At 59.3% G+C, this 166,311-nt stretch carries 142 protein-coding genes, 2 tRNA genes, 1 other RNA gene and 2 pseudogenes; 64 read left to right on the forward strand and 83 right to left on the reverse strand.

Annotated features, from left to right (window positions below; all coding sequences use genetic code 11):
• Nucleotides 1-134: 134 nt before the first annotated feature.
• The 9 genes from msrQ to mrcB all read right to left on the reverse strand — a co-directional run bounded on the left by msrQ (nt 135) and on the right by mrcB (nt 9,948).
• The gene (gene msrQ, locus HBR94_RS18225) at nt 135-755 is read right to left on the reverse strand and encodes a protein-methionine-sulfoxide reductase heme-binding subunit MsrQ (RefSeq protein WP_115127394.1); all 621 of its coding nucleotides are present in this window, start codon (nt 753-755) and stop codon (nt 135-137) included.
• Nucleotides 755-1,768, reverse strand: a complete 1,014-nt coding sequence (gene msrP / locus HBR94_RS18230) for a protein-methionine-sulfoxide reductase catalytic subunit MsrP (protein ID WP_057960636.1) — start codon at nt 1,766-1,768, stop codon at nt 755-757. Before msrP ends, msrQ begins: the two co-directional genes overlap by 1 nt.
• Before the next feature lie 63 nt (nt 1,769-1,831).
• Nucleotides 1,832-2,689, reverse strand: coding sequence for a CDP-diacylglycerol--serine O-phosphatidyltransferase (pssA, locus tag HBR94_RS18235; protein WP_029298897.1), 858 nt, complete (start codon nt 2,687-2,689; stop codon nt 1,832-1,834).
• 143 nt (nt 2,690-2,832) lie between these two features.
• A complete protein-coding gene (ilvC, locus tag HBR94_RS18240; protein ID WP_003194132.1) occupies nt 2,833-3,849 on the reverse strand; it encodes a ketol-acid reductoisomerase in 1,017 nt (338 codons plus the stop codon).
• A 47-nt stretch (nt 3,850-3,896) separates the two neighbouring features.
• Nucleotides 3,897-4,388, reverse strand: coding sequence for an acetolactate synthase small subunit (gene ilvN / locus HBR94_RS18245; protein ID WP_003176102.1), 492 nt, complete (start codon nt 4,386-4,388; stop codon nt 3,897-3,899).
• A 2-nt stretch (nt 4,389-4,390) separates the two neighbouring features.
• Nucleotides 4,391-6,115 (reverse strand): acetolactate synthase 3 large subunit, encoded by a 1,725-nt coding sequence (locus tag HBR94_RS18250; protein ID WP_057960672.1) that lies wholly within the window; start codon nt 6,113-6,115, stop codon nt 4,391-4,393.
• Between the two features lie 431 nt (nt 6,116-6,546).
• Nucleotides 6,547-6,876 (reverse strand): YqcC family protein, encoded by a 330-nt coding sequence (locus tag HBR94_RS18255; RefSeq protein WP_057960637.1) that lies wholly within the window; start codon nt 6,874-6,876, stop codon nt 6,547-6,549.
• Nucleotides 6,876-7,607 (reverse strand): tetratricopeptide repeat protein, encoded by a 732-nt coding sequence (locus HBR94_RS18260; RefSeq protein ID WP_057440150.1) that lies wholly within the window; start codon nt 7,605-7,607, stop codon nt 6,876-6,878. The genes HBR94_RS18255 and HBR94_RS18260 overlap by 1 nt, the downstream gene beginning before the upstream one ends.
• Nucleotides 7,608-7,623: 16 nt before the next feature.
• Nucleotides 7,624-9,948 (reverse strand): penicillin-binding protein 1B, encoded by a 2,325-nt coding sequence (mrcB, locus tag HBR94_RS18265; protein WP_057444144.1) that lies wholly within the window; start codon nt 9,946-9,948, stop codon nt 7,624-7,626.
• 117 nt (nt 9,949-10,065) lie between these two features.
• Between mrcB and HBR94_RS18270 the strand changes: the two genes are divergently transcribed.
• The 3 genes from HBR94_RS18270 to HBR94_RS18280 all read left to right on the forward strand — a co-directional run bounded on the left by HBR94_RS18270 (nt 10,066) and on the right by HBR94_RS18280 (nt 12,532).
• The gene (locus tag HBR94_RS18270; protein ID WP_169961059.1) at nt 10,066-11,622 is read left to right on the forward strand and encodes a bifunctional aminoglycoside phosphotransferase/ATP-binding protein; all 1,557 of its coding nucleotides are present in this window, start codon (nt 10,066-10,068) and stop codon (nt 11,620-11,622) included.
• Nucleotides 11,623-11,713: 91 nt separating this feature from the next.
• Nucleotides 11,714-12,058, forward strand: coding sequence for a pentapeptide repeat-containing protein (locus HBR94_RS18275; protein ID WP_057960641.1), 345 nt, complete (start codon nt 11,714-11,716; stop codon nt 12,056-12,058).
• Between the two features lie 201 nt (nt 12,059-12,259).
• Nucleotides 12,260-12,532: a TfoX/Sxy family protein gene (locus HBR94_RS18280; protein WP_057440152.1), complete on the forward strand. Its 273-nt coding sequence runs from the start codon at nt 12,260-12,262 to the stop codon at nt 12,530-12,532.
• A gap of 270 nt (nt 12,533-12,802) precedes the next feature.
• On the opposite strand, the gene HBR94_RS18285 is transcribed toward HBR94_RS18280, so the two are convergent.
• From HBR94_RS18285 to HBR94_RS18295, 3 genes are read right to left on the reverse strand one after another with little or no spacing between them, the layout of a single operon-like run.
• Entirely contained in the window at nt 12,803-13,570 is a 768-nt protein-coding gene (locus HBR94_RS18285; protein ID WP_057440153.1) for a heme ABC transporter ATP-binding protein, read from the reverse strand.
• A complete protein-coding gene (locus HBR94_RS18290) occupies nt 13,570-14,607 on the reverse strand; it encodes an iron ABC transporter permease (protein ID WP_057440154.1) in 1,038 nt (345 codons plus the stop codon). Before HBR94_RS18290 ends, HBR94_RS18285 begins: the two co-directional genes overlap by 1 nt.
• Nucleotides 14,604-15,482, reverse strand: a complete 879-nt coding sequence (locus HBR94_RS18295; RefSeq protein ID WP_170045324.1) for an ABC transporter substrate-binding protein — start codon at nt 15,480-15,482, stop codon at nt 14,604-14,606. The genes HBR94_RS18290 and HBR94_RS18295 overlap by 4 nt, the downstream gene beginning before the upstream one ends.
• Nucleotides 15,483-15,656: 174 nt before the next feature.
• Here HBR94_RS18295 and HBR94_RS18300 point away from each other — a divergent pair, with 174 nt between their 5' ends.
• Entirely contained in the window at nt 15,657-15,974 is a 318-nt protein-coding gene (locus HBR94_RS18300) for a Rieske (2Fe-2S) protein (protein ID WP_057960643.1), read from the forward strand.
• Here the strand turns inward: HBR94_RS18300 and sfsA are convergent.
• On the reverse strand, nt 15,971-16,684 hold the full coding sequence (gene sfsA / locus HBR94_RS18305) for a DNA/RNA nuclease SfsA (RefSeq protein ID WP_057440157.1): 714 nt from the start codon (nt 16,682-16,684) through the stop codon (nt 15,971-15,973). The two genes, HBR94_RS18300 and sfsA, sit on opposite strands and share 4 nt — an antisense overlap.
• On the reverse strand, nt 16,684-17,856 hold the full coding sequence (locus HBR94_RS18310; protein WP_057960645.1) for a pyridoxal phosphate-dependent aminotransferase: 1,173 nt from the start codon (nt 17,854-17,856) through the stop codon (nt 16,684-16,686). Before HBR94_RS18310 ends, sfsA begins: the two co-directional genes overlap by 1 nt.
• 320 nt (nt 17,857-18,176) lie before the next feature.
• Here HBR94_RS18310 and dksA point away from each other — a divergent pair, with 320 nt between their 5' ends.
• The 14 genes from dksA to HBR94_RS18380 all read left to right on the forward strand — a co-directional run bounded on the left by dksA (nt 18,177) and on the right by HBR94_RS18380 (nt 37,860).
• Nucleotides 18,177-18,620, forward strand: coding sequence for an RNA polymerase-binding protein DksA (gene dksA, locus HBR94_RS18315; protein ID WP_057440158.1), 444 nt, complete (start codon nt 18,177-18,179; stop codon nt 18,618-18,620).
• A gap of 84 nt (nt 18,621-18,704) precedes the next feature.
• Nucleotides 18,705-19,592: a tRNA glutamyl-Q(34) synthetase GluQRS gene (gene gluQRS / locus HBR94_RS18320; protein WP_057960646.1), complete on the forward strand. Its 888-nt coding sequence runs from the start codon at nt 18,705-18,707 to the stop codon at nt 19,590-19,592.
• Between the two features lie 62 nt (nt 19,593-19,654).
• Entirely contained in the window at nt 19,655-19,831 is a 177-nt protein-coding gene (locus HBR94_RS18325) for a hypothetical protein (RefSeq protein WP_003176118.1), read from the forward strand.
• Nucleotides 19,815-22,769 (forward strand): sensor histidine kinase, encoded by a 2,955-nt coding sequence (locus HBR94_RS18330; protein WP_170045325.1) that lies wholly within the window; start codon nt 19,815-19,817, stop codon nt 22,767-22,769. Before HBR94_RS18325 ends, HBR94_RS18330 begins: the two co-directional genes overlap by 17 nt.
• A gap of 22 nt (nt 22,770-22,791) precedes the next feature.
• Nucleotides 22,792-24,219: a sigma-54 dependent transcriptional regulator gene (locus HBR94_RS18335; protein ID WP_170045326.1), complete on the forward strand. Its 1,428-nt coding sequence runs from the start codon at nt 22,792-22,794 to the stop codon at nt 24,217-24,219.
• Nucleotides 24,220-24,931: 712 nt separating this feature from the next.
• Nucleotides 24,932-26,329, forward strand: coding sequence for a polynucleotide adenylyltransferase PcnB (locus HBR94_RS18340; RefSeq protein WP_057960649.1), 1,398 nt, complete (start codon nt 24,932-24,934; stop codon nt 26,327-26,329).
• A 5-nt stretch (nt 26,330-26,334) separates the two neighbouring features.
• Nucleotides 26,335-26,820: a 2-amino-4-hydroxy-6-hydroxymethyldihydropteridine diphosphokinase gene (gene folK / locus HBR94_RS18345; protein ID WP_170045327.1), complete on the forward strand. Its 486-nt coding sequence runs from the start codon at nt 26,335-26,337 to the stop codon at nt 26,818-26,820.
• A gap of 272 nt (nt 26,821-27,092) precedes the next feature.
• Nucleotides 27,093-27,893 (forward strand): 3-methyl-2-oxobutanoate hydroxymethyltransferase, encoded by an 801-nt coding sequence (gene panB, locus HBR94_RS18350; RefSeq protein ID WP_115127386.1) that lies wholly within the window; start codon nt 27,093-27,095, stop codon nt 27,891-27,893.
• Nucleotides 27,890-28,744 carry a pantoate--beta-alanine ligase gene (panC, locus tag HBR94_RS18355; protein WP_115127385.1) on the forward strand — a complete coding sequence of 285 codons (855 nt, stop codon included), beginning with the start codon at nt 27,890-27,892 and terminating at the stop codon, nt 28,742-28,744. The genes panB and panC overlap by 4 nt, the downstream gene beginning before the upstream one ends.
• 317 nt (nt 28,745-29,061) lie before the next feature.
• The gene (gene pgi / locus HBR94_RS18360; protein ID WP_115127384.1) at nt 29,062-30,726 is read left to right on the forward strand and encodes a glucose-6-phosphate isomerase; all 1,665 of its coding nucleotides are present in this window, start codon (nt 29,062-29,064) and stop codon (nt 30,724-30,726) included.
• Between the two features lie 122 nt (nt 30,727-30,848).
• Nucleotides 30,849-32,786, forward strand: coding sequence for an acetate--CoA ligase (gene acs / locus HBR94_RS18365; RefSeq protein ID WP_115127383.1), 1,938 nt, complete (start codon nt 30,849-30,851; stop codon nt 32,784-32,786).
• 16 nt (nt 32,787-32,802) lie between these two features.
• Entirely contained in the window at nt 32,803-33,672 is an 870-nt protein-coding gene (locus tag HBR94_RS18370) for an oxygenase MpaB family protein (protein WP_057440165.1), read from the forward strand.
• A gap of 130 nt (nt 33,673-33,802) precedes the next feature.
• Nucleotides 33,803-34,819, forward strand: coding sequence for a class I SAM-dependent methyltransferase (locus tag HBR94_RS18375; protein WP_170045328.1), 1,017 nt, complete (start codon nt 33,803-33,805; stop codon nt 34,817-34,819).
• 107 nt (nt 34,820-34,926) lie between these two features.
• Nucleotides 34,927-37,860, forward strand: a complete 2,934-nt coding sequence (locus tag HBR94_RS18380; RefSeq protein ID WP_169961053.1) for a DUF748 domain-containing protein — start codon at nt 34,927-34,929, stop codon at nt 37,858-37,860.
• Between the two features lie 232 nt (nt 37,861-38,092).
• Here the strand turns inward: HBR94_RS18380 and HBR94_RS18385 are convergent, their stop codons facing one another.
• The 16 genes from HBR94_RS18385 to rlmE all read right to left on the reverse strand — a co-directional run bounded on the left by HBR94_RS18385 (nt 38,093) and on the right by rlmE (nt 54,056).
• Nucleotides 38,093-38,440, reverse strand: coding sequence for a BON domain-containing protein (locus tag HBR94_RS18385; protein ID WP_057440167.1), 348 nt, complete (start codon nt 38,438-38,440; stop codon nt 38,093-38,095).
• A 296-nt stretch (nt 38,441-38,736) separates the two neighbouring features.
• Nucleotides 38,737-40,842 (reverse strand): polyribonucleotide nucleotidyltransferase, encoded by a 2,106-nt coding sequence (gene pnp / locus HBR94_RS18390; RefSeq protein ID WP_057960656.1) that lies wholly within the window; start codon nt 40,840-40,842, stop codon nt 38,737-38,739.
• Between the two features lie 194 nt (nt 40,843-41,036).
• Nucleotides 41,037-41,306, reverse strand: a complete 270-nt coding sequence (gene rpsO, locus HBR94_RS18395; protein ID WP_003176135.1) for a 30S ribosomal protein S15 — start codon at nt 41,304-41,306, stop codon at nt 41,037-41,039.
• A gap of 115 nt (nt 41,307-41,421) precedes the next feature.
• Nucleotides 41,422-42,339 carry a tRNA pseudouridine(55) synthase TruB gene (gene truB / locus HBR94_RS18400; RefSeq protein ID WP_003176136.1) on the reverse strand — a complete coding sequence of 306 codons (918 nt, stop codon included), beginning with the start codon at nt 42,337-42,339 and terminating at the stop codon, nt 41,422-41,424.
• Nucleotides 42,340-42,342: 3 nt separating this feature from the next.
• Nucleotides 42,343-42,738: a 30S ribosome-binding factor RbfA gene (rbfA, locus tag HBR94_RS18405; protein ID WP_029298974.1), complete on the reverse strand. Its 396-nt coding sequence runs from the start codon at nt 42,736-42,738 to the stop codon at nt 42,343-42,345.
• Nucleotides 42,739-42,897: 159 nt separating this feature from the next.
• Nucleotides 42,898-45,423, reverse strand: a complete 2,526-nt coding sequence (gene infB, locus HBR94_RS18410; RefSeq protein WP_057440169.1) for a translation initiation factor IF-2 — start codon at nt 45,421-45,423, stop codon at nt 42,898-42,900.
• A 27-nt stretch (nt 45,424-45,450) separates the two neighbouring features.
• On the reverse strand, nt 45,451-46,932 hold the full coding sequence (gene nusA / locus HBR94_RS18415) for a transcription termination factor NusA (protein WP_038445977.1): 1,482 nt from the start codon (nt 46,930-46,932) through the stop codon (nt 45,451-45,453).
• Between the two features lie 59 nt (nt 46,933-46,991).
• A complete protein-coding gene (rimP, locus tag HBR94_RS18420; protein ID WP_032862957.1) occupies nt 46,992-47,450 on the reverse strand; it encodes a ribosome maturation factor RimP in 459 nt (152 codons plus the stop codon).
• A 140-nt stretch (nt 47,451-47,590) separates the two neighbouring features.
• Nucleotides 47,591-47,667 (reverse strand) — tRNA-Met (locus HBR94_RS18425).
• A 96-nt stretch (nt 47,668-47,763) separates the two neighbouring features.
• A tRNA-Leu gene (locus HBR94_RS18430) sits at nt 47,764-47,849 on the reverse strand.
• 21 nt (nt 47,850-47,870) lie between these two features.
• Nucleotides 47,871-48,254, reverse strand: coding sequence for a preprotein translocase subunit SecG (secG, locus tag HBR94_RS18435; RefSeq protein ID WP_029298979.1), 384 nt, complete (start codon nt 48,252-48,254; stop codon nt 47,871-47,873).
• A 4-nt stretch (nt 48,255-48,258) separates the two neighbouring features.
• Nucleotides 48,259-49,014: a triose-phosphate isomerase gene (gene tpiA, locus HBR94_RS18440; protein ID WP_057960657.1), complete on the reverse strand. Its 756-nt coding sequence runs from the start codon at nt 49,012-49,014 to the stop codon at nt 48,259-48,261.
• A gap of 66 nt (nt 49,015-49,080) precedes the next feature.
• A complete protein-coding gene (glmM, locus tag HBR94_RS18445; protein ID WP_057440170.1) occupies nt 49,081-50,418 on the reverse strand; it encodes a phosphoglucosamine mutase in 1,338 nt (445 codons plus the stop codon).
• Between the two features lie 16 nt (nt 50,419-50,434).
• Complete coding sequence (gene folP, locus HBR94_RS18450; protein ID WP_170045329.1) at nt 50,435-51,286, reverse strand: dihydropteroate synthase; 852 nt, start codon at nt 51,284-51,286, stop codon at nt 50,435-50,437.
• Nucleotides 51,287-51,294: 8 nt separating this feature from the next.
• A complete protein-coding gene (ftsH, locus tag HBR94_RS18455) occupies nt 51,295-53,205 on the reverse strand; it encodes an ATP-dependent zinc metalloprotease FtsH (protein ID WP_029298988.1) in 1,911 nt (636 codons plus the stop codon).
• Between the two features lie 200 nt (nt 53,206-53,405).
• The gene (gene rlmE, locus HBR94_RS18460; protein ID WP_038445965.1) at nt 53,406-54,056 is read right to left on the reverse strand and encodes a 23S rRNA (uridine(2552)-2'-O)-methyltransferase RlmE; all 651 of its coding nucleotides are present in this window, start codon (nt 54,054-54,056) and stop codon (nt 53,406-53,408) included.
• A 105-nt stretch (nt 54,057-54,161) separates the two neighbouring features.
• Between rlmE and HBR94_RS18465 the strand changes: the two genes are divergently transcribed.
• The gene (locus HBR94_RS18465) at nt 54,162-54,470 is read left to right on the forward strand and encodes a YhbY family RNA-binding protein (protein WP_029298992.1); all 309 of its coding nucleotides are present in this window, start codon (nt 54,162-54,164) and stop codon (nt 54,468-54,470) included.
• An 8-nt stretch (nt 54,471-54,478) separates the two neighbouring features.
• Here HBR94_RS18465 and HBR94_RS18470 read toward each other — a convergent pair whose 3' ends face one another.
• The 8 genes from HBR94_RS18470 to grpE all read right to left on the reverse strand — a co-directional run bounded on the left by HBR94_RS18470 (nt 54,479) and on the right by grpE (nt 64,961).
• Nucleotides 54,479-54,883: a hypothetical protein gene (locus HBR94_RS18470; RefSeq protein WP_057444151.1), complete on the reverse strand. Its 405-nt coding sequence runs from the start codon at nt 54,881-54,883 to the stop codon at nt 54,479-54,481.
• A gap of 28 nt (nt 54,884-54,911) precedes the next feature.
• The gene (greA, locus tag HBR94_RS18475) at nt 54,912-55,388 is read right to left on the reverse strand and encodes a transcription elongation factor GreA (protein WP_032862903.1); all 477 of its coding nucleotides are present in this window, start codon (nt 55,386-55,388) and stop codon (nt 54,912-54,914) included.
• Nucleotides 55,385-58,606 carry a carbamoyl-phosphate synthase large subunit gene (gene carB, locus HBR94_RS18480; RefSeq protein ID WP_170045330.1) on the reverse strand — a complete coding sequence of 1,074 codons (3,222 nt, stop codon included), beginning with the start codon at nt 58,604-58,606 and terminating at the stop codon, nt 55,385-55,387. The genes greA and carB overlap by 4 nt, the downstream gene beginning before the upstream one ends.
• 105 nt (nt 58,607-58,711) lie before the next feature.
• Nucleotides 58,712-59,848, reverse strand: coding sequence for a glutamine-hydrolyzing carbamoyl-phosphate synthase small subunit (gene carA, locus HBR94_RS18485; protein WP_057440173.1), 1,137 nt, complete (start codon nt 59,846-59,848; stop codon nt 58,712-58,714).
• A gap of 259 nt (nt 59,849-60,107) precedes the next feature.
• Complete coding sequence (dapB, locus tag HBR94_RS18490; RefSeq protein WP_057440174.1) at nt 60,108-60,914, reverse strand: 4-hydroxy-tetrahydrodipicolinate reductase; 807 nt, start codon at nt 60,912-60,914, stop codon at nt 60,108-60,110.
• 10 nt (nt 60,915-60,924) lie between these two features.
• Entirely contained in the window at nt 60,925-62,049 is a 1,125-nt protein-coding gene (gene dnaJ, locus HBR94_RS18495; protein ID WP_057440175.1) for a molecular chaperone DnaJ, read from the reverse strand.
• A gap of 316 nt (nt 62,050-62,365) precedes the next feature.
• Nucleotides 62,366-64,288, reverse strand: coding sequence for a molecular chaperone DnaK (gene dnaK / locus HBR94_RS18500; protein WP_057960662.1), 1,923 nt, complete (start codon nt 64,286-64,288; stop codon nt 62,366-62,368).
• A 103-nt stretch (nt 64,289-64,391) separates the two neighbouring features.
• The gene (gene grpE / locus HBR94_RS18505; protein ID WP_170045331.1) at nt 64,392-64,961 is read right to left on the reverse strand and encodes a nucleotide exchange factor GrpE; all 570 of its coding nucleotides are present in this window, start codon (nt 64,959-64,961) and stop codon (nt 64,392-64,394) included.
• A gap of 232 nt (nt 64,962-65,193) precedes the next feature.
• On the opposite strand from grpE, the gene recN reads away from it, so the two are divergent.
• Entirely contained in the window at nt 65,194-66,867 is a 1,674-nt protein-coding gene (gene recN / locus HBR94_RS18510; RefSeq protein WP_057440176.1) for a DNA repair protein RecN, read from the forward strand.
• 96 nt (nt 66,868-66,963) lie between these two features.
• Here recN and fur read toward each other — a convergent pair whose 3' ends face one another.
• A complete protein-coding gene (fur, locus tag HBR94_RS18515; RefSeq protein WP_010562662.1) occupies nt 66,964-67,368 on the reverse strand; it encodes a ferric iron uptake transcriptional regulator in 405 nt (134 codons plus the stop codon).
• Between the two features lie 98 nt (nt 67,369-67,466).
• On the opposite strand from fur, the gene HBR94_RS18520 reads away from it, so the two are divergent.
• Nucleotides 67,467-67,994, forward strand: a complete 528-nt coding sequence (locus tag HBR94_RS18520; protein WP_057960664.1) for an outer membrane protein assembly factor BamE — start codon at nt 67,467-67,469, stop codon at nt 67,992-67,994.
• 61 nt (nt 67,995-68,055) lie between these two features.
• Here HBR94_RS18520 and HBR94_RS18525 read toward each other — a convergent pair whose 3' ends face one another.
• Nucleotides 68,056-68,370 (reverse strand): RnfH family protein, encoded by a 315-nt coding sequence (locus HBR94_RS18525; RefSeq protein ID WP_170045332.1) that lies wholly within the window; start codon nt 68,368-68,370, stop codon nt 68,056-68,058.
• Nucleotides 68,363-68,797 (reverse strand): type II toxin-antitoxin system RatA family toxin, encoded by a 435-nt coding sequence (locus HBR94_RS18530; RefSeq protein WP_057440179.1) that lies wholly within the window; start codon nt 68,795-68,797, stop codon nt 68,363-68,365. The genes HBR94_RS18525 and HBR94_RS18530 overlap by 8 nt, the downstream gene beginning before the upstream one ends.
• A 168-nt stretch (nt 68,798-68,965) precedes the next feature.
• Between HBR94_RS18530 and smpB the strand changes: the two genes are divergently transcribed.
• Nucleotides 68,966-69,448, forward strand: a complete 483-nt coding sequence (gene smpB, locus HBR94_RS18535; RefSeq protein WP_029299012.1) for an SsrA-binding protein SmpB — start codon at nt 68,966-68,968, stop codon at nt 69,446-69,448.
• 65 nt (nt 69,449-69,513) lie between these two features.
• Here smpB and HBR94_RS18540 read toward each other — a convergent pair whose 3' ends face one another.
• Complete coding sequence (locus HBR94_RS18540; protein ID WP_057440180.1) at nt 69,514-70,281, reverse strand: FCD domain-containing protein; 768 nt, start codon at nt 70,279-70,281, stop codon at nt 69,514-69,516.
• A 259-nt stretch (nt 70,282-70,540) separates the two neighbouring features.
• Here HBR94_RS18540 and HBR94_RS18545 point away from each other — a divergent pair, with 259 nt between their 5' ends.
• The 7 genes from HBR94_RS18545 to HBR94_RS18575 all read left to right on the forward strand — a co-directional run bounded on the left by HBR94_RS18545 (nt 70,541) and on the right by HBR94_RS18575 (nt 78,596).
• Complete coding sequence (locus tag HBR94_RS18545; protein ID WP_057440181.1) at nt 70,541-72,235, forward strand: lactate permease LctP family transporter; 1,695 nt, start codon at nt 70,541-70,543, stop codon at nt 72,233-72,235.
• Nucleotides 72,236-72,361: 126 nt separating this feature from the next.
• Nucleotides 72,362-75,196 (forward strand): FAD-binding and (Fe-S)-binding domain-containing protein, encoded by a 2,835-nt coding sequence (locus HBR94_RS18550; RefSeq protein ID WP_170045333.1) that lies wholly within the window; start codon nt 72,362-72,364, stop codon nt 75,194-75,196.
• Between the two features lie 101 nt (nt 75,197-75,297).
• A complete protein-coding gene (locus tag HBR94_RS18555) occupies nt 75,298-75,582 on the forward strand; it encodes a hypothetical protein (RefSeq protein WP_057440183.1) in 285 nt (94 codons plus the stop codon).
• A 102-nt stretch (nt 75,583-75,684) separates the two neighbouring features.
• Nucleotides 75,685-76,078, forward strand: a transfer-messenger RNA (tmRNA) gene (gene ssrA, locus HBR94_RS18560).
• A 182-nt stretch (nt 76,079-76,260) separates the two neighbouring features.
• Complete coding sequence (locus tag HBR94_RS18565) at nt 76,261-77,496, forward strand: integrase domain-containing protein (protein WP_170045334.1); 1,236 nt, start codon at nt 76,261-76,263, stop codon at nt 77,494-77,496.
• 126 nt (nt 77,497-77,622) lie between these two features.
• Nucleotides 77,623-77,832, forward strand: coding sequence for a hypothetical protein (locus tag HBR94_RS28975; RefSeq protein WP_346342847.1), 210 nt, complete (start codon nt 77,623-77,625; stop codon nt 77,830-77,832).
• 44 nt (nt 77,833-77,876) lie between these two features.
• Nucleotides 77,877-78,596 carry a hypothetical protein gene (locus HBR94_RS18575; protein WP_170045335.1) on the forward strand — a complete coding sequence of 240 codons (720 nt, stop codon included), beginning with the start codon at nt 77,877-77,879 and terminating at the stop codon, nt 78,594-78,596.
• Nucleotides 78,597-78,676: 80 nt separating this feature from the next.
• On the opposite strand, the gene HBR94_RS18580 is transcribed toward HBR94_RS18575, so the two are convergent.
• Nucleotides 78,677-79,747 carry an inovirus-type Gp2 protein gene (locus tag HBR94_RS18580; RefSeq protein WP_170045336.1) on the reverse strand — a complete coding sequence of 357 codons (1,071 nt, stop codon included), beginning with the start codon at nt 79,745-79,747 and terminating at the stop codon, nt 78,677-78,679.
• Between the two features lie 368 nt (nt 79,748-80,115).
• Nucleotides 80,116-80,343, reverse strand: coding sequence for an AlpA family phage regulatory protein (locus tag HBR94_RS18585; RefSeq protein ID WP_170045337.1), 228 nt, complete (start codon nt 80,341-80,343; stop codon nt 80,116-80,118).
• Between the two features lie 672 nt (nt 80,344-81,015).
• Between HBR94_RS18585 and HBR94_RS28730 the strand changes: the two genes are divergently transcribed.
• The 4 genes from HBR94_RS28730 to HBR94_RS18605 all read left to right on the forward strand — a co-directional run bounded on the left by HBR94_RS28730 (nt 81,016) and on the right by HBR94_RS18605 (nt 83,145).
• On the forward strand, nt 81,016-81,288 hold the full coding sequence (locus HBR94_RS28730) for a hypothetical protein (protein WP_262383406.1): 273 nt from the start codon (nt 81,016-81,018) through the stop codon (nt 81,286-81,288).
• An 86-nt stretch (nt 81,289-81,374) separates the two neighbouring features.
• A complete protein-coding gene (locus tag HBR94_RS18595; RefSeq protein ID WP_170045339.1) occupies nt 81,375-82,343 on the forward strand; it encodes a DUF932 domain-containing protein in 969 nt (322 codons plus the stop codon).
• Nucleotides 82,344-82,591: 248 nt separating this feature from the next.
• Complete coding sequence (locus HBR94_RS18600; protein WP_170045340.1) at nt 82,592-82,780, forward strand: hypothetical protein; 189 nt, start codon at nt 82,592-82,594, stop codon at nt 82,778-82,780.
• A gap of 53 nt (nt 82,781-82,833) precedes the next feature.
• A complete protein-coding gene (locus tag HBR94_RS18605; RefSeq protein ID WP_170045341.1) occupies nt 82,834-83,145 on the forward strand; it encodes a hypothetical protein in 312 nt (103 codons plus the stop codon).
• Here HBR94_RS18605 and HBR94_RS18610 read toward each other — a convergent pair whose 3' ends face one another.
• A complete protein-coding gene (locus tag HBR94_RS18610; protein ID WP_170045342.1) occupies nt 83,146-83,490 on the reverse strand; it encodes a helix-turn-helix transcriptional regulator in 345 nt (114 codons plus the stop codon).
• A gap of 135 nt (nt 83,491-83,625) precedes the next feature.
• Here HBR94_RS18610 and HBR94_RS18615 point away from each other — a divergent pair, with 135 nt between their 5' ends.
• Together HBR94_RS18615 and HBR94_RS18620 are read left to right on the forward strand one after the other, a co-directional pair.
• Nucleotides 83,626-84,078 (forward strand): hypothetical protein, encoded by a 453-nt coding sequence (locus tag HBR94_RS18615; protein ID WP_170045343.1) that lies wholly within the window; start codon nt 83,626-83,628, stop codon nt 84,076-84,078.
• A 33-nt stretch (nt 84,079-84,111) separates the two neighbouring features.
• Nucleotides 84,112-84,477 (forward strand): hypothetical protein, encoded by a 366-nt coding sequence (locus HBR94_RS18620; protein WP_222932009.1) that lies wholly within the window; start codon nt 84,112-84,114, stop codon nt 84,475-84,477.
• A 25-nt stretch (nt 84,478-84,502) separates the two neighbouring features.
• Here the strand turns inward: HBR94_RS18620 and HBR94_RS18625 are convergent.
• Nucleotides 84,503-84,609 (reverse strand): annotated as a pseudogene (locus HBR94_RS18625) (IS5/IS1182 family transposase); the annotation flags it as partial.
• A 726-nt stretch (nt 84,610-85,335) separates the two neighbouring features.
• On the opposite strand from HBR94_RS18625, the gene HBR94_RS18630 reads away from it, so the two are divergent.
• From HBR94_RS18630 to HBR94_RS18640, 3 genes are read left to right on the forward strand one after another with little or no spacing between them, the layout of a single operon-like run.
• A complete protein-coding gene (locus HBR94_RS18630; RefSeq protein WP_170045344.1) occupies nt 85,336-86,355 on the forward strand; it encodes a site-specific DNA-methyltransferase in 1,020 nt (339 codons plus the stop codon).
• Between the two features lie 3 nt (nt 86,356-86,358).
• Complete coding sequence (locus HBR94_RS28980; protein ID WP_170045345.1) at nt 86,359-87,936, forward strand: AAA family ATPase; 1,578 nt, start codon at nt 86,359-86,361, stop codon at nt 87,934-87,936.
• 1 nt (nt 87,937) lies between these two features.
• Entirely contained in the window at nt 87,938-89,191 is a 1,254-nt protein-coding gene (locus tag HBR94_RS18640) for a hypothetical protein (protein ID WP_170045346.1), read from the forward strand.
• A 33-nt stretch (nt 89,192-89,224) separates the two neighbouring features.
• Here HBR94_RS18640 and HBR94_RS18645 read toward each other — a convergent pair whose 3' ends face one another.
• A complete protein-coding gene (locus tag HBR94_RS18645) occupies nt 89,225-89,527 on the reverse strand; it encodes a hypothetical protein (protein WP_170045376.1) in 303 nt (100 codons plus the stop codon).
• Nucleotides 89,528-90,360: 833 nt separating this feature from the next.
• Entirely contained in the window at nt 90,361-91,215 is an 855-nt protein-coding gene (locus tag HBR94_RS18650) for a helix-turn-helix transcriptional regulator (protein WP_170045347.1), read from the reverse strand.
• 157 nt (nt 91,216-91,372) lie between these two features.
• Here HBR94_RS18650 and HBR94_RS18655 point away from each other — a divergent pair, with 157 nt between their 5' ends.
• From HBR94_RS18655 to dapF, 9 genes are all read left to right on the forward strand, one after another.
• Entirely contained in the window at nt 91,373-91,984 is a 612-nt protein-coding gene (locus tag HBR94_RS18655; protein WP_262383404.1) for a GNAT family N-acetyltransferase, read from the forward strand.
• 148 nt (nt 91,985-92,132) lie between these two features.
• Nucleotides 92,133-93,182: a selenide, water dikinase SelD gene (gene selD / locus HBR94_RS18660; protein WP_170045348.1), complete on the forward strand. Its 1,050-nt coding sequence runs from the start codon at nt 92,133-92,135 to the stop codon at nt 93,180-93,182.
• Nucleotide 93,183: 1 nt separating this feature from the next.
• On the forward strand, nt 93,184-93,954 hold the full coding sequence (locus tag HBR94_RS18665) for a sulfite exporter TauE/SafE family protein (protein WP_057440193.1): 771 nt from the start codon (nt 93,184-93,186) through the stop codon (nt 93,952-93,954).
• A gap of 73 nt (nt 93,955-94,027) precedes the next feature.
• Complete coding sequence (locus tag HBR94_RS18670) at nt 94,028-95,224, forward strand: aminotransferase class V-fold PLP-dependent enzyme (protein ID WP_057960600.1); 1,197 nt, start codon at nt 94,028-94,030, stop codon at nt 95,222-95,224.
• Nucleotides 95,221-96,162, forward strand: a complete 942-nt coding sequence (locus HBR94_RS18675) for a DHH family phosphoesterase (protein ID WP_057440195.1) — start codon at nt 95,221-95,223, stop codon at nt 96,160-96,162. Before HBR94_RS18670 ends, HBR94_RS18675 begins: the two co-directional genes overlap by 4 nt.
• Before the next feature lie 262 nt (nt 96,163-96,424).
• Complete coding sequence (locus tag HBR94_RS18680; protein ID WP_170045349.1) at nt 96,425-97,768, forward strand: gluconate:H+ symporter; 1,344 nt, start codon at nt 96,425-96,427, stop codon at nt 97,766-97,768.
• 26 nt (nt 97,769-97,794) lie between these two features.
• Nucleotides 97,795-99,150 (forward strand): D-serine ammonia-lyase, encoded by a 1,356-nt coding sequence (locus HBR94_RS18685; protein ID WP_170045350.1) that lies wholly within the window; start codon nt 97,795-97,797, stop codon nt 99,148-99,150.
• 33 nt (nt 99,151-99,183) lie between these two features.
• Complete coding sequence (gene dsdC / locus HBR94_RS18690) at nt 99,184-100,119, forward strand: DNA-binding transcriptional regulator DsdC (RefSeq protein WP_120731537.1); 936 nt, start codon at nt 99,184-99,186, stop codon at nt 100,117-100,119.
• Nucleotides 100,120-100,163: 44 nt separating this feature from the next.
• Complete coding sequence (gene dapF, locus HBR94_RS18695; RefSeq protein ID WP_170045351.1) at nt 100,164-100,964, forward strand: diaminopimelate epimerase; 801 nt, start codon at nt 100,164-100,166, stop codon at nt 100,962-100,964.
• Here the strand turns inward: dapF and HBR94_RS18700 are convergent.
• The 3 genes from HBR94_RS18700 to HBR94_RS18710 all read right to left on the reverse strand — a co-directional run bounded on the left by HBR94_RS18700 (nt 100,961) and on the right by HBR94_RS18710 (nt 104,948).
• The gene (locus tag HBR94_RS18700) at nt 100,961-103,369 is read right to left on the reverse strand and encodes a TonB-dependent siderophore receptor (RefSeq protein WP_170045352.1); all 2,409 of its coding nucleotides are present in this window, start codon (nt 103,367-103,369) and stop codon (nt 100,961-100,963) included. The two genes, dapF and HBR94_RS18700, sit on opposite strands and share 4 nt — an antisense overlap.
• Before the next feature lie 104 nt (nt 103,370-103,473).
• On the reverse strand, nt 103,474-104,442 hold the full coding sequence (locus HBR94_RS18705) for a DUF4880 domain-containing protein (protein ID WP_170045353.1): 969 nt from the start codon (nt 104,440-104,442) through the stop codon (nt 103,474-103,476).
• Nucleotides 104,439-104,948, reverse strand: a complete 510-nt coding sequence (locus tag HBR94_RS18710) for a sigma-70 family RNA polymerase sigma factor (protein WP_057440199.1) — start codon at nt 104,946-104,948, stop codon at nt 104,439-104,441. Before HBR94_RS18710 ends, HBR94_RS18705 begins: the two co-directional genes overlap by 4 nt.
• A 157-nt stretch (nt 104,949-105,105) precedes the next feature.
• On the opposite strand from HBR94_RS18710, the gene HBR94_RS18715 reads away from it, so the two are divergent.
• Nucleotides 105,106-105,609, forward strand: a complete 504-nt coding sequence (locus HBR94_RS18715) for a hypothetical protein (RefSeq protein WP_169960983.1) — start codon at nt 105,106-105,108, stop codon at nt 105,607-105,609.
• Here HBR94_RS18715 and HBR94_RS18720 read toward each other — a convergent pair.
• From HBR94_RS18720 to HBR94_RS18730, 3 genes are all read right to left on the reverse strand, one after another.
• Nucleotides 105,606-106,808, reverse strand: coding sequence for a benzoate/H(+) symporter BenE family transporter (locus HBR94_RS18720; RefSeq protein ID WP_170045354.1), 1,203 nt, complete (start codon nt 106,806-106,808; stop codon nt 105,606-105,608). The two genes, HBR94_RS18715 and HBR94_RS18720, sit on opposite strands and share 4 nt — an antisense overlap.
• 53 nt (nt 106,809-106,861) lie before the next feature.
• Nucleotides 106,862-108,364 (reverse strand): PLP-dependent aminotransferase family protein, encoded by a 1,503-nt coding sequence (locus tag HBR94_RS18725; RefSeq protein ID WP_170045355.1) that lies wholly within the window; start codon nt 108,362-108,364, stop codon nt 106,862-106,864.
• A 90-nt stretch (nt 108,365-108,454) separates the two neighbouring features.
• Complete coding sequence (locus tag HBR94_RS18730) at nt 108,455-108,913, reverse strand: GNAT family N-acetyltransferase (RefSeq protein ID WP_115127346.1); 459 nt, start codon at nt 108,911-108,913, stop codon at nt 108,455-108,457.
• A gap of 193 nt (nt 108,914-109,106) precedes the next feature.
• On the opposite strand from HBR94_RS18730, the gene HBR94_RS18735 reads away from it, so the two are divergent.
• Nucleotides 109,107-110,522 (forward strand): glycosyltransferase family 39 protein, encoded by a 1,416-nt coding sequence (locus HBR94_RS18735; RefSeq protein WP_170045356.1) that lies wholly within the window; start codon nt 109,107-109,109, stop codon nt 110,520-110,522.
• 3 nt (nt 110,523-110,525) lie between these two features.
• On the opposite strand, the gene HBR94_RS18740 is transcribed toward HBR94_RS18735, so the two are convergent.
• Nucleotides 110,526-111,749 (reverse strand): OprD family porin, encoded by a 1,224-nt coding sequence (locus tag HBR94_RS18740; protein ID WP_170045357.1) that lies wholly within the window; start codon nt 111,747-111,749, stop codon nt 110,526-110,528.
• A 172-nt stretch (nt 111,750-111,921) separates the two neighbouring features.
• Here HBR94_RS18740 and HBR94_RS18745 point away from each other — a divergent pair, with 172 nt between their 5' ends.
• The 4 genes from HBR94_RS18745 to HBR94_RS18760 all read left to right on the forward strand — a co-directional run bounded on the left by HBR94_RS18745 (nt 111,922) and on the right by HBR94_RS18760 (nt 118,521).
• A complete protein-coding gene (locus HBR94_RS18745; RefSeq protein ID WP_115127344.1) occupies nt 111,922-112,824 on the forward strand; it encodes a LysR family transcriptional regulator in 903 nt (300 codons plus the stop codon).
• Between the two features lie 197 nt (nt 112,825-113,021).
• The gene (locus tag HBR94_RS18750; protein WP_057440207.1) at nt 113,022-114,461 is read left to right on the forward strand and encodes an AbgT family transporter; all 1,440 of its coding nucleotides are present in this window, start codon (nt 113,022-113,024) and stop codon (nt 114,459-114,461) included.
• 19 nt (nt 114,462-114,480) lie between these two features.
• Nucleotides 114,481-116,301 carry a CocE/NonD family hydrolase gene (locus HBR94_RS18755; protein ID WP_170045377.1) on the forward strand — a complete coding sequence of 607 codons (1,821 nt, stop codon included), beginning with the start codon at nt 114,481-114,483 and terminating at the stop codon, nt 116,299-116,301.
• 300 nt (nt 116,302-116,601) lie between these two features.
• On the forward strand, nt 116,602-118,521 hold the full coding sequence (locus HBR94_RS18760; RefSeq protein ID WP_169960988.1) for a methyl-accepting chemotaxis protein: 1,920 nt from the start codon (nt 116,602-116,604) through the stop codon (nt 118,519-118,521).
• A gap of 156 nt (nt 118,522-118,677) precedes the next feature.
• Here HBR94_RS18760 and HBR94_RS18765 read toward each other — a convergent pair whose 3' ends face one another.
• From HBR94_RS18765 to HBR94_RS18785, 5 genes are all read right to left on the reverse strand, one after another.
• On the reverse strand, nt 118,678-119,046 hold the full coding sequence (locus tag HBR94_RS18765) for a glyoxalase superfamily protein (RefSeq protein ID WP_057960612.1): 369 nt from the start codon (nt 119,044-119,046) through the stop codon (nt 118,678-118,680).
• A gap of 89 nt (nt 119,047-119,135) precedes the next feature.
• Nucleotides 119,136-119,507, reverse strand: a complete 372-nt coding sequence (locus tag HBR94_RS18770; RefSeq protein WP_170045358.1) for a DUF6543 domain-containing protein — start codon at nt 119,505-119,507, stop codon at nt 119,136-119,138.
• Between the two features lie 107 nt (nt 119,508-119,614).
• Complete coding sequence (locus HBR94_RS18775) at nt 119,615-121,078, reverse strand: D-aminoacylase (protein WP_170045359.1); 1,464 nt, start codon at nt 121,076-121,078, stop codon at nt 119,615-119,617.
• A gap of 1 nt (nt 121,079) precedes the next feature.
• Nucleotides 121,080-121,940 carry a MurR/RpiR family transcriptional regulator gene (locus tag HBR94_RS18780; RefSeq protein WP_057960615.1) on the reverse strand — a complete coding sequence of 287 codons (861 nt, stop codon included), beginning with the start codon at nt 121,938-121,940 and terminating at the stop codon, nt 121,080-121,082.
• 26 nt (nt 121,941-121,966) lie between these two features.
• Nucleotides 121,967-123,370, reverse strand: coding sequence for a gluconate:H+ symporter (locus tag HBR94_RS18785; protein WP_057440211.1), 1,404 nt, complete (start codon nt 123,368-123,370; stop codon nt 121,967-121,969).
• Between the two features lie 195 nt (nt 123,371-123,565).
• On the opposite strand from HBR94_RS18785, the gene HBR94_RS18790 reads away from it, so the two are divergent.
• Nucleotides 123,566-123,949 (forward strand): lysozyme inhibitor LprI family protein, encoded by a 384-nt coding sequence (locus HBR94_RS18790; protein WP_170045360.1) that lies wholly within the window; start codon nt 123,566-123,568, stop codon nt 123,947-123,949.
• 24 nt (nt 123,950-123,973) lie between these two features.
• Here the strand turns inward: HBR94_RS18790 and HBR94_RS18795 are convergent, their stop codons facing one another.
• The 4 genes from HBR94_RS18795 to HBR94_RS18810 all read right to left on the reverse strand — a co-directional run bounded on the left by HBR94_RS18795 (nt 123,974) and on the right by HBR94_RS18810 (nt 127,912).
• Complete coding sequence (locus HBR94_RS18795) at nt 123,974-125,419, reverse strand: SulP family inorganic anion transporter (protein ID WP_170045361.1); 1,446 nt, start codon at nt 125,417-125,419, stop codon at nt 123,974-123,976.
• Between the two features lie 76 nt (nt 125,420-125,495).
• Complete coding sequence (locus tag HBR94_RS18800) at nt 125,496-126,392, reverse strand: LysR family transcriptional regulator (RefSeq protein ID WP_057440214.1); 897 nt, start codon at nt 126,390-126,392, stop codon at nt 125,496-125,498.
• Between the two features lie 41 nt (nt 126,393-126,433).
• Nucleotides 126,434-127,024, reverse strand: a complete 591-nt coding sequence (locus tag HBR94_RS18805) for an NAD(P)H-dependent oxidoreductase (RefSeq protein WP_057444161.1) — start codon at nt 127,022-127,024, stop codon at nt 126,434-126,436.
• 123 nt (nt 127,025-127,147) lie between these two features.
• A complete protein-coding gene (locus HBR94_RS18810) occupies nt 127,148-127,912 on the reverse strand; it encodes a sulfite exporter TauE/SafE family protein (protein WP_170045362.1) in 765 nt (254 codons plus the stop codon).
• A 190-nt stretch (nt 127,913-128,102) separates the two neighbouring features.
• Between HBR94_RS18810 and HBR94_RS18815 the strand changes: the two genes are divergently transcribed.
• A complete protein-coding gene (locus HBR94_RS18815; RefSeq protein WP_170045363.1) occupies nt 128,103-128,999 on the forward strand; it encodes a LysR substrate-binding domain-containing protein in 897 nt (298 codons plus the stop codon).
• On the opposite strand, the gene HBR94_RS18820 is transcribed toward HBR94_RS18815, so the two are convergent.
• Nucleotides 128,945-130,351 (reverse strand): amino acid permease, encoded by a 1,407-nt coding sequence (locus HBR94_RS18820; protein ID WP_057439312.1) that lies wholly within the window; start codon nt 130,349-130,351, stop codon nt 128,945-128,947. The two genes, HBR94_RS18815 and HBR94_RS18820, sit on opposite strands and share 55 nt — an antisense overlap.
• Nucleotides 130,352-130,501: 150 nt before the next feature.
• Nucleotides 130,502-131,752 (reverse strand): kynureninase, encoded by a 1,251-nt coding sequence (gene kynU, locus HBR94_RS18825; RefSeq protein WP_170045364.1) that lies wholly within the window; start codon nt 131,750-131,752, stop codon nt 130,502-130,504.
• 143 nt (nt 131,753-131,895) lie between these two features.
• Between kynU and HBR94_RS18830 the strand changes: the two genes are divergently transcribed.
• Nucleotides 131,896-132,369: an Lrp/AsnC family transcriptional regulator gene (locus HBR94_RS18830; protein WP_029299899.1), complete on the forward strand. Its 474-nt coding sequence runs from the start codon at nt 131,896-131,898 to the stop codon at nt 132,367-132,369.
• Nucleotides 132,370-132,522: 153 nt separating this feature from the next.
• On the opposite strand, the gene catA is transcribed toward HBR94_RS18830, so the two are convergent.
• The 3 genes from catA to HBR94_RS18845 are packed head-to-tail and all read right to left on the reverse strand — an operon-like array spanning nt 132,523 to nt 134,926.
• Complete coding sequence (gene catA / locus HBR94_RS18835) at nt 132,523-133,452, reverse strand: catechol 1,2-dioxygenase (protein WP_057439314.1); 930 nt, start codon at nt 133,450-133,452, stop codon at nt 132,523-132,525.
• Between the two features lie 42 nt (nt 133,453-133,494).
• Entirely contained in the window at nt 133,495-133,785 is a 291-nt protein-coding gene (gene catC, locus HBR94_RS18840) for a muconolactone Delta-isomerase (protein ID WP_029299901.1), read from the reverse strand.
• A gap of 13 nt (nt 133,786-133,798) precedes the next feature.
• The gene (locus HBR94_RS18845; protein WP_115127331.1) at nt 133,799-134,926 is read right to left on the reverse strand and encodes a muconate cycloisomerase family protein; all 1,128 of its coding nucleotides are present in this window, start codon (nt 134,924-134,926) and stop codon (nt 133,799-133,801) included.
• A gap of 114 nt (nt 134,927-135,040) precedes the next feature.
• On the opposite strand from HBR94_RS18845, the gene HBR94_RS18850 reads away from it, so the two are divergent.
• Nucleotides 135,041-135,922 carry a LysR family transcriptional regulator gene (locus HBR94_RS18850; protein WP_170045365.1) on the forward strand — a complete coding sequence of 294 codons (882 nt, stop codon included), beginning with the start codon at nt 135,041-135,043 and terminating at the stop codon, nt 135,920-135,922.
• Nucleotides 135,923-135,966: 44 nt separating this feature from the next.
• Here the strand turns inward: HBR94_RS18850 and HBR94_RS18855 are convergent, their stop codons facing one another.
• The gene (locus HBR94_RS18855; RefSeq protein WP_057439316.1) at nt 135,967-136,968 is read right to left on the reverse strand and encodes a helix-turn-helix domain-containing protein; all 1,002 of its coding nucleotides are present in this window, start codon (nt 136,966-136,968) and stop codon (nt 135,967-135,969) included.
• A 309-nt stretch (nt 136,969-137,277) separates the two neighbouring features.
• Between HBR94_RS18855 and antA the strand changes: the two genes are divergently transcribed.
• The 4 genes from antA to HBR94_RS18875 all read left to right on the forward strand — a co-directional run bounded on the left by antA (nt 137,278) and on the right by HBR94_RS18875 (nt 141,706).
• Nucleotides 137,278-138,669, forward strand: a complete 1,392-nt coding sequence (gene antA / locus HBR94_RS18860) for an anthranilate 1,2-dioxygenase large subunit (RefSeq protein WP_057960625.1) — start codon at nt 137,278-137,280, stop codon at nt 138,667-138,669.
• Complete coding sequence (gene antB, locus HBR94_RS18865; protein WP_170045366.1) at nt 138,669-139,160, forward strand: anthranilate 1,2-dioxygenase small subunit; 492 nt, start codon at nt 138,669-138,671, stop codon at nt 139,158-139,160. Before antA ends, antB begins: the two co-directional genes overlap by 1 nt.
• A 63-nt stretch (nt 139,161-139,223) precedes the next feature.
• Nucleotides 139,224-140,231 (forward strand): anthranilate 1,2-dioxygenase electron transfer component AntC, encoded by a 1,008-nt coding sequence (antC, locus tag HBR94_RS18870; protein WP_057444359.1) that lies wholly within the window; start codon nt 139,224-139,226, stop codon nt 140,229-140,231.
• Nucleotides 140,232-140,302: 71 nt separating this feature from the next.
• Nucleotides 140,303-141,706 carry an amino acid permease gene (locus HBR94_RS18875; protein ID WP_057439319.1) on the forward strand — a complete coding sequence of 468 codons (1,404 nt, stop codon included), beginning with the start codon at nt 140,303-140,305 and terminating at the stop codon, nt 141,704-141,706.
• Between the two features lie 206 nt (nt 141,707-141,912).
• Here the strand turns inward: HBR94_RS18875 and kynA are convergent, their stop codons facing one another.
• Together kynA and kynB are read right to left on the reverse strand one after the other, a co-directional pair.
• A complete protein-coding gene (gene kynA, locus HBR94_RS18880) occupies nt 141,913-142,770 on the reverse strand; it encodes a tryptophan 2,3-dioxygenase (RefSeq protein ID WP_057960627.1) in 858 nt (285 codons plus the stop codon).
• Entirely contained in the window at nt 142,767-143,417 is a 651-nt protein-coding gene (kynB, locus tag HBR94_RS18885; RefSeq protein WP_057439320.1) for an arylformamidase, read from the reverse strand. The genes kynA and kynB overlap by 4 nt, the downstream gene beginning before the upstream one ends.
• 363 nt (nt 143,418-143,780) lie before the next feature.
• Between kynB and HBR94_RS18890 the strand changes: the two genes are divergently transcribed.
• On the forward strand, nt 143,781-144,125 hold the full coding sequence (locus HBR94_RS18890; RefSeq protein WP_057439321.1) for a cupin domain-containing protein: 345 nt from the start codon (nt 143,781-143,783) through the stop codon (nt 144,123-144,125).
• A 48-nt stretch (nt 144,126-144,173) separates the two neighbouring features.
• Here the strand turns inward: HBR94_RS18890 and mmsB are convergent, their stop codons facing one another.
• Both mmsB and HBR94_RS18900 read right to left on the reverse strand, forming a co-directional pair.
• Nucleotides 144,174-145,061, reverse strand: a complete 888-nt coding sequence (mmsB, locus tag HBR94_RS18895; protein ID WP_170045367.1) for a 3-hydroxyisobutyrate dehydrogenase — start codon at nt 145,059-145,061, stop codon at nt 144,174-144,176.
• Between the two features lie 14 nt (nt 145,062-145,075).
• Nucleotides 145,076-146,602 carry a CoA-acylating methylmalonate-semialdehyde dehydrogenase gene (locus tag HBR94_RS18900; RefSeq protein WP_057439323.1) on the reverse strand — a complete coding sequence of 509 codons (1,527 nt, stop codon included), beginning with the start codon at nt 146,600-146,602 and terminating at the stop codon, nt 145,076-145,078.
• 131 nt (nt 146,603-146,733) lie between these two features.
• Here HBR94_RS18900 and HBR94_RS18905 point away from each other — a divergent pair, with 131 nt between their 5' ends.
• Entirely contained in the window at nt 146,734-147,681 is a 948-nt protein-coding gene (locus tag HBR94_RS18905; RefSeq protein ID WP_170045368.1) for a LysR family transcriptional regulator, read from the forward strand.
• Between the two features lie 481 nt (nt 147,682-148,162).
• On the opposite strand, the gene HBR94_RS18910 is transcribed toward HBR94_RS18905, so the two are convergent.
• The 3 genes from HBR94_RS18910 to HBR94_RS18920 all read right to left on the reverse strand — a co-directional run bounded on the left by HBR94_RS18910 (nt 148,163) and on the right by HBR94_RS18920 (nt 154,159).
• Nucleotides 148,163-149,539 carry an ATP-binding protein gene (locus HBR94_RS18910; RefSeq protein WP_170045369.1) on the reverse strand — a complete coding sequence of 459 codons (1,377 nt, stop codon included), beginning with the start codon at nt 149,537-149,539 and terminating at the stop codon, nt 148,163-148,165.
• Between the two features lie 833 nt (nt 149,540-150,372).
• Nucleotides 150,373-150,903, reverse strand: coding sequence for a hypothetical protein (locus HBR94_RS18915; RefSeq protein ID WP_170045370.1), 531 nt, complete (start codon nt 150,901-150,903; stop codon nt 150,373-150,375).
• Nucleotides 150,904-152,641: 1,738 nt separating this feature from the next.
• Nucleotides 152,642-154,159, reverse strand: a complete 1,518-nt coding sequence (locus HBR94_RS18920; protein WP_262383405.1) for a tyrosine-type recombinase/integrase — start codon at nt 154,157-154,159, stop codon at nt 152,642-152,644.
• Nucleotides 154,160-154,206: 47 nt separating this feature from the next.
• Between HBR94_RS18920 and HBR94_RS18925 the strand changes: the two are divergent.
• Nucleotides 154,207-154,341, forward strand: a pseudogene (locus tag HBR94_RS18925) (LysR family transcriptional regulator); the annotation flags it as partial.
• Between the two features lie 106 nt (nt 154,342-154,447).
• On the opposite strand, the gene HBR94_RS18930 reads toward HBR94_RS18925, so the two are convergent.
• From HBR94_RS18930 to recC, 6 genes are all read right to left on the reverse strand, one after another.
• On the reverse strand, nt 154,448-154,939 hold the full coding sequence (locus HBR94_RS18930; protein ID WP_169960997.1) for an OmpA family protein: 492 nt from the start codon (nt 154,937-154,939) through the stop codon (nt 154,448-154,450).
• 4 nt (nt 154,940-154,943) lie between these two features.
• Entirely contained in the window at nt 154,944-156,212 is a 1,269-nt protein-coding gene (locus tag HBR94_RS18935; protein ID WP_170045371.1) for a diguanylate cyclase, read from the reverse strand.
• Nucleotides 156,209-156,781: a YfiR family protein gene (locus HBR94_RS18940; protein ID WP_170045372.1), complete on the reverse strand. Its 573-nt coding sequence runs from the start codon at nt 156,779-156,781 to the stop codon at nt 156,209-156,211. The genes HBR94_RS18935 and HBR94_RS18940 overlap by 4 nt, the downstream gene beginning before the upstream one ends.
• 139 nt (nt 156,782-156,920) lie before the next feature.
• Nucleotides 156,921-158,969 carry an exodeoxyribonuclease V subunit alpha gene (recD, locus tag HBR94_RS18945; protein ID WP_170045373.1) on the reverse strand — a complete coding sequence of 683 codons (2,049 nt, stop codon included), beginning with the start codon at nt 158,967-158,969 and terminating at the stop codon, nt 156,921-156,923.
• Nucleotides 158,966-162,643: an exodeoxyribonuclease V subunit beta gene (gene recB / locus HBR94_RS18950; protein ID WP_170045374.1), complete on the reverse strand. Its 3,678-nt coding sequence runs from the start codon at nt 162,641-162,643 to the stop codon at nt 158,966-158,968. The genes recD and recB overlap by 4 nt, the downstream gene beginning before the upstream one ends.
• Complete coding sequence (recC, locus tag HBR94_RS18955) at nt 162,640-166,089, reverse strand: exodeoxyribonuclease V subunit gamma (RefSeq protein WP_120731492.1); 3,450 nt, start codon at nt 166,087-166,089, stop codon at nt 162,640-162,642. Before recC ends, recB begins: the two co-directional genes overlap by 4 nt.
• Nucleotides 166,090-166,311: the final 222 nt, after the last annotated feature.

Here is a 166,311-nt window from a genome sequence, read left to right on the forward strand (position 1 = left end):
TCTGGGCTTCGATGAACTGAAGCAACTCGCTGTCGAATTCTGCGTAACTCTTTGTTTACCAAGGAGTTTTCCGTTTCGACTGCGCCGGAAGTGGGGCGAATTATAGACTTCCAGAATCTGCCGTCAAGCGTTAATTACGCTTTTGTTGCAGAAGGTGCTTTTTTAGCAATAAGGCGGGGAATTCGGCGCATAACCGGTGGAATCCGCAGGACCAAAAGCAGCGCCCCTATAGAAGCATAGATAGCCCACTCCTTCAGGTCGGCACGCACGATCCACAGCATATGCAACAAACCAAGCCCCAGAATCACATACACCAGGCGATGCAACTTCTTCCAACGGGCACCCAATCGACGCTGGCTATAGCGATTGGATGTCACCGCCAACGCCAGCAAGCACAGGAACGCCAACGCTCCCACAATAATGTAGGGGCGTTTGCGCAGCTCGACGCCCAACTGCGACCAATCCAACCCAAGGATAAATACACAATAAGCCGCAAGGTGCAGCACCACATAAGCAAAACACCACAACCCCAACTGCCGGCGCACAGCGATCCACCCCGCCCAACCGCTCAATTTTTGCAGAGGCGTCATCGCAAGCGTGACCAGCAGCAAGATCAGCGTTCCCAGCCCCAGCCGATCAACCAGCACTTTGCCGGGATCAGGCCCCAAGGTAAGACTCCAGGCCTCATACAACCAGTACAACGGCCACACTGCCGCAGCTATAAAGACGCCAAGGCGCCAGAGGGGGTAGCGCATCAGTAGTTCTTCCGCAGATCAAGACCCGTATAAAGAGAAGCGACCTCATCCGAGTAGCCATTGAACATCTGCGTCTCGCGCACATTCGGGCTGAACAAGCCGCTAGGCAGACGGCGCTCCCGCGCCTGAGTCCAGCGAGGATGATCGACCGTGGGGTTCACATTTGCATAAAACCCATACTCATCCGCCGCAATGCTCTGCCAGGTGGTTTTCGGCTGCTCACTCACCAGACTGATCCGCACGATGGACTTCACACTCTTGAAACCGTACTTCCACGGCACCACCAGCCGCAGCGGCGCGCCATTCTGGTTGGGCAGTTCACGGCCATACATGCCCACTGCAAGGATTGCCAAAGGGTTCATCGCTTCATCCAGACGCAACCCTTCTATATAAGGCCAGTCGATCAGGCCGAAACTCGAACGCTGGCCCGGCATGCTCTTGGGATCCTGCAGAGTTTCAAAGCGGATGTACTTGGCCTTGGAAGTGGGTTCGACCTGTTTAAGCAAGGCCGATATGGGGAAGCCGATCCAGGGAATGACCATCGACCACGCCTCGACACAGCGTAGACGGTAGATCCGCTCCTCCAGCTGATACGGTTTCATGAAGTCCTCCAAGGCATAACGCCCAGGCTTGGCGACCTCACCATCAATCACGACGCTCCACGGCTCCGTCTTGAGGGAACCAGCATTCGCCGCAGGGTCGCCCTTGTCGGTACCGAACTCATAGAAGTTGTTGTAGTGGGTCGCATCTTTGAACGGGGTGATGGCTTCGTCTTTGACCGTCACCGCCTGCCATTGGGTGCCTGGCAGCTTCTCGGCAAACCAGCCGGGAGCCTTGCCCGGCTCGACATCGGCATAACGCGCGGTATCAGCTGCACTCGCCCAACGCGGCAGGCTGCTGGCAGCAATACCGGCAAGCGCACCACCGAGCAAACTGCGGCGGGAGAAATAGAGGGATTCCGGGGTGACATCCGATTCGTGACAATCGGACGCTTTAGGCAACTTGATTAACATGGCAACTCCGCAGCATTGGAGAACTGATGCACCAATAGACTGCGGAGTATGGGGGAAATTACATTAAGGCAATGTTTTGTCCCGGCGCAGATGCAACAGGTACTGAACCGGACCCGAAGCCGCATACACCAGGAACGCCAGCAACAGAATCCGCGGCGGATCGCTGAAGACCACTGCGAAAACCAGCACCACCACCAGAATCGCCACGAAAGGCACCCGCCCCTTCAGGTCGAACTCCTTGAAGCTGTTGTACTTGATATTGCTGACCATCAGCATGCCGGCCGCCGCAACCATCAAGGCCACCAGGAACGACATCTTCGACCCCTGGATACCGTAGTCACTGAACGCCCAGACAATACCCGCCACCACACCTGCCGCAGCAGGACTGGCAAGGCCAATGAAGTAACGCTTGTCGGCAGTCCCCACCTGGGTATTGAAACGCGCCAGGCGCAGTGCAGCACCAGCCACGTAGATGAAGGCAACCATCCAGCCGACCTTGCCCATATCACCCAGGGCCCAGGCAAACGCCAACAGCGCAGGTGCGACACCAAAGGCAACCATGTCCGACAGCGAGTCGTATTCGGCACCGAAGGCACTTTGCGTATTGGTCATGCGCGCTACGCGGCCATCCAGGCCGTCAAGGACCATGGCCACAAAGATCGCGATGGCAGCAAAACCGAAGTATTTGCTGGCACTCGCCGCATCACCTGCCGCCAGCGCACTCTGGGCACTCATGGAATTGATGATGGAGTAGAAACCGGCAAACAGGTTCGCCGTGGTGAACAGGTTGGGCAGAAGATAGATGCCACGATGCCGGACCTTGCGGCCTTCCGCGTCATGCCCTTCTTCGACATGCTCATCGATCGGTAGCAGGCTTTCGGCGTCAGAGGCCTGGTTTGGCTCTTCGGGACGTTCGCTCATGGACTTTACCTTGCAACGGTGTGAAAAAATTCGACAGACACTTGCGGCGAGTGTTCGCCCGCAAACGATGCAGCTTTATACCAGAACCGGCCCGCAAACGAAAAAACGCGGCCTAGGCCGCGTTTTCCCTTGATGCATCCGACTTAGTTTTTGGCTTTGTCGACGATCTTGTTGGCACCGATCCACGGCATCATGGAGCGCAGTTGCTCGCCGATGACTTCGATACCGTGAGCAGCGTTGTTACGACGCTTGGCGGTCATCGAAGGGTAGCCGGTTGCACCTTCGCTGATGAACATTTTGGCGTACTCGCCGTCCTGAATACGTTTCAGGGCGTTGCGCATGGCCTGACGGGATTCGGCGTTGATCACTTCCGGACCTGTCACGTACTCGCCGTACTCAGCGTTGTTGGAGATCGAGTAGTTCATGTTGGCGATACCGCCTTCGTACATGAGGTCAACGATCAGCTTCAGTTCGTGCAGGCACTCGAAGTAGGCCATTTCTGGCGCGTAGCCAGCTTCAACCAGGGTTTCGAAACCGGCTTTTACCAGCTCAACGGTACCGCCACACAGAACGGCTTGCTCGCCGAACAGGTCGGTTTCGGTCTCGTCCTTGAAGGTGGTTTCGATGATGCCGGTACGACCGCCACCGACGCCAGCAGCGTAGGACAGTGCAACGTTCTTGGCGTTGCCCGAAGCGTCCTGGTAGATCGCGATCAGGTCAGGGATACCACCGCCTTTGACGAACTCGGAACGCACGGTGTGGCCCGGTGCTTTCGGCGCGATCATGATCACGTCGAGGTCAGCACGCGGCACGACCTGGTTGTAGTGGATCGCGAAGCCGTGGGAGAAGGCCAGGGTGGCGCCTTTCTTGATGTTCGGCTCGATTTCGTTCTTGTACAGCGAGGACTGGAACTCGTCCGGGGTCAGGATCATGACCAGGTCGGCAGCCGCAACAGCAGAAGCCACGTCAGTGACTTTCAGGCCGTGGGCTTCAGCCTTGGCAACGGTAGCCGAGCCTTTACGCAGGCCGACAGTGACGTCGACGCCGGAGTCTTTCAGGTTGCACGCCTGGGCGTGGCCCTGGGAGCCGTAACCGATGATGGCGACTTTCTTGCCCTGGATGATCGACAGGTCACAATCTTTATCGTAATAAACTTTCATGAGGTTCCTCTATATATCCAGGCCGTAAGGCCATTCGCTAATTTGGGTTAGATGCTGAGTACTTTGTCGCCACGGGCAATCCCGGTGACGCCACTGCGTACGGTTTCCAGAATCGAGGCCGTCCCGATCGACTGGATGAAGCTGTCCAGCTTGTCGCTGGTACCGGTCAGTTGAACGGTATAAACGCTGGCGCTCACATCGACGATCTGCCCACGATAAATATCGGTAGTCCGCTTGATCTCGGCACGCTGGGCGCCCGTGGCCTTGACCTTAACCAGCATCAGCTCGCGCTCGATGTGGGCACTTTCCGACAAATCGACCAGCTTGACCACTTCGATCAGCTTGTTGAGGTTCTTGGTGATCTGCTCGATCACTTCATCATGGCCTACAGTGGTCAACGTCAGGCGCGACAGGGTCGGGTCTTCGGTCGGGGCCACCGTCAGGCTTTCGATGTTGTAGTTGCGCTGCGAAAACAGGCCGACCACACGAGACAGAGCGCCCGGTTCGTTCTCCAGAAGCAGGGAGATAATGTGCCGCATGATTAGGTCCGCTCCGTCTTGTTCAGCCACATGTCGCGCATAGAGCCGTCTTTGATCTGCATCGGGTAGACGTGCTCGCTGGTGTCGACCTGGATGTCGATAAACACCAGACGATCCTTCATGGCGAACGCCTCTTCCATCTTCGGCTTGAGATCCTTCAAATCGGTGATGCGCATGCCGACATGGCCATAGGCTTCAACCAACTTGACGAAATCTGGCAGCGATTCCATGTAGGAATGGGAGTGGCGACTGTTGTAGCTCATGTCCTGCCATTGGCGAACCATGCCCAACACACCGTTGTTCAGGCAGACGATCTTCACCGGCAAACCATATTGCAGGCAGGTCGACAGCTCCTGGATGTTCATCTGGATGCTGCCTTCACCGGTGACGCAGGCCACGTCAGTGTCCGGGAAGCTCAACTTCACACCCATGGCAGCCGGAAAACCGAAGCCCATCGTGCCCAGGCCACCGGAGTTGATCCAGCGGTTAGGCTTGTCGAACTTGTAGTACTGCGCGGCAAACATCTGGTGCTGGCCCACGTCCGAGGTCACAAAGGCGTCGCCCTTGGTCACTTCACACAGGGTTTCGATCACGGTCTGTGGCTTGATGATGCTGCCGTCGCCCTTGTCGTAAGGGAACAGGCCGCGATCACCGCGCCATTCGTCGATCTGCTTCCACCAGCTGGCGACCGACTCCTTGTTCGGAGTTTCGCCAATGTCCTTGAGCGCGGCGACCATTTCGGTCAATACGCTCTCCACAGGACCAACAATCGGCACGTCGGCCTTGATGGTCTTGGAGATGGACGCCGGGTCGATGTCGATGTGGATGATCTTGGCATTCGGGCAGAACTTGCTCGCGCCGTTGATCACCCGGTCATCGAACCGTGCACCCACGGCCAGGATCACATCGGCATGGTGCATGGTCAGGTTGGCCGTGTAGCTGCCGTGCATGCCGAGCATGCCGACGAACTGACGATCCGAACCCGGGAAGGCACCGAGGCCCATCAAGGTGTTGGTCACCGGCAGGTTGAGCATCTTGGCCAGTTCGGTCAAAGGTGCGGAACCACCGCCCAGGATCACGCCGCCACCCGAGTACAGCACTGGACGCTTGGCCGCCAGGAGCATTTCTGCCGCCTTGCGGATTTGCCCCGAGTGCCCACGAACGGCCGGGCTGTAGGAACGCAGCTTGGCTTTCTTCGGGAAAACGTATTCGAATTTTTCCGCCGGGTTGGTCATGTCTTTCGGGATATCGACCACCACAGGACCCGGGCGACCGGATTGCGCGAGGTAGAAGGCCTTTTTCATGATTTCCGGGATTTCCGAGGCGTGCTTGATCATGAAACTGTGTTTCACGATCGGCCGGGAAATACCGATCATGTCGGTTTCCTGGAATGCATCAGTGCCCACCATGGTGCTCGCCACCTGGCCGGAAATGATCACCATCGGAATAGAGTCCATATACGCAGTCGCGATGCCAGTAATGGCATTGGTTGCGCCTGGGCCGGACGTTACCAGTACCACGCCGGCTTTGCCGGTGGCACGGGCATAACCGTCAGCCATATGGGTCGCGGCCTGCTCATGGCGAACCAGGATGTGGTTGACAGCCGGTTCCTTGAACAGTGCGTCGTAGACATGCAGCAGAGCACCACCTGGGTACCCGTAGATATAGTCGACGCCTTCGTCACGCAAAAAGCGGACGAGCATCTCACCGCCAGATAAAAGCTCCACGTTGTTCACCTCTAAAACGCCAGAATACCGTCCGTTGAAAACCGACGGGTCTTAATAGGTTTACTTCTCAACAGAGCATGAGCGACGGTGGTCGCCGACTACGTCAGCACTGACTGAGCAAGTATTGGGATCGTCCCAAGTGTTGCGGGCTTTTCCCACCCAGCGCGAGGTAACGCGTTGCGGGTGTAACAGGTCGGCGCGGATGTGCGCCTCATGATCTGCTGAGCGGGCCTGCTTCTGGCAGTCCCGATACAGCGGACTTTGGATTCTTCTGTTTCAGCCCCTTCAAGTCAAGCAATAATTGCGCTTTTTTCCAACTAAGCGCATGTGAACGTAGAAGAAAGGGCTTTGAGGAGGGATAAAACTCGCCTGAATGTCGTCAAGCGGTAGAAATGTGCGCAAGACTGCCGGAAAACCCGGCAGTCAGGCAATTAACGAGCGCCGACGATCAGTTGGTCGAACTTTTTCAGCGCCGACCGTAGGCCGAGGCTCTCTTGAAGACGATCGGCGTAGACCATCTCGGCCATCTCCAGAATGCCCGAGGCATTGGGCAACGGCAGGTCCTGCTCGAGGATCTGTTTCATGCGACCCAGGAAGATCCACTGCAACCACTGATGAAAATCCAGGGTATCAACCGAAAACGGCTCGACGCTGCTCAGCGCCTCGGCACTGGGGGACACTTCATCCCACCAGCCCGCCAGGCGCAATTCGCGCTCAATCAGCAATAACTGCTCGGCAATTGCCGGAAAACGAGGATCCATCAGAGACTGACCTTGGCCTTCTGCCGAGCCTGGGCAGCACCGGCAGCATCACCTTGCGCAGCGCGCGCGTCGCCAATCAGGGCCCACAGACTGGCCTGCAGGTCAGGACGACCGTTAGCCATGGTCAGGCCACGACGGGCGAACTGTTCGGCTTGTGGCGCATCCCCCTGGGCCATGCGCACTTGCGCCAGGCGGTAGAGCACCTGCGGTTCACGTGGCGCAACACGCTGGGCGCGCTCGAGGCTGGAGGATGCACCGTTCAAGTCGCCACCGGCCTGCTGTTGCTGCGCAGTGGTGAGCAAGGCCAGGACCGGACCGTCCAACTGCTCGTCGGCGGACAGGCCGCCGGCGTTGGCCGAAGGAATCCCGCTCGGGGTCGAGGGCATGTTGTAGGTGCCCTGGTTGATCGGCGCGGTATCAATCGGCGCGGAGTTCGACGGCCCAGGTGTGATCGGGCCCGGTGTCCATGGCGCCGAGCTGATCGGCGCAGACGTAGTAGCGCCGCCCCCCGGAACCATTACCACCACTCCGGAATCCTGGGGTACAGCCTGGGTTGTGGCAGGGTTTGGACGCGTGGTCACGGTCTGGCGGAAGCCGCCGTTGGCCGAGATCCGGTCATTGTTGGACACGGCCGTGCCGGAATCCACCACCGGGATGGACCCGCGCTGCACGCTGGAGCAACCACTGAGCAAAGCTAACGTTGTAATAGCCGGAATCAACCACTTGTTCACTTGAAATCCTCTTTGCTTAATTCATCCAGCCCTTGACCCAATCCATCACCGAATCGGCATCCGTGGGCACACCTGTGCCACATGGAGCGCCGGCTGGCGGTTCACTGCCGCGAATATACGGCATCTGCACCGCGCCCGGACAGTTGGCATCGGAGCCCTGCCCGGTATGGGGGTCGATCCAGGCCTGCACGATGTTGTCGGGTTGCGGCATGTTCAGTGGCAGCGGGTCGGCCTTGCGCATAAAACTGGTCCAGACCTGCAAGGCGCCGGTCGCCCCCGTGAAGGGTGTCTTGCCATTGTCATCGCGCCCCAGCCACACCACCGCGAGCAGGTCCTGGCTGAAACCGGCGAACCAACTGTCCCGGGAATCGTTACTGGTGCCGGTCTTGCCGGCCAGCGTCAGGTTGCCCGGCAGTGAGCTGTACACCGAGCGCCCGGTCCCTTCGCGCATGACCCGCTGCATGGCGTTCTGGATCAGGTAGATGGAGGCCGGATCAAAGCGCTGCTCGATCTGGAACGGGTAGCGCTTGAGCGGCTCGCCTTCCGCCGTGAGCACACTGCGGATCCCGCGCATCGGTGTATTGAAACCACCGTTGGCCAGGGTCTGGTACATGGTCGCCACTTCCATCGGGCTCAAGCCCCCCGCCCCCAGCAACATCGAAGGGAACGCCGGGAACTCGCGACTCACGCCCAGGCGCGCCAGGGTCTTGAGGACGTTCGGCACCCCCAGCTCCAGGCCCAGCCGCGCCGTGGACAGGTTGTAGGAATGTGCCAGGCCCTGGTACAGGAACACCGTACCGTGGGAGCGACGGTCATAGTTCTGCGGCTTCCACACCTGGCCATCGGCGCCCTTGACCGAAAACGCTTCGTCGGACAACCAACTGGTCAGGGTGTACTTGCTCGGTTTTTCCAGCGCCGTGAGGTACACCGCCGGCTTGATCAGCGAGCCAATCGGTCGCACGGCATCCAGGGCACGGTTGAAGCCGGCAAAACTGGCCTGGCGGCTGCCGATCATGGCCTGGACTTCACCGGTTTCCGGATTGGTCACCACCATGGCCGCCTCAACCTCATCCGAACCCTTGCGCCCGGCCAGGCGCTTGAAGGTATCGCTGACCGAAGCTTCGGCCTTCATCTGCAGGATCGGGTCGAAACTGGTGAAGATCCGCAGGCCTTCTTCGGTCAAGTCCTCGTCGCGATAGTCTTCGCGCAACTGGCGCTTGACCAGGTCGATAAAGCCGGGGAATGAACTGTCGGCCAACTTGCCACGGGTAGTGACACCCAGGGGCATCTTCTTCGCGGCGGCGACCTGTTCTGCGGTGGCCACGCCCTGCTGTTCCAGCACGTCGAGGACCAGGTTACGACGCTCCAGAGCCCGCTCCGGGTTGCGGCGCGGGTTGTAATAGGACGGCCCCTTGACCATGCCCACCAGCAACGCCACCTGATGCAGCTTGAGCTCGGACAATGGCTGGCCGAAGAAGAACTGACTGGCCAGGCCGAAACCATGCACGGCGCGCTGGCCATCCTGGCCGACGAACACCTCGTTGAGGTAGGCCTCCAGGATCTCCTGCTTGCTGTAATGCAGCTCCAGCAACATCGCCATCATGGCTTCAGTGAGTTTACGGGTCAGGCTGCGCTCACTGGTCAGGTAGAAATTCTTGACCAATTGTTGCGTCAGCGTACTGCCACCCTGGGTCATGCGGCCACCCGAGGTGTTGACCCAGATGGCGCGGGCGATGGACTTGGGCGATACGCCCCAGTGGCTGTAGAAATCCCGGTCTTCAACCGCGACCAGGGTTTCCAACAGATACGGCGGGACCTGATCAATCTTGATCAGGATGCGATCTTCAAGGTTCTTCGGGTAAATCCCGCCGATCAGCAATGGCTCAAGGCGCACCACCGGCAGCTTGCCGCCGTTGAGTGCGGAAAGCTCGGCCACGTAATCCCCGGAGAAACGCACACGCACCGGCTGGGCCTTTTCCAGGCCTTCATAGAACTGGAAGCCCCGGGTGTTCAAGTCCACGGTATTGCCGCTGACCGCCGCCGCCCCCGGACCGTTGGCCACGGCTTCGCGCCGGTAGCCCAGCGCATCGAGTTCGGTGAGAAAGTCTTCCTTGCTCAGCTTCTGGCCGGTAAACAGCTCCAGCGGGCGAGCGTAGACCTTCGCCGGGATGGTCCAACGCTTGCCAGAGAACTTCTCCTGGACCACGGCATCGAGGTACACCGCGACGCCTGCGAGTGCCACCAGGCCAACCAGGCCGAGCTTGATCGCCCAGCCCAGCCAGGGGCGCAGGCTGCGGGGAGGAGGTTTTTTACGGGAACGGGGAGATCGGGTACGAGTCATGGCGGCGGATTATACGCATTTTATTGATGATCAACATGAACCGGACGGCGGTTTGCATGACCGACTTGAGCGGCCATAATGCGCTCCATTATTTTCCCAGACTCCGAAGGATCGCCCGTGAGCCAGCCCCTGATTGCCGCCCTGCAAAACCCGGCCCTGTTTCCTCATCCGGTCGAAGCGTTTCAAGTCATCGAAACCCATATTTCCTGGGTTCTGCTCACTGGCCCCTACGCCTACAAGATCAAGAAACCGGTGAACTTCGGCTTCCTCGACTTTACCCAGTTGGACGCCCGCTCCCACTTCTGCAACGAGGAACTGCGCCTCAACCAGCGCCTGACACAAGATTTGTATCTTGAAGTGTTACCGATCACCGGCAGCGTTGAAGCCCCGCAACTGGGCGGCGAAGGTCCGGCCATCGAATATGTGCTGAAAATGCGCCAGTTCCCGCAAAGCCAACTGCTGAGCACCTTGCAGGCCAATGGCGAGCTGACCAGCAGCCACATCGACGAAATGGCCAGCCAGATTGCGCAGTTCCACTTGAACGCGCCCAAGGTTCCCGAGGCGCACCCGGCCGGCACGCCGGACGAGGTGATGGCACCTGTACAGCAGAACTTCGAGCAGATCCGCCCGTTTCTCAGCGACAAGGCCGACCTGGCCCAACTGCAAGCACTGCAAGCCTGGGCCCAGAGCAGCTTCGAACGCCTCAAGCCACTGCTGGAGCAACGCAAGCTCAATGGCTTTATCCGCGAGTGCCACGGCGACATTCACCTGGGCAACGCAACGATGATCGACGATCACGTGGTGATCTTCGACTGCATCGAGTTCAACGAGCCGTTCCGCTTCACCGACGTGTGTGCCGACACTGGCTTCCTGGCCATGGACCTGGAAGACCGTGGCCTCAAGTCCCTGGCCCGACGCTTTATCAGCCAGTATCTGGAACTGACTGGCGATTACCAGAGCCTCGAACTGCTGAATTTCTATAAGGCCTACCGTGCCCTGGTGCGGGCCAAGGTCGCCCTGTTCAGCATGCCGTCCGAAGCAACGCCTGTAGAGCGTGCGACCACCCTGCGCCAATACCGTAACTACGCCAACCTGGCCGAAAGCTACAGCACCATCCCTTCACGCTTCCTGGCAATTACCCACGGTGTGTCGGCCACCGGCAAAAGCCATGTGGCAATGCGCCTGGTCGACGCGCTCGGTGCCATACGCCTGCGCTCCGATGTAGAACGCAAGCGCCTGTTTGGCGAGCAGCAAGTGGAGAACACCCCACAAGCCGGGATCTATGCCTCGGATGCCAGCGCAGCGACCTACGCCCGCCTGCATACCCTCGCCGAAACCGTGCTGCGCGCGGGCTTCCCGGTGGTCCTGGACGCCACCTACCTCAAGCGTGAACAACGCGACGCCGCCGCCAAAGTCGCAGAGGCCACTGGCGCGCCCTTCCTGATCCTCGATTGCAATGCACCACAGGCAGTAATCGCCAACTGGCTGGCGAAACGTCAGGCAGATAAAAACGATCCTTCTGACGCCACCCTGGAGGTCATTGAGCAGCAGCAAGCCAGCCGCGATCCTCTGAGCGCCGAGGAACTGCTGCTGAGCAAGCGGGTCGAGACCAATGAAAGCGGGACGCTGGACGCGTTGGTTGCCCATGTTCGTCAACACCTGCCAGGGCTGTAAGAAATATTTCCTGGCTGTGAAGCAGTTAACAGCTCACAGCCAGCAATAGTGGCACTATAATGGCGCCATAAATCCAACAGGAGATGCCGCCATGGGCCAGCCGAAGTTGCTTGATACCCCGCTCTACGCGCTGCTGCATAAAGATGACATCCATGGCTTCAATCAGGAACGCCCCAAGGATGGCCCCATTGATATGCGTGGCGGGGACTTCCGCGGGCTCGACCTGCGCCACCTGGATGCCGAGGGCGTGGATTTTACCGACGCCTATTTCCGTTCGGCCGATTTGCGTGGCCTGGACCTGCGCGCTTGCGCGCTGGAAGGCGCCAGCCTGGCCCATGCGCAGATTTCGGGCACTTACTTCCCGCCTGAGCTGAGCGCTGACGAGATCCTGATGTCAGTCAATTTCGGCACTCGCCTGCGTTACCGCACCCGCTGACAACACGCCCTTATCCCCAGCTACGCGCAACGCGGGCTGGGGGCTTGCGCCACTCGCCGTCAATAATCCAGCGCCAGCCTTAGAAGCGTTTACATCGTTTCTGAGCAAAGAACTACGCTTTTCCTACTGAGCGCTACACTCCTTTCAGGCTTGCCTGGTCACGATACCCACCGAACCATTCGGCCGTCGCAAGGAGGCTTAATGAACGATGAGCTGCAACACCTGAAAAACCTTGGCAAGACCTCTGCGCAATGGCTGCATGCGGTGGGCATCCATAGCGCTTCAGACCTGCGTCGCCTGGGCGCCGTGGACGCCTATCGCGCGGTACGCAGTCGTGGCTTTCGGGCGTCCAAAGTCCTGCTGTATGCCATCGAAGGCGCATTGATGGATGTGCATTGGAACGATATTCCAACTGAGCGCAAGGAAGCCTTGAATCGCCAATTGGAAGTTTTGTCGGTACGCAACAAGAACTGAAACAGTCCAGAACCCAGGGTTTACGGGAATTTCAAACATGCGTTTGAGGAAAGGCGCCCTGGGCGCAAAAACAAATGTTGACTCTCAAATGAGAATCGTTATGATTATCACAACTGGTCGCGAGATCAGCCGATAACTGAAAGACCCTTGGTTCGGACTCTCAGTTTATCTCCTCATCAGGCTAATCACGGTTATTTGACCCGGCTCTTGCCGGGTCTTTTTTTGCCCGGGTTTTATGAACCCGGCACATCGCTGCAGCCACGACGAACCTCAGCGGGCAATGACCAATGGATGACCTAGTTCAGGATGGGGCTGCACCAGAACATCCAGGCCAAACACGGCCTTGAGCAATTCCGGGCGCAATACCTGCGCCGGCGTACCCAGGGCATGGGGGCGGCCGTTTTCCAGCAGCAGAATGCGGTCACAGTAGCGCGCCGCCAGGTTCAGGTCGTGGAGGATCACCAGCACAGCCGCGCCACGATCAGCAAAGCTGCGGATCGCCTGTAAGGTGGTGTGCTGGTGCAGCGGGTCGAGCATCGACGTCGGTTCGTCCAGCAATAATGTCTGCCCCGCCTCGCCCGGCCAGAGCTGCGCCAGCACTCGCGCCAGGTGCACACGCTGGCGCTCGCCGCCAGACAAGGCCAGGTAACTGCGCCCGCTCAAGTGGCTCACGTCAGCGGCCTGCAAGGCGGCGTCGATGATTTCAGCGTCGCGCGCCCGACCGGTCTGATGGGGCAGTCGTCCCATGCCCACCACTTCCTCGACGCGAAACGCGAAATCCAGGGTCGACACCTGGGGCAGCACCGCCAGCCGCTGGGCCCGTTGCGCACCCTGCCAATCCTTGAGTTCGCGGTCATCCAGCCAGACCTGGCCTTCATCCGCCTGCAACTGCGCGCACAACGCGCCCAGCAACGTACTTTTGCCGGCGCCATTGGGGCCGAGCACACCCAGGACTTCACTGGGCTTCAGGTCCAGGGTCACGTCGGTCAATACGGTTTTGCGACCGCGGCGGATCTGCAGGTTTTCCACTCGCAGCATCAGGCGCGCCCTCGCAACAGCAGGTAAAGAAAAAACGGCGCGCCAATAAAGGCGGTAACAATGCCAATGGGCAACTCAGCGGGCGCCAGGGCCAGGCGGGCCACCAGGTCGGCGAATAACAACAGGCTCGCCCCCGCCAGCACCGAGGCCGGCAGCAGCACGCGATGATCCGGCCCCGCCAGCAGGCGCACCAGATGCGGCACCACCAGCCCGACAAAACCGATCAGTCCGGCAGCGGCGACTGCTGCGCCAACCCCCAGGGCCGTGCAAAACACCAGCTCACGTTTGAGCCCTTCGACATTGATCCCCAGATGACTGGCTTCCGACTCCCCGAGGAGCAAGGCATTGAGCGCCTTGGCCCGGCGCGGCAGCCATAGCGCCACCCCGGCACTGACCAGCAGCAACGGCCACAGCCGCGAGTAACTGGCGCCATTGAGGCTGCCGAGGTTCCAGAACGTCAGGGTGCGCAAGGTGGCGTCATCCGCCAGGTAAGTGAACAGCCCCACCGCCGAGGCCGCCAGGGCGGTCAGGGCGATACCGGCCAACAGCATGGTTGCGACATTGGTCTGGCCATCACGCCGCCCCAGGCGATAGACCAGCGCCGTCACGCCCAAGCCACCGAGGAATGCACACAGCGACAGCAGATACGGCCCCACCGCATCCGGCAGGCCACCAAAGGCCGCGCCGCCGACGATAGCCACCGCCGCCCCGAGCGCGGCGCCACTGGACACACCAACCAGCCCCGGGTCGGCCAAGGGGTTGCGAAACAACCCCTGCATGGCCACCCCCGACAGCGCCAGCACCCCGCCGACCGCCAACCCCAACAAGGTGCGCGGCAAACGGATCTGCCCCAGAATCAACTCCGCCTGCTCCAACCCCTGAGCCTCCAGGGGCACGCCAAGCAAGCGTAACGCGGCGCGCAATGTGTCGAGCAACGGCAGGCTGACCGGCCCCAAAGCCAAGGACAGCCAGATCGCCAATACACACAACAGGCTCAGGCCTATAAACAGGGCGCGTGGTTTAACCAGAGTGGTCATGGGGCGGCTTGGGTTTTAGCGGGGTAGAACCCGGCGGACAAGGCTTGCAGGCTGGCCGGCAACCGCGGGCCCAGGCCCCCGACCAACAAGGTGGGGTCCAACTCAACGACCCGACCGGTCTTGGCCGCCGAGGTGTTCGCCAGAATCGGATTTTCCTTGAACAAGGCTGCGCGGGCCGCCTCGCCACTCAGGGCACGGTCGGAGAACACCAGCACTTCAGGGCTCAGCCCCGCCAGGGACTCCACCGAAAACGGCTTGTACCCGGTGTGCGTCGCCAGATTGCGCCCACCGGCTTGTTGCAGTACCCAATCGGCGGCGGTGTCCTTGCCGGCGATCAATGGCTTGCCGCCAGCATGCCCGAGCACCAACAGCACGCCTGGGGCCTTTTGCCGGGTTTGCGCCTGGGTCACGGCGTTTTTTTGCAGGTTTAGTTGCTGTTGATACGTACTGAACAGTGCCATGGCCCGATCTTCAGCCCCCAGCAACGCGCCCAAATGTTGCAGGTTGCCTTGCAGGGTCGACAGGTCCGGCTGTGCGGAGAACAGCTCCACTTGCACCCCGGCATTGCGAATCTGCGCCAGCACCGGGGGCGGTCCCATTTCCTCAGTGCCCACCAGGATTTGCGGGCGCAGGCTCAAGATCCCTTCGGCCGACAGCTGGCGCTGGTAACCGATACTGGGTAATGCCTTGAGCGATTGTGGGTGCTGGCTAGTGGTGTCGACGCCCACCAGCTTTGACTCGCCCCCCAGGGCCACCACCCACTCCGACAACGCCCCGCCGGCGCTGACCCAGCGTTGTGGCGGTTCAGCGGCTTGCGCCACGTGGTTAACCAGCAGTCCGACAACAAGCGCAATAGCGCTGGTACTCAGGCGCATAAAAGGGTTTCCTTCCAGGGGGTGGAGCCAGTCATGCGACCGTCTGAGCACGCAGTCAGCTAACAGGCGAAGCCGGCATTTGATAATTGTTTGCATTTGAACGTCAAGCACCGGGCTCACCCGCAAACCCCGGATCACTCTACAGCCCTTGACCCGCACCACCTGAGAACGCTTATGAAGTTTCTATGCCCCTCCCACGAACTGGCACCCGACAGCAGCCGCGGCTTCGATATCGACGGCCGCAAGCTGTTTGCCGTGCGCCGCGAAGGCCGGGTGTATTTCTATATCAACCGCTGCCCTCATCGCGGCGTTCCGCTGGAATGGCAGCCGGACCGCTTTCTCGATCCCAGCGCGAGCATGATCCAATGCGCCACCCACGGCGCGTTGTTTCTGATCGAAAACGGTGAGTGCGTGGCCGGCCCGTGCGCGGGCCAAAGCCTCAGCCCCCTGCCCGGCCGCGAAGACGCACAGGGGTTGTGGGTGCAACTCTAGTCGTTGAGCAACACCGTCAATGGCCGATCAATATAGATTTGCTGCGCCCCCACCTGCACGCCGTACGCCAGGACTTCCACCCCGGCAGCTTTGGCTTCACGCAGTGCCGCCGCGTAGCCCGCGTCGATTTCCTCGGCCGGCCTTACGCTGTCGATGCCCGACAGGTTCACACAGTACAACTGCACCGCCCGCACGCCGCTGCGGGCCAAATGCGCCAATTCGCGCAAATGCTTGGCCCCACGCTGAGTCACCGCATCGGGAAACGCCGCGACAGAGGTGCCGTCAAACCCCAGGGTGACACTTTTGACTTCGACATAGGCCGCGCCGTCGGGATAGTCCAGGCGAAAGTCGATGCGGCTTTTTTCCTGGCCATACGGCACTTCACGCTTTAGTCCGGTAAAGCCATTGAGCTCGGTGATCACCCCGGCATGCAGCGCTTCTTCGACCAACGGGTTGGCACGCGCGGTGTTGACGCACGCCAGGCGACCCTGGGGCGTTTCAGCGATTTCCCAGGTGCCCGGCAGCTTGCGCTTGGGGTCGTTGGAGCGGCTGAACCAGACTTGTCCGCCCTCGACCATGCAGTTGAACATCGAGCCCGTGTTCGGGCAGTGAATGGTGAGCAACTCGCCGGTAGCGGTTTCGATATCGGCCAGAAAACGCTTGTAGCGGCGAATCAGCCGACCTTCTTCGAGGGGAGGATGAAAGCGCATCAGCCTTGCCAGCTCCGCAAACCACGGGCAATCCGCTCCACCGCTTCCTGTAGTCGATCGAGATTTTGCGTGTAGGCAAAACGCACATGATGCCCCGCCTGGAAGCGACCGAAATCCAACCCGGGCGTGAATGCCACGTGCTCGGTTTCAAGAAAATGCCGGCAAAATGCAAAGGCATCGCCACCAAAGGCGCTGATATCGGCATACAGGTAAAACGCCCCTTCAGGCTCGACCGCAATACCAAAACCCAACTCGCGCAAGGCCGGTAGCAAAAAGTCTCGCCGGCGACCGAATTCGGCCCGTCGCTCTTCAAGGATCGCCAGAGTCTGCGGGGTAAAGCAGGCCAATGCCGCATGCTGGGCCATGCTCGGCGCGCTGATGTACAGGTTCTGCGCCAGCTTCTCCAGTTCGCCCACGGCTGCGGGGGGTGCCACCAGCCAGCCCAGACGCCAGCCAGTCATGCCGAAATACTTCGAAAAACTGTTTAAGACAAACGCCTCGTCATCCACCTCCAGCACGCTGGCCGCGTCAGTGCCGTAGGTCAGGCCGTGATAGATCTCATCCACTACCAGGTGGCCGTTGCGGGCCTTGATCGCGCTGGACAGGCCCGCCAGTTCATCACGGGTCAGGATGGTCCCGGTCGGGTTAGCCGGCGAGGCGACCAAGGCCCCCACGCTGTCCTGGTCCCAGTAGCGCTCCACCAGATCGGCAGTCAGTTGGTACCGCACCTCGGGGCCGACCGGCACCAGTTGCGCCGCACCCTCCACCAAGCGCAGGAAATGCCGGTTGCAGGGGTAGCCCGGGTCCGCGAGTAGCCAATGCTTGCCGGGGTCCACCAGCAGGCTACTGGCCAGGAGCAAGGCCCCGGAGCCGCCCGGGGTGATCAGGATGCGCTCGGGGTCGATACTCAAGCCATAACGCTGCTGGTAGAAACCACTGATGGCCTCGCGCAGTTCCGGCAAGCCACGGGCGGCGGTGTAGCGGGTTTTGCCGTTGGCCAGCGCGGCTTGGCCGGCCTGGATGATCGGTTCGGCGGTGGTGAAGTCCGGCTCGCCGATTTCCAAATGAATCACATCATGGCCTGCGGCCTGTAGCTCATTGGCCCGCGCCAGTAACGCCATGACATGAAAAGGTTCGATAGCTCGACTGCGAGCACTGTAGGGCTGAGCCATTAGCCTTCCTTAACAATGAGGACAAAATCGGGATTCTACCGAACCCGCGAGGTAAAACATGCTCTATTGCCTGCCTGGCCCAGGGCAATGAGCCGGGCAAGCACCTGCAAAACGACTAAAATCAACATTCGAGACAATGTATACCCAGCCATTGCCGGTCGCAGCAGTTTGCAACCCCGGCACGACGGGCCTCGACAACCGGGAGTGGCGCACCCCGAAGCTATCTGGTAAGTTCGCCCGCTTGCAGCCGCAGGGCCGGCAGGTGTCGGTGATGTTGCAATCCTGCGCAATGGATTAGAAGAGTGAGAGGCGGTCTATTCATGTCCACCCAAGCAAAGCAACAGCAGACTCAAGGTCTCGGCGGCTTCGAACCTTACGTAGAAAAGAAGGGCGAGGAATACATGGGCGAGCCCATGCGCGAGCACTTCACCAAGATCCTGAACAAGTGGAAACAGGACTTGATGCAGGAGGTCGATCGTACCGTTGGCCATATGAAGGACGAAGCAGCCAACTTTCCTGACCCGGCAGACCGTGCCAGCCAGGAAGAAGAATTTGCCCTGGAATTGCGTGCGCGCGATCGCGAGCGCAAGTTGATCAAGAAGATCGACAAGACGCTGCAACTGATCAAGGACGAAGAATACGGCTGGTGCGAATCCTGTGGCATCGAGATCGGTATTCGTCGCCTGGAAGCCCGTCCTACCGCAGACATGTGTGTGGACTGCAAGAACCTTGCAGAAATCAAGGAAAAACAGGTCGGCAAGTAATCCCTGCCGGGCCGAACAAATGGGGCGTGCAAACGCCCCATTTTTGTTTCTGGGGTTTGGCGGTTTTCCAGTAATATCCAGGCCATGACAGCCTCTCCTTATATCGGGCGTTTCGCCCCCACCCCCAGCGGCCATTTGCACTTCGGCTCCCTGGTTGCAGCCCTCGCTTCCTATCTCGACGCCCGCGCCAATCAAGGCCGCTGGCTGATGCGCATGGAAGACCTGGACCCTCCCCGTGAAGAGCCCGGCGCCCAGGCGGCGATCCTGCATGCTCTGGAAAGCTATGGTTTTGAATGGGACGGGGAACTGGTCCGACAAAGCGAGCGGCATGATGCCTACGCCAAAGTCCTGAACGACATGTTCAACCATGGCCTGGCCTACGCCTGCACCTGCTCACGCAAGCAACTGGAACCGTATAACGGCATTTACCCGGGCCTGTGCCGCAACGCCGGCCACGCTCAGCAGGATGCCGCCATTCGCCTACGGGTTCCCGAACTGGAATACCATTTCACCGACCGTGTACAAGGCCAATTCCGACAACACTTGGGCCGCGATGTAGGCGATTTCGTCATCCGCCGCCGCGACGGCCTGTATGCCTACCAACTGGCGGTGGTGCTCGACGATGCCTGGCAAGGTGTCACCGATATCGTGCGCGGCGCCGACCTGCTGGACTCCACGCCGCGCCAGCTGTACCTGCAAGAACTGCTGGGCCTGCGCCAGCCGCGCTACCTGCATGTACCGCTGATCATCCAGCCGGACGGTAACAAGCTGGGTAAATCCTACCGCTCGCCACCGCTAACGCCCGACCAGGCCACACCTCTGCTACTCAGGGCCCTGCGCGCCCTCGGCCAGCAGCCGGGGGATGAGCTGCTCCACGCCAGCCCACAGGAACTGCTGGGTTGGGGCATCCGGCACTGGGATGCCACCCGGATCCCGCGCACACTGACCCTGGCCGAAGCGCAATTGCACTGAAGACGCTTGCAGCCTGCCAACCATCCGTTAACATCGCCGCAGTTTTTCAATCAGAGGCCAACATGTACATCTATCGATTGGTCCTGCTGCTGGTCGTCGGGATCTACCTGTTTTCTCCCGCCATCATGGACTGGTGGATCGACGCCACGGGCGCCTGGTATCGCCCCTATCTGCTGTGGTTGATCCTGATCGTCGTGACTTTCATCCTGCAGAGCCAAAAAGATGCCGATGAGCTTTAGCCTGACCCAGATGCTGCTGATCAGCGCCGCCTACCTGGCCGCGCTGTTCGGGGTGGCCTGGATCAGTGAGCGTGGGATGATCCCGCGGGCGATCATTCGCCACCCGCTGACCTACACCTTGTCCCTGGGCGTCTATGCCAGCGCTTGGGCGTTCTATGGCACGGTGGGCCTGGCCTACCAATATGGCTATGGGTTTCTTTCCAGCTACCTCGGGGTATCCGGGGCCTTCCTGCTGGCGCCGGTGCTGCTGTACCCGATCCTGAAAATCACCCGCACCTACCAGTTGTCGTCGCTGGCCGACCTGTTTGCCTTCCGCTTTCGCAGCACCTGGGCCGGCGCGCTGACCACGATCTTCATGCTGATCGGCGTGCTGCCGCTGCTGGCCCTGCAGATACAAGCAGTGGCCGATTCCATCGGTATTCTTACCCACGAGCCGGTGCAACATCGGGTGGCCCTGAGCTTTTGTGCGCTGATCACCCTGTTCACGATTTTTTTCGGCTCGCGGCATATCGCCACCCGGGAAAAACACGAAGGCCTGGTGTTTGCGATTGCCTTCGAGTCGGTGATCAAGCTGATCGCCATCGGTGGCGTGGGCTTGTACGCGCTGTACGGGGTGTTCGACGGCCCGCAACAACTTGAGCTGTGGCTGCTGCAAAACCAGACCGCCCTCGCCGCCCTGCACACGCCGCTGCAGGAAGGCCCCTGGCGCACGTTGCTGCTGGTGTTCTTTGCCTCGGCCATCGTCATGCCGCACATGTACCACATGACCTTCACCGAGAACCTCAACCCGCGTTCGCTGGTCAGCGCCAGCTGGGGCCTGCCCCTGTTCCTGTTGCTGATGAGCCTGGCGGTGCCGCTGATCCTCTGGGCCGGGCTGAAACTGGGGGCCACCACCAACCCGGAATACTTCACCCTCGGCATCGGCATCGCCGCCAACAGTAAATCCCTGGCGCTGCTGGCCTATGTCGGTGGGTTATCGGCGGCCAGTGGCTTGATTATCGTCACCACCCTGGCGCTGTCGGGCATGGCCCTCAACCACCTGGTGCTGCCGCTGTACCAGCCGCCCGCCGAAGGCAATATCTACCGCTGGCTGAAATGGACACGCCGCGCGCTGATCGTGGCCATCATCATGGCCGGCTATGGCTTCTACCTGCTGATGGCGGCCGAGCAAGACCTGGCCAACCTCGGCATTGTGGCCTTCGTCGCCACCTTGCAGTTCCTGCCGGGGGTGTTGTCGGTGCTGTACTGGCCAACCGCCAATCGGCGTGGGTTTATCGCCGGGCTGCTGGCGGGGATCCTGGTGTGGCTGGTGACCATGCTGTTACCACTGGTCGGCAACCTGCAGGGTTTCTACATCCCGCTGCTGAACATGATCTACGTGCTGGATGACACCAGTTGGCACATGGCAGCCATCGCCTCGCTGGCGGCCAACGTACTGATGTTCACCCTGATCTCCCTGTTCACCAACGCCAGCCCCGAAGAAACCAGCGCCGCCGAAGCCTGCGCGGTGGATAACGTACGCCGCCCGCAACGCCGCGAACTGCATGCCGCCTCGCCCCAGGAATTCGCCACACAACTGGCCAAGCCCCTGGGCGCCAAGGCTGCACAAAAGGAAGTGGAACAGGCACTGCGCGATCTGTACCTGCCTTTCGACGAGCGCCGCCCCTATGCCCTGCGCCGCCTGCGCGACCGCATCGAGGCCAACCTGTCCGGGTTGATGGGCCCCAGCGTGTCCCAGGACATGGTCGAGACCTTCCTGCCCTACAAGGCCGGCGGCGAAAACTATGTAACTGAAGATATCCACTTTATCGAGAGCCGGCTGGAAGACTACCACTCACGCCTCACCGGCCTTGCCGCCGAACTTGATGCCCTGCGCCGCTACCACCGCCAGACCCTGCAGGAACTGCCCATGGGCGTGTGCTCCCTGGCCAAGGACCAGGAGATCCTGATGTGGAACAAGGCCATGGAAGAGCTGACCGGCATCGCCGCCCAGCGCGTGGTCGGCTCGCGCCTGACCACCATCGGCGATCCCTGGCGAGAGTTGCTGCAGGGCTTTATCAACCTGCCAGACGAACACTTGCACAAACAGCACCTGGCCCTGGATGGCCAGACCCGCTGGCTGAACCTGCACAAAGCGGCCATCGACGAACCCCTGGCCCCAGGCAACAGTGGCTTGGTATTGCTGGTCGAAGACCTCACTGAAACCCAGATGCTCGAAGACAAGCTGGTGCATTCCGAGCGCCTGGCCAGTATCGGGCGCCTGGCGGCAGGCGTGGCCCACGAGATCGGCAATCCGATCACCGGTATCGCGTGCCTGGCGCAGAACCTGCGCGAGGAGCGCGAAGAAGACGACGAAATCACCGAAATCAGCGGGCAGATCCTCGAGCAGACCAAACGCGTCTCGCGCATCGTGCAATCGCTGATGAGCTTCGCCCATGCCGGCGGCCACCAGAATCACGATGAAGCGGTGTGCCTGGCTGAAGTCGCCCAGGATGCTATTGGGCTGCTGGCCTTGAACCGGCGTAATTTCGAAGTACAGTTCTATAACTTGTGCGATCCGGAACACTGGGTGGTCGGCGACTCACAACGCCTGGCCCAGGTGCTGATCAACCTGCTGTCCAATGCCCGCGACGCGACACCCGCCGGCAGTGCGGTAAGGGTCAAGAGCGAGGCTTACGAGCACACGGTAGACCTGATCGTCGAAGACGAAGGCAGCGGTATTCCACAGAACATCATGGACCGATTGTTCGAACCCTTCTTCACCACCAAGGATCCTGGTGAAGGTACCGGTCTGGGCCTTGCACTGGTCTATTCCATCGTTGAAGAGCATTATGGACAAATCACCATCGACAGCCCGGCTGACACCGAAAGCCAACGCGGCACCCGTATTCGGGTGACCTTGCCGCGTCATGTCGAAGCGACGTCCGCTGTGAACTGAGACCGTCGAGAGAATTGAATCAATGCCGCACATTTTGATCGTCGAAGACGAAACCATTATCCGCTCTGCCTTGCGTCGCCTGCTTGAACGTAATCAGTACCAGGTCAGCGAAGCCGGCTCGGTGCAGGAAGCCCAAGAGCGTTTCAGCATTCCCACATTCGACCTGATTGTCAGTGACCTGCGCCTGCCTGGCGCGCCCGGTACCGAACTGATCAAGCTGGGCCAGGGCACGCCGGTGCTGATCATGACCAGCTATGCCAGCCTGCGCTCGGCCGTAGACTCCATGAAGATGGGCGCGGTGGACTACATCGCCAAGCCCTTCGACCACGACGAAATGCTCCAGGCCGTGGCGCGCATCCTGCGTGACCGCCAGTCGACCAACAGTGCCCCGGCGGAACGGCCGGCCGGCAAGACCGCCAGCGAAAAACCCGGGGTCGACAACAGCAATGGCGAAATCGGCATCATCGGCTCCTGCCCGCCCATGCAGGATCTGTACGTCAAGATCCGCAAGGTTGCGCCCACGGACTCCAATGTCCTGATCCAGGGCGAGTCCGGCACCGGCAAAGAGCTGGTGGCCCGCGCCCTGCACAACCTGTCCAAGCGCGCCAAGGCCCCGATGATCTCGGTGAACTGCGCGGCAATCCCCGAATCCTTGATCGAATCCGAACTGTTCGGCCACGAGAAAGGTGCCTTTACCGGCGCCAGCGCCGGACGCGCCGGCCTGGTGGAAGCGGCGGACGGCGGCACGCTGTTCCTCGACGAAATCGGTGAGCTGCCCCTGGAAGCCCAGGCACGCCTGCTGCGCGTATTGCAGGAAGGCGAGATTCGCCGGGTCGGCTCGGTACAGTCACAAAAAGTCGATGTGCGTCTGATCGCCGCGACTCACCGGGACCTGAAGAGCCTGGCGAAAATCGGCCAGTTCCGCGAAGACCTGTATTACCGCCTGCACGTAATCGCCCTCAAGCTGCCGGCCCTGCGCGAACGCGGTGCCGACGTCAACGAGATTGCCAATGCATTCCTGTTGCGCCAGAGCGCGCGCGTCAACCGTACCGACCTGACGTTTGCGGCCGACGCCGAGCAAGCTATCCGCCACTATTCGTGGCCAGGTAACGTGCGCGAGCTGGAAAACGCCGTGGAGCGGGCTGTGATTCTTTCGGAGAGCCCGCAGATCTCCGCCGAGCTGCTGGGCATTGATATCGAACTGAGTGACCTGGACGATGACGACTTCATTGGCCTGGCACCACAACAGGGCGGCAGTAACACCAGCCATGAGCCTACGGAAGACTTGTCCCTGGAAGACTACTTCCAGCACTTCGTCCTGGAGCACCAGGACCATATGACCGAGACCGAACTGGCGCGCAAACTTGGCGTCAGCCGCAAGTGCCTGTGGGAACGGCGCCAGCGCCTGGGCATTCCACGGCGCAAGACCGGGGTTGCCAGCGAAAGCTGAGGTCAACTCACATTGGGTAACACCCCAAACGTGAAAAAACTGTTACCTCAGATATTCACGTAACAAAAAGCCGGGGCTTACGGTAACGAAGCCCCGGCTTTTTTTCGTCCTCCAAACACCCAAAACCCGGCCAACCCCCTGATTTTGCTGGGGCTCGCAAAAGTTGGCACGCACCCTGCTATATGCTTAGTACAAGAACAATAAAAAGCACCGTACACACACAATAAAAATAAGACGAATCGACTCACGCACAATAAAAACAACACGGCGGAGGCGCAGCTAACTGATTCTTTTGGAGAGGCGTTGCATTTGGGGCTTGCCCCGCAACCAGGCCGAGAACAACAAAAACTGCCCTAAGGCAGAGCCTGAACTGGTTGGATCATTGATCATCGCAACACAGCGACCAAAGCAATCCGTTTGCTCTTGACTCCCGATTGGGAGTGTCATGAAGGTCAAATCTCATGGCGAGGGCGATCAACAAAAACAAGAAGCCCGAAACCAATAATAAAAATAGAGCACGCAACTACTTTCTGGGGGAGCTTCGGCTCCCCTTGTAGTTTCTGTGATTTGAGCGCCACACCGGCTTATTTAAGCATCTGGCTCAACGCTTGCAGCTAGTTCCTACACCATCCCCTGACTAAATGCTAGAATCCCGGCCCATCATGCGGTCATTCTTCGTTATGGCCGAACATTCCTTCAAACAGTGCATCCCATGCTGAAGAAGTTGTTCCAGTCATTCCGTTCCCCCTTGCGTCGTACGCAACACATTCGCAGCACGCCTGAAGTGCTCAACAGCAATCAACATTCGCTGCAGCGCGCCCAGTTCAGCCGTTATGCGGTGAACATCGTCGAACGCCTGCAGAACGCTGGCTACCAGGCCTACCTGGTCGGTGGTTGTGTGCGCGACATGTTGCTCAACATCACTCCCAAGGATTTCGACGTCGCCACCAGCGCCACGCCTGAACAAGTGCGCGCCGAGTTTCGCAACGCGCGGATCATCGGTCGGCGCTTCAAGTTGGTGCATATCCACTTTGGTCGCGAGATCATCGAGGTCGCCACCTTCCGAGCAGGCCACCCGCAAAACGATGAAGAGGAAGACAGCAACCAGTCTTCCCGCAACGAAAGCGGACGCATCCTGCGGGACAATGTGTACGGCACCCTGGAAGAAGACGCGCAACGCCGCGACTTCACCATCAATGCCCTCTATTACGATCCGGTCAGCGAGCGCATCCTCGATTACGCCAACGGCGTACACGATATTCGCAACCACCTGATCCGCCTGATCGGCGACCCTACGCAGCGCTACCAGGAAGACCCGGTGCGCATGCTGCGGGCCGTGCGCTTTGCCGCCAAGCTGAACTTCGGCATCGAGAAACATACGGCCGCGCCGATTCGCGAGCTGGCGCCGATGCTGCGGGAAATCCCTTCGGCACGCCTGTTCGAGGAAGTGCTCAAGCTGTTCCTTTCCGGGCATGCCGCCGACACCTTCGAAATGCTGGTGGACCTGCAGTTGTTCGACCCACTGTTCCCGGCCAGCGCCGATGCACTGGAGCACAACCCCACGTACACCCACACGCTGATCAGTGAAGCGTTGATCAACACTGACCTGCGGATCAAACAGAACAAACCGGTGACCCCGGCGTTCCTGTTTGCCGCCCTGCTCTGGCCGGCACTGCCCGCCCGCGTGCTGCGCCTGCAGAACCGTGGCATGCCGCCGATTCCAGCGATGCAGGAAGCGGCGCACGAGTTGATCGCCGAGCAATGCCAGCGCATCGCAATCCCCAAGCGTTTCACCATGCCGATCCGCGAGATCTGGGACATGCAGGAACGCCTGCCACGGCGCAGTGGCAAACGTGCCGACCTGCTGCTGGACAACCCGCGCTTCCGTGCCGGCTATGACTTCCTGCTGCTGCGTGAAAGCGCCGGCGAGCAGACTGATGGCCTGGGCGAATGGTGGACCGACTACCAGGACGCCAATGACAGCGAACGTCGCGAGATGATTCGTGAACTGAGCAGCAAAGGCGAACCCACTGGCGACGGCCCGAAAAAGCGCCGCCGTAGCAGCGGTAGCAAACGCAAGCGCAGTGCCGCCGATACCTCTGGCGAATAAGCACCGTGGAGCGTATCTACATCGGTATGGGCAGCAACCTCGCTGCCCCGCAACAGCAATTGCGCAACGCCATCGAGGCGTTGGCGCAGTTGCCGAACACCACATTCGTCGGTGTTTCTGCCTTCTACCAAAGTGATTCCCTGCTTCCCGGCCAGCCCCGCTATACCAATGCGGTGGCGGAGCTGGACAGTACCCTCGCGCCACTGGAACTGCTGGATGCGCTGCAAGCCATCGAGAACGACCAGGGCCGCGAACGCCTTGAGCGCTGGGGCCCGCGCACCCTGGACCTGGATATCCTGCTGTTTGGCGATCGCCTGATTGATGAGCCGCGCCTCAAGGTGCCTCATTACCAGATGCATCTAAGGGCTTTTGTGTTGTATCCACTTGCCGAACTGGCACCGGCCACTTTGCAACTGCCTGACGGCCGCCTACTCAGTGATCTGCTCGATCAATGCCCATTCGTCGGCCTGGAACGCCTGCCTCCTGCTTGACTCAACCCCTGTAGGCGCTGGCCGAACACGCCTTTTACCTGCTGAATCGCATCAGTAACAGCGGTAACACCCCGCTCGTAACAATGCGGTAACACATCCAATTGACTTCCAGAGTCCTCCTCACGACTATAGGCGTCCCGCTGCCGCCAACCCGGCGCTGAAGGGCGCAATCCAGGCCTTATAAGCACTGCTCTGAAGAAAGTGCGCCTGTATAAACGAAGACTCACGCGCGTTACTCGCTGTTTCCAAGCGCCTGAACGAGGACCCTTTTCATGCCAGACATTACCCTGACCACCTTGCAGAGCCTCAAACTCAAGGGTGAAAAAATCACCATGCTGACCTGCTATGACGCCACGTTCGCCCAAGCTTGCTGCCAGGCCGGGGTCGAGGTGTTATTGGTGGGCGACTCCCTGGGCATGGTTCTTCAAGGGAATGACAGCACCCTCCCGGTCACCACCGATGAACTCGCCTACCACACCGCCAGCGTCAAGCGCGGTAACGAAGGCGCGTTTATCATCGCCGACCTGCCGTTCATGGCTTATGCAACGCTTGAGCAGACCTTCCAGAACGCCGGCAAGCTGATGCAGGCCGGGGCACATATGATCAAGATCGAAGGTGCCTTGTGGCTTGCCGAGTCGATCCGTTTGCTGGCCGAACGCGGCGTTCCGGTATGCGCACACATGGGCCTCACGCCACAGTCCGTCAATATCCTGGGTGGCTACAAGGTCCAGGGCCGTAATGAAGCCCAAGCCCGGCAGATGCGGGCCGACGCCATCGCCCTGGAGCAGGCCGGCGCTGCAATGATTGTGCTCGAGTGCGTGCCTAGCGAACTGGCGGAAGAAATCACCCAGGCGGTGAAAATCCCGGTGATCGGCATTGGCGCCGGCAGCGCGACCGACGGCCAGGTCCTGGTGCTGCACGACATGCTCGGCCTGAACCTCACCGGCCGCGCCCCCAAATTCGTGAAGAACTTCATGACCGGCCAGGACAACATCCAGGCCGCGCTGAGCGCCTACGTGGCTGAAGTCAAAGCCGTTACCTTCCCTGGCCTCGAACACGGATTCTCTGCATGAACACCGTAAAAACCCTGCGCGAACTGCGGGCCGCCGTCACTCACGCGCGTAACGCCGGCAAGCGCATTGGCTTCGTGCCGACCATGGGCAACCTGCATGCCGGCCACGCTACGCTGGTGACGCGCGCCGCCGAACAAGCCGACTTCGTGGTGGCGAGCATTTTCGTCAACCCGCTGCAGTTTGGCGCCGGTGAAGACCTGGACAAGTACCCGCGCACTCTGGCCGCCGACCAGGAAAAGCTGCTGGTGGCGGGCTGCAACCTGCTGTTCGCCCCCACCGTCGACGAGATGTACCCCGACGGCATGACGGTGCAGACCCGGGTCAGCGTGCCGCAACTGTCCGAAGGCCTGTGCGGCGCCAGCCGCCCGGGTCACTTCGAGGGCGTGGCGACGGTGGTGAGCAAACTGTTCAACATGGTCCAGCCCGACCTGGCGGTGTTCGGGCAAAAGGACTACCAGCAACTGGCGGTGATCCGCGCCATGGTGCGCGACCTGAACATGCCGATCCAGATCATTGGCGAGCCCACCGTGCGCGCCGAGGACGGCCTGGCGCTGTCCTCGCGCAACGGTTACCTGACTGAAGAACAGCGCGCCATCGCCCCGGTGCTGTACCGCAGCCTCCGTCATATCGCCGCCGCCATTGAAAACGGCGACCGCGACTTCGCCAAGCTGCGGGCCGAGCAGGTCCAGCACATCGAGGCCGCCGGCCTGCGCATGGACTACCTGGAAGTTTGCCAGGGCCAGCACCTGCGTCCGGCAACCGCCGAGGATCGTGATGTGGTGATCCTGGTCGCCGCGTACCTGGGCGCGACCCGGCTGATCGACAACCTGCACCTCAACCTCAGCGCTTAAGCCTGGCAATCTCCCCATGTGGGAGCGGGCTTGCCCGCGATGGCGGACGGTCAGTCGATGTATTTGTCGCTGACCCAGCACCATCGCGGGCAAGCTCGCTCCCACATTCGGTTTTTAGCGTCTCCCAGGCCCCGGTATAAAAAAGTACCGGCTTGCGCGCAGACAAAGCCAAGACATATCGACACGCTAGGTTTAATGTAATCGCCCGGCGTTATAGTTAGCGCTGTCTGGAACCCAAACCTTGATACAAAACTGGATGTTCCGGGTTTAGAAGTGTCCTAAAAGCAGTCCCAGTAATAAAAAGGAAACCCGCAGCGATGGCGTACTACCGCACCCCTCATGACGTTACCGCTCTGCCCGCCTGGCAAGCGCTCAATCAACATCGCCAAGCCATGCAGGATTTCAGCATGCGCGAAGCGTTTAATGCCGATCCCCAGCGCTTTACCCAGTTCACGTTGAGCAGCTGCGGACTTTTCCTCGATTACTCGAAAAACCTGATTACCCCTGAAACCCGCGACCTGCTGGTGGGCCTGGCCAACGAAGTCGATCTCAAAAGCGCAATCAAGGCGCTGTTCGATGGCGAGCCGGTCAACTCTTCGGAAGGTCGTCCGGCGCTGCACACCGCACTGCGCCGCCCGGTGGGCGACAAGTTGTCGGTCAACGGCACCAATATCATGCCCGACGTGCACAAGGTGCTGAACCAGATAACCGACCTGGTGGGCCGCATCCATGACGGCCTGTGGCGTGGCTACACCGAGAAGCCAATCACCGACGTGGTCAACATCGGCATCGGCGGTTCGTTCCTCGGCCCTGAGCTGGTCTCCGAAGCACTGTTGTCCTACGCCCATAAAGGCGTGCGCTGCCACTACCTGGCGAATATCGATGGCAGTGAATTCCACGAGCTGACCCAGAAGCTGCGCGCCGAGACCACGCTGTTTATCGTCTCGTCGAAGTCCTTCAACACCCTGGAAACCCTGAAAAACGCCCAGGCCGCCCGCGCCTGGTACCTGGCCCAGGGTGGCTCGGAAGCCGAGCTGTATCGCCACTTTATCGCCGTGTCGAGCAACAACGCGGCGGCCGTGGCCTTCGGTATCCGTGAAGAGAACATCTTCCCGATGTGGGATTGGGTCGGCGGCCGTTACTCGTTGTGGTCGGCCATCGGCTTGCCAATCGCCCTGGCCATTGGCATGTCCAACTTCAAGGAACTGCTGTCGGGTGCCTACACCATGGACCAGCACTTCCAGACCGCGCCGTTCGAGGCAAACATGCCGGTGCTGCTGGGCCTGCTGGGTGTGTGGTACGGCAACTTCTGGGGCGCCCAGAGCCACGCGATCCTGCCGTACGACCACTACCTGCGTAACATCACCAAGCACTTGCAACAGTTGGACATGGAATCCAACGGCAAGAGCGTACGCCAGGACGGCACGCCGGTTTCCACCGATACCGGCCCGGTTATCTGGGGCGGCGTGGGCTGCAACGGTCAGCACGCGTACCACCAGTTGCTGCACCAGGGCACCCAGTTGATCCCGGCCGACTTCATTGTGCCGATCGTCAGCTTCAACCCGGTCTCCGACCACCATCAGTGGCTGTATGCCAACTGCCTGTCCCAGAGCCAGGCGCTGATGCTCGGCAAAACCCGTAGCGAAGCCGAAGCCGAGTTGCGTGACAAAGGCATGGCCGAAGACGAAATACAAAAGCTGGCGCCGCACAAGGTGATCCCGGGCAACCGCCCGAGCAACACCCTGGTGGTGGAGCGGATCAGCCCGCGCCGTCTGGGCGCGCTGGTGGCGATGTATGAACACAAAGTGTTTGTACAAAGCGTCATCTGGGGCATCAACGCCTTTGACCAATGGGGCGTGGAGCTGGGCAAGGAGCTGGGCAAGGGCGTCTACAACCGCCTGACGGGCGCCGAGGAAACCTCGGCCGACGATGCCTCGACCCAAGGCTTGATCAACTACTTCCGTGGTCGTCACCGCGGTTGATGTGATCGGCACTACAATCAGGGATTGAACCTGCACAAGCGCCCCCTGTGGGAGCTGGCTTGCCAGCTCTCACAGGGACCAGCCTTGAACTCTTGTCTCTATAACAAGAAGAGGGATCCCTAATGTTCGATATCAGCCAGTTTCCCCATGCCGATGCGGTGCGCCGGGCCGCGCAACTCAGTCAAGAGGACTATCAGCGCCTCTATCGGCAATCCATCGAACACCCCGATACGTTCTGGGCCGAACAGGCCAAGGCGCTGCTCGACTGGATCACGCCCTGGCAGACCGTCCAGCACTGCGATATCAACACCGGCGCCGCGCAGTGGTTTGCCGGTGGCCAGTTGAACGTCAGCTACAACTGCATTGACCGTCACCTGGCGCAACGCGCCGATCAGCCGGCCTTTATCTGGGAAGGCGATGATCCTGCAAAATCTTCCAAAATCACCTACCGCCAACTTCACCAAAACGTCAGCCGCCTGGCCAATGTGCTGAAAAGCCGTGGCGTGAAAAAAGGCGACCGGGTGTGTATCTACATGCCGATGATTCCGGAAGCCGCCTACGCGATGCTGGCCTGCACGCGGATTGGCGCGGTGCATTCCGTGGTGTTTGGCGGGTTCTCACCGGATGCCCTGCGCGACCGTATTCTGGATGCCGACTGCCGCACCGTGATCACCGCCGACGAAGGCGTACGCGGCGGCAAACCCGTGGCGCTGAAACAGAATGTCGACAAGGCCCTGGCCAGTTGTCCGAATGTCACAACGGTGCTGGTGGTGGAACGAACCGGTGCGGCCGTAGCCTGGACTGAAGGGCGCGACCTCAAGTACCAACAGGCGGTGGACGCGGTCAGCGACGCATGCCCGCCCGAGCCGATGGCTGCCGAAGACCCGCTGTTTATCCTCTATACCTCCGGCAGTACCGGCAAGCCCAAGGGCGTGCTGCACACCACCGGCGGCTATCTGCTGCAAGCGGCGATGACCTTCAAATACGTGCTCGATTATCGCGAGGGCGAAGTGTTCTGGTGCACCGCCGATGTCGGCTGGGTCACGGGCCATAGCTATATCGTGTACGGGCCGCTGGCCAATGGCGCCACCTCCCTGATGTTCGAGGGTGTGCCGAGTTACCCGGACAGCTCGCGCTTCTGGCAGGTGATCGATAAACATCAGGTGAATATTTTCTACACCGCGCCCACCGCCCTGCGGGCCTTGATGCGCGAGGGTCATGGCCCGCTGGAGAGTACGTCCAGGGCCAGCCTGAGATTGCTCGGCAGTGTCGGCGAGCCGATCAACCCGGAAGCCTGGGAGTGGTATTTCAACGCCGTCGGCGAGCAGCGCTGCCCGATTGTCGATACCTGGTGGCAGACCGAGACCGGCGGCATCATGCTCAGCCCGCTGGTCAGCGCCCAGCGCATCAAGCCCGGCTGCGCGACCCAGCCGATGTTTGGGGTGCAGCCGGTATTGCTCGACGAGCAGGGCAAGGAAATCAGCGGCGCCGGCAGCGGCGTCCTGGCGATCAAAGCCAGCTGGCCGGGGCAGATCCGCAGCGTGTATGGGGACCCGCAGCGGATGATCGACACCTACTTCAAGCCCTACCCCGGCTACTACTTTACCGGCGACGGTGCGCGGCGCGACGAGGATGGCGACTACTGGATCACCGGGCGCATTGATGACGTGATCAACGTCTCCGGCCATCGCATCGGTACCGCCGAGGTGGAAAGCGCGCTGGTGCTGCATGACAAAGTGGCCGAGGCTGCCGTCGTCGGCTATCCCCATGACCTCAAGGGCCAGGGCATCTATGCGTTTGTCACACCGATGAATGGCGTCGAGCCCAGCGATGCGCTGAAAAAACACCTGCTGGACCTGGTCAGCAAGGAAATCGGCAGCTTTGCCAAGCCTGAGCTGATCCAATGGGCGCCGGCCTTGCCGAAAACCCGTTCAGGCAAGATCATGCGGCGTATCCTGCGCAAGATCGCCTGCAACGAACTGGACAGCCTGGGCGATACCTCGACCCTGGCCGATCCGAGCGTGGTCGACGGCCTGATCGACAAGCGCCTGAACCGATAGGAACCCCCAAGCCACCATGGAATTTCTGCGCAACCGTATCGAATCCCAACTGATGAGCCTGACGGGGCTGTCCCTGGGCAATCTGGACCTGGAAAGCCCCAAGGGCGACCCAGGGCTGTTCGGGCCGGACTCGGTGAGCTGGAAGGTCCATGGTGACTTCAGCAGCATGCTGATCGGGGGTATCAGCGCCTTGATGTTGCAGGCGCTGCATCCCCTGGCGCTGGCCGGCGTGTGGGACCATTCGAATTTTCGCCAGGACATGCTTGGGCGTTTGCGCCGCACTTCGCAGTTTATTTCCGGTACTACGTTTGGCTCGCGCCGCGACGCGTTATGGCTGATCGAAAAGGTGCGCACCATCCACCTGCAAGTGGTCGGGCACGCACCTGACGGGCGCCCCTACGCGGCCAGTGATCCTGAATTGCTGACGTGGGTTCACGTCGCCGAAGTCAGCAGCTTTCTGGCGGCGCATTTGCGCTACAAAAACCCGGATTTATCGCCCAGAGACCAGGATCGGTACTACAGCGAGATTGCCCTGGTCGCCGAACAACTGGGGGCTCGCCACGTGCCGCGTTCAAGGCAGGAAATTGCTGATTACCTGCAACGTATTCGCCCACAACTGCTGTGTGACGAACGCAGCCGCGAAGTACTGCGCCTGTTGCTCGATGCCCCGGCTCCCAGCGCCCTGGCCAAGCCGTTCGGGGCGCTGATGATGCAGGCCGGGATCGACCTGCTACCGGACTGGGCGGGTGACATGCTGGGTCAACAGCAAAGCCCGCTGCAACGCCAACTGATCCGCGCCGGGGTCAGGCGCAGCGCGCCGCTGCTGCGCTGGGCGATGCGCAATGGTTCGGTGCAACGGGCCCACAGGCGGATGGGCCTGCTGTAACGACACACACCCTGTGGCAATTGGCTTGCCCGCGATACTGATCGACCTGCACCCGCGCCATCGCCGGCAAGCCGACGCCCACAGGAGCTGTTAAACTTGCGCGCTTAAATTCCCCAGCAAGGCGCGCTCCATGTCGTCCCTGAATCAGGCGCTGCGCGCCGCCCTCGATCACCGCCAAGACCTGCTCGCCGAGCTGCATGCCCAAGGCACCGATTGCTATCGGCTGTTTCATGGCAGCCAGGAAGGCGCGGGGGGCCTGACCATCGACCGTTACGGCCCGCAATTGATGGTGCAGAGCTTTCACCAGTCCCTGGACCGCGATGCGCTCCTGCAATTGCACCTGACGATCAACCAGTACCTGGGCCTGGAGTTGCTGCTGGTCTATAACGACCGCTCCCGAGGCAACTCGCGTATCGACCGCGAAGACACAGTGTACCGCGCCGAACCTGCGGCCCTGGAAGACCTGGTTGGCCACGAATGGGGCCTGAACTATCGCGTGCGCGGTCGCCACCCGGGGCAGGACCCGCTGCTGTTCCTGGACCTGCGCAATACCCGCGGCTGGGTCAAGGCGCACAGTGCCGGCAAAAGCGTGCTGAACCTGTTTGCCTACACCTGCGGCGTCGGCCTCAGTGCAGCGGCCGGCGGGGCCCGCGAGGTATGCAACCTGGACTTCGCCGAGGGCAACCTGGCAGTCGGTCGCGAAAACGGCGAGTTGAACCCGCAACTGCCAGCCATGACGTTTGTACAGTCCGATTACTTCCCGGCAATCCGCCAACTGGCCGGGCTGCCGATCACCCAGCGTCGCGGGCAAAAACTGCCGAGCTACCCGCGCCTGGAGCAACGTCAATATGACCTGGTGCTGCTCGACCCACCCGCCTGGGCCAAGAGCGCCTTTGGTACCGTGGACCTGTTGCGTGACTACCAGAGCCTGCTCAAGCCGGCATTGCTGGCCACCGCGCAAAACGGTGTACTGATCTGCTGCAACAACCTGGCAAAGGTCAGCATGGATGACTGGCGCGAGCAGGTCTTGCGCTGTGCTGAAAAGGCCGGCCGCCCCGTACGCGACTGGACAGTGATGACGCCCGGCGCTGACTTTCCCTCACAAGACCAGCAGCCGCCGCTGAAGACTCTGATCCTGCAGTTGTAGGATTGCCCTGAAAGAACCTGACTGGCGTAATAAAGGCGCGGTTCTTCGGAACCGTAAACCCGTGCCATACTCCAAGGCACTCCTGATCGACATAGATGGCGTCACCCATGCCCAAAGGATTGATTCGCGCCACAGGCGCCTTGCTGACCGCCCTTGCACTCTACAGCTTGCTGGGCTTTTTGATTCTGCCCGGTATTGCGCTTCGCGTGGCCAACCAACAGTTGGCCAATTACGCTACCGTGCCGGCCCGTATCGAGCGTATCGAGCTCAACCCGTTCAGCCTGGAACTGACCCTCTGGGGCCTGAAAATCGGTGAGCCGGGCAAGGAACAGGTGGGCTTTGAACGCCTCTATGCCAACCTGCAGATCGACAGCCTCTGGACCCGCGCCCTGCACCTGGCCGATGTGCAGTTGGACAAGCCGAAGACCGAAATCCTCTTCGACAAGACCGGTACCCTCAACCTGGCCCAACTGTTCAAGTTGCCGCCGAGCGAACCGACCCCCGATGACCCCGAAAGCAAACCGTTCCCGCTGCGCATCGAACGCATCAAGCTGGCGAGCGGTTACGTGCACTTCGAAGACGTGCGCCCCAGCGAGCCTATCGAGTTCCTCTACGACAAACTCGACTTCGAGCTGAAAAACCTCAGCACCCTGCCCGAAGACAATGCCGACATGACCCTGGTCGCCGCTGGCCCCGAGGGCGGGCAGATCGACTGGACCGGCAATTTCAGCCTGGTGCCGATCGCCTCTGAGGGTAAGTTGAAGGTCACAGATGGCAAGATGAAAGTCTGGTGGCCCTATGTGCGGGACGCCGTGCCCCTGGTCCTGGAAGATGGCACCCTTAATTTCAGTACCGACTACAAGCTGAACCTGGCCAAAGAAACCGAACTGAACCTGACCAACGTCTCGGCGAGCATCGCGCCGTTCGCGATCAAGGCCCCGGATGGCCGGCCACTGGCCCGCCTGGAGCGCCTGGATGTCAGCGAAACCTCGATCGACCTGGCCAAGCAGCAAGTGATCGTGGGCAAAATCCGCAGTAACAAGCTCGAAACCTGGGCCGCCCGTGAAGCCGATGGCCAACTGGACTGGCAGAAACTGTTCGCCAGCCAGCCGAGCAAGCCAGCCACCAAGCCTGAACCAGCAAGCGCTCCCGCCGCGGCCGATTCGCCAAAACCCGAGTCGACAGCGCCGAGCAAGCCTTGGCAAGTGCTGCTCAAGGATGTGCAACTGCGTAACTATCAGGTGCACTTGGCTGATCGCCAGGTAAAACCTGCGGTGGCCCTGGAGCTGGGCCCGCTGAATGTCGATGTACAAGACTTCGACAGCCTCAATCAAAGCCCCTTCACCCTCAAGATCGACAGTGGCCTGGGCAAGCAGGGCAAGATCCAGGCGAGCGGCCAGGTCAACCTGAACCCGGTCAGCGCCAAGTTGAAAGTCGACACCAAGGATATCGACCTGCGGGTTGCCCAGTCCTATATCAGCCCCTTTATCCGCCTGGAACTGCGCAGCGGCATGCTCGGCAGTAACCTCGATGTGAACCTCAAGAGCACCGAGCCCCTTGCGCTGCAGATCACCGGCCGCGCCCAAGTGGATCAGCTGCACACCCTGGACACGCTCAAGACCCGCGACTTCCTCAAGTGGCAGCGTCTGGTGGTGGAAGGCTTGAACTACCAGCACGGCAACAGCCTGTCGATCGACAAGATCAACCTGCTGCAACCCTATGCGCGCTTTATGATCAACGATGATCGCACCACCAACGTCGATGACCTGCTGATCCCACAGCCGGCCGACAGTGGCGCCAAATCGACGGCCAAATCCAGCGCGAGCAATGAAAAACCCCTGGGCATCCGTATCGGGCAGATCGCGATCAATGACGGCTCGGCCAACTTTGCCGACTTCAGCCTGACGCCGAACTTTGCCACGGCGATCCAGCAACTCAATGGCCAGATCGGCACCATCGACAGCCGCCAGGCCAAACCGGCCAGCGTGGACATCAAGGGTAAGGTTGACCGCTATGCACCCGTGACGATCAAGGGCAGCGTCAACCCGTTTGACCCGATGGCCGCGCTGGATATCGCCACCAGCTTCAAACGCGTCGAGCTGACCACCCTGACACCGTACTCGGGCAAGTTTGCCGGGTTCCGTATCCGCAAGGGCCGACTCAACCTGGACCTGCACTACGTGATCACCAAGGGCCAGTTGAAGGCCGAGAACAAGGTGGTGGTAGAGCAACTGCAACTGGGCGAGAAAGTCGACAGCGCCGACGCGGTGGACCTGCCGATTCGCCTGGCAATTGCCCTGCTCAAGGACACCGACGGCAAGATCTCCATCGAGTTGCCGGTGACCGGCGACTTGAACAACCCGCAGTTCAGTGTGATGCCGATTGTCTGGCAAACCCTGCGCAACCTGGTAGTGCGCGCGGCAACGGCGCCGTTCAAGTTCATTGGCGGGCTGGTGACCGGTGGAGGCTCGGAGGACCTGGGCAACGTGTCGTTCGCCGCTGGCTCCAGCGCCCTGAGCAGAGACGCCGAGTCGGCCCTCAACAGCCTCGCCAAAGCCCTCAAGGAGCGCCCTGCCCTGCGCCTGGAAATCGAAGGCACTGCGGCAGCCAGCAGCGATGGTCCGTTCCTGGCCGCCGAGCGGCTTGAGCGTGAGTATCAGTACAACTACTACAAGATACTCCAGCGCCGTGGCGATAAAGTCCCGGCCCAGGCTTCATTGCTTGTAGTACCGGAAAAGGAAAAGGCGCCACTGCTCGAAGGCATCTATCGCACCCGCTTGAAGCAACAGCCGCCGGCTGAGTGGAAAGACCTCGGCAGCGATGAACGCTCGGCGAAGCTGCGCGACGGCGTGATCAAGTTCTGGAGCGGCAGTGATGTGCTGCTACGCAAACTGGGCCAGGACCGCGCGAGTGCGATCAAGGACTATCTGGTCGACAAGGGCCAGTTGGAAGACGATCGGGTGTACTTCATTGATGCCAGCCTCGGCCAGGCCGAGAAAGATGGCCGGGTAATTACGCCAATGCACCTGGATGCCGAGTAACTACCGGACACCATAAGTCCAAAGTGTGGGAACTGGCTGCCTGCTCCCACACTTGATCTGCATAATCCGCAAACATGTATTCCCCGCCACAATAAAACGGGCCCCGACACAAGTGCCGGGGCCCGTAGTGACCACATCCCTGTGGTCGGTCGCATGAACCTGTAAGGTGCATTGAGCGGATATCTGCCTCGCTCGTGGCCGCCTTGCCTAAGTCCAGTCGAGTCGTTGCGCGTTACTCTGCTTTCAGGCCGTCGGCCGATACAGCTTTAACGCCTTTGATTTTCTTGGTGATGGCTACTGCCATTTCCTTTTGTGCATCAGTCACAGCAACAGTGGAGGACAGGGAGACCACACCTTTGTTGGTTTCGACTTTGATGTCGGTGCCAGGAATGCCTTTCTCGGTAACCAGGTCAGCTTTGACTTTAGTGGTGATCCAGGTATCGGTGGTCGCTTCTTTGGCCTTGGTCACTTCACCGGCGGCTACAACCATTGGAGCCTGGGAGGTTTGGGCGAACGCAACGTTAGCCATGGTCAGGGTCAGCGCGGTGGCAGTTGCAGCAGCGATAGCGAACTTCTTCATACGAGTAACTCCTGTTTTTTCGAAGGTCTGCAGCGTTTCAACGTTAATGCTGCAGGGTTACCAGTACTGTTGCAGGCGCTGTGCCAACTTTCGCATACGAATAAAAACCTTTAAATTCAATAACTTATGCTTTTTGTCGAAATTCAGAATCGTGCAACTTGCATGAACCCCATCGTGCCTGCATGCAAGTTGCGGCTTTTGTCCTGGGCTAAACGGCTGATTTACCTTCACTTTCCTGCAGACCAAAAAAAAGGACTCCGAAGAGTCCTCTTTTTCAGCGTAAAGCCTGGGAGTAATTAAACGCCCGAAGCCTTGGCTGCTGCTACGTCCTTGATGGACAGCTTGATACGGCCGCGGTTGTCCACGTCCAGTACCAGCACTTCCACTTCCTGGCCTTCTTTCAGAATGTCGGTCACTTTCTCTACGCGAGCATCGCTCAGCATGGAGATGTGAACCAGACCGTCCTTGCCCGGCAGGATGTTGACGAACGCGCCGAAGTCGACGATGCGCTCAACCTTACCGACGTAGATCTTGCCGATCTCGGCTTCAGCGGTGATGCCCAGGACGCGCTGGCGTGCAGCTTCAGCCGCTTCCTTGGTTTCGCCGAAGATCTTGATCGAACCGTCGTCTTCGATGTCGATCGAAGCCTTGGTTTCTTCACAGATCGCACGGATGGTCGCGCCGCCTTTACCGATGACATCACGGATTTTGTCGGTGTCGATTTTCATCGCGATCATGGTCGGAGCATTTTCCGACAGCTCGGTGCGGGACTGACCAATGATCTGGTTCATCTGGCCGAGGATGTTCAGGCGCGCTTCCAGGGCTTGGCCCAGAGCGATTTCCATGATTTCTTCGGTGATGCCCTTGATCTTGATGTCCATCTGCAGCGCGGTAACACCTTTGGCGGTACCGGCTACTTTGAAGTCCATGTCGCCGAGGTGGTCTTCGTCACCCAGGATGTCGGTCAGGACGGCGAACTTCTCGCCTTCTTTAACCAGACCCATGGCGATACCGGCAACTGGCGCCTTCATCGGCACACCAGCGTCCATCAATGCCAGGGAAGCACCGCAAACGGAAGCCATGGAGCTGGAACCGTTGGACTCGGTGATTTCCGACACAACACGAATGGTGTACGGGAACACGTCGGCGGCAGGCAGCATGGCTGCAATCGAACGACGGGCCAAGCGGCCGTGACCGATTTCGCGGCGACCAGCACCACCCATGCGACCACACTCACCTACCGAGAACGGAGGGAAGTTGTAGTGAAGCATGAACGGGTCTTTTTTCTCGCCTTCCAGGGTGTCCAGCAGTTGTGCGTCACGGGCAGTACCCAGAGTCGCGACTACCAGGGCCTGGGTTTCACCACGGGTGAACAGGGCCGAACCGTGGGTCTTCGGCAGAACGCCGACTTCAATATTCAGCGGACGTACGGTGCGGGTGTCGCGACCGTCAATACGTGGCTTGCCGTTAACGATATTTTCGCGAACGGTGCGGTATTCGATTTCGCCGAAGGCTGCTTTGACTTCGCTGGAAGAAGGCTGGCCTTCTTCACCGGACAGCTTGGCAACAACCTGGTCCTTCAGTTCACCCAGGCGAGCGTAACGGTCGGCCTTGATGGTGATGGTGTAGGCGTCGGAGATCGCAGCACCGAACTCGGAGCGGATAGCGCCCAGCAGCTCAGTGGCTTCTGGCTGAGGAGCCCAGGTCCAGGTCGGCTTGGCGGCTTCGGCAGCCAGTTCTTTAACAGCGTTGATCACAACCTGGAACTCGTCGTGAGCAAACAGTACAGCGCCCAGCATCTGGTCTTCGGTCAGCTCTTTGGCTTCCGATTCAACCATCAACACGGCTTCCGAAGTACCGGCAACGACCATGTCCAGGCTCGAAGCTTTCTGTTGTTCGTAAGTTGGGTTCAGCAGGTAGCCGGTGCTTTCGTGGAAAGCAACGCGAGCTGCGCCGATCGGGCCATCGAAAGGAATACCGGAGATGGCCAGGGCAGCCGAGGTGCCGATCATCGCAGCGATGTCCGGATCGGTCTTCTTGCTGGTGGAAACGACGGTGCAGACAACCTGCACTTCGTTCATGAAGCCTTCTGGGAACAGCGGACGGATCGGACGGTCGATCAGTCGGGAAGTCAGGGTTTCTTTCTCGGAAGGACGGCCTTCGCGCTTGAAGAAACCACCAGGGATCTTACCGGCAGCGTAAGTCTTTTCCTGGTAGTGAACGGAAAGAGGGAAGAAGCCTTTGCTTGGGTCAGCGGTCTTGGCGCCTACAACGGTTACCAATACGGTAACGTCGTCGTCAACGGTGACCAGCACTGCGCCGGAGGCTTGACGGGCAATACGGCCTGTCTCGAGGGTAACGGTCGACTGACCGAACTGGAATTTTTTGATTACCGGGTTCACGGTGTCCTACCTTCTTTGTGGCTCTTGGGGAACTTGTCTTCTTGCGAAATTCTTGGGCAATGTCGGGAATCGGCCCAACCCTTGTCCAGGGTAAAACGTGTATCCAGATAAAACTTGAGGCTGGGAGCCTGCCATGGGCCAGCGGGAAACCCACTGACACACGGCAAACAACCAACCTCTAGCGCAATCGCTGATTAGCGACGCAGACCCAGGCGACCGATCAGAGCCTGGTAACGGCCCAGATCCTTGCCTTTCAGGTAGTCCAGCAGCTTACGGCGCTGGTTTACCATGCGGATCAGACCACGACGGGAGTGGTGATCTTTACCGTTGGCCTTGAAGTGACCCTGCAGCTTGTTGATGTTGTGGGTCAGCAGTGCAACTTGCACTTCTGGCGAACCAGTGTCACCAACAGCTTGCTGATAGTCAGCTACGATTTGTGCTTTTTCTTGAACGTCGAGAGCCATGAGGCAATCCTTTTTTCAGGAAACCACCCAAAGGGCAGTTTCAACAGGCCAGGGACAAATCCCTGTATCTAAAAATGAGTGTTGACCGTGCCTGTTAACAGCCACACTCGTTCGGTCATTCTGACCGAATCAGCCGACGCGGCGCGATGCGCCCGTCTTCGCTCACTTCACCGATACCGATAAAGCGACCGTTATGATCTTGTACCCGCACCATGCCGAACTTCGGAGCATCCGGTGCGCGGACCGGCTGGCCGTTGAGCCAGTAGAACGCGCTGTGTTCCGAGAAGTGCAGCAATGGCCAATCCAGCAAACCGCTGTCCGATGGCATCAGGAAGCGATCAACTGCTTCATTGCCGCCTTCGGCATGTACAGCTTCCAACTCTTCCAACGTGACCGTCTGGGCCAGGGTGAAAGGGCCAGCCTGGGTGCGTCGCAGTTCTGCAACGTACGCGCCGCAACCGAGCTGTTCACCAATATCTTCCACCAGGGTACGGATATAGGTGCCTTTGCTGCAGTCCACGGCCAAGCGGGCGGTGTCGCCTTCACAGGCGAGCAATTCCAAGCGCGCAATAGTAACAGAACGCGGTTCACGCTCCACTACTTCGCCCGCACGTGCCAGCTTGTAAAGAGGCTGGCCATCACGCTTGAGAGCCGAGTACATCGGCGGTATCTGACTGATTTGCCCACGAAAAGCGGGTAAGGCAGCCTCGATATCTGCACGACCAACGGTCACGTCGCGAACCTGCAGAACATCACCTTCGGCGTCTGCCGTGGTGGTGGTCTTGCCCAGTTGCATAAGGGTTTCGTAACCCTTGTCCGAATCGAGCAGGTATTGCGAGAACTTGGTGGCCTCGCCAAAGCACAATGGCAACACGCCAGTAGCCAGGGGGTCGAGGCTACCAGTGTGCCCCGCCTTTTCGGCATTGAGCAGCCAGCGGACCTTCTGCAACGCCGCATTGGAGGTAAAACCAATGGGCTTGTCGAGCAGGATGATGCCGCTGACGTTACGACGGATACGTTTGACCTGAGCCACCGCTTACTCCTTGGCGTCTTCAGGTGTGGACGGATGCTGATTGTCTTCAGCCACGGCGCGCTCGATCAGGGCCGACAGGTGCGCACCACGCACGACGCTTTCGTCGTAGTGGAAGTGCAACTGGGGCACGCTGCGCAGCTTCATCTCACGGGCCAACTGCATACGCAGGAAACCTGCAGCGGAGTTGAGCACCTTGATGCTTTGCGCGATTTCTTCGCTGTTGTCCTGACCCATCACGGTGATGAAGATCTTGGCGTGACCGACGTCACGGCTGACTTCAACAGCGGTGATGGTGACCAGGCCAACGCGCGGGTCTTTGACTTCGCGACGGATCAGTTGGGCCAGCTCGCGCTGCATCTGATCGCCGATACGTTGGGTACGGCTGTATTCTTTTGCCATGTCTTGTTACCTGTTACTGCCACACGGTGAAACCCGTGGGGTCTGAAAGCGGCAAACGCCCGGCCTGACAAAAGCCAGACCGGGCGTTGCGTTTAGAGTCCGGACACTGCGCGGGGCATTTGCATGCCCACACGCGGCGTGGCTCCTGAAGTGCGCGAGTTAGAGGCTGCGAGCAACCTGAACCTTCTCGTAGACTTCGATCTTGTCGCCAGGCTTGACGTCGTTGTAGCTCTTGACGCCAATACCGCACTCCATGCCGGCACGTACTTCGGAAGCGTCATCCTTGAAGCGGCGCAGGGATTCCAGCTCGCCTTCGAAGATAACGATGTCTTCACGCAGTACACGGATTGGACGGTTACGGTGCACAGTACCTTCGATAACCATGCAACCGGCGATCGCGCCAAACTTCGGCGAACGGAACACGTCACGGACTTCGGCGACACCCAGGATATTTTCCCGAACGTCACTGCCAAGCATGCCGGTGAGGGCTTTCTTGACGTCTTCGATGATGTCGTAGATGACGTTGTAGTAACGCATGTCCAGGCCTTCCTGCTCGACGATCTTCCGTGCGCCAGCATCGGCACGCACGTTGAAGCCGAACAGTACAGCGTTGGAAGCCAGTGCCAGGTTGGCGTCGGATTCGGTGATACCACCGACACCGCCACCGACAACACGCACTTGCACTTCGTCGTTACCCAGGCCGTTCAAGGCGCCGTTCAACGCTTCGAGGGAACCACGGACGTCAGATTTGAGGACGATGTTAAGCGTCTTCTTCTCTTCCTGGCCCATGTTCTCGAAGATGTTTTCCAGCTTGCCGGCGTGAGCACGGGCCAGCTTGACTTCGCGGAACTTGCCTTGACGGAACAGAGCCACTTCACGGGCTTTCTTCTCGTCGGCAACTACGCTCATCTCGTCGCCAGCGTCCGGAGTACCGTCCAGGCCGAGAATCTCGACAGGGATGGCTGGACCGGCTTCCTTGATTGGCTTGCCGTTCTCGTCGAGCATGGCACGTACACGGCCGTAGTTCGAACCGACCAGCACCATGTCGCCTTGGCGCAGGGTACCGTCTTGAACCAGAACGGTCGCAACCGGGCCACGGCCCTTGTCGAGGCGGGATTCAACCACAACACCACGGCCAGGAGCCGATGGGGTAGCGGTCAGTTCCAGGACCTCGGCTTGCAACAGGACTGCTTCGAGCAGTTCGTCAACGCCGGTACCCATCTTCGCCGAGACCGGTACGAATGGAGTGTCGCCACCCCACTCTTCGGAAGTCACGCCATGAACCGACAGTTCGCTACGGATGCGATCGAGATCAGCGCCCGGCTTGTCGATTTTGTTCACGGCAACCACCAGCGGCACGCCAGCTGCTTTAGCATGCTGAACGGCTTCGATGGTTTGCGGCATCACGCCGTCGTCCGCTGCAACCACCAGGATCACGATGTCGGTCGCCTTGGCACCACGGGCACGCATGGCGGTAAACGCGGCGTGACCAGGGGTGTCGAGGAACGTCACCATGCCACGGTCGGTTTCAACGTGGTAGGCACCGATGTGCTGGGTAATGCCGCCGGCTTCGCCCGCTGCAACCTTGGCACGACGGATGTAGTCGAGCAGGGAAGTCTTACCGTGGTCAACGTGGCCCATGACGGTCACGACTGGAGCACGGGAAACCGCTTCACCTTCAAACTTCAGGGACTCGGCCAGGGAATCTTCCAGGGCGGTGTCGCTGACCAGGGTCACTTTGTGGCCCAGCTCTTCAGCAACCAGTTGGGCAGTTTCCTGGTCCAGTACCTGGTTGATGGTGGCTGGAGTACCCAGCTTGAACATGAACTTGATGATTTCAGCAGCCTTGACCGACATCTGCTGAGCGAGATCGCCAACAGTGATGGTCTCGCCGATCTTCACTTCACGCACGACAGGGCCGGTTGGGCTCTGGAAACCGTGGGCGTTGCGTTTCTTCAGCTTGGCCTTGCCGCGACCACCACGACGGAAGCCATCGCTTTCTTCGTCGGTAGTACGTGGGGCAACGCGCGGAGCAGGCGCTTTCTCTTTGACCGAAGCACGATGTGGAGCGTTTTTACGCTCGCCATCGCCACCGCCGCTACGACGATTGTTATCGTCGGCACGTGGTTTGTCCGGACGACGAGGTTCGTCGCGCTTGCGAGCGTCAGCAGCAGGCGCTGGTGCAGCGGCAACCGGAGCGGCCTCACGCACAGCTTCTACAGGCGCGCTAGGCGCAGCGACTGCGTCAGTACCAGCAGGTTGCGCAGCAGCAGGCTGGCGACGCGCTTCTTCTTCGGCGCGACGCTTGGCTTCTTCTTCAGCCTTCTGACGTGCAGCATTTTCTACTGCGCGACGTTCGTCCATCTCGCGTTTGCGCTCGGCTTCGATTTCTTCCGGGCTGCGCTGTACGAAGACTTTCTTCTTACGCACTTCAACGCTGATGCTCTTGCTACCAGCCACCCGCAGGGTGCTGGTTGTTTTGCGCTGCAATGTAATCTTGCGCGGTTCTTCCACTTTCGCCTTGTGGCTGCTTTTCAAGTGAGTCAGCAACGATTGCTTCTCACTGTCGCTCACATGTTCCTCGGCGGCGGTGTGCGGCAGACCTGCCTCACGCATCTGCTGCAACAGGCGCTCTACCGGTGTTTTGACCTCATCGGCCAGTTGTTTCACCGTGACTTGCGTCATGCACTTCTCTCCTCAGGCCGCGCCTAATTACTCGAACCAATGGGCTCGGGCGGCCATGATCAACTTGCCGGCACGATCATCGTCAATGCCGTCGATGTCGAGCAGGTCGTCAATAGACTGCTCGGCCAGGTCTTCGCGGGTAATTACGCCGCGCACCGCCAGTTCCATCGCCAAATCCTTGTCCATACCCTCAAGCGAGAGCAGGTCTTCGGCCGGATGGGCGTCTGCCAGCTTTTCCTCAGTAGCGATGGCTTTAGTCAACAAGCGATCCTTGGCCCGAGCGCGAAGCTCGTTGACGGTGTCTTCGTCAAAGCCGTCGATGTTGAGCATTTCCTCCACCGGTACGTAGGCAATCTCTTCCAGGCTGGTAAAGCCTTCATCTACCAGCACCTGTGCCAGATCTTCGTCGACTTCCAGCTCGTCGATGAAGTTGCGCAGGATGTCGCCGGTTTCTGCTTGCTGCTTAGCCTGGATGTCCGATTCGGTCATGACGTTCAGGGTCCAGCCAGTCAACTGGCTGGCCAGACGCACGTTCTGACCACCGCGACCGATGGCCTGGGCCAGATTGTCTGCGCCAACGGCGATGTCCATTGCATGGGCATCCTCGTCAACAATAATTGCCGCGACTTCAGCCGGGGACATGGCGTTGATCACGAACTGCGCCGGGTTATCGTCCCACAGCACGATATCCACACGCTCACCGCCCAATTCGCCCGACACTGCCTGGACGCGCGAACCGCGCATACCAATGCAAGCACCCTGCGGGTCGATGCGTTTGTCCTTGGAGCGGACCGCGATCTTGGCGCGCGAACCCGGGTCGCGGGACGCAGCCATGACTTCGATCAGGCCTTCGGCAATTTCCGGCACTTCGATACGGAACAGCTCGATCAACATTTCCGGCGCGGTACGCGACAGGATCAGTTGAGGGCCACGGTTCTCAGTGCGGATTTCCTTGAGCAGCGCACGCAAACGCACGCCGACACGGAAGGTTTCGCGGGAAATGATGTCTTCACGGGCCAGCAACGCTTCAGCATTGTTACCCAGATCGACGATCACGTTGTCGCGGGTCACTTTCTTCACGGTGCCGGAGATGATTTCCCCCAGGCGCTCGCGATAGGCGTCAACGACTTGAGCGCGCTCGGCTTCACGGACCTTTTGCACAATGACTTGCTTGGCAGTCTGTGCAGCGATGCGGCCGAACTCGATGGACTCGATCTTTTCCTCGACGACGTCACCCACCTGGGCGCCCGGATGCGTTTGCGCAACCTTGCTTGGCCAGGTTTCGATGGCCGGATCATCAAGATCGGCTTCTTCAACGACTGTCCAGCGACGGAAAGTCTCATAAGCTCCGGTGTGGCGATTGATTTCCACACGCAGATCAACTTCGTCTTCAAAACGCTTTTTGGTAGCAGTGGCCAGGGCCAACTCCAGCGCTTCAAAAATCACGTTAGCCGGTACGCCCTTTTCATTGGATACCGACTCAACAACCAGCAGTACTTCTTTGCTCATCGTACGCCTCGCCTTTCGCAAGCCATTGGATCCGCGGGATCCGCAGTTTCTGGCACGTCTCAGTCAAAACTGGGAATAATGTTGGCCTTGTCGATCATATCGATCGGCAACAGGAACTCGTGGTCTTCTACCTGCACCACTACATCCTGTTCTTCTACACCGCGCAGAAGGCCCTGAAAGTTGCGTCGCCCTTCGAAAGGGGATCGCAGCTTGATCTTCACTTGTTCACCGACATATTTAGCAAACTGCTCAATAGTGAACAGTGGGCGTTCCATGCCTGGCGAGGAAACTTCGAGGGTGTATTCAACGGCGATCGGATCTTCAACATCCAGGACACCGCTGATCTGACGGCTGACGATGGCACAATCGTCCACCAGCACACCGCCCTCTTTATCGATATAAACGCGCAACATTGAGTGGCGACCTTGAGCCGAAAACTCAATACCCCAGCATTCATAGCCTAGGGCCACGACCACCGGGGCCAGCAAGGCCTGCAACTCTTCTAGCTTGCTCGACACCTGAACCCCCTCGTGCATGTATGTGCATGCTGTGCAAAATAAAAAAATGGGCGAAACGCCCATCCTTGAAACGCCGTCGAACAGCGGCGTTGAAAGTGTCCAGCTAACAAAAAGCCCCTTAAAAGGGGCTCCGCTAAAACTGGTTGCGGGGGCCGGATTTGAACCGACGACCTTCGGGTTATGAGCCCGACGAGCTACCAGACTGCTCCACCCCGCGACAAAGCTGGGGCGGAAGTATACGACCGATCCCTTACAGGGTCAATGTAACCTTCCACCTACAAGAAAGCCCGCAACAGCGGGCTCTCCTGATAATTGGTACCGAGAAGGGGACTCGAACCCCTACACCCTATGGGCACAACCACCTCAAGGTTGCGTGTCTACCAATTCCACCACCTCGGCAATACAGCGTTTACAACCTTCTTACTTCTGCTCTTGAGCTGGAGGCACGTCAGTCGCTGGAGTAGCCGACTTTTGCTCTTGAAGCACCGGGACATCATCAGAAGCCGGTTTTGCTTTTGGAACTTCCAACACTGCTGGATCTGGCAAACCTGCTTGAGTCAGCACATGAGCTTTCTCTTTAGCAAAGTAACCTAACCCCAGGCTGGTTATGAAGAAACCGGCGGCAAGTATAGCAGTAAACTTACTAAGAAAGGTAGAGGAACCTTGGCTTCCGAACACAGTATTTGAAGCACCTGCCCCGAAAGACGCACCAGCGTCCGCACCTTTACCCTGTTGCAGCAATACCAGGGCAACAACGCCCAGTGCACCCAACAGATGAAAAACGACTACGACTGTTTCCAGCATTTTCTCAGTTTCCCGCGGCGCGACAAATCGCACCGAACTCATCTGCATTCAGGGAAGCTCCACCAATGAGCCCCCCATCGATATCCGGCATGCCGAACAGTTCGACCGCATTGGCCGCCTTCACGCTGCCGCCGTATAGAAGCCGCACACCTTGTGCGACCTCAGAATTCTCTGCCGCCAACTGCGCGCGGATGGCTGCGTGCACATCCTGCGCCTGTTGCGGTGTAGCAGTCAGCCCGGTGCCAATGGCCCAGACCGGCTCGTAAGCAATCACTGCCTTTGCAAACGCACCAACACCCAACTCCTCGATGATGCTGCCCAGCTGACGCGAGACAACTTCAAGAGTCTTGCCCGATTCACGCTGCTCAAGGGTCTCCCCTATGCACAACACCGGAATCAAGCCACAAGCCTGTGCTGCTGCGAACTTGCGATTGAGTATCCCATCACGTTCGCCCATCATCTGACGGCGCTCGGAGTGCCCAACAAGCACATAGGAACAACCCGCATCCACCAGTTGACTCGGTGCAATCTCACCGGTCAACGCACCCTGCATGGCTTCCACCGCAGAATTCTGCGCGCCGACCTGGATCGACTTGCCTTTCAAGCCATCAACCACTTGGTTGATATGCAAGCAAGGCGGGAATACCGCGATATCAACACCGCTCGGCAGGGCCAGGTGACGAAGGCCATTGACCAGCTCAGCGACACTGGCGCGGGTACCGTGCATCTTCCAGTTACCAGCTACCATAGTGCGACGCATGCTGTACCTCGTCGGTCAAAGTGGGCGCAGATGTTACCCAACCACATCAACACTGGCAAGCCGAATTCAGGCGCAAACTTCAGTTACCAGTTTTGCCAGCTCTTCGGCGTAGCCGCGAACCTGTGTTTCATCATCGCCTTCGACCATCACACGCACCAAAGGCTCGGTCCCCGACTTGCGCAACAAGACCCGACCACGCCCCGCCATAGCGACGGTTACGCGCTCACAGGCTTCCTTGATCGCCGGGTGCTCGATAGGGTTTTCGCCGCCCGAAAAGCGCACATTGAGCAGCACCTGCGGGCACTTGCGCAGTGCCTGGCGCGCCAGGGCCAGGCTTTCGTCACGCCGACGCAGAGCCAACAGCACCTGCAGCGCCGCGATGATCGCATCCCCGGTAGTGGTGTGCTGGAAGCACACGACATGCCCCGAATTCTCGCCACCTACCAGCCAGTTGCGTTCCAGCAGCTCGGCAATCACGTAGCGGTCGCCCACATTGGCCCGCACGAACGGGATCCCCAGGTCTGCCAGGGCCAGCTCCAGCCCCAGATTACTCATCAGGGTACCGACCACACCACCTTGCAGCTTGTTACGCTCATGCAGGTCGCGGGCAATGATGAACAGCAGGTCGTCACCGTCGACGATGGCACCGGTATGATCGACCATCAACACGCGGTCACCGTCACCATCGAAGGCAATACCCAGGTCCGCGTGCTCGGCCAATACCGCTGCCTGCAATTGCCCCATATGGGTCGAACCACAGTTATCGTTGATGTTCAGGCCGTTGGGCTGGGCCGACAGCACTGTAACCTCGGCACCCAACTCCTTGAATACACTGGGAGCAACCTTGTAGGTTGCACCATGGGCACAGTCGATGACCACCTTGAGCCCGGCAAAATTGGTGCTGGTAGGCACGCTGCTTTTGCAAAATTCGATATAACGGCCAGACGCATCGTTAATCCGTGAAACCTTGCCCAGCTTGCTCGATTCGACGACGGTCATCGGCGCATCCAGCAACTCTTCAATCATGTGCTCAATCGCGTCCGGCAGCTTGGTGCCCTGGCCCGAGAAGAACTTGATGCCATTATCATCATGGGGATTGTGCGAGGCACTGATCACAATACCGGCTTCAGCGTGAAAGGTACGCGTCAGGTAAGCGATCGCCGGCGTAGGCATCGGCCCCAGCAACATCACATCTGCCCCGGCGGCAGACAGGCCCGCCTCGAGTGCAGACTCGAACATATAGCCAGAAATCCGCGTGTCCTTACCCACCAGGATGCGGCATGCCCCCATGCTGCGGAAGGCCATCCCGGCCGCCCAGCCCAGCTTGAGCATAAAGTCCGGAGTGATCGGGAATTCGCCGACCCGACCACGAATACCGTCGGTGCCAAAATATTTCTTTGTCATAAGTGCTCCATCATTCTTATTCGGCTGATTCTACTGCTTCGATCATCCGTACAACGTCAACTGTCTCGGCCACATCGTGCACCCGCAGAATACGCGCGCCCTTGGCCACGGCAAGCGCCGCCAGGGCCAGGCCGCCATACAGACGCTCACCCACAGGGCGATTCAAGGCCATGCCTATCATGCTCTTGCGCGACACCCCAACCAACAGGGGGCGACCAAGGGCATGCAGCGATTCCATATGTTTGAACAGGCTCAGATTGTGCTGCAGGGTTTTGGCAAAACCAAACCCGGGATCGAGAATGATCCGCTCAGGGGCAATTCCCACAGCGGCGCATTGGGCAATGCGATCGACAAGAAATGCCGTCACTTCTGCGACCAGGTGATCATAGTGCGGCGCGTCCTGCATCGTCCCGGGCTCGCCGAGCATATGCATCAGACAGACAGGCAACCCGGTGGCCGCCGCCGCATCCAGCGCGCCGTCGCGCTGCAGCGAGCGCACGTCATTGATCAGCCCGGCCCCGAGCCGCGCGGTTTCGCGCATGACCGCCGGGGTCGAGGTGTCTACCGAAATAATGACATCCAGTTCGCGGTGAATACGCTCGACAATCGGCGCAACACGCTCCATTTCCTCCACAGGGGAAACAGCACGCGCGCCAGGCCGGGTCGATTCGCCCCCCACATCAATAATGGTCGCACCCGCAGCTACCATTGCCGCTGCATGGCGCAACGCCGCGTCCAGCTGGCTGAAGCGACCACCATCGGAAAAGGAATCAGGGGTTACATTAAGAATGCCCATAACATGCGTATGGGCCAAATCAAGAACCCGGCTGCCGCAAGGCAACCGGGTGGAGGACAACACAGAAGTCATTTCAAGCCTTAAAGGTCGGCAGCCGGGCCGCCGATTGGGTTTTCCGGGCGTTCGTTCTGTACCACTGGCGGCGTGCCTGAAGTACCCGAACCACCTTCCCAATCACGAGGCTCGCGAGGCGTACGACCAGCCATGATGTCGTCGATCTGCTCGGCATCAATGGTCTCGTACTTCATCAGGGCATCGGCCATGGCGTCGAGCTTGTCACGGTTATCGGTGAGGATCTGCTTGGCCGTGCCGTAGCACTGGTCAATGATGCTGCGCACTTCAGAGTCGATCAGCTTGGCAGTCTCGCCGGAGAAGCTGGCACTTTGACCGCCACCACCACGACCCAGGAACACTTCGCCTTCTTCCTCGGCATACATCAGCGGGCCGAGCTTTTCGGACAGGCCCCACTTGGTAACCATATTCCGGGCAATCTGGCTGGCACGCATGATGTCGTTGGAAGCGCCGGTGGTCACACCGTCAAAGCCCAAGGTCATCTCTTCAGCGATACGACCGCCGTACAGCGAGCAGATCTGACTGATCAGAGCGCGCTTGGAGAGGCTGTAACGATCCTCTTCCGGCAGGAACATGGTGACACCCAGTGCCCGGCCGCGAGGAATGATCGACACTTTGTAGACCGGGTCGTGCTCAGGCACAACGCGACCGACAATGGCGTGACCAGCCTCATGATAAGCAGTGTTCTGCTTCTCTTTCTCGGACATGACCATGGATTTGCGCTCGGCACCCATCATGATCTTGTCTTTGGCCAGCTCGAATTCTTTCATCTCGACAATGCGCTTGCCGGTACGGGCAGCGAACAGCGAGGCCTCGTTCACCAGGTTGGCCAGGTCGGCACCGGAGAAACCAGGGGTACCGCGGGCAATCACGCCTGGAGCGACGTCGTCGCCCATTGGCACTTTGCGCATGTGGACCTTGAGAATCTGCTCGCGGCCACGGATATCTGGCAAGCCAACCACAACCTGACGGTCGAAACGGCCCGGACGCAGCAGCGCCGGGTCAAGTACGTCAGGACGGTTGGTGGCGGCAATCACGATGATGCCGTCATTCATTTCAAAGCCGTCCATCTCGACCAGCAACTGGTTGAGGGTCTGCTCACGCTCGTCATGACCACCGCCCATGCCAGCACCACGATGGCGACCGACAGCGTCGATTTCGTCGATGAAGATGATGCATGGCGCGTGCTTCTTGGCCTGCTCGAACATGTCACGCACACGGCTGGCGCCCACACCGACGAACATCTCGACGAAGTCGGAACCGGAAATGGTGAAGAACGGCACCTTGGCTTCGCCGGCAATCGCCTTGGCGAGCAGGGTTTTACCGGTACCCGGAGGACCGACCATCAGTACACCGCGAGGAATACGGCCGCCCAGGCGCTGGAATTTGCCCGGATCGCGCAGGAACTCGACCAACTCGCCAACTTCTTCCTTGGCTTCGTCGCAACCGGCAACGTCAGCCAGGGTGGTTTTTACCTGGTCTTCGGAAAGCAGGCGGGCCTTGCTCTTGCCGAAGCTCATCGGTCCGCCCTTGCCCCCTGCGCCGCCTTGCATCTGGCGCATGAAGAACATGAACACGGCGATAATCACCAGGATCGGGAAGCTGGCCACCAGGAGCTGGGTCCAGATGCTCTGCTGCTCAGGCTGCTTGCCCTCAACGACCACCTTGTTGTCCACCAGGTCGCCGATCAGACCATTGTCCTGGATCGCCGGACGGATGGTCTTGAAGCTGTCGCCATCGTTGCGCTTGCCAGTGATCACGTAGCCATCAACCGCTACGCGCTCGACCTTGCCATCCTTAACTTGCTGGATGAAGTCGGAATAGTTGAGGGTCTGCGGCTCGTTAGGGCTGGAGAAGTTGTTCATCACCGTCACCAGGACAGCCGCGATGATCAACCACAGGATCAGATTCTTTGCCATATCGTTCAATTAACTACCCTCTGAAGCAAGCTCCGCTACTGGCGCGCGCTTCGCATGATATTCACCGGCCTAACTTACTACATTACCTACAACTCTGGCAGGCGCCGTCTGTAACCCTTTGTGAAACTTTGACTACACAATATTCGTAAAGCTTCGTGACGAAAGCGATATAAAAAAACCTATCGACTCCCTTAAAACCTTTAAAGACGCTCATCACTGGCAGCGCCCTCGACACCGCGATAGCCGCGGCCCAGCAAATACTGCTCGCGAGACCTGTCCCTCGAGGAGTCAGGCTTGCGGGTCTGCACCTTGTCGAACAGCTTGCGCATGTTCTTGTGGTACTCGTCAAAACCTTCCCCAAGGAAGACCTTGACCAGAAAATCACCACCCGGACGCAGAACCCTTCCTGCCAGATCCAGTGCCAATTCGCACAGGAACATGGCGCGTGGCATATCCACGGCTGGTAATCCACTCATATTGGGGGCCATATCCGAAATCACAAGGTCTACCTGCGAATTTCCGACAGCCTCGAGGATCTGTGCCAGTACATCATCACGGGTAAAGTCGCCATGGACGAAGGTCACATCTGGGATGCTATCCATTTCCAGGATATCGGAAGCGATCAAACGGCCTTGCCCACCAATCAGACGACTGGTCACCTGGGACCAGCCACCGGGGGCTGCGCCGAGATCAATTACGCTCATGCCGGGACGGATCAACCGGTCCTTTTCCTGGATCTCCAGCAGCTTGTAGCTGGCCCGGGAACGGTAGCCATCCTTTTGCGCCTTTTTGACGTAAGGATCGTTGAAATGCTCTTTAAGCCAGTTAAGGCTAGTTTTGGAACGGGCCACGGGCCACCTCGAAAATAAAACGGGTCGTGATTAACTGGGCGGTCCCGGACTCGCTCGGGTAAACTGGCCGCCGCTTTTTACAAGATCAGACGCAGGGGTCAGATTATGCCGCTCACTCAAGAGCAGAAGAAACAGTACAAATCCATTGGCCACCATCTGAAACCAGTTTTGATTGTGGCCGACAACGGTTTGACTGAAGGTGTGTTAGCCGAACTTGAACGCGCATTAGGCGATCACGAGCTGATCAAGATCAAGGTCAATATCCTTGATCGCGAAGCGCGCCTGGCCGCCATTGCAGAACTGTGCAAGGTGGGCAAAGCGGACCTGGTTCAGGTCATCGGCAAGATGGCGCTGCTGTATCGCAAGAATTTCAGCGCCAACAAGCAACTGTCGAACGTTCATCGCTTCAAATGATGCAAGGGTCACGGGCGCGCTTCGCGCGCCCTGCCACTCCATCCCGGCGCAGGCTGTACCACCAGCACCAAGCCAGAAAACCCTAGCACAAGATAGCTGAACAGCTGCCAGCGCAACGCTTCCGGCAGCAATATGCGCACCACGCAATACATTGCGCACGCATACAGCGCCATCAACAGCAGTTGCCCGCGCATATCCCGCCACAAACTCCCCAAGCCCTCGGCCTTGACCAGCACCAATGCCTGGAGAATCACGCACGCCGCCGCAAATCCCACCAGCAGCGCACTCAATAATCCGCCGATCTCATCGATCAGCAACGGCGCCAGGCCAATCATGCCCAGCACCGGCAATACACCAAGATGCAACAGCCATAGCCCGCCAACCCAAAGCATCTGAGCCAACTGCCAAAGCATGGCGCCCGCTCGAAGCGGGCGCCGTTTTTCAGATGTGACGAACTTCGACAATCTCGTACTCGATCACGCCACCGGGCGTCTTGACGGCCACCACATCACCCTCTTCCTTGGCAATCAAGGCGCGGGCCAGGGGCGAACCGACGGAGATCTTGCCGAGTTTGAAGTCAGCCTCGTCCTCACCCACGATGTGGTAAGTCACGCTTTCATCCGTCTCGACGTTGGCGATTTCTACAGTCGTGCCGAAAATCACCTTGCCGGTCTTGGGAATAGTCGTGACATCAATGATGACCGCATTCTGCATGCGCCCTTCGATATCACGGATCCGCGCCTCGACCATCCCCTGCTGCTCACGGGCAGCATGGTATTCGGCGTTTTCCTTCAAGTCGCCCAGCTCACGGGCCGTACCGATGTCCTGGCTCAGCTTTGGACGTACGACCTTGGTCAGATGGGCGTGCTCCTCTTCCAGGGCCTTGGCGCCCTGGACAGTCATTGGGTATTTGATCATGCCTTCAATCCTGCGTGTAGATCCTGCAAGCGACGCACGGTCTTTTCCGGACCGAACTTGAGCGCTTCACAGATGGCTTCGCCAGCAGCAATGGTGGTGGTGCAGTAGATCTTGTGCTGCAAGGCGTTACGACGAATGGAGTAGGAATCCGCGATCGACTGGCGACCTTCGGTGGTGTTGATGATCAGGGTGACTTCGTCATTCTTGATCATATCGACCACGTGCGGACGACCTTCCGTTACCTTGTTCACGCGACGCACTTTCAGGCCAGCGGCTTCAATCAGCTTGGCGGTCCCGGCGGTGGCCACGACTTCGAAGCCCAAGTTGATCAGATCACGGGCCACGCCTGCAACCAGCGGCTTGTCATCATCACGCACGCTGATAAACGCAGTACCGCCGGTCGGCAGCACTTCGCTGGCGCCCATCTGGGCCTTGGCGAATGCTTCGCCGAAGGTATCGCCCACGCCCATCACTTCACCGGTGGACTTCATCTCTGGGCCCAGGATCGGGTCCACACCAGGGAATTTGGCGAATGGGAATACCGCCTCTTTCACGCTGTAGAAGTTCGGAATGATTTCCTTGGTGAAGCCGATTTCCTTCAAGGTCTTACCGGCCATGACACGGGCGGCAATCATCGCCAGGGACACACCGATGCACTTGGAAACAAACGGCACGGTACGCGAAGCACGCGGGTTGACTTCGATGACGTAGATGTCTTCGCCTTGCAGCGCCAACTGTACGTTCATCAGGCCGACCACGCCCAGCTCCAGGGCCATTTTCTTGACCTGCTCGCGCATCTCGTCCTGGATGTGCAGCGGCAGCGAGTACGGCGGCAGGGAGCACGCGGAGTCACCGGAGTGAACACCCGCCTGCTCGATGTGCTGCATGATCGCGCCGATCACCACGTCGGTACCGTCGCAGACCGCATCCACGTCCATCTCGATGGCGCAGTTGAGGAAGTGGTCCAGCAGCACCGGGCTGTCGTTGGACACTTTCACCGCATCACGCAGGTAGCGCTTGAGTTCTTCTTCTTCGTAGACGATTTCCATCGCCCGGCCACCCAGCACGTAGGACGGACGCACCACCAACGGGTAGCCGATCTTGCTGGCTGCACGGATGGCTTCGTCTTCGCTGCGCACGGTCGCGTTTGGCGGCTGGCGCAGGTTCAGGCGCTCGACCATTTGCTGGAAGCGCTCACGGTCTTCGGCACGGTCGATGGCGTCAGGGCTGGTACCGATGATCGGCACGCCAGCCGCTTCCAGGGCACGCGCCAGTTTCAACGGGGTTTGCCCGCCGTACTGCACGATCACACCTTTTGGCTTCTCGACGCTACAGATTTCCAGCACGTCTTCCAGCGTTACCGGCTCGAAGTACAGGCGGTCGGAAGTGTCGTAGTCAGTGGAAACAGTTTCCGGGTTGCAGTTGACCATGATGGTCTCGTACCCGTCTTCGCGCAGGGCGAGGGCGGCGTGTACGCAGCAGTAGTCGAACTCGATGCCCTGACCGATACGGTTTGGACCGCCGCCCAGGATGATGATCTTGTCGCGGCCCGACGGCGCGGCTTCGCACTCTTCCTCGTAGGTGGAGTACAGGTACGCGGTGTCGGTGGCGAACTCTGCGGCGCACGTGTCAACACGCTTGTAGACCGGGAAGATGTCCAGTTTGTGGCGGTGGGTGCGCAGGTTTTTCTCGGTCACGCCCAGCAGTTTGGCCAGACGCTGGTCGGAGAAGCCTTTGCGCTTGAGACGGAACATCAGGTCGCGGTCGATAGAGGAAAGACCCAGGGTCTTGACCTTCTCTTCTTCCTTGATCAGATCTTCGATCTGCACCAGGAACCACGGATCAATCATGTTCATGCCGAAGATGTCTTCGACGGTCATGCCCGCGCGGAAGGCGTCAGCCACATACCAGATACGCTCGGCGCCCGGCACGGTCAGCTCGCGCTTGAGGATGCTCATGCTTTCCGGGTTGCTCAGGTCGAGCTTCTCGTCCAGACCGCAAACGCCCACTTCCAGGCCACGCAGGGCTTTCTGCAGGGACTCCTGGAATGTCCGGCCAATGGCCATGACTTCACCGACCGACTTCATCTGGGTGGTCAGGCGGGCGTCGGCTTTCGGGAACTTCTCGAAAGCGAAGCGTGGCAGCTTAGTGACTACGTAGTCGATCGACGGCTCGAAGGACGCCGGCGTAGCGCCGCCAGTGATTTCGTTTTGAAGCTCGTCCAAGGTGTAACCGATCGCCAGCTTGGCAGCGATGCGCGCAATCGGGAAGCCGGTAGCTTTTGATGCCAGCGCCGAAGAACGCGACACACGCGGGTTCATCTCGATCACGACCATACGGCCTGTGTTCGGGCAAATACCGAACTGAACGTTGGAACCACCGGTTTCAACGCCGATCTCACGCAGTACCGCCAACGAGGCGTTACGCATGATCTGGTATTCCTTGTCCGTCAGGGTTTGCGCAGGAGCAACGGTGATCGAGTCACCGGTGTGCACACCCATCGGGTCGAAGTTTTCGATCGAGCAGACGATGATGCAGTTGTCCTTTTTATCGCGGACAACTTCCATCTCGTACTCTTTCCAGCCGATCAGGGATTCGTCGATAAGCAGCTCTTTGGTCGGCGACAGATCCAGGCCGCGGGCGCAGATTTCTTCGAACTCTTCACGGTTGTAAGCGATACCGCCGCCGGTGCCGCCCATGGTGAAGGACGGCCGGATAATGCACGGGAAGCCGAGTTTTTCGAGAACCGCGTTGGCCTCTTCCATGCTGTGGGCGATACCCGAGCGCGGGCAATCAAGACCGATAGACTTCATGGCCTTGTCGAAACGCGAACGGTCTTCAGCCTTGTCGATGGTGTCGGCATTGGCGCCGATCATCTCTACGCCGAACTTTTCCAGGACGCCTTCGCGCTCCAGGTCCAAGGCGCAGTTCAGTGCAGTCTGGCCACCCATGGTCGGCAGCAGTGCGTCCGGACGCTCTTTCTCGATGATCTTGGCAACGGTCTGCCACTTGATCGGTTCGATGTAGGTGGCGTCGGCCATGTCCGGGTCGGTCATGATGGTGGCCGGGTTGGAGTTCACCAGGATGACGCGGTAACCCTCTTCGCGCAGGGCCTTGCAGGCCTGGGCGCCGGAGTAGTCGAATTCGCAGGCCTGGCCGATCACGATCGGGCCAGCGCCGAGAATCAGGATGCTTTTTATGTCTGTACGTTTTGGCATGGGTTTGTCACTCAAATCCGCAGGTCAGTCGGCAAGCCGTCTTGAACAATCTTTGAAGAGCCTGCGGGGGCCACCGAGAGTCGGGGCCGCCCGCAGGCCACTCAGTCAGCGTCGCTTGGCCATCTCATTGATGAAACGGTCGAACAGCGGCGCTACGTCGTTCGGGCCCGGGCTCGCTTCAGGGTGGCCCTGGAAGCTGAACGCGCTCTTATCGGTGCGCTCGATACCCTGCAGGGAACCGTCGAACAGCGACTTGTGAATGGCACGCACGTTGGCCGGCAAGGTGGCTTCATCCACCGCAAAACCGTGGTTCTGGCTGGTGATCATCACGACACCGGTGTCCAGGTCTTGTACCGGGTGGTTGGCACCGTGATGGCCGTGGCCCATTTTCAGGGTCTTGGCGCCGGAGGCCAGGGCCAGCAACTGGTGGCCGAGGCAGATACCGAATACCGGGATCTCGGTGTCCAGCACTTCCTTGATGGCCTTGATCGCGTAGTCGCATGGCTCAGGGTCACCCGGGCCGTTGGACAGGAACACGCCATCCGGTTGCAGGGCCAACACATCGCTGGCCGGGGTCTGGGCCGGGACCACGGTCACACGGCAACCGCGCTCGACCAGCATGCGCAGGATGTTGTACTTGATGCCGTAGTCGTAGGCCACGACGTGATACGGCAGCTCAGCCGCTTCGATGGTCGCGTGGCTGTCGGTCTTCAAGTCCCAGACAGTGGAGCGCCACTCGTACTTCTCTTTGGTGCTGACGACTTTCGCCAGGTCCATGCCTTTGAGGCCAGGGAAGCCCTGCGCTGCAGCAATTGCCGCTTCTTCGGAAATATTGTCACCGGCCATGATGCAGCCGTTCTGCGAGCCTTTTTCACGCAAGATGCGTGTCAGGCGGCGCGTATCGATACCGGCGATCGCCACAACATTGTTGGCTTTCAGGTAATCGGACAGCGACATCGTGTTACGCCAGTTGCTCGCAACCAGTGGCAGGTCACGAATCACCAGACCGGCCGACCAGACACGATCAGACTCGACGTCTTCCGGTGTAGTACCGGTGTTGCCGATATGCGGATAAGTCAGGGTAACGATCTGTTGGGCGTAGGAAGGATCGGTAAGGATTTCCTGATAGCCGGTCATGGCGGTGTTGAACACCACCTCTCCAACGGTCTGACCGTCGGCTCCAATGGCTTCGCCGCGAAAAATGCTGCCATCAGCAAGGGCGAGTATGGCTGGCTTAGTCAAGAAGACCTCCCGTAAATAAAGCCTGAAAGGGCGATCGCAGGTTGCAAAAAAGCGGAGTGACGTATGGACACGTCACCCCGCTTCTTCACTGAATTATTCTGCGCGCTTTTAGTGGACACACTAAAGCTGTAGCTTACAGAAAAAGGCTTTTTGGGTCCACCGCTAATGAGCCGAAAAGGCAGGAGAATGCGACAGGACGTCGCTTAGCGGGTAAAAACGGGGCCCTAGAGTAATCCTCCGGGCCCGTTTTTGCTACTGATTAACGCAGATCCAGCACGTCTTGCATGTCGTAGAGACCCGCTTCGCGGCCCTCCAGCCACAATGCGGCACGCACCGCGCCCTTGGCGAAGGTCATGCGACTGGAAGCCTTGTGGGTAATTTCCAGGCGCTCACCTTCGGCAGCAAACAGCACCGTATGGTCACCCACCACATCACCACCGCGCACGGTGGCAAAGCCAATGGTTTCACGCTCGCGCGCCCCGGTATGACCTTCGCGACCATATACCGCAACCTTCGACAGATCACGCCCCAAGGCATCGGCAATCACTTCGCCCATGCGCATGGCAGTGCCCGATGGCGCATCGACCTTGTGCCGGTGATGCGCCTCGATGATCTCGATATCCGCGTCATCACCCAACACCCTTGCCGCCATGTCGAGCAACTTCAGCGACAGGTTGACGCCTACACTGAAGTTGGCGGCAAACACGATAGGAATGTCCTTGCCTGCCGCGACGAGCAATTGCTTTTGCTCGGCATTCAGGCCCGTGGTACCGATAACCATGGCTTTGCCCGCCTTGCGGCAGAACGCCAGGTTTTTCAGCATCACTTCGGGCAGGGTGAAGTCGATCAATACATCGAACTCATCAGCCACCTGCTCCAGGCTGCCGGACAATGACACACCGATCCGCCCCAGGGAGGCCAGCTCGCCAACATCGGCGCCGATCAGCGTACTGCCCGGGCGCACGATCGCCGCAGTCAGCCCCGACAGAGGCGAGCGCTGCTGCACCGCCTCCACCAGGTTCTTGCCCATGCGCCCGGCGGCGCCCATCACTGCTATACGTCGCATATCCACGTCCTTACAGGTCGCCGAAGAAGCGCTTCACGCCTTCGAACCAGCCAGCGGTCTTGGGCGAATGGGAGCCATCACCGGCCAGCGAACCGCGCAGCTCTTCGAGCAACTCACGCTGACGACGATCCAGGTTGACCGGCGTCTCGACAGCCACACGGCACATCAAGTCGCCCGCACCACCACCGCGCACCGGCGCTACACCTTTGCCACGGATCCGGAACTGCTTGCCGGTCTGAGTACCCTCGGGGATCTTCAGCTTGACCCGCCCTTCGAGGGTCGGAATCTCCAGCTCGCCACCCAGGGCCGCATCGACAAAACTGATCGGCACTTCGCAGAACAGGTGCTTGCCGTCACGCTGGAAGATCGCGTGCTCGCGCACGTTGATCACCACGTACAGGTCGCCCGTCGGACCACCCTGCGCGCCCGCCTCGCCCTCGCCCGACAAACGGATGCGGTCGCCAGTATCAACACCCGCCGGCACTTTCACCGACAGGGTCTTGTACTCTTCGACGCGCCCTTCGCCGTGGCAAGAATCGCACGGATCGGAAATGATCTTGCCCTGGCCATGGCAGCGCGGGCAGGTTTGCTGCACCGAGAAGAAACCCTGCTGCATGCGCACCTGGCCAATACCGCCACAGGTCGGGCAGGTGATCGGCGAGGAGCCTTTCTTGGCGCCCGAACCGTCACACGGCTTGCAATTGACCAGCGTCGGCACGCGGATATTGACGCTGGTGCCGCGTACGGCCTCTTCCAGATTCAGTTCCAGGGTGTAGCGCAAGTCGCTGCCACGCTGGGCACCGCCACGCTGACCACCACGACCGCCGCCGAAGAAGTCGCTGAATACATCGCCGAAGATATCGGAGAAGTTCTGCCCGCCAAAGCCAGCCCCGCCGCCGCCCATGCTTGGATCGACACCGGCATGGCCATACTGGTCGTAGGCTGCACGCTTGTTCGGATCACACAGGCATTCGTAGGCCTCATTGGCCTCTTTAAACAATTCTTCGGATTCTTTGTTATCCGGATTACGGTCCGGGTGGTGCTTCATCGCCAGGCGACGGTAAGCCTTCTTCAGGTCCGCCTCGCTGGAACCGCGCTCCACACCCAATACTTCGTAATAGTCACGCTTTGCCATAAGTCTTTGCACTCTTAAGGACGTCCGGCAAAACCCTCCTGAGCCTGCCAAACTCGTTGAGCCCCAATACAGGCCCGGACCCAACTCACGTCAAATTCAACGATCCTGGTCTTTACTGCTTTCAGCCGAGACCCAGCCAAAAACGCGGTGCCTGTCGATCGCAAAGCAGGAGCATTCCCGATCACACCGCCAACATCCGAACCTTGTCGCATGCTGTAAAAATTCGCGTACCCCAGACACGCCAACGCGGGAGCAAGCTCCCGCGCGGCGACATCCTACCAGTCACCGCTTGATAGCGGTCAACCGGGCGACCAAGTTACTTCTTCTGGTCTTCTTTTACTTCTTCGAACTCGGCATCGACAACGTCGTCGTGCTTGGCTTCAGGTTCTGCCTGTTGCGCAGCACCGTCACCTTGCGGAGCCTGCTCGGCGTACATCTTCTGAGCGACCGGCGCGGAGACTTTCGACAGCTCCTCAACCTTGGCTTCGATAGTGGCCTTGTCGTCGCCTTTAACAGCGGCTTCCAGGGCAACCACGGCGGCTTCGATTGCGGTCTTCTCTTCAGCAGTCACTTTGTCGCCAGCATCCGCGATCATTTTGCGAGTCGAGTGAACCAGTGCATCACCCTGGTTGCGGGCAGCAGCCAGTTCTTCGAACTTGCGATCTTCCTCGGCGTTCTTTTCAGCATCGTTGATCATCTGCTGAATTTCTTCCTCGGACAGACCGGAGTTGGCCTTGATCACGATCGACTGAGTCTTGCCAGTAGCCTTGTCCTTGGCGCCTACGTGCAGAATGCCGTTGGCGTCGATGTCGAAGGTCACTTCAATTTGTGGCACGCCACGTGGAGCGGGTGGAATCTCGGCCAGGTCGAACTTGCCCAGGGACTTGTTCTGTGCAGCCTGCTTACGCTCACCTTGCAGCACGTGAATGGTCACGGCGCCCTGGTTGTCATCGGCAGTCGAGAACACTTGCGATTTCTTGGTAGGAATCGTGGTGTTTTTCTCGATCAGCGCGGTCATCACGCCACCCATGGTTTCGATACCCAGAGTCAGCGGGCTGACGTCCAGCAGCAGCACGTCTTTCACGTCGCCGGCCAGTACCGCACCCTGGATGGCAGCACCCATGGCAACGGCTTCGTCCGGGTTCACGTCTTTACGCGCTTCTTTACCGAAGAACTCGGTGACCTTCTGCTGTACCAGCGGCATACGGGTCTGACCGCCAACCAGGATCACGTCGTTGATCGAGCCAACGTCGATACCCGAATCTTTCAGGGCGATGCGGCAAGGTTCGATAGTGCGCTGAACCAGGTCTTCAACCAGCGATTCCAGCTTGGCGCGCGAGATCTTCACGTTCAAGTGCTTAGGACCGGTGGCATCTGCAGTGATGTACGGCAGGTTCACGTCGGTCGAATTGCTCGAAGACAGTTCGATCTTGGCTTTTTCAGCAGCTTCTTTCAGGCGCTGCATCGCCAGCGGGTCACCTTTGAGGTTCATGCCGCTTTCTTTCTTGAATTCGTCAACGAGGTAGTCGATCAGACGAATGTCAAAGTCTTCGCCGCCCAGGAACGTGTCACCGTTGGTCGCCAACACTTCGAACTGGTGCTCGCCATCGACTTCAGCGATTTCGATCACGGAAACGTCGAAAGTACCGCCACCCAGGTCATAAACGATCACGGTGTGGTCGCCCTTGGCCTTGTCCATGCCGTAGGCCAGAGCGGCCGCGGTAGGTTCGTTGATGATACGTTTTACGTCCAGGCCCGCGATGCGGCCGGCGTCTTTGGTCGCCTGGCGCTGGCTGTCGTTGAAGTAGGCCGGAACGGTGATCACCGCTTCAGTCACTGCTTCACCGAGGTAGTCTTCAGCAGTCTTCTTCATCTTTTTCAAGATTTCAGCCGAGATTTGCGGTGGCGACATTTTCTGGCCGTTCACTTCAACCCAGGCGTCACCGTTGTCAGCCTTGGCGATTTTGTACGGCACCATCTTGATGTCTTTCTGTACGACTTCTTCGTCGAACTTACGACCGATCAAACGCTTCACCGCGTACAGGGTGTTATGCGGATTGGTCACAGCCTGACGCTTGGCGGACTGGCCTACCAGGATCTCGCCGTCGTTGGCGTAAGCCACGATGGACGGAGTGGTACGCGCGCCTTCTGCGTTTTCAATAACCTTGGATACGCCGTTTTCCAGCACGGAGACGCAGGAGTTGGTAGTCCCCAGGTCGATACCGATAATTTTGCCCATGATTCACTCTCCCGAAACTTTGGATTTGGTTGCCGCAGCAGTGGTGGCTAACTGCGGTAGCACTTAAACGCTTGACTTATAAATGGGGTCGTTACGAACGATTTCAAGCCTGCTCGTCAATCGACGGCGAAACCGGTGCGGGAGCCTTGCTCACCACCACCATCGCCGGGCGCAACAGGCGACCATTGAGCTGGTAGCCCTTCTGGAACACCTTCAACACGCTATTAGGCTCAAGGTCAGCATTTTCCTGCATGGCCATGGCCTGGTGATGCTCCGCGTTGAACGGCTCGCCGCCTTGCGGATCGATTGCTTCCAGCTGATAACGCTTCAGGGTGTCCTGGAACATTTTCAGGGTCAGTTCGATCCCTTCGCGCATGGCACGGATGTTTTCGTCGTCCGGACTGGACAGCTCCAGGCCACGCTCCAGGCTGTCGATGATCGGCAACAGATCACCGGCAAACTTCTCCAGCGCAAACTTGTGGGCTTTCTCTACATCCTGCTCGGCGCGGCGGCGGACGTTCTGCAGATCGGCAGCAACACGCAAAGCCTGATCCTGAGCGCCTGCCAGTTGCTCTTCGAGCACTTGCACACGAGCCGTCAGATCTTCACCCGCTGCCTGCGAGGCCTGGTTGGCGTCTGGGTTTTGCGTATCCAGCGTCTGTTCGTCAGCCATAGTTTTCTCCTTTCGAAATCCTGCGCGAACTCAACTCGCGCTTCTGTTCCGGTATATGGGGCCACAATTTCCAGGTTCAAGGGCGGACATACCCCGACTCACACTTTCCCGCACATTCCACATAGAGCTAAAAAAACCCTTTATCCAAGCAAATTGAGCTAAGTCGCAGGATTGTCAGCGCCAAACAAAACACTGTATAAATAACCAGACCTAAAGCCTGGGAGCGGCCACTATGCTGGTTCACCTGTCCGTACATAACTACGCCATCGTTGAGCATCTGGATCTTGAACTGGATCGCGGGATGAGCGTAATCACAGGCGAAACCGGCGCCGGCAAGTCGATCATGCTCGACGCCCTGGGCCTGACCCTGGGTGATCGCGCCGACAGCGGCGTGGTTCGTCCCGGTGCAGACAAGGCCGATATTCTGGCGACCTTTGACCTGGCAGATATTCCGGAAGCCAGCGCCTGGCTCGCCGAGCGCGACCTTGACAGCGATAGCCCGTGCATTCTGCGCCGGGTGATCACCGCCGAAGGCCGCTCGCGGGGCTACATCAATGGCACGCCCTGCCCACTCGGCGACCTGAAGGCCCTCGGTGAGCTGCTGATCGACATCCACAGCCAGCATGAACATCAATCCCTGCTGAAAACCGATACCCATCGCCGACTGCTGGATGAATACGCCGGCGCCACCGACCTCGCCCGCCAGGTGCAATTGGCCGCACAACGCTGGCGCCAGACCCGCCTGGAACTGGAGCGCCTGTCCAATTCCGGCGACGAGCAACGCGCCCGCCACCAACTCCTCAGCTATCAGCTGGAAGAACTGGAAAGCCTGGGCCTGGGCGAAACCGAGCTGGAACAGCTGGAGCAGGAGCACAAGAACCTGACCAATGCCGAAACCCTGCTGGGCATCTGCCGCCAGGTTGTCGAGCAATGCAGCGAAAGTGACTCCGGCAATGTACTGAACGCACTGACGGCAAGCCTTAACCGCCTGTCGAGCGTAAACAGTGGCTCTGGCTCCCTGAATGAAGCCACCACCCTGCTGACCAGTGCGCAGATCCAGGTCGAAGAGGCCGTTGGTGAACTGAACCGCTTCCTTGACCACTTCGATGCTGACCCGGCCCGCCTGCAAGAGATCGAAGAGCGCCTCGACACTATTTATACCCTGGCGCGCAAACATCGGATCCAGCCGACCGAAGTGGCGGCCATGCAGCAAAAGCTGCTGGACGAGATCGAAACCCTGAATGCCAATGATGAATCCATCGAGCGCCTGGGCGATGAACTGGCTTCCTTTGCCCGTCATTACCAGGAAAAGGCCCGGGAACTGAGCGACCTGCGGCACCAGGCCGCAACCGGACTGGCCTGTGCCGTTGAGCAGGAGATCCAACGCCTGGGCATGCCGGGTGGACGCTTCACCATCGAGTTGCACGCCAACAGTGGCAACGAACTACAGCCCAATGGCCTGGAACAGGTCGAATTGCTGGTAAGTGCCAACCCGGGCCAACCCCTGAAGGCTCTGGCCAAAGTCGCCTCCGGCGGTGAACTGTCACGGATCAGCCTGGCAATCCAGGTTATTACCGCCCAGACCTCGCGCGTACCGACCCTGGTCTTCGACGAAGTAGATGTGGGGATTGGCGGGCCGACCGCTGAAATTGTCGGCCAATTGTTGCGCCGCCTGGGTGAGCGCGGACAAGTGCTGACCGTTACCCACTTGCCACAAGTTGCAGCCCAAGGGCATCAGCATCTATTTGTGCACAAGGTACGGGGCAGCGACGCGACACATACCGCCGTGTCCAAGCTGAACAAGACCGAACGGGTGGAAGAAGTCGCGCGCATGCTTGGCGGCATCGACCTGACCAAGGAGTCCCTGGCCCACGCGAAGAAAATGGTGGTAACGGCGAAGGCTTGAATCCTTTTTTGTCGGATTTTCTCTGACGGCAGATAGCATGAAGGCGACCCTAGGGTCGCCTTCGATCGTTGCGCAGAGCGAATCTGCAGCGCTTTTTTACTTTTTCTTACGGATGTACAACACAAGATTGTGGTCAACCAAATCGAATCCATGCTCCTCAGCGATTTCGTGCTGAAGCTTTTCGATTGCCGGGCTGGTGAACTCAATAACCTCATTGGTATCCAGGTCAACCATGTGGTCGTGATGACCACCGTCAGCCAATTCAAACACCGCATGACCGCCGTCGAAATTATGACGAACCACCAGCCCTGCGGCTTCGAACTGGGTCAGTACACGGTAAACCGTGGCCAGGCCGACGTCCTCGTTAGACTCCATCAGCGCCTTGTAAACATCCTCGGCACTCATGTGGCGCTGCTCGGCGGAATCGAGCATTTGTAGAATCTTGACTCGTGGCAGAGTCACTTTAAGACCGGCTTTGCGTAGTTCGCTATTTTCAACCATGGTTAGCTTTCTCGCGGATGCTGCTTCGCAGCTTCTCTTAATACGGGTATGATCGGCGTTTACGTTGTCCCAGCCAAGATAGTGGAAGTCGCCCACCGATGCAAAACACCAAGCTCTTGCTAACCAGTTTCACCCTTGTGGGACTGCTCGCACTCGCCGGTTGTTCATTCCCCGGGGTTTACAAAATCGACATCCAGCAGGGCAATGTCGTCACGCAGGACATGATAGACCAGTTACGCCCGGGAATGACCCGACGGCAAGTACGGTTTATTATGGGCAATCCCCTGCTGACCGACACATTCCATGCCGATCGCTGGGATTATCTCTATAGCCTGCAGCCTGGAGGCGGAGAGCGCCAACAGGAGCGCGTCAGTGTCATCTTTAATGGCAACGACCAACTGGTCAGCCTTTCCGGTGACTTCATGCCCGGCGTAAGCCGTGATGAAGCCCTGTTGGGCAAGGACAGCGGGACCAGCGTCACTGCGCCAGCGCAGAATGCTGAAAAACCCAAGTCCGAGGTGCCGGCCAAGCCTGGCTCCTTGCTGGATACCATCCAGAAAGACATCGACAGCGTGGAAACCGTTCCGGTGCCAACGCCAGAACCTCTGGATACAGCCCCGCAATAATTTGTATCGCTCAACAAAAAGCCCGGCATGCCGGGCTTTTTGTTGTCTGCTATTTCACAGGTTATGAATTTTGCCGCCGGGCTTCAGCCGCTTTAGCTGCTCGCAGGCGCCTGACCTCTTTGGGATCCGCCAGCAAGGGGCGATAAATCTCGATGCGATCGCCGACCTGGACATTACGGGTTTCAGCGTCCGCCACAACCTTGCCGAAAATCCCCAAGGGGCAAGCGGCGATATCCAGTTCGGGAAACTGTGCCGCAATGCCCGACGCCAGCACCGCAGCCCTCAGGCTCGTATCCGGCGCAACCGCCAGGCTCAACAACCGTTGCCGGTCTACCGCAGCGTAGACCACCTCAATTTCGATCAACGACTCAGCCATGCAGTTGCTTGGCCCGCTGGCAAAACGCATCCACCAGGGTATTCGCCGCCTGATTGAACAGCGGCCCCAAGGTCGCCCGCACAATGGAGCCCGCGTAATCAAACGTCAGGTCCAGGCTGATCTTGCAGGCCTTCTCCCCCAGCGGCTTGAACACCCAGACGCCGTGCAGTTGAGTGAACGGCCCTTCTTCCAGATTCATCTCAATCGACTGACCGGGAACCAGCACATTACTCGTCACAAACTTCTGACCAAGCCCGCCCTTGGATACCTCCAGGCTCGCGCGCATATGCTCATCGCTGCTCTCCAGCACCGTGGATGAGGAGCACCAGGGCAGGAAATCCGGGTAGCTCGCCACGTCATTGACCAGGTCATAGAGCGCTTGCGCCGGGTAAGGCAGCAGGGCCGAGCGTTGAATATGCGTCGTCATGGGAGCGTTATTTCCGAAGCTGAGCGGCAAACATCGCGAAAAGACTGCCCGATTCGCGAGAGAAAAAAACCAGAAAACTGGCGGTATTGTCCGGGATTCATCCAACACGCTCAAGCACGCAGGTTGACCGTAGCCGACACGCTCGCAACTGCCTATAATGCCGCCCCTATGGCTAAACAAAAGAAACACCCAACAGGGACCATCGCGCAGAACAAAAAGGCGCGACACGATTACTTCATCGAACATCGGTTCGAGGCTGGTCTGGTCCTGGCCGGCTGGGAAGTAAAAAGTCTGCGCGCCAGCAAGTTGCAACTGGTCGACAGTTACGTGCTGCTCAAGGATGGCGAGGCCTGGCTGCTCGGCAGTCATATCACGCCGTTGATGACCGCCAGTACCCACGTTATTGCCGACCCGGTGCGCACACGCAAGCTGCTGCTCAATGCCCGCGAACTGGAAAAGCTCGCTGCTGCGGTCCAGCAGAAGGGTTATGCCTGCGTCTGCCTGTCGTGGTACTGGAGCAAGCACCTGGTCAAGTGCGAGATCGCACTGGGCAAGGGCAAGAAGGAATACGACAAGCGTGATACCGAGCGCGAACGCGACTCCAATCGGGAATTGCAGCGCGCCGTACGCAACAAGGGCAAGGAAGACTGATCTTCCCCGCCTCTTGAAGCGAGCCGATGTGGCCAGGGAGCCTGCTCCCTGGCCACATTTGCAGGCTATATCCCCTTGCGCCGCTCTGCCCGAGCCATGCGCTGCACTTCCTGACGCACCTCTTCCAACACTTCCTGCACGTACAGCAGGTGACGTGTTGAGACCTCGCGCGCCTGTTCCGCCCGCCCCTCGATAATCGCCAGATACAAATCCCGATGCTGGTTGATCAGCATATCCCGGGTTTCGGTGCGTTGCTGGTACATGCCGCCGATATTGGTCACCACGTTACGCTTGAGCAAATCAAACAAGCCCCGGATGGTGTGCAGCAATACCGCGTTGTGGCTAGCTTCGGCGATAGCCAAGTGAAACCTGGCGTCGGCCGCGCCTTCTTCAATGCGACTCACCTCATCATCCCGCGCATAGCAATCCTGCAAGGCGTCAAAGGCGGCAGTCAGCCGTTCGCGATCCACTTCCGTGGCACGCAAGGCGGCGTAATAAGCGCAAGACGCTTCAAGCGTCTGACGAAATTCCAACAGATCCCGCTGGGCTTCGGGGTTGCTTTCCAGCAGATGCAACAATGGATCGCTGAAGGTTGAACCCAGCGTCTCCACCACATAATTGCCGCCGCCCTGGCGACTGACCAGCAGCCCCTTGGCCGCCAGCTTCTGGATCGCCTCGCGCAATGACGGACGCGACACACCGAACTGTTCAGCCAGTGCGCGCTCGGCTGGCAATCGCTCACCCGACTTCAACGTGCCCTCAAGGATCATCCCCTCAAGCTGCTCGACAATATCGTCGGACAAACGGCGCTGACGCACCTGATCAAACGCCATAACTGACTCTCCACGATCCCGGCCACTCGCCGGGCCCTCTATTCTGGCCTATTGCGGCGGCGTCGGCACCTATCAGAACCCCTTTGATTGCACCGATCAGACCCCGCCCCGCCGACATACGACCAAAGTTTCTCAAGCGGCAAATTGACACGCCACCCCGAAGGCTCTTAACCTAGCCAACAGCGATTGTAAATTGGTCTTACCAATTATCCAAATCAGCTGAGCATGCATGACCAACAACAATTAGGGGCCACCCCATATGCAAACCTGGCAACAGCTCTACAGCCCACTCGGCAGCCTTGGCCTGTCCGCACTGGCCGCCGTTATCCCGATCATATTTTTCTTCCTGGCCCTGGCGGTGTTTCGCCTTAAAGGCCATGTTGCCGGGAGCATCACCCTGGCGCTGTCGATCCTGGTGGCGATATTTGCCTTCCAGATGCCGGTCGATATGGCATTTGCCGCTGCCGGCTATGGCTTTGCCTACGGCCTGTGGCCAATCGCCTGGATCATCGTCGCAGCGGTATTCCTCTACAAACTGACGGTCAAGAGTGGCCAGTTCGAAGTGATCCGCAGCTCGGTGCTGTCGATTACCGATGACCAGCGCCTGCAAGTGCTGCTGATCGGCTTCTGCTTCGGCGCATTCCTGGAAGGTGCCGCCGGTTTCGGCGCACCCGTGGCGATTACTGCCGCGCTGCTGGTCGGCCTGGGGTTCAACCCACTGTACGCCGCCGGCCTGTGCCTGATTGCCAACACCGCGCCAGTGGCGTTCGGCGCCCTGGGGATCCCGATCATCGTGGCCGGCCAGGTCACCGGCATCGACGCCTTCAAGATCGGCGCCATGACCGGCCGCCAGCTGCCGCTGCTGTCCCTGTTCGTGCCGTTCTGGCTGGTGTTCATGATGGACGGCCTGCGCGGCGTCAAGGAAACCTGGCCTGCGGCACTGGTGGCTGGCTTGAGCTTTGCCATCACCCAGTACTTCACCTCCAACTTCATCGGCCCGGAACTGCCGGATATCACCTCGGCCCTGGCCAGCCTGATCTCCCTGACCCTGTTCCTTAAAGTCTGGCAGCCCAAGCGTACAGCGGGCGCACAGATTGCTGGCGCCACCTCCAGCGTTTCGGTTACCGGCAGCGTCGGCGGTTTCGGCCAGCCGCGCACTTCCGTGGCTTCGCCTTACAGCCTGATGGAGATTTTCAAAGCCTGGTCGCCGTTCCTGATCCTGACCGTGCTGGTGACCATCTGGACCCTCAAGCCGTTCAAGGCGATGTTCGCCGCCGGCGGCTCGATGTACAGCTGGGTGTTCAACTTTGCGATTCCGCACCTGGACCAGATGGTGATCAAGGTTGCACCCATCGTCACCAACGCGACGGCCATTCCAGCGGTGTTCAAGCTGGACCCGATTTCCGCCACCGGCACGGCGATTTTCTTCTCCGCACTGATCTCCATGCTGGTGCTGAAGATCAATTTCAAAACTGGTCTGACCACTTTGAAAGAGACCTTCTACGAGTTGCGCTGGCCGATCCTGTCCATCGGCATGGTGCTGGCGTTCGCATTCGTGACCAACTACTCCGGCATGTCTTCGACCATGGCTCTGGTATTGGCCGGCACCGGCGCGGCATTCCCGTTCTTCTCGCCGTTCCTCGGCTGGCTGGGTGTGTTCCTCACGGGTTCCGATACCTCGTCCAACGCCCTGTTCAGCTCCCTGCAAGCCACCACCGCACACCAGATCGGCGTCAGCGACACCCTGCTGGTAGCGGCAAACACCAGTGGCGGCGTAACCGGCAAGATGATCTCGCCACAGTCGATCGCCGTGGCCTGCGCCGCGACCGGCCTGGTCGGCAAGGAATCCGACCTGTTCCGCTTTACCCTCAAGCACAGCCTGTTTTTCGCCACGATTGTCGGCCTGATCACCTACGCCCAGGCGTACTGGTTCACCGGCATGCTGGTGCATTAAGACCACAGGCAATACCGTAAGAACCGACGCCGCAACCGCTTTGCGGCGTCAGCTATTCACAACCCAGTCTGCAGGACCGTGGCGCCAAGGCTCCCCAGACTGGGTGCTGCTGATCCTGGAGGCCCCATGAGTCTGCCCATCGCGTTCCTGGATGCTGTCGCACGACTGATCCCGAAAGATCGACGCTTCGACGATCCTCTTTCCACCCTGGCTTTCGGCACCGACGCCAGTTTTTACCGACTGATCCCACAACTGGTGGTGCGCGTCGAATCGGAAGATGAAGTGGTCGAGTTGCTGCAACTGGCGCAACGTGACCGCGTGCCAGTGACCTTTCGCGCAGCCGGCACCAGCCTCTCCGGCCAGGCCATCAGCGATTCGGTGCTGATCGTGCTCGGCGATAACTGGAACGGGCGTGAGATTCGTGGCCAAGGTACGCAAATCCGCCTGCAGCCTGGCGTCATTGGGGCCCAGGCCAACGCCTGGCTTGCGCCGTTCGGGCGCAAGATCGGTCCGGATCCGGCGTCAATCAACGCCTGCAAGATCGGTGGGATTGTCGCCAACAATGCCAGCGGCATGTGCTGCGGCACCGCCCAGAACACCTACCACACCCTGGCAGGGATTCGCCTGGTGCTGGCCGACGGCAGCCGCCTCGATACCGAGGACGCCACCAGCGTCGCGGCGTTCCGCCAACAACACAGCCAGTTGCTTGAGCGCCTGGCCACCCTGGGCCGCGAGACCCGGGCCAACCCTGAATTGGCGGCAAAAATTCGCCATAAATACCGTCTGAAAAACACCACCGGGCTGTCACTCAATGCCCTGGTGGATTTCGACGAGCCACTGGATATCCTCAGCCATCTGCTGGTGGGTTCCGAAGGCACCCTGGGCTTTATCAGCGCAGTGACCTACGACACCGTCATTGATCACCCGAACAAAGCTTCGGCCCTGATCGTATTCCCGGATGTAGAAACCTGCTGCAATGCCGTCACCGTGCTGAAAACCCAGCCAGTGTCAGCGGTTGAGCTGCTGGACCGACGCAGCATGCGCTCGGTGCAGGACAAACCCGGTATGCCCGCTTTCGTACAACAACTATCGGAAAGTGCCTGCGCGCTATTAATCGAATCCCGCGCCGCCTCATCCACATTGCTGCATGAACAACTGGCGCTGATCATGGCCTCGCTGGCCGACTTCCCGGTCGAGAAGCAAGTCGACTTCACCGAAGACCCATTGGAAAACGCACGCCTGTGGGCGATCCGCAAGGACACCTTCCCCGCCGTCGGCGCCGTACGCAAGACCGGCACCACGGTAATCATCGAAGACGTGACCTTCCCGGTGGAGCAACTGGCCATTGGTGTGAACCGCTTGATCGAGCTGTTCGACAAACATCACTACGACGAAGCCATCCTTTTCGGACACGCCCTGGAAGGCAATCTGCACTTTGTGTTCACCCAAGGCTTCAACAGCGCCGAAGAAGTCACACGCTATCAAGCGTTCATGGATGATGTGGCACAACTGGTGGCCGTGGAGTTCGGCGGTTCGCTGAAAGCCGAGCACGGCACCGGGCGCAATATGGCGCCCTTCGTCGAACTGGAGTGGGGCAGCGATGCCTATCAGTTGATGTGGCAACTCAAGCGCCTGCTCGATCCCAACGGCATTCTCAACCCAGACGTGGTGCTCAGCGAAGACCCGCAAATCCACCTTAAAAACCTCAAGCCCCTGCCCGCCGCCGATGAGATTGTGGATAAGTGCATCGAGTGCGGTTTCTGCGAGCCGGTATGCCCCTCCAAGGGCCTGACCCTGAGCCCGCGCCAACGCATCGTGATCTGGCGTGATATCCAGGCGCGCAAACGCGCCGGCATCGACACCACCGAGCTGGAAGCGGCGTATCACTATCAAGGCATCGACACCTGTGCCGCCACCGGGCTGTGTGCCCAGCGCTGCCCGGTAGGCATCAATACCGGCGACCTGGTGAAAAAACTGCGCAGCCGTGAAGCAGGCAGTACGAAAACCGCCGAGTGGCTGGCCAGCCACTTCTCCACCGCACTGCAAGGCGCACGCTTCACCCTGCATGTGGCCAACGGCGCCCGCATGCTACTGGGCGCGCCACGCCTGGCGAAACTTTCGGCTTCCATGACCAAGCTGTCCAAGGGGCGAATCCCGCAGTGGACCAGCGCCATGCCACAGCCGGAAAAAACCATCCGCTTCAGCCCCGCCGTCAACGATGAACGCCCAAGGGTGGTCTACCTCGCGGCCTGTGTATCGCGGGCAATGGGTCCGGCGGCCGGGGACAAAGAGCAAATGTCGCTGTACGACAAAACCCGTGGCCTGCTGGAAAAAGCCGGTTACCAGGTGGTCATCCCAGACAACCCGGACAGCCTCTGCTGCGGCCAGCCCTTCGCCTCCAAAGGCTACGCCGAACAGGCCGAACACAAACGCCAGGAGCTGATCGGCGCCCTGCTCCACGCCAGCCGTGGCGGTCTCGACCCGATCTACTGCGACACCAGCCCCTGCACCCTGCGCCTGGTCCAGGACCTGGGGCAAACGCGCCTGGACCTCTACGACCCGGTGCGGTTTATCCGCACCCACCTGATGGACCGCCTGGACTTCACCCCCCAGGATGCTCCGATTGCCGTGCATGTGACCTGCAGCACCCAGCACCTGGGCGAAAGCCAGGCCCTGATCGACCTGGCCCGGCGTTGCAGCAACAACGTGGTAATCCCCGAAGGCATCCACTGCTGCGGGTTTGCCGGCGACAAAGGCTTCACCACGCCGGAACTCAACGCCCACTCCCTGCGCTCCCTCAAGGACGCCGTGCAGTACTGCAGCGAAGGCATCTCCACCAGCCGCACCTGTGAGATCGGTCTGACCCAGCACGGTGGGATTGATTACCACGGCCTGGTCTACCTGGTTGACCGGGTAACCCAGGCCCGCGCAATAAAAACGAACCCCTGCGAACTGGCGTAGTCACTTGCTTAAGCCCCGGGCAACCGGGGCCGACCCATGACCTCGCCGGCTGCCCGCACGTACCGCGCAGCATCGAGACCTCTTTGCACAAGGAGATACCCATGAAGCGTTCCGTACTGGCTGGTGTATTCGTTACCGCTGCGATGCTGGCCTCCCCCGTGTTTGCCGCAGGCAACGAAGCAGATCTGTGCCAGATCAACCTGGATAAAATCAACAACGGCAAAGCACTGCTCGCCACCGACACCAGTGGCAAAAGCGGCGAGATCGACACGGCCGTCTCCCAAGCCAAAGCAGCCCACGCGGCCGGTGATGAGAAGAAGTGTATCGAGATCACCTCCAAAGCCCTGCAAGACCTGCAGAACCTGGACAAAGGCGGCAACCCATAACCCGCCAACCGCTCAAGGCCAACCTTTCGGGTTGGCCTTCTGTGACCGTTTGACGTACACTGCGCAGGCTTGTCGCTCACGATCACATCGGGCAACAAGCACGGGGCCGTTTAGGATTCGACGCCGGTTGCGAACCTTTAGGTGCATGCCGAGTTGGTAACAGAACTCGTAAATCCACTGTTGCAACTTTCTATAGTTGCCAATGACGAAACCTACGGGGAATACGCTCTCGCTGCGTAAGCAGCCTTAGCCCTTCCCTCCTGGTACCTTCGGGTCCAGCAATCACCAGGGGATGTCTGTAAACCCAAAGTGATTGTCATATAGAACAGAATCGCCGTGCAGTACGTTGTGGACGAAGCGGCTAAAACTTACACAACTCGCCCAAAGCACCCTGCCCTTCGGGTCGCTGAGGGTTAACTTAATAGAAACGGCTACGCATGTAGTACCGACAGCAGAGTACTGGCGGACGGGGGTTCAAATCCCCCCGGCTCCACCACTTCAACATCTAAAGACGTCCAAGGACGTCTTTTTTTGTGCCTGAAATCCAGCAAACACGGGGGTTTCAGGTCCAACAGGGTCCGATGATATCTGAGCACATCCTACAATTCGTGTATTCCACGTGGTATTCCAAGCCTACGACTGATATTTTTTGGAATACACGCAGTATCGGAGATTCTCATGGGCGCCCACGCCACTCGGCTTTCAGACGTCAAAGTCAAAGCAGCAAAACCAAAGGAAAAAGACTACATCCTCACTGATGGCGACGGCCTCCAGATGAGAGTGAGGGCTAATGGCTCAAAGCTCTGGAATTTCAACTACATTCACCCAATCACCAAAAAGCGGATCAATATGGGCCTTGGTACGTTTCCGGAGGTGAGCTTGGCTCAAGCCAGGAAACGGACGGTAGAGGCCAGGGAGCTGGTGGCGCAAGGGCTTGATCCGAAAGCAAAGCGTGACGAGGATAGGCAGACGTTAAGAGCGACTACGGAACATACCTTTAAAAACGTAGCCACCGCTTGGTTCGAGCTCAAGAAAGACTCGGTTACTACTGCTTATGCTGAAGACATCTGGCGCTCTCTTACGCTGCACGTTTTTCCTGACATGGCCACTACCCCAATCTCAGCGATCACTGCTCCGGCGGTTATCAAATTGCTCAGACCGCTTGAGACCAAAGGCAGTCTTGAGACCGTGAAGCGACTGAGCCAGCGTCTTAACGAGATCATGACTTATGGCGTGAATTCCGGCTTGATTCACTCGAATCCACTGAGCGGAATTCGCTCTGTCTTCAAGAAACCCAAGAAGACGAACATGGCAGCACTTGCGCCAGACGAACTCAATGAACTAATGGTGACGGTGGCCAACGCCAGTATCAAAAGGACCACACGCTGTTTGATTGAGTGGCAACTTCACACCATGACTCGCCCTGCAGAAGCAGCCACCGCACGATGGGCAGATATCGACATCAGCAAGAAAATCTGGACGATACCGCCTGAGCGGATGAAAAAACGCCGGACTCACATCATTCCACTCACAGAACAAGCTTTGGGACTCTTGGAAGCTATAAAGCCCCTTAGCGGGCACCGCGAGTATGTCTTCCCAGCGGATCGAAATCCCCGTACTCATTGCAACAGCCAAACAGCGAATATGGCTCTGAAGCGCATGGGTTTCGAAGGCCGTTTGGTTAGCCACGGCATGCGCTCAATGGCTAGTACCATCCTCAACGAACACGGCTGGGATCCTGAACTAATCGAGGTTGCCCTGGCTCACGTGGACAAGGACGAGGTGCGCAGCGCCTATAATCGGGCAGATTACATAGAGCGCCGAAGGCCAATGATGAAATGGTGGAGCGAACATATACAGGAAGCGGCTACCGGGAACCTTTCTATGTCCGCAACCAATGACAGCCGGAAGTAGCCCACTAGTGTAATACACACGATTTTGCATGATATGACTTACATGTAAATCACGAGGCGCGGTGCCCAATCTTCCTCTCGAGACCAGGCTGGGGAATGTACTCATTTCCCACGTGAGGTATGTGAGATGGCTATGGAGCATGATAAAAGCGACCAGACCGAAGGAGCTTACTCCCGCTCGGACTTTCTCGGTAAGCGGCGCGCCTTGGTGGCCGACTGGAGCAAATTTACCAAAACTGCAAAAAGCCTACAAGTCTTGAGTTTGAGTTTGAGTTATCCTCCCACTACACGCGTGCAAAAGCAGCAGCATATTACTCGTCACCACAACGCCAGCTAATGAAGCGCGAAATTGTATTAATGATCAACAACAAGGAATAAATAATGACTAAACGAGCCCAGCCGCTATTTGCACCGCAAGAAGCTACAGCAAACATGAATGAACGTATAGGCAACACTACGATTTATGAAGCCATAGCTAGAAACCATGACTTAATTGCTCATCACTTCTTTGATTCCCTACTTAATCTCGACGAATATACTCAGTTGCTTGAGAGCATCCGCGCAGTCACGGACCACCCTGCACTACAAGCTGAATTAGAAACTTGCTGGGAAGAACAACACATACAGCAGGATGAGGAATTCAACACACTGTTGCATCAAGTGAGATATGCGTGCCTTTACCTTGAGCTGGGGAGCACCGCTGAGGCACAAAAAAACCGTGATCGAGCATGGGCTTTCACCAACTATGCCAGTGTAATGGTCGGCGAGATCATAGAAAAATCTGCAGCCTTCCAAAATGCAATCGAAGCAGATAATCGTTCGAGCCAGAACAGTAGAAATGCTCAAGCACGAAACAAATCTATCCTCCTGGTAAAAGACGAGGCAGCAAGACTACTAGAGGAGCGACAACCTGAGGATGGGTGGCCAACAAAGATTAAAGCCGTTTACCACCTTGAAGAGCCTTTGGCCGAGTTTATTGAAAAAAATAATATTCCTGCGCTAAAGATCACAAATATTGAAAAATGGCTGACCGCGTGGCTACGTGAAGATGTACTCGTTAATCAGGCGTGGGAAAAAACCAAGCATTCTAAAGCACGATAAAGTCTAGATTAGAGGCTTTGAATTTTATTCATCGACCAGACTGCCTTCAGTGCCTCTAAGGAGCCTCTGCGGTAATGCCCCTAGACCATGCACTCCCTTGACGACGAAACAGCCCTTGGCCTACCACGGGTGCCTTTGGGGGCAGGGCTTAACCCTTTGCCCATACCCCGGCCTTGAGTTTGCAGCTTCATGTAAAGGTCGGTTTTCGTGAGGTAGATCACCGCGCCTCGCAAAGCCTCACGTAACGCGGACTGAGTATGGTCGATCATCCCGACCCCACAGGTCTTGTAGGCGTGCTTGTTCGCATTGCAGTTGAAATACAGACCACGCCCTTTCGTGACTACATCCGCCCAATACTCCCCCACCCGCCTAGCCAGGGTCACGTCTTCTCGAACTTTGGATCCATCAAAGAAAAACATCATGTGGTAATGGAAGCCCTTCTCCGGCCCGTGCTCCAGCTTCCAGATGTAGCCCACCATATCGTCAAACAATTTGTTCGACCTCGCGTTTCCGAACAGGCGCTCTCGATCTTGCTTAGCAACTGCCTGCGTAGTTTTGGAGTTCTCTTTCGAGTAGGAAAGATCAACCCTCAGTACCAGCAGCCTGGAGTAGCGCTCAAACAAAGCATCAACGTACCCGGTGAGTTCCTTGTAGTTTTTGTTGCTCGACCGCTGATAGCTGTTGAGCCGTGCTTGGAAAGCTTTAGTCTTGACACTCTGACGAATCTGATTAACGCATTCATTTAAGTGCTTCATCAACATTTCAACTTCACTCACAGGCCCTGTAGCCCTCCAGGACGTGCAGAGCTGGTACAGACCGAACTCCTTAACCTTACCCATCGCCATCTCCAGATATGGCTCAAGCGTATAAAGAGCGTTAAACCGGTTATCGTCCGGCATGTGTAGCCTTACCAACCTGAGCAACAATTTACCTGCAGTGCAGCTTTCCAGACCTGCGTAACCTAACTCATCTGTCGCAGTAAGCCTGAACGCATCTCCTTGCGACTTGACTAGCGACCCTACAAAGGAAGTAGCGTCTTTCAATGTACAGATCAAGCCTGCGTCTCCTGCACCTATTTGACCAACACCTTCTACATGTAAGCCAACCTTACTCACGAGCGCCGTATAGCGCTCCTCAATGTCAACACTCATAAGCGCGCACCATCACTTCTCCAGAGACTCGTTAATCAATTGAAGTTACCGACCTACTTGGTTACTGACCAATCCCATCCACTTCGCTTGTCTAAACACACCTCCTACTCACATACTCATGCACATCAACAGTCACAGGTTGTCATTAAGAATGACAACACCTACTCACTAATAATACTATTAACACCACTAATAACATATAAACCAGAAATAATAGCGCGACAAAGTCCTGATCAAAGCACTATCAACAACGGGTTTTTCAATCTAAAAATAGCAGAATTTCATATGCAGAGTTAGTGCGAGATCTCAACACAAAATAGCTAAGGCTTTCCAGCCCCCCAGACCTTAACAACGTTCCAGCTCAATACTTAGCGCGCCTCCTTAGCAGACATTCGCTGCTCAATCCAGGTGGTGATTTCGGAGTCAATCCAGCCGATAGCCGCGGCCCCCAATTTGATCGGTTTTGGAAACGTAGCGTCGTACCTTGGTGACTGGGCGTCCATGCGGTCATAGATCGTTGACCGGCCTAGACCTATGCGTTCGCTCAACTCTTTGAGGCGTACAATCCTCGGGTGGAAAACAGGTTGCGTGCTCATCACTTACCTTCTCGTTATGTGCTTGGGAGTGATCGAACTTTATGTCTCTCTCAATCCAACGATAAGGCCGGCAGCGACAAGTATTTTTTTCCCGTGGTTCAAGAAGGTGCTCAGGCTCGATCAGAGTAAGTGCAGCAGCCATCAGGGTCGCCTGCTTTTCTGGCACCTGCCGACAGCAACATATCGACTTTGCCGTCCGCTTCTCGGCTGAGAAATGCCGTGGGCTCACCTCGCTCCGGCTGGAACACCCAGCGGCCAGTATTCGCCCGAGCTTCGACAGCGCGCCGTTTTTTGGAGGATCGGCACTGACCCAGCAGGAGTAGGATTTGATGTTGGCTCGTTGCGTATGTCATAAGCCATACAAGTATTTTTCCTCCAGCGAAGCGATCCGGGCCAAAGAGCTCTTCAAGGGTCAGCAATGACACGAAAAGAACTAACCCTGTACAGCAGGAACTAACTTCGCATTCGATAGGAACTAACTCCGTATAGCTTTGGCTAGCGAGCGCCGGCTGTTCGTGGTGCCACAAGGTGCTTACCTTGCTCCAGCCCCCCCACATTGAAACGAATTTCACGCCTATATCACGACACTGAACATTCACCATGGAATCCAAAACCATGTCATTTCAGTGCCCTCGCTGTGACTCCAAAGAAATCGCTTTACTCAGAACGGCCATGACGATCGCGGCCAGTGTTGGTGCCGTAGGCGGTGCTGCGCGGGGAGCGAGTACCGCACTCGCGGGTAGCCAAATAGGCGCTACTGTCGGCGCGCTTGCCGGACCGCTCGGCATCACCATCGGTACAGTCTCGGGCGCCCTGCTTGGCGGACTCGGTGGCGGTGTAGGTGGTTGTGCCATTGGCGCCCAGCTCGGCGAAAAACTGGATCGCCATGTATTGGCAAATAACCACTGCTTGGTCTGCGGGCATCGCTTCAACCTGCCTACTTAAATCCCCTCTTTCCTCAACATTAAACCCGGATCGTGCTGTGCTCTGTGCAGCACTTATGCCGACCTGCACTCAAAGGAATCTTTCCCATGGCTCACCTCATTGAACAAATAGCTTACGTTGGTGCTACTCCTTGGCACGGCTTGGGCAACCGCCTCACCGAAAAACAACCACTGGAAGTCTGGCAACGAGAAGCGGGCATGAACTGGCAGATTCAGGACAGCCCCGTTCATTTCAAGGCCGAGGCCGCCGGTCCCTTGGGCAGCATTCACACATTCCCGGAACAAAAAGTGCTTTATCGATCAGACACCAAAACCCCGTTGTCAGTGGTCTCCAATCGCTATCAAGTTGTGCAACCTCGTCAAGTGCTGGAGTTCTACCGAGACCTGACGGAGTTCTCTGGCTACGAGCTGGAAACCGCCGGCGTGTTGAAAGGTGGACGCAAGTTCTGGGCTCTTGCCAGAACGGGGCAAGCGACCACACTGAAGGGCAATGATCTGGTCAGCGGCTATATTCTGCTAGCAACCTCCTGTGACGGCACACTGGCGACTACCGCCACTCCCACCACAGTGCGGGTGGTTTGCAACAACACCTTGAGCATTTCCCTCAACGGCGCCACTCACGCCATCAAGGTGCCGCACAGCACGCGCTTTGATCCTCGAACTATCAAAAAGCAACTGGGCATCGCCGTCTCGCAATGGGACGAGTTCATGTATCGGATGCGCATCCTCGCCGAACGCAGAGTTCAGACGAAAGAGGCCCTAGGTTTCTTTATGGACGTACTGTGTGACACAAGCGCCCATGACCCCATTCCTGAAGTGCTGCCGAACAAGCGAGCGATGGAGAAAGTGCAAGGTCTGTATGAAGGAAAAGGTCGAGGTGCCGATCTATTGTCCGCACGCGGTACAGCCTGGGGACTGCTGAACGCGGTAACAGAATATGTCGATCACGAGCGTCGAGCCCGAAGCTCGGAGTATCGAATGGATTCCGCCTGGTTTGGTCAAGGTGCAGCGATCAAACAGAAAGCCCTGAATGCTGCACTGCAACTCGTGGCGTGAGCCTTGGCACATGCACCTGTACAAGCTCAATGAAAACGACACCGCTCAAGACCCAGAACCCAGCTAACCCAATCACAACCTTACATAAGGAAGACGTTCGCAGCCTGGTAGGCACCTGGACTCTGGACTATGTTGTTGTCGGTTCAGAAGTCCACGTGCCACTCGCCGAACCCCGCTTTTCGAGAGGCCACCCAATAAACATCCCCCCGTGACTCCCTCTTACAGGTTCCAAGACAGGAAATACGTCTATGACAGTACTTCGATTTTTCCTCACGTTGTTCATGTTCGTCTGCCTGCTTGCCGGTAGCACCATCGTGGTAACGACCATTTGCCTGATGTTGCGCTTCCCGACCCTACTGTTTGCCGTCGTGTTGGGCTGTGTTCTGTTGGTCATCATTCTAAGAAAACTTCGCGCGCATTACGGTCCGGCGGTTTGATACCCATAACGACATGCTTAGCACTGCATTCACTATTCAAATAGAGGCCTCGTATGAACGCACACTGCTTGATTTGTGAGTCTTCAGCTGTCCTTAGCCAAGACAGCGCCAAGGCGATCGTTCAGTTCTTTACTGCGCTAAATAGCTTCGCTCGCGAATGGCAAACAACCCTTCCCACCAAGAGCATGCACACAGTGGAGCCTATGGCGTGGTTTCTGCTGAACATGACGGCGGCTGTGGCCAGCGCCACCTCAGCGTTTAGCGCAAGTGACAGGTTTATTCAGGATATGCACAAATATCAATTCTGCTCGTTTACCTATTTGCGCTTACGCTGCGGCGCCCGCTTTGACTCCGTCGCCCCATGATCACGCTTTAAGTCGATTAACTAAACGCTCGATCAATTCGACCACCAGCTCTCTATCGGACTGATCCAAGGACACCAGTAAATGGTTGATCCGACTGGCTTGGTCATCAACGAGTGGGCTCACCTCACTCAGCAACTCTGCCGCTTGGCAGCCAAAGATGTCGGCGAACTCCAAAAGCCGAGTGATATTCGGCATCACAATCCCTCGCTCTATACGAGAAACCGCCTCGTTCCCCACGCCCAATCGCTCCGCAACCGCCTCCTGAGTTAGTCCGCTACGCACCCGCTGTTTAGATATGGCACGCCCAACGGTACCCGCTAATTGCTTCTGATCAATTACTGCCATTTCGCTCTCCCATCTCAACCTAGATGGTTGGGCACCACCTCATTGACATGAAGAACATCAAAAGTTGAAAATCACCCTAAAAGGTTGTTATTCATCTTAAATTCACATATCTGCCCTACTCGACAAGGAACATCCATGAATACGAAAACCCTACTGATGGTGGCGCTTAGCTGCCTGGCCGCAAATACCGCCTCTGCCGGAACCAATACTTGGACCACAGGCTGGGCGATGGGCACCACCGAATACGCCGTCGATGACGGCAATGGCAGCGAGCTGGTGATTGCATGTCCGAATGATGACGACCGCTATGTCTCGGCAAGCGCCTCTGTGAATGGCCAAGGGTATAGCTCAGAAGAAGGACAAGGCTTTGACCTCATCGTTGATGGCAAAACCTTCCACAACCCCTTCTATACCGACTGCCGCGCCTGCAGCAGCATCTTCACTCATGAGTTCTGGGGAGCCTTGCGCGAAGCCAATCGGTTGCAGCTCAGAGCTCAAGGCAAGGTCTTCAATCTGCCCACTAAGAACCTCAAGTCGGTACTGCCGACACTCAACGACAAAAACAATAGTTGCCAAGCTGCTTGGTAACTCATCGGCCAATCACCACAAAAGGAGAATCACATGCCTCAACAAGGTAAGAATCCACGGAGCGGCATCAAGAAAAAAGGCAGCATCAGTCCAGCCATGATTGGCTGGGGTGTGGCAGCTGCGGTGTTGGCAATCGTGAGTGTGACCTTCAACTCGTCGCCCATGGCATTGGGCGCCGGCTGGTTTGCTAAATGTATGGCCGTCTTGGTCGGTGCGTTTCTGGGTTGGCTAGGCGCCCTGGCTGGCGATGCCATCCGTAAGTTCGCTTACCCAGATGCAGTTTTCACCAGTGGTGGCATCCTGAGCCTGATTTGGATCAAAGTATTTTGGGCGGTCGGCCCACAAATACTTGGCTTGTGTATGGGAGTATTCTTCGGCGGCGCCATGGTACTGCACTGATGCACAAAGCCCGCCCCTAGTAACGCTCGATCAGAGCAATCAAACCCTTCCAGGGCACACCCTGATCCATCTCGATCAGGAACAACTCTTACAGGTCTGATTGCGTTTACCGGCGTACTCGGCGAGTGGAATCTGAGTATTTTGCCCAAATCAGGAACTCTTCTTTAGAGTTTCCCTAGCGGCACCTAGGACATCTGGTGCGAGCCACATGGCGATAGCCTGCGACCTGACGATTGGACGGTAGAATCGACCGATTAAGCCGCACCAGATTAGCTGCCTACGTACCGATGTCGTCCGACACAAGCAACTGCTCTATGGAGTTCAGCTATAACTGTGATCAAAATATAATCGGCCTTAACCCAAGCTATGCGTGGAAAAAAAGGCCAATTTTCTTGCGCGCATCAGCGGTGTGAGTATCGCTGTAGCGCTCGCTAAGGCGTCTCAAGCTCTTCAGCGATGTCCCCCAGAGCCACGTGCTAGGTGCGTGGAACGGTCAAGCAAAACACGATTCGTAATAATCCCCCTCCTCACAGCTTCTCCGGTGCCCATGGATACACAATTGTGTATCCATATGCTAAGATCGCAGGATGTCACTAAAAAACTGCGGAATGCGAATAAGGCTGGAAAAGGAACTGCGTGAAGCTTTCGTAGAAGCGTGCCGCGCCCAAAATATTGGAGCATCTGATGTTTTGAGGGATTTCATGCGCGTCTATACGGACAAGCACTACCACGGCCAACCAGATCTATTTTCCAAGCCAAAAGATAAAGTTCATGAGTCCAGTTAGGAAAAAACCTAACCTTTTTGAGCAAATCTTAGTTACGGCTCGGAGCATCTTAAATTAATTCTTAGAGGTCGTAATGGACTTATTATCAAAATTAACTGAAACGCAAAACACTGAAGCAGTCATCTCTCCTAGTCCACCCGGAATCATTAGTCGGTCCGGCTTTGTCACCAACAGCCACCATGTCGCAGGCCTCATTCATGGCGACTCAGCTACTGCCCTTAAAACATTACCTAATGATACTTTTAACGTTGCAGTAACATCGCCACCTTATTTTTGGGTGCGTGACTACGGGTACGATGGCCAATTGGGCCACGAAGAGTCAGTAGAAACATACATCAATAAACTTATGGAGGTTTTCGACGAGGTCAAGAGAACTCTCCACCCGGAGGGAATGTTTTTCCTCAACATTGGCGACACGTATTACTCCGGCAATGGCCAACCTCACGGGAGCGATCCTAAGTGCTCATCTCGTAATTTCTTCCGGACTAAAATGCGGCCTGTAGACGCTAGCGGCTGGGACATTCCAAAGAAGAGCATGATCGGGATTCCTTGGAAGGTCGCCTTTGCAATGCAAGAGCGCGGTTGGACGCTTAGAAGTGCGATCATTTGGAACCGCTGCAATGCCTTCGTGGAACCTACAGCGCGAGACAGACCACACCGCCAGTATGAACATGTATTCATGTTTACCAAAAGTAGATTTTATAGCTTTGATCGGTCAAAGCTAGTAGAGGAAGACGTCTGGAATATTCCCATCGAGCGCAGCCGCAGAGCGAAACATAACGCGGCATTTCCGTCCGAGCTGGTAAGAAGATGTATTGAAGTGGGCAGTCCTCCGGGCGGGCATGTCCTGGATCCGTTCGTAGGTAGTGGCACATCAATATTTACTGCCATTGCGAATGACCGTAATGTTGTGGGTGTGGACATGAGCCCGGATTATGTCGACTACATCCAATCGGCTCTAGAAGCTGATCGGCATAAAGATATTTCCTGGGAAAATTTGATACAGCGCGTCAAATCTCCCTCCGCAGCTTGGGAGCTGTGGGAAGGAAACAAGAAAAACTTTCGTAAGCCGGGCAAGCCTAAAACGGAGTAAGTTGTGAAATATTTTGGCATATCTACAATTCGCGAAGCGATAGAACACCTCCAAAACTACAGTGCGAACTGGTTATTACCTGCCTTTGTGTTTGCAGCGAATGACGTTGGAACTGAAGAACTTGTAGATATGTCAAAAAAAAGAGGGACCGACCAGTTTTTAGATCGGTACTTTCACGGTGATCTCTTAGGTTTGCCGCACTTGGCAAAAGGTAATAGCTTGCTTCGACCCAGGTTACAGGGCGTGACCTGGGACCGAGGCGATTTTGCTGACGATTACATAATCCAGCAAGATACTAAAATGTGGGGAAATCTTTTCTCTTCACGTGGCTACCGTGAGATGCGACTCAAAGGGTATATAGGCGGCGAGAAGAACCTCACAATTTTAACCGACACATTTCAAGATAAATTTGAAGAGATAATCTCCGATAGTTTCAGATTTGAATATTTTCTAGTGTGGCTTTACGCGTTCCGGGGCTTTCCAAACCAAATCGCGTCATGGCAAGAATTATATGATTTTTTCCTGACCAATGAGTTAGAACTAGAAGAATTTAAAGAAGCCTATCGAAACCGTTTCTGCATAAATGCCCAACCAGTGGCTTGGCCAGAGTTGCTCACTGAAAGGCCTTCAAACGAAGATCTCTTGAATTCTTTGGCTCCTAAGTTAGTTTCATTTATGGCAGGAGCCAAAGCGGAAGTCGTTCTTCCCCAAGAGTCTAATAGGCTGATTAGCTCTGACGACCCGGTGTTCGCGGAGGTGCTTGGAGCAATTGATGCCCGAGAGAGCTACGCATTTCTTCTCACCGGTCCTCCAGGGACAGGCAAAACACGCTACGCCAGACAGTTAGCGAACAAGCTAACGGAAGGAGATGAAACACAAACGCTGTTCATGCAATTTCATCCTGCCATTGGCTATGATGACTTTGTGGAGGGCTTTCGGCCTGGCAAGTCAGAAGATGGGAAAGGAATCCGCTACGACCTTGCTCCTCGCTTGTTCTTAAAATTTGCCCAAGACGCGGCACGGAATCCCGACAAAAAATTTGTCGCAGTTATCGATGAGCTAAATCGCGGCGACGTTGCGAGAATATTCGGCGAGGTTTTAACTTATCTAGAAGTTGATTATCGCGATGTAGAATTCACGCTGCCTTTCTCAGGTGACAAGGCAAAATTACCAAGCAATCTTATTTTAATTTGCACCGCAAACCCCTACGACAGATCAGTTACTGATCTAGATGACGCTTTACTTCGACGCTTTTGGGTAATAGAGATAGAACCAAACGAAGCTGCGCTGCGACTGCATCTTCAGGAGCAGGGCGTTGATATAGGAATCATAAATAGAACTGTCCAAGCGTTCAATATATTCAATATTAACTTCCCAAATGGCTTCGGCCATTCAAACTTCCTAAAAGTTCGCTCCATAGAGGATCTGTCCTCCGTGTGGAGTGGTCGTGTACGATTGCCTCTTAGACGGGCATTTATACATGACACACCTCAATTCAACGCAGTTTCAGATTTGATAGAAGCTTTGTTGAGGACCTCTGGCGACGCCGAGGGTGATGTTCTTAGAGAACATGAGGCTTAACTTGTCTTTGCCATCAATTAATCCTGTCAAAATCATAGAGCTTCATGAGAGGGAGGCAAGAATCTTTCCTCGGTCTGAGCTCTATGATGTACTCGGACAATCGCTGCTTTTACCTGAAACTAGAGCCTTATCTGCTATTGACCTTAGAGATGTTGCGGCGGGTGTCGAGTTAAGAGTACTAGGAGTCATTGGCTATTTGCCTCTCACTAAAACGCTTATTCTTCATCTCACTCCTAAGTTCCCGCTCAAAAATTTATGGGCGATGTTGGAGATTGCTGATGAGAAGTATGAGCGGATACTTCCCGTTTTGAGGTCTTATGAGTCGTCCAACACAACGGCACCACACCAGCTACTAGCGAAGAGCTTTTGCCACTACCTAAGAGATATCCTTACTACTGGCGTTGCCCGAGGTTATTACCAGGTTGCTGTAAAGGGTTACTACAAACCAAAAGTTAACTTTGGCCGTACTGTATCAACTTTTTTGTCTCGTGGAGATGAAGTAAATGTTGCATCAGACGCCTTTACCTTCTCTACTAACTTGTATCCAAATGGATTATTAAAGTCTGCTTGCCTGTCATTTTTAAGAATTATTCCAATTTCTAAAAAGTGGGAATCTGAAAGGCGGCTATTAGCCTCTGCCTTGAACGCATTAGATATGGCCAGCCCACGTGTGATGAAACCTGGCGATCAGGAGTTGTCCACAACGCTTCCGATGTGGCTACGAGAAGGATACTACGGAGCGCTAACTGTTTACTCCGTTCTTTTAGGCTTTACGAAAGTTGGATTCTCATACAACTCATCCGGAAGTACGATGCCATCGTTTTTATTTTCGATGGATTTTATTTTTGAGAGCTATGTGCGCAACTACATACGAAATTGCTTGGCAGAACAAAGAATCGCAGTTCTAGATGGCAACTCAGGAAAAAACCAGCGTCCACTTTTCATAGACAACAAACGCTTTCCGATTAAACCAGATTTGATTTTCAGAAAGGATAAAACGACGATTGCTTTAGGCGAGGTTAAATACAAACCTAGAATCGAAGAAAGTGATAGATACCAGGTGATAAGCCACGTTGTGGCTTCAAACTCACCCATTGGAATATGGATATCACCTTCTACCAATGGAGATGCTGGACTGGAATACATTGGAGCAATTGCAACCGGAGCGAAATTCTACCATTACAAACTAGATATTACGGGGGACATGGCCTCCTCTAGTTCAGCGATGCTCGGCGAAATCCTGTCGATAATCTAGAGCACACCCACTTTACTGCTCTAGTTGAACTCCCTATATCCAGTGCTGCGGTATCTCCAATCCGTAATTTTTAGCAACTGTGGTTAACGAAGCGAGAATTTCTCCATGTCTCTCCTTTTCTTGGGCTAACCAAGCGGCTCGACCTTCCAATAGCACTTGAAGTTCATCCAAGCGGTACATTCCTAACCGATGAAAGTTACCCCAAGTTGGAAGACCAAATAGATTATAGATTACGACCGTGGCATCACGCTCGCTTGCGAGACGTTTCTCACCGATCAACCGTTGTTCGGCGTTCTCTGCCTCATCGCGATCATCGTAGGTGTTGAGTAGCTTCATTTTCGGCACATGACTATTAGGTACATCCATTCTACCGAAAATTCCAGAAGTATGTGCTTACGAATCACATTAGGTGCAGGCGGAAAATTGATGATTGCCTTAGACGTTTCTCTGAAAAACCATCAGTCCGCCTCTACCCCATAGCCGCACAGGCCGCTGAGTTCCGCTATAAGAGCCCGACACGCGATCCATGAAGAAACGCATGATTATTCACCTGTAAAATTCAATGCATACAATCAAGACACAGCCCTCCCAGCCGACTTAACCTAAAATCTAGATGGTAAGAACTGAACGAAATATAGACGCGATGCTCGCGACAAACAGAAGGTATGCTTTGAGCGATCACCTCGTATCAGGTGTAATCTCATCAGTCCGGCAAATTACGAATCGAAGCATTACAAATGGTCTCAGTATTCCAAAATGTATGCCAAGAAAAAAATGGAAATTCAAAAATCCATATAAATCAACTAGTTAATAATCCATTTCAGATTACCCCGGCCCACCAATTGAAACACCAAAGAAGCCCGCCAAATACGGTTTTCTCTGCGTCTGGAACATTAGAAGCTCCTGAAAATCGTTGTGGGTTGATACAGATTCACGCAAGTATCAGCAGCTTTTCAGCAACATCCATCTACGGCGTTCTGCCGACCGAACTCAATCCCTACTCCCCAAGCCCATCATAAGCCCGCTCACACGTCACTCCCCTACCTCGGCTTGGGTCCGCGCGCTTGAGCACGTCAGCAAACACCATGCCGGCGCGGGTAGGCGATAGCACGCAGGTTCTGCTGCCGCGCATTGTTCGTGCGCCTTCCCTCCGCTATTTCGACCGCAGGTCAGTCCTGCCCGCCCTCCTCCCTCTTGTGCTTACGGTAACGGGAGAGCGAAATCCCCGTTTGGCGCTTGAAGTAGCGACACAAGTAAGATGCGTCGGCGAAGTTCAGTTCGTCGGCCACACGGCCAATAGCCAAGTCACTGTATGAAAGGAGAGCCTTGATTTCCAACGTTACCTGCCGATCGATCAGGCCCTTGGGGGTGTCATTGAAAAACGCTTTGGTCAACTGCGACAGGTAGGACGGCGTGATACTCAGTGCGTCGGCGTAGAACTTCACATCTCGGTGGCGGATACAGTGTTTGCCTATCAATTCCCAGAAGCGCCAACTGAGCATTTCCTTCCTGCTGAATCCCCTGTTCTCTATTTGGTTGGCTGGAAGTTGCTCGGCTATTTTCAAAAAGAGGGTCTGCAGTTGATTGCGCAACATGATGCGTTGGTAGGTGGGGCAGGTCTGCGCAATGTTCCGCATCTGCGTCACCCACCCCTCTATCAGCGGCATGTCGTCCTTGGATGGGACACAATGAGGATGGTCATGCAGAAATACGAACAAGGTATTTGGCAGTGGGTAGGCAACCTCCGCTGCAAAGTTTTTCGGCATAAGGCAGAAAAACACCTTGAAGCGGCGCGAGCGACGTTTGAGCAGGGCAATCGTGTCTTCAGCCAGCAGCATCACACCACCGCGCCTGACCGCATGCTCTTTGAAGTTGAGAGTGAAGTGGGCACTACCGCAGAGGCATACCAGCAGCGTCAAGTAAGCATGACCGAAGGAAAGCGGTAAACCTAGCCCTTGCGCGAGCGTGGTTTCTCCCATCCGCATCGATTCGTCAGGAGCGGAAAGTTTCGGAATGTGATGCATAGTGCCCCAGCGCTACAACAAACAAGTGCCACAATCGTATCAGCGCCTGGCGAAACTGTTTTGAAAAGTACCGAAAAAGCCGAGGTACTAGCGTGTACCGATGGTCTGTCTCCCAATACTCTGTCCCGAACGCACCAATCCATTACGAGTACAGGCCATGACACTTAAAACAGAACGCCTCTTGCTGCGTCCCTGGCAGGACACGGACGCCGCCGATCTATACGAATATGCCAAAGACACCCGAGTCGGCCCCATCGCTGGCTGGCCTCCGCACACCAGTGTGGAGAACAGTGCCGACATCATCCGCACAGTCTTCAATCACCCAGAGGTGTACGCGGTCGAATTGAAAGAAAATCGCCGTGCTGTTGGTTGTGTGGGCATTCTCATAGGTAGCAGCAGCAATTTTGAAATCAGTGAGCAGGAAGGGGAAATAGCCTACTGGATCGGCGTGCCTTACTGGGGCAAAGGCCTGATTCCGGAAGCAGTGCGTGAAGTGATGCGACACGCTTTTGAAAACCTGAACCTCAAAGCACTTTGGTGTGGTTACTTCGCCGACAACATCCAATCCCATGCTGCTCAATCGAAGTGTGGCTTTCGCTTTCATCACACCGAAGAAAACAAATATAACCAGTTCCTCCAAGACTATCGGACGGAACACATCAGCCGCATCACCTACCAAGAATGGCTGGAACAGAAAATGACTGGGTCTGAAGTAACAAGAGACTCTGCCTACCCTGACCCCGCAGCCAAGCACACCATTGCTCGCTGACATCCACATGACATCGAAACACCCCCATTTCGTCATATTTCTGCAATGAAACCATGCGAGTTTTGTCGGCGGAAATAGGACATAACAGTATGCTTTAGCACGCTAATACGCTGTTTTAATTATGGAAAATGGATTCTAAGGAAAGTCGATGTCGATGTTTTGTCAGATCATGGATAAATCTGAGAGTGGTGGGTGCGGGTGCAAGATCCCATCCAGTGTGTTAACGAAGATTCTGTCGCAAACTGCAGCAGCCAATACGGTTTCGGATGACAAGGTGGTGTTGGGCTTTGAGTCTTCTGACGATTGCGCCGTCTATGACGCAGGTGAAAAATATCTGTTATTCACCACCGATTTTTTCTCTCCGATAGTCAACGATCCTTATATCTTCGGCCAATTGGCAGCCAGCAATGCTGTAAGCGATATCTTTGCTTCAGGCGGGAGTCCGCTTATTGCCAACTCGATCATGGCGTTCGACCCGGAACAGGTTTCGGTCGAGCAAGTTACGCAGATGATCCTTGGCGCCCAGTCGGTGATGAACAGGTTCAATGTCAGCATCGTCGGTGGTCATACGATCAAGAACAGCCAGCCCTTGTACGGCTTCTCGATCATTGGCGAGGTGGAAAAACACCGGTTGAAGAAAAACAACACGGCCAGGGCCGGTGATTTGCTGGTCATGACGCGTCCGATCGGTGTCGGCATCCTCGCCAATGCCCTGAAGAGCGGAGTGATTGAACAAAAGGATATTGCTGCGTCGACGCTTGCCCAGATTACCGGCAACAACGCGTTTGGCCGCACGCTGAGCGAAAGCCCTGAGGTGAGCAGTTTGACTGATATCACGGGGTTCGGTTTGATCGGCCATATCAGTGAGATGGTCGGGCTGGGGCAACTGGATGTTGACCTGGATACAAGCGGTCTGGTTTTTTATGACGGCACAGAGTCATTGGCAGTGGCGGTGACTTCAGCTGACAGCGGTATTTTCTCTAACATTAAAAAGTACGCGCAGAACGTGGAGTACCTGACTGATCCTCCATTAGCTAGAAAGTTTCTGTTGCATGATCCGCAAACGAATGGCGGTTTGCTGTTCACGGTGAGTGCCGAAGGGTTTGAAAAGAACCGTCAGAAGTGGCAGGCGCTTTGCCCTGATCTGATTGTTATCGGTCAGATGACGGAAGGGACCGGCAAGATCAAGGTCTGCTGAGATGGTAGCCGTGACAATCTACCCGGTTATGGTCGGTGTGGGCATGGTGGCTGGTTTCATGTCAGGTCTGTTCGGTATCGGTGGGGGCATCATCGTGACGCCCCTGTTGGTGCTGATTTACCCGATATTGTCCGGTCAGAAACTGCCGATTGAAGTCGTGACGGGTCTTTCTTCCGCACAAGGCTTCTTTTCGTCCCTCGTGTCGTTCGCGCTGCACCGCATCAAGTTTCAGCCGGATTGGCGAGTGATCAGAAGCTTTGCTGTACCGATGGCTGTCGCCAACTTTTTTGCCTCGCTCCATGCTGATGCATTCAGCGAAAACTTCATCCTGTTCGTCTTCGGGCTGCTGGGGTTGATGTCGCTGTTGGTGACGCATCTGTTCCATAGACCGGTGGCCCTGTTGTGCAACCATCAATCGCTGTCGTTGCCACTGATAGGGCTGGTGCTTGGCGTATTGTGCGGGCTGGTCGGCCAGGGCGGCGGGTTCATCTACCTGCCTGTACTGATCAGCTTGTTTGGTCTGCAGATAAAGCAGGCCATTTCGACCTCGGCGCTGATCGGAATCATCGGAGCAAGTGGGGCTTTACTCGGCAGAGTGGGCTCCACCATGGACTTTCTCGGCTACACCGGTGAATTGGTACTGGGGATAGTGGTGGGTGGTTTCCTCGGAGCCATGCTTTCTCATCGGCTGGACTCAAGGCATCTGAAACAGGCACTGAATGCTTTCGTTTTGCTGTGCTCGATCCAGCTCATGCTGCGCCTTATTGTTTGACCCGTGAGTCTCTGTTCGCATTATGCGAGCAGCATCCTGAATGACATAAAACAGAAAACTGGAAGTGTTTGATATGGATATTGCTGTGGATGCAGTTTATGCCGACGTCTGTGGTTCGGCACCGGTTTCAATGGCTGTCAGCAACATGCTTCAGGCGTTGTTCTCGACCCGCCAATGCGCCAACCCCAACGCCAATCACGCCCTCGGCGTTCAATTGCTCGAACGAGTCGAACGGGCGCGTGGCCGCATCGCCAGCCTTTTGAAAGTGGACGCCGACTGCCTGATTTTCAACAGCGGCTCCAGTGAGGGCTGTAGCCAGGTGTTTCATGATTTTTTCGAACGCTACAAACATGAGCAACCCTTGGTGCTGTACTCAGCGATCGAACACTCCTGCACCCTGCAGAACATAAACCGCTACGGTCTGGAAGGTCTGCAATCCATAGCGATCGGGCATCAAATGAACGGACTGCTCGACACTGCACAATTGGAACAGCTGCTCCGCACCCATGCAGGTCGCCCGACATTGGTTTGCGTTATGGCGGTGCATAACGAAACCGGCGTGATTCAACCGATCGAAGCAATCGCCCGACAAGTGAAGGCTGGGGGTGGTTTGCTATTTTCGGACATGACCCAGGCCATCGGCAAAATCCCTGTGGATCTGCACGCATCCGGCGTTGATTTCGCTATTGCGTCAGGACACAAGTTCGGGGCGTTGCCCGGTGCCGGTTTTCTATACGCCAGAAACCGCTACGGTTTGTCGCCATTAATTGTTGGCGGTGGCCAGGAAGGCGGGTTGCGCGGTGGTACTCAGAACTATCCGGGCATTCTTTCGATTGAAACTGCGTTGCAGGAGAAACAGCACAAATACGGCAACGGTAAAGTCGCGGTACAACAGAGCCGGGAAACATTTGAATCTAAGCTGCAAGCGATGCTGGGCGAAGTGGTCGTGATCGGTCAGCAAGCACCGCGTGTACCGTGTGTGAGCTTTATTGCATTGCCGGGCGTCAATACAAAAAAACTGCAGCTTGCCTTGAACAGGCAGTCGATCTACATAACCGGTGGGTCGGCATGCTCGGACAAGACACTCAGCCTGTCCAACACGGTTACACAACTGGGATATTCCGAGCAGATCGCCGGGGCCACGGTGCGCATTTCCATCGACGAAGAACATTGTCAATTCGCGTATGAGCGGATTCTGGAGGGGATCGCTCAAGCGCTGAAGCTGTCTTCGACTGTCTCGGCAGCTCACGCTGTGGCCCACGTGTTATGAGGGTGGTGACCTCAGGCTCGGCGTACCTGGACATCGATGCGTATGCCTGCTGCATTGCGTACGCCGAGCTGTTGAATCGCCAAGGCATTGAGGCTCGGGCCGTCAGTAGCGCCCCGCTCAATGCCAGCATCTCCAGGACTGTGCTCGGATGGCAGTCATCTCTGGATGACTATCTGCCGAGAGCGGGTGATGAGTTCGTGTTGGTGGATGTCTCCGACTACCACTATTTCGACCCGGTGGTGGTTCCTGAACAGGTGGTGGAAGTCATTGACCATCACCCAGGCTTTGAAAACTATTGGGCGCAGAAGCTCGGCTCTGCGGCAGACATCCTGCCAATCGGCGCAGCGGCGACCCTGATTTTTCAGCGTTGGGAAGCGTTGGAGCTGTTGCCGCTAATAAGCGAAAAAAGTGCTGCGTTGCTGGCCACAGCTATTCTGGACAATACCCTGAATTTCACCGGGCAGTTGACCACCCAATCGGATATCCGGGCTTATGAAGTCCTCGCACGGCGGGCGAAACTGGAAGCGGGCTGGCCCGAGCGGTACTTGCGCGAGTGTCAAGCCACTATCGAGTCAGACTTGATTGGCGCGTTGGCGGTTGATATGAAGCGGCTGAAAGCCGATAGCAATCTGCCGCAGGTTTTCGCGCAGATGGCGGTGTGGGATGCCAGTGCGCTGATCCAAACGCATCGGTCAACGCTCGCCCACTGGATGGCCGCGCAGGGTGAAGACTGGCTGTTGAACGTCATCAGTATCAGCGAGTGCAAAAGCTACTTTCTGGCTGAGCCCTTGGCCAGCCAACAAAAGTTGAGCCATTTGCTGTCGATCCAATGGCAGGCCGGAATGGCTGTCCTTGAGCGCCCGCTACTGCGTAAGGAACTGTTGAAGTTGGGGTTGGCGCGCACCTGCGTTGTTCCAACAAGCCTTCGCGGCAGTTAAAGAGGCTGCCGTGGCTGGGGATCATGCGCAATTTCATTGACGCCGCTGACGGTGCACCCCGTCAGGGCCAGGGCAATACATCCTCCTGTAATGACCTGACAATTACGCAGGCGCCGCGCATTGTCATGCAATCGGCCGCCCCTGGCCATAAGTGAACAGGCGTCAGCTAGCGCCTGACGAATCATCGTTTGTCCCCGCCATAGGCCTGAAATCTAATCCATCGCAAACAACTAACAATAACTGCGATGGAGCAGACCCACCCATGTCCCCTACCTTTTCTCTAGTGATCCTTGGCGCGTCCATTCTGTTGATTGTCGTGCTGATCGGTAAATGCCGTGTGCATCCGTTCCTGGCCCTGATCGCCGCCAGTCTGCTGGTGGGGATCGGCACGGGCATGACTCCCACCGCGATTGTCTCGGCATTTGAGAAGGGCATGGGCAGCACGCTCGGGTTTCTCGCCGGCATCATTGGGTTGGGCAGTATTCTCGGCAAGTTGCTGGAGGAGTCTGGCGGCGCCAAGCGCATTGCGACCACGCTGCTGCGGCTGCTGGGTGAGCAGAACGCCGCGTGGGCGATGATGCTGGTGGGCTTTATCGCCGGGATTCCGGTGTTCTTCGAGGTGGGATTTGTGCTGCTGATCCCGCTGATTTATGTGGTTGCCCGTCAGACTCGGATCAACCTGTTGTACCTGGGTGTGCCGCTGGCGACTTCGCTGATGGTGGTGCATTGCATCCTGCCGCCGCACCCTGCCGCCACGGCCATTACCGGCATGCTCAATGCCGATATCGGCAAGGTGATTTTGTACGGGCTGATCGTCGGCTTGCCCACCGCCGTGATCGCCGGGCCGATCTGGGTCAAGCTGACCTGTGCGCGGCAGGCCCCGGCCAACCAGGCGCAGTTTTTGGCTGAGCGTGGTGAGGGGAGCATCGACGACAGCCAGGCCCCCAGTTTCGCGATGGCGATGGTCACGGTGCTACTGCCCTTGGCGCTAATGGTCGGCAAAACCCTGGCCATCCCCTTGCTGGCCAAAGGCTCGATGGCGTTTGAGTGGGTGTCCTTCATAGGTAACCCGCTGATTGCCCTGGCGCTGTCGATTTGTTTTGCCTACTGGTCCCTGGGCCTGCGCCGTGGGCTGGGCATGGGCGATTTGCTCGACCTGACCCACCGCTGCTTCCCGCCACTGGCCGGTATTCTGCTGGTGATCGGCGCCGGCGGGGCGTTCAACGATATGCTGGTCGGCAGCGGCATCGGCAAAGTCCTGGCGGACGTGCTGGGCCAGTCCAACATCAACCCGATCATCCTCGCGTGGTTGATCGCCGGGCTGATGCACTTCGCCGTGGGCTCGGCCACCGTGGCCATGATCAGCACCGCCGGCATGGTGCTGCCGATCCTCGGACAGAACCCGCAATACAGCCCCGAGATCCTGGTGATCGCCATCGGTGCCGGCGCCATCGGCTGGACCCACGTGACCGACTCGGCGTTCTGGGTCGTAAAAGAGTACCTGGGGATTTCCCTCTCCGAAGCCCTCAAGAAATTCACCGGCGCCACCGTGCTCGCCTCGGTGGCAGCCCTGGTCTTTACCCTCATCCTTTCCCGGTTTGTGTGATGAACCCCACTCCAAAGGCAGTTCCCATGATTCAAGGCAAAACCCTAGACGCCTGGTATGCAAGCCATCCCGTTATCCAGCAATTGGTCGCACTGGAGCCGCTCAGTTGGTTCAACCCCGCGATCGCCCCGGCCGCTGTAGCGCTTGAGGATGTCGGCCTGACCCTGGAGGATGTACAAGACGCCAGCGCGCGCCTGCTTCGCTTCGCGCCCTATCTCGCCAAGGTGTTCCCGGAGACGGCGGCGGCGGGTGGCATCATCGAGTCCGCGATCCAGCCGCTGAAGGCCATGCAGCACGCGCTGTTGAGCGAAGCCGCCCTCCCCGACTGCGGCGCGCTGTGGCTGAAAAAAGACTGCGACTTGCCGATCTCCGGCTCGATCAAGGCCCGTGGAGGTATTCATGAAGTGCTCAAGCACGCTGAAGACCTGGCCCTGCAAGCAGGCTTGATTACCCTCGACGATAACTACGCAACCTTGGCCGACGAGCGCGCACTGAGGTTTTTCAGCCAGTACAAAATCGCCGTGGGCTCCACCGGCAACCTTGGCCTGTCCATCGGCATCATCAGCGCCACGCTGGGTTTCCAGGCGACGGTGCACATGTCCTCGGATGCGCGCCAATGGAAGAAGGACAAACTGCGCGCCAGCGGCGTGACGGTGGTGGAATACGCTTCCGACTACAGCGTTGCCGTGGAAAACGGCCGCCAACAGGCGCAAAACGATCCGGCCTGCTATTTCATCGACGATGAAAACTCGCCCCACCTGTTCCTTGGCTATGCCGTGGCCGCCGAGCGCCTGGCCCGGCAATTTGAAGTGGCCGGGGTGCGGGTGGACGCCGAGCATCCGCTGTTCGTGTATCTGCCCTGTGGTGTCGGCGGCGGCCCTGGTGGCGTGGCGTTTGGCTTGAAGCTGGCGTTTGGCGATGCCGTGCACTGTGTGTTTGCCGAACCGACCCACTCGCCATGCATGCTGCTCGGTGTGTATACCGGGCTGCATGACCAGGTGAGCGTGCAGGACTTCGGCATCGACAATGTCACCGCGGCTGACGGCCTGGCAGTGGGCCGCCCCTCCGGCTTCGTCGGCAAGGCGATGCAGCGCCTGGTCGATGGCTACTACACCGTCACCGACGAAGAACTCTATCGCCTGATGTTCCTCGCCCACGACCTTGAAGGGGTAAAACTCGAACCTTCGGCCCTGGCCGGCGCGCCAGGCATTGTGCGGGTGCTCAAGGACGCGCAGTATTTGCAGCGCATTGGCGTCTCGGCGGCACAGTTGGCCAGCGCCACGCACTTGATCTGGGGCACCGGCGGCAGCATGGTTCCCGCCGAAGAGTTCGCCAACTACCTGGATAAGGGGCGCGCTCTGCAAACCACAATCCACCGTTGATCGCCGGCGGTTGACGCGAAGAGGGACACCCACATGGCAGCACTTGGCCTGGGCAAAGCGCCGAAGCTCACCGGCGCCCACCTGTCCAACCTGCATACCTTTCTGGTCGCCGCCCGCCACCTCAGCTTTGCCCGCGCCGCTGACGAGCTGTGCCTGACCGCCAGTGCGGTCAGTCACCGCATAGCGCGCCTGGAAGAAGAACTGTCGCTCAAGCTGTTCCATCGCTTGCCGCGCAAGGTCGACCTGACCGATGACGGCGAGCGGATTTTCAAGGTCATGCAGCACACCATGGACACCCTGTCCGAGGCCGTGCAAGAACGCTCCGACAGCCAGATCGAAGGCCAGCTGTGCTTCTACGCACGGCCCTCCGTCGCGCAATGCTGGCTGGTCCCCAGGCTGGCCGATTTCACCGCACGCTATCCCGGGATTCAACTGGATGTGCGGGTCGGCAACGAACCGATCGACTACCGCACCCGGCGCATCGACCTGGTGCTGTGCTACTCCAACGGCGAGCATCCGGGCCTGGAAAGCCTGCGCCTGATGCCCGAGCGGATTGCCCCGGTGTGCAGCCCGCAATATGCCCAGGCCCATGGCTTGATCGGGCATCCGGAACGCCTGGCACAGTGCACGGTGCTGCACGATGTGGCGGCATGGGACAACATTTCATTCGATGCAGAATGGCGTTTATGGCTGGATGCGGTGGGCGACAGCAGCGAACTGCCAAGCCGCTTCATGACCTTTGACCGCTCCGACTTGAGCACCCTCGCGGCGATCAACCATGCCGGCGTGGCCATTGGCCGCGAGCAACTGGTGCGCAAGCGTGTGCAAGATGGCGAACTGGTGCTGCCGTTCGGCGGGTTCAGGGAGGCGTTCAACTATGGCTACTATCTGGTCCACCCCGCCCACGAAACCCTGCCCAGACGGCTCAAGGCGCTGATCGACTGGCTGGTCGAGCAAGCCGACAATTGACGCCTCTACCCGCGCGCAAATCACGATGACCTCAGGACTTCGCCATGCCGCTGAACTTTCACAAGATGCACGCCAATGGCGATGATTTTGTCGTTGTCGACGCACGCAACGCCACCCACCCTATCACCAGCGCCCTGGCCAAGCGCATGGGGGATCGCCAGCGTGGGGTTGGCTTCAACCAACTGGCGGTGATGCTCGCTTGCGACGATGCACAGGCGCGGGTGGTGTTCTGGAATGCCGATGGTTCTGCGCTGGATACCTGTGGCAGCGCCACGCGAGGGGTTGCCGAGCGTTTGATGCGCGAATCCAACAGCACCTCGGTGATACTGCGAACCAACCGTGGCCTGCTGACCTGCGAACAAACCACCAGCGGCGCGATTACCGTGAGCATGGGCGAACCGCTGCTCAGCTGGTCGCAGATCCCCTTGGCCACGGCCTTGGATAGCCTACGGCTGCCACTGGCCGGAGAGCCCACCGCATGCAGCATGGGTAATCCGCACTGCACCTATTTTGTCGATGATCTGGCGAACATTGACATCGCGGCCGTCGGCTCGTTGATTGAAACCAACCCGCTGTTTCCCGCGCGCACGAATGTGCATTTCGTCAAAGTCATCAACCGCAGGCATATCCGGCTGCGCATTTGGGAGCGCGGTGGTGGCGTGCCGTTGGGGTCTGGCTCGTGCTCGTGTGGTGCGGCGATCAATGGGATACGTCGGGGGCTGCTGGACGATTGCGTTGAGGTTGAATGTGATGGAGGCAGCGTCACGGTGCAATGGCGTGGCACCGGCCCGGTGCTGCTTACCGGGCCGGTTGAATGGGTGTTTTCAGGGACGTTTGCGGCCTAGAAATCCCAGCGCGTAGTCACCATCACATTGCGCGGGTCGCCGTAATACGCCGAGTCGTAGAAGCCGATATTGGTGTAGTACGCCTTGTCGAACAGGTTGTTGACGTTGAGCGTGGCCGACAGGTTTTCCGTCAATTGATAACGGGCCATCAGGTCCACCAGCCAGTACGGGTCCTGGGTGAATTTTTCGCTCTGGCGCGTGCCGGGGTTGTTGACGTTTTGCCAACCGGCAGCCTGCCAACGCGCGCCACCGCCCAGGGTGAGTTTGTCCAGGCGGCCCTGGAGTTTGTAGCTGGTGTAGAAACTCAGTTGATCTTCCGGCTCCCAGGTGGCGACCTTTTTCTTGTCGGCATCGCGGGCGATCTTGTGGGTGTAGCCGGCCTGTAGCTGCCAGCCGGGGCTCAGTTCGCCGGAGATTTCCGCTTCGTAGCCCTTGGTCTCGGTTTTAGTGCCGATGTAGGAGTAGTCCACGCCCGGCTGGGAGTTGTAGGCCGTATCAGCAACCGGGCGGTTTTTTTCGTGGACCTCGAAGTAAGCCAGGCTGGCGTTCAGGCGCCCGTCGAAGAACTCACTCTTGATGCCCAGTTCGTAGTTCTTGCCTTCGTTGGGATCAAGCATGGTGCGCGTACGGTCGCGATACTGGGTTTGTGGCTGGAAGATTTCGGTGTAGCTGGCGTAGGCCGTGAAGTTGTCGTTGAGGTCGTAGGTCAGGCCGGCATAGGGCACGACCTTGCCGCTTTCCCGGGTGTCGCTGGTGCCCGTGACCTGGTAGTTGGCGATGCGCGTGCCCAGCAGCAGGTGCAGGTCATCCATCAGGCTGAAGCGCCCGGTGATGTAGCTGCCGGTCTGGCGCGTGGTTTCGTCGTTGATCCTGGTCGGTTGGTTCCACAGCGGCTCGATGGCTTCGCCGTGCCACTTGTAGAAGTCGTAGGAGTTGTCGAAATAGGTCGCGCTGCCGTAGTCCTTGCCCTTCCATTTGGAGATGGACAACGACTGGCCCACCACCAGTTGATGCTCACGGCCAAGCAACTCAAACGGCCCGGACGCGTACACATCGACGCTTTCACTGGTGGTCTCGCCGGTGTATTTACGCGCAAAGATCGAGCTGGCGCTCAGGGAGTCCTGGGAGATGTAGCCCAGGGGCGCGTTGTAGCCGTTGATCTGATGGTTGTACTGCCCCTTGGTCACCCAGCCATTGTCGAAGGTGTGTTCCAGGGTGGCGAACAGGGTGCGGGTGTACTGCTCCCAACTGCTCCACTTTGGCCCGTTGTTGAACGAGCGCGGCAGGTCCAGTTTGTTGCCAGCCGGGTCGAAGATGGTCCGCGTACCGGTCCAGCTGGAGCCTTTCGGATCGCTGTCCTGATAGTCGGCACCCAGGGTCAGCAGGGTGTCGGGATCAAGGTCGAATTCAAGGATGCCGTAGTAAACGCCGGTTTTGCGCGAATAGTGGTCGAGGAACGATTTTTTATCCTGGTACGCCGCCACGGCCCGGCCGCGCACGTTGCCGGTTTCGGTCAACGGGCCGCTGACGTCGATCTGCGAGCGGTAGTTGTCCCAAGAGCCGGCGCCCAGTTCGATGCTGCTCTTGAACTCCGAGGTCGGCTTCTTGCGAATCAGGTTGATGGTACCGCCCGGACCGCCCGCGCCGGTGAGCAGGCCGGTGGCGCCCTTGAGCACTTCGACGCGGTCATACAGGGCCATGTCGGTCAGGGTCTGCCCCGCCGAGTACTGGGCGTCGCGCAGGGTGGGAATGCCGTCGTACTGGAAGTTGACGATGGAAAAACCGCGGGAATAGTAGTTGGTGCGCTCGGTGTCGTAGGTCGACACGGTGATGCCGGGCGTGTGGCGCATCACGTCGTCGATGGCATTGAGGCCGAAGTCATCCATCACCTGGCGCGTGACCACCGAGATCGATTGCGGCGTTTCCCGTGGGGTGAGCACCATCCGCGTGGCGGTGGCAATGGTGCCCGGGGTGTAGGAGCCAGTGCCTTCGGTGATCGAGCCCAACTGGTTGGCGCTGATCTGCGTGGCCTGCAATTGCACTTGCCCGTCTACGGCGGCCCGCGCCACCACGCGATAGCTGCCCTGCTCATACTCGGCCTGCAGGCCCAGCGGTGCCAGCAGGCGTTCAAGCCCCTCGGCCAGGGCAAAACTGCCGTGCAAGCCCTGGCTGTGCACACCCTTGGCCAGCGCCGAATCGATGGCGATCATCACGCCCGCCTGATTGCCGAAAGCACCCAGCACGCGGTCCAGGCTGCCGGCAGCAATGTCGTAGGACTGGCGCGAGGCTTGTTCGGTCGCCGGTTGCGCAGTGGCGGCCATGGCGCCGTGGCTGGCCGTTGCCACAGTTAAACCAACGATTATGGCGCGCAGGGCGCTGGCAAGCGGAGTGACGCGGCTGTGCATAAAGACTGTCCTGTGGTGAAAGGTTGGGGGCGCTCTTATTCAGCGTCTTCCCTGTCTTGATGCACGAGATGGCAAATACTGCCGGCCCCATGGAAATTTTTTACCTAGGCCGCCACCACCGTCGCCAGGTAGCCGAAGACCCGCTGCACGCGCACCGGCAGCACCTTGGCCAGCAGGTCGAGGCTGGCATCCGGGCGGTCGAGGGAGAACGAACCCGAGACTTGCAGACCGGCAACCGCCGGGTCACAGCGCAACACCCCGCGCCGGTAACGGTTGAGCTGATCGACCACCTGGGCCAGCGGCATGCGCTCGGCAATCAGCAAGCCACGGCTCCAGGCATCGGCGGCGGGCGCGAGGGGTTGTGCCGGGCCGCTTTGGCGGCTGTCGAAGGCCAACTGCTGGCCGGCGCCGATCGACACCCGGCCACCTTGCTGCGGTTCGATCGAGACATGGCCTGCGAGCACTTGCACCAGGGTCCCGCGCTGGCCTGGCAGATCCTGGCTGATGATAAGCCGCGACAGCGCCACCGGCCGTACCCAGCCATGGGCGGTCTTGACGCCGACGAAGGTGTCCGCCGCCGTCGCCAATAGCAAGCGCCCCTGGTTCAGGGCCAATTGCGGGCCGCGCACATCCACCGCCGTCTGGGTGTCCAGTTGCACCGCGCCAGCGCCGGCCAACTGCAAGGGCCGCCGCTCGCCGGTGGTGGTGCGGTAGTCACTGAACAACTCCGGCAATACCACGCGCTCGCGCACACCCAGGCCCATGGCCGCCGCAATCCCCAGGCCGGCGAAACCCTTGAGCAGCGTGCGCCGCGAGGTCAGGCTGCGCGCCCGCAACAACTGGCGGGCGGCGGGCGCCGGCAGGGCAACGGTGCTGCTACGCAGGTCGCGGCTCAAGCCGGTCAAGCGCTGCCAGGCCAGTTCATGCTGGGGATTTGCATTGCGCCAGGCTGCACACGCGCGTTGCTCGGCGGTGCCGCTGACGCCCGATTGCAGGGTGACCATCCACATCAGCGCCTGGTCCAGCACGTATTCATCCAACAATTGATCGTCGGTTGGCTGGAACATCGTCATGCCTGGTACACCGCCAGGTAACAATGCCGATAGGCCTTGAGCATGGCCTTTTGCACAACATTCACGGTCAGGCCCAGTTGCTCGGCGATCTGTGGATAAGTCAGGCCGTCCAACTGCGACAGCAGGAAAATCTCCCGCACCTTGCTCCCCAGCCCGTCCAGCACCTGCCCGACCGCATCCAGTGCTTCAAGTACCAACAAGCGGGTCTCCGGCGACGGCGCGTGTTCCGGCTCGAGGATCAACAGGGATTGTTCGTACGCACGCTCCAGGGCCTGGCGGCGAAAATACTGGCCGCACAGGCGGCTGGCGACCGTGGTGAGATAAGCCCGCGGCTCACGCAACAGCGGCAAGGGCCCACTGCTGAGGATGCGCACGAAGGTATCCTGAGCCAGGTCCAGTGCCTGCTCCTGCCCACCCAGCTTGCGCCGCAGCAACTGCACCACCCAGCCGTGATGCTGGGCGTAGAGCTCACCCACAGCGCGGTGGGAGGAAGAGGATGAGGCCATCGAGGTGATTTCCGGACTGGCAGCTGACGGGAAGTGCGTATGATAATACTTCTCATTAGAGACAAGTAGAAGTTTATACTCCCTGCTGTTTTATCCGACCCAAACACAGTGCCTGCCGCGTTTACCCCTTTCCTTCAATGCATGGAAGCCATTTGAATTGAGAAGACCGCTGACCTCTACACGCCTGCTCGTCGGCCTGGGCGTACTACTTTTCGTGGCAACAATCGGGTTATGGGTGTTCTGGCTCGACCGCATCGTGTACTTCAATACGTTGAGCGTGATGATCTGCCTGGTGACATCGCCCCTTTTGGCTGCGGTGGCATTTGTGATGGGGGTGCGGCGCAGGAATCCGCGCCTCAAATTTACAATAATGGACTCGCTGGAAGAGGCGATCTCGGCGCTCGCCGTTATCGCCGTGGCCGAATTTTTCGTGTTGTCATTGCTTGTGTTTTTTTCCAGCACAAGACCGGGTGACTACATCGCCCGCTACGAATACACCTCCGGCGGCAAGGGGTGCAGCGGGTTGCAGGTCTACGATCGAGAACTCGAAAAACATATAAAAATCTGCCACCCGGATGCGCTTGGGGCGGGTGGCAAGGTCAGGGTCGAAAAGCTCAGTGGCCCGCTGGGTATCACGGTGAAGCGCGCCGAACTCCTTTAGCCCGCCGCACGCGTCTCAACCCGGCGCCCACCGTGAATCACCCCATGCACCAGCAACCCCGCCACCAGCCCCCAGAACGCGCCGCCAATGCCCAGCAACGTGACATTGGCCGCCGTTGCCAAAAAGGTGATCAACGCGGTTTCCCGGGTGCGTGTATCGGCCATCGCATTGGCCAGGCTTGAACCGATGGCACCGAGCAGCGCCAGGCCCGCCAAGGTGGTGATAAACGCGCGGGGCAGGACCATAAACAAGGTTGCCAACGTCACGCCAAACACCCCGACCAGGATGTACAGCGCCCCACACACCAACCCGGCGATGTAGCGTTTGGACGGGTCCTGATGAGTATCGCGCCCGGTGCAGATCGCCGCCGTAATCGCTGCGACATTGAACGCGTGGGCGCCGAACGGTGCCATCAACAAAGACCCCAGGCCGGTGACGGTGATGATCGGGTTGGCGCTGGTCTTGAACCCGTCGTTGCGCAGCACCAGCATGCCGGGGATGTATTGCCCGGTCAGGGTAATCACGAACAGCGGCAAGGCCACGCCAAAAAACGCCGCGATGGAAAAGTGCGGCATTTCAAACACCGGGGCGGCCAGTTGCAGCTCCAGGCTGTGCAGGTCAAGGCGCTGCTGGGCGAGCAGCAGCCCCAGGCCAATCAACAGAACCCCGACCATCGCATACCGTGAAGTGAAGCGGCGCAGCACCGCGTAGGACACCACCAGAACAATCACCAGCAGCGGGTCCGCACTGGCGCCACCAAAGGCCGCCACACCAAACTGCAGGAGAATCCCCGCCAGCAAACCCGCCGCAATGCCACCGGGGATCAGCCGCACCAAGCGCTCAAACGCACCGCTCAGTCCCAGCACGATAAAACCGAGGGCACACATCACATAGGCGCCGATCACTTCGGCATACGGTGTAAACGGCATGACCGTCGCCAGAAAGGCCACCCCCGGCGTCGACCACGCCGTGATGATCGGCTCGCGGTAGCGGTAGCTCAACCACGCGCCGGTCACGCCCACGCCAATACTCACCGACCAGACCCAGGAAGCGGTTTGCGCCGCGCTCAACTGCGCCAGGTGGGCAGCCTGGAACACCAGGACAAAGGTGCCCGCGTAATTGACGATGACCGAAATCAGCGCGCTGATGCTGGGGGACAGGTAGTCGGCGAGGCGTAGGCGTGGGGCGGGTCGGTTCATGGCGCGTTCCTTGTGTTGAGGCCGCACAGGCTAACAAGCACCGGCCCGGCCTTTCAGTCCACTTCGCCGCCTTGCGCCAGACCACTCTTGAGCACCTTGGCCAACTGCCGGCTGGCACTCTCGATTTCACTGGGTGTCAGCGCCGAGAACCCCAGCAACCAGCCGCCCCGTGCCGGTGGCCGGGCATAGAGCCGCGTCAGGCCCGGCAACTGGATACCCACCCGCGCCGCCTGGCGAATCGTCTCCAGCTCCGACCATCCCTCATGCAGCACACAGGGCAATTGCAAGCCACCGGGCGGCAAGCTGGCGGTGACCACATGGCTCAAGTGGCGCTCCACCGCCTCGGCCATGGCATCACGTCGCTCGCCGTAGATTTTGCGCATTGCACGGATATGGCTGCCGAAATGCCCGTCGCTCATAAACCGCGCCAGGGTCAGTTGGGCGATTTGCGGGGTATGGCCGTCGAGGATGCTGCGGGCGTAGGTCATGGGTTTGACCAACTCCCGGGGCAGCACCATAAAGCCCATGCGCAAGCCGGGGTACAGGGATTTGCTGAAGGTGCCGAGGTAGATCGTGCGCTGGGAGCTGTCCAGGCCCTGCACACACGCGGTCGGCAAACCTTCATAGTGAAACTGGCTGTCGTAGTCGTCCTCGATAATCCAGCCTTGGCGCTGTTCGGCCCAGGCGATCAGGTCCAGGCGCCGCTCCAGCGCCAGGGTGGCGCCAGTGGGGTATTGATGGGACGGCGTGACATACACGGCGTTGGCGCCGCTGCGGTCGGCGCGCAGGGCGTCGATACACAGGCCTTTGGCGTCCACCGCAACCGGTACCACCTTGAGCTGGGACATTTCAAACGCCTTGCGGGCGCCGAAGTAACCGGGGTCTTCCATCAGGATCGGCTGGCCTTCATCCACCAGCACCTGCGCGCACAAATACAGGGCCTGACGCGTACTCGACAGCACCAGCACCTGATCCGGCGTGACCCGCGCCCCGCGTTCCAGGTTCAGGTAGTCGGCGATGGCCTGGCGCAGGGGTTCGGCGCCTTGCGGGTCGCCATGCAACAGCAGATTCGGGCGGTAATCCTTCAATGCCTGGCGGTGCAGGCGCTCCCAGATGCCCACAGGGAAGGTGCGCGTTTCCGGCAGCCCTGTGGCAAACGCCTTGACCACTTGCTGGTCAGTCACCCCGCCGCTGGCAAGGATCTGCGCGCCCCTGGCACTCAGCGCCGCGACCTGGTTCGCCACCACTGGCTGGCGCTTGCGTGCGCCCAGCAGGCTCGGCCCGATCTTCTCGGAAACGTAACTACCCGAACCTTCACGCCGGCACAGGTAACCGTCCAGTTGCAGTTGGACGTAGGCCATTTCTACGGTATCCCGGGAAATGCCCAGTGACTTGCCCAACGTACGCGTGGCGGGCAACCGGCTGCCGGGCGCAAGAATGCCCTCCAGGATCAACTGGCGCAGCACGCGCTGCACCCGCACACGCAAATCCAGGGAGGCCAGCTTGGGGTCCGTCAGGCGGATCTTCAGCGTGTCCATTTCAAGGTTGTGGGTCATTGACTTGGCCAAGGGGTAAAAAAGCATGCATCTTTGTGCGATGCCGCCGATATGTCCACGAGCAATATCGGCGAGCTTTGCCGTCGGGTGTTACAGAGCCATCCGATACTCAATGCAGCCCGAGTCCTCGGCGATCCAGTTGTAGAGTTTCTGCGCACGCTTATTGGTCTGCTGGGTATGCCAGTACAACCGGGCGCAGCCGTGGTGTTGCGCATAGCGCTGGACCCATTCGATCAACAGTTTGCCGGTACCGCCGCCGCGTACCGTGGGGGCCACGTACAGGTCTTCGAGGTAGCAGAAGTCGGCGACCGCCCAGGTCGAACGATGCAACAGCGCATGCACCAGCCCCACCAACTCATCGCCCTGCACCGCCACGGCACAGGCCATGGCTTCATTGGTATCGAGCAAGCGGCTGAAGGCAGTGCGGGTGGTGGTCTCATCCAGGCTGACTTGATAAAAGTCCTGGTACGCCAGCCACAGTTGCAGCCATTGCTCATAGTCTTCAGGTTGCACTGCCCTGACCACGATTGCCTGTGGATCGTTACTCATCGCGTTCTCCTATCGGGAAGCCCGTTCCGGGATGGATCGGGACCCGGCAATGGTAGGTTTCCAAGGCGGCGGCGAACCGACCACTTCCAGACCACCTGGCAGGCCAATCCGCAACGGGCACTCCGTTCACAATTCGTTAAGGATTGCCTTCGTATACTCCAACGCTGCCCCCTAGCATCCGGTAACTCACCCCATGACACGCCCTGCCCCGCTGTTGTTGCTGCTTGCCGGTCTGCTGTTCTTCGTGGCCCTGGGCAATCACGAGTTGCAAGGCTCCACCGAAGCCCGAGTGGCCGGGATTGCCATGGCCATGCACTTGGACAATGACTGGGTGGTGCCGCGCCTGTTCGGTGAGCCCTTCCTGGAAAAACCACCCTTGAGCCTATGGCTGGATGCCGGGGCGATCCGCCTGTTTGGCGCCAGCACCGGCGCGGTACGACTGGCCTCGGCGTTTGCCGGGTTGTTCAGTGTGATGCTGCTGTACGGCATGCTGCGCCGCTTCGGCCGGCCTACGTCCCTGGCGTTTGGCGCCGCGCTGGTGCTGGCGACCATGGCCAGTTACTGGAGCAACGTGCGCGGCGTGGGTGAGGATGCGTTGCTCAGCCTCGGCGTGACCCTGGCGCTGCTAGCGTTCTACCAGGCCACCCGCCCGGAATCCCAGCCCGGCGCCAATATCGGCACATGGCTGCTGTTTACCTTGGGGATGGCCATCGCCACCTTGAGCAAAGGCGTGCTGGGCCTGGCGATGCCGGGCATTGTGATTTTTGCCTACCTGGCCTGCACCAGCCTGTTGGACAAGCGCGTGCGGCCCAGCCAATGGCTGCGCCCGGGCATGTTCACTCTACTGGCGCTGGTGCCGTTATTTATCTGGCTGGGGTTTCTGTATCAACGGGGTGGGATGCAGGCGGTCGGTGAGGTGTTGTGGACCAACAGCGTCGGACGTTTCAGCGGCTCCTTCGTCGAAGCCGGGCATTACGAGCCGATCTACTACTACCTGGCCAAACTGCCCGAGGCCTTTTTGCCGTGGAATATCCTGGTGTACCTGGGCCTGTGGCACTTTCGCAAAAGCCTGGCGAGCAATCGTTACCTGCTGTTTTTCAGCCTGTGGCTGGTGGCGCAATTTACCCTGCTGACCTTCGCCTCGAGCAAACGCATCGTGTATCTGATGGCCCTGACCCCGGCGGCGGCGGTCCTCGCGGCCGAATATGGCGCGGTTCTGCTCAGCCGCGTGCCCGCCTATCGCCGTGGCTTGATCAGCGGCGTGTTTGCCGTGGTGATTGCCTGCTACCTGGGCGCTGCTATCTGGTATGCGCCCAAGGCCGACCGGCGTGAGTCCTTTGTACCGCTGACCCGCCAAATCCAGGCATTTCAGGCCCAAGGCCACAGGGTGGTGCTGTACCAGCCCAACGAGCGAGTGGCCGGCGCCACTGTGTTTTACACCCTGAACAACTTGCCGATCCTGCAGACCGAGGCACAACTGCGTGCCTATCTCGATGCCAGGCCGGGCAACCTGGCGTTGCTGGACCGTATCGAGCAACTGACCACCCCGGTCACCGCTCTCAAGCAGATCACCGTGGGCAGCCGGCCCTACTCCTTTGTCGAACAGTAAGGCCTACCAAAGCGCCAAATCGTACGTCAGGTAGACCCGGTAGTTATCGCGGTCACTGGCATAGGTGGAACGGTAGGTGGCCTTGCGCAACTCCACGCCCAGGCCTTTGAGGGTGCTGTCCTGGATCACATAGCGCAGGTGGGTGTCGGACTCCCACTCGCGGGCTTCGCGGCCCTTGAAGTCGCCGTTCTGGCCCTTGTAGTAACGGGTCATAAAGCTCAGGCCCGGCAACACGGCGGCAAAGTCGTAGTCATAGCGCAGCATCCAGGTTTGCTCACCGGCCTGAATAAACTTGCCGACCCCGGCGTTGCTGAACGAGTACACCGTGGACACGCTGGCATAGGGCAGCGCGGTGTCGCCACTGACTTTCTGGTAGCCCACACCCAACGCCTGTGGCCCCAGCCGATAGGTGAACAGACCACTGAACATGTCGCTGTTGACCTTGCCGTTACGCGCCTCGCCGGCCTCATTGCTGATGAAGTAGCGCAAGTCACTGGTCAGGCTCCCCGCGCCCAACGGCTGCTTATGCACCAGGCCGAGGAATTGCTGGCGATAGAACTCGCGCATTTCCCCGTAGTACCAAGTGCCACTGAGCGTAGGCGTGAAGGCATAGGTGGCACCGGCGAAGTCGAAGTCGCTGCCCTTTTTGCCGCTGTAGCCCTGTGGATAAATATCCACGCTGTCGCTGGAGTTACGCAGTTTGAATTGATCCAGGTGCCCGCTGTGCAGGTACAGGTTGCGGATGCCCGTGTATTCGACCTGGGTGCCGCGAAATGTCTGGGGCAGCAGGCGCCCGTCGTTATGCACCAGTACCGGGATCTTGGGCAGCAAGGTGCCGGTTTTCACCACGGCAGCGCCGATGCGCATTTTTGCGGTCACGCCGAGGCTGGAGAATTCATTGGCGGCGCGCCCATCATCGTGGACCGGCAACAAACCGGTGCCGGCGTGGGTGCGGCTGGAGTCGAGCTTGATCCCCGACAGCCCCTGGGCATCCAGGCCAAAGCCGACGGTGCCCTCGGTGTAGCCCGACTGCAGGTTGAGCAAAAAGCCTTGCGCCCATTCCTTGCGGTCCTCGCCACCGTCGCGATAACCGTCGTTGAAATAGTAATTGCGCAGGGTCAGCTTGCCATGGGAATCCTCCCAGAACCCCTGGGCCATCAGCGACGGCGACAGACTCGCCAGCACCCCGACGGTGACCACGCCACCCCTGGTGAAAAGCTCACGCATAACTGTTTCCTCAATGCCGTATTGTCGATTTTTATGGGCAGTTGCTCCGTGTGCCAGGCTGGACGCCAGGTCACATTGGGGCGGACACTAACGGCTTGCCGAACGCCCCACAACGTTATGCGAGAAGCGCATGACGCTATGCGCAAAGCCGCCCTTCGACAGGAAATCCACGGTGAATCTCAAGCAACTCGAAGCCTTCAAGGCGATCATGTCCACCGGCTCGACCATCGGCGCAGCCACCCGTATGGGCTTGTCGCAGTCTGCGGTCAGCCGCCTGTTGAGCCAGTTGGAAGACGCCCTGGGGTTTGCCCTGTTCCTGCGCAAAAAGGGCCGGTTGATGGCCACGCCAGAGGCCGAGGAACTGCTCACCGAAGTCGCCGGCCTGGTGGACGGCATGCAGCGGATCCAGCGTCTGGCGGACGAAATGCGCGTCGGCCGCTCGCGCAAAAGCCTGCTTAAAGTCGGCGTGCCCACCAGCATGACCCAGGAATTGTTGCCGCGTATTGTTGCGGACTTTCTCAAGGACCATGACGACACTGTGGTCGAGCTGCTGACCGGTTCCTACGACATGATCGAGCGCGCCGTGCTGGACCGCTCCGCCGACCTGGGTTTTGTACGCCTGCCCACCGAGATCCCCGACTTTGATATCGAGCCGGTACTGCACACCGAAGGCGTGTGCGTGATGCCGGCCGACCATCCACTGAGCCGCCACCCGTTCATCGAGGTGCAGCATCTGCGCAATGTGCCGTTGGTGATGCTGGGCCGGCAACGGGCAGTGCGTACCGAGTTGAACCAGATGTTCCGCGCCGCCAACCTGACGCCCCAGGTACGGGTCGAAGTGCACTCGGTGGGCGCCGCCTGCAGCTTTGTCGCCGAAGGCCTGGGGGTGTCGATCGTCAATGGTTTGCTGGCCAGCCACTTCATGCACCTGCCGATTGTCAGCCGACCGTTTCGCCCGGCGTTGCCCTATGAGTTTGGCCTGGCATTTCGTGCCGACGAACCGCGCCCGCAGTTGGTAACGGCATTTGCCGAGCACCTCAAGCAGCGCCTGAATCCCATTGCGAAAATCCCGTAACCCTCTGCGCGGTCGGAGACCAGAATCCCCTCTCGGTATCCCGAGCGCTGCGTAAAACGCATACCCCAACCCGCACCACGCATAACGTTGTGGGCCTGCGCGCGATGCCCTAGTGTCCGCCCAACCAAGCGTCACTACCCACAACAATAACAGCGCACGCACCCCGCTCAGACGGGGGCCGCGCCGGGGCCGCCAGCATGACCGAACCGCAGATCCTCCGTACCCCGTCGCCCACCGAGGCGGCCGCAGACAAACCCGTGCAACGCAAGCAAATCAACCCGGCGATCATTCTGCTGAGTATCGTCCTGCTCGCCGTCGCCTTCACCTACGCGGTGAATGCCGGCAAGTTCCAGCGTCAGAATGGCCTGGTGGTGCCGGGCTCGTATCAGGTGCTGGAAAAGCAGGATTCCTTCAGCCAACTGTTCTCCCTGGAACCCCGCAAGGCCGGCGACACAACGGCCCGCCCGGTATCGTTGGTGGAAGGTTTCATGGCCATTCCCCAAGGCATCGAAAAGCGTGCGGCGTTGATTTTCATGGTGCTGTTCATCGGCGGCATGTTCGGCGTGCTGAACAAGGCCGGGGTGATCGACGCCGGGCTGGAGCGCCTGCTAGGCATGACACGAGGCAATATCTACGTGCTGGTGCCGAGCCTGATGCTGGTGTTTTCCGCTGGCAGTACCTTTATGGGGTTGGCCAAGGAATTCATCCTGATCGTGCCGTTGATGGTGGCCATGGCCAACCGCCTGGGGCTGTCGAACCTGATTGGCCTGGCCATCGTCACCATCTCGGTGAAGATCGGCTACCTGGCGTCCATCTCCAACCCGGTGGCCTTGTCCGTGGCCCAGCCGATGGTCGGCCTGCCGATCTTCAGCGGCTTGAGCATGCGCGTCGCGGCCTATTGCACCTTCCTGTTGGTGGGTATCGCGTTTGTGCTGTGGAGCATTCGCAAACACGGCTTTGATGCCAGCGCGCAGATCACCTTTGAAAGCAAACCCCTGCCGATTCGCCACCTGCTGAACCTGCTGGTGCTGGGCGGCGGCATCGGCTTCCTGGTGTATGCCTCGAACCGCTGGGGCTGGAAATACCATGAGCTGTCGGCGTTCTACCTGCTGCTGACCGTGGCCTTCGCTGTGATCGCCGGCCTGGCCGCGAGCACTGCCGCCAGCGCGTTTGTCGATGGCATGAAGAAGGTGCTGATCGCCGGCGTCCTGATCGGCCTGGCGACCGCCGTGGAAATCATCCTCAGCACCGGCCAGGTGCTGGACACCATCGTCAACAGCCTGGCCAACCTGGTGGGCGACCACGGGCCAGTGGTCTCGGCCTACGGCATGTTCTTCGCGCAACTGGGGCTGGACGTGCTGATCCCCTCCACCTCCGGCCAGGCCGCAGTGACCATGCCGATCTTCGGGCCACTGGGCCAGTTGTCCGGGGTCAGCCCGCAAACCACGGTGTTTGCCTTTTTGATGGGCAACGGCCTGACCAACATGATCACCCCGACCTCCAGCGGCCTGCTGGTGCTGCTGGCCACCGCCAACGTCGGCTGGGGCCAATGGGCGCGCTACATCCTGCCGCTGTTCCTGATCTATGCGGTACTGGCGATGGTGCTGCTGGCCATTGCCGTGCAAACCGGATACTGAGTCGATGAGTGTTTTACCTATGCAAACCCTGCACAACCAGATGATCGCCATGCGCGACGGCATCCACCTGGCCACCGATATCTACCTGCCGGCGGGCGGTGAAGGGCCGTATCCGGTGGTGATCGAACGTACGCCCTATGACAAGTGCAAACCGTCGCGCTCGGAAAAACAGCTCGACGGCCAGCACATCTCCCGCGAGCAAATGGCAGCGCGTTTTACCGCCCAGGGATTTGTCGCGATCTTCCAGGATTGTCGCGGGCGCTACGCTTCCGAAGGGGTGTTCACCAAGTACACCGCCGAGGGCGAAGACGGTTTCGACACCCTGGCCTGGATCGTTCGCCAGCCATGGTGCAACGGCAAGATCGGCAGCATGGGCCTGTCCTACGCGGCCCACACCCAACTGGCGATGGCCTGCCTGCACCCGCCGGGCCTGAGCAGCATGGTGCTCGACAGCGGCGGCTTCGCCAACGCCTACCAATGCGGGATTCGCCAGGGCGGTGCGTTTGAACTCAAGCAGGCCACCTGGGCGTTTCGCCAGGCCAAAGAAAGCCCGCTCGCCCTGGCCGACCCACAGGTGCGCCAGGCGCTGGAAGACGAAGACATCCATGAATGGTTCCGCCGCATGCCCTGGCAGGCGGGCCAATCGCCGTTGCGTCATGTGCCCGAATACGAAGCCTATCTGCTGGAGCAATGGGCCCAGGGCACCTTCGGCCCCTACTGGCAGAAATCGGGAATTTATGCCGAAGGTCACTACGGGCGCTTGCCGGATATTCCGGTGCTGTTCATGTCCAGTTGGTACGACGCTTATGTCAGCTCGACCCTGGCCAACTACACCGCCTTCAACCGCGCCAGCAGCGCGCCGCAACGGTTGATCATGGGGCCGTGGTTGCACGGTGACCGCAATATCAGCCATAGCGGCGATGTGGAGTTCGGTGCCCAGGCCGCGTTTGACGGCCAGGTGGCGCAGGATTGGTTGAGTTGCCGCCTGCAATGGTTCGAGCAATCACTCAAGCCCGGGACGCAGCCACCGCCGGCCCAGGTGCAGGTGTTCTTGATGGGCGGTGGCAGCGGTTTGCCGGATGAGCAGGGGCGCCTGCAACATGGCGGTCGCTGGCTGCAGAGCGAGCAATGGCCACTGCCTGGCACCCAGTCGCTGACCTTGTACCTGGATGCGCAACGGCAATTGACCGAGGTTGCGCCCAGCGCTGACGAAGCTGTGTTGGGTTACTACGCCGACCCGGCCAACCCGGTGCCGACCGTGGGCGGTGCGTTGACATCCGGCGCGCCGATTTTTGTCGGCGGCGCCTTCGACCAGCGTGAACGCCCGGACTTTTTTGGCACCCGGGGTGACAATCGCCCCCTGTGCGAGCGCGACGATGTGCTGAGCTTTCAGACCGCGCCCCTGAGCGAAGACCTGATCGTCGCCGGGACGGTGCAGATCGAGCTGTGGATCGACAGCGACGCGCCGGACACCGACTTCACCGCCAAGCTGGTGGATGTCTACCCGCCGAGCGCCGCTTACCCGGAAGGCTTTGCGATGAACATCACCGACGGCATCCGCCGCTGCCGCTATCGCGACGATTGGGAGCAGCCCAGACCGTTGACACCCGGCGAGCGGGTGAAGGTAAACATCGAGCCATTTGCCACCTGCAATCTGTTCAAACAAGGCCATCGCCTGCGCTTGGACATTTCCAGTAGCAATTTCCCGCGCTTCGACGTCAACCCCAACAGCGCCGAGAAAGAGGGCCAGGCCAGCCATCCGCGCATTGCGCACAATCGCCTGCACCTGAGCCGGGATGCGGCGTCGTGCCTGGTCCTGAGCATCCTGCCCACAAGCTGATCCCCCTGACCAGCGGCCGTGTTGTGCCGAGCGGGCTTGTTGTGGCGAGCGGGCTTGCCCGCGTTGGACTGCGCAGCAGTCCCCTCTCCTGGGGGGGCGCTACTCCTCCCCCAACGCGGGCAAGCCCGCTCGCCACAAAGGGAAGTCAGCTTTTCAAAAGTGACCACTCATCCACGAATCCCACATTGATTAAAAAACCGTTTCAGCTCTCGCCCTGCCTGCCGATATCCCCAGACTATCCATCGGCTGGGCGACCTTCCAGCAACTGATGTACACGCAATCTGTTCCTGGAGGAATTCGATGAATACATGGTTTGGCAACATCAGCGTCAACTTGAAACTGGGCCTGGGCTTTGGCCTGGTGCTCGTGCTCACCTCGATCCTCGCACTCACCGGCTGGACCAGCCTGGGCAGCCTGATCGACCGCAGCAACTGGATGAGCGACATCACCCAGCTCAATTCATCGCTGACCAAACTGCGCATCGTGCGCCTGCAGTACATGCTCGCCAACGGCGACGAAGCCGTGGCGCAGAATGTGCAGACCACCCTCGACAGTTTTGCCGCGCAGCAGCAACAGTTGGTCAACAGCTTCAAGAGCCCGGAAAACCTCAAGCTGCTCAACGAGCAGAAAGACACCATCACCGCCTACCGGCAGTCGCTGAACAAAATGCGCGAGGCCTACCGCAACGGGAACGCCGCACGCCAGACCATGGGCGAACGCGCCGACGCAGCCGGCCTGGTGATTGCAGCCCTGGACCGCAGCGTGCGGCAGATGCCTGAAAGCAGTGAGCGCTTCGCCCAGTACGAAGCCGTCAACCACGCCAAGGAAGAGTTCCAGGTGGCGCGCTATGAAGTGCGCGGCTACACCGGCAACGTCAACCCGGACACCGAAGCCCGTGCAGAAGCGCAAATCGAATCGGCGATCAATGGCCTCAAAGGCTTGAAGAACGTGTTCGGTGAAGCCCAGCAAACCGAGCTGACCGCCCTGGAAAACGCCCTGGGCGCCTACCGCACTGCGCTGCAGGCGTATAAAGCCGCCAACGCCAATATCGTTCTCGCCCGCCAGGAAATGACTGTGCAGGGCGCCGATATCGTGTCGCGCAGCGAAGCGCTGTATGACATCCAACTGCAACGCCGCGACGCCGAAAGCGTCCAGGCCCGCAGCCTGCAACTGATCAGCACCGTGCTCGCGCTATTGGTGGGGATTATCGCCGCGCTGGTCATCACCCGGCAGATCACCCGCCCGCTGCAGGAAACCCTGGCGGTGGTCGAGCGCATCGCTTCCGGCGACCTGAGCCACAACATCCAGGTGACCCGTCGCGATGAGCTGGGCGTGCTGCAACAAGGCATCCAGCGCATGGGCAGCACCTTGCGCGAGCTGATTTCCGGTATCCGCGACGGCGTCACGCAGATCGCCAGCGCTGCCGAAGAGCTGTCGGCCGTGACCGAGCAGACCAGCGCCGGGGTCAACAGCCAGAAGATCGAGACCGATCAGGTGGCCACCGCGATGCATGAGATGACCGCCACCGTGCAGGAAGTGGCGCGCAACGCCGAACAGGCTTCCCAGGCCGCATCCACCGCCGATGGCCAGGCCCGCGAAGGCGACAAGGTGGTGGCCGAAGCCATCGCCCAGATCGAACGCCTGGCCGACGAAGTGGCGCGTTCCACCGACGCCATGGCGCACCTGCAACAAGAGAGCAACAAGATCGGCAGTGTGATGGACGTGATCAAGGCCGTGGCCGAACAGACCAACCTGCTGGCGCTCAACGCCGCCATCGAAGCCGCACGTGCCGGTGAAGCCGGCCGTGGGTTTGCCGTGGTCGCCGACGAGGTCCGCGGCCTGGCCCAGCGCACGCAGAAGTCCACCGAAGAAATCGAAGGCCTGGTCGCCGGTTTGCAGAACGGCACCCAGCAAGTGGCCACGGTGATGAACAACAGCCGCAGCCTGACCGACAGCAGCGTCGAACTGACCCGCAAGGCCGGCGTCTCCCTGGAGAACATCACCCGCACGGTGTCGAACATCCAGTCGATGAACCAACAGATCGCCGCCGCCGCCGAACAGCAAAGCGCCGTGGCCGAAGAAATCAGCCGCAGCATCGTCAATGTGCGTGATGTGTCGGAGCAGACCGCAACGGCCAGCGACGAGACCGCCAAGTCCAGCGTCGAACTGGCACGACTGGGCAGCCAGTTGCAGCAGATGGTCAGCCATTTCCGGGTGTAAACAAAAAGCCGCCCCGGCCGAAACCGGGGCGGCTCCACTTCTCAGGCCTTGACGGTCATCGAAGCTGTCTCGCAGGAATCGCCAGACGTGATAAACACGCAGGCCATTCACTACGAGGTGTGACAAACAGCGGCTGATGCCCCTGCCATTTGTCGATCAGGCCTGGCCTTCCTCGACAAACACCAGCCGATTACCAAACGGATCCTTGATGCTCATCTCCCGCGAGCCCCAGGGTGTTTCCTCGACGCCCGGCTTGGCAAAGCGATAATTCTTGGCCTGCAATTGCTGCTGGAACCCATCCACCCCTGGTGCCTGGATCCGCACCGCCGCGCCCGGCGAGGCGTCGCCATGGTGCTCGGATAGATGCAGCACGCACTCGCCCAGCGACACTTGCAGGTACAACGGAAAATTCGCTTCGAACCGATGCTGCCAATCCACCTTGAACCCCAGGAAGTCGACGTAGAACTCCAGCGCCTTGGCCTCGTCGAAAATCCGCAGGATGGGGGTGACTTTTCCTAACTGCATAAGGCTCTCCAAATCCACAAAACATCCTGTTGTCAGGCTACCACCCTACCCCAAGGCGAGCGTGCTGTGAACGCCAGTCGAGGCTGGATTCAACCGTGGGCCCTGCCGGCGGTGCCATAGCGCTGTGCCGAAAAGAAATCGCTGGCGACCGCCTCGGTGAGGGTCATGGAGGACTCGGGCGTGCCGCTGTGCGCCCAGCCGGTCACCGCGCCACTGCTGTGCGTGCTGTTGGCGGACGAAAATTTATGCAGGTAGACCTTGTCAGGGTCGATCCATTGATGGGTCAGGCTCCAGACTTTTTCCTGGATCCAGCCTTTGATCGTATCCCGGGGAAAAGGAAAGGTGGCCAGCGTGTTGGCGGCTGGCACATTAGCTTCGCCCGTATGGTCACCGACGCGCACCGAGGCAGTGAAGATGGATGGGTTACCGAAATGACTGACGCTTTCATATTGATTGTGCATACAGGCTCTCCGTAAGAAGTCCCGTCCATCTTAGATAGCGCTCCCACAGCCACAACCTGCGTTTTGTAAGCCCTCATTGAGCACAATCTGACACACCTCATGCCCTATCACACCTGGGCAAAACCCCGCCGCAAATCACCACTGCGCGCCAGGAAGCGCCCCGCCCGCTGGCCGTTCGCCTGCCCGTCGCAGTAGCTCAACACACCATTGACCCACACCCCATCAATGCCCTCGGCGGCACGTTGCGGGTCCTTGAAGTCCGCCACATCCCTTACCCGCAACGGGTCGAACAGCACCAGGTCGGCCCAATGCCCCTCGCGGATTTCCCCGCGCTCGGCCAGGCCAAAGCGCGCGGCCGACAAGCCGGTCATTTTGTGTACCGCTGTGTGCAGCGGGAAAAGTCCCAGGTCACGACTGAAATGTCCGAGTACCCGCGGGAATGCGCCCCACAAGCGCGGATGGGGGAACGGGTCTTCCGGCAAGCCGTCGGAGCCCACCATCGACAGCGGATGGGCAAGAATGCGTTGCACATCGGCCTCATCCATTCCGTAGTACACCGCCCCCGCCGGTTGCAGGCGGCGGGCAGCGTCCAGCAGGGATACACCCCACTCGGCGGCGATGTCCTGCAAGTCACGCCCGCCCACTTCCGGGTGCGGCGTGGACCAGGTGATGGTGATGCGGAAGGCATCGGTGACTTGCTTGAGGTCCAGGGTCGAGGAACTGGCGGCATAGGGATAACAATCGCAGCCCACCGGATGGGTCTTCGCCGCCTGCTCCAGGGACGCCAGCAATTGCGGGCTGCGCCCCCAGTTGCCGGCGCCGGCACATTTGAGGTGGGAAATAATCACCGGTGCCTGGGCATGGCGGCCGATCAGAAACGCCTCGTCCATGGCCTCCAGCACCGGCTCGAATTCACTGCGCAGATGGGTGGTGTACACCGCGCCAAACGCCGTCAGTTCTTCACTCAATTGCAGCACTTCGTCGGTGTCGGCGTTGAACGCGCTGGCGTAGGCCAGGCCGGTGGACAAGCCGAGGGCGCCCGCTGCGAGGCTTTCCTGCAGTTGCTCGCGCATCGCCGCGATTTCGGTGGCAGTGGCGGTGCGGTGCAGGTCGTCCATATGGTTGCTGCGCAAAGCGGTATGGCCAATCAATGCTGCGACGTTGAGGGCCGGGTGAGCGTTTTCCACCGCCGCGCGGTAATCGAGGAAACGCGGATAGGCAAACGCCTCGGCATTGCCCAGCAGGTTCATCGGATCTGGCGGATCGCCACGCAAGCTGACCGGCGAGGCGCTGATGCCGCAGTTGCCGACGATCACCGTGGTCACGCCCTGGCTGAGCTTGGGCAGCATCTGCGGCTGGCGGATCACCACCGTGTCATCGTGGGTGTGGACGTCGATAAAACCCGGCGCCAGTACACGGCCATCGGCTTGGATTTCATGCTCGCCCTGGGCCGCCGACAAGTCGCCGATCTTCTCGATACGCCCCTCACGCAGCCCCACGTCAGCGAGATACCCCGGCGTGTTGCTGCCATCAATGATCAGCGCCTGGCGAATCAGCGTGTGGTACTTCATCTCAATCTCCAAGCGGCAGGCTGTCAGGGCCGCCGCGATAGTCGTCCAGGGCCAGCTTGATCCGGCGCAGGCGTTCCTGGTTGTCGTCCGGCATGGCCAGGGCCAGTTCAGTGGCGAGCAAATCAATGGCCAGCAGCATGCCGTAGCGCGCCGCCGTGGGTTTGTAGATAAAACTGGTTTCGGCCGGTTGCAACGGCAGCAGCACGTCGGCCAACTGCGCCAGCGGCGAGTCGGCCAGGGTGATGGCGACAATCCGTGCGCCATAGTTGCGGGCCAGTTCCACCACGCCCAGCAGCTCGGGCGTAAGGCCGGTCAGGGAGCAGACAATCAGGGCGTGCTCGGCACTCAATGTGGCGGCCGTGACCCGCATCATCACCGGATCGCGGCAGGCAGCAATCGAATAGCCAAGGCGTACCAGACGCACCTGCAACTCTTCGCTGCACAGGCTCGAGGGGCCGCCCATGCCAAAGGCGTGGATCATCCGCGCCTTGCCCAGCAGGTTCACCGCATCGACAAAACCGGCCTGATTGAAGCCGGACAGGTGCTGGCGCAGCGTCCCTTCGATATCGCCGAGGATCTGCCGATGAAACGCCGACTGCTCGGGCAACCCCGCCGGGTCGAGGAAGCGACTGCCCACACCGCTGGCCTGGGCCAGTTGCAGGCGCAGGTCGCGCAAATCACGGCAGCCGACGCTGCGGGCAAAGCGCGACAAGGTCGCGGTGCTGACCTCGGCCCGCTGGGACAACTCTTCCAGGCTGGCGGATGCGGCAAAACCCACATCATCGAGCATCAGCCGGGCGATACGCCCTTCGCCAGCGCTGAAGGAATCCTGGCGGGCGCGGATCTGGTAGAGGATGTCCATGGGGTCTCCGGGTTACAGGATGAGGCTCATAAAACAAGAGAAAGGCCGTAGGTCAGACCGAAGGCGACCAGCGAAATCAAAGTCTCCAGCACGGTCCAGGTCTTGAAGGTCTGGATCACCGTCATATTGAAGTATTCCTTGATCAGCCAGAAGCCGCCGTCGTTGACGTGGGAAAAGATCACCGAACCGGCACCGGTCGCCAGCACCAGCAATTCCGGGTGTGGATAACCCAGGCCCAGGGCCACCGGGGCGACAACGCCCGACGCGGTGGTCATGGCCACGGTGGCCGAGCCGGTGGCGATGCGCATCAGCGCGGCAAACAACCAGCCCATCACCAGTGGCGACAGGTTGAAGGCGTTGGCCATGCCGAGGATTTCATGGGTCACGCCGGCGTCCACCAGGATCCGGTTCAAGCCGCCGCCCGCGCCCACCAGCAGGGTGATGCTGGCGGTCGGCGCCAGGCACTCGTTGGTGAACTTGAGGATCGACTCGCGGTTGAAGCCCTGGGCCAGGCCCAGGGTCCAGAAGCTGACCAGGGTCGCCAACAGCAAGGCGATCACCGAGTTCCCGATAAACAACAGGAACTGGTTGAAGCCGCTGCCGGGCGTGGAGATCAGGTTGGCCCAACCGCCGATCATCATCAGCACCACTGGCAACAGGATGGTGCCCATGGTCAGGCCGAAGCTCGGCAGGCGGGTACGCGGTTCGCGCTCGATAAACTGGCGCTCCAGCGGGTTTTCGGCGGGCAGGTGGATGCGCGGCACGATGAACTTGGCGTACACCGGGCCGGCGATGATCGCGGTAGGGATGCCGATCAAAATCGCATACAACACGGTTTGCCCGACCGAGGCGTTATACGCCAGCACCGCCATCATTGCCGCCGGGTGTGGCGGCACCAGGGCATGCACCACCGACAGACCGGCGACCATTGGCAAACCGACCATCAGGATCGACACGCCCACGCGCCGGGCCACGGTAAAGGCAATCGGCACCAGCAATACAAAACCGACCTCGAAAAACAGCGGCAGCCCCACCAGGAAGGCAATGCACACCATGGCCCAGTGGGCATTGCGCTCGCCGAAACGGTTGATCAGGGTGCGCGCCACCTGCTCGGCGCCGCCGGACTCGGCCATCATCTTGCCGAGCATGGTGCCCAGGGCCACCACCAGCGCGATATGCCCCAGGGTCTTGCCGACCCCCGCCTCGTAGGAACCCATGATCGTATCCGCCGGCATCCCGGCCAGCAGCGCCAGGCCGATGGACACCAGGGTGATGACGATAAACGGGTTGAGCCGGTAACGTGCAATCAGCACGATCAATGCAATGATGGCGATGGCAGCGTATGCCAACAGCCAGACGCCCGGTGATGCGGCCATGCGGTACTCCTCGGAAAGGGTCACGTCGAATTGGTTGTGAAACTCATAAATCATTACCGAGGAGCATTTTCAAATTTTATGAAAGTAATTTTCGCCCACAGATAAGCGCTGTCGCTTTGGGACATGCCCGCAGACTCAGGATGAAAATCAGGGGATCGTTCTTACATGCAGGCCGGGCCCAATGCGGGAAACTCAACGGCCACTGTCCGGTCTCAGATTGCACACCGAATCATCTTCAGGAAGCCCGTCATGAACCGTAGAACCTTTGCCCTCAGCGCGTTACTGCTGGCGTTGTCCGGCACCGCAGCGGCCGCCGACAGCAGCCCGGCCCTGCAAAAGTGCCTGGACGCCGCCAACACCACGGCCGCGATGGTCGGCTGCAACGCCCAGGAAACCAAGGTGCAGGACAAGCGCCTGAACAGCGCCTACCAAACCGCACTGCAGGCCCAGCAGGGCCCGCGCAAGCAGCAACTGCAAGATGTACAGCGCCTGTGGATCAAATACCGGGATGCCAATTGCGCCTTCGCCGGCTCCGCGACCGGCGGCAGCATTGATCAGGTCAACGGCTCGGGTTGTGTGCTGGACATGACCCAGACCCGCGCCGATGAACTGGAAAACCTCGTCGGCCCATAACCCCCCTCGCCTACACCTGCAGGATCAGTCGTGCTGCACCCGCGCGCGCTTGAGCAGCTTCTTGCAGCGCTCCGACAAATGCAGCACCCGCAGGTGCTTGCCGGCCTTGCTGTAGCGTTCGCGCAGGGTCATCAACGCGGCAATCGCTGAGTAGTCGACAAAACTCAGGTGACGGCAATCCAGCGTTACCTGGGCCGGGTCGTTGGCCGGGTCGAACTGGTTCAGAAAGGGTGTGGTCGAGGCAAAGAACAGGGTGCCGTGCAGCCGGTAGAGCTTGCTGCCATCGGCCTCCAGATGTTCATCGGCGTACAACTCCCGCGCCTGCTGCCAGGCAAAGTTGAGCGCGGCAATCACAATCCCGCACAGCACCGCCGTGGCCAGGTCGGTGAACACCGTGATCACCGTCACCGCGATGATCACCAGCACATCATTGAGCGGCACTTTGTTGATCACCCGCAGCGACGCCCAGGCAAAGGTCTGCTGGGACACCACAAACATCACCCCCACCAGCGCTGCCAGGGGAATGCGCTCGATCAGCGGCGACAGGAACAAAATAAACAGCAGGATCATTACCCCGGCAAACACACCGGAGAAACGCCCGCGCCCGCCCGAGCTGAGGTTGATCACCGTCTGCCCGATCATCGCGCAGCCACCCATGCCGCCAAACACCCCACTGACCATATTCGCCGCACCCAGGGCCACGCTTTCGCGGTCGGGGTAACCACGGGTCTCGGTGATTTCGTCGGTGAGGTTGAGAGTCAACAGGGTTTCCAGCAGCCCGACCATGGCCATCAGGAAAGCGTAAGGCGCGATGATGCCCAGGGTTTCCAGGGTCCAGGGGATCTGCGGCAGGGCAAAAGTCGGCAGGCCGCCGGCGATATGGGCCATATCGCCCAGCGTGCGGGCGGGCAAGCCCAGCAGGTACACCGCCAGCCCCACACCAAGAATCGCCACCAGCGCCGGCGGCACCGCGCGGGTCAGGCGGGGCAACAGGTAGACGATGGCCATGGTCGCCACCACCAACCCCGTCATCACATACAACGGCGTGCCGCTGAGCCAGGTCTCACCGCTCTTGAAATGTTCCAGTTGCGCCAGGGCGATGATGATCGCCAGGCCGTTGACGAAACCGAGCATCACCGGGTGCGGCACCATGCGCACCAGCTTGCCCAGGCGCAGCAGGCCGAAGGCAATCATGATCAGACCGCCGAGCAACACCGTCGCCAGCAGGTACTCCACGCCGTGTTGCACCACCAGCGCGACGATCACCACCGCCATCGACCCCGCCGCCCCCGAGACCATCCCCGGCCGGCCGCCGAACAACGCGGTCAGGGTGCAGATGATAAAGGCGCCATACAGGCCCATCAGCGGGTTGAGGTGGGCCACCAGGGCAAAGGCGATGCATTCGGGCAACAAGGCAAAAGACGTGGTGAGTCCGGCCAGGGCGTCGGCGCGCAGACGAGAGAGCTTCATGGGTTTACCGGGGGCGTTGCGGGAAATGAGGGGGCGATGGTACGGAAAACCACCGCACCGGACCAGTAGGAGCCGGTCAACAGGCGTAGCGCGCGAGCTTTTCCTGGATAAAGTCCAAAAAGCACTGGATACGCAGGGCCAGTTGCGAGTTGCGGTAATACACCGCGTTGATCGGTTGGCGATAACCACTGTTGAACGGCGCCAGGATCGACTGCAGGCGGCCGGCGTTGATGTCTTCGATGGTCATGAAGTGCGACAGGCAGGCAATCCCCTGCCCCTCCAACGCCAGTTGGCGCAGGGTTTCCCCGCTGGACGCGGCAATGCCCGGCTCGATCTGCCAGCGGTCACCCTGCACATGGCGCAGCGGCCAGTGGTTGAGGGTTTCGGTCTGGGTAAAGCCGAGCAAGGTGTGATTGGCCAGGTCCGCCACTGTGGTTGGCGTGCCGTGCTGCTCAAGGTACGCCGGGCTGGCGAGGATATGCAGCGGGCTGCAGCCCAGGGAGCGAGCATGCAGGGTCGAGTCCGCCAGGGCACCGATGCGGATAGCAATGTCGGTGCTCTGTTCCAGCAAGTCGATGATCAGGTCGTTGCTGTTGAGCTCCAACTGGATATCCGGGTACAGGCGGCGGAACTCGGCGACGTACGGCACGATGGCATGCAGCATGAACGGCGAGGCGGCGTTGATCCGCAAGCGCCCAGACGGGGTTTTCTGCCGTGACGACAGGCGCTCTTCCAGCTCGTCCATCTGCTCCAGGATCAGCTTGGCCTGCTCGAAGAAGTACTTGCCCTCTTCGGTCAGGTCCATGCGCCGCGTGGTGCGGTTGATCAGGGTGGTGTCGAGCTTGGCTTCGAGCCGCGACAAAGTGCGGCTGACCGCCGAAGGCGTCTGCCCGACTTGTTCGGCGGCAGCGGAAATCGAACCGCATTCAATCACGCAGACGAAGATCTGTAGCTCATCGGATCGGGCTTTCAACGTGAATCCTCGTGAATACGGCTGCGTGGATACTAGCCGTATTACAGCGTCAGGTTAAACACCTGGGCCAGATGCTGCTCGTAGCGCAGCACATCAGCCTCGATGGAGGGGCGCTTCATCACGTCCACACACAGGAACGTCGGCAGGCCACTCATACCGAGGAACTGGTTGGCCTTGTGGAACGGGAAGTACACCGCGTCCACGCCCTTGGCTTCGAAGAAGTCGCTCGGGTCATCGAATGCCGTCTGTGGTGCGTTCCAGGTCAGCGACAACATGTACTGCTTGCCCTGGATCAGGCCGCCGCTGCCGTACTTCTGCGACGCGTCGGAACGGGTGCGGCCATCGCTGGCGTACAGGCTGCCGTGGCCTTCGGTGAAGACTTCGTCGATGTACTTCTTGACGATCCACGGGGCGCCCATCCACCAGCCGGGCATCTGGTAGATGATCACGTCGGCCCAGAGGAACTTGGCGACTTCTTCGGCCACGTCGTAACCGGCGTCGATATGGGTGACTTTCACGTCGAGCCCACCCCGATCCAGCACGGCCAGCGCCGCATCATGCAGGGTGTTGTTGTAGCGGCCATCGGAGTGGGCGAATTTCTTGCCGCCGTTGAGCAACAGAACTTTTTTCATGGGGTTGTACCTGAAGGTTGAAAATGGATGAGCGCAGGCTACGGGCAACCCCTCGGGTGAGTAAGCCACGGACCGGCAAAACACTTTTGACCTTCAGGCACGAGTGACCATCTGATTATTGCGTCAACCACCTATCAGCAGATGCCCGCCCAGGGCCGCCATGCCCATAAAGAACACGCGCTTGAACAGCACAGCACTGATGCACTGGCGCAGCTTTTGCCCCAGCCACATGCCCAGCAGCGCCGGCACCAACGCCAGCAGCGAGGCATTCAGTTCGCCGGCACCGAGATTGCCGCGCCAGAACAGCCCGGCGGCCAGGGCCAGGGTGGACACGCTGAAGGACAGGCCCAGCGCCTGCACCAGTTGGTCACGGTGCAAGCCCAGTGCTTGCAAGTAGGGCACGGCCGGGATCACGAAGACGCCGGTGGCCGAAGTGACGATCCCCGTCAGCAGACCACACAGCGGGCCCAGCCAGCGCTCGCTGCCGACGGGCACGCGCAACGTCGGCAGCAACAGTCCGCACAGCGCATACACCAGCAACGCCCCGCCCAAGGCCCGCACCACCCAGGGACCGCCGTCCATGCCCAGCCACAGCGAACCGAGCCCGGTCCCCAGAAAAATCAGCAACAGCATGGGCCACAGGCGTTTGCTCAGTGCGCCCAAATGCCCACCGAAGCTCAGTTGCCAGAGGTTGGTGATGGTCGAAGGAATGATCAGCAGGGCCGCAGCCTGCGCCGGCAACATAGCCAGACCGAGCAGGCCCATGGCGACGGTGGGCAGGCCCAGGCCAATCACGCCCTTGACGGTGCCAGCTAGCAGGAAGGTGCCGATCACCAGCAGGGTCAGGGCTGGGCCGAGGTCTTGGTAGAACGCGAGGAAGGTTGTCATGGGGGGATTTTGCGGGTTTGGCGTGGGGTTGGAAATTCACCATATACTGAGGCAGCCTCTTGTTTTGCGTGAGGCTGAGACCGCTATCGCAGGCAAGCCAGCTCCCACATTCTGAATATGATCACCCTTCCAAATGTGGGAGCTGGCTTGCCTGCGATAAGGCCCGTCCAGGCACCCGAGAACCCCAGCCATGCACTTTGACCTGATCGACCTGCGCCTCTACCTGCACATCCTCGACACCGGCAACATCACCGCCGGCGCCGCCCGCAGCCACCTATCCCTGGCCGCCGCCAGTGCGCGCATTCGCGCAATGGAGGCTTCACTGGGCGTCGAGTTCCTGCAGCGCGGCCGCCGTGGCGTGACCCCAACGGCCGCCGGCAACGCCCTGGCCCGCCACGCACGCCTGCTGTTGCAACAGGCCGAACGCCTGCAACAGGAGCTGGCGGAGTACGCCAACGGCGTCAAAGGCCAGGTGCGCCTGCTGTGCAACACCACCGCCCTAAGCGAATACCTGCCGGAGTTGCTGGCGGATTTTCTCTGCACCCACCCCAACCTCGATATCGACCTGCAGGAACTGCCCAGCCTGCGCATCACCCACGCCTTGCGCCAGGGCGCGGCGGACCTGGGGATTATTTCCGATGCAGTGGACAGCCACGGCTTGCAGACCCGGCCGTTTCGCGACGACCCGTTGGTGCTGATCCTGCCGACAGGCCACCCACTGACGGCCGGCGCAGTGAGTTTTATCGACAGCCTGCCCTACGACTATGTAGGCCTGGCCGCCGACAGCGCGTTGGCGGTGTACTTGGAGGAACAGGCGCTGCACGCGGGTTTTCGCTTGCAGACCCGGGTGCGGGCCGATGGCTTTGATGGGGTGATGCGCATGGTCGCCCGTGGCGCGGGCCTGGGAATCGTGCCGCTGGCCGCGTTACAGCGCTGGCCCCACACGCAGCCATTCCAGGCCCAGCCCCTGAGGGAAGACTGGGCCTGTCGCAGACTGCTGTTATGCGCGCGTTCGTTCGAGCAATTGCCGGCTTACGCCAAGGCCTTGCTCGATGCCTTGTCCGTGCCTTTGCGGAAAAACACGTAATACACCACCGAGAGAATCAGCAGGAACGGCACGCCAAACACCAGGGTCATCTTGAACGCCTCGGTGAAGTACGTGGTGATCATCACCGCGCCCATCAGCACCAGCCCCAGCAGCGTGCTGTAGGGAAACAGCCGCAGTTGGAAGGACAACTTCGGCCCGCCGTGGCGCTTGCGGTAGCGGCGGAAGAACAGGTGCGTGAGGAAGATCATGAACCAGGTGAAGATCGCGCCAAACATCGAGATGGCCATCATCAAGGTGAAGGAGCTTTCCGGGTACACCACGTTGAGCAGGGTCGCCAGGGCGATGCCCGAGCTGGACAGCAGCAGGGCATTGAGCGGGATCCCGCTCTTGCTCAGGGCGCCCATGGATTTTGGCGCAAAGCCGGCGCGGGACAGGCTGAACATCATGCGCGTGGTGATGTAGAGCTGGCTGTTCATGGCCGACAGCGCGGCAATCAGGATCACGAAGTTCATCACCCCGGTGGCGCCGGGAATGCCGATGGTCTGCATCACCGTGACAAACGGGCTCTGGCTCTGCCCGGACTGGTTCCACGGCACGATGGCCAGCATCAGCGCCAGGGTCAACAGGTAGAACACCACCAGCCGCACAATCGTCGCGCGGAAGGCTTTTTTCACCGCCTGCTCCGGGTCAGCCGCTTCACCCGCCGCCACCGCGATCATCTCCACGCTCAGGTAGCTGAAGATCGACACAATCACCGCGATCCACATGCCACTCAGGCCATTGGGGAAAAACCCGCCGTGGGCCGTGTAGTTCTGCACCCCGTAATCCGGGTTGCCAGAGCCGAACACCACATACACCGCGAGGATGATAAAGCCGACAATCGCGCTGATCTTGATCGTCGAGAACCAGTACTCGAAGTTGCCAAAGGTCTTCACGCTGATGGCGTTAAGCACGATCAGCACGCTGGAGAACGAGACGATCCACACCCATTCCGGCACGTTGGCGAACCAGTACTTCATGTACATCGCCACCGCCGTGACCTCGGCGCCCACCGCCAGCACAATCGCCGCCCAATAGGCATAGCGCACCAGGAACCCGGCCAGGGGGCTGATATAGAACTCGGCATAGGCGCCAAAAGAGCCGGAGGTGGAATGGGCCACCGTCATTTCCGCCAGGCAGCCCATCAATAGCAGGGTGATCAACGCGCCGATGGCGTAGCTGACCAGCACGCTGGGCCCGGCATAGCCGATGGCATAGGCGCTGCCCATAAACAGCCCGGTGCCGATGGCGCCACCGATGGCGATCATGCTCATCTGCCCGGAAGTGAGCTGGCGCCGCAGGCCCAGTTCGCGGTTGGTGATTGCTGCAAAGCCGTTGTCTGGCGTGGTCACGTGCGTGCCCCTTTTATTATTGTGATTGTTACTGCTGGCCAAGCACCTGTGGAAGCTGGCTTGCCTGCGATGCAGACAGCTCGGTAGGTCAGTGCGACCGAGGCGATTTCATCGCAGGCAAGCCAGCTCCTACAGGGTTTTGTGGTGTTTTCAGGTGACGCTGTGGCGCACTTTGAATTGCGGCTGGTCCCAGGATTTCTCATCGAGGATTTCGCCAAGGATTTCTACCGCATCCCACACCTCCGTGAAGCTGGTGTACAGCGGGGTAAAACCAAAGCGCATGATCTTCGGCTCACGGTAATCACCGATCACACCACGGGCGATCAGGGCCTGGACGATGGCGTAGCCTTCAGGGTGTTCAAAGCTCACATGACTGCCGCGCTTGGCATGCTCGAGCGGGGTGATCAACGTCAGGTCATGGTCGGCGCAGCGGCGTTGTACCAGCTCGATAAACAGGTCGGTGAGCGCCAGGGATTTGCGGCGCAGGCTGGCCATGTCGGTCTGGGCGAAGATATCCAGCCCGCACTCGACCATCGCCAGCGAGGTGATCGGCTGGGTGCCGCACAGGTAGCGGGTGATGCCCTTGCCGGCCACGTAGTTGGACTCCATGGCGAACTGGCGGCTATGGCCGAACCAGCCCGACAACGGCTGCGTCACCAACTCCACCAGCGCCGGGTTGACCCAGACAAACGCCTGGGAACCCGGGCCGCCGTTGAGGTATTTGTAGGTGCAGCCAATGGCGTAGTCGGCGCCGGCCTGGTGCAGGTCAATCGGCACCGCGCCCGCCGAGTGCGCCAGGTCCCAGATCGCCAGCGCGCCGCACTCATGGCTCAGGGCAGTCAGCGCTTGCATGTCGTGCATGTAGCCGGTCTTGTAGTTGACGTGGGTGATCATCACCACGGCAGTGTCCTGGTCGATGGCCGCCGGCAGTTCGTCCGGGCTGTTCACCAGGCGCAGGCTGTAGCCCTGTTGCAGCAGCGCAGCCAGGCCTTCGGCGATGTACAGGTCGGTGGGGAAGTTGCTTGCCTCGCTGACAATCACCTTGCGCTGCGGCTGGCGTTGGCGCTGCACGCTCAAGGCGGCGCTGAGCACTTTGAACAGGTTGATCGAGGTGGTATCGGTAATCACCACTTCAGCCTCGCCCGCGCCGATCAGCGGCGCCAGGCGGTTGCCCAGGCGCTGGGACAGGTCGGCCCAGCCGGCGCTGTTCCAGCTGCGGATCAACCCATTGCCCCACTCCTCGGCAATCACCGCTTGTGCCCGTTCCAGTGCCGCCACCGGACGTGCGCCGAGGGAGTTGCCATCGAGGTAGATCACCCCTTCCGGCAGGGCGAATTGATCGCGCAGGGGCGCCAGCGGGTCTTGGGCGTCGAGGGTCTGGCAATGAGTTCGGCTGGTCATGGAAAGTCCTGTTTTTATAGATGACGATGGACCAAATAATGAACGAAGATTTGCAGAATTTTCGTGCAAAGTGCGCTACAACTGGCTTAATAAGCTGTAGGAAATTCGAATTTAACCTCTAAATACGCGGATTAATTCTAAGCATGATTCTCGACGCCACCGACCTGCGCCTCCTGCATTTCCTGCAACAGGATGGCCGTATCAGCAACCAGGAACTGGCGGAGAAAGTCGCCCTGTCGCCATCCGCCTGCCTGCGCCGCTTGCGCCTGCTGGAGAGTGAGGGGGTGATCAGCGGGTATCGCGCGGTGCTCAATGCCGAGCAATTGGGGATCGAGCTGGAAGCCATCGTCCACCTGTCGTTGCGCCAGGATATGGAGGACTGGCACGAGACCTTTATCAAGAAGGTCCAGGGCTGGCCGGAAGTGGCCAGTGCCTATGTGATCACCGGCGCCAGCAACTACGTGCTGCGGGTGCAGGCGCGCAACCTCAAGCACTTTTCCGACTTTATCGTGAACCACCTCAACCGCACGGCGGGGGTGATGGATATCCGTTCGGAGATCGTGTTGCAGAAGATCAAGGACCGGGATGAGGTGCTGGACCTGGTCGTACGCAAATAGGCAAAGCACCGCTGAACACCTGTGGGCGCTGGCTTTTGTGGGAGCCGGGCTTGCCCGCGATACGGACACCTCGGTTTATCTGCAATACCGAGGCGAGGCTATCGCAGGCAAGCCAGCTCCCACAAAAGCCCGCGCCCACATTGTTTACTGCGTTCAGTCTTCGAGGGCGCGCACGCGTTGCATGCGTTTTTGCTCGACCGGTGCCACCGCTGGCTGCAACTCGAAGTCAAAGTCGATCTGCGCAAACTTGCCCTCCACGCCAAACTCCCGCGCCAGTTGCGGGTCTTCGCTGAAGCGAATTTCGGCAATCAGCTCATCCCGAGTAGCGTAGGCAAAGTCATCATGCAGGTACGGATCATCCGACAGGTTGATCTGCGTGGTCAGGTGCCGATGCCCCGGTGCCGAGATAAAGAAGTGGATATGCGCCGGCCGCTGGCCGTGACGCCCCAGTTGATCGAGCAACTGCTGGGTCGGGCCGGTCGGTGGGCAGCCGTAGCCAGACGGCACGATGCTACGGAAACGATAATTGCCCTGGGCGTCGGTCTCGATCCGGCGACGCAGGTTGAACTCCGATTGCGATGGGTCGAACCAGGAGTAAGTGCCGCCGGTATTGGCCTGCCACACATCCACAATCGCCCCGGCCAGCGGCTTGCCGTTGATGTCGCGCACTTGCCCGCGCATAAACAGCGGCACGGCCGCATCCAGGCCATCGTCCAGGCGTGCTTCGTATTTGGACAGCGGCGCACCCGCCACGTACAGCGGCCCTTCGATGGTGCGCGGGGTGCCGCCGGATTTGCCGGCTTCCTCGTCGGCGGCGTCCATCAACAGGTCCAGGTAATGCTCCAGGCCCAGGCCTGCGGCCAGCAGCCCGGCTTCCTGGTTCTTGCCCAGTTCGTTGAGGTAGTTGACCGCCTTCCAGAACTCTTCCGGGGTCACTTCCAGGTCTTCGATGATATTCACCGTATCGCGCAGGATCCGGTAGATCAGCGCCTTGGCCCGTGGGTTGCCGGCGTCATTGAGGTTGCCGCTGGCTTCTTCGAGGAAGCGCTGGGCGTGGGCAGTCTGGGACAGTCGAATGGACATGGTGCAATCCTCATCTTGTAATTATTAGGGGGCTAGACAGGCTCAGCGGTCATCCTCATGGATCGACGACGGATGCCGGCACAGGGCATTCACTTCAATAGCCATGTAGGGATAGAGCGGCAGTTGCATCAGCAGGTCATGCAGTTCCTGCACGCTGTCGACATCGAACACGCTGTAGTTGGCGTACAGCCCGGCGATGCGCCACAGGTGGCGCCACTTGCCTTGCGCTTGCAGGCGTTGGGCCAGGGCTTTTTCGTCGGCCTTGAGGGCCGCTGCGCGCTCGGGGTTCATATCGACAGGCAGGTTTACGGTCATCTTTACGTGGAACAACATCGCAGGCGTCCTCTTAATGTTTGTCGCGACGGAAGAACGCCAGGCGCTCCTCATCAATGGCCAGGCCCAGGCCCGGGGCGGTCGAGACATGCAGGTGGAAATCGCGATACAGCAGCGGCTCGGTAAGAATGTCTTCGGTGAGCAGCAGCGGCCCGAACAGCTCGGTGTCCCACGCCAGTTTATTGAGGGTGAGAAACGCGTGGGCCGAGGCCAGGGTGCCGATACCGCCTTCAAGCATGGTGCCGCCATACAGGCCAATACCCGCCGCCTCGGCAATCGCCGCCGTGCGCAGTACGGCACGCGGGCCGCCGTTTTTCGCGATCTTCAAGGCGAACACCGAGGCCGCACCTTCGCGGGCCAGGTTGAAGGCATCTTCGACACACTCGATGGACTCGTCGGCCATGATCGGCGCCGGGCTCGAGAGGTTGAGCCGGGCCATCCCACCACGGTTATTGCGCGAGATCGGCTGTTCGATCAGGTCGATAGCGTTATCGCCCAGCACCTTGCAAGCGCGCAGGGCCACGGCTTCGTCCCAGGCCTGGTTGACGTCGACACGCACGCTGGCGCGCTCGCCCAGTGCTTTTTTGATCGCAATCACATGGGCCAGGTCCTGGCTGACTTCACCGGCGCCGATCTTCAACTTGAAGATGCGGTGGCGGCGCAGGTCGAGCATTTTTTCGGCTTCGTCGATGTCCTTTTGCGTATTGCCGCTGGCCAACGTCCAGGCCACCGGCAGGGCATCGCGCACACGGCCGCCGAGCAGTTCGCTGACCGGCAGGTTCAGGCGCTTGCCGAGGGCATCGAGCAAGGCGCTTTCGATGCCGGACTTGGCAAAGGTGTTGCCACGAATGCTGCGCTCCAGGCGCAACATGGCGGCGTTGATGTTGCTGGCATCCTGGCCAATCAACAGCGGCGCAAAGTGTTGGTCGATATTGATCTTGATGCTATCGGGGCTTTCGTTGCCGTAGCTCAGGCCACCGATGGTGGTGGACTCGCCGACCCCTTCGATACCGTCGGCGCACCGCACGCGGATGATCACCAGGGTCTGGTTTTGCATGGTGTGCATCGCCAGCTTGTGCGGGCGGATGGTGGGGAGATCGACGATGATGGTCTCGATCGACTCGATGGCGCAAATCGGCATGGCAATACCCGTTGGGTTCTTTATAGGTCTTGCCCGATTCTGTCGCCCATTGTTGCTGGCTTCCAATATAGAATTGGTCTTGAACAATACCCTCAAGGTATGAGAGGAATCCGTATGGAACTGCGCCACCTGCGTTATTTCCAGGTGCTGGGGGAAACCCTGAACTTCACCCGCGCCGCCGAACGCCTGCACATCGCCCAGCCGCCGTTGAGCCGGCAGATCCAGCAATTGGAAGATGAGTTGGGTGTGGTGCTGCTGGAGCGGGGCCGGCCGTTGCGGCTGACCGAGGCCGGGCGGTACTTCTATGAACACGCCAATGTGCTGCTGGAGCAGTTGGCCAAGACCTGCGACAACACGCGGCGCATCGGCCTGGGGCAGAAGACCTGGCTGGGCATCGGCTTTGCCCCCTCGACCCTGTATGGCGTGCTGCCGGAACTGATCCGCCGCCTGCGCAGCCATGACGCGCTGGAGCTGGAGCTGGAGCTGGGGCTGTCGGAGATGACCACCCTGCAACAGGTCGAAGCGCTCAAGGCCGGGCGCATTGATGTGGGCTTCGGGCGGATTCGCATTGATGACCCGGCCATTGTCCAGCGGGTGTTGGTCGAAGATCGGCTGGTGGCGGTGTTGCCGGCCGGGCACCCGCTGCTGGGCGCACCGGTGACCCTTGCGCAGTTGGCCGCCGAACCGCTGGTGCTGTACCCCGGCAACCCGCGCCCCAGCTATGCCGACCATGTGATCGCACTGTTCGACACCCATGGCCTGGCGATCAAGGTCGCGCAATGGACCAATGAGTTGCAGACCGCCATCGGTCTGGTCGGGGCCGGCATGGGGGTGACGCTGGTGCCGGCGTCGGTGCAGATACTGCATCGGGCGGATATCGGCTATACGCCGATTGTCGAGGTTACGGCGACCTCGCCGATCATTCTCAGCCGGCGGATCAATGATCAGTCGCCGGGGCTGGGTCATTGCCTGCAACTGGTAGAAGAACTGATCTGAAATCTCCCAGTCACCTCCAATACCCTGTGGGAGCTGCATTGTGTTCAGGCACCCCGCATGCGCCGCGCATCGTTGCGCTGCAGCGTCTGGCTGGGGGATTCGTCGAACAGCTTGCGGTACTCCGCCGAAAACCTTCCCAGGTGGGTAAAGCCCCAGCCCAGGGCAATCTCGGAGATGGTGCGGGTAGCGCCATGCTCGAGAATTTCCTGGCGCACCGCGCTCAAGCGGTACTTCTTCAAGTAGGCCATGGGCGACAGCGCGAAGTATTTGCGAAACGCATCGAACAGCTTGAACCGCGACACCCCGGTGGCCGCCTCGAGGTCTTCCAGGTGCAGCGCTTCGCGGGCGTTGGCGTGGATGTACTGGCGGGCGCGGATCAGGTAGTGGGGCAGCTTGACCCCCAGCACGTCGCGCAGCTCTTCGGAATAGTTGTTCGGCTGGGCCAGGATCAGGCCCTTGATCAGCGAGCTTTCCAGGTCGCGGGTAAACGCGGCCTGGTCATACAGTTCGCTGCTGTGCTCCAGCTCCGCAATGAAGTGCCGTGCCATACGCCACCACGCTGCCGGCGCGCCCTGCACCGCATCCATCACCGACTCAAAGCGCAGCGGCGCATCAATCGGCCGCTGCAACAAGCCCTCCAGGGTTTCGCTCATCGCCGCACGGGTGATCACCACTTGCAGCTTGCGGCAGTCGCCGGAGATCGCCAGCACCTGGTGTTCATTGGGCGAAATGATCACGCCCTGGTCGCGGTTGGAACTCAGGCGCTGGCCACCCTTGCTCAGCTCCTGCTCGCCCACCAGCGGCAGGCTCAGGCTGTAGCTGCTGAAGTGCTCGGCGTCTTCGATGTCGATGGTCACGTCGGTGCCGTATTCGATCACCCCCAGGGTGGTGGCGCGGGACTTGAACACATTGGCACTGTGGTGGAAGCGCAGGCGCTCCGGGGTGGCGGTTTCCAGCCGGTGGGGCCCGCAGATGCCGGACATCCAGCTGCGGGCGCCTTCAAGGTCGAAACGTTCAATACGGATATCGCGTGTATGGCTACTCATCAGGGTGCACTCACGGCGGTTGTGGCCAGCGCGCTCTGACGGCGCGTCCGGTGGATCAAGGCAAGTTCTGCGCCACGTCGCGCACTTGGCCACTGGGTGGATAGCGAGCGTCGACTATGTGGATAAGAAGCCGGCTTTTTCGACAATTGCCTGGCCTGACAGTAGCGCATTCCCCGGCGTCGTTGCACGGATGTGGGTATTTGCGCCCCAACTATGCGGCCCATCTTCCCCCATTAAGCGGATAGCTGGCCGCCCCCCTGCCCGCCTCTAATGAACCACCGATTAGCTACCCAATAAAAGGTGCCTCCCATGAGTGGTGCAAGAAGCGTCGAGCAATGGAAAACGTTTATCGAAAGCTGCCTGGATTTCCGTCCGGCCGAGGGTGTGTTCCGCATCGCCCGGGACATGTTCACCGAACCTGAGCTGTTCGACCTGGAGATGGAACTGATCTTCGAAAAGAACTGGATCTACGCCTGCCACGAAAGCGAACTGGCCAATAACCACGACTTCGTAACCATGCGCGCCGGGCGCCAGCCGATGATCATCACCCGCGACGGTGAAGGCCAGCTCAACGCCCTGATCAACGCCTGCCAGCATCGCGGCACCACCCTGACCCGGGTCGGCAAGGGCAACCAGTCGACCTTTACCTGCCCGTTCCACGCCTGGTGCTACAAGAGCGACGGCCGCCTGGTGAAGGTCAAGGCGCCGGGGGAATACCCGGAAGGTTTCGACAAGGCCACCCGCGGCCTGAAGAAGGCGCGCATCGAAAGCTACAAGGGCTTTGTGTTTATCAGCCTCGACGTGCACGGCAGCAACAGCCTGCAAGACTTCCTCGGCGACTCCAAAGTGTTCTTCGACATGATGGTCGCGCAGTCCGCCACCGGCGAGCTGGAAGTGCTGCCCGGCAAGTCGGCCTACACCTACGACGGCAACTGGAAGCTGCAGAACGAAAACGGCCTGGACGGTTACCACGTCAGCACCGTGCACTATAACTACGTGGCCACGGTGCAGCATCGCCAGCAGGTCAATACGGAAAACGGTAGCGCCTCCGGCAGCACCCTGGACTACAGCAAACTCGGCGCCGGCGATGCCAATACCGATGACGGATGGTTTGCCTTCAACAACGGCCACAGCGTGTTGTTCAGCGACATGCCCAACCCCAGCGTGCGCTCCGGCTACGCCACCATCATGCCGCGCCTGGTGGCAGAACACGGCCAGCAAAAGGCCGAGTGGATGATGCATCGCCTGCGCAACCTCAACGTGTACCCGAGCCTGTTCTTTCTCGACCAGATCAGCTCGCAACTGCGCATCATCCGCCCGGTGGCGTGGAACAAGACCGAGATCATCAGCCAGTGCCTGGGGGTCAAGCACGAGTCCGATGCCGACCGCGAAAACCGCATCCGCCAGTTTGAAGACTTTTTCAACGTGTCCGGTATGGGCACCCCGGATGACCTGGTGGAATTTCGCGAAGCCCAGCGCGGCTTCCAGGGCCGCCTGGAACGCTGGAGCGATATCTCCCGGGGCAGCCATCGCTGGGAAACCGGGCCGACGCCCAACAGCGAGGCCATCGGCATCCAACCGGCCATGACCGGTACCGAATTCACCCACGAAGGGTTGTACGTCAACCAGCACCGCAACTGGCAGACATTCCTGCTGGACGGGCTTGAGGCGCAATCGTTGAAACTGCACGAGGTGAAATGATGAACGCGCAATTGCAGTATCAGATCGAGCAGTTTTTCTACCGCAAGTCCGAGCTGTGCGACGCCCAGGACTGGGACGCCTACGTGCAGTTGTTCGACCCGCAGAGTGAGTTCCACCTGCCGCAATGGGACTCGGAACACGTCTACACCCGCGACCCCAAGCGCGAGATGTCGCTGATCTACTACGCCAACCGCTCGGGTCTGGAAGACCGGGTGTTCCGCCTGCGCACCGGCAAGGCCGCGTCCGCCACGCCGATGCCGCGCACCTTACACCTGATCAATAACGTACGGATTGCCGAGCAGGCTGATGGCTGCCTGGAGGTGCGGTTGAACTGGCACACGCTGTTCTATCGGCTGGCGATGTCGGAGCAGTTCTATGGCCACGCCACCTACAGCCTCAAGCCCTATGGCGACAGTTGGCTGATCACGCGCAAGCATGCGCTGCTGCTCAACGACACCATCAACTCGGTGCTGGACTTCTATCACCTCTGACCGTGCCCCTGTGGCAAGGGGCAACCTCGCCAGTCATCAATCTATCTACGCGGAGTGCGGTGGATGAATCACAAAGTGGCCTTCAGTTTTGCCGACGGCAAGACCTTGTTCTTTCCGGTGGCCAGCAACGAAATCCTGCTGGACGCGGCGTTGCGCAACGGCATCAAGATCCCCCTGGATTGCCGCGAAGGCGTGTGCGGCACCTGCCAGGGACGCTGCGAGTCCGGCGACTACAGCCAGGACTATGTGGATGACGAGGCCCTGTCCAGCCTCGACCTGCAACAACGCAAGATGCTCAGTTGCCAGACCCGGGTCCAATCCGACGCGGCGTTTTACTTCGATTTCGACTCAAGCCTGTGCAACGCACCGGGCCCGGAACAACTCAGCGCCACGGTGTGCGAGGTGCAGCAGGTGTCGGCCAGCACCGCGATCCTGTCGGTGCAACTGGAGCGCGCCCTGGACTTTCTGCCGGGGCAATATGCACGGCTGTCGATCCCCGGCACCGAGCATCAGCGCTCCTACTCCTTCGCCAACCGCCCGGGCAACCGCTTGCAGTTCCTGATCCGCTTGCTGCCGGACGGGGTGATGAGCAATTACATGCGCGAGCGCTGCCAGGTCGGCGATGAAATCAAGCTGCAGGCACCGCTGGGCGCGTTTTATCTGCGGCACGTCACCCAGCCCCTGGTGCTGGTGGCCGGCGGCACCGGGTTGTCGGCGCTGTTGGGGATGCTCGATGAATTGGCCGAGCGCGGTTGCGAGCAACCGGTGCATCTGTATTACGGGGTGCGCGGGGCCGAGGATTTGTGCGAGGCCGAGCGCATCAAGGCGTATGCCGAGTCCATCCGTGGTTTTCGCTACACCGAAGTGCTCAGCGACCCATCGCCGCAGTGGTCCGGCAAGCGCGGTTATCTGACCGAACATTTCGACGTGGCCGAATTGCGGGATAGATCGGCCGATATGTACGTGTGCGGCCCCCCTCCAATGGTCGAATCCATCAAGAACTGGCTGCAAGATCAGGCACTTGATGGCGTTCAGCTGTATTACGAAAAGTTTACCGAGAGTAATATCTGACCCCTCAGCAGTGAGGGGCGGATCTGGCGTGCAGGATCAACCCTGAAAAAAACAAGTAGAAGGGAATGTTAATGGCGGATGACATGGTTAACCCGGTTGGCCTCAAGCGTGGCCTGAAAAACCGGCATATTCAGCTGATTGCCCTGGGCGGGGCGATTGGTACGGGTTTGTTCCTCGGTTCGGCCGGGGTGCTGAAATCGGCGGGGCCGTCGATGATCCTGGGCTATGCGATAGCCGGGTTTATCGCGTTCCTGATCATGCGCCAGTTGGGCGAGATGATCGTCGAGGAACCGGTCGCCGGTTCCTTCAGCCACTTCGCCCACAAGTACTGGGGCGGCTATGCCGGCTTCCTCGCCGGCTGGAACTACTGGGTGCTGTATGTACTGGTGGGCATGGCCGAGCTGACAGCGGTGGGCAAGTACATCCAGTTCTGGTGGCCTGAAGTGCCGACCTGGGTCAGCGCGGTGGTGTTCTTCGTTGCGGTGAACCTGATCAACACCCTGAACGTGAAGTTCTTCGGTGAGACCGAGTTCTGGTTCGCGATCATCAAGGTGGTGGCGATCATCGGCATGATCGTGCTCGGCTGCTACCTGCTGTTCAGCGGTACCGGTGGCCCGCAAGCCTCGATCAGCAACCTGTGGGACCACGGCGGTTTCTTCCCCAACGGCGGCATGGGCCTGCTGATGGCAATGGCGTTCATCATGTTCTCGTTCGGCGGCCTGGAGCTGGTGGGTATTACGGCTGCCGAAGCCAGCGAGCCGCGCAAGGTGATCCCCAAGGCGATCAACCAGGTGGTGTACCGGATCCTGATTTTCTACGTCGGCGCCCTGACCGTGCTGCTGTCGTTGTACCCATGGGATCAACTGCTGCAAACCCTCGGCGCGTCCGGCGATGCCTACAGTGCCAGCCCGTTCGTGCAGATCTTCTCGTTGATCGGTAACGACACCGCCGCGCACATCCTCAACTTCGTGGTGCTGACCGCGGCACTGTCCGTGTACAACAGCGGCGTGTACTGCAACAGCCGCATGCTGTTCGGCCTGGCCGAGCAAGGCGACGCGCCCAAGGCGCTGATGAAGCTCAACAAGCAAGGCGTACCGTTGCGCGCCCTGGGCATTTCAGCCCTGGTGACGTTGCTGTGCGTGGTGATCAACTACGTGGCACCCAAGGATGCACTGGTGCTGTTGTTTGCCCTGGTGGTTGCTTCGCTGATGATCAACTGGGCGCTGATCAGCCTGACGCACATCAAGTTCCGCAAGGCCATGGGCGAGCAAGGCGTGGTGCCGTCGTTCAAGACCTTCTGGTTCCCGTTCAGCAACTACCTGTGCCTGGCGTTCATGCTGGTGATCGTTGGCGTGATGCTGGCAATCCCGGACATGCGCCCATCGGTGTATGCGATGCCGGTGTGGGTGGGGATTCTCTTCCTGGCGTACTGGTTGCGCTCCAGGAAGAACAAGGCCCTGGCTGTCGCGCAATAACCTGTGTAGAAGCCGGCTTGTGTAGGAGCTGGCTTATGTGGGAGCTGGCTTGCCTGCGATGGCATCGACTCGGTCTAACTGAATGACCGAGCCGCCTGCATCGCGGGCAAGCCCGGCTCCCACATGAACGGGGCCACAATAGGTATGCATTGCCAACAAAAAGCCCCGGTACTCAATGAGTGCCGGGGCTTTTTGTTGGGTTTCAATCAGAGCGTCGAACGCACCCGCCACAGCTCGGGGAACAGCACGGTGTCGAGCATCTTGCGCAAGTACCCCACGCCCTCAGTGCCACCGGTGCCCGGCTGGAAGCCGATGATCCGCTCCACCGTGGTCACATGGCGGAAGCGCCATTGGCGGAACGAGTCTTCCAGGTCGATAAACTTCTCGGCCAACTGATACAGGTCCCAGTAACGGGTCGGATCGCGGTACACCTCGCGCCACGCCGCCTCCACGGATTCGTCATGAACCGTAGGCGCCGTCGGATCGCGTTGCGCACGCTGCGGGTCAATCGCCAGGCCCGCCTTGATCATCAGGTTGATCGCTTCGTCATACAGCGACGGCGTGGCGATCGCCACTTGCAGCTCCTTGAGCAACTCCGGGCGATGGGCGTGGGGCCGCAACAGCGCCGCGCTTTTATTGCCGAGGATGAACTCGATTTCCCGGTACTGGAACGACTGGAAGCCCGACGACTGCCCCAGGTACGGGCGGATCGCCTTGTATTCCGACGGTGTCATGGTCGCCAGGACCGCCCAGGCGTGCACCAGCTGATCGAAAATCCGCGAGACCCGCGCCAGCATCTTGAACGCCGGCGCCAGCTCACCCAGGCGCACATGCTCGCGGGCAGCCTTGAGTTCGTGGAGCATCAGCTTCATCCACAGCTCGGAGGTCTGGTGCTGGATGATAAACAGCATTTCGTTGTGGTCCGGCGACAGCGGGTGCTGGGCCGTGAGCACTTTGCCCAGGTCCAGGTAGTCGCCATAGCTCATGGACTCGGAAAAATTCAGCTCGGCGTTATGCCATTCTTCCGGCGGCTGGTAATCAGGGGAGAAAGGACACTGGCTCATCGCGTGGGCTCCTTGAGCGGGCGCAGGATTGCTCGTACCGGGCTGGCATCGAGGTTGGCAAAACGCAGCGGCAGCGCGATCAACTCGTAATCGCCCTGCGGGACGTCATCGAGCACGATGCCTTCGAGAATCGCCATGCCATGACGGGCGACGGCGTTGTGGGCATCCATGGTCTTGGACTGCTGCGGGTCCAGGGACGGCGTGTCGATGCCGATCAGGCGCACGCCGAGGCTGGCCAGCAGCTCGATTGTTTCCTTGGCGACGGCGGTGAAGTTCGCGTCCCAAGTGGTCAACGGCGCCTGTTGATAAGTGCGCAGCAGCACGCGCTCCGGCAGGTTATCCAGGCGACCTTGCAACTGCTCGGGCTGCACCAGCGCGCCGCTGTCCAGGCAATACAGCACCCGACACGGCCCCAGGTACACATCCAGCGAGACTTCGCCGATGGGCGCACCGTCGGCGCTGTAGTGCAACGGCGCATCGACATGGGCGCCGGTGTGGGGCGACAGCGTAATGCGGCCGACGTTTACCGGGCATTCGGGGCCGAACTGCCAGACGCGCTCTTCCTGGAAGGGCGTATCGCCCGGCCAGGTCGGGGTGGCGGTGCTCAAGGGTGGGCTGATATCCCACCACGTTTTTATTGGGTTCATACGAGGCTCTCGGTCGTTTCTAAGGTGAATGATACGAGGGCCAGCGGTAAATATTCTTGCGAATTCCAGCGCGAAGGCTGATTTCTTTCGTAGTTACTGCGAAGAAACGCCTGATTATTGAATGGATCCATCAGCCGCCCCAGATCAAATGTGGGAACGGGCTTGCCCGCGATAGCAGTGGACCAGTGAAAAATGTGTCACCTGACACACCGCCATCGCGGGCAAGCCCGCTCCCACAGGGACGGTGTAGGTTTTAAGATCGTATTCCAATGCGCTTCTGGGCATCCCAGTGTCGAGTTCAGACCACTGGCATCCGGCCTGGGGCTATAGGGTGGGGTTTCATTTCCCTGCCTTGGAGCCATCATGTCCCAGCCGATCACCGTACTGCGCGATACCCATCCCCTACCGGTCCTGGATGCCTGCAAGTGGGAGAAACTCGAAGGTGACCCGCACACCGTCAACCTCAACGCCTACACCAGCGAAGACGGCAGCAAGATCATGGGCACCTGGATCTGCACTCCGGGCAAGTGGTACGTGGAGTACGTGAAGTGGGAATACTGCCATTTCCAGGAAGGCTACTGCGTGATCACCCCGGACGGCCTGGAGCCGATCCATTTGCGCGCTGGGGATATCTTTGTGGTGGAGCCCGGCATGAAGGGCACGTGGGAAGTGGTCGAGACGGTGCGTAAGTACTTCGTGTTTGCCTGAGCACGAAAAACCCGGGAGCCCACCCGACGCGGGCTCCCGGAAAATCCCCTATTGGGGCTTGCGATAGCTGTTGATGATCGCCGAGAAGTCCTTGCCCCCTTCCCCACGCTGGCTCATCGCTTGATACAACTGCTGCGCCACCGCCCCCAGGATCACCGGCTGGTGCGCCTGGCGTGCCGCTTCGGTCGCCAGGCCCAGGTCCTTGAGCATCAGGTCAGCGCCAAACCCCCCGGTATAACCCCGGGATGACGGCGCGGTCTCGATCACGCCCGGCCATGGGTTGTAGGTGTCGGAGCTCCAGCAGCGCCCGGTGGAGCTGTTGATGATGCCGGCCAGCACCTGGGTGTCGATGCCCAGCGCATCGCCCAGGGCCATGGCCTCGCTGACGCCGACCATGCTGATCCCTAGCAGCAGGTTGTTGCAGATCTTGGCGATCTGCCCGGTGCCGACTTTACCGCAATGCACGATGTTGCGGCCCATCTGCGCCAGCACCGGTTGCAGGGTGGCGAACAGTTCCGGGGTGGCACCGACCATAAAGGTCAGCGTCCCCGCCTGCGCCCCGCCCGTGCCGCCGGAGACCGGCGCATCGGCCATCGCCACGCCGTGCTTGGCTGCCGCAGCCGCCACATCGCGGGCGGTCTGAGGGTCAATGGTGCTGCAATCCACGGCCGGCACGCCTTTGCCGATACCGGCGAGCACACCGTCTTCATTCAGCCAGACGCTGCGCACATGGGCGGCAGCGGGCAGCATGGTCAACACCAGTTCGGCGCCTTCTGCTGCTGCGCGCGGTGAGGCACTGATGGTGCCGCCCAATTCGGCCAGTTCCTTGAGCACGGTCTGGTTCAGGTCAAACAGGTTCAGCGCGTGGCCAGCCTTGATCAGGTTGCGGGCCATGGGTGCGCCCATGTTGCCCAGGCCGATAAATGCAATCTTCATGGTCGTCTCCTTGATCAACGCAGGTTGATGGTGGTGTTGACGCCATCATTGACGCTGTCGTCGTCAAACCAGCGGCTGGTGACGGTTTTGGTCTGGGTGTAGAACTGCACCACTTGCTTGCCGTACGGGCCCAGGTCGCCGAGTTTCGAACCACGGGAACCGGTGAAGCTGAAGATCGGCACTGGCACCGGGATCGGGATGTTGATGCCGACCTGGCCGACGTCGATCTCGCTCTGGAACTTACGCGCCGCCGCACCGCTCTGGGTGAACAGGCCGGTGCCGTTGCCGAACGGGTTGGCGTTGACCAGGGCGATGGCTTCGTCGAGGGTATCGACTTCCAGCACCACCAGCACCGGGCCGAAGATTTCCTGGGTGTAGATCTGCATATCGGTGGTCACGCCCGAAAACAGGGTCGGGCCGACGAAGTTGCCTTGCTCGAAGCCCGGCACCTGGATGTCGCGGCCGTCCAGTTCCAGCTTGGCGCCTTCTTTCACGCCGCTTTCGATCAGGTCGAGGATACGCGCCTTGGCGCGCTTGGAAATCACTGGGCCCACGTCGGTCCCGGCTTCGCTGCCAGCGTTGACTTTAAGCTTCAGCGCCAGGGCCTTGAGGTCCGGCAGCCACTGCTTGGCCGCGCCCACCAGCACCACCACCGAGGTGGCCATGCAGCGCTGACCGGCCGCACCGAAACCAGCGCCGACCAGTGCGTTGAGCGTCTGTTCACGGTTGGCATCGGGCAGCACCACCGCATGGTTCTTCGCGCCCATCATCGACTGCACGCGCTTGCCGTGCTTGCCCGCCAGGTCGTAGACGTGGGTGCCGACGGCGGTCGAGCCGACAAAGGACACGGCCTTGATATCTTTGTGGGTGCACAGGGCATCCACCACATCCTTGCCACCGTGGACCACGTTCAACACACCGGCCGGCACCCCGGCTTCCAGCGCCAGTTCCACCAGCATCAGGGTCGACAGCGGATCCTGTTCCGAAGGCTTGAGCACGAAGGTGTTGCCGCAGGCGATGGCCATCGGGAACATCCACAGCGGGATCATCGCCGGGAAGTTGAACGGGGTGATGCCGGCGCAGACGCCGATGGGTTGGCGCAGGGTGTAGGTGTCGACGCCACCGGCGACGTTCTCGGCGAACTCGCCCATTTGCAGGGTGCCGATGGAGCACGCGTGCTCGACCACTTCCAGGCCACGGAAAATATCGCCCTCGGCATCGGCAATGGTCTTGCCCTGCTCGGCACTGAGGACTACGGCAATACGTTTGGAGTGTTCACGAATCAGCGCCTGCAGCTTGAGCATGATGCGCATGCGCGCGCCGATCGGCGTCAGCTTCCAGGTCTGGAAGGCGCGATGGGCAGCGTCGATGGCCGCGTTGACTTCATCGGCCGTGGCAAAGGGCACACGGGCCAGGACTTGTTGGGTCGCCGGGTTGACGATGTCTTGCCATTCGGTGGTCTTGGACTCGACCCATTCACCGTTGATCAACAGTTTGGCCTGTTTGACGGTGGTATCGGCAGACGTAAGCGATGCGTTCATTGTGGTCTCCAGATCTTGTAGTTATGCAGAGAGCCAAGGCGTGAAGCGCCTTGAGGATGAGGCGTTCGGACGATTTTTGGAGTATAGATGTGCAAACTTCCAATAAGAACCCACATAAAAGCCGGTCCAACATGCAAAAAAACATCACGTCTTTAGGCTCGCTGAACTGGGATGACCTGAAGTTTTTCCTCGAAGTGGCGCGTACCCGCAAGGCCAGCGTCGCTGCCAAGCGCCTGGCGGTGGACTACACCACCGTGTCGCGGCGCATCAGCTCGCTGGAAGGCTCGCTGGGCACCCTGCTGTTCGAGAAATCCCGGACCAGCGGGTTTGTGCTGACCAATGAAGGCCAGCGTTTACTGGGTTACGCCGAGTCCATCGAAAGCACCCTGCATATGGCCTGCGAACAAGTATCGGGCTCCGGCGTGGCGCTGTCGGGGCATGTGCGCATGGGCTGTACCGAAGGGTTCGGTAGTTTTTTCGTCACCCCGCAACTGAGCCACTTCGTCGATACCTACCCGGCGATCTCGGTCGACATCCTGCCCCTGCCCCACTTCATCAGCCTGTCCAAGCGCGAAGCCGACATCGTCATCGCCCTGGAACGCCCGGAACACGGGCCCTACGTGTGCTGCAAACTGTGCGACTACAAGTTGCAGCTGTACGCGACCCAGGAATACCTCGACCAGCACCCGCCCATCCGCCGCCCGGCCGACTTGGCCGACCATCCGTTTATCAGCTACGTGGATGACCTGGCGTTCAGCTCAGAGCTGCTGTACCTGGCCAATGTCGTCCCAGGTGCCAGCGCCAGCCTGCGCAGCACCAGCGTGATTGCGCAGTACGTGGCGGCGCAGCAGGGGCGTTCGCTGGCGATCTTGCCGTGCTTCCTGGCGGCGCAGGACTCGCGGTTGCTGCCGGTGTTGGGGGAGGAGATCAATATTACGCGGCAGTTCTGGATGTACTGCCGGGAGGATTTGCGCAAGCTAAAGCGGATTACCCTGTTGTGGGATTACATCAGGGAGGTGACTGAGCTTAACCGCCCGTTATTGCTGGGCGAAACGCATGTCCTTCGGTTCGCAGACTGAGAGTCTACAAGGCGTAAGGGAGCCCCATCGTAACGACCTCAGCAGGTACTTGGCAACGGTTTTTGACAGGGGTTGTACACCACTTGTGACAGTCCGAAGGGTTCATACAGTGGCGCACATGGGCGCGATAGGGGCCCCATGAGGGCATCAGACTGAGCACCTGCGGGAGGGCGCACCGGGGGAGTCTGCGAGGGAATTAATCAATGAGGTGATGTCTCGAAAATTTCTGCCCGATTTCCGTTAAGGGCCACGCGATTGGAGCCAAAAATAAGCCTGATTGCAAAGTTGCATCCAACTAACGACTCGACTAACCCCATATTGACCAGCCAGTCACGTCCTTGATGACTCTCGCTTAGGACGCAAACAAGGTCACCGGCGAAAAACGCTAAGACAGGCATTCAAGACGCACGGCGTCCCCACGCTTGTATTCGGACCGCTCGTACCATCCAAAGCGGCCCTATTTTTTAGAGAGCCCAACAACTCATAAGGCAAGCTTTTTACGGTATTTCGTGCCGCCACGCTGGGTGCCTTCCACCGGTTCCAAGAGATTTTGCCCCACCATGCGCTGCATGATCGATCTCATACGATGCTGCGTTTCGACAGGATAGAGACGCCTTGCTTGCTTATTCGTTATTGAATCATTGTGCTGGAGAAACTCAAGAATAACTTCCTCGGCAGTTGCAAGAGACTCATGCGGAATGGTCACCACGAAAGAGGTCGCGAGCTCACGAAAAATCGGATCTTTTAACCTAACGCTCCGCATTGCTTCGACTGCGGTGTTTAATCCTTCCCCCATATCTTTGTTTGGCGGATCGGGAAATTTATTGATTAAGCGGTTGATCTGACCATTACGTATGGCCCTCGTATCCAGAAGGTTCTCCACCGTGACCTGGCCAGCAAGGCGTCCGGGGCTTTCAACCTCAATCCGATTGTCGAAAACTCGAATGTGTACATGGTCCTGAATGCTGTAATCCCTATGAATCAGGGCATTAGCAATGATCTCGTGCAGTGTTTCGTGTGGATACTTTGCCGGTTCAAGGCCATTGGGGCCCTGTACTCTGTGTGTCTCAACCAAAACCTTCGTTTTATCGACCGTATGATGGATCAAATCGTAAAGAGGTCCTTCGAGCGTCTCTGCCGGACCAACCAATGCCTCTCTCGCAGCGGGCCCTGAAGTACGATACCGCGCCAACTTTACGCTGCTTCTGTCTGGCAATGCGGCTTGTGGAAGATCAGCAAAGAGCAATACACCTGCGACCTTTGGCATCCCGCGACGAATCAACAGTTCCATACGTAGGAACTCAATGGCTGTTCGATTTGGAATGTTGGCTGCGAGAAAGCGAGCCATGATCTGAGATTCTGATAATAATTCGACATCTATATCGAGTGTTTCACCCTCAAACGAATAGATACCCTTATCGAGTTCGAGTCTCCGCCGAGCCTCCTCCGAATCAATCTTGATCTTCTGGGCGTTTCGACGGAGATAGGGGAAACCGTTGCTGGCAACCATGATGCGCGCAGTCTTCTTAGCGGCAACATGCAGTATGAGACCCTGCCTTTCTGGGCAGGCAATGAACTCATAACTAAAGTCGTCACCGAGCGGAAACAACTGCTCAAACACCAAGATGAAGGCGTTTGCGTCCTCCGCATCAGCGAACCCTTGCCATGTGAAACCAGCGGGATTTTCTGCAACACCGATGTAGATGTCGCCACCCTCAGCGTTAGCAAATGCAGCAATCGACTGCGTTAGCTTCGCTGGTGCTATCTCCTTAGCCTTAAAGTCAAGAAAATGGCTTTCAGATTGTGCAAGAAGGCGTTGTGCCTGATCATCTGTGATCTGAATGATCTGAATTGGCAAGAGTTTCTCCAGCTGAAAACAAGAACACAGGCCAACCTTTGATAGGCTGAACTGCCCAAAAACACATAACCGAGGCCGAGTTATACATCGCAACCGCGCCGCATCGGAAGTGAGATACCTACACCTTCGTAATTCGAGCTTATGCGAGCACAATCCAACAAACAAGCCATCCTTTAGCCATCACTGATAAACCGCCTTGATCGCACTGCAAGGACTCGCTTTGGTTCAGTGCAACTCATCACCACTAAAGGGTGTAACGCTGTGTCTCCTAACAGACACATAGACAAGCCGTGACGCATGGGCGCCGAAGACCAGAGACCAAGGAGTTAGCCACTCCAGCGCCTTCACGGCTTGTATATATGTTCTGGGTTTGAGGGATGTATTCGACGACTGAGGTAAAGCTTTTGCTGGTCGTCAAGGGACCTTCGGGCAGTATGGCGGAATGACCTAATGGGCTCTTTTGGGGGCGGACTTACGAGTCTTGCGGGTGTAGTCGTTAAGCGACTTGAACGGACTCAGAAGAGAGATCCAGGACTCGGCTATGCGCAATTGGTTGACGGTTCAATAGCACGAACAAAGGCACCGTCAAGAGAGCGTCAAGATGGGCACCAGCGCCGATCAGGCTGTGCATGAAGGTCACCAAGTAGGCTCCGTGTTTCTCCTTCAAGGAAGCCTAAAGGGCCGCTTCATTGACCACACGACCACCTTCGGGATGGGGCATGGAAATGGCCTTCGCTTGTAACTGTCGGTCTATTGATTGCGGACCGTTGATGAGCTTCATGTGTGAAGCTGGGGTCGGGCACAGGCTGTTGAGTAGGTCGAGGTAGCTCACCTCAGCAAGCCCCTGACTTTCGATCATTACGCTGGGCAGCGCGGAACAAACGATGCTGTTCCTGTTGCTGAGCAGTCAGTTTCTTTGGAGTCCGACGACCCAAGCTATTCCAGTCGCTCTTATCGTTGAAGATATGGCGTTCAAGGATGGCTGCACTGTGGTCGTGGCCGATATTGCGCATCTTGTCGGCAACCAGTAGGGCGACCTCGGGCATCTCAAGGATGGCCTCGAAGGCGTCGTAGACCATATCCTTGAATTCAGCAGACACCCAGCCAGCGTACTCAATCGTTGCTCTCTTGGTCGCTATTACTTGGTGACCAGAGTTACCTAAATTGCGCACATCCAAATTTTGGCTTTGGGAAAGTCGTTCTTTCTCTTTACCGCGCCACCGACCCGGCTGCTTGGCTTTGGGCAGCTTCAGCGTCTGCCACATGTCGGTAAGGTCCCACATGCCCGAGTCGTTAGCCTTAAAGGCCTGACCGTCGATGATGATTACGTGACCTGCGTGCTTGTGCTTGATGTTTATACTCATGGTTTCCTTTTGATTGCTCCCTGAGTTCGCATCCACAGGCCAGCACAGAGACCCCATGACGGGTTCTGGCGAGTAGCACAGGGAGCAATCTGAAAGACTCTGTTAACGAAGTGACCATGCGAATGGTCATAGAGGTGGACAGTGTGTCCGTGTTGGTGAGGGGGTTTAATTCTGAGGCCAAATGTCGAAGAGACGGCGTTGCGTACTCAACGAGGACCTCGGAACTCTACGACCCCTTAAAGGAATGGGAATCTGGGTCGGAAGACCAGTCCCCTACTTAAAGGTTCGTAAAGGAAAAACGAAGGGAGTAGATGAAAAGAACAATATCCCGAGACCACGCATGGCCCCCAGAGGTGTCCTTAAAGTTCGTCTTATACATGCGGCCGTAATTCAATCGCTACCAAACGTCCGAAGGTCATGGTGCAACTTGGCCAGCTCAACAGAACTCGGCTTCGTCAGTTCGTCGATGTCTTCCCAGCCATGACTCCCAGACTCATACGTGTCACTCATCTCGTGGACGAGTGATTGGGGTCTCGCCTTCATCATGTACGGGGTAATCAGCTCGACGGCCTTAACGTATCTCCTTGCGTGCCGCTCCGATATTCGCAGAACCTCACCAACCGATTCCGCTGTGACACTTTCGAGCCCCACAAGGATGATCGCTATGTTCCGAACGGACAGAGGCATGGATTTACCACCCGATCCGCTGGGTCGATCATGCCAATCCAATCGGGCGACACCTTCAACAATATCTAAGGCGAACTCGGGGTAGCGACCATAACGGGTAGTGGAGCCAATATAGGAAAAGAAGGGATTAACGATGGACTTGGGTGGTCTACCACGTTTACTTGAGCCGCTGCTCCGGGGTCGATCTAAAACGATGGTCAAATGTGGCGCCCTCCAACTGCCGGGAACACGGGATGTGTCCACTCGGTATATGTGAGGGTTTTTGCAGGCCACAGTTTACAAGGGCTGTAGAGGAGCCCACCTGCATGATTCTGCTAATCAAAACCAAGTGCTGCTTGAAATCCGCAGGGCCAAGCCCCTATCGACTCCACAGAATCGACACAGCATCGCCTTCAATTCATCCATAACCCTTTGGGCCACCGGATGGACGGACTTTGCGGCGTCATAGGAGCCCGTCTTGCGGATCATAGGGAGGACCTCTTCGGTCACCCACCGGCGAAACGGCTCAGTCGTTGCCGATTTACAGCGCAGGAGGATTCCGTAGACCTCTCCCTAAGTGAACAACACAGTGGTGCAGCGCATCCGCTTAGCGTTCTCATCGAGCGGGGCATTAGTAGAAGAAAGATCCACCAGTGCAGGTATAGGTCGCCCTTCCTTGAGCTTTGCCCTTGCGTGGTGGATCGAACCTTTAGGGTCCTTGAAACCAGCCGCACGGGCCACTTGGGTCGCAACGAACAACAGGTCGTGTTCAGAGTGCCCAACGAGGACATCAAGTTCGATGCCCCCTTGGGTGTTAACTATCGCCTTTCGGGCTGAGCGATCATCTGCACGAGATAACAGCAACCTGTGACTGTCAGACCTATAAGTCCCGGTAGGGCCGCCATCGCGCAGTAACCAATTGCCCTGTTGAAGTTTTGCTTGAGGTAGTAGGAAGGGATTGCCCATCCATTAAAGCTTTGCAAAATAGATAGACCAACATAAAACAAAAGGCTGCCTACAAGGCCGACCAGTAAAAGTGCTGTTGAAAACGCCAGAGCTTTCCGAAGAGTAATCATCCGTTTGATACCTCCATTTGTAGGCTCCCACCAAGCAATCCAAGGAGCATTTCAGCGATCACCTCAACGGGAACGCCAGAGCCGTATGTATCAAACGTAATGGTTCCTGAAGCATGTCCCATGACAGCCTGAGCGTGAGTTGTAGGAACCCCCTTGGCCTGCATTAGGGAAGCCAACGAGTGACGTAAAGAGTGGAACGTCAGCCCCTTCGCAAAGGTGTCTCCCAGAGCTGCCGGAATGGCCTGTTGGTTAGCCCATTCACCCGCTGTCTTGTAGCCAATCTGAGCCAAGTCTTCTGATCCAGAGAACTTGCACGCTTCGACATACCGCAAGAATGCCGCAAGGTCAAACCCATAGGCTCCATCGGTCAACGGCACCAGTCGCTCACTGCGCTTGTTCTTGATGGACTTACCTTCGCCAACCTCATTGATGTGGATGACCGTGATGCCCGATTCAAGGGTCTGGATATCACTCGTGGTCAACTGAGAGACCTCGTTGAGTCGCCCACCTGTAATGATCCCGAGGCTAAGCAGCCAGCGCTTCCATGAGGTCTCTGGGAGATAGTTCGCGTAGTCCATCAGCTTACTCACCTGAGCCTGAGAGAACGCCTTACGGGTGGACTCAAGGCCCTTGGTGAGCTTGAGCTTCTTGTCATAGGTATTGACCAAGTGACCGTTGTCCTTCGCCCAGGTCAATACAGCCGATAGTTTCACCAGCAGCTTGTTGACCGTGGACGGCATACGACCATCGGACAGACGATCACGAAGGGCCACAAGGTCCTCCCTTGAGTGGCTCCGCAGGTCCAGCCCACCCAGCGACGTGGCGAGTGTTCCGTGGCACACCTTGGTTTCCTTCAAGGTAGAAGCCTTCTGGTCCTGCGCACGGTCAGCCAAGTAGAGAGCGGACAGGGCCTCAAAGGTAAGCTCAGGGGCACTTACAGATTGGGAGAGGGAGAGAGGCTCGTTTGCGGAGAGCTTCAAGCTGGGGTCAGTACGGCCCTCAAGATCCCTGATGATCCTAACCAGTGGCACAGAGTCACCCTGCAAGCGCATCTGGGCGGCGCTCATTACCTCACGGGCCTTGGCAACATGTTCATGCTGGTCAACGCTGAGAGGCATCGTAGCGGCGATCTCCGTTAGGTTTGTCCTAACGTCCTCATACAGGTCACCCCAGTCACGTAGCGAGTGAACATCGTGCGCACAGGCCAGAAGACCTTCAGCGACCCAGACCAGATGCTCACGTAATTCATTCCAAGAGGCGTCAGGGTGGTCCAGATGGAAAGACTTAATGGTATCTGCAAGTCGGCGTGAAGCGTCCATAGCGGCCTTACGGTCAGTGGTCTTGAGGGAGACGGAAACAGTTTCAGTAGTGCTTCCTGTCCGGCGAAGGCGCAGATAGTAAACGCCGTTGCGTCGGTAGTGATAGAGCTTAGCGAGTCGTGTACGTGGACTCAGCAAAGCCAGCGTATTTGTGACAGCACTTGTAACAGGGTAGAGCTTATCGTTGACCTTCATGGCGTTAGGGTCCCGTATTCATTGGGTGGAACCCTTACGTCCTGTAGTTCTGGATGTATTGCCGGGAGGATTTGCGCAAGTTGAAGCGGATTACGTTGTTGTGGGATTACATCCGTGAGGTGACGGAGCAGAACCAGGGGTTGTTGATGGGGGAGACGCGGGAGATGGTGTTTGCCGACTGAATGGCTGCTGCGGGCACAGAACGTTGGGTCGGCACTACTAAGTGTAGGAGCGGGCTTGCCCGCTCCTACACTTGAGCGTGTTTGAAATTCAGACCGGCCTGTCGGCTCAGTCGGCGATCACTACAATCGACACCCGGCGGTTTTCGGTACGGCCCGCGGAGGTGCTGTTGGAGGCCACCGGCTCGCTGCTGCCCAGGCCGCGCAGTTGCACGTTTTCTTCCTTCATACCCACGCCCACCAAGACCTTGCCCACGCTTTTCGCCCGGCGCAGGGACAGTTGCTGGTTGTAGGCTTCCTTGCCCGAGGCATCGGTGTGGCCGTCTACGCGCACGCGTTCGATGCCCACGCCGGTGAGGGCCTTGCCGATGCGTTCGACGATCTCGGTGCTGGGCGTGTTGAGTTTTTCGACGTCGCTGCCAAACAGCACTTTGCCCGACAGGCCAAACGCCCAGCCTTCGTCGGTCAGTTCGAAGCCTTGTTGTTTGAGCACCGCCACTTGCACCGGGGTCAGGCCTTTGGGGGGGGGAGTCTGGCAGCCACTCAGGGCCAGTAGCGCAATAAACAAGGTGATAAACAGAACGCGTGTGTTAGCAAACAAGGGATCAACTCCTGTGTTGAACATTGGCGGCCGAGTGCTCCGACTCCGCCGTGTGCTGGCCGCCCTGGGAAAGGCGTTTGGCCTGATACATCGCCACATCGGCGGCATTGAGCAAGGCGCCGGGAGTGGCACCATGATCGGGATATACCGCGATACCGATACTGAGTGAGGTCAACACTTCGGTGTTGCCCGGCAGCGGGATGGGCTGGTCCATGCTGGCGATGATTTTGTCGGCGATGCGCTGGGCATCTTCGAGCTTGTGCAGGGGCGAGAGCAGGATGGCGAACTCGTCACCGCCCAGGCGGGCCACCAGGTCGCTCTCGCGCAGTTGCGCCCGCACGCGCGCGGCGACCGCAACCAGGACGGCGTCACCGGCGGCATGCCCGAAATTGTCGTTGATGTCTTTGAAGCGGTCACTGTCGAGGAACAGCACCGCCACTCGCTCGTTGAGCTTGGCCGCGCTGCGCAAGGCGCGAATCAGGCGGCCCTCAAAGAAGGCGCGGTTGGGCAGCCCGGTCAGGCTGTCATGGCTAGCCTGGTGGGCAAGGGTTTCGTTTTCGCTTTGCAGGTGGGTTTGCCAGGCTTCCAACTCGTCGAGCAGGGCATTGAAGTCGTTGCCCAGGCTGTCGAGCTCGGCGATCTGCGCCGGTGGCACACGGCGGTCGAAGGCCCGCTCGCTGCGCGCGGCGTGGGCCACGTCGGCCAGGCTGTGCAGCGGGCCGGTGATGCCGCGCAACATGCGCCGCGCCAGGTAAATCGCTACCCAGCCACTGATGGCAGTACAGATGATGATCCCCGCCAGGCCACTGAGCAAAAAGCGCAACAGACTACCGCCGTGGCCACTCAACTCGACGGTGCCAATTTTCTGGCCTTGATGCAGGATCGGCTGGCGGATGGGCTCTTCCAGCAGTGTGTGGGCCAACTCCAGCTCGATCCTGGACAGCACCCCCGTTTCCGGACGCACCCAATGGGCCAGGGTGTTGCCGTTGAGGTCCAGCACCCGGGCTTCAGCGACTTCTTCAGTGGAGGCAATCAGCGCCAGGGCTTCGGTGGCCGCCACGCGGTCCTTGAACACCACTGCGGCTTCCACGGTGTAGTTGATCGAACGGGCGATCAGGTGCAGGTTATGGTCGGCATACACCCGCAGGGCCAGCACCCCCAGCAGGGTCAGGGAGACGCTGGCCATGGCTACGGCCACCAGCGCCACACTCAGGTGCCCGCGACCAAGGACCGAACGTAATGTAGGGCGGGTTTTGGCGTTACGCAGTTTCATGGCTCCGGCGCCCGACGACGGGATAACTGCAGGACGCTGGGGTGGATGCGCACACCGCTGCGGGCGACGGAGTCGAGGTTGACCTCGAACGAGACTTGCTCATCACTGACCCGCAGGCAAAACAGGCTGCCCACAGTGCATTGATCGCCGCCTTCGCTGATGCTCAGCACCGGATGGCCAGTCAACGCGGTGAACAGGTGGCCACGCTCGTCAGGAGTGAGCTTGCCGATGTACAGCGCGTCGCACGCATTGACGATATTGGGGTTGTCCGCCAGCAAGCGCTGGACCACCACCGGCCGGCCGGTGGCCTGGGTGGTGCCCTTGACCAGGTCGTCGGTGTATTGGGTCGGGCCAACGATGCACAACCGCAGTTGCGCGGGCTCCACCGGCCAACGGGCGTAGCTGAGAATCCCCAGTATCACCTGGGTGACGGCCTGGGCCCGCTGGTCGGCTGCACTGGCTGTGGGCGTCTGGGCAAAAGCCAGAGGCGTGACGAGACACAAAACGGCCGATAGCAGCAATCGTCTCCAGCTCCAACTACGCTCTGCGGGCGAGACAGCCACGTTCATGCAGCGATTCTCTATGATCTTCTCGGGATAATGCCGCAACGATAGCATATTGGCGGAAACCCCATCGAGACGGGCTCTAGGTAGATTCTGCCATTCATTACGAAAAACCCGACATATCGGTCAGGTTTTTCCCACATTCTCACGCACCCAACTCCAACATCAGCCCGCTCAACCGTTTTACCTTGCGCCGCACCGCCTCTTCGAAAACCCCGCCACGGGTCTCGATCAAGCTGAAGCGATCCTTGGCGCGGGTGATGCCGGTGTAGATCAGCTCCTTGGTCAGTACCGGGTTCAGTGCATCCGGCAAGATCAAGGCCGTGTGGGCAAACTCCGAGCCCTGGGACTTGTGCACGGTCATGGCGTAGACGGTTTCCACATCATTGAGACGGCTGGGCAGCACAAAGCGCACTCCGCCCTGGCCATCGTTGCGCGGGAAGGCCACGCGCAGCACCTGCGGCCCACCGTCGCTTTCGGGCAGCTTCAAGGCGATACCAATGTCACCGTTCATCAAGCCCAGGCCGTAGTCGTTGCGGGTCATCAGTACCGGGCGGCCTTCGTACCATTGCTGGTCACTATCGATCAGCCGGGCCTTGAGCAGCGCCGCGGTGATCCGCTGGTTGAGGCCTTCCACGCCCCAGGGGCCCTTGCGTACCGCGCACAGCAACTGGAAGGCATCGAAGGCTTGCAACAACTGGCGCGCCCAGTCGGTCCAGCGCGAGTCGTCGCGGGGTGTCTCGGCTGCCGGGCGTGTGGTGCGCAACAGGTTCAGGTAGTAGCGATAGCCCTGGGCATCGCTGCCCTGCCCGTCCAGTACCAGGCGCTCCAGGGCGCGGTCATGCTCGCCCTTGAGGTGCAGGCAAAACAGGTCGTGGCTGCCGGCGTCCAGCAGTTGGCGAGCCTGCTCGGGGTTTTGCTGGTTGACCCAGCGTGCCAGTTGGCCGATGCCGCTGCCTTCGCCAAAACGCCGGGAATAACGCAGCATGACCACTTGTTGCGCCAGCGGATGACTGGTGTCGAGATCTTCCTGCAGGCCGCTGGTTGCCAGGGTCTCGCCGCTGACGTTTTCCAGCCATTGCCGGGTGTCGGGGCTGTACCAACCCGCTTCGGCATCGCGGCACAAATCGCCGAGCACCGCGCCGGCTTCCACCGAGGCCAATTGGTCCTTGTCCCCCAGCAGTACCAGGCGCGCATGGGGCGGCAAGGCATCCAGCAGGTTGGCCATCATTTCCAGGTCGATCATCGAGGCTTCATCCACCACCAGCACATCCAGCGGCAACAGGTTGCCCGCGTGATGGCGGAAATGCCGGGTGCCGGGGCGGCTACCCAACAGGCGGTGCACAGTGGTGACCTCGGTGGGGATTTTTTCGCGTACAGCGTCGGGCACTTGCAGCGAGCGTACTTGCTGGCTGATGGATTCGGTCAAACGTGCCGCCGCCTTGCCGGTGGGCGCCGCCAGGCGGATACGCAAGGCCGTGCCCTGCTCCACTGCGGGTGCCTGCAGCAAGGCCAACAGGCGCACCACCGTGGTGGTCTTGCCGGTGCCGGGGCCGCCGGTGACGATGCTGAACGCACCGCGCGTGGCCAGGGCACAGGCGAGTTTCTGCCAATCTACCACGCCGTCCGGGGGCGGTTGGTCGAACAGGCCACTCAAGCGTTGGGGCAGGTCGGCCGAGACCGCTTCCTGCACGGCAAGACGCTGACGCAAGGCGCTGTCGATGCGTCGTTCATAGGTCCAGTACCGCCGCAAATACAGGCGCTTGCCCGACAGTACCAATGGCCGGCTTTGCGCCGCCGCACTGCCATCGACGGCCAGCGCCACCAGCGGGCTTGCGGCCAGGGCATGGCACCAATGGGCGCCGTCCAGGCCCTCGAGCAATTGCGAGGGCAGCAGCATCACGCCACTTGAAAGATCCCCTTCTGGGGGCAGCGACAGAGCGAAATCCGGGGCCTTCAGGGTTTCGAACAGGTCCAGGCACACATGGCCGTGGCCCAGTTGGTGACTGGTCAGGGCGGCGGCCAGCAGCACCAGGGGATCGGCCTGTGGATCCAGTTCGTGGAGAAAGCCGACGAACGCCTTGTCCAGCGCCCGCAGCCAGCCGCGCTCGACCCAGCGCTCCAGCAGGTGCATCAGGTCGTCAGCGCGATCCAGCGGTGCCAGTGCCTCCAGCGGCATTGTCGAGAGGCTCATAGCAGGACTCCTTGTTCCCAGGCCGGTTCGACCTTGGGCGGTTGCGGCTTGCCCTGGAACAGCAGGTCCAGGCGTTCGATCAGTTCCCGTGGCGGCCGGGCGAAATACGCGCCCTGGCTCACGGCTTGGCTACCGCGCAGGAACAGATAGAGCGCGCCGCCCACATGCCGGTCGTAATCGTAATCCGGCAGGCGCGCCTTGAGTTGGCGATGCAGGGCCAGCAGGTAGAGGACATATTGCAGGTCGTAGCGATGGTCGAGAATCGACTGTTCCATGGCCTCACGGGTGTAGGCCGCGTCGTCGGCGCCGAGCCAGTTGGATTTGTAGTCAGCCACGTAGTAGCGGCCGTCATGTTCGAAGGTCAGGTCGATAAAGCCCTTGAACATGCCATTGAGCAACACCGGCTCGGCGGCGACCCGCGACACGCCGTCATGGGTGTATTGGCAGACCAGTTGGTCGAGGGCGAGCACATCGACTTTGTGGCTGGCGAACCAGAACTCCATTTCAATCTGATACTGCTGCAGGTCGCTCAGGGTCACAGATGCCTGCCCATGGCCCAGGCCCAACGGCACTTGCAACAGGTGCCCGAGCCAGCCGCTGAGGGTGCCGATCCAGCCTTCCCAGCCACGTCGGTTGCAGCGCCGGGCAACGGCATCTTCGATGGCTTCGGCTGTTACGTTGAAGCCTTCGTTACCGGCCCACTCCAGCAGCCCGTGGAGAAAGGTCCCGGGGTTGGGGCCCCGTGGGAAACGGTGAATATCCCCGCCAGACGCGGCGACTTCGCGCGGTGCATCCGGGTCCAGGCGTTCGTCGTCGAACAGCTTCTGTGCCTGGGGGCTTTCCGGGGCTTCCAGGCTGGCGGCGCTCATGCTTTCGCCGATGCGCAGGGCGCTGTAGGACGCGATCCACCAGTTTTCCGCGGCCTTGCGCTTGGGCAGCAGCGGCGCGAGCAAGGTCGCGTCATTGCGCGGAGGTTGGTAGGTACTGGTGTCAGCTTCCGGCATTTGCCCGTAGGCAATCGCCGCGCAGCCGTCCTGCAAATCCATCAGCCAACGGGCCAGGGCTGCGGACTCACCCAGGGCCGCGCCGCCGCCCAGCAGATAACCCAGGGCTGACAGGTGCAACACCGAACTGTTGTTATTGCCGCGTTTGAGGTCGGCCACGCCCAGCCAACAGGCATGCTTGGCCCGAGTCAGCGCCACATAGAACAGACGCAGGTCTTCGGCCAGGCGCTCGTCATCAGCCTGGGCGATCAGTTCGACGGTGGGTTTCAGGCTGACCTGGGACTTGCCGTTGGCATCGTGGTAATGCAGCGGCAGGCGGCTGCCGTCGACCGGCTTGGCCGAGCAGATAAACGGCAGGAAGACCAAGTCGTATTCCAGGCCCTTGGACTTGTGGATAGTCACCACTTTGACCAGTTGCTCATCGCTTTCCAGGCGCAGGATCTGCTCTTCGCCGGCCTGCCCCGACAGCGCCAGGTGCTCCGCAAGATGGCGGATCAGCGCTTGTTCGCCGTCCAGCTCTGCGGCGGCCTGTTGCAGCAACTCGCACAGGTGCAGCAGATTGGTCAGCACCCGTTCGCCATCGCTGCGGGCGATCAGGGTTTGCGGCAACTTGAAGTCATGCAGCAGGCGCCGCAGCATCGGCAGCACGCCCTGGGTGCGCCAGATCACGCGGTAATCGCGGAACTGCATGACTCGCTGCTCCCAGACCAGTTCGTCCTGGTTCAGTTGCTCCAGCTCGGGCAGCGACAGGTTGAGGGTGATGCAGGCCAGGGCCGCGCGCAGCGGGCGCTCGACATCCGGTTCGGCACAGGCTTTGAGCCAGGCGAGCAGGTCATGGGCTTCCTGGGAGGCGAATACCGAGTCCTTATCGGACAGGTACACGCTGCGCACACCGCGCGCAGCCAGTTCACCGCGTACGGCCTGGGCTTCCTTGCCGTCACGCACAAGGATGGCGATGTTCGACGGTTGCACGGGAGTGAAGTCTGCCCCCTTGATAAACCCAGCCGTGCCCTGCTGACCGCCATTGAGCAACGCGACAATCTGGCTGGCGCACGCGCCGGCCAATTGCTGGCGATACCGCACATTGGAGATCGGCTGGTCGGTGGGCAGGTGCCAGATATTCAGGGCTGGCAGTGTGTGGCCATCGACCTGCAACTGCTCCTTGCGACCCTGGGACGACACTGTCTGGAAAGGCACCGGGTTGTCGCCGTCGGGCGTACGAAACAGAAACGCCCCACGCCCGGACTCCGCACGCTCGAACACGTGGTTGACCGCCTCGACCATCGCATGGCTGGAGCGAAAGTTGGTGCCCAGGGTATGCAAACGCCCGGCGGTGGCCTGGCGGGCGCGCAGGTAGGTGTAGATATCGGCGCCGCGAAACGCATAGATCGCCTGCTTGGGGTCGCCGATCAGGAACAGGCCGCTGTGCGGGCTGTTGTCTTCGATGCGGTAGATGCTTTCGAAGATCCGGTACTGCACCGGGTCGGTGTCCTGGAATTCGTCGATCAGGGCCACCGGGAATTGCTCGCGGATTACGCTGGCCAGGCGTTCGCCACCCTCGGTTTGCAGGGCGGCGTCGAGGCGGATGAGCATGTCGTCGAAACCCATCTCGGCACGCCGGCGTTTCTCTTCTTCAAAGCGTTTGCCGACCCAGGCCGCCGCGTGTTGCAACACTGCAGCATCGGGCGTGGGCAAGGCGTCGAGGCTGGCTTTGAGGCCCGCCATGGCATCCAGGCCGGGGTGACGGGGGGCGTCGCCCTTCCAGGCTTCGGCCATACCCTCGGGGGTCAGGCGGGTGAAGCCGGTGCCGATGTCCAGTTGTTCCAGGGTCTCGTCAGCGGCCCAGGCGCTGATTTTCTCGAACCAGGGCTCGAAATAACGGGCCTGCATCTTGCGACCATCCACAGCCTTGGCGGCGACAGCTTGCAGGCAGATCTCGCGCAACTCGGCGGCCCATTGCTGCCAGGGGGCCTTGAGCGCCACCAGGGCCTCGCGGCGCTCGTGCAAGCAGGCCTCGATCAGCTCGGCGGGCTCACGGGGTTCATCACCGGGGCGCTCGCTACCGAACAACGCGCGCACTCGGGGCATCAGCGCCGCAGGGCCCCCCCAGTTGCTGCGGACCCAGTTCAGGGCATCGCCGTGCATCGGGTAGCAGAACAGCCGCCAGTAGTCGCGCAACACTTCGCCAAGCAAGTCGCTGTGGTCGGTTTCCAGGGTCTGGGTAAACAGGCTGCCACTGTCGAAAGCGTGCTCGCGCAACATGCGCTGGCACCAACTGTGGATGGTCGAGACGGCGGCCTCGTCCATCCATTGCGCGGCGATGTCGAGGCGGTTGGCGCAACCCTGCCACTGCTCGGCGCTGTACTGATCACGCAGCTCGGCGATCAGGGCATCGGGCTGTTCGATTTCGTCACGAAAGAAACGCGCCGCTTGTGCCAGGCGGGTGCGGATGCGTTCACGCAGCTCTTTGGTGGCGGCATCGGTGAAGGTCACCACGAGGATTTGCGGCGGCAGCAATTCGCGGCCAAAACCCGCCTCATCGCCACCGTGGCCCAGAACCAGGCGCAGGTATAACGCGGAGATGGTGAAGGTCTTGCCGGTACCGGCGCTGGCTTCGATCAGTTGGCTGCCACGCAGGGGGAAGGCCAGGGCCAGGGGTTTGGTGCTCATGAGCGGGCCTCCTCGCTGGTCAGTGATCGCCAGGGGGCGGTGATGAGTGGGCGGTACAGGGTTTCGCACCAGCCTTCGAAATCTTCACTGGCGACCAGGGCCGCGTAGTCGGGGAATTGCCGGGTGAGGGCCGGGCTTTCGCGGCGCTCGCCATCGCTGGTGATGCCATCGCCTTCGTAGGCTTTAAGGGCAGCGGCCTGGGCTTTGTCCGGGTCAGTCTGGCCGAGCCAGGCGAAGGCGGTCTTCACCGCGATCGGTAGTGGTTCGCTCATGCCGGCCCGCCAGGCCAGGAGCAGGTTGCCAAGCACATCCTGGGCAAGGTTTTGCTCCAGTGGCGCCAGTAGGAGCGTGTCATCACTCGCCACCAGGCCGGTGCTCAAGGGCAGGCCACAGGCGCAGGCCACCAGATGATTGACCCAGGGGCGGATCAGGCGATGCCACTTGCGGGTCTTGATCGAGCCGATGCTGTTGGGGATGGTGGTCACGCTGAGCAAGCCGCCATCGCTGCGCCGGTGCAAGCCGCTGACCCAGCCGTCGAGTTGAATACCCTGGTGCGCGAAGCTGACGGGCTCCGCCGTATTGTGTGGCGTGGGCCAGAGTGCCAGGAGTTGCTGGTAGCGTTGCAGCAAGTCAGGCAAGGGTTCGATCAGCTCGTTGCGCAGGCATTCGCCGAAACCGACCATGGGCAGCAGGCCACTGCCTTGAAGACGTTGCGCTTGGGCCTGCAGGGCTTGTTCGAGATGATCCGGGTCGGTCAGCGCGGCGGCGAGCAGGCTGTCGCTCAAGGTGTAGCGCTGCAAGGCGTCGAGGACGAAGGGTTCTTCATCGGCCAGGGGCACTTCGGCGGCTTCGAAAAATACTTTGAGGCGCTGGCTGAAGAAATGCCTGACAGGGTTACGCAAAAAGTCCTGCAACTGACCCAGGCTCAGGGGTTCTTCCTGGATGTGGGGTGCCAGACCGGTCGTTTCGAGGGGCGGGTCTTGGACTTCGTGTAGCAGCTGCCATTCGCGGGCGTAGCTGAACAGTGGATCGCCCTCGTGGAAGTAACGCGCACTGAAGGGTTGCAATGGGTGTTCCTGGGTCATCGCCTCCAGCAACGGTTGCTCCTGGGCATGCTGCCAGCCGCTGGCGAGGTGATCGCGCAGTTGGCCGATCAGCACGGACGCCGGGCGCTCGCTGTTATCGCGGATGCTGCGGCCGACCCAACTGATGTAGAGCTGGTCGCGCGCCGAGAGCAGGGCTTCGAGCAGCAGGTATCGGTCGTCTTCGCGCCGGGAGCGGTCGCCGGGGCGGTAGTCGCTGCCCATCAGGTCGAAATCCAGCGGTGGTTGCGCGCGGGGATAGTCGCCGTCGTTCATGCCCAGCAGGCACACCAGCTTGAAGGGGATGGCCCGCATCGGCATCAGGGTGCAGAAGTTCACGGCACCGGCGAGAAAACGCTGGGACAAGCGGCCCTGGTCGAGACCGGCAAGCCAGGCCTCACGCACGACAGTCAGCGGTAATTCGTCGTACAGGCCGACGGACTCGCAGGTCTCCAGCCAGTCTTCCCGCAGTTGCTCCAACTGACCCAGCAGATAGTCATCGTGTTCATTGCTGGGCAGGAAGAAGCGCTGCATCAGGTCTTGCAGGCGTGCGCCCCAGGCTTGCGGGGTCGCGGGCTGTGACAGGGCTTGGTGGGCATCGTGCAATGCGTCAAGCAGGGCGACCAAGGGCCCGATCAGCGCCGCGTCGAGACCGCCGATTTCGTCATAGGGCTCAATGCCGGCGCAGGCTGCGCCACTGCCGACGGCGTAGCCCAGCAGCATGCGGCGCAGGCCAAATCTCCAGCTGTTCTGCTCCAGCGCGCTGGGCAGGCCCAGACCGGCACGCTGTTCAGCATCGAGCCCCCAGCGGATGCCTGCGCCTTCTATCCAACGGTGCAGCGTGGGCAGGTCGCGCTCCTGGATGGCGAAGCGTTCGCGCAAGGCGGGAACGTCCAGCAAGTCGAGGATTTCGCTGACCGGGAAACGGCTGTCCGGGAGTTTCAGCAGGTGTTCGACGGCGATCAACAGCGGGTCGCGGCCCCGTTGGCCCTGGTCCGTCAGGGTGAAGGGGATGAAACGTGGGTCTTTCTTGTCCAACTGGCCGAACACCGCACGGATATGCGGTGCATAGCTGTCAACGTCCGGGACCATGACGATAACGTCGCGGGGGCGCAACGTCGGATCCGCGCTGAAGCGTTGGAGCAGTTGGTCGTGAAGAATTTCCACTTCGCGCTGGGCGCTGTGGGCGATGTGGAAGCGGATCGAGGTGTCGTGCTGCAGATCGACGGCCGGCCAGCGCTCGCGGGTTTCCGGGAGCGGGCGCAGTTCGAGGATATCGTCCTGTAGCTGGTTGAGAATGGTGGTCGGCTCGCTGTCGCTGAACAGGTCGATGCGCCCGTCACGGAAGGCCGACCGGTAGCTGTTGGGATCGTCGTAGCTGTCCAGCAGGTTGATGTAGTCGCGACCTTGCTTGCCCCAGGCGGCCAGCAAGGGGTGGGCGTGCTGGTGCAAAGTTTGCGGGTCGATGGTGACAGGCATCCCGGTCTTGCGCGCCTGGCGTTTGTATTCGTTTCGCAGGAGGTCTTTGTCGGCGACGATGTCGGACCAATGGTGACGGCAAGGGTTGTGCACGCAGAGCAACACCTGGCTGAAACGGGCCAGGCCGGCCAGGGCTTCAAGGGCCTGGGCGGGCAAGGAAGAAATGCCAAACACGATGACGCGGGACGGCAGGCCTTGGGGGGCGGTGTCCAGGTTATTAATGCGTTCGATAAAACGCTGGTGGACCCCGGCACGGCTTTGCGCCATGCCTTCCTCACCCACGTCCAGCAGCAACGCGCGCCATAACTCGGCCTGCCAGCAGTTGGCCGGGCTCAAGGGCTTGGCTTCGCCTCGGCCATTGCGCAACTGATGGCGGCCAGCGGCCCAGTCTTCCAGCCAGTCGGCACGGTACACCTGATATTGATCGAACAGGTCAGCCAGGCGCTCCGCCAGTTGGTAGCGTTTACGCAGGTCAGTGTCATGGGTGAGGAAGCGTTGCAGGGGCTCGAAGTGCGGCTGGTCGATCAGCTCGGGCAACAGGCGCATCAGGCGCCACGTCAGTGGGGCTTTATCCAGCAAGGATTTGGCCGGGATTTCATCGCGGCCCAGGACCATGCGATAGAGCTGCCACATAAAGCTGCCGGGCAGTTGCACGTCGATTGCCGCGGCTATGCCGCACCCTCCCAGATCGTCCTCTTCCGGGTCTTCAGCAAGGGCCAGCTTGAGCCATTGGGCGATGCCGTTGCTTTGCACCAGAGCGATTTCGTTTTCCAGGGGAGCCAATGGATAACGACGCATCCAACTGACGACCAGGCTGCGCAGTTCATCCAGGCGATTGCCGTGGACGACCATAAATCCAGCACTGAGGGACGTTGCATCCGGCATAACGGCTTCCTTGGGAAAAGCAAAATCGAGGGAGCGACTTTAGCATTGAAGGGCGTTACAGGCGGAGTTGGACTGCGCGCCAAATCGCCTCAGCGCTTTTCGACCGCCCAAAACAAAACCCCTGTTTGCGTTAGCAAACAGGGGTTCTGGAATTTAATCTTGACGATGACCTACTCTCACATGGGGAAACCCCACACTACCATCGGCGATGCATCGTTTCAC

Origin of the sequence: Pseudomonas sp. WS 5412 (assembly GCF_012985615.1) — a bacterium.
Classification (GTDB): domain Bacteria; phylum Pseudomonadota; class Gammaproteobacteria; order Pseudomonadales; family Pseudomonadaceae; genus Aquipseudomonas; species Aquipseudomonas shahriarae.

Coding starts and splice junctions, on each gene's coding strand:
- msrQ (WP_115127394.1), bottom strand. CDS start 755: ATGCGCTACCCCCTCTGGCGCCTTGGCGTCTTTATAGCTGCGGCAGTG.
- msrP (WP_057960636.1), bottom strand. CDS start 1,768: ATGTTAATCAAGTTGCCTAAAGCGTCCGATTGTCACGAATCGGATGTC.
- pssA (WP_029298897.1), bottom strand. CDS start 2,689: ATGAGCGAACGTCCCGAAGAGCCAAACCAGGCCTCTGACGCCGAAAGC.
- ilvC (WP_003194132.1), bottom strand. CDS start 3,849: ATGAAAGTTTATTACGATAAAGATTGTGACCTGTCGATCATCCAGGGC.
- ilvN (WP_003176102.1), bottom strand. CDS start 4,388: ATGCGGCACATTATCTCCCTGCTTCTGGAGAACGAACCGGGCGCTCTG.
- HBR94_RS18255 (WP_057960637.1), bottom strand. CDS start 6,876: ATGGATCCTCGTTTTCCGGCAATTGCCGAGCAGTTATTGCTGATTGAG.
- mrcB (WP_057444144.1), bottom strand. CDS start 9,948: ATGACTCGTACCCGATCTCCCCGTTCCCGTAAAAAACCTCCTCCCCGC.
- HBR94_RS18275 (WP_057960641.1), top strand. CDS start 11,714: ATGGGCCAGCCGAAGTTGCTTGATACCCCGCTCTACGCGCTGCTGCAT.
- HBR94_RS18280 (WP_057440152.1), top strand. CDS start 12,260: ATGAACGATGAGCTGCAACACCTGAAAAACCTTGGCAAGACCTCTGCG.
- HBR94_RS18285 (WP_057440153.1), bottom strand. CDS start 13,570: ATGCTGCGAGTGGAAAACCTGCAGATCCGCCGCGGTCGCAAAACCGTA.
- HBR94_RS18290 (WP_057440154.1), bottom strand. CDS start 14,607: ATGACCACTCTGGTTAAACCACGCGCCCTGTTTATAGGCCTGAGCCTG.
- HBR94_RS18295 (WP_170045324.1), bottom strand. CDS start 15,482: ATGCGCCTGAGTACCAGCGCTATTGCGCTTGTTGTCGGACTGCTGGTT.
- HBR94_RS18300 (WP_057960643.1), top strand. CDS start 15,657: ATGAAGTTTCTATGCCCCTCCCACGAACTGGCACCCGACAGCAGCCGC.
- sfsA (WP_057440157.1), bottom strand. CDS start 16,684: ATGCGCTTTCATCCTCCCCTCGAAGAAGGTCGGCTGATTCGCCGCTAC.
- HBR94_RS18310 (WP_057960645.1), bottom strand. CDS start 17,856: ATGGCTCAGCCCTACAGTGCTCGCAGTCGAGCTATCGAACCTTTTCAT.
- dksA (WP_057440158.1), top strand. CDS start 18,177: ATGTCCACCCAAGCAAAGCAACAGCAGACTCAAGGTCTCGGCGGCTTC.
- gluQRS (WP_057960646.1), top strand. CDS start 18,705: ATGACAGCCTCTCCTTATATCGGGCGTTTCGCCCCCACCCCCAGCGGC.
- HBR94_RS18325 (WP_003176118.1), top strand. CDS start 19,655: ATGTACATCTATCGATTGGTCCTGCTGCTGGTCGTCGGGATCTACCTG.
- HBR94_RS18330 (WP_170045325.1), top strand. CDS start 19,815: ATGCCGATGAGCTTTAGCCTGACCCAGATGCTGCTGATCAGCGCCGCC.
- HBR94_RS18335 (WP_170045326.1), top strand. CDS start 22,792: ATGCCGCACATTTTGATCGTCGAAGACGAAACCATTATCCGCTCTGCC.
- HBR94_RS18340 (WP_057960649.1), top strand. CDS start 24,932: ATGCTGAAGAAGTTGTTCCAGTCATTCCGTTCCCCCTTGCGTCGTACG.
- panB (WP_115127386.1), top strand. CDS start 27,093: ATGCCAGACATTACCCTGACCACCTTGCAGAGCCTCAAACTCAAGGGT.
- panC (WP_115127385.1), top strand. CDS start 27,890: ATGAACACCGTAAAAACCCTGCGCGAACTGCGGGCCGCCGTCACTCAC.
- pgi (WP_115127384.1), top strand. CDS start 29,062: ATGGCGTACTACCGCACCCCTCATGACGTTACCGCTCTGCCCGCCTGG.
- acs (WP_115127383.1), top strand. CDS start 30,849: ATGTTCGATATCAGCCAGTTTCCCCATGCCGATGCGGTGCGCCGGGCC.
- HBR94_RS18370 (WP_057440165.1), top strand. CDS start 32,803: ATGGAATTTCTGCGCAACCGTATCGAATCCCAACTGATGAGCCTGACG.
- HBR94_RS18375 (WP_170045328.1), top strand. CDS start 33,803: ATGTCGTCCCTGAATCAGGCGCTGCGCGCCGCCCTCGATCACCGCCAA.
- HBR94_RS18380 (WP_169961053.1), top strand. CDS start 34,927: ATGCCCAAAGGATTGATTCGCGCCACAGGCGCCTTGCTGACCGCCCTT.
- HBR94_RS18385 (WP_057440167.1), bottom strand. CDS start 38,440: ATGAAGAAGTTCGCTATCGCTGCTGCAACTGCCACCGCGCTGACCCTG.
- rpsO (WP_003176135.1), bottom strand. CDS start 41,306: ATGGCTCTCGACGTTCAAGAAAAAGCACAAATCGTAGCTGACTATCAG.
- rbfA (WP_029298974.1), bottom strand. CDS start 42,738: ATGGCAAAAGAATACAGCCGTACCCAACGTATCGGCGATCAGATGCAG.
- infB (WP_057440169.1), bottom strand. CDS start 45,423: ATGACGCAAGTCACGGTGAAACAACTGGCCGATGAGGTCAAAACACCG.
- nusA (WP_038445977.1), bottom strand. CDS start 46,932: ATGAGCAAAGAAGTACTGCTGGTTGTTGAGTCGGTATCCAATGAAAAG.
- secG (WP_029298979.1), bottom strand. CDS start 48,254: ATGCTGGAAACAGTCGTAGTCGTTTTTCATCTGTTGGGTGCACTGGGC.
- tpiA (WP_057960657.1), bottom strand. CDS start 49,014: ATGCGTCGCACTATGGTAGCTGGTAACTGGAAGATGCACGGTACCCGC.
- glmM (WP_057440170.1), bottom strand. CDS start 50,418: ATGACAAAGAAATATTTTGGCACCGACGGTATTCGTGGTCGGGTCGGC.
- folP (WP_170045329.1), bottom strand. CDS start 51,286: ATGACTTCTGTGTTGTCCTCCACCCGGTTGCCTTGCGGCAGCCGGGTT.
- ftsH (WP_029298988.1), bottom strand. CDS start 53,205: ATGGCAAAGAATCTGATCCTGTGGTTGATCATCGCGGCTGTCCTGGTG.
- HBR94_RS18465 (WP_029298992.1), top strand. CDS start 54,162: ATGCCGCTCACTCAAGAGCAGAAGAAACAGTACAAATCCATTGGCCAC.
- HBR94_RS18470 (WP_057444151.1), bottom strand. CDS start 54,883: ATGCTTTGGCAGTTGGCTCAGATGCTTTGGGTTGGCGGGCTATGGCTG.
- greA (WP_032862903.1), bottom strand. CDS start 55,388: ATGATCAAATACCCAATGACTGTCCAGGGCGCCAAGGCCCTGGAAGAG.
- carB (WP_170045330.1), bottom strand. CDS start 58,606: ATGCCAAAACGTACAGACATAAAAAGCATCCTGATTCTCGGCGCTGGC.
- dapB (WP_057440174.1), bottom strand. CDS start 60,914: ATGCGACGTATAGCAGTGATGGGCGCCGCCGGGCGCATGGGCAAGAAC.
- dnaJ (WP_057440175.1), bottom strand. CDS start 62,049: ATGGCAAAGCGTGACTATTACGAAGTATTGGGTGTGGAGCGCGGTTCC.
- dnaK (WP_057960662.1), bottom strand. CDS start 64,288: ATGGGCAAAATTATCGGTATCGACCTGGGGACTACCAACTCCTGCGTC.
- grpE (WP_170045331.1), bottom strand. CDS start 64,961: ATGGCTGACGAACAGACGCTGGATACGCAAAACCCAGACGCCAACCAG.
- recN (WP_057440176.1), top strand. CDS start 65,194: ATGCTGGTTCACCTGTCCGTACATAACTACGCCATCGTTGAGCATCTG.
- fur (WP_010562662.1), bottom strand. CDS start 67,368: ATGGTTGAAAATAGCGAACTACGCAAAGCCGGTCTTAAAGTGACTCTG.
- HBR94_RS18520 (WP_057960664.1), top strand. CDS start 67,467: ATGCAAAACACCAAGCTCTTGCTAACCAGTTTCACCCTTGTGGGACTG.
- HBR94_RS18525 (WP_170045332.1), bottom strand. CDS start 68,370: ATGGCTGAGTCGTTGATCGAAATTGAGGTGGTCTACGCTGCGGTAGAC.
- HBR94_RS18530 (WP_057440179.1), bottom strand. CDS start 68,797: ATGACGACGCATATTCAACGCTCGGCCCTGCTGCCTTACCCGGCGCAA.
- smpB (WP_029299012.1), top strand. CDS start 68,966: ATGGCTAAACAAAAGAAACACCCAACAGGGACCATCGCGCAGAACAAA.
- HBR94_RS18540 (WP_057440180.1), bottom strand. CDS start 70,281: ATGGCGTTTGATCAGGTGCGTCAGCGCCGTTTGTCCGACGATATTGTC.
- HBR94_RS18545 (WP_057440181.1), top strand. CDS start 70,541: ATGCAAACCTGGCAACAGCTCTACAGCCCACTCGGCAGCCTTGGCCTG.
- HBR94_RS18550 (WP_170045333.1), top strand. CDS start 72,362: ATGAGTCTGCCCATCGCGTTCCTGGATGCTGTCGCACGACTGATCCCG.
- HBR94_RS18555 (WP_057440183.1), top strand. CDS start 75,298: ATGAAGCGTTCCGTACTGGCTGGTGTATTCGTTACCGCTGCGATGCTG.
- HBR94_RS18565 (WP_170045334.1), top strand. CDS start 76,261: ATGGGCGCCCACGCCACTCGGCTTTCAGACGTCAAAGTCAAAGCAGCA.
- HBR94_RS28975 (WP_346342847.1), top strand. CDS start 77,623: ATGGCTATGGAGCATGATAAAAGCGACCAGACCGAAGGAGCTTACTCC.
- HBR94_RS18575 (WP_170045335.1), top strand. CDS start 77,877: ATGACTAAACGAGCCCAGCCGCTATTTGCACCGCAAGAAGCTACAGCA.
- HBR94_RS18580 (WP_170045336.1), bottom strand. CDS start 79,747: ATGAGTGTTGACATTGAGGAGCGCTATACGGCGCTCGTGAGTAAGGTT.
- HBR94_RS18585 (WP_170045337.1), bottom strand. CDS start 80,343: ATGAGCACGCAACCTGTTTTCCACCCGAGGATTGTACGCCTCAAAGAG.
- HBR94_RS28730 (WP_262383406.1), top strand. CDS start 81,016: ATGACGATCGCGGCCAGTGTTGGTGCCGTAGGCGGTGCTGCGCGGGGA.
- HBR94_RS18595 (WP_170045339.1), top strand. CDS start 81,375: ATGGCTCACCTCATTGAACAAATAGCTTACGTTGGTGCTACTCCTTGG.
- HBR94_RS18600 (WP_170045340.1), top strand. CDS start 82,592: ATGACAGTACTTCGATTTTTCCTCACGTTGTTCATGTTCGTCTGCCTG.
- HBR94_RS18605 (WP_170045341.1), top strand. CDS start 82,834: ATGAACGCACACTGCTTGATTTGTGAGTCTTCAGCTGTCCTTAGCCAA.
- HBR94_RS18610 (WP_170045342.1), bottom strand. CDS start 83,490: ATGGCAGTAATTGATCAGAAGCAATTAGCGGGTACCGTTGGGCGTGCC.
- HBR94_RS18615 (WP_170045343.1), top strand. CDS start 83,626: ATGAATACGAAAACCCTACTGATGGTGGCGCTTAGCTGCCTGGCCGCA.
- HBR94_RS18620 (WP_222932009.1), top strand. CDS start 84,112: ATGCCTCAACAAGGTAAGAATCCACGGAGCGGCATCAAGAAAAAAGGC.
- HBR94_RS18630 (WP_170045344.1), top strand. CDS start 85,336: ATGGACTTATTATCAAAATTAACTGAAACGCAAAACACTGAAGCAGTC.
- HBR94_RS18645 (WP_170045376.1), bottom strand. CDS start 89,527: ATGAAGCTACTCAACACCTACGATGATCGCGATGAGGCAGAGAACGCC.
- HBR94_RS18650 (WP_170045347.1), bottom strand. CDS start 91,215: ATGCATCACATTCCGAAACTTTCCGCTCCTGACGAATCGATGCGGATG.
- HBR94_RS18655 (WP_262383404.1), top strand. CDS start 91,373: ATGACACTTAAAACAGAACGCCTCTTGCTGCGTCCCTGGCAGGACACG.
- selD (WP_170045348.1), top strand. CDS start 92,133: ATGTCGATGTTTTGTCAGATCATGGATAAATCTGAGAGTGGTGGGTGC.
- HBR94_RS18665 (WP_057440193.1), top strand. CDS start 93,184: ATGGTAGCCGTGACAATCTACCCGGTTATGGTCGGTGTGGGCATGGTG.
- HBR94_RS18670 (WP_057960600.1), top strand. CDS start 94,028: ATGGATATTGCTGTGGATGCAGTTTATGCCGACGTCTGTGGTTCGGCA.
- HBR94_RS18675 (WP_057440195.1), top strand. CDS start 95,221: ATGAGGGTGGTGACCTCAGGCTCGGCGTACCTGGACATCGATGCGTAT.
- HBR94_RS18680 (WP_170045349.1), top strand. CDS start 96,425: ATGTCCCCTACCTTTTCTCTAGTGATCCTTGGCGCGTCCATTCTGTTG.
- HBR94_RS18685 (WP_170045350.1), top strand. CDS start 97,795: ATGATTCAAGGCAAAACCCTAGACGCCTGGTATGCAAGCCATCCCGTT.
- dsdC (WP_120731537.1), top strand. CDS start 99,184: ATGGCAGCACTTGGCCTGGGCAAAGCGCCGAAGCTCACCGGCGCCCAC.
- dapF (WP_170045351.1), top strand. CDS start 100,164: ATGCCGCTGAACTTTCACAAGATGCACGCCAATGGCGATGATTTTGTC.
- HBR94_RS18700 (WP_170045352.1), bottom strand. CDS start 103,369: ATGCACAGCCGCGTCACTCCGCTTGCCAGCGCCCTGCGCGCCATAATC.
- HBR94_RS18705 (WP_170045353.1), bottom strand. CDS start 104,442: ATGACGATGTTCCAGCCAACCGACGATCAATTGTTGGATGAATACGTG.
- HBR94_RS18710 (WP_057440199.1), bottom strand. CDS start 104,948: ATGGCCTCATCCTCTTCCTCCCACCGCGCTGTGGGTGAGCTCTACGCC.
- HBR94_RS18720 (WP_170045354.1), bottom strand. CDS start 106,808: ATGAACCGACCCGCCCCACGCCTACGCCTCGCCGACTACCTGTCCCCC.
- HBR94_RS18725 (WP_170045355.1), bottom strand. CDS start 108,364: ATGACCCACAACCTTGAAATGGACACGCTGAAGATCCGCCTGACGGAC.
- HBR94_RS18730 (WP_115127346.1), bottom strand. CDS start 108,913: ATGAGTAACGATCCACAGGCAATCGTGGTCAGGGCAGTGCAACCTGAA.
- HBR94_RS18735 (WP_170045356.1), top strand. CDS start 109,107: ATGACACGCCCTGCCCCGCTGTTGTTGCTGCTTGCCGGTCTGCTGTTC.
- HBR94_RS18740 (WP_170045357.1), bottom strand. CDS start 111,749: ATGCGTGAGCTTTTCACCAGGGGTGGCGTGGTCACCGTCGGGGTGCTG.
- HBR94_RS18750 (WP_057440207.1), top strand. CDS start 113,022: ATGACCGAACCGCAGATCCTCCGTACCCCGTCGCCCACCGAGGCGGCC.
- HBR94_RS18755 (WP_170045377.1), top strand. CDS start 114,481: ATGCAAACCCTGCACAACCAGATGATCGCCATGCGCGACGGCATCCAC.
- HBR94_RS18760 (WP_169960988.1), top strand. CDS start 116,602: ATGAATACATGGTTTGGCAACATCAGCGTCAACTTGAAACTGGGCCTG.
- HBR94_RS18765 (WP_057960612.1), bottom strand. CDS start 119,046: ATGCAGTTAGGAAAAGTCACCCCCATCCTGCGGATTTTCGACGAGGCC.
- HBR94_RS18770 (WP_170045358.1), bottom strand. CDS start 119,507: ATGCACAATCAATATGAAAGCGTCAGTCATTTCGGTAACCCATCCATC.
- HBR94_RS18775 (WP_170045359.1), bottom strand. CDS start 121,078: ATGAAGTACCACACGCTGATTCGCCAGGCGCTGATCATTGATGGCAGC.
- HBR94_RS18780 (WP_057960615.1), bottom strand. CDS start 121,940: ATGGACATCCTCTACCAGATCCGCGCCCGCCAGGATTCCTTCAGCGCT.
- HBR94_RS18785 (WP_057440211.1), bottom strand. CDS start 123,370: ATGATTTATGAGTTTCACAACCAATTCGACGTGACCCTTTCCGAGGAG.
- HBR94_RS18790 (WP_170045360.1), top strand. CDS start 123,566: ATGAACCGTAGAACCTTTGCCCTCAGCGCGTTACTGCTGGCGTTGTCC.
- HBR94_RS18795 (WP_170045361.1), bottom strand. CDS start 125,419: ATGAAGCTCTCTCGTCTGCGCGCCGACGCCCTGGCCGGACTCACCACG.
- HBR94_RS18805 (WP_057444161.1), bottom strand. CDS start 127,024: ATGAAAAAAGTTCTGTTGCTCAACGGCGGCAAGAAATTCGCCCACTCC.
- HBR94_RS18810 (WP_170045362.1), bottom strand. CDS start 127,912: ATGACAACCTTCCTCGCGTTCTACCAAGACCTCGGCCCAGCCCTGACC.
- HBR94_RS18815 (WP_170045363.1), top strand. CDS start 128,103: ATGCACTTTGACCTGATCGACCTGCGCCTCTACCTGCACATCCTCGAC.
- kynU (WP_170045364.1), bottom strand. CDS start 131,752: ATGACCAGCCGAACTCATTGCCAGACCCTCGACGCCCAAGACCCGCTG.
- HBR94_RS18830 (WP_029299899.1), top strand. CDS start 131,896: ATGATTCTCGACGCCACCGACCTGCGCCTCCTGCATTTCCTGCAACAG.
- catA (WP_057439314.1), bottom strand. CDS start 133,452: ATGTCCATTCGACTGTCCCAGACTGCCCACGCCCAGCGCTTCCTCGAA.
- catC (WP_029299901.1), bottom strand. CDS start 133,785: ATGTTGTTCCACGTAAAGATGACCGTAAACCTGCCTGTCGATATGAAC.
- HBR94_RS18845 (WP_115127331.1), bottom strand. CDS start 134,926: ATGCCGATTTGCGCCATCGAGTCGATCGAGACCATCATCGTCGATCTC.
- HBR94_RS18850 (WP_170045365.1), top strand. CDS start 135,041: ATGGAACTGCGCCACCTGCGTTATTTCCAGGTGCTGGGGGAAACCCTG.
- HBR94_RS18855 (WP_057439316.1), bottom strand. CDS start 136,968: ATGAGTAGCCATACACGCGATATCCGTATTGAACGTTTCGACCTTGAA.
- antA (WP_057960625.1), top strand. CDS start 137,278: ATGAGTGGTGCAAGAAGCGTCGAGCAATGGAAAACGTTTATCGAAAGC.
- antB (WP_170045366.1), top strand. CDS start 138,669: ATGAACGCGCAATTGCAGTATCAGATCGAGCAGTTTTTCTACCGCAAG.
- antC (WP_057444359.1), top strand. CDS start 139,224: ATGAATCACAAAGTGGCCTTCAGTTTTGCCGACGGCAAGACCTTGTTC.
- HBR94_RS18875 (WP_057439319.1), top strand. CDS start 140,303: ATGGCGGATGACATGGTTAACCCGGTTGGCCTCAAGCGTGGCCTGAAA.
- kynA (WP_057960627.1), bottom strand. CDS start 142,770: ATGAGCCAGTGTCCTTTCTCCCCTGATTACCAGCCGCCGGAAGAATGG.
- kynB (WP_057439320.1), bottom strand. CDS start 143,417: ATGAACCCAATAAAAACGTGGTGGGATATCAGCCCACCCTTGAGCACC.
- HBR94_RS18890 (WP_057439321.1), top strand. CDS start 143,781: ATGTCCCAGCCGATCACCGTACTGCGCGATACCCATCCCCTACCGGTC.
- mmsB (WP_170045367.1), bottom strand. CDS start 145,061: ATGAAGATTGCATTTATCGGCCTGGGCAACATGGGCGCACCCATGGCC.
- HBR94_RS18900 (WP_057439323.1), bottom strand. CDS start 146,602: ATGAACGCATCGCTTACGTCTGCCGATACCACCGTCAAACAGGCCAAA.
- HBR94_RS18905 (WP_170045368.1), top strand. CDS start 146,734: ATGCAAAAAAACATCACGTCTTTAGGCTCGCTGAACTGGGATGACCTG.
- HBR94_RS18915 (WP_170045370.1), bottom strand. CDS start 150,903: ATGAGTATAAACATCAAGCACAAGCACGCAGGTCACGTAATCATCATC.
- HBR94_RS18920 (WP_262383405.1), bottom strand. CDS start 154,159: ATGAAGGTCAACGATAAGCTCTACCCTGTTACAAGTGCTGTCACAAAT.
- HBR94_RS18935 (WP_170045371.1), bottom strand. CDS start 156,212: ATGAAACTGCGTAACGCCAAAACCCGCCCTACATTACGTTCGGTCCTT.
- HBR94_RS18940 (WP_170045372.1), bottom strand. CDS start 156,781: ATGAACGTGGCTGTCTCGCCCGCAGAGCGTAGTTGGAGCTGGAGACGA.
- recD (WP_170045373.1), bottom strand. CDS start 158,969: ATGAGCCTCTCGACAATGCCGCTGGAGGCACTGGCACCGCTGGATCGC.
- recB (WP_170045374.1), bottom strand. CDS start 162,643: ATGAGCACCAAACCCCTGGCCCTGGCCTTCCCCCTGCGTGGCAGCCAA.
- recC (WP_120731492.1), bottom strand. CDS start 166,089: ATGCCGGATGCAACGTCCCTCAGTGCTGGATTTATGGTCGTCCACGGC.